163 protein-coding genes, 1 pseudogene and 1 riboswitch are annotated in these 172,479 nt (G+C 58.3%); of the genes and pseudogenes, 67 read left to right on the top strand and 97 right to left on the bottom strand.

The window, feature by feature from the left end; genetic code table 11:
- Positions 1-13 precede the first annotated feature (13 nt).
- The 6 genes and pseudogenes from TR36_RS11840 to TR36_RS11815 all read left to right on the top strand — a co-directional run bounded on the left by TR36_RS11840 (position 14) and on the right by TR36_RS11815 (position 3,074).
- Positions 14-352 (top strand): annotated as a pseudogene (locus TR36_RS11840) (DUF4394 domain-containing protein).
- 93 nt (positions 353-445) lie between these two features.
- Positions 446-1,141, top strand: a complete 696-nt coding sequence (gene queC / locus TR36_RS11835) for a 7-cyano-7-deazaguanine synthase QueC (protein ID WP_045392260.1) — start codon at positions 446-448, stop codon at positions 1,139-1,141.
- Positions 1,141-1,497: a 6-pyruvoyl tetrahydropterin synthase family protein gene (locus tag TR36_RS11830; protein WP_045392264.1), complete on the top strand. Its 357-nt coding sequence runs from the start codon at positions 1,141-1,143 to the stop codon at positions 1,495-1,497. Before queC ends, TR36_RS11830 begins: the two co-directional genes overlap by 1 nt.
- Complete coding sequence (queE, locus tag TR36_RS11825; RefSeq protein WP_062763178.1) at positions 1,494-2,189, top strand: 7-carboxy-7-deazaguanine synthase QueE; 696 nt, start codon at positions 1,494-1,496, stop codon at positions 2,187-2,189. The genes TR36_RS11830 and queE overlap by 4 nt, the downstream gene beginning before the upstream one ends.
- Complete coding sequence (gene queF / locus TR36_RS11820; protein ID WP_045392267.1) at positions 2,189-2,650, top strand: preQ(1) synthase; 462 nt, start codon at positions 2,189-2,191, stop codon at positions 2,648-2,650. The genes queE and queF overlap by 1 nt, the downstream gene beginning before the upstream one ends.
- A gap of 28 nt (positions 2,651-2,678) precedes the next feature.
- The gene (locus tag TR36_RS11815; protein WP_237763558.1) at positions 2,679-3,074 is read left to right on the top strand and encodes a DoxX family protein; all 396 of its coding nucleotides are present in this window, start codon (positions 2,679-2,681) and stop codon (positions 3,072-3,074) included.
- Here the strand turns inward: TR36_RS11815 and TR36_RS11810 are convergent.
- The 8 genes from TR36_RS11810 to TR36_RS11775 form a co-directional block, all read right to left on the bottom strand.
- A complete protein-coding gene (locus tag TR36_RS11810; RefSeq protein ID WP_045392270.1) occupies positions 3,071-3,889 on the bottom strand; it encodes a sugar phosphate isomerase/epimerase in 819 nt (272 codons plus the stop codon). The genes TR36_RS11815 and TR36_RS11810 overlap by 4 nt on opposite strands.
- 2 nt (positions 3,890-3,891) lie before the next feature.
- Positions 3,892-4,650 carry a glycerophosphodiester phosphodiesterase family protein gene (locus TR36_RS11805; RefSeq protein WP_062763176.1) on the bottom strand — a complete coding sequence of 253 codons (759 nt, stop codon included), beginning with the start codon at positions 4,648-4,650 and terminating at the stop codon, positions 3,892-3,894.
- Positions 4,651-4,659: 9 nt separating this feature from the next.
- The gene (locus tag TR36_RS11800) at positions 4,660-5,511 is read right to left on the bottom strand and encodes an ABC transporter permease (RefSeq protein ID WP_045392274.1); all 852 of its coding nucleotides are present in this window, start codon (positions 5,509-5,511) and stop codon (positions 4,660-4,662) included.
- Between the two features lie 10 nt (positions 5,512-5,521).
- Complete coding sequence (locus tag TR36_RS11795) at positions 5,522-6,451, bottom strand: ABC transporter permease (protein WP_045392276.1); 930 nt, start codon at positions 6,449-6,451, stop codon at positions 5,522-5,524.
- 20 nt (positions 6,452-6,471) lie between these two features.
- Positions 6,472-7,431 carry an ABC transporter ATP-binding protein gene (locus TR36_RS11790; protein WP_062763174.1) on the bottom strand — a complete coding sequence of 320 codons (960 nt, stop codon included), beginning with the start codon at positions 7,429-7,431 and terminating at the stop codon, positions 6,472-6,474.
- Positions 7,428-8,411, bottom strand: a complete 984-nt coding sequence (locus TR36_RS11785; protein WP_045392279.1) for an ABC transporter ATP-binding protein — start codon at positions 8,409-8,411, stop codon at positions 7,428-7,430. The genes TR36_RS11790 and TR36_RS11785 overlap by 4 nt, the downstream gene beginning before the upstream one ends.
- A 53-nt stretch (positions 8,412-8,464) precedes the next feature.
- Positions 8,465-10,096, bottom strand: coding sequence for an ABC transporter substrate-binding protein (locus tag TR36_RS11780; RefSeq protein WP_237763557.1), 1,632 nt, complete (start codon positions 10,094-10,096; stop codon positions 8,465-8,467).
- A gap of 167 nt (positions 10,097-10,263) precedes the next feature.
- On the bottom strand, positions 10,264-10,977 hold the full coding sequence (locus TR36_RS11775; protein ID WP_045392281.1) for a FadR/GntR family transcriptional regulator: 714 nt from the start codon (positions 10,975-10,977) through the stop codon (positions 10,264-10,266).
- 141 nt (positions 10,978-11,118) lie between these two features.
- Between TR36_RS11775 and TR36_RS11770 the strand changes: the two genes are divergently transcribed.
- The gene (locus tag TR36_RS11770) at positions 11,119-11,826 is read left to right on the top strand and encodes a fumarylacetoacetate hydrolase family protein (RefSeq protein WP_062763172.1); all 708 of its coding nucleotides are present in this window, start codon (positions 11,119-11,121) and stop codon (positions 11,824-11,826) included.
- A 68-nt stretch (positions 11,827-11,894) separates the two neighbouring features.
- Here the strand turns inward: TR36_RS11770 and TR36_RS11765 are convergent, their stop codons facing one another.
- The 7 genes from TR36_RS11765 to TR36_RS11735 all read right to left on the bottom strand — a co-directional run bounded on the left by TR36_RS11765 (position 11,895) and on the right by TR36_RS11735 (position 19,596).
- Entirely contained in the window at positions 11,895-13,484 is a 1,590-nt protein-coding gene (locus TR36_RS11765; protein WP_062763303.1) for a gamma-glutamyltransferase family protein, read from the bottom strand.
- Positions 13,485-14,018: 534 nt separating this feature from the next.
- Positions 14,019-15,080 carry a TRAP transporter substrate-binding protein DctP gene (gene dctP, locus TR36_RS11760; protein WP_045392287.1) on the bottom strand — a complete coding sequence of 354 codons (1,062 nt, stop codon included), beginning with the start codon at positions 15,078-15,080 and terminating at the stop codon, positions 14,019-14,021.
- 19 nt (positions 15,081-15,099) lie between these two features.
- Positions 15,100-16,389 carry a TRAP transporter large permease gene (locus tag TR36_RS11755; RefSeq protein WP_045392289.1) on the bottom strand — a complete coding sequence of 430 codons (1,290 nt, stop codon included), beginning with the start codon at positions 16,387-16,389 and terminating at the stop codon, positions 15,100-15,102.
- The gene (locus TR36_RS11750) at positions 16,389-16,976 is read right to left on the bottom strand and encodes a TRAP transporter small permease (protein ID WP_045392291.1); all 588 of its coding nucleotides are present in this window, start codon (positions 16,974-16,976) and stop codon (positions 16,389-16,391) included. The genes TR36_RS11755 and TR36_RS11750 overlap by 1 nt, the downstream gene beginning before the upstream one ends.
- Positions 16,977-17,033: 57 nt before the next feature.
- Positions 17,034-17,552, bottom strand: coding sequence for a flavin reductase family protein (locus tag TR36_RS11745; RefSeq protein WP_045392292.1), 519 nt, complete (start codon positions 17,550-17,552; stop codon positions 17,034-17,036).
- The gene (locus TR36_RS11740) at positions 17,552-18,442 is read right to left on the bottom strand and encodes an aldo/keto reductase family oxidoreductase (RefSeq protein ID WP_045392293.1); all 891 of its coding nucleotides are present in this window, start codon (positions 18,440-18,442) and stop codon (positions 17,552-17,554) included. Before TR36_RS11740 ends, TR36_RS11745 begins: the two co-directional genes overlap by 1 nt.
- The gene (locus TR36_RS11735; RefSeq protein WP_045392294.1) at positions 18,442-19,596 is read right to left on the bottom strand and encodes an LLM class flavin-dependent oxidoreductase; all 1,155 of its coding nucleotides are present in this window, start codon (positions 19,594-19,596) and stop codon (positions 18,442-18,444) included. Before TR36_RS11735 ends, TR36_RS11740 begins: the two co-directional genes overlap by 1 nt.
- A gap of 98 nt (positions 19,597-19,694) precedes the next feature.
- Here TR36_RS11735 and TR36_RS11730 point away from each other — a divergent pair, with 98 nt between their 5' ends.
- The 3 genes from TR36_RS11730 to TR36_RS11720 all read left to right on the top strand — a co-directional run bounded on the left by TR36_RS11730 (position 19,695) and on the right by TR36_RS11720 (position 22,996).
- Complete coding sequence (locus TR36_RS11730) at positions 19,695-20,420, top strand: GntR family transcriptional regulator (protein ID WP_045392295.1); 726 nt, start codon at positions 19,695-19,697, stop codon at positions 20,418-20,420.
- A gap of 10 nt (positions 20,421-20,430) precedes the next feature.
- Complete coding sequence (locus TR36_RS11725; protein ID WP_045392296.1) at positions 20,431-21,564, top strand: Gfo/Idh/MocA family protein; 1,134 nt, start codon at positions 20,431-20,433, stop codon at positions 21,562-21,564.
- A gap of 547 nt (positions 21,565-22,111) precedes the next feature.
- Positions 22,112-22,996: a MurR/RpiR family transcriptional regulator gene (locus TR36_RS11720; RefSeq protein ID WP_062763301.1), complete on the top strand. Its 885-nt coding sequence runs from the start codon at positions 22,112-22,114 to the stop codon at positions 22,994-22,996.
- Here TR36_RS11720 and TR36_RS11715 read toward each other — a convergent pair.
- The 5 genes from TR36_RS11715 to TR36_RS11695 form a co-directional block, all read right to left on the bottom strand.
- On the bottom strand, positions 22,993-24,003 hold the full coding sequence (locus tag TR36_RS11715) for a PDR/VanB family oxidoreductase (RefSeq protein WP_045392297.1): 1,011 nt from the start codon (positions 24,001-24,003) through the stop codon (positions 22,993-22,995). The two genes, TR36_RS11720 and TR36_RS11715, sit on opposite strands and share 4 nt — an antisense overlap.
- 65 nt (positions 24,004-24,068) lie before the next feature.
- Positions 24,069-24,710: an aromatic-ring-hydroxylating dioxygenase subunit beta gene (locus tag TR36_RS11710; protein WP_045392298.1), complete on the bottom strand. Its 642-nt coding sequence runs from the start codon at positions 24,708-24,710 to the stop codon at positions 24,069-24,071.
- Positions 24,707-25,999: a Rieske 2Fe-2S domain-containing protein gene (locus TR36_RS11705; protein ID WP_062763299.1), complete on the bottom strand. Its 1,293-nt coding sequence runs from the start codon at positions 25,997-25,999 to the stop codon at positions 24,707-24,709. Before TR36_RS11705 ends, TR36_RS11710 begins: the two co-directional genes overlap by 4 nt.
- A 33-nt stretch (positions 26,000-26,032) precedes the next feature.
- Positions 26,033-27,541 carry a glutamine synthetase family protein gene (locus TR36_RS11700; protein ID WP_202814417.1) on the bottom strand — a complete coding sequence of 503 codons (1,509 nt, stop codon included), beginning with the start codon at positions 27,539-27,541 and terminating at the stop codon, positions 26,033-26,035.
- 280 nt (positions 27,542-27,821) lie between these two features.
- On the bottom strand, positions 27,822-29,231 hold the full coding sequence (locus TR36_RS11695) for an amidohydrolase family protein (RefSeq protein ID WP_062763297.1): 1,410 nt from the start codon (positions 29,229-29,231) through the stop codon (positions 27,822-27,824).
- 274 nt (positions 29,232-29,505) lie between these two features.
- On the opposite strand from TR36_RS11695, the gene TR36_RS11690 reads away from it, so the two are divergent.
- Positions 29,506-30,426: a LysR family transcriptional regulator gene (locus TR36_RS11690; protein WP_045392303.1), complete on the top strand. Its 921-nt coding sequence runs from the start codon at positions 29,506-29,508 to the stop codon at positions 30,424-30,426.
- Here the strand turns inward: TR36_RS11690 and TR36_RS11685 are convergent.
- Entirely contained in the window at positions 30,408-31,064 is a 657-nt protein-coding gene (locus tag TR36_RS11685; RefSeq protein ID WP_062763295.1) for an aspartate/glutamate racemase family protein, read from the bottom strand. The genes TR36_RS11690 and TR36_RS11685 overlap by 19 nt on opposite strands.
- A 254-nt stretch (positions 31,065-31,318) precedes the next feature.
- Between TR36_RS11685 and TR36_RS11680 the strand changes: the two genes are divergently transcribed.
- Together TR36_RS11680 and TR36_RS11675 are read left to right on the top strand one after the other, a co-directional pair.
- Entirely contained in the window at positions 31,319-33,778 is a 2,460-nt protein-coding gene (locus TR36_RS11680; protein ID WP_062763293.1) for a heavy metal translocating P-type ATPase, read from the top strand.
- An 18-nt stretch (positions 33,779-33,796) separates the two neighbouring features.
- On the top strand, positions 33,797-34,198 hold the full coding sequence (locus TR36_RS11675; RefSeq protein ID WP_045392307.1) for a MerR family DNA-binding protein: 402 nt from the start codon (positions 33,797-33,799) through the stop codon (positions 34,196-34,198).
- Here TR36_RS11675 and TR36_RS11670 read toward each other — a convergent pair.
- Positions 34,195-34,899, bottom strand: coding sequence for a response regulator transcription factor (locus TR36_RS11670; protein WP_045392309.1), 705 nt, complete (start codon positions 34,897-34,899; stop codon positions 34,195-34,197). The genes TR36_RS11675 and TR36_RS11670 overlap by 4 nt on opposite strands.
- Positions 34,896-36,119 (bottom strand): ATP-binding protein, encoded by a 1,224-nt coding sequence (locus TR36_RS11665; protein ID WP_237763574.1) that lies wholly within the window; start codon positions 36,117-36,119, stop codon positions 34,896-34,898. Before TR36_RS11665 ends, TR36_RS11670 begins: the two co-directional genes overlap by 4 nt.
- A gap of 210 nt (positions 36,120-36,329) precedes the next feature.
- Between TR36_RS11665 and TR36_RS11660 the strand changes: the two genes are divergently transcribed.
- The 11 genes from TR36_RS11660 to TR36_RS11610 all read left to right on the top strand — a co-directional run bounded on the left by TR36_RS11660 (position 36,330) and on the right by TR36_RS11610 (position 48,491).
- Positions 36,330-37,340 (top strand): ABC transporter substrate-binding protein, encoded by a 1,011-nt coding sequence (locus TR36_RS11660; RefSeq protein WP_045392311.1) that lies wholly within the window; start codon positions 36,330-36,332, stop codon positions 37,338-37,340.
- Positions 37,341-37,345: 5 nt separating this feature from the next.
- Positions 37,346-38,779 carry a sugar ABC transporter ATP-binding protein gene (locus TR36_RS11655; protein ID WP_045392313.1) on the top strand — a complete coding sequence of 478 codons (1,434 nt, stop codon included), beginning with the start codon at positions 37,346-37,348 and terminating at the stop codon, positions 38,777-38,779.
- Between the two features lie 4 nt (positions 38,780-38,783).
- Positions 38,784-40,652 (top strand): ABC transporter permease, encoded by a 1,869-nt coding sequence (locus tag TR36_RS16040; RefSeq protein WP_237763573.1) that lies wholly within the window; start codon positions 38,784-38,786, stop codon positions 40,650-40,652.
- On the top strand, positions 40,649-41,599 hold the full coding sequence (locus tag TR36_RS11645) for an SMP-30/gluconolactonase/LRE family protein (protein WP_062763291.1): 951 nt from the start codon (positions 40,649-40,651) through the stop codon (positions 41,597-41,599). The genes TR36_RS16040 and TR36_RS11645 overlap by 4 nt, the downstream gene beginning before the upstream one ends.
- A 77-nt stretch (positions 41,600-41,676) precedes the next feature.
- A complete protein-coding gene (locus TR36_RS11640; protein ID WP_062763288.1) occupies positions 41,677-43,167 on the top strand; it encodes a UxaA family hydrolase in 1,491 nt (496 codons plus the stop codon).
- A gap of 67 nt (positions 43,168-43,234) precedes the next feature.
- The gene (locus TR36_RS11635; RefSeq protein ID WP_062763286.1) at positions 43,235-44,146 is read left to right on the top strand and encodes a dihydrodipicolinate synthase family protein; all 912 of its coding nucleotides are present in this window, start codon (positions 43,235-43,237) and stop codon (positions 44,144-44,146) included.
- Between the two features lie 175 nt (positions 44,147-44,321).
- Positions 44,322-45,080 (top strand): DUF1028 domain-containing protein, encoded by a 759-nt coding sequence (locus TR36_RS11630; RefSeq protein WP_062763284.1) that lies wholly within the window; start codon positions 44,322-44,324, stop codon positions 45,078-45,080.
- A gap of 61 nt (positions 45,081-45,141) precedes the next feature.
- Entirely contained in the window at positions 45,142-45,996 is an 855-nt protein-coding gene (locus TR36_RS11625; protein WP_153010548.1) for an amino acid ABC transporter permease, read from the top strand.
- On the top strand, positions 45,993-46,760 hold the full coding sequence (locus tag TR36_RS11620) for an amino acid ABC transporter ATP-binding protein (protein ID WP_045392322.1): 768 nt from the start codon (positions 45,993-45,995) through the stop codon (positions 46,758-46,760). Before TR36_RS11625 ends, TR36_RS11620 begins: the two co-directional genes overlap by 4 nt.
- Before the next feature lie 50 nt (positions 46,761-46,810).
- Positions 46,811-47,623, top strand: a complete 813-nt coding sequence (locus tag TR36_RS11615; RefSeq protein ID WP_062763278.1) for an ABC transporter substrate-binding protein — start codon at positions 46,811-46,813, stop codon at positions 47,621-47,623.
- Positions 47,610-48,491 carry a polysaccharide deacetylase gene (locus TR36_RS11610; protein ID WP_062763276.1) on the top strand — a complete coding sequence of 294 codons (882 nt, stop codon included), beginning with the start codon at positions 47,610-47,612 and terminating at the stop codon, positions 48,489-48,491. The genes TR36_RS11615 and TR36_RS11610 overlap by 14 nt, the downstream gene beginning before the upstream one ends.
- A 41-nt stretch (positions 48,492-48,532) precedes the next feature.
- On the opposite strand, the gene TR36_RS11605 is transcribed toward TR36_RS11610, so the two are convergent.
- Positions 48,533-49,876 carry a hydantoinase/carbamoylase family amidase gene (locus tag TR36_RS11605; protein ID WP_192841349.1) on the bottom strand — a complete coding sequence of 448 codons (1,344 nt, stop codon included), beginning with the start codon at positions 49,874-49,876 and terminating at the stop codon, positions 48,533-48,535.
- 144 nt (positions 49,877-50,020) lie between these two features.
- The gene (locus TR36_RS11600) at positions 50,021-50,452 is read right to left on the bottom strand and encodes a DUF1284 domain-containing protein (RefSeq protein ID WP_045392328.1); all 432 of its coding nucleotides are present in this window, start codon (positions 50,450-50,452) and stop codon (positions 50,021-50,023) included.
- 207 nt (positions 50,453-50,659) lie between these two features.
- Here TR36_RS11600 and TR36_RS11595 point away from each other — a divergent pair, with 207 nt between their 5' ends.
- Positions 50,660-51,451 (top strand): NAD(P)-dependent oxidoreductase, encoded by a 792-nt coding sequence (locus TR36_RS11595; RefSeq protein WP_045392330.1) that lies wholly within the window; start codon positions 50,660-50,662, stop codon positions 51,449-51,451.
- Positions 51,452-51,508: 57 nt separating this feature from the next.
- Here TR36_RS11595 and TR36_RS11590 read toward each other — a convergent pair whose 3' ends face one another.
- The 17 genes from TR36_RS11590 to TR36_RS11510 all read right to left on the bottom strand — a co-directional run bounded on the left by TR36_RS11590 (position 51,509) and on the right by TR36_RS11510 (position 66,968).
- Positions 51,509-52,372 carry an amidohydrolase family protein gene (locus TR36_RS11590; protein WP_275477449.1) on the bottom strand — a complete coding sequence of 288 codons (864 nt, stop codon included), beginning with the start codon at positions 52,370-52,372 and terminating at the stop codon, positions 51,509-51,511.
- Positions 52,373-52,520: 148 nt separating this feature from the next.
- Positions 52,521-53,438, bottom strand: coding sequence for a 5-dehydro-4-deoxyglucarate dehydratase (gene kdgD / locus TR36_RS11585; protein ID WP_045392333.1), 918 nt, complete (start codon positions 53,436-53,438; stop codon positions 52,521-52,523).
- A 98-nt stretch (positions 53,439-53,536) separates the two neighbouring features.
- Positions 53,537-54,244, bottom strand: a complete 708-nt coding sequence (gene urtE / locus TR36_RS11580) for an urea ABC transporter ATP-binding subunit UrtE (protein WP_062763274.1) — start codon at positions 54,242-54,244, stop codon at positions 53,537-53,539.
- Between the two features lie 3 nt (positions 54,245-54,247).
- Positions 54,248-54,988: an urea ABC transporter ATP-binding protein UrtD gene (gene urtD, locus TR36_RS11575; protein ID WP_045392336.1), complete on the bottom strand. Its 741-nt coding sequence runs from the start codon at positions 54,986-54,988 to the stop codon at positions 54,248-54,250.
- On the bottom strand, positions 54,985-56,160 hold the full coding sequence (gene urtC, locus TR36_RS11570) for an urea ABC transporter permease subunit UrtC (RefSeq protein ID WP_045392339.1): 1,176 nt from the start codon (positions 56,158-56,160) through the stop codon (positions 54,985-54,987). The genes urtD and urtC overlap by 4 nt, the downstream gene beginning before the upstream one ends.
- 3 nt (positions 56,161-56,163) lie before the next feature.
- Positions 56,164-58,083, bottom strand: coding sequence for an urea ABC transporter permease subunit UrtB (gene urtB, locus TR36_RS11565; protein WP_062763320.1), 1,920 nt, complete (start codon positions 58,081-58,083; stop codon positions 56,164-56,166).
- 77 nt (positions 58,084-58,160) lie between these two features.
- Positions 58,161-59,444, bottom strand: coding sequence for an urea ABC transporter substrate-binding protein (urtA, locus tag TR36_RS11560; protein ID WP_045392342.1), 1,284 nt, complete (start codon positions 59,442-59,444; stop codon positions 58,161-58,163).
- A gap of 204 nt (positions 59,445-59,648) precedes the next feature.
- Positions 59,649-60,266, bottom strand: a complete 618-nt coding sequence (gene ureG, locus TR36_RS11555; RefSeq protein ID WP_045392344.1) for an urease accessory protein UreG — start codon at positions 60,264-60,266, stop codon at positions 59,649-59,651.
- Positions 60,263-60,949, bottom strand: coding sequence for an urease accessory protein UreF (locus tag TR36_RS11550; RefSeq protein ID WP_237763572.1), 687 nt, complete (start codon positions 60,947-60,949; stop codon positions 60,263-60,265). Before TR36_RS11550 ends, ureG begins: the two co-directional genes overlap by 4 nt.
- Complete coding sequence (locus TR36_RS11545; RefSeq protein ID WP_062763270.1) at positions 60,888-61,358, bottom strand: urease accessory protein UreE; 471 nt, start codon at positions 61,356-61,358, stop codon at positions 60,888-60,890. Before TR36_RS11545 ends, TR36_RS11550 begins: the two co-directional genes overlap by 62 nt.
- Positions 61,359-61,367: 9 nt before the next feature.
- Entirely contained in the window at positions 61,368-63,053 is a 1,686-nt protein-coding gene (ureC, locus tag TR36_RS11540) for an urease subunit alpha (RefSeq protein WP_062763268.1), read from the bottom strand.
- On the bottom strand, positions 63,050-63,355 hold the full coding sequence (locus tag TR36_RS11535) for an urease subunit beta (protein ID WP_045392355.1): 306 nt from the start codon (positions 63,353-63,355) through the stop codon (positions 63,050-63,052). Before TR36_RS11535 ends, ureC begins: the two co-directional genes overlap by 4 nt.
- The gene (locus tag TR36_RS11530) at positions 63,352-63,936 is read right to left on the bottom strand and encodes a HupE/UreJ family protein (protein WP_045392358.1); all 585 of its coding nucleotides are present in this window, start codon (positions 63,934-63,936) and stop codon (positions 63,352-63,354) included. Before TR36_RS11530 ends, TR36_RS11535 begins: the two co-directional genes overlap by 4 nt.
- Complete coding sequence (locus tag TR36_RS11525; protein WP_045392361.1) at positions 63,937-64,248, bottom strand: urease subunit gamma; 312 nt, start codon at positions 64,246-64,248, stop codon at positions 63,937-63,939.
- Position 64,249: 1 nt separating this feature from the next.
- A complete protein-coding gene (locus TR36_RS11520; protein ID WP_153010546.1) occupies positions 64,250-65,062 on the bottom strand; it encodes an urease accessory protein UreD in 813 nt (270 codons plus the stop codon).
- A 150-nt stretch (positions 65,063-65,212) separates the two neighbouring features.
- Positions 65,213-65,932, bottom strand: coding sequence for a FadR/GntR family transcriptional regulator (locus TR36_RS11515; protein ID WP_062763266.1), 720 nt, complete (start codon positions 65,930-65,932; stop codon positions 65,213-65,215).
- 301 nt (positions 65,933-66,233) lie between these two features.
- Positions 66,234-66,968 carry a 2-keto-4-pentenoate hydratase gene (locus TR36_RS11510; RefSeq protein ID WP_045392366.1) on the bottom strand — a complete coding sequence of 245 codons (735 nt, stop codon included), beginning with the start codon at positions 66,966-66,968 and terminating at the stop codon, positions 66,234-66,236.
- Between the two features lie 195 nt (positions 66,969-67,163).
- On the opposite strand from TR36_RS11510, the gene TR36_RS11505 reads away from it, so the two are divergent.
- Positions 67,164-68,228: an AbrB family transcriptional regulator gene (locus TR36_RS11505; RefSeq protein WP_045392369.1), complete on the top strand. Its 1,065-nt coding sequence runs from the start codon at positions 67,164-67,166 to the stop codon at positions 68,226-68,228.
- Here the strand turns inward: TR36_RS11505 and TR36_RS11500 are convergent.
- Together TR36_RS11500 and TR36_RS11495 are read right to left on the bottom strand one after the other, a co-directional pair.
- Positions 68,225-70,603 carry an extracellular solute-binding protein gene (locus tag TR36_RS11500; protein ID WP_237763571.1) on the bottom strand — a complete coding sequence of 793 codons (2,379 nt, stop codon included), beginning with the start codon at positions 70,601-70,603 and terminating at the stop codon, positions 68,225-68,227. The genes TR36_RS11505 and TR36_RS11500 overlap by 4 nt on opposite strands.
- On the bottom strand, positions 70,596-71,261 hold the full coding sequence (locus tag TR36_RS11495; RefSeq protein ID WP_237763570.1) for a response regulator transcription factor: 666 nt from the start codon (positions 71,259-71,261) through the stop codon (positions 70,596-70,598). Before TR36_RS11495 ends, TR36_RS11500 begins: the two co-directional genes overlap by 8 nt.
- Positions 71,262-71,420: 159 nt before the next feature.
- Between TR36_RS11495 and TR36_RS11490 the strand changes: the two genes are divergently transcribed.
- Genes TR36_RS11490 through TR36_RS11480 form a run of 3 tightly spaced genes read left to right on the top strand, consistent with a single transcriptional unit; the run spans position 71,421 to position 74,371 of the window.
- Entirely contained in the window at positions 71,421-72,386 is a 966-nt protein-coding gene (locus TR36_RS11490; RefSeq protein ID WP_045392372.1) for a tripartite tricarboxylate transporter substrate binding protein, read from the top strand.
- Between the two features lie 49 nt (positions 72,387-72,435).
- Positions 72,436-72,870 (top strand): tripartite tricarboxylate transporter TctB family protein, encoded by a 435-nt coding sequence (locus tag TR36_RS11485; RefSeq protein WP_045392374.1) that lies wholly within the window; start codon positions 72,436-72,438, stop codon positions 72,868-72,870.
- Positions 72,871-72,880: 10 nt separating this feature from the next.
- A complete protein-coding gene (locus TR36_RS11480) occupies positions 72,881-74,371 on the top strand; it encodes a tripartite tricarboxylate transporter permease (RefSeq protein WP_045392377.1) in 1,491 nt (496 codons plus the stop codon).
- A 68-nt stretch (positions 74,372-74,439) separates the two neighbouring features.
- Here TR36_RS11480 and TR36_RS11475 read toward each other — a convergent pair whose 3' ends face one another.
- Both TR36_RS11475 and TR36_RS11470 read right to left on the bottom strand, forming a co-directional pair.
- Entirely contained in the window at positions 74,440-75,573 is a 1,134-nt protein-coding gene (locus tag TR36_RS11475; RefSeq protein WP_062763264.1) for a lytic murein transglycosylase, read from the bottom strand.
- A gap of 104 nt (positions 75,574-75,677) precedes the next feature.
- Entirely contained in the window at positions 75,678-77,822 is a 2,145-nt protein-coding gene (locus tag TR36_RS11470) for a histidine kinase dimerization/phosphoacceptor domain -containing protein (protein WP_052362638.1), read from the bottom strand.
- A gap of 169 nt (positions 77,823-77,991) precedes the next feature.
- On the opposite strand from TR36_RS11470, the gene TR36_RS11465 reads away from it, so the two are divergent.
- The 7 genes from TR36_RS11465 to TR36_RS11435 all read left to right on the top strand — a co-directional run bounded on the left by TR36_RS11465 (position 77,992) and on the right by TR36_RS11435 (position 85,253).
- Positions 77,992-79,095, top strand: coding sequence for a PAS domain-containing protein (locus tag TR36_RS11465; RefSeq protein WP_192841348.1), 1,104 nt, complete (start codon positions 77,992-77,994; stop codon positions 79,093-79,095).
- Positions 79,059-79,538 (top strand): response regulator, encoded by a 480-nt coding sequence (locus TR36_RS11460; RefSeq protein ID WP_202814415.1) that lies wholly within the window; start codon positions 79,059-79,061, stop codon positions 79,536-79,538. Before TR36_RS11465 ends, TR36_RS11460 begins: the two co-directional genes overlap by 37 nt.
- A 171-nt stretch (positions 79,539-79,709) precedes the next feature.
- The gene (locus TR36_RS11455; protein WP_370553401.1) at positions 79,710-80,813 is read left to right on the top strand and encodes an ABC transporter ATP-binding protein; all 1,104 of its coding nucleotides are present in this window, start codon (positions 79,710-79,712) and stop codon (positions 80,811-80,813) included.
- 17 nt (positions 80,814-80,830) lie between these two features.
- On the top strand, positions 80,831-81,901 hold the full coding sequence (locus tag TR36_RS11450) for an ABC transporter substrate-binding protein (protein ID WP_045392389.1): 1,071 nt from the start codon (positions 80,831-80,833) through the stop codon (positions 81,899-81,901).
- Between the two features lie 16 nt (positions 81,902-81,917).
- Positions 81,918-83,171, top strand: coding sequence for an ABC transporter permease (locus TR36_RS11445; protein ID WP_045392391.1), 1,254 nt, complete (start codon positions 81,918-81,920; stop codon positions 83,169-83,171).
- A gap of 3 nt (positions 83,172-83,174) precedes the next feature.
- Entirely contained in the window at positions 83,175-84,095 is a 921-nt protein-coding gene (locus TR36_RS11440) for an ABC transporter permease (RefSeq protein WP_045392394.1), read from the top strand.
- A 144-nt stretch (positions 84,096-84,239) separates the two neighbouring features.
- On the top strand, positions 84,240-85,253 hold the full coding sequence (locus TR36_RS11435) for an Ldh family oxidoreductase (protein WP_045392397.1): 1,014 nt from the start codon (positions 84,240-84,242) through the stop codon (positions 85,251-85,253).
- Between the two features lie 49 nt (positions 85,254-85,302).
- Here TR36_RS11435 and TR36_RS11430 read toward each other — a convergent pair whose 3' ends face one another.
- Positions 85,303-86,712, bottom strand: coding sequence for a sugar porter family MFS transporter (locus tag TR36_RS11430; RefSeq protein WP_045392400.1), 1,410 nt, complete (start codon positions 86,710-86,712; stop codon positions 85,303-85,305).
- Between the two features lie 141 nt (positions 86,713-86,853).
- Positions 86,854-87,552, bottom strand: a complete 699-nt coding sequence (locus TR36_RS11425; protein WP_062763316.1) for a VIT family protein — start codon at positions 87,550-87,552, stop codon at positions 86,854-86,856.
- 180 nt (positions 87,553-87,732) lie between these two features.
- Between TR36_RS11425 and TR36_RS11420 the strand changes: the two genes are divergently transcribed.
- On the top strand, positions 87,733-87,984 hold the full coding sequence (locus TR36_RS11420) for a hypothetical protein (protein WP_045392403.1): 252 nt from the start codon (positions 87,733-87,735) through the stop codon (positions 87,982-87,984).
- A 192-nt stretch (positions 87,985-88,176) separates the two neighbouring features.
- On the opposite strand, the gene TR36_RS11415 is transcribed toward TR36_RS11420, so the two are convergent.
- Genes TR36_RS11415 through TR36_RS11395 form a run of 5 tightly spaced genes read right to left on the bottom strand, consistent with a single transcriptional unit; the run spans position 88,177 to position 93,284 of the window.
- The gene (locus tag TR36_RS11415; protein ID WP_045392406.1) at positions 88,177-89,304 is read right to left on the bottom strand and encodes a Gfo/Idh/MocA family protein; all 1,128 of its coding nucleotides are present in this window, start codon (positions 89,302-89,304) and stop codon (positions 88,177-88,179) included.
- A 22-nt stretch (positions 89,305-89,326) separates the two neighbouring features.
- The gene (locus TR36_RS11410) at positions 89,327-90,397 is read right to left on the bottom strand and encodes an ABC transporter ATP-binding protein (protein ID WP_045392409.1); all 1,071 of its coding nucleotides are present in this window, start codon (positions 90,395-90,397) and stop codon (positions 89,327-89,329) included.
- A 51-nt stretch (positions 90,398-90,448) separates the two neighbouring features.
- On the bottom strand, positions 90,449-91,465 hold the full coding sequence (locus TR36_RS11405; protein ID WP_052362639.1) for a hydroxyacid dehydrogenase: 1,017 nt from the start codon (positions 91,463-91,465) through the stop codon (positions 90,449-90,451).
- A gap of 23 nt (positions 91,466-91,488) precedes the next feature.
- Entirely contained in the window at positions 91,489-92,220 is a 732-nt protein-coding gene (locus TR36_RS11400) for an SDR family oxidoreductase (protein WP_045392765.1), read from the bottom strand.
- Positions 92,221-92,231: 11 nt separating this feature from the next.
- Complete coding sequence (locus TR36_RS11395) at positions 92,232-93,284, bottom strand: LacI family DNA-binding transcriptional regulator (RefSeq protein WP_045392412.1); 1,053 nt, start codon at positions 93,282-93,284, stop codon at positions 92,232-92,234.
- A 383-nt stretch (positions 93,285-93,667) separates the two neighbouring features.
- Between TR36_RS11395 and TR36_RS11390 the strand changes: the two genes are divergently transcribed.
- From TR36_RS11390 to TR36_RS11365, 6 genes are all read left to right on the top strand, one after another.
- Positions 93,668-94,972 carry an ABC transporter substrate-binding protein gene (locus TR36_RS11390; protein WP_192841347.1) on the top strand — a complete coding sequence of 435 codons (1,305 nt, stop codon included), beginning with the start codon at positions 93,668-93,670 and terminating at the stop codon, positions 94,970-94,972.
- Between the two features lie 74 nt (positions 94,973-95,046).
- Positions 95,047-95,952 (top strand): carbohydrate ABC transporter permease, encoded by a 906-nt coding sequence (locus TR36_RS11385; protein WP_045392418.1) that lies wholly within the window; start codon positions 95,047-95,049, stop codon positions 95,950-95,952.
- 20 nt (positions 95,953-95,972) lie between these two features.
- Positions 95,973-96,845, top strand: a complete 873-nt coding sequence (locus tag TR36_RS11380; RefSeq protein ID WP_062763260.1) for a carbohydrate ABC transporter permease — start codon at positions 95,973-95,975, stop codon at positions 96,843-96,845.
- Positions 96,846-96,891: 46 nt separating this feature from the next.
- A complete protein-coding gene (locus TR36_RS11375; RefSeq protein ID WP_052362640.1) occupies positions 96,892-97,716 on the top strand; it encodes a sugar phosphate isomerase/epimerase in 825 nt (274 codons plus the stop codon).
- Positions 97,717-97,805: 89 nt separating this feature from the next.
- A complete protein-coding gene (gene manD, locus TR36_RS11370; protein ID WP_045392422.1) occupies positions 97,806-99,041 on the top strand; it encodes a D-mannonate dehydratase ManD in 1,236 nt (411 codons plus the stop codon).
- Between the two features lie 43 nt (positions 99,042-99,084).
- On the top strand, positions 99,085-100,065 hold the full coding sequence (locus TR36_RS11365) for an aldo/keto reductase (protein WP_062763258.1): 981 nt from the start codon (positions 99,085-99,087) through the stop codon (positions 100,063-100,065).
- Between the two features lie 139 nt (positions 100,066-100,204).
- Here TR36_RS11365 and TR36_RS11360 read toward each other — a convergent pair whose 3' ends face one another.
- The 3 genes from TR36_RS11360 to TR36_RS11350 all read right to left on the bottom strand — a co-directional run bounded on the left by TR36_RS11360 (position 100,205) and on the right by TR36_RS11350 (position 102,339).
- On the bottom strand, positions 100,205-100,759 hold the full coding sequence (locus tag TR36_RS11360; RefSeq protein ID WP_052362641.1) for an ankyrin repeat domain-containing protein: 555 nt from the start codon (positions 100,757-100,759) through the stop codon (positions 100,205-100,207).
- Positions 100,760-100,834: 75 nt separating this feature from the next.
- Entirely contained in the window at positions 100,835-101,680 is an 846-nt protein-coding gene (locus TR36_RS11355; RefSeq protein WP_045392426.1) for a nickel/cobalt transporter, read from the bottom strand.
- Positions 101,671-102,339, bottom strand: a complete 669-nt coding sequence (locus TR36_RS11350) for a DUF1007 family protein (RefSeq protein WP_192841346.1) — start codon at positions 102,337-102,339, stop codon at positions 101,671-101,673. Before TR36_RS11350 ends, TR36_RS11355 begins: the two co-directional genes overlap by 10 nt.
- A 213-nt stretch (positions 102,340-102,552) precedes the next feature.
- Here TR36_RS11350 and TR36_RS11345 point away from each other — a divergent pair, with 213 nt between their 5' ends.
- The 11 genes from TR36_RS11345 to TR36_RS11295 all read left to right on the top strand — a co-directional run bounded on the left by TR36_RS11345 (position 102,553) and on the right by TR36_RS11295 (position 113,326).
- On the top strand, positions 102,553-103,227 hold the full coding sequence (locus TR36_RS11345) for a GntR family transcriptional regulator (RefSeq protein ID WP_045392430.1): 675 nt from the start codon (positions 102,553-102,555) through the stop codon (positions 103,225-103,227).
- A 31-nt stretch (positions 103,228-103,258) separates the two neighbouring features.
- A complete protein-coding gene (locus tag TR36_RS11340; protein ID WP_052362642.1) occupies positions 103,259-104,089 on the top strand; it encodes a transporter substrate-binding domain-containing protein in 831 nt (276 codons plus the stop codon).
- 77 nt (positions 104,090-104,166) lie between these two features.
- Complete coding sequence (locus tag TR36_RS11335; protein WP_045392432.1) at positions 104,167-104,832, top strand: amino acid ABC transporter permease; 666 nt, start codon at positions 104,167-104,169, stop codon at positions 104,830-104,832.
- A 10-nt stretch (positions 104,833-104,842) separates the two neighbouring features.
- Positions 104,843-105,508 (top strand): amino acid ABC transporter permease, encoded by a 666-nt coding sequence (locus tag TR36_RS11330; protein ID WP_045392434.1) that lies wholly within the window; start codon positions 104,843-104,845, stop codon positions 105,506-105,508.
- A gap of 30 nt (positions 105,509-105,538) precedes the next feature.
- Positions 105,539-106,312, top strand: a complete 774-nt coding sequence (locus tag TR36_RS11325; RefSeq protein WP_045392437.1) for an amino acid ABC transporter ATP-binding protein — start codon at positions 105,539-105,541, stop codon at positions 106,310-106,312.
- Between the two features lie 36 nt (positions 106,313-106,348).
- On the top strand, positions 106,349-107,263 hold the full coding sequence (locus TR36_RS11320) for an aminotransferase class IV (RefSeq protein WP_062763254.1): 915 nt from the start codon (positions 106,349-106,351) through the stop codon (positions 107,261-107,263).
- A 4-nt stretch (positions 107,264-107,267) separates the two neighbouring features.
- On the top strand, positions 107,268-109,028 hold the full coding sequence (locus tag TR36_RS11315; protein WP_052362643.1) for a chloride channel protein: 1,761 nt from the start codon (positions 107,268-107,270) through the stop codon (positions 109,026-109,028).
- Between the two features lie 30 nt (positions 109,029-109,058).
- A complete protein-coding gene (gene proC / locus TR36_RS11310; protein WP_045392443.1) occupies positions 109,059-109,880 on the top strand; it encodes a pyrroline-5-carboxylate reductase in 822 nt (273 codons plus the stop codon).
- Between the two features lie 259 nt (positions 109,881-110,139).
- On the top strand, positions 110,140-110,649 hold the full coding sequence (locus TR36_RS11305; protein ID WP_062763252.1) for a molybdopterin-dependent oxidoreductase: 510 nt from the start codon (positions 110,140-110,142) through the stop codon (positions 110,647-110,649).
- A 6-nt stretch (positions 110,650-110,655) separates the two neighbouring features.
- Positions 110,656-112,581, top strand: coding sequence for a bifunctional diguanylate cyclase/phosphodiesterase (locus TR36_RS11300; RefSeq protein WP_062763250.1), 1,926 nt, complete (start codon positions 110,656-110,658; stop codon positions 112,579-112,581).
- A gap of 52 nt (positions 112,582-112,633) precedes the next feature.
- Positions 112,634-113,326, top strand: coding sequence for an FkbM family methyltransferase (locus TR36_RS11295; RefSeq protein ID WP_045392451.1), 693 nt, complete (start codon positions 112,634-112,636; stop codon positions 113,324-113,326).
- A 6-nt stretch (positions 113,327-113,332) separates the two neighbouring features.
- Here the strand turns inward: TR36_RS11295 and TR36_RS11290 are convergent, their stop codons facing one another.
- The 4 genes from TR36_RS11290 to TR36_RS11275 all read right to left on the bottom strand — a co-directional run bounded on the left by TR36_RS11290 (position 113,333) and on the right by TR36_RS11275 (position 117,462).
- Positions 113,333-114,100, bottom strand: a complete 768-nt coding sequence (locus tag TR36_RS11290) for an SDR family oxidoreductase (protein WP_045392453.1) — start codon at positions 114,098-114,100, stop codon at positions 113,333-113,335.
- 253 nt (positions 114,101-114,353) lie between these two features.
- Positions 114,354-115,340, bottom strand: a complete 987-nt coding sequence (locus TR36_RS11285) for a malate dehydrogenase (protein WP_045392455.1) — start codon at positions 115,338-115,340, stop codon at positions 114,354-114,356.
- Between the two features lie 107 nt (positions 115,341-115,447).
- Positions 115,448-116,089 (bottom strand): TenA family protein, encoded by a 642-nt coding sequence (locus TR36_RS11280; protein WP_045392775.1) that lies wholly within the window; start codon positions 116,087-116,089, stop codon positions 115,448-115,450.
- 51 nt (positions 116,090-116,140) lie between these two features.
- Positions 116,141-116,255: riboswitch (TPP riboswitch) on the bottom strand.
- An 85-nt stretch (positions 116,256-116,340) separates the two neighbouring features.
- Positions 116,341-117,462, bottom strand: coding sequence for an alpha-D-ribose 1-methylphosphonate 5-triphosphate diphosphatase (locus TR36_RS11275; protein ID WP_062763248.1), 1,122 nt, complete (start codon positions 117,460-117,462; stop codon positions 116,341-116,343).
- A gap of 86 nt (positions 117,463-117,548) precedes the next feature.
- On the opposite strand from TR36_RS11275, the gene TR36_RS11270 reads away from it, so the two are divergent.
- Complete coding sequence (locus TR36_RS11270) at positions 117,549-118,184, top strand: DUF1045 domain-containing protein (RefSeq protein ID WP_045392459.1); 636 nt, start codon at positions 117,549-117,551, stop codon at positions 118,182-118,184.
- Here the strand turns inward: TR36_RS11270 and TR36_RS11265 are convergent.
- The 7 genes from TR36_RS11265 to phnG are packed head-to-tail and all read right to left on the bottom strand — an operon-like array spanning position 118,172 to position 122,995.
- Entirely contained in the window at positions 118,172-118,696 is a 525-nt protein-coding gene (locus TR36_RS11265; protein WP_045392461.1) for an AAA family ATPase, read from the bottom strand. The genes TR36_RS11270 and TR36_RS11265 overlap by 13 nt on opposite strands.
- Positions 118,693-119,364, bottom strand: a complete 672-nt coding sequence (phnL, locus tag TR36_RS11260; RefSeq protein ID WP_045392463.1) for a phosphonate C-P lyase system protein PhnL — start codon at positions 119,362-119,364, stop codon at positions 118,693-118,695. The genes TR36_RS11265 and phnL overlap by 4 nt, the downstream gene beginning before the upstream one ends.
- 2 nt (positions 119,365-119,366) lie before the next feature.
- A complete protein-coding gene (gene phnK / locus TR36_RS11255; protein WP_045392467.1) occupies positions 119,367-120,122 on the bottom strand; it encodes a phosphonate C-P lyase system protein PhnK in 756 nt (251 codons plus the stop codon).
- The gene (locus TR36_RS11250) at positions 120,119-120,946 is read right to left on the bottom strand and encodes an alpha-D-ribose 1-methylphosphonate 5-phosphate C-P-lyase PhnJ (RefSeq protein WP_045392470.1); all 828 of its coding nucleotides are present in this window, start codon (positions 120,944-120,946) and stop codon (positions 120,119-120,121) included. Before TR36_RS11250 ends, phnK begins: the two co-directional genes overlap by 4 nt.
- Positions 120,943-122,016 carry a carbon-phosphorus lyase complex subunit PhnI gene (locus TR36_RS11245; protein ID WP_045392473.1) on the bottom strand — a complete coding sequence of 358 codons (1,074 nt, stop codon included), beginning with the start codon at positions 122,014-122,016 and terminating at the stop codon, positions 120,943-120,945. Before TR36_RS11245 ends, TR36_RS11250 begins: the two co-directional genes overlap by 4 nt.
- Entirely contained in the window at positions 122,016-122,567 is a 552-nt protein-coding gene (gene phnH, locus TR36_RS11240) for a phosphonate C-P lyase system protein PhnH (protein WP_045392476.1), read from the bottom strand. Before phnH ends, TR36_RS11245 begins: the two co-directional genes overlap by 1 nt.
- Positions 122,567-122,995, bottom strand: a complete 429-nt coding sequence (phnG, locus tag TR36_RS11235) for a phosphonate C-P lyase system protein PhnG (protein WP_082714935.1) — start codon at positions 122,993-122,995, stop codon at positions 122,567-122,569. Before phnG ends, phnH begins: the two co-directional genes overlap by 1 nt.
- Before the next feature lie 94 nt (positions 122,996-123,089).
- Between phnG and phnF the strand changes: the two genes are divergently transcribed.
- Positions 123,090-123,803, top strand: a complete 714-nt coding sequence (gene phnF / locus TR36_RS11230) for a phosphonate metabolism transcriptional regulator PhnF (protein WP_045392482.1) — start codon at positions 123,090-123,092, stop codon at positions 123,801-123,803.
- On the opposite strand, the gene phnE (TR36_RS11225) is transcribed toward phnF, so the two are convergent.
- The 8 genes from phnE (TR36_RS11225) to TR36_RS11190 form a co-directional block, all read right to left on the bottom strand.
- Positions 123,800-125,110, bottom strand: a complete 1,311-nt coding sequence (gene phnE / locus TR36_RS11225; RefSeq protein WP_045392485.1) for a phosphonate ABC transporter, permease protein PhnE — start codon at positions 125,108-125,110, stop codon at positions 123,800-123,802. The genes phnF and phnE (TR36_RS11225) overlap by 4 nt on opposite strands.
- Positions 125,107-125,952 (bottom strand): phosphonate ABC transporter, permease protein PhnE, encoded by an 846-nt coding sequence (gene phnE, locus TR36_RS11220; RefSeq protein WP_062763246.1) that lies wholly within the window; start codon positions 125,950-125,952, stop codon positions 125,107-125,109. The genes phnE (TR36_RS11225) and phnE (TR36_RS11220) overlap by 4 nt, the downstream gene beginning before the upstream one ends.
- Positions 125,953-125,999: 47 nt before the next feature.
- The gene (gene phnD, locus TR36_RS11215) at positions 126,000-126,899 is read right to left on the bottom strand and encodes a phosphonate ABC transporter substrate-binding protein (RefSeq protein WP_045392491.1); all 900 of its coding nucleotides are present in this window, start codon (positions 126,897-126,899) and stop codon (positions 126,000-126,002) included.
- Between the two features lie 21 nt (positions 126,900-126,920).
- Positions 126,921-127,751 (bottom strand): phosphonate ABC transporter ATP-binding protein, encoded by an 831-nt coding sequence (phnC, locus tag TR36_RS11210; RefSeq protein ID WP_045392494.1) that lies wholly within the window; start codon positions 127,749-127,751, stop codon positions 126,921-126,923.
- A 756-nt stretch (positions 127,752-128,507) separates the two neighbouring features.
- Positions 128,508-129,278, bottom strand: a complete 771-nt coding sequence (gene rutD, locus TR36_RS11205) for a pyrimidine utilization protein D (RefSeq protein WP_153010553.1) — start codon at positions 129,276-129,278, stop codon at positions 128,508-128,510.
- Positions 129,278-129,661, bottom strand: a complete 384-nt coding sequence (gene rutC, locus TR36_RS11200) for a pyrimidine utilization protein C (protein ID WP_045392500.1) — start codon at positions 129,659-129,661, stop codon at positions 129,278-129,280. The genes rutD and rutC overlap by 1 nt, the downstream gene beginning before the upstream one ends.
- Complete coding sequence (rutB, locus tag TR36_RS11195) at positions 129,662-130,402, bottom strand: pyrimidine utilization protein B (protein WP_045392503.1); 741 nt, start codon at positions 130,400-130,402, stop codon at positions 129,662-129,664. It lies immediately after the preceding gene.
- On the bottom strand, positions 130,402-130,812 hold the full coding sequence (locus TR36_RS11190; protein WP_062763244.1) for a hypothetical protein: 411 nt from the start codon (positions 130,810-130,812) through the stop codon (positions 130,402-130,404). Before TR36_RS11190 ends, rutB begins: the two co-directional genes overlap by 1 nt.
- A 236-nt stretch (positions 130,813-131,048) precedes the next feature.
- Between TR36_RS11190 and hydA the strand changes: the two genes are divergently transcribed.
- Positions 131,049-132,479 carry a dihydropyrimidinase gene (gene hydA / locus TR36_RS11185; protein WP_045392509.1) on the top strand — a complete coding sequence of 477 codons (1,431 nt, stop codon included), beginning with the start codon at positions 131,049-131,051 and terminating at the stop codon, positions 132,477-132,479.
- Here hydA and TR36_RS11180 read toward each other — a convergent pair.
- The 7 genes from TR36_RS11180 to TR36_RS11150 are packed head-to-tail and all read right to left on the bottom strand — an operon-like array spanning position 132,476 to position 138,587.
- The gene (locus TR36_RS11180; protein WP_045392512.1) at positions 132,476-133,372 is read right to left on the bottom strand and encodes a GTP-binding protein; all 897 of its coding nucleotides are present in this window, start codon (positions 133,370-133,372) and stop codon (positions 132,476-132,478) included. The genes hydA and TR36_RS11180 overlap by 4 nt on opposite strands.
- Positions 133,363-133,650, bottom strand: coding sequence for a hypothetical protein (locus TR36_RS11175; RefSeq protein WP_045392515.1), 288 nt, complete (start codon positions 133,648-133,650; stop codon positions 133,363-133,365). The genes TR36_RS11180 and TR36_RS11175 overlap by 10 nt, the downstream gene beginning before the upstream one ends.
- Positions 133,650-134,552, bottom strand: a complete 903-nt coding sequence (locus TR36_RS11170) for a polysaccharide deacetylase (protein ID WP_045392777.1) — start codon at positions 134,550-134,552, stop codon at positions 133,650-133,652. Before TR36_RS11170 ends, TR36_RS11175 begins: the two co-directional genes overlap by 1 nt.
- 16 nt (positions 134,553-134,568) lie before the next feature.
- The gene (locus tag TR36_RS11165; RefSeq protein WP_045392518.1) at positions 134,569-135,408 is read right to left on the bottom strand and encodes an ABC transporter permease; all 840 of its coding nucleotides are present in this window, start codon (positions 135,406-135,408) and stop codon (positions 134,569-134,571) included.
- Complete coding sequence (locus tag TR36_RS11160) at positions 135,409-136,257, bottom strand: ABC transporter permease (protein WP_045392521.1); 849 nt, start codon at positions 136,255-136,257, stop codon at positions 135,409-135,411.
- Positions 136,258-136,317: 60 nt separating this feature from the next.
- The gene (locus TR36_RS11155) at positions 136,318-137,583 is read right to left on the bottom strand and encodes a PotD/PotF family extracellular solute-binding protein (RefSeq protein ID WP_045392524.1); all 1,266 of its coding nucleotides are present in this window, start codon (positions 137,581-137,583) and stop codon (positions 136,318-136,320) included.
- 20 nt (positions 137,584-137,603) lie between these two features.
- On the bottom strand, positions 137,604-138,587 hold the full coding sequence (locus TR36_RS11150) for an ABC transporter ATP-binding protein (protein WP_045392779.1): 984 nt from the start codon (positions 138,585-138,587) through the stop codon (positions 137,604-137,606).
- A gap of 611 nt (positions 138,588-139,198) precedes the next feature.
- Here TR36_RS11150 and TR36_RS11145 point away from each other — a divergent pair.
- From TR36_RS11145 to TR36_RS11135, 3 genes are all read left to right on the top strand, one after another.
- Positions 139,199-140,887 (top strand): BCCT family transporter, encoded by a 1,689-nt coding sequence (locus TR36_RS11145; RefSeq protein ID WP_082714952.1) that lies wholly within the window; start codon positions 139,199-139,201, stop codon positions 140,885-140,887.
- 154 nt (positions 140,888-141,041) lie between these two features.
- Complete coding sequence (locus TR36_RS11140; RefSeq protein WP_045392527.1) at positions 141,042-142,154, top strand: DNA repair exonuclease; 1,113 nt, start codon at positions 141,042-141,044, stop codon at positions 142,152-142,154.
- A complete protein-coding gene (locus TR36_RS11135; RefSeq protein ID WP_045392530.1) occupies positions 142,151-144,778 on the top strand; it encodes an AAA family ATPase in 2,628 nt (875 codons plus the stop codon). Before TR36_RS11140 ends, TR36_RS11135 begins: the two co-directional genes overlap by 4 nt.
- Here the strand turns inward: TR36_RS11135 and TR36_RS11130 are convergent.
- On the bottom strand, positions 144,775-145,326 hold the full coding sequence (locus tag TR36_RS11130) for a hypothetical protein (protein ID WP_153010545.1): 552 nt from the start codon (positions 145,324-145,326) through the stop codon (positions 144,775-144,777). The two genes, TR36_RS11135 and TR36_RS11130, sit on opposite strands and share 4 nt — an antisense overlap.
- Before the next feature lie 59 nt (positions 145,327-145,385).
- On the opposite strand from TR36_RS11130, the gene TR36_RS11125 reads away from it, so the two are divergent.
- Complete coding sequence (locus tag TR36_RS11125; protein WP_062763242.1) at positions 145,386-146,504, top strand: aminodeoxychorismate synthase component I; 1,119 nt, start codon at positions 145,386-145,388, stop codon at positions 146,502-146,504.
- Complete coding sequence (locus tag TR36_RS11120) at positions 146,468-147,112, top strand: aminotransferase class IV family protein (protein ID WP_237763568.1); 645 nt, start codon at positions 146,468-146,470, stop codon at positions 147,110-147,112. The genes TR36_RS11125 and TR36_RS11120 overlap by 37 nt, the downstream gene beginning before the upstream one ends.
- A 20-nt stretch (positions 147,113-147,132) precedes the next feature.
- On the opposite strand, the gene TR36_RS11115 is transcribed toward TR36_RS11120, so the two are convergent.
- The 6 genes from TR36_RS11115 to TR36_RS11090 are packed head-to-tail and all read right to left on the bottom strand — an operon-like array spanning position 147,133 to position 153,579.
- Positions 147,133-147,801: an RraA family protein gene (locus tag TR36_RS11115; RefSeq protein WP_045392534.1), complete on the bottom strand. Its 669-nt coding sequence runs from the start codon at positions 147,799-147,801 to the stop codon at positions 147,133-147,135.
- Positions 147,798-149,417 carry an ABC transporter ATP-binding protein gene (locus TR36_RS11110; protein ID WP_045392536.1) on the bottom strand — a complete coding sequence of 540 codons (1,620 nt, stop codon included), beginning with the start codon at positions 149,415-149,417 and terminating at the stop codon, positions 147,798-147,800. The genes TR36_RS11115 and TR36_RS11110 overlap by 4 nt, the downstream gene beginning before the upstream one ends.
- Positions 149,414-150,223: a creatininase family protein gene (locus TR36_RS11105; RefSeq protein ID WP_202814413.1), complete on the bottom strand. Its 810-nt coding sequence runs from the start codon at positions 150,221-150,223 to the stop codon at positions 149,414-149,416. The genes TR36_RS11110 and TR36_RS11105 overlap by 4 nt, the downstream gene beginning before the upstream one ends.
- A complete protein-coding gene (locus TR36_RS11100) occupies positions 150,220-151,803 on the bottom strand; it encodes an ABC transporter substrate-binding protein (protein WP_045392538.1) in 1,584 nt (527 codons plus the stop codon). The genes TR36_RS11105 and TR36_RS11100 overlap by 4 nt, the downstream gene beginning before the upstream one ends.
- 16 nt (positions 151,804-151,819) lie before the next feature.
- Complete coding sequence (locus tag TR36_RS11095; RefSeq protein WP_045392540.1) at positions 151,820-152,656, bottom strand: ABC transporter permease; 837 nt, start codon at positions 152,654-152,656, stop codon at positions 151,820-151,822.
- On the bottom strand, positions 152,656-153,579 hold the full coding sequence (locus TR36_RS11090; protein WP_045392542.1) for an ABC transporter permease: 924 nt from the start codon (positions 153,577-153,579) through the stop codon (positions 152,656-152,658). Before TR36_RS11090 ends, TR36_RS11095 begins: the two co-directional genes overlap by 1 nt.
- A 101-nt stretch (positions 153,580-153,680) precedes the next feature.
- On the opposite strand from TR36_RS11090, the gene TR36_RS11085 reads away from it, so the two are divergent.
- Both TR36_RS11085 and TR36_RS11080 read left to right on the top strand, forming a co-directional pair.
- Positions 153,681-154,616 carry a LysR substrate-binding domain-containing protein gene (locus TR36_RS11085; protein ID WP_045392544.1) on the top strand — a complete coding sequence of 312 codons (936 nt, stop codon included), beginning with the start codon at positions 153,681-153,683 and terminating at the stop codon, positions 154,614-154,616.
- A 1,065-nt stretch (positions 154,617-155,681) separates the two neighbouring features.
- A complete protein-coding gene (locus TR36_RS11080) occupies positions 155,682-157,538 on the top strand; it encodes a Hint domain-containing protein (RefSeq protein ID WP_062763238.1) in 1,857 nt (618 codons plus the stop codon).
- Positions 157,539-157,741: 203 nt separating this feature from the next.
- Here TR36_RS11080 and TR36_RS11075 read toward each other — a convergent pair whose 3' ends face one another.
- The 8 genes from TR36_RS11075 to TR36_RS11040 all read right to left on the bottom strand — a co-directional run bounded on the left by TR36_RS11075 (position 157,742) and on the right by TR36_RS11040 (position 167,648).
- Complete coding sequence (locus tag TR36_RS11075) at positions 157,742-158,878, bottom strand: M20/M25/M40 family metallo-hydrolase (protein ID WP_045392546.1); 1,137 nt, start codon at positions 158,876-158,878, stop codon at positions 157,742-157,744.
- Positions 158,875-160,035: a M20 aminoacylase family protein gene (locus tag TR36_RS11070; RefSeq protein WP_045392548.1), complete on the bottom strand. Its 1,161-nt coding sequence runs from the start codon at positions 160,033-160,035 to the stop codon at positions 158,875-158,877. The genes TR36_RS11075 and TR36_RS11070 overlap by 4 nt, the downstream gene beginning before the upstream one ends.
- A 12-nt stretch (positions 160,036-160,047) precedes the next feature.
- A complete protein-coding gene (locus TR36_RS11065; RefSeq protein WP_062763235.1) occupies positions 160,048-161,541 on the bottom strand; it encodes a M81 family metallopeptidase in 1,494 nt (497 codons plus the stop codon).
- An 18-nt stretch (positions 161,542-161,559) separates the two neighbouring features.
- Entirely contained in the window at positions 161,560-163,182 is a 1,623-nt protein-coding gene (locus TR36_RS11060; protein ID WP_045392551.1) for an ABC transporter ATP-binding protein, read from the bottom strand.
- 2 nt (positions 163,183-163,184) lie between these two features.
- The gene (locus tag TR36_RS11055; protein WP_045392553.1) at positions 163,185-164,054 is read right to left on the bottom strand and encodes an ABC transporter permease; all 870 of its coding nucleotides are present in this window, start codon (positions 164,052-164,054) and stop codon (positions 163,185-163,187) included.
- Positions 164,054-164,995 (bottom strand): ABC transporter permease, encoded by a 942-nt coding sequence (locus TR36_RS11050; RefSeq protein WP_045392555.1) that lies wholly within the window; start codon positions 164,993-164,995, stop codon positions 164,054-164,056. Before TR36_RS11050 ends, TR36_RS11055 begins: the two co-directional genes overlap by 1 nt.
- 65 nt (positions 164,996-165,060) lie before the next feature.
- Positions 165,061-166,647: an ABC transporter substrate-binding protein gene (locus tag TR36_RS11045; RefSeq protein ID WP_062763233.1), complete on the bottom strand. Its 1,587-nt coding sequence runs from the start codon at positions 166,645-166,647 to the stop codon at positions 165,061-165,063.
- Between the two features lie 200 nt (positions 166,648-166,847).
- On the bottom strand, positions 166,848-167,648 hold the full coding sequence (locus TR36_RS11040) for an IclR family transcriptional regulator (protein ID WP_045392559.1): 801 nt from the start codon (positions 167,646-167,648) through the stop codon (positions 166,848-166,850).
- Between the two features lie 251 nt (positions 167,649-167,899).
- Here TR36_RS11040 and TR36_RS11035 point away from each other — a divergent pair, with 251 nt between their 5' ends.
- Genes TR36_RS11035 through TR36_RS11025 form a run of 3 tightly spaced genes read left to right on the top strand, consistent with a single transcriptional unit; the run spans position 167,900 to position 172,415 of the window.
- The gene (locus TR36_RS11035) at positions 167,900-169,321 is read left to right on the top strand and encodes an amidase (protein ID WP_045392561.1); all 1,422 of its coding nucleotides are present in this window, start codon (positions 167,900-167,902) and stop codon (positions 169,319-169,321) included.
- A 2-nt stretch (positions 169,322-169,323) separates the two neighbouring features.
- Complete coding sequence (locus TR36_RS11030; RefSeq protein ID WP_045392564.1) at positions 169,324-170,904, top strand: gamma-glutamyltransferase; 1,581 nt, start codon at positions 169,324-169,326, stop codon at positions 170,902-170,904.
- Entirely contained in the window at positions 170,901-172,415 is a 1,515-nt protein-coding gene (locus TR36_RS11025) for an amidase (protein WP_062763231.1), read from the top strand. Before TR36_RS11030 ends, TR36_RS11025 begins: the two co-directional genes overlap by 4 nt.
- Positions 172,416-172,479: the final 64 nt, after the last annotated feature.

The following is a 172,479-nucleotide window of genomic DNA, read 5'->3' as shown; positions in this document are numbered from 1 at the left end:
TCCAGAACATGCTGTGCCTGMMYSMKMRCMKYTYSCKGCMYATATCNNSASSSMMSRMWMSYCRSRKACWRCMRCRRYGTYSRAWRYTGATAGCACAATCGTCGCGTTGATCCAGCAGACCTCGCCGAACGACGGGACACTGGCCGCTGTCGGAAAGCTGGGCATTGAAACCCCCGGTGCCGTCTATGGCTTCGACATCGCATCGGATGCCGAGATGAACAACAACGCATGGCTGGTCACGAACAACATCCTTTACGAAGTTGATCTGGAGACCGGCGCAGCTGAGGCTGTTGCAGAGATCGGCGGCCTGTCTGGCGAGATCCGCGATATCGCCGTCATGCCCGCAATGTGATTTCACCCGCTGCTTGTAACTTTGACCGCGCGGGTATATCGCGCGGCCATCCGGTCGCAGCCTACCCGGATCATCAAAACAAGGGTTATAAAAATGGGTACTATTGTTATCTGCTCCGGCGGGTTGGATTCCGTGTCTTTGGCGCACCGCGTTGCTGCGGACGGGCAATTGCACAGTCTGCTTTCCTTCGATTACGGACAGCGTCACCGCAAGGAGCTTTCATTCGCCGCGCGTGCAGCACAGCGGTTGAATGTCCCGCATCAGATCATCGATCTTACGGCCATTGGCGCCGCCCTCACAGGGTCGGCATTGACCGATGATCTGGACGTACCGGACGGCCATTATGCCGAAGAATCGATGCGTATCACCGTGGTGCCGAACCGCAACGCGATCATGCTGACGGTGGCCTTCGGTGTGGCCGTCTCCGCCGGGGCCGATGCTGTGGCAACGGCAGTTCATGGCGGCGATCATTTTATCTATCCCGACTGTCGTCCGGCATTTACCCAAGCTTTCTCTGCCATGCAGAACGCGGCGCTTGACGGGTATGCAGCGGTGGAATTGCGCACACCCTATGTCCATCGCACCAAGGCCGATATCGTGGTCGATGGGGCATCGGTGAACACACCCTTTGCCGATACATGGTCCTGCTACAAGGGTGGTGTGATCCATTGCGGACGGTGTGGAACCTGCGTTGAGCGGCGGGAGGCCTTCGATCTTGCTGGTGTGCCGGACCCTACCGAATACGCGGATAGGGACTTCTGGAAATCTGCCATCGCGGAGCGTGGCTGATGTTCAGGATCACCAAGGAATTCGCGTTTTCGGCCTCACACCAGCTGATGGATCTGCCGCCCGAGCATCAATGTGCGCGGTTGCACGGTCATAACTACATCGTGCTGATAGAACTGTCGGCCCGGGATCTGGATGCAAACGGGTTTGTCCGCGATTACGGGGAATTGGCCCCGCTCAAATCTTACATTGATGATCGTTTCGATCATCGCCATCTGAACGACGTTCTGGATGATCCGATGGTCACTGCGGAAAAACTTGCGCGCCATCTGTACGAATGGTCCGCTGCCCGCTGGCCCGAGGTTTCGGCCGTACGCGTCTCCGAAACACCGAAAACCTGGGCGGAGTACCGGCCATGATCCGCGTTGCCGAAATTTTCGGCCCCACCATTCAGGGAGAGGGCGTTCTCATCGGTTTGCCCACGGTATTCGTGCGTTCGGGCGGATGTGATTACCGCTGCTCGTGGTGTGACAGCCTGCACGCGGTGGACAGTGCATTTCGTGCGAATTGGGCACCGATGGATGCTGTCAGCATCATGGCGCGGATACGTGAGCTGTCCGGGAACAAACCGATCATGGTATCCCTGTCCGGGGGTAATCCGGCAATCCAGCCTTTCGGGCCGCTTATTGATATGGGGCATGCGGAAGGCTATCGTTTTGCATTGGAAACCCAAGGCTCGATCGCCAAGGACTGGTTTGCAAATCTCGATACGCTAGTGCTGTCACCCAAACCCCCCTCGTCGGGGGAGGTGACCGATTGGGCCGCTTTTGATGAATGCATCACAAAAGGGCCAGATATCGTAATGAAAATTGTAATCTTTGACGATGCCGATTACGCATATGCCCGTGACGCAGCGGCTCGATATCCGCAATTACCGCTTTATCTGCAGCCGGGAAACCCCATGACAGACGAAGCAAGGGCAGTGGACCAGAATGGCATCGTCGACCGGATGCTATGGCTCATTGACAAAACTGTATCGGACGGATGGTTTACCCCGCGCATCCTACCGCAATTGCACGTTATCCTATGGGGAAACAAAAGAGGCGTTTGATGACCAAGACGATTTATGACGGGCTGATCCAGCTGGGTGGCGCAACCATCCTGCCGGAGTCTCCCGAAGAGGCCGAACTGGAGCGGGTTCAGAACCCGCAGGATGTGCCATATATGGTGCGTTTTGCCGCGCCGGAATTCACGTCGCTGTGCCCGATGACGGGGCAGCCGGATTTCGCGCATCTGGTGATTGATTACGTGCCGGGTGAATGGCTGGTCGAAAGCAAATCGTTGAAGCTCTATCTCGGCTCTTTCCGCAATCACGGGGCATTCCACGAAGACTGCACAATTTCGATCGCGCGCCGTCTCGTCGAGTTTCTGGAGCCGCAGTGGCTGCGCATCGGTGGATACTGGTATCCCCGTGGCGGTATTCCGATAGATGTATTCTGGCAGACCGGTGCGGCGCCGACTGGTGTCTGGATTCCGGATCAGGGCGTACCACCCTACCGTGGGCGCGGGTAATCCCGTTGCCTACCTGCGCCGACGGGGCATGGCCGATCAGATGAACGATATCGTCAATCTTGCCGGTCGCATTCTGCTGGCATTGCTGTTTCTTGGGGGAGCGGCCCAGAAAATGGCGGATCCTGTTCCGGTGGAGGCGATGATCGTCACCCTCAGGCTGCCTTCAGCCATCATCTGGCCGGTGGCAATTTTCAACCTGCTTGCGGCTGTGGGGTTGGTTTTCGGTCCAGGCGTTCGGGCCTGGGCGTTAGTTCTCGCAGCTTATTGCATCTTTACCAGCTGGTTTCATTGGCAGCTGCGAGCGGACCCGTGGCAGATCACGATTTTCGTCAAGAATTGGTCCATCGCGGGTGGTCTTCTGGTACTGGCGGCTCAGGGGCCGGGGCGCTTTGCTATCGGGCAACGCCCCGGACGAATGTCTTAACGCGCCAACCCTAGGTCATTCAGATATTTGACCGAAGGTAGTATTCCTGCCTTATCCCGCAGTTCAAGGATCAGGCGGGGCTTGGACGTCAGCTCTGCCAAGGCACTGAAGACCGAAGCCCACAGGATATTGCCGTGGCCAATGGCCCAGTGGCGGTCGGCGTGGCCATCTGCGTCCTGCAGGTGAATGTGCTGTAACCTTTTGCCGGCCCGACGTACGAAGTAATCGACCGGTGGTGCGCCATTCGTTCCATGCGCGTAATGGGCGTGGCCTGTATCGACCGACAGTGCGATTTGCGCCGATCCGAAGCTGTCAGCGAGTGCGGCGCGCAGATCGGGGTTCATGTCATCGATATTCTCGATCACCATGGTTGCGCCGATCGCGGCTGCATATTCCACGGGTCCGCGCAATGTTTCATGCGCCAAGGCATGAATGCGTTCCAGCGCATCCGGCTGGTTATCCAGATTGTTGTTGTCCCAGGCAGTAAAGGGCGAATGGACGACCATCTGCGTGGCGCCCAGATGGTCGCAGACTTCCAGCCCCTGCATCAGCCGACCGGTCACGATGGTACGTATATCCGGATCGGGGTTCGATATGTTCAGCCCCCAGAACGGCCCATGGATACCCAGTCTGCCCTCATATCCTTGCAACAATGCGCGCGCCTCGTCTGCACGTTCCCGCCAGCCGCCATTGAGCAGATCGACCGTTATGAAATCCTGTAACTCAAGGTCGCGGTTCTGCTCCAGAATGAAACCTTGCAGGGTAGCAAGCGTGGAAACCGGCATTGCGGCCCCCAGAAGTGGAAGATCGGTCATCGTCAGTCCTTTTTGAGAGCAAGTGCGATTTCTGTTGCAAGAATGGGGTTGTCGGTCGTGAGATATCCGGGCTTGCGTTCCAGCCACATACGGATGCGTGTAGGATCATTCACCGTCCAGACACACAACCGATCCAGCGGCCAGCGGGCGGTAATGCGATCGAACTGCGCCTCGAACAGCCGGTCTTCGACGGCCAGATAAGTCGCCAGGCCCTCGGCGCTATCCATCACGGCGTCGAGGCCGCTCTGGTGTTCTGCCCATTGGGTGTCAACCGACAGCAGGCGCGGAATGTCAGGTGCCACATCCCGACAGGCCTGCAGAACGCTGATGTCGAAACTTGTCAGGACGGCTCTGTCCGCCAACCCGCGACGTGCTAGTGCCTCTGCGGCCAGGCGTGGCAAGGCAGGATAGGGGCGACCGCCAGCCCCTGCTTTCAGTTCCACAAACAGCTTCATGTTGTTGTGCGGCCCGAGGATCTCCAATACCTCGTCAAAGGTCGGAATGCCTTCATCAATTTTGCCGCCCGGGCCGATCAGGCGCAAGTGGCTGCGATCGTTGCCAGTAAGCGCGGATACGGGGCCGCTGCCACTGGTGCTCCGATCCAGCGTAGCATCATGGATCACCAGAATCTGGCCGTCGTCGGTGAGATGGAGATCGAATTCCACCGCATCGACCCCCAGGGCGGCGGTACGCTTGAACCCGAGTGCCGAATTTTCGGCCCATAGGTCACGGGCCCCACGATGGGACAGGATATGTGTCATCGGTCTTCCTTAACGAAGGGTAGGATCAAGGCGATCGCGCAACCAATCCCCGCAGAGCGAAATGGCGAGGGTTGTCAGCATGATGACAAAAGCCGGCGCCAGCATGATCCATGGTGCGCGCGTGAGGTAATCGCGTCCGAAACCAACCATGTTTCCGAGCGAGCTTTCCGGGGGTTGCACGCCAAGCCCCAGAAACGAAAGCCCGCTTTCCATAAGAATGACTTCGGGGAATGTCAGGGTCATGGATACGATAAGGGTGGAGGCGACATTCGGCAGAATGTGGCGCAGATAGACGCGCGATGGCCGCGCACCCAGTTGCACCACGGCCGAGGCATATCCCTGTGCGCCGGCAGAGATGGCCAATCCGCGCGCAATCCGCGCGTAGCGTTCCCAGCCGTAGAACCCCATCAGACATACAAGCAATGTCATGGAGCTGCCAAAGAAGGCAAGGACCGCCAATGCAAGGATGAGAAACGGCAGTGCCGCCTGAAAATCGGCCAGGACCAGAATCGTGTGTTCCACGCCGCCGCGAAACTGCGCAGCCAGAAACCCCAGTGTCGTACCGAAGACCGCGGAAAGAATCGTGGCGCCAAAGGCGATCAGAAGCGAGACGCGTATGGATTGCAGCAGACGTGACAGCACATCACGGCCCAGTTCGTCGGTGCCCAGCCAATGCCCGGCAGTACCGGGGGCCGACAGCCTGGCTGATAGGTCCATCTGCGTAATGTCATAGGGGCGCAGGATATCCGACCCGAATGCGATGATGATCATCGCCAGCAGCCATATGGCGGCCACCGATACAAGGATCGGCATACGGGGCATGGCACGCGGAAGGCGTATCAGTCGGGGAATTGCAGTCATGATATGCTCCTCAAGCGGCAGTGGTCCGGGCGCGCAAACGCGGGTCCAGCAGGCCATAGGCAATGTCGACACATAGATTTGCCAGCACCATGGTGGCCGCGATGACCATCAGAATGGCCTGCACCACGGCCAGATCACGGTTCGCGACCGATACGATCAGCAGCCTTCCCACGCCCGGCCAGGAAAAGATGCTTTCAACCACCACGGCCCCTGCAACAAGCGAGCCAATCATGAAACCGATGATTGTGACGATGGGTACCGATGCATTGGGCAGCGCGTGTTTCCAGACCACATCCCGCCAGCTTACGCCTTTGGCAAGGGCGGTTCGGATATAGGGCTGGCCCAGCACCTCGATCATGGCAGAGCGTGAAAACCGGGCAAGGATACCGATGCCACCGATAGAGAGCGTCAGGACCGGTAGAACCGCGTGCCGCCAGCTATCCTGGCCGCCTGAAGGAAACCAGCCAAGCTGCACGGCAAACACCAGAACCAGCAACAGCCCCAGTACGAAGGATGGCAGGGTAAAGCCCATGACCGACAGCAGGATCACACCCCTGTCCGCAATCGATTGACGGTGCAAGGCAGCATAGACACCTGCCGGAATGCCGATGGCGACTTTCAGGATCAATGCAGGAATGGTCAGGGCCAACGTCGCTGGAATGCGTTCCAGCACCAGATCCAGCGCGGGCGATCTGTCCCGCATGGAAACGCCGAAATCAAGGGTCACAATCCCATGTAGATATGACAGGTACTGGCGCCATAACGGATCATCCAGTCCCCATGCCGCACGAAAAGCCGCCACGGCTTCGGTCGGGGCGTCGGGCCCCAGCATGATCAACGCCGGATCACCCGAAAGGCGCAGAACGAAGAATGCAAAGGTCATCACCAGCAATACGGTCAGAACGGCGCGAAGCAGGCGGATCAGAACAAAGGAAATCATGGGATCATTCCGAATAGGGGTCAGGCCGCTACGACCGGACAGGCGCTGCGTCGGGTAGGTGTAGTCGGCAAAAGCCGGGGTACCGCGCCCGCGCAACCCGGCCGCATCAACGTGCAACGCGGGTGAAAGGCACAGCCCTCTGGCCGACGTGCCGGATTGGGCGGCTCCCCCTGTAGTAGCGTGCTCGGATCCAGCCGGGCCCCCGGGATCGGTACGGATGCCGCCAACGCACGGGTATAGGGATGGCGTGGGCTAGAGAATATGTCATCGGATGACGCCTCCTCTACGATGCGCCCCAGATACATGACGGCGACACGGTCGCAGATATTGCGGACTACCTTCAGGTCGTGACTGATGAAGACCATGGCAATGCCATGCCGGTCCTGTAGGTCGCGCAGCAAATTGACCACCTGCGCCTGAATGGACACATCAAGCGCCGAGACAGGTTCGTCACACACCAATAACCGGGGGCTGGTGGCCAGCGCCCGTGCAATCACCACGCGCTGGCGTTGTCCTCCAGATAGTTCGTGCGGAAATCGGCCTGCCTGATCAACCCGAAGGCCCACCTGTGCCATCAACGATCTGGCACGGTCGTTGCGCTCCGAGGCGGTGCCGATCCCGTGGATTGCCAGCGGTTCGGCAATCTGTTCGGCTATGGGCAGGCGCCTGTCCAAAGCCGCCAGCGGATCCTGAAACACCATCTGCATCTGCGCCCGCAATTTGCGCCAGCTTGCGGTACCCAATGCGGGCATGGGCGCGCCGTTGAAGCGGATTTCACCCGCGTCAGGTGGATCGATCCCTAGAAGCATTCTGCCCAAGGTCGATTTTCCCGATCCGCTTTCGCCAACCAGCCCGAGTGCTTCGCCCGGAGCGAGCACCAGATCCACGCCGTCCACCGCGCGAACGGCCTCGGGGGGGGTAAACATGCTTTTTCGTGTCAGATAGGTGCGAACCAACCCGTGCGCTTCCAGAAGCATCATGCGAACACCCCTTCGCGAGAAACGAGCGTGGCTGCGGGGACGGGGTGGAAACAGGCCAATGCCCGCCCGTCGGATTGGGGCAATAATGTTGGGCGTTCACTTGCGCAGAGGGATGTGGCACGGGCACAGCGCGGCGAAAAGGCACATCCCGCCGGGGTATTTTTTGGATCGGGCACGGTGCCCGGAATGGGGACCAATCGACTGCGGGGACCGTCAAGCCGTGGGATCGCGTCAAACAATCCGCGGGTATAGGGGTGTCGCGGTGCGGCAAACAGGGGTTCGCGCCGCGCTTCCTCTACGATGCGGCCGGCATACATCACCGCAACCCGATCGCATACCGCCCCGACCGCGCCCAGATCATGACTGATGAACACCATCGCCATGCCGGTTTCACGCTGCACTTCGGTCAGCAACGCAAGGATCTGGGCCTGAATCGTGGCGTCAAGCGCGGTGGTGGGTTCATCGGCAATCAATAGATCGGGTTGCCCTGCAAGCGCCATCGCGATCATGACACGTTGGCACTGGCCACCGGAAAATTCATGCGGATAGAGGTCCAGCCGTCGGGCCGCGTCCGGGATGCCCACACGGTCCAGCAGGCTGATGGCTTCGGCGCGGGCTGCCGCCCCACGCAGTCCGCGATGGAGGCGCAGCGCCTCCGCGATCTGCTGCCCTACACGACGCACGGGGTTCAACGCCGATGACGGGTCTTGGAATATCATTGCGATCCGACCACCGCGTATGGTTTCAAGTACGCTGCGTCCGCCGCTGACCAGATCGCTGCCTGCGGTTTCCACCGTTCCGGTAATCCGGGCCTTGGCTGGCAAAAGCCCCAGTGCGGCAAGCCAGGTCACCGATTTTCCGCATCCGGACTCCCCAACCAAACCCACCGTTTCTCCGGCGCTGATATCAAGGTTGATCCCGTGGAGTACGGGCACGCCATCAAAGGCGACGCGCAGATCGCGGATACGGACAAGGGTCATTCGGTATTCCTGCAAATTCAGGCGCGGCAGGAATACCGCCGCGCCAAGGGGGATCAGACGTTCCAGTTGCCGGAGCGGAAATCCATTGCGAAGGCGGGTGCTGCCTTCCAGTTGAGTTCGGATTTCATGCCGGTGAAAACCGCGTTCTGGTGCAGAACCTGATAGGCCGGGTCCTCGCGTTCGGTGATTTCCAGCATCCGTGCAAAGGCCCGCTTGCGTTCGGCATGGTTCGTGGAGGTTTCCATGATGACCGACATCTGGTTTACCTCGTCATTCCAGTAGTCGCGGTTCTGCTGCACCTCACCGTTCGGGCCGAACTGCACGACCATCGGTGTAATCGGGTCGTTGATGGTGTTTGAGGCGGACCAGTCGCGGACCCCTTTCACGCCGCTGTTTTCGTGGATCTGCGCCCAGTTTTCGCGCATCTCGATTTCCACGTTCAGGCCGACCTGCTTCCACATCTCCACCATGATCATCGCGGTGGGCGTCTGGTTGGTGTAGTAGTTGTTCAGCAAACGATAGGGGATTGCATCGCCCTTGTAGCCGGCCGCAGCCAAGAGTTCACGGGCGCGGGCCGGATTGAATTCGGGCACGGTCCATCCTTCGATGAACATGTCGGATGTCTTGAAGCTATCGAATTGCAGACCTGCGGGAACGACGGTCTGGTCATCCCACAGCGCCTTCGTGATGGCATTGCGATCGATTGCATGTGTCATGGCCTGACGGACACGCGCATCTGCCAGAATCTCGTTCTGCTTGTTGAAAACCGAAATCCGGTGGTTCCAGATGGTCGAGGATTGCACCTCGAGCCCCGGCGCATTGGCTACAGCGCCGATCTGGTCCGGCGGCAGGTCGCAGGCAAAATCGTATTCACCCGACAGCAGGCCGTTCACGCGGCTTGCAACCTCGGGCACCTCGACAAAGCGGATCTGCTGCAGCGGCGGTGTACCACCCCAGTAATCATCAAAGGCTTCGAGGGTCAGGGATACATCGGGGCGGAAATCGGCGACGCGGTAGGGGCCTGTGGTAACGGGCTTCGAGGCCCATTCGGCATAACTGCCCGCCTCATCCCATGCACGTTTGTTCGTGATTTGCGAACCGCTGGAATAAAGGCGGCCTTCCATCGTGACGTCGGGCGTGGCGTTGACGAAGCGGACGGTATATTTGTCCACCGCTTCCACACCGCGCAGGGCCGGCCAGATGCGACGCGCAACACCGGGGATGTTGGCCGGCAATTGTTTCGCATTATCGGGGCGGAAATTTTCGGCATAGAGCGTCTTGCCCCCGGCAGGCTCGCTGCCTCCGAACAGGCGTTCGTCGGAGAAGGAGAAAACCACATCCTCAGCGGTCAGCTCGTCACCATTGTGGAAACGCACACCTTGCCGCAGCTTCAGCTCCATGGTGCGATCGTCAATCCGCTTCCACTCTGTAGCAAGGCCGGGCAGGGGGCCTTGATCGCCCATCCAGTTGCGCAGGATCAGGCCTTCCCACAGGTTTGGCAGCATCACGCGCTCGGCGACGTTGGACTGTTCGTTCCAGATATCCAATGTGCCGTTGATCGTGATTTTCTGCACCGCGATCGTGATCGATCTGCGGCTTCCTTGCGCGCGCATGCCACGCGGCAGGATCAGTGTTCCGGCAGCTGCGCCCATCAGGCCCAGTGTATGGCGACGTGTAAAGTGCATGATTTTTCCCTCAGGCGGGGCGCTGTGGCCCAATTCTGAGGCGCACACTGCGTATCGTTCTTGAAAGTTTGACGACACGACGGCCAAGGTTTTATGTCAGCCAAGCAGGGTGGTTGTTGCGGTATCGTTATCCGGTCAATCCGTGCCGCAGTTTCGAGCCGGAAAGATCACATCTCCGTTTCGGGATGCAGCAGCTTTCGGGTCACCGTCTCCAGATGATCCCGCATCGCCTTTTCACTTTTTGCCGGATTTCTTGCTCCGATAGCGGCGACGATGCGGGCGTGTTCGGCAAAGCTGTGGTGATCCGGCGGTGGTCCGTCAGGGTTTGCTCTTTGTCTTGCCCACGCCATTGTCCGCCGTACGTTGTTCAGATTGTCGAACATCATCAGCAGAACGCGGTTGCGGGTCCCATTGGCGATTGCGCGGTGAAACCGGTTATCCCATGTTTCGTACTGTCGCCAGCTATCTGCACGCTGTCCGTTTTGCAGACTGGTGGTCATTTCCTGTATGTCCGCCACTGATGCATGAAGCGCGGCCTCTCTGGCCAGCATGGGTTCCAGCAACAATCTGGCACGCAATACCTCAATCGGGCTTGCCAGCAGTGCGATACCGGACTGTTCTGTTTCCTCTGCGGCAGATCTTGGACCGAAGAACGTTCCCTTTCCAACATGCCGCCAGATGCGACCCTGCGCCTCGGCTTGGGCCAGAGCCTTTCGCAAGGCCCCGCGCGACACCCCCAACATCTGGCAAAGGTCACGTTCGGGGGGCAGCCTGCCCTCTACACCGGCGTCGAATTGCGCCAGAAACGCCTGAAGTTGCGTATAGGCAGCATTTCCATCAGACCCGAATGATTTGCCTGCCGGGTTCGGATCATTATCCATAGGGCTTCCAAAACAGATAGCAGGGACATCCCATTCTAATGGGAAAAAGCGTATTGAATCAATCTTTCGATCTGACCATTGAACCAATGATAATATTGGTTAGCATTGGTCATAAGGTAATATTGGATAAGGAATCCGGTCTTGGCTCTTGATAGCAAACGCACTGATTATGTCCTTCCGCCGCCCCAACCGGTTCTCATTCCTGTGGCAGGCAGTGATGCACTGTTTCCCGTTCGGCGCATCTATTGCATCGGGCGCAATTTTGCCGCTCATGCCGTGGAAATGGGGCATGACCCGGACCGCGAACCGCCGTTCTTCTTTCAGAAGAACCCCGACAATATCCTGCTCGAGGGGCAGGACCTTCCTTATCCGCCAAAAACCGCTGATCTGCATTTCGAGGTGGAAATGGTTATCGCCTTGGGAAAGGGGGGCGCGAATATCGCCCCGGATGAAGCGCTTGGCCATGTATTCGGCTATGGTGTCGGGCTGGATATGACGCGCCGTGATCTGCAGGCCGAAGCCAAGGAGATGCGCCGGCCATGGGAAATTGGTAAGGCCTTCGAACATTCGGCCCCATGCTCCGCGCTTGTTCCTGCGTCTGAAATCGGCCATCCGGCTGAGGGGGATATCTGGCTGGCGGTTGATGGGGAACGGAAGCAATCCGGGGATCTGAACCAGATGATCTGGAAAACGCCAGAAATGATCTCTTATCTCTCGGAGTATTTCGTTCTTGCACCAGGAGATCTGATTTTTGCAGGTACACCGGCTGGCGTAGGCCCTGTTAGCAAAGGTCAGGTTATGGAGGCCCACGTTGCAAATGTAGGCACTTTGAAAGTGGCTGTTATCTGACGGGCTCTTCGGACATCAGGCAGCCCGGGCTTCCTGATGTCCGATGTCTTGATGATACGCATGGAAGGTCAGAATCCAGCAGCCTGTCCATCCTTGCGATGATCCGAGCCTGCTGCATATCCACCGCCCGGAAGGCGGTGAACCAGTTGCGCGCCGCCAAACCCGAAGGCGTTATCGGGCGTTTCTATAGTGATCCTGTGACCGTATGACCGCAGCCCTTCGATGACATCCGCAGGTAGCGTCGGTTCGCAGGCAACGTCCAGCCCGTCCAGCATACGCCAGCGCGGCGCGTCTGCCGCCGTTTGCACATCCTGACCCCAAAGCTGGGTACGCAAGAACAGCTGGACGTGGCCCTGCGCCTGAATCGGGCCTCCCATCATCCCGAAGGCCATAACCGGTTGCCCCTTGGACATCACAAAGCCCGGAATGATCGTATGAAAAGGCCGCTTGCCCCCCGCCACGCAGTTGGGATGGCCGATGGCGGTGTTGAACCCCGCCCCCNGGTTCTGCATGGAAATGCCACAGCCGGGGATGGTAACGCCGGACCCAAATCCAGCATAATTGGACTGGATGAAGCTGACCATCATGCCGGAAGCATCGGCTGTATTAAGCAGAACCGTACCGCCCCGTTTGGGCGCGCCAACCGCATGGTCAACGGCCCGCGCCGGATCGATCAAGGCCGCCCGCGATTTCAGGTAGGCAGGCGAAAGAAGCATGCTTTCGTCGACATCAGTCATATGCCCGGCATCGGCCACATAGGCGTGAAGATCACGGTAGGCGAGCTTGATGGCTTCGATCTGCAGATGTATGGACTGGAGATCATCAGGGCCGTATTCCCGAATACTCGTTTGCTCCAATATCCCGAGTGCCATGAGGGCGGCAATTCCCTGACCATTGGGCGGAATTTCATGCAACTCTGTCTCACCAAAGCCTTGGCTGATGGTCCCGCACCAATCGGCACGATGTGTGGCCATATCATCCAAGGTCATCGTGCCGCCGTGCTGTTGCATGAAACTGATGATTTCCCGCGCAATAGTGCCTTCGTAGAAATCCTCGCCCCCGGATTGTGCAATTGCACGTAAGGTGCGCGCAGCTCCGGGATTGCAGAAACGCTCACCCGCAAGCGGTGCGCGGCCATCCGGCAGGAATGTGTCTGCAAACCCTGGTTGATTCCCCAGTGTTCTGGCGGCATTTGCCCAGAGTTTGGCGATGACAGGGGAAACGATAAACCCGTTTTCGGCATAATGGATAGCAGGGGCCAGGACCGTAGACAGATCCAGCTTGCCGAACCGTTCCGACAGGGTGATCCATGCGCTGATCGCGCCGGGTACTGTAACGCTGTCGATGCCGTTTTTAGGCATGCCTTCGGGAAACCGCTCGGGGCTCCAAGCTGCAGGCGCGCGGCCAGAGGCATTCAATCCATGTAGCTCCTTGCCGTCCCACAGGATGCAGAATGCATCCGATCCCAGCCCGTTGCCCGTAGGCTCAACGATTGTCAGGGCCGCCGCAGTTGCGATGGCAGCATCAACCGCATTGCCGCCCTGCTGCATAATGCGCAGTCCGGCCTGTGTCGCCAACGGCTGTGAGGTGGCAACGACATTATCAGCCAGAACCGGAGAGCGGCGGGACGGATACAGCGGATCATGGCGGAAATGCATTCGAACGTCCTTATGGAATGGCAGTGATTGCGGATATCCTGCGCTGCGTGGAGCGGCCTGCCGGATTGCGGCACCGATTTTCCGGCTATGCAGTAGTGCGGTCCCACAAGTTTTACAAGGCGATGGCCAATTCACGACGCGCTGACCCAAAAGGATTGTCATAATCTGGATATGAGGGGGGCAGTCACAGCAGACCTCTGCCGCATTTTGTGTGCGAGCACTGTATACAAGCCGTGGTAATTTTCAGTCCGGTTGGACAGGTCCAACTGAGCTTTCGTATCAAGTTTCATCGGCGCGCATGCAGAGGTCTGGTGCGGTACGGGGGGGGGGGCTCGTTCCGGGCGATAACGGGCGTATGCACGTCAGGCTGATCGCCGTGTTCAAGGATTTCCAGAAGACCCACGCCCAAAGCTGACCGCCGATTGCATCGTCAAACCAAATGGGACCTGATTTTGTAATAACCATTTGCCGAAACGGCATAACAAAACGCCCCAACCCGTTGAGGATTGGGGCGCCGGAACGCAAATTCTGCTTTTATTCGATATCGCTGGCGCGATTGGCGGCGATTTCCGATTCAACGGCTTCAACCTTGGAATTCAGGTCGGCAAGCATTTCCTCGCCACCGGAAACATTGGCCGTAAACCATTCGTAAACCGGCTGGGCCGCCTCGACGAATGCTTCTTTCTCTTCCTCGGTCGGTACATAGAGATCGCCACCACCAGCTACGAAATCCTCGTATGCCTTGATGGATTTACGTTTGGGCGATGCGAATGTGGCCTGTTGCAGCTGATAGAACCCATCATCCACAATCGCGCGGATATCTTCCGGCATCTTGGTGAAGGTATCATTCGACATCCACCAGAATGCGCTCATATAGGCGTGCCCGTCCAGCGTCAGATATTTGAGGCCTGCATCCGGAAACTTCATCGACATGATGTCGGTGATACCGTTCTGCGTACCTTCAACCACGCCCGTCTGCAGCGAGGTAAACAGCTCAGCCCACGGAATGGGCGTCGGGGAGGCGCCTACAGAGCGCACCAGCTCCTGCGGCAGATCGGCTGAAACCGTCCGCATCTTCATGCCGGCGAGATCGGTCGGCTTCTGTACCCGGCGTTCGGTATTGGCAAAGTTGCGCCATCCCCCGGTGTTGCCGATTGTCATCAGGCGCATCGTGTCGCCGGAGTCGGTCAAGATCTGGTTGCGAAGATCCCGGACAAAATCACCTGACAGCACCGCTTCGGCCACCCGGTCGTTCGGCAGGATATATGGCAGGTCCAGAACCTGTACGTAGGGGAACAGGCCCGATGCACCATCCGAAGTGGAGATGTAGATATCGATCAATCCGTCGGCAATCCCCTGAAGACACTCTGCCCCGTTCGAGCACAGCTGCGTGCCCATGTAGATGTCTACCTTGATTGCCCCGTTCGAAGCGGCCTCCACATAGGATTTGAAGACCTGTAGGCCGTCATAATCCTCGTCGTTTTCATTGGAGTTGGCTACGGCGCGCAGGGTGTATTCCTGCGCCATTGCCGGCAGGGCGATGGCCGTGCCAAGCGCCATCACGGCCGCCAGTGTCAGTGTCTTTTTCATAATCATATCCTCCCACAGAATGAAATTAGTTAGCAAAACCGGTCAGGCGCGGAATAGTCAGCGAAATTGCGGGGAAATAGGTGATCAGGAAAATCACCAGAACCTCGACCGCAAGGAACGGCAGAATTGCGCGCGAGATTGTTGAAACCCGTTCCCCCGAAACGGCTGACGCTACGAACAACACTAGTCCCATCGGTGGTGTCGCAAGTCCCACGGTCAGGTTTACGCACATGATCATAGCAAAGTGGATGCTGTCTACGCCCATTCCGGTAAATACCGGCCCCAGGATCGGCCCAAGAATGATGATTGCGGGGCCCGCGTCCAGGAACATCCCGACGACGAACAACAGGATGTTGATCAGGAAGAGCAGAAGCAGTGGATTGTCGGTCAGGACCAGAATGAATTCGGCCAAGTGCTGCGGTGCGTGGCTGAGCGAAACCACCGTCTTGAACGACATTGCAGCGCCAACCAGCAGCAGAACGACAGCCGAAGTGATACCGGCGCGGCTCATGACGTCCGGAAGATCCCGGAAGCGGATGGTCTTCAGAATGAACAGGCTGACGATCAGCGCATAGAGCACGGCAATCGCAGCGGCTTCGGTCGGGGTAAAGACCCCCACGAGAATACCACCCAGAATGATGACAGGGGTCATCAGCGGGAAGAACGCCTTGAGGCTTGCCTCACCCCGCTCGGGCCAGGTGTATTTCTTGGATGCAACCGGGAAATCGTACTTGTTGGCCATCAGTTTGACGAGGATCATCAGGCCAATGCCGACCAGAAGCCCGGGAACAATTCCGGCAAGGAACAGTGCAGCAACGCTTTCGCCCATGACATAGGCGTAGATGATCATGATGCCAGACGGCGGAATGATCGGCCCGATAACAGAGCTGGCTGCCGTGATCGCAGCTGCAAATTTACGCGTGTAACCCTGTTTTTCCATCGCCGGTATCAGCATTGACCCAAGCGCGGATGTATCGGCCACAGCACTGCCCGACAGGCCTGCAAACAGCATGGACGACAGAATGTTCACATGGGCCAGACCACCGCGGAAATGGCCGATGAAGGCCTGGCTGAACTCCACTAGACGGTGGGTGATCCCGCCCCGGTTCATGATTTCCCCGGCCAGCATGAAGAAGGGGATTGCCATCAGCGGGAAGCTGTCGATCCCGTTATACAGGTTGCGGTAAAGAAGCGTGAGATCTCGCTCCTGACCGTTCAAAAGCAGCAAAAGGCCCGGCGCCGCCAGAAGTGCAAAGAACACCGGCAATCCAACCAGAAGAAACACAAGGAAAAGCGGGAGAAACCATACCAGCATCATTCGGCTCCTTCTGTATGGGCCGTGGACATTTCAGGAATGTCCTTCATGCCCAGCAACAACGCGGTATTCCGCAGCAGCAGTTCGATATTCACGATAAACAGCATTACCATCCCGACCAGCAGGGATGCCATCATCCAGCTACGGGGCACGCGGTACCAATGGCTGAAATCGAAGGATGTCGGAAGGTAAAGCGAAGCGCTGGCGAACCGCCCGCCAATGCCTGTCACCTCAGCCCATACGATCTGGACCGAGAAATAAAGCACAGCGAGGGTCAGTGCCAGAAGCACCTGGTTCAGAATGCGCGCGGCAACCTTCGGTAGCAATTCTGGCACGACATCGATTGCGACGAAACCGCCGCTTCTAAAGGCGATCGGGGCCATAAGCCCTGTCATCCATAGCATGCAGAACCGTGCAGCCTCATCGGGCCACGACAGGGCATTGCCCAGAAAATAGCGGCAGAATACTTGCGTCAACGCAACGACGACCATCAATGCAACGGTCGCAACCCCCAAGATTCTCGAGAGTGCCAGGATGAAATCATTCATCCGGGATAAAGACTGGATCAGCCTTCTTAGAAAATTCATATATCTCCCCCCACGCCAAATTTCGCATTCCAGCTCCTCTTCCGGAATGCGATGCGCCTAATTGCTGTGTAGCCGGCTCACCTTTCCCTGAAAGAATATCAACGGCAGTCCTTCGCGCATCTGCGCACGAAGGACCTCGCCTACAACAATCGCATGATCCCCCGCGTCATGAACCGCGTGGCGGGCACAGTCGAAGCGTGCCAGGCAGTTCTGTAGGATAGGCACATCATTGTCGTTCACTTCCATCGCATGGCGCAGAAGCGCACGCTGGTCTCGTGCCACTTCATATGCCAAGGATTCCTGCTCTGCACCCAGAATATGGATGGAAAAATGCAAGGCATCGGTAAAGGCGGCAAAACGGGATGAGCTGCGGGCCGGTGCCCATTGGACCAGCGGCGGGTCCATGGAAACCGAGGAAAAGCTGTTGGCCGTTATCGCGACGCAACCATCGGGGCCGCGGGTGGTTACGACCGTAACCCCCGTGGCGAACCGACCGAAAACATCGCGCAACATCCGGCCATTATCGGGCGCGGGAACAAAACTGCTGGTCCCGATGGCGCTTGCCGGACCGTTCATCAGGCAACCTCACGGCCGAGTGCGGCCTGATACAGGCGGAACCACTGCTGGCGGTCCAGATCCACCTTGCAGGCATCGGAAATGGCTGCAATGCGTGGCAATGAATTGGTGCCCATTACCGGCAAAATCTTGGCCGGATGGCGCAGCAGGAAGGCAACCGCAACTGCCGCCCGATCCACACCGAATTCGGCGGCCAGCTCATCCAAGACGGATGCCACAGGGCCGTCACCCGTCATCAGGCTGCCGCCGCCCAACGGTGACCACGCCATCACGGCATCCCCCCGCATCTGGTGAAACGCAAGATCGCCGTTGCTGAAGGGTGCAACGCTGGCCAGCGAGATCTCGATCTGGTTGGTTACCAGCTTTGTCGTCATGCCGGATTGTAGCAGATCGAAGTCATATGGGCGGAAGTTCGAAACACCTACCGCGCGCACCTTGCCTTCGCGGACCAGTGCATCCAGCGTTGCGCCGGTTTCATTATGGTCCAGCAAGGGGTCAGGTCGGTGGATCAACAGCAGATCCAGATAGTCTGTGCCGAAATCACGCAGTGTATTCTCAACGGATTTGCGGATATGCGCCTCGGATGTATCATAATGCTTGCACGATACATCCGAATATTTGCCGCAAGGGGCGACGATATCGCATTTCGACACAAGTTCGATCTTTTTGCGAAGGGCCGGATCGGCCTTTAGCGCCTCTCCGAGAATCGCCTCGGCAGTGTAATCGCCGTAGATATCGGCTTGGTCCATCGCCGTGATGCCCTGATCAAGGCAAGCGTCGATCTTTGCGCGGACATGGGCCACCGATGTATCGGTATCGTCACCAACCCGCCACATGCCATAGACAAGACGAGAAAAAGACAGATCTTCGGTAAGTGTAATGCGTTCCATTAGCGACGTTCTCCTGCGCCTAGCGGCGTTTTGGGCGTAGTTTCAGGCACGCGGCCCCATTCACGGTTCAATTGGCAGGTTTTCATCTGCGGCAGGACGCGGCTGCCGAAATGCTCCGCTTCTTCGATGTGCGGATAGCCCGACAGGATAAAGGACCTGACGCCCATTTTCTGCAACTCTTCCAGCTTGGACAGCACCTGATCGGTCGATCCGACAATCGCGGCACCACAGCCAGATCGCGCCCGCCCGACACCCGTCCACAGGTTCGGTTCGATATATCCCTCAAGATCGGCAAGTTCGCGGTTGCGCGCCTGACGGCTGACGCCAAGCGAAGTGGCGTCGAGCGCACGTTCCCGGATCAGCTTGCCTTGTTCATCGTCCAGCTTGGAGACGATCTCACGGGCGTATTCGCGTGCTTCGGTTTCCGTATCGCGCACGATAACATGTGCGCGGAAGCCATAATCCAGCACGCGGCCATGGCGTTCCGCTGCGGCATGGGCTGCCTTCATCCGGTCGGCAATATCTTCGGTCTTTTCCGGCCACATCAGGTAGACGTCACAATGTTCACCGCACAGATCCAGTGCCGCGGGCGAATAGCCCCCGAAATAAAGCATCGGGCCACCCGTCTGGTAGGGCTTTGCCGGATCGGTGTTCACATCGCTGAAATCGTAAACTTCGCCGTGGAAGTCGATCTTGTCCTGCGTCCACGCCTGTTTCAGGATCTGGACCACTTCACGCGACCGCTGGTAACGGAAGTTGCTGTCAGCCTTCTCTCCGGGGAAATCCGACGAGATGATGTTGACGGTCAATCGGCCGTTCATCATGTGATCCAGCGTTGCAATCGTGCGCGCCAGCATGATGGGCTGCATTTCGCCACAGCGTACAGCAGCCAGCATGTTGATCCGGTCGGTAATCGGGGCGCAGCCCGCCACGAAGGACAGCGTGTCCTGCCCCACCTGATAGGATGACGGGCACAGGATGTTTCCGAATCCCTGCGCTTCGGCTGTTTTCACGATGTCGGAACAATGCGCCCAGGATGACCGCAAATCGTTTTCCGGCACGCCCAGATGGCGATAATCGTCGGAGCAAAGTGCTGAAAACCAAGATACTTCGACCTTATCAAGGTCGGCCGAGGTTACGGGTACGATAGTCATGCTTTCCTCCCCAGGTTGCGTAACTTTACACTTGCGTACCCCTGTCCTTGATGTAAATCAATAGTGCATCAATTAATTTCGGAGGGGAGGCCGAAAAATTGGACGCAACCCGCCGCTCGTCGCTTGCACGCCCAGATGCGCTGCCGATCCACTTGCAGATCGAAGAGCTTTTCATCCGTGATATCGCCGCCGGAAGGCTGATCGACGGGCAGCGCCTGCCGACCGAGCGGGACATGGCGGCCGCGCACGGAACAACAGTTCGTACCCTGCGCAAGGCCTTGGCAGAGCTGGAGGCCAAAGGCCTGCTGGAACGTCGTCAGGGTTCCGGTAACTATGTGCGTGCCGGACAGCCGGTGACATCGGTGTATTCGATGTTCCGGCTGGAGCATGCCATTGGCGGCGGCGGTTTGCCAAATGCCGAGATCATTTCTGTGGACCATCTGCCAAAGGATGATCAACAGCCGGAATATGGCACGTCGGACCACGCCACCCGATTCCGTCGTCTGCGGTTTCTGGATGATGTGCCGATCGCCATCGAAGAGATCTGGCTGGATGGGGGCGCGGGGCAGGTGCCGCGCGATAAGGTTCAGGATTCTCTTTACCTGACCTACAAGCTTGCCCTGAAGCTATGGATCACGCGGGCAGAAGACCGGGTGGGAATCTCGACTGTTCCCGATTGGGCGCATGCTCGGTTCACCCCCCGCAGCGGCACCATAACCGCATATATTGAACGGCTGTCCTGGGCGCAAACGTCCAAGGCGGTCGAATTTTCTCGAACCTGGTATGACACCGACAAGGCGCTGTATGTACAGCGCCTGATCTGAGGAGGATCACATGACGACCGAAACGCTGGTACGCGCCACAACCCGGACGTTGAATTACGGCATCATTGGCTGCGGCATGATGGGGCAGGAGCATTTGCGCAATATCGCCCTGTTGGATAACACAGCGATCGGCGCGATTTTCGAGCCAGATGCCGAAATGCGCGCCCATGCCCGCAAACTGGCGCCAAACGCGCAATTCGTCGACAGCATCGATGCGCTGTTGGATGTTGAGGATCTTGACTGTCTGCTGATCGCCAGCCCGAATTTCCGCCACCTGGAACAGTTGCAGGCCATCGCTGCGCGCCGCCCTCTTCCCATTCTGGTCGAGAAGCCTCTTTTCACCGATGCAACCCAAGCAGCGCAAATCAGCGAGTTTGCCGCGACATATCCGGCACCCGTCTGGGTTGCGATGGAATACCGGTATATGCCTCCTGTGGCCAAACTGCTGGAGCAGGCGGACGCTGCAACGGGCGGCATCAAGATGCTGACAATCCGCGAGCACCGTTTTCCGTTCCTGCACAAAGTGGGCGACTGGAACCGATTCAACAGCCAGACAGGGGGCACATTCGTCGAGAAATGCTGCCACTTCTTCGATCTGATGCGCCTCGCCCTGAAATCGAATCCGGTGCGGGTGATGGCCATGGGTGGTCAGGCCGTGAACCACTTCGATGAAAAAGTGGATGGCAAGACCCCTGATGTTTTCGACCATGGTTATGTCATTGTGGATTTTGAAAACGGCAGCCGTGCAATGCTTGAACTTTGCATGTTTGCGGAAGGTGCGCGTTTTCAGGAAGAAATCTCGGCTGTTGGCCCTACGGGCAAGATCGAGGCCTTTGTTCCTGGCCCGGGGCGTTTCTGGCCCGCGTCTTTGGGAGAAGCCCCCGTGCCCGAGGTCATCATCTCGCCACGTTCGCCCAAAGGGCCCCGGCTGGAACCTGTGCCGGTCGATCCGACGCTGCTGGAAGCAGGGGACCACAATGGTTCAACCTTCTACCAGCATCAGGGATTTGCCGCTTTGGTCCGCAATGAAATCAGTGCCGCCTCCGTTACGGTTTCCGATGGGTATTGGGCAGTTCTGATGGGGCTTGCCGCGCAGCGCTCGATGGAAGAGCGTCGCTGCGTGGAAATGTCGGAATTCCTATAACCTTGTTTCCTATGTAACAGGGTTTATTCCTGATCTACATGTATATGCTTATGGCGGGCGCTTACTCAGTGTGATGTAAGCGCCCGTATCATATCGCCCGTAGAGTTGATGTCAGCTGATTACCACATGCTCTCGCATATTGGTGTATGTGCGACAAATTTCCGCATGACCGGTGACGTGCCATCAACAAAATAAAAAATTCCGTCTATTTATAGAAAAGACCATAAATGAAAATGGCTTCAAATTGATCTTTCATACATAATTATCGATTTTATTGCGTCAAGCTCGCTTTGAGGTGACCTCTCTAAATAAGGACTGCCGTAGTATAATATATTGCTATCGTTGAATTTACCGGTCAGTCGTGATGCTATGGTAATCTACCAAATGCAATTTATGGTTAATATCCATTAATGTATAATCTTAATGGATAAGTATCCCCCTCGTGGGGGCAGAGCTACAATTTACCCGTATCGACTCGCCTTGAATAATGGCTGCATTAAAGGGATATACTTTGGTGAGTATCCTGTTTGGGGAAAAGTAGGTTGATATGGCTGACAAGTCGGCTGGAAACACACAGACGGTAGCAGAACGTCTTCGAAGTTATCGCTCTGTAATGACGACCGCAGAATTGGCCATCGCTAGCGAATTAATGGGGAATTACCCTGTTTCCGGATTGTTGCCGATCGTTCAGCTGGCTGCAAAGGCTGGTGTCAGCGCGCCAACGGTCACGCGACTTATCACCAAGCTTGGGTATTCCGGCTACTCCGCCTTTCATGATGCCCTGCGACAAGAGGTGCAGGCACGCATGTTTTCGCCGCTTGATGTCTATCCCGAAGAGGAAAAGGCAGATACCGACCCCGTCAGCCGTGCCGCATCGTCCTATATCGCCTCGATAACCTCCACATTCCAGCATATCGACAATCGTGATGTTAAGGCTGCCGTGGCCGCCTTGGCGGATCCTGCGCGCAACGTAAGCTTGATGGGCGGACGTTATTCCCATGTGCTGGCACGCCATCTGGGAGCTTACTTGTCGCTATTGCGTACCGGTGTATCGGTTGTGCCGGCGGATTCAGGTGGGCGTATCGGAAGTCTGGTTGATCTTGGGGATCGCAGCGTTGTCGTCGTTTATGATTTCCGCCGGTATCAGCAGGTTTCGGTGGATTGGGGCGTAGCTGCTCTGAAGCGGGGGGCATTCCTGATTGTGGTCACGGATCAATACCTGTCTCCGCTGTCCTCGCAGGCGGATGCGCTGCTTACCGCCAATACTGCGGGTGTGGAACCGTTCGATTCCATGACCGGTGCGTTTGCGGTTACCGAAATGCTGATTTCAGAAGTTGCCCGCAGCATCGGCACCAATGCACGTGACCGGCTGGCTGATTACGAAAGATTGCAGATCAAGGAAGAAGATCCCCGTATCCGGCGCAGGCCTTAAAGATCTAGCACCAGTTTGCGGGTGCAGGCGCGGCTGACACAGATCATCATCGTTTCATTTGCGGCACGTTCCTCGTCCGAAAGGACTGTGTCGCGGTGATCAGGGCATCCGGAGATCACCGCGGTTTCACATGTCCCGCAGTAACCATCCGCGCAGTTGAAGCTCAGCCCCTGCCGTTGCTTGCGCGCCTCGCCCAGAATACTTTGCCCCGGGCTTATGGTTATGGTCACGCCAGTGGCACGCATTTCCACCTCGAAGGTGCCGTCAGGGTCGATCGGCGCTGTGTCGTCTTCACCATGAAGCGGTGGCTCTTGCACAACAGGTTTCTGAAGATCGGGGCGGCCGAACCGTTCCATCCGAAAGGCAAGCCCGCGCGTCGTACTTGCGGTCTCGGCTGCCGCCATCAATCTTTCAGGGCCGCAGCAATAGACTGTGGTGCCAAGCGCACCGCAGTCCAGCACTTGCTCGATGTTCATCCGCTCACCGGTATCACCGGCAAAGACATGTGCATTTCCGCCGGAGAGGGTAGATATTTCCGGCAGGAAGGCCATACGGGCCCGCTGTTTTCCCAAATAGTACAATGTCCAGCGGCGTCCTTCGGCAGCTAGGGTACGGATCATTGGCAAGACAGGTGTAATGCCGACACCTCCGGCGATGAACAGGTGATGATCCGCCGTGAAATCCAATGGAAAATCACATCGCGGCCCCCTGACGGGCAGCTTGTGCCCGACCAATTGCGTGCGGTGCAATTCCCTTGAACCGCCGCGCCCCTCAGCCTCAAGCAGGACGGCAATGTCATAGGTGCCACTATCAGGCGTACCGCAAAGGGAATATGACCGGATCTGCCCTGATGGCAGTGTGACATCGATATGGGAGCCGGCATTCCACCGGGGCAGTGGTGCTCCCGATGGGTCAGAAAATGACAGCCCCATAATTCCCTCTGCCAGCCATTGGCTCCGCGTGACGAGCAGATCGCGGGCGAGGGGTAGGTCTGCTGCATCATCCATAAGGATATTCCTCGTGCATTCGGCCAAACCATTAGCAGCCACATGGCTGCTTCGGGGCTGCGTGGTCAGATCAGGAAGGTCAGGTTATGGTGGGCGCGTTGCGCATCCAGAAGGCAGACTACCTTTCGGTCGATCTTCAACTTGCCATCTTCGGATTTGAATACATGCCCCATCCAGCCGCTCAGCGTCTGGACTGGATTATTGGCACGCATTTCGTGAAGGATGAATTGCGAGCGGACCTTTACCTCACCCTTGGTTACAGTGGACACCCTTACAAAACCGGATGCATGATGCGCCGTATAAGAGGGCGGTAGTTGGGAATAGGCGACACCGGTCCGCAGCCACACAATTCTATCCCCCATCCGCCGCCTGTCATCGAAGGCGATCGTGACATGGCTTTGTGGATCAAGCTCTGCGTTGGCAGGTAGATCATGCGCCGCAGGAACCCAATAGACGCATTCGCGGGTATAGAGCTGATACCAGCGTTCAAAATTGCGTCGGTCCAGCAGCCAGTTCTCCTGCAGGATCAATGCTTCGTAATCCTGCCGCTCCGCCTCGGTCAGCGGAGCACCGGCGGCATCCCATTCCTGCATGTCCGCCCGCAGCTTCGCATAATAGGCGTCATTGATATAGGGTGAGGTTTTCGCATCCGCGAGGATGTCATCGACCGTAAAGCCCGGGTCGAAATAATCATCAAGGCTTTTCATTGCGCCACCAGTTTCGTCGTGGAGGTCATCCATTTCTGCCACTCGGCCCAGAATGCGCGGATCGGAAGTTCGTCGGTTACTGGGCCTGTAGTATGCCCGTGTTCATCGACATATTCCTTACCGGTCGTGCGATGGCGGCTGACCACAAGCCATTCCATTTCGGGAACGGACAGGCCTGACTGGCATTCTTCGAAATTTGCCAGATCATCCGGTTCGCCAAACGAAGGGAAATCCTCTTGCAGCCGCATGCGGAGAGAGTTGATTTCAGGGGGAATGTCATCTGCCTCGATCGATGTCGAATACCAGATCAGGTCAGTCCGCGCCAGCGCGCGCGGTACAATCACCTGTATCTGATTGCCGATGATCAGCAGGTTCGGGAAGATGTTCAGGTTCATGCCGGATCCCATGACCATATCCAGCGCAGCCTCGGCCTTTTCGCCCATCCTTGTGCGCAATGTTTCTACATAGCTGTCCTCGCCGGGCATAGGGGCGGATTGGTCCCAATAACGTTCGATCTCACGCCGCTGATCCAGAAAAGTATGCCCGTTCCCAAGATCGGCCACCGTCTGCAGCCCTTCGTCCACGTTTCCCAGAACCCATTGCATATCCACCCCGCCGCCATAGCGATCCTTGCGCATCCGCAAAAGCGATGCGTGCGAAAATCCCGGATGGTAGCCGTCGGCAGAGTTGTCGTTCACCAGCTTCCAGTTGCCGTTGCAGATCAGTTTATGCTGACCGTGCCGTACCGAAATTCTGCCCCCCGGCCACCTGTCCATCCATTCATCCAGGCGACGTGCGGCATGTCCCAGATGCGTTTCGAGATCGGGTAGTTCGGAATTCAGGGTGCCGAAGATGAAACCGCGATATTCAGCGACCCGCAGCTTGCCCAGACCCAGTTTCGATTTGTCGAAATCGGGGCCGTAGCCCTCTTCCATAGGTACACCGACCAATGCGCCGGTATTGTCGAACGACCAGTTATGATAAGGGCAGGTAAAGCGGCGGGCAGTTCCGGATTCATCGCGGCACACTGTTGCTCCGCGATGTGTGCATCGGTTGAGCACGCCATGGAACTGCCCATTCCGGTCTTTTGTAACGATCACAGGGCGCAGGCCCAATGTACGCCGCACAAAACTGTAGGGCTTGGACAACTCGCTGGCGTGCGCGAGGTATGTCCAGGTTCCGCCATAGATCTTGTTCATTTCTGTGCGGAATATCTGCTCGTCTGTATAGAGCGTTCGATGTACCCGATCGGCTTCGATCAGGTCGGAATAATCGGTTGGATCAGGCATGAAACCCTCCGGAATACTGATACATGCGACAGGTCAGTAGCGAGTGAAATATTCGCGGTGTTCCCATTCGGTAACCACCTCTGGCGTTGCGGCCCAATCAGGGTGCGCGGCGGTGAAGCGGGCAATTTCCGATTTCTTGATCCCGATCAGCCACGCAATGAATTCCTCCCCGAAGGTATCCTTGAAGAACGTGGAACCGGCCAGAATTTCGACAGCATCCGGCAGGTTCGTCGGCAAAAGCGGACGGTGCGTTGCTTCATAGGGCGATGCCTCCAGCGGGCCGGGGTCGATCCGGTTGCGGATTCCGTCGAGTCCGCTGGCGATTTGGGATGCGATATACAGATAGGGGTTTGCCGTCGGCTCCCCCACACGGTTTTCCACGTGGGTAGCCGGATCACCCGGCCCACCCTGCACACGGATCATCGCCGCGCGATTGTCGTAGCCCCATGTCGATCTGTCAGGGGCGAGCGAATTCGGCTTTCTGCGTTTGTACCCGTTGACGGTAGGCGTGGTGAATACCGATGCTTCTACTGCGTGTTGCAGCAGACCGCCGACGTAATGGCGCGCGACCTCTGTCAGCAATTCGCCGCTTTCCTCGCATGCGGCAAAGATATTGATGCCCGTGTCATCTGCCAGACTTTGATGCAGATGCCAGCCAGAGGCAACGAAATTGGGAAGGCCCGGCAGCGTCATGAACGTGGCATGATAGCCCATCCGCGTGCAGACCTGTTTCACCATGGACCGGAATAGCGTCATCGTGTCAGCCGCTTCAAGGCCGGATTGAACGTCGAAGGTAAACTCCAGCTGCCCGGGACCCATCTCGTCTTCCATCGTCCGCAGGGGCAGGCCAAGCGCCGTGCAGTGATCGGCCAACGTATCAAGGAGTGTTGCGATCTGGTCGTGATGTTCTTCGGCCTGATAGGCATACCCACGCCAAAGTGCCTCAACCTTCGGGGGGGTGGGCGGAATGCCAAGGCCGCCCATATGTACGGCACCCAGGTGCTGGTCGAGCAGGCGCGTCACATAGAATTCGATCTCCAGCCCCGCAACGACGTGATAGCCCTCGCGCCTCATATCGGCCTCGACTGCCTTCAGCTTGTGGCGCGCATCAAATGGCATCGGCCGACCATCATGGAAATACATATCCCCCAGAATCCAGCCTGTCCGGTCACACCACGGCAGAATCTTGAAGGTATTCGGGTCCGGCACCAGCACCACATCAGGAAAGCCCGCCATTTCGGTAAATCCGAGGCCGCCATCCGTCGTAAAGGGGTTATAGGCAATGCCTTCGGCACTATCGAAATTGTATTGTGCGGTGGTGAAATCCAGCCCGTTTTTCATCGCCGATCTGAACGTCTTTGGCATGAGCGTTTTGCCCCGCAATTTACCTTGCGGATCGGCCGTTGCGACACGGATGGTTCGAAGCTTCTTTTCTTCCACCAAGGCCAGAACCGCCTCCGCTTCCGAAATCTGCTGTTCGGTCCAAAGCCCGTGCTTGCGGATAAAACCCATGTCGATCGGAATTGTATTCAACTGGTTCATAACACGGCTCCCGATAATGGTGGCTGGAGATGATGCGTTTTCATTATTTGCCTAGATGTCGTTTTATTTTCATTCGCACATCAAGATGAAATACCGAAAACATCCGTCCGCGTGCGTATTCGGGTGAATCTATCGCCAAGTGACGATTTGATTTACAGAAAATATGCCCGTCCGCGCAAATTTTTGCCGAAATGATAAAATACCACGACCGATAATGGGCCATGGTTTATGCAGCTGCAGTTTTTGAGAAAGCTGGCGCAGGCCGCGCCTGCACCTGTTTTCAGCCGGTCAGGGCGTCGCGCGCCTCGGGCAGATCCCATATCTTATGAATTGCACTGGCACCGGCATTCACGACGGCGGCTTCGTCCAGATCGCAGGCCATACCGTTCTTGATAAGGACGCGCCCATCGACCATGACCATGCCGATATTTGCACGATTTGCCAGCCAGACCATCGCCCGCAGTGGGTCATGCATGGGCTGCAGGTGTGGATGGCTGAAATCGAGCACGGTCAGATCCGCTTTGGCCCCTATTGCGATCCGGCCCAGGTCATCGCGGCGCAACGCCTCGGCGGCATGCAGGGTGACGGCGTTGGCCAGCTCGGGCGATGTTGCCTGGCGGGCATCTCCGGTCGTGATCTTTGAAATCAGGGCGGCTGCATTCACCTCTGCCAGCAGGTCCATATTATAACCGTCGGCCGCGACAACGGTACGCACCCCGTGGCTTCGAAGCCGGGCGTAGGACGCTACCGTGCCGCTTCGGGCAAAAACACGTGGGCAGTTGAGGATCGTGGTATCCCGCGCCGCCATGAGTGCCAGATCTGCATCGGTGGCGCGAATGCAATGGGCCACCGACATATCACGGTCCATCACACCCAGCCAGTCAAGGTATTCGATTGGCGTGCGCCCGCCATAGCGGCGGGCAATCGTTTCCATTTCGCCGACGCTTTGGGCTGCATGGATTGTGGACGGTACCCCTAAATTCCGGGCGTGATCCGTAATATGGCGCAGAAAATCCGGATCGCAGGTATCAGTGGCATGGGGGCTCATGGCAAGGCGTATGCGACCGTTGTCCTTACCCTCCCAAAGATCATGGAGGTTTTGCCAGATTTCCAGATCGCGCATCGGATTGGTGTCTGACGCCTGGTAGTCTATGGTGCCATCGGAGTTGCCCACCGGCATATCGGCTGAAAAGAGATAGGGTGCGCCGTAGAAGCGGATGCCCATTTCCATCGCGGCATCGAACATCTCCGGAATGGTCGCGCGAAACGGTTCCATGACCGTGGTTGCGCCCCCCTTCAGCAATTGCAGAATGCCCAAGCGGGCCACTGCCATACGTTCATCGCTTGTCAGGATGTCGGCGCCGATACGGGTCAGGGGCATCAGGACAGTGTAGATTATGCTGGCCCCTGCGCGACGGCCACCGCCATCTTCACAGTGGGTGCGGGCCACACCTTCGGAAAAGCAGTGATTGTGAAGGTTCATCATGCCGGGAATGATGAATTGGTGTGGGCGGTCGTGAACCTCGTCGACCTGTGTCGGGCGGTGAGGCGTGATATCCACGATCGTGTCGCCCTCTGTCACGACCCAAGTATCGCGCAGCACCTGCGGCGCGCCTGCAACGAATGCAAGAACATGGCGACCCAGCACAGCTTTGGTGCCAACGGCCTTTGCAGGGGCGAGGAGTGTCATGGGGCGGTCCGATATCTGATTGATGCCGTAGCGTAGCTTGCGCTGGTCCTCGGCATCAATTCCCGCAGCTATCCAAATCCGGACATATCTATATGAATAGGTTATAGTCCAAGACGGCGGGTATAAAATTAGAAGTGCCCGATTTCGCGCATTCCGGAACAATTATTGGACGTTTCCAGTCAATATCGGTCCGTCTGTCAGTCGTCAGTTCCCTATCCAATGACATTCCGTTTTTCATGAGACAATAATTCATATGAATATATGGAGGCGAACAATGAACCTGCGGCAGATCGAAGTGCTTCGGACCGTCATCAAGTGCAAAACGACGGTACAGGCAGGGCGTGAGCTGGGCATGTCGCAACCTGCCGTATCAAATGCGTTGAAGCATCTGGAATCTCAGCTCGGATTTCCCCTGTTCGAGCGTGTGAACAATCGTCTGTTCACAACAGAGCAGGCCCGCCAGCTTTATGCGGAAAGCGAACCTTTGTTTGAAAATTACAAGGTTTTCAGCGAACGGTTGGAGGATCTGAAGCTGGGCAGAAGCGAGAGCCTGCGGGCCTACTCCAGCCCTCCCTTGGGGCACTCCTTGATCCCTTTGGCGATGCAGCGCTTCTTTGGTCGTCACAAGGGGGTGCGCACCTTCTATGAAATCGCCACTTTCTCGCAGGTTCTGCAGAATGTGGATTCCGGCATGGCAGATCTCGGGTTTGTCGTGGGCGAGGTGGACGAAACCGCGTTCGAGGTCGAACAGTTATTCTCGCAGCCAATCGTCTGTGTCATGCCGCCCGACTCTCCGTTGGCTGAACTGGCGGTGGTGCGCCCTTGGGATCTTGTCGGCCAGCCGCTCATCTCTCTGGATCGCAACACGGGAATGGGAAAAACACTTCGTGCAGCGTTCCAGCAGGAAGGCGCACCGTTGGATTTCGTGGCCGAAACCCGATATTGCAATACGGCGTGCATTCTGGTGCAGAACAAGGTCGGCGTTGCGGTCGTGGATGCACTCAGCGCTGCCGCCGCCATGGGCGAAAGCCTTGTAGTCCGCCCGTTCGAACCTGCGCATATCCTGACCGCATCGGCCATCTATTCCAAACGCCGGATGCTGAGCAAACCCGCAACCGCGTTTCTGCGCGAGGTACGACGGTCAGCCCTGGATATGTCCGACCGCCTGTCCTTGGGTCAGGACAATGCCTGCTGAGACATAAGTGCGCCAAGCGCCAGTGTTGCGCCTGCCAGAACCGGGTCGATCACCGGGATACCCAATTCCTTTTCCAACGCGGCCCGGCGGGGGCCAAACCCCGCGCAACCCAGAACGATCGCCCCCGCGCCACGTGACGCCAATGCCCGCCCCGCAGTGATGGATTCTGCAAATGCCTCATCGCTGCGGCCCACATCCAAGGCGGAATAGCCTGACAAACCGATTTCGCCTGCGCAACGATCCACCAGGGCCAAGCGCTCTATCCGGGCCATATGTCGCGGCACGGCGCGTTCGGACAGCGCGATGATACCATACCTGTTTGCAAGCGACATCGCTGTCAGTATGCCAGATTCCTGAACGCCGAAAACAGGGCGTTTGGTTTCACGCCGGAGATAGTCCACCCCCGGATCCGAAAAACATGCCACAAGGATCGCGTCGGCATCGGACGTTGCAGCATCACGGCGGACATCCTCCCCTGCTCGGACGGCGTCCTCATCGGATGAAATGGTCAGCGGGCCGGTTCGGTTCGTTGCGCATTCGATGGTAAATCCCATGCGTGCCCATGGCAAAAGGGATCGTTCGATGCTGGCAGTCACTTCGGTATCGGAATTCGGATTGATGACCAGAAGCTTTGCCATGAACGGTGTCCTTTGATAACGGCGGCTGTTCGCAAACCATGCCTGATCCGTTTGCCGCATGCTAGCCGCTTCATGCCCCGCGTGACATGGCGTTGTTGTGATTGGTATATTTTCCGTGCATTGCGTGATCCGCCCCGTTTGCGTCCTATGGTCCTTCATGAAAACCTGTCTGATGGCACCCAAGGTCTTGACCCTCCACCAAGGGGAGGGTTTATCTCATGTGTCGATCAGATTTATCCATGAAAGGATCGACCATGAAACCCGCCAATGACATGCAGCACGATGCGGTATCGGGTCAGGTCATTCGTGACCCGGTCTGCGGAATGCTGGTCGAGCCTACGCCGGACACGCCGGTCGCAGAACATGACGGACATGAATATCATTTCTGTTCTGCCAGATGCCGGGACAAATTCATGGCCGACCCCGAGGCATATAGGACGGCCAGGGATCCGGTTTGCGGTATGACGGTTGAAAAGGCGGGTGCCGCCTATATGACCAAGCATGAGGGGACCCGATTCTATTTCTGCTCAGCAGGGTGCCAAACCAGGTTCGAAGCCGAACCGGGCAAATATCTGGGGGACCAGCCCGCGCCCGAGCCGATGCCCGAGGGGACGCAGTTCACCTGTCCCATGCATCCGGAAATCATCGAGGATCATCCCGCCGATTGTCCGATATGCGGCATGGCCCTGGAACCGATGACCCCGTCTGCTGACAGCGGACCGAACCCGGAATATGTCGATTTCAAAAGGCGGTTGTGGATTACAGCCCCTCTCGCACTTATCATTCTTGTATTGGAGATGGGCAGCCATATCGGCATTCCCTTTGCCGAATGGATCGGTGCGCGTGCGTTCGGTTGGGTGCAGTTCCTGCTTGCGACACCTGTCGTTTTTGTTTGCTGGCCCTTCTACAAACGCGGATGGGCGTCGATCAGGAACCGGTCGCCCAACATGTGGACGCTGATCGCTTTGGGAACAGGCGCAGCCTACGTTTTCTCCATAATTTCCCTGCTGGCGCCCGGCATTCTTCCAGCCCAGATGCTGGACACCGCAGGCGTTGCCCCTGTCTATTTCGAAGCGGCCTCGGTAATTCTTGTGCTGGTCCTCATGGGGCAGGTGATGGAGCTTGCTGCCCGTGAACGGACGGGGGACGCCATCCGGGCCCTGATGAACCTTGCACCCAAAACCGCACGTCGTGTCGTGGAGGGCCGGGATGAGGATGTGCCGCTGGAAGACCTGAAGGCCGGCGATATCCTGCGGGTCCGCCCGGGGGAAAGCGTTCCCGTGGACGGCACGGTCACGGATGGGCGGTCATCTGTCGATGAAAGCATGATTACCGGTGAACCCGTCCCTGTGGAAAAGGTGCAGGGCAATGACGTTACCGGCGGTACGTTGAACAAGACCGGCAGTTTTCTGATGCAGGCAACGGGCGTGGGGGACGATACCACGCTTAGCCGGATCGTGAATATGGTTGCCAAGGCACAACGCTCCCGCGCGCCCATTCAGGCAACTGCCGATCGGGTTGCCAAGTATTTCGTACCAGCCGTCATCGGCAGTGCCGTTCTGGCATTCATCGCATGGTGGATATTTGGCCCGTCGCCGGCCCTGTCCTATGCTTTTGTGGCTGCGGTGTCTGTGCTGATCATCGCCTGCCCCTGTGCCTTGGGCCTTGCTACCCCCATGTCGATCATGGTTGCAACGGGCCGGGGGGCCAATGCCGGTGTCCTGATCCGTGATGCCGAGGCCTTGGAGCGTTTTGCCAAGGTGAATGTGTTGATCGTTGATAAAACCGGTACCCTGACCGAGGGGAAGCCCGAACTGACCGATGTGGAACCTGTCGGAATGTCCGAAACCGATTTCCTGACGCTGGTTGCCGCGCTGGAGCGTGGCTCCGAACACCCCTTGGCAGAGGCAATTGTTTCCGGTGCAGACGAACGTGGCGCTGCACGTAAGGACAGCAGCGATTTTGAGGCCGTGACCGGCAAGGGTGTGACAGGCACCGTGGATAATCGGACAGTTGCTCTAGGGAACAGGGCCTTGATGACAGATCTGGGGATCGAGCCTGGGCCCATTACCGAACGCGCAGCAGAATTGCAGGCTTCGGGAAAAACCGCGATGTTCGTGGCGGTTGATGGTCAGAGCGCAGGCCTGATCGCGGTTGCGGACCGGATAAAAGAAACCACCTCGGAAGCAATCAATACGCTTCAGGGGCTTGGGATGCGGATCGTCATGGCGACCGGTGATGCCGAAGCTACGGCACAGGCGGTCGGTGCCGAACTCGGGATCAATGAGGTCCATGCAGGGACCTCGCCGGATGACAAGGGCGCATTGGTCCGGAAATTGAAAGCTGAGGGGCTGTCGGTGGCGATGGCTGGCGACGGTGTCAATGATGCACCTGCTTTGGCCGAGGCAGATGTCGGTATCGCAATGGGCACGGGGGCAGATGTGGCGGTCGAAAGTGCCGGTATTACGTTGGTAAAGGGGGACCTCGGGGGGATCGTCCGCGCCCGCCGGTTGTCCGAGGCCACGATGTGCAACATCCGCCTGAACCTGTTTTTTGCCTTCATCTACAATTCAGCAGGCGTTCCGATTGCCGCTGGTGTGCTTTATCCGTTTCTCGGTGTGCTTCTGTCGCCGATTGTTGCGGCCGCTGCCATGAGCCTGTCGTCCATTTCGGTGATCGTCAACGCGCTGCGCCTGCGTTCGGCAAAGCTATGATGATGTAGGAGGACGCCAATGAATATCGGCGCAGCCGCGCGGGCAACGGGCCTGCCGGTCAAAACCATCCGTTATTATGAAGAGATCGGCCTTATACAGGCCGATCGCTCGGATAACGGATACCGGACATTCGGCAACAGGCAGATCGGGCAACTGCGCTTTCTGGCGCAGGCACGTCACTTCGGCTTTGGTCTGGAGGAATGCCGGAACCTGTTGCAGCTCGATGCAGATCCCGATCGTGCCAGCCGGGATGTACGCGCACTCGCCTTGCGAAATCTGGACAGCGTCCGCGCCAAGATCGTTCAGTTGCGTGCGTTGGAGGCGCAATTGGAAACGCTGCTGGACGAATGCCCGGGGAATGATGCCCCGGAATGTGCCATTCTCCATAATCTTTCAGGGGGGCGGGCCCAGGGCGGCTAACTGGTCTTGCGCCGGTTCTCATAATCCATTTCGGCGCTTTCAAGCACCTGCAGGTTCAACACCTTGTTCCTGAGCGCGCAGTTCAATGCACGGACCCGCTTGTTCAGGGGCGGGCCATCTTCCTCGCCAATCCCCAATTTGTCATAGAGCGACAGGAGCCGGTTCTGCACAGTGCGGAGCGAGAGGTTCTGTCGTTTGGCAATGGTCTTGTCTTGCAGGCCAAGTGCAAGATCCAGCAGGATCGCATATTCGCTTTCTTCCAGCACACTTCCTCTGCGGTTCTGCCGTCCCAATTGGTCCAGCTCGCGCCCGACCATGATCTGCCCTTCAAGCAAAACTGCGCGCAGGGCCAGCTTCAGTCTGCTGCTGCTTGCGGTTTTCAACACGTATCCATAGGCGCTGTTCGGCGGCACGATGCGGGAGATACCTCGCAGATATGCCTCATCGGCATAGTTGGACCAGAACAGGATGCGGGTTTCCGGTTTGCGCGACCAGATCGTTCGGGCAGCATCGATCCCGTTCCGAAGATCCATCTGAAGATCCATCACGATCCCTTCGAATGAACCGGCAAGGGCCTCTGCCTCCCCATCCAGACCGTTGATCGCATGCATCGTCTCGGTCACTTCCGGAAGCTCCTCGGAAATGGCGTCCAGAATGTAGCGGGCGTGATATTGGTCGTCCTCGACCACCAGAACTTTCATATTGTCTCCGGTTGGATGCTCAATTTTCGAACCCCTTTCAGGGGCAGGGTCACGGATACGCATGTTCCCTGATGCTCGAATATCTCGAACTGGGCATCGATCAACCTTGCGCGGGTTCGCATGTGTTCCAACCCGGATGGGACGCGGTCGGGCTGGTGTTTGAACCCTGATCCATTGTCACGGATCGTCAGGCACAGATGATTTCCGGTATCCAGCTCGATCTGCACCTCGATGCGGGTTGCCCCGGCATGGCGTGCGGCATTGTTTATCGCCTCTTGCGCGATCCTGTACATGGCAGTGCGGGTTGTGCTGTCCAGCCGGTCCATGCTGTTATCGGTCCTGTCGGCTACTTCGGTCATGATCCCGGCAGAACCTGCAGCCCGCTCCAGATGCATACGTACGGCATGGGCAAAGCCGAACAGTTCCAGAAGTGTCGGCACCGCCGTGTCTATGATCTGCCGCAGATCATCGATGCACATGCCGATCCGTGCGGCCAGAAGCGATGTCCGGCGCAGCGGCGCGTCACCGGACAGATCTCGTAGAATGCGCGTCAGATCAGCCAGCGTCTGGTCATGCAGATCCATGCCGATCCGTTGCCTTTCCCGTTCCAATGCCTGTGTCAGCTCCAATGCGCCCTGCCTTAGACCCTCTTCGCGGGCTTTGGCCTGCACGCTCAGATGGGTCGCGCGGTGCATGCGCTCGGCGCTGTGCAGGGCGTTGAAATACGGCGTCAAAACTGCTGCAAGCTGGCGTGTCACCTCGGTACTGTTTTCGGCATAAAGCCCCTCGATGTTATGCGAGATGTTCAGCGACCCGATGATCTGGCCCATCGCCTTCATCACGACGCTTACCCGCGATCGTAGCTGATGCTCGAGGATCGGTTCATATCTTGCGCCAACGAAGATGTACCGCGGATCTTCCATCGCATTGCCGGTGATCATCACATCGGTCGTTCCGGTCAGGATGTCCCTGACCGGAGAGCAACGGATCTGGGTCCGTTTTCTCGACCAGCGCGTCTTTATTCCCAGCTCGTAGGTTGTGGCCCAATTCGGGCTATCTATCAGGCAGATGTCGATATGCGTGGACGGGATCAGTTCCGCGATCTCGTGCGATACCGCATTCAGCGCTGACTGGATCTCGGTCTCGGCTGCCAGATGCTCGCAAATTCGGACCAGAACATCGCGCGTAACGGATGCCGGCCTGTGGTCGATGTCGTTCACGATGGCCCTCCACTGCCCTCATGTCAAACCGTACCGCCGATTGCGGCATCTGTGAATGGGGCGACCCGCCACAACGTTGCGGGTTCCCGCAATACTTTTGCGGACAGCACGCTTTACAGAGGCCTATGCAGTTTCCACAGTTATCAGGCTGCCGCTTTTATTGGCGCAGAAACGGGGAGGACGCCCAAAAGGGTGCCCAAAGGGGGAAATATGAAAAAGACGGTCATGCTGCTTACGGCGGCAACATTGGGTCTGTCCGCCGGAATGGCCATTGCGGATACTGCGGATAAACGCATTGCCCTCAGCAATAATTACGCGGGCAATTCGTGGCGCCAGGCCATGCTGAAGACATTCGAGGAAACGGCGGATCAGGCGGTGGCAGACGGCGTCGTTGCGGCGGCCGATGCCTATACGACGTCGGAGAACCAGACGACAGAGCAGGCGGCCCAGATTCAGAACATGATCCTGCAGGGGTATGACGCGATCCTGCTGAACGCCGCCTCGCCGACTGCGTTGAACGGCGCCGTCAGGGAGGCCTGCAATGCCGGTGTGCTTGTCGTCAGCTTTGACAGCGTGGTGACAGAGCCATGCGCCTATCGTATCTCGGTCGATTTCGAGGAGGTGGGCCGCCAGCAGATTGAATACCTGAATTCCCGGCTGCCCGAAGGCGGAAACTTGCTGGAGATACGGGGCCTGGCCGGTGTGTCCACCGACAGTGCAATCAGCAAGGGGATCCACGAAGGTATTGAAGCGCATCCCCAGTTCAAGATTGCCGGATCCGTCCACGGAGATTGGGCACAGGAAGTCGCACAAAAGGCCGTATCCGGTATCCTGCCGTCCTTGCCCGAAGTGGTCGGTGTCGTGACGCAGGGCGGTGACGGGTACGGTGCGGCACAGGCGTTTGCCGCCGCAGGTCGCGAGGCGCCGCTGATCATAATGGGCAATCGTCAGGATGAACTTGCATGGTGGGCAGAGCAGCGCGAAGCGAACGGGTATGAGACGCTGTCGTTATCCATCGCCCCCGGCGTGGCCTCGCTCGCATTCTGGGTAGCTCAGCAGATTCTGGATGGTGCTGATGTGCCGAAGGATCTGACCGTCCCCTTCCTGAAGGTGACCAACGATACGTTGGATGAATATCTGGAATCGACACCTGTGGGATCGGTTGCCAACCAGGCCTACACCGTGGATGACGCCAAAGCCGTTATTGCCGAGGCGCAGTAGGCCTCATGGAACGCTTAGTCCCTGACAACGCTCCGATTGTGGCCCTGACCGATGTGGAAAAACGTTTCGGATCGGTCAGGGCACTGAACGGGGTCAGCCTGTCTGTCGCAGCCGGAGAATGTATTGGCCTGGTGGGCCATAACGGTGCCGGCAAATCGACGCTTGTGAACATGATCAACGGCTTCCTGTCCCCCTCGGGGGGGCAGGTGGCTTATCCCGATGCACAGGGAAAAGGGGCGCTCGCCGCCGGCGTCCGTTCCGTATTCCAGGAACTGTCGCTCTGCCCCAACCTCACCGTTGCCGAAAACCTCCGTATCTCGCATTCCGAACTACGCGGGTTCGGCTGGCGCAATAGGGCCAAAGTAGAGATCAAGGCGGCACTGGACGCCGTATTCCCCGGGCATCGGATTACACCTGATGACGAGGTGGACCAACTGGGCATTGCCGAGCGCCAGATGGTGGAAATCGCCATCGGGTTTGCCCCGCGCGGTTCCAAAGCGCGCCTTGTCATTCTGGATGAGCCGACCTCCTCGCTGGATGCCGGTATTGCCGAGCAGCTTCTGGATTATGTCCGTGCTTTCTGCGCGAATGGTGGGGCCGTGGTATTCATCAGCCATATGCTGGGCGAGATATTTTCCGTCGCCTCGCGCATCATCGTCATGAGCGACGGGCGTGTGGTGGGGGACAGACCGGCGACCGGTTACACCCGTCAGGGTCTGGTCGAGGCGATGGGCCATGTCGCCACAGAGCGCGCGGCGGATGTGGACAGGAAACGCAAAATTTCCCAAGAGGAAATCCTGCGTACCCCGCAGGGGCTTTCTGCCCGGAAAGGTGAGATTGTTGGCCTGTCCGGGTTGGCAGGTCACGGTCAGGCCGAAGCTTTGGCTGATCTTTATCTCGACTCTACCTCGGCATGGCGGGCGGCTGGGTCGAATGCCGCGATGGCCTTTGTCGCGGGTGATCGCGGAAGAGATGGGGTTCTGCCGTTGTGGTCGATCCTGCGCAATGCCTCCATCAGCATTCTGGGTCAGGGCCGCTTTTTTCTGGATCAGAAGGCCGAGCGGGATCTGGCAGAAATCTGGCGCAAGAAAATCGGGATCCGCACCGGTAATCTGGATCACCCTATCCTTTCGCTTTCGGGGGGCAACCAGCAGAAGGTGCTGTTTGCCCGGGCCTTCGCCTCAAACGCATCGGTGGTGATCATGGATGATCCGATGCGGGGCGTGGACGTCGGCACCAAGCAGGACGTCTACGCCATGATCCGGGCAGAGGCTGCAGAGGGGCGCACCTTTCTGTGGTATTCTACCGAAACCGAAGAGGTCTGCGAATGTGACCGTGTCTTCGTTTATCGCAACGGCGTCATTTCCGCGGAACTGACCGGCGATGACATCACCGAAGACCGCATTCTGGAAGCTTCGTTTGAAATGCAGGAGGCGTGACGACATGCCTACAAGATATAGAATTGTACTTCCAATCCTCTCGCTTGCCGTATTGCTGATCGCGACGTTCTGGATGCAGCCGCGCACCATGAGCTATTTCGGGGTGAACCTGCTGTTTAATCTGGCGGTTCCGATCGCCCTCGCCACGGTCGCCCAGATGATGATCATTATGGTTAACGATATTGATTTGGGAATGGGGGCATTCGTCAGCCTCGTTGCCTGTGTCACGGCGACGTTCCTTCAAGACACACCGATCGTGGGTGTATCCATCCTGATGGCGCTGATCCTGACCTATGCAGCCATGGGGGCGCTGATCCATAAACTGGATCTGCCGGCCATCGTGGTCACATTGGGCATGTCCTTTGTTTGGGGCGGAATGGCATTGTATATTCTGCCAGCCCCGGGCGGAACATCTCCGGAATGGCTTCGCACTATCATGACGATAAAACCACCCTACGTACCGATGGCTGTCGTGGCCGCCGGGCTGATTTCGGGCATTACCCATTTTGTCATCATGCGGTCCAGTGTCGGGACACTGCTGCGAGGGATAGGGGGAAACGGGCGTTCCGTGGCGCGCGCCGGTTGGTCGGTCATCGGGCTGAAGTCCCTGGCCTACGGCATGGCAGGACTGTTTGCCGTGCTGGCCGGAATGGCGCTGGTGGGGCTGACCACGGCGGCAGACGCGAATATCGCGTTGCGCTACACATTGCTGAGCATTGCCGGTGTCATTCTCGGGGGGGGNAGAGTTTACGGGTGGCAAGGTTTCCCCAACGGGGGCGGTCATCGGTGCGCTGACGCTGACGCTTGCATCCTCCTTTCTCAACTTCATGCGTTTGAACCCGGATTGGCAGATCGGGGCGCAGGGCGCGATCCTGATCCTCGTGCTGACAGCACGGTTGATTTTCACCCGGCGGGAGGCACGGACATGAGGGCCGTCATCGGACGTATTTCCAGGCCATGGATTTGGTCATGGCTGGCCGCAGTCATTGTATTCCTCATGACCGTGATATTGACCGAAGGGCGTGGCGCGGGGGAGTTGGCCTATGCCGCGCTGACCTTCGGCACCTTCGCTGCAATTGTCGGACTGGGCCAGATGCTGGTTATCACCTTGGGGCCCGGCAATGTCGATCTGTCCATTCCGGCCGCAATGGCATTGGCGGCCACCGTCAGCCTGAAGGTCATGAACAGCGAAGCCAATTCGGCAATGATAGGGCTTTTGGTGGCGCTGCTGGTAGGTCTGGGTATCGGGGTTGCGAACCTTGCGCTGATCTATCTTCTTCGGCTTCCACCGATCATCGCCACACTTGCCGCATCGCTGGTATATCAATCGGTTGCCATCTGGTCCAACCGTGGCTTGCGGATCAAGCCGCCCGCCGAGCTGGCCGATTTTGCAACCGGTCGCGTTATGGGAATTCCGAATATTGCGGTTGTAGGCCTGATCCTGTCCATTCTCGTATGGGTGGTGCTTGAACGGACACTTTGGGGACGCTGGTTGCTGGCGACCGGCCAGAACCGCCGTGCCGCACGTCTCGCCGGCGTACCTGTAGAGGCTGTACGGGCGGGGGCCTATCTTACGGTATCCCTTCTGGCCGCCGTTGCCGGATACCTGCTGGCAAGCTTTTCCGGTGGTGCGGCGCTGAACATGGGGGCCGAATACCTGCTGTTCTCTATTGCTGTCGTAGTGATCGGCGGCACCTCCATTGCGGGCGGACTGTCGAATGTCCCGGGCATCTGGGGCGCATCGCTGTTCATGTTTCTGGTCGTCTCCATGCTGAATTCCTACGGCGCCGCTGCCGGGCTGCGGTTGATCCTGACAGGGCTGATCATCATCGGCATCGTTATTGCCGCAAGCACGCGGAGGACGCGCCTATGACGATTTACCCCCCCCACCTGCAGATCATCGACCCGCGATTCCGCGAGCTGGTGCATGGCATGTCACAGCTGGAACGTATCGCCACCGGCTTTACATGGACCGAGGGGCCAGTCTGGTTCGGTGATCATGGATGTCTGCTGTTTTCGGATATCCCGTCCGAGCGGCTTATGCGCTGGTCCGAACATGACGGCGTTTCCGTGTTCCGACGTGCAACGAAGTTCAACAATGGTAACAGCCGGGATCTGCACGGCCGGCTGATCGGTTGCCGGCACGGCACACGCGATGTGGTCCGCACCGAGGCGGATGGATCGTTGACGGTATTGACCGCAGAGTTCGAGGGAAAACGACTCAATTCCCCCAATGATCTGGTGATGGCATCCGATGGGGCATTGTGGTTCACCGACCCAACCTATGGCATCATTTCCAACTTCGAAGGATGGCGGGCGGTGCCGGAGCAGGCGACGCGAAACGTCTATCGCCTTGGCCCCGATGGGCAGATGCAGGCGATGATCCGGGATTTCATCCAGCCGAACGGATTGGCCTTTTCACCCGACGAGAAGCGGCTGTACGTGGCCGAGAGCAGCAAAAGCCATGATCTGTCCGTCCCCCCTGTGATCCGCATGTTCGATGTGGAACCCGGTGCGGTGCACGATCGGGGAATTTTCTGCACGCTGGACAACGGCTTTCCTGACGGATTGCGCGTCGATATTGCCGGTAATGTCTGGACCTCGGCTGGCGACGGCGTGCACTGCTTTGCCCCGGACGGGACCTTGCTGGGAAAAATCCTGGTGCCCGAGCAGGTGGCGAACCTGTGCTTCGGCGGGGCAGACGGCCATCGGCTGTTCATCACCGCCACGACCTCGGTATATTCGATCTTTGTCGATACCGTCGGGGCCGAGCATTGGACCCGTCGCAGCCGCGATCCCGGTGCTGTTTGTGCCGCATGACCATTCGCGGATGGCGGCAAAGTGCCGCCCCGCCTGCAACCCATTCAAGTATCCTACGTGCGGAGCATTGCCACGCCATGTCCACTGTTCGACTATCCCGTTCCGATAACGTCGTCACTGCAATCCGGCTGCTGGCAGCCGGAGAGGAAGGGGCCGTTCAACCCATTCCGACAGGCCACAAGATGGCGACGGTCGATATTTCCGAAGGCGCCGCTGTGGTGAAATATGCGCAGGTAATCGGTTATGCTGCGGTGCCAATTTCCAAGGGGCAGCACGTTCACACGCATAATCTCGAATTCCGCAACGTCTCGCACGAATACGAATTTGCCACGAACCTGCAGCTTCCGGCGGCACCGAAAACCCAGGACAGCTTTATGGGATATCGCAGGGCCACGGGTGGTGTCGGCACCCGTAATTATATCGCGATCCTGACATCGGTGAACTGTTCGGCCACCGCAGCCCGCATGATCGCCAGCCATTTCACACCCGAACGTCTGGCTGCCTATCCGAATGTGGACGGGGTGGTGGCCTTCGTACATGGAACGGGATGCGCCATGGGGGGCGACGGCACGGGATTTCAGTTTCTGCAGCGCGTATTGTGGGGCTATGCACGCAATCCGAATGTCGGGGGCGTTGTGATGGCGGGCCTTGGCTGTGAAATGATGCAGATCGATTGGCTGATAGAGGCATATGGCCTGAACCCGGGCCCGCTGTTCCAATCCATGAATATCCAGGATGTCGGCGGTTTGGCGGCATCCGTGGCCATCGGTATCCGGACCGTTGAAGAGATGCTGCCCGTGGTGAATATGGCGCAGCGCGAGCCTTGCCCGGTGTCGGATCTGATGGTCGCCCTGCAATGTGGCGGCTCTGACGCATGGTCGGGCATCACGGCCAACCCCGCGTTGGGATACGCCTGTGATCTGCTGGTTGCGCAAGGTGGAACGGGCGTTCTGGCAGAAACGCCGGAAATATACGGTGCCGAACATCTACTGACGGCCCGCGCGATGGACGAGAATGTCGGACGCAAGCTGATCGGCCTGATAGACTGGTGGCAGGACTATACCGCCCGCAATAGGGGAAATCTGGATAACAACCCCAGTCCTGGGAACAAGGCGGGTGGCCTGACGACCATTCTGGAAAAATCCTTGGGGGCGGCGGCCAAAGGTGGCACAAGTCCGCTGACCGGCGTTTACAATTATGCGGAGACGGTGACGGCCAAAGGCTTCACCTTCATGGACAGCCCCGGCTATGATCCGGCGTCGGTGACGGGCCAGATCGCAGGCGGCTGTAACCTTGTCTGCTTCACCACCGGGCGTGGGTCTGCCTTTGGCTCCAAACCGGCGCCTACGCTGAAAATTGCCTCGAACTCGGCCATGTATCACAAGCAGACGGCAGATATGGATGTGAACGCGGGTCGCATCCTGACGGAAGGTGCAAGTGTCGAGGAGGTCGGCCACGAGATCTATGACCACTGGCTTCGGATGGCGTCTGGCGGCAAGAGCAAATCCGAAATGCAGGGCTTGGGTGATTACGAATTTGTGCCGTGGCTGGTCGGGGCCGTGATGTAGGGCGCGGTGATCGCCTCGCCAATTTCGAATGCATGAAATACACAGCAGAACAGGATCGGATCTAAGAATGACGAAATACACAGGCATATGGCCCGTTGCGCCCACCCCGTTCCACGAAGATGGGACATTGGACAGAGAGGGGATGAAGCGCGTATTGGATTGTCTGATCGATCAGGGTGCGGATGGTATCTGTATATTGGCGAATTTCTCGGAGCAGTTTCTGCTTTCAGATGCAGAGCGCGAGGTTCTGACACGCCTTTGCCTCGAGCATGTGGCCGGACGTGTCCCGATGATTGTGACCATCAGCCATTATGCCACGCAGATCGCCGTGGAACGCGCGCGGTTTGCCAAGGATCATGGTGCGGATATCGTCATGATGATGCCACCCTATCACGGGGCGTTGCTGAAGGGCACGCCGGAGCAGAGCTTTGAGCAGTTCGCCGCGGTGGGGAAGGTGGGCATTCCCATCATGGTACAGGATGCGCCCCTGTCCGGTGTTGATCTGCCGGTTTCCCTGCTGGTGCGAATGGCCAAGGAGATCGAGGCTGTAAAGCTGTTCAAGATCGAATGCCCGCGTGCAGCCAACAAGATCCGGGCGTTGATTGCCGAAGGGGGGGATGCGATCGAGGGTCCGTTCGACGGTGAGGAGGGTATCACCCTGCTGGCGGATCTTGATGCCGGTGCCACGGGCGCGATGACCAGCGGTATGATCGTGGACCAGATAAAGCCGGTCCTGACCCACCATCGTGCCGGCCGCATCGATGAGGCAACCGCCGCCTATGGCCGCGTTGCGATGGCGATCAATCATGAAAACCGGCAGTGTGGCTGGCAATCCTGCAAGGCGGCGATGGTCGAAGGCGGTGTCATCACGTCCGAGTTCTGTCGTCATCCTATCGCGCCTCTTCATCCAGCCATCCGTGCTCGGATGATCGATCTGCTGCGGCCCCTAGACCCGATCGTTCTGTCGTGGGGAAAATAGCGGTAGTGACAGCCCTGTCATAGGCGCCATGCTGTTGGACGGGCGGGCACCTTCGGGTGCCATGCCCGCTTATCCCTTGAGGGTATAAGCCTGCGTTATTGAAGCTGAACTCTTTTAATTTTCATGCCCGACACCGTCGTGATTGTCTGGGGTGACTGTTGGAACGGGGCCTTCAATGACATTTTCGATCATCGCGCGTTGTGCAGACACGGGGGCATTCGGTGCAGCCATCACAACGTCCGACCTTGCTGTCGGATCGCGCTGCATTCGTCTTTGTCATGGAAAGGGCGCGTTCCTGTCCCAGCACCGGACGGACAGCCGGTTGGGTGATCTGGGCATTGCCCGACTGGCGGGTGGACAGGATGCGCAGGCAGCAATGGCCGCGGTTGTGCAGTCCAGCACCGATATCGAATGGCGTCAGCTGGGCGCGCTGGATTCCGCAGGCGGGTTCGATGTCTATCACGGCAAGCGGATGTATTCGATTTTCACCCACTCTCGTGGCGATGATTGCCTTGCGCTTGGCAATATTCTGGCGAATGAAGGTGTGACGGATGCAATGGCCGCGGTCTTTGCGAAATCAACCGGTCTTCCTTTTGCCGAACGGCTGGTACGCGCGCTGGAGGCGGGCGAACAGGCCGGTGGTGAGATCCTTGGCCCATTGCGGTCCGCAGCGCTCCGGGTGACGGGCGAAGAGGGGATCGACGCCTATGATCTGCGCGTGGATATTTCCGACAATGCGGTCGCCGATCTGCGCGGGCTGTTCGAAGCCTATGGCGATCGTCAGGATGCATTGCGCCGCGTTGCGCTGAACCCTGATGCGGTGCCGGTGCAGAAGCGGCTGTTCGAGGCAAGTCTGGCCCGTATCAGGGAGCGTGCTCTGACAGATCGTTTTCCATCTGCCAGACACCCCGACGATTGGGACGTGACGGCATGACCGCCAGCATGCCCCAGACACTTCGCCCCGAAATCTATTCCCCGAACGCTGGAGCGGAATGATGCCCCCAAGAAAACTCGCTCCCGGCTTTGCCGATACCCGGGGTATGCCGATTGCACGACGGCTGTATTGGGGCCGTTGGCTGGCCGCCGCGTTGATCGTCGTCCTAATATTTCTGCTGTTGCGCGCATTTGCCCAAGGCCAGATCGAATGGGCGGTGGTCGCACAGTTCTTTACCGCGCCGGCCATTTTGAAGGGGATCGTGAATACTGTGATCATGGCGGTTCTTGCCATGACGCTTGGGATCATTCTTGGTGTGATCGTGGCGGTGATGCGCCTTTCTTCGAACCCCGTTCTGGTCAGCGTGGCCGCAGGCTATACTTGGCTGTTCCGCGGGACACCGTTGATCCTGCAACTGCTGCTTTGGTTCAATATCGCGCTGGTGTTCCCGGTCATCGGTTTTCCGGGCATTTGGTCGGGCCGGGCAGTGGATGTGATGACGCCCTTTGTTGCGGCGCTACTGGGCCTTGCGCTGAACCAGGGCGCCTATACCTCCGAAGTCATTCGCGCGGGAATCATATCGGTCGATGAGGGGCAGCATGATGCAGCCCGCGCCATCGGGATGAGCAAGATACACGCCCTGCGCCGGATCGTGCTGCCCCAAGCGATGAAGGTGGTTCTGCCCCCCCTCGGAAATGAATTCATCTCCATGATCAAGACCACATCCCTGGCCAGCGTGATCCAGTACCCCGAGGTTCTGCATAGTGCCGAGAACATCTACTACGCCAATTCACGGGTGATCGAGCTGCTGTTCGTTGCCGGCCTTTGGTACCTGATCGTCGTATCGATCCTGACACCGCTGCAAATGCTTCTGGAACGCCGCTTTTCACGTGGCACTGCACGGAGAACGAAATGACGAAACCCATGGTCGCGTTCCGGAATGTGGACAAGACGTTCGGATCCTACAAGGCGCTGGATGCCGTATCGCTGGATGTGATGCCGGGTGAGGTTCTGTGCCTGATCGGGGCCTCCGGTTCTGGCAAGACGACCCTTCTCCGCTCGGTCAACCAGCTTCATCCCATTGACGAAGGGGCTATCTGGCTGGATGGAGAGCTGCTTGGCAAACGGCAGGAGGGGCAGCATCTGCATCTGCTGACCGATCGGGAAATTGCGCGGCAGCGGCTGGCAACGGGCATGGTGTTCCAGCGGTTCAACCTGTTCCCGCATATGACAGCCTTGGAAAACATTACCGAAGGCCCCGTTCAGGTGCAGCGCCGTCGCGCGGCCGAGGTACGTGATGAAGCCATGGCCCTGCTGGAGCGGGTCGGGCTGAGCGATAAGGCCGGTAATTTCCCGTCCGAACTTTCGGGTGGGCAGCAACAGCGCGTGGCAATTGCCCGCGCGCTTGCGATGAAGCCCAAACTGATGCTGTTCGATGAACCCACATCGGCCCTGGATCCTGAACTGGTGGGCGAAGTGCTGTCGGTAATGAAGGGGCTGGCGAGCTCGGGAATGACGATGATGGTCGTCACCCACGAACTGGGCTTCGCCCGCGAGGTTGCCGATACCGTGGTGTACATGGATGCGGGGCGCATCGTGGAATACGGCCCGCCGGATCAGGTGCTGTCCCACCCGCGCGAAGAGCGGACCAAAGCCTTCATCTCGAAAGTGATTGCCTGAAAAACCGCAGGGTGGATCAACCGCGCTGCAACCAACACGGAGAACCGACCATGAAAATCTGCCTTGCCATGATCCTGCTGGGGGCCAGTGCCGTTTCCTCTGCCGCCGCCACTTTGCCGCCGGCGGTTGCCGAAAGCGGTGTGCTGCGCATTGCCAATACGCCCAATTATCCGCCGCTGGAATTCAAGGACCCTGCGACAAATGTCCTGATGGGGTTCGATATCGATCTCGGGGCCGCCATTGCAGCCAAGCTGGGTGCCGAGATCTCATGGGAGGAAACCGCGTTCAGTGCCATGCTGTCGGCCTTGGAAACAGGCCGTGTCGATATGATCATGTCGGGGATGAGCGATCTGCCCGACCGCCATGCATCGGCCACATTCGTGGATTATCTGCGCAGCGGCCCGCAGTTTTTTGTGCGTGAGGAAGACGCGGCGACCTTTTCCACCGTTGCGGACGTGTGTGGCAAGCGTGTGGGCGCCAGCCGCCGGACTTCCTATCCAGCCGAGATCGACAAGTGGAGCACAGAGAACTGCGGCGATAATCCTGTCGAATTCGTCGGCACCGACGGCTCGGCCGATGCACGATCGCAGCTGCGCCAAGGGCGCATCGATGTGGCCGTACAGGGCAACGAAACGCTGCCCTATGTCATGGATCAGGACCCCGGCATCTATCATCCAGTGGGTGAGCCTATCAGCTATCAGTTGATCGGGATGGCTTTCCCTGTGGATCAGTCTGATTTCCACGCCGATGTCGTAGACGCGCTGGACGGGCTTATTGCCGATGGCACCTATGGTGACCTGCTGGAGAAATGGAACCTGGTTGGCAGCGGTGTGGAAAAGGCCACGATCAATGGCGTCGACTGATCCATTTGACACGCTGCCGCGCCGTCCGGCGAACTTGGCCCCTCCGGCACCGGAATATCCGTGGCCGGAGGGGTATTCATCCGCCATGTTCCTTTCCTTTGATGTGGATGCGGAGTCCGTCTGGACGGCCAAGGACCCCGCCCATTTCGACCGACTGGTGACGATGAGCTATGGCGGATACGAGGCGCGTGTCGGCACGCCGAGAATTCTGGAGATGCTGGCGCGGCTGGAGCTGAAAGCCACGTTCTTTATCACGGGCTGGACACTGGATGCCCATCCCGCCATGTGCGAAGCGATCCTGAAGGCCGGGCATGAAATCGGTCATCACGGATATCACCACCTGATGCCCGATCCCGGCAGTGACCGTCTGATCGAGGAAGTCGATGACGGGTTCGAGGCACTGAAGCGGAGACTCGGTGTTGTTCCAAAGGGATACCGTGCGCCCTCGGGGGAGTTCTGCGAAACGCTGCGCAAGATGCTTACCGAACGGGGTATCGTTTATACCTCGTCATTCCGCGATGACGTGCGCCCCTATCGTCATTTGCTGGAGGGAGGGCAACCGGGGCCGATCGAACTCCCCCCGACCGCCAGTTACGATGACTGGATGCTTGGTCTATCGGCACGGTTCAGCCCGCGCCCGATCTTTCCGGCCGAACATGTGATGTCGATCTGGAAAGACGAATTGGACGAAACACGTGATTGGGGTGCGATGGTGACGACGGTGCTGCATCCCCAATGTTCGGGGCGCCCCATGCGGCTTCGGCTGTTGCGCGATTTTCTGACTTACGCCCAGTCCTGCAAGGATGTCTGGATCGCTACGGGTGAGGAGATTGCAGCGAACTTCCGGCGCCACGAAGCCAAAGGCTGATTATTGCCCTGCGCCATTCTGCAATGGCGTGGGGTATTTCTTCACTGGCAGTAGCGGTCGTAAAGATAGGCCGTCAAAACCGCGGAGCCGTCCAGAAAATCGTCTATCTCCATGGCTTCGTTCGGATGATGGCTGCCATTCTCGTTCCGTACGAAAATCATTCCCATGGGCACCCCGGCCGCCGCAAATGCAGCCGCATCATGCGAAGCAGGAGAGCCCATTTCCATGAAATCAATTCCCAGATCACGCGCTGCGGTAGCAAACCCTGTGCGGATTGCCAAATCCGCCTTGCCGACAGGGGCACTTTTGCGTTCGCCCAGATCGATACTGACATTTCGGTCAGCTTCTATACGCGTAATGATGGCATGGAATTCCCGCTCCACCATGTCCAGGTGGACTGCATCATAAGCCCGGACATCCAGGGAAAAGTGGAATAGCCCCGGCACTGTCGTCAGCCCATGATATGCATCATCCGTATGGAAACGGCCAAAGGTCACCGCCATGGGGTTGCCCGCTGCTTCCTGCTTTGACCATAGGGTATCCATAGCCATGGCCAGATCGGCAGCAGCAAGGGCGGCATCCGTGCGAAAGCGGCGCGGGGTCCCGACATGTCCATGCACACCCTTAATCCGGGCGTCCGGATAGCGGAAATTCCCCGGAATGGCCGTGCATATGCCGACGGGTTTCGCGTCTTCCACCAGGGAAGGGGCCTGCTCGATATGCAGTTCGATATAAGCGGCCAAGCCTGCCGGGTCCAAAGGGCGTGCCCCGTTTCGCAGCGCATCCACATCGCAGCCCGACGCGCGCATATGATCGGCCAATGTCCGGCCCGTATCGATCCTGCGCGCGGCATCATAGGTATCGTGCGGCAGGGTTCCCAGTGCGGCGCGTGATCCGATATAGGACGTCTGGAACCATACACTTTCCTCGGCCCGTATGCCCATGGCACAGAGAGAGACATGCGGTTCGGCACCCAATCTGCGCAGAACCCGCATCGCGATCAACCCGGCCAAAGGCCCCGCGGCGCCATCGAAATTGCCGCCCCGGGGAACGCTGTCCAGATGCGATCCCACTACGACGGTTTTCCGCCCGGGTCCGGTTTCCCATCGGGCATAGGTATTCCCCGCAATATCGACACGCAGATCGAACCCGCACTCCTGCGCGATATCTGCCATGATGCGATGGGCCGCATCCTCTCCGGGACCGTAAGTATCACGCGTGATCCCACCTGCGGGATCGGTACTTATTGCGGTAAGCCGATCAAAATAGGCGGTGGCAAAGGCATATTCGTTCTGCACAGCCTCGCGAATGGCAGAGGGCCGTTGGTCTAGCTTGTCGGAGGTCATTGTCCGGTTCTTTATCTGTCGCCAAGGCGGTAGGTTCATCGCGATGATCCGGGGCGGATCGGCTCGGGTCCAGTCTTGCCGCCGGAGAGGTATGCGGGCAATCCCGCAAGCTATTGCGATTATCTGGCGCGTATAGTGTTGGCGAATAGAGCGCATGCGGCCTCTGCTGGAGGCCACGCCTTGCTAGATCGCTGCCGGTGCTATGCGGACATTGTCATAGGCATGGTCGGCAATGGATGTGCACAAATCTGACCATTCGCAGCCCGCGCAGGCAGGGCGGAGTGTGCCTTCATGAAATGCCGATCGCAGCATGCGAACCATATCCGGGGTGTTCGCAATTCTGCTTCCGATTGTAACCGTCATTCCGAGCAACCGGCCCACATCCCGCGCGGCCTGCGCATCCCGCACCCGTACCGAGGCGCCAGTGCAATGGGCATTCCTGCTGCCCAGCAGTGGCGCACAGATATCATCCGGACCATCTACAATGGCGATATCCTCACCCGCTGTCAGCCGGCTGGCGATACGGTCATAGTTCTCCACGAATGCGGGGCTGTATCCTTTTCCCACGTAGGTCAGAAAACACAGAAGGTGATGTGGGCGCAGCTTTACGGTCATCGGCTCTGGATCCTGCGGGCAAGGGTCGGTGAAGGTATGCCCCTTTGAACATGATGCCTAGCTGAAATGCGCTGCCATGCAATGCAGTGTCGGCATGTATGCCCCGGGTTCATCATTCTGAAAATCGGCAGGCATATTAGGTCAGACAAGCTGGACGAATTTTTCTGATGTTGTATGATCATACATTGATATTGGGAGGGAACTACCTTGAAACGCTTACTTATTACGGGTGCTGCCGGTGGCCTTGGCCGCGTGATGCGCGACCAGCTTGCGCCTATGGCCGAAATCCTGCGTCTATCGGACATTTCCGATATGGGAGAGGCCCGTCCGAATGAAGAAATCGTGCAATGCGATCTGGGCGACGAAGCAGCCGTTGCAAGCTTGGTCGAGGGATGCGATGCCATTCTTCACCTTGGTGGCGTTTCTGTGGAGCAGGCGTTCGAGCCTATCCTGAACGCGAACATCCGCGGTGTGTATAACCTTTATGAAGCAGCGCGTGCCCATGGCCACCCGCGGATCATTTTTGCCTCATCCAACCACACCATCGGTTTTTACAAGCAGGACCAGAAGTTGACGCCGGATATGCCGATGCAGCCGGATGGCTTGTATGGCGTTTCGAAATGCTTTGGTGAGGCGATGGCCAGCCTGTATTTCAATAAATTCGGGCAGGAAACCGCGATCATCCGCATCGGTTCCTGTTTTGAGGAGCCGTTGAACCACCGTATGCTATCCACCTGGATGTCGGCCGCAGACTTTACCGATCTCATCGGTCGCTGCTTTACGGTGCCGCGTCTGGGATGTCCGATCATTTGGGGCGTGTCGGACAATGATACGGTTTGGTGGGATAACTCCGCCGCCCGTTATCTTGGCTGGCGACCAAAGGATAATTCAGAAAAATTCCGCGCCATGCTTGATGCGCGTGAGGCTGTTCCGGACAAGGACCACCCGCTTTCGGTCTATCAGGGCGGGATCTATACCCAAGACCCGATCATGAAATAATGGAATGACAAAAGCCGCCGGATTTACCGGCGGCTTTTCAATGCAACTGGTTGCGGTTCACATGGGCGGAAAGCCGAACAGAGCCTCGGGTGTCTCAACCAGCACTTTGTGACGCGCCTCATCTGACGGCAGCCAAGACAGAACCGTGTCGGTCAGGGCGCGATCATCCGGATAATCCTCGGTGGTTTTCGCGCCGTTGTGCGGCCAGTTGGTGCCCCAGATGATGCGTTCTGGTGCGTGTGCCGCCATATCGCGGGCAATCTTGCCGATGTCTTCGAAATTGGGCGCACCCGACAAGCTGGATTCGTAGCAGCCGCAGAATTTGAGCCAGCAATTTCCGCCATCAATCAGGCGTTTCATTGCGGCGACATCAGCCTCGGTCGCACCGGCAAAGAATTTGCCATGGTGGTCAAGAACCCAGCGGCTTTTCATCTTGGCAAGACGCGGCTCCAGATCGCAGATCCTGTTGCCATCAAATTGCACGACCGATACCCAATTTGCATCTGCCGCACGGCTGTCAACGGCCTCCAGTTCGTCCATGCCAACGGCACCGCCCGGCAGGTCCATCAGACGGGTGCCGACAACGCCCGCATCGGCAAGGCGGGCAATTTCTGCCTCGGATGTGGTGGAATTGATAACGGCCACACCGCGTGCGATATCCCCCATTTCCGCCAGCGCCGCCAGCACGTTGGAATTATCGGCCTGATGGGCGTTGCCTTGGGTGATCACCACGCGGTCGATGCCCAGCCATTCCATCACCTTGCGATATTCATCAGGGCCCGGCAAATCGCCAGCGGGCAGGGGTGGGCCGCCCGCAATTGCGGGAAAGCCGGCCAGATACATATGCATATGCGAGTCGATCGTACCCTTTGGCAGCTTGGTCGCGGGCTTTTCCCCGGTAAACGTGCGGATCATGGTCATCTGTTTTCCTCCATGGCAAATTCATTCAACGCTGCGCGGACAATGTCCACCCCATGGCCCGCAATCTCGGCTACTAGTCTGCACCAAAAGGCATCTGGTCAAGAGGGCGCTGCTGCAAAACAGCGGTTTGGCAGTGTTTCCCCCGAAGTTATGCGGAGTGATGGCGGTGATAGGGTGCGATCAGAACCTCCAGCATCCGCTCCTCCTCTGCCTCAAGATCGGTCAGCGGGCTGCGGACGGGACCCGCAGCAAACCCCTGAAGACGAACACCAGCTTTGATCGCGGAAACCGCGTAACCCTTTTTCCGATTGCGGATCGCCATGAAGGGATAGAAGAAATCTTTTAGAAGCCGCTCACATGTTGCCCTGTCCCCACTGCGCAGCGCGGTGTAGAACTCCACCGCCAGCTGGGGAACAAAGTTGAATACGGCCGACGAATAGGTGGTGAAACCCGCCCCCAGATATGCCTCTGCGAACAGTTCGGCCGTGGGCATCCCTCCCAGATAGGTTAGGCGATCACCCATTTTCGCGGTGATTTCGCGGACGAGGCCGATATCCCCCGTGCCATCCTTGAAACCGATCAGGTTCGGGCAATCATCGCACAGACGTGCTAAGGTATCCGCCTGCAATACGGCATTGTCCCTGTTATAGACCATCACCCCCATATCGGTTGCATCGCAAACCACTTTGACATGGGCGTATAGCCCGTCCTGTGGCGCATCGATCAGATAATGTGGAAGCAGCAGGATGCCCGCAGCGCCTGCATTTTCAACCGAACGGGCAATTTCCACTGCCATCTCGGTGCCATATCCGCAGCCGGACACGATGGCAGTGTCGCCTGCCGCTTCGGTGGCGGCACGTACGATTATCGGAACTTCGCTAGGACTGAGAGAGAAGAATTCGCCGGTTCCACCTGCGGCAAACAGCACTGGCGCATCGTATCCGGATAGCCACTCTACATGGGATTGGTAGCTTTGCGGTGCAAACCGCCCCTCGGCGTCAAAGTGCGTGACCGGAAAGGATAACAGCCCGGATCCGAGTGTTTCTTTCAGGCTATGAGGGTCCATCGCGGCAATCCTTGTTCAGTGTGATTGCCGCGAGCTAATCAATACATAATATGAAAGTCAATAGTTGTCGTATGAGTTGGTGATATCTGCTGTCGGTATCAGGCCACGGTATGGCCCGCCAGCCGTGCATGCAGATCCTCACGCTTCAACCCCGCCTTCGGCCCTTGCATAACGGCCCGCCCACGCTCCAGAACCAGAAAACTATCCCCCAGATCCCAGGCGAAATCGAAAAACTGCTCTACCAGTACAATCGCCATCTCACCTTGATCGCGCAGATCGGCGATGACCCGCCCGATCTGCGCAATGATATTGGGCTGGATACCTTCGGTGGGTTCGTCCAGCAGCAGGATGCGCGGTTTGGTAATCAGCGCCCGTGCAATCGCAAGCTGTTGCTGTTGACCGCCCGATAGATCGCCCCCACGCCGGTGTGCCATTTCCGCCAGAACGGGAAAGCTGTCAAAGATCGCATCGGGAATACGGCGTTCGGCGCGCGGAAGGCAGGCGAAACCCGTTTCCATGTTTTCCCGGACTGTCAGCATCGGGAAAATTGCCCTCCCCTGCGGGACATAGCCGATGCCTGCCTGCGCCATGGACTGCGCATTGATCCGCCCCAATTCCCGGCCATCCAATGTGACCGTGCCGCCAGATCGTGGGTGCCGCCCGGCGAGGAGGTTCATCAACGAGGTTTTTCCCACCCCGTTATTGCCCATCACGCAGGTAACGGTGCCAGCGGTGGCAGTAATGTCGATCCCGTGAAGAATTTGGCTTTGTCCGTAGTGCAGCGTCAGGTTCTTTGCGTCCAGCATGGTTCAGCGCCCCAGATATACGTCGATGACCTGCTGATCGCGGGTCACATGGTCCAACGACCCTTCGGCCAGCACCGCACCCTGGTGCAGCACCGTCACACGGCAGTTCAGGCGGCGGACAAAGTCCATGTCATGCTCCACCACCACCACCGCACGGGTTTCAGCAAGCCTGCGCAACAGGGTCGTGGTCAGCTCCCGTTCGGCCAAGGTCATTCCTGCCGCTGGTTCATCGACCAGCAACAGGCGCGGTTCCTGTGCCAGCAGCATTCCGATCTCCAGCCACTGTTTCTGCCCATGGCTCAGCTCCCCGGCGGTTCGGGTCAGGGCGGACCCGAGGCCCACCTCATCGGCCAGTTCCGCCACCCGCGCGATGGAGGCGGTTGTCGGGCGCCAGCCCAGAACCGCAAATGGCCCCCGTGCAGCCTTCAGCGCCATAACCAGATTGTCGGATACTGTCTGATCTTCAAATACGGTCGGGCGTTGGAATTTACGGCCCACACCGGCGCGCGCAATCTGCGCTTCGTTCATCCTCAGCAGGCTGCGGGAGTGTTCCCCCCAAAGTACTTCGCCCGTATCCGGGCGTGTTTTGCCCGTAACGATATCCATAAATGTGGTCTTGCCGGCCCCGTTCGGGCCAATGACGGCCCGCAGTTCGGCACCGCCGATCTGGAATGACAGGTCGTTGATCGCACGAAACCCGTCAAAGGATTTCGTCACACCCCGTACTTCAAGTAGAGAGCTCATGTCCGATCTCCTTTGCGGTCGATCAGGTCTACCAGTCCGGCAATGCCCTTGGGGGCGAACAGCGTCACCAGTACAAACGAAAGCCCCAAGGCAACCTGCCACCAATCGACCCAGTTCACCGTATAGCCCGGCAGGTGTAGCGATGGCGCGCGCCCGCCCGTAAACCAGCTGGACAAAAGCGAGACGACGATGGCCCCGATCACCGCGCCATAAAGGCGCCCGCGCCCGCCGATCGCCACCCAGACCGCAAGGTAGATGGAAGCGATCGGCATCAGTTCAGCCGGATTGATGATCCCCGCCTGCGGGTAATAAAGAGCGCCGGCAATTGCCGTGATCATTGCGGCAAGGGTGAATACCACCAGCTTGAACCCTTCGACTGGATAGCCCAGAAACCGAACGCGGGTTTCATCATCGCGGATTGCGCGGATCACGCTGCCGAATTTGGCCGATACGATCCATGCAGCCATTGTATAGAAGACCCCGAGTGCCAAGGTCGAGGCCCAAAGGAACCAGACCGACAGCCGTGCCTGATCTACGTCCTCCAGACCGGGAATGTTCTGCAGGCCGGACAGTCCGTTATTCCCGCGAAACCCGCTGTCGTTCTGGAACAGCCAGAGGGCCAGTGCCAATGTCATCGCTTGGGTAAGAATGGACAGGTACACCCCGTTCACGCGACTGCGAAAAGCCAACCAGCCGAACACAAGCGCCAAAAGGCCGGGTACTGCCACGACCAGCAGCAGCTGGATAGGCAGACTATGGGCAAAGCTCCAGACCAGCGGCAGATCGGCACTTCCCACCACCCCGAATATCTGGTTTGCGGTGGCATCCTGCAGTTCCTGCGCCGTGGGTGGAATGGCCCCTTGGGCAAGGTTTGCGGCGACAATCGTCTCGGTACGGGCGTACATCAACCATTGGCCGATCATGTATCCCCCAAGTGCAAAGAACGCCATTTGCCCCAACGACAGGATGCCCAGATAGCCCCAGACAAGGTCCGTGGCGAGGGCCGCGAGGGCGAGGCATAGCGTCATCCCCAACACCTTGACTGTAGAGGTGGGAACAACGCCGCTGCCATATGCCGCGCTGAGCAGGGTGATCGCCGCCGTCCCGGTTGCCAGTATTGCCAGCACGACCAGTACCGAAGGGCTGCGGAGGAAAAAGGGTTTACGGGTCATGGACTACATTTCCGCCGCGCGGCCTTTTTGCGGGATAATCCCACGTGGCCGGAACTGGATGAATATGATGATGAACAGGATCATGAAGGTTTGCGCTGCGAGGGTATTTGCAGGGTTCACGAACTCGATCACCTTCGAAAGGCCACCGATCAATGCGGCACCTGCCAATGTGCCCCAGATATTGCCCACACCGCCCACGACCACGGTCATGAAGCTTTGCACGATATATCCCTGGCCCAATTCGGACGTAACCTGGGCAAACAGACCGATTGCAACACCGGCGATACCGGCAATACCCGAGCCCAGTCCGAACGTCATCATCGCGATGCGATCGGGGTTGATCCCCATTGATGCGGCCATTCCGGGATTCTGGGTCACGGCCCGAACCTCCAGCCCCAAACGCGTGCGCTTCATGATGAACAGAAAGAGCGCGAGGAACACGAGGGCCAGCACAAAGATCGCGACGCGGATCGAACTGATGGAGATGACGTCATTGATCGTGATCGACCCCTCCAGCCATGCAGGTGCCGTCAGCGGACGCGCCTGGGTACCAAAGATGTTCTTGGCCAACTGCTGAAGGGCGATGGATACACCGAATGTGGCCAGCAACGTTTCCAGCGGCCTATGGGCGAGGTGACGGATTACCAGCCGGTAAAGCACGATGCCTGCGAACGCGGTGACGATGAACGCCAATGGCAATGCCACCAGCAATGACAGTGTGCGGTTCGGGATCAGGGTTTGAACGGTATAGGCGGTATAGGCCCCCATCATGATGAATTCACCATGCGCCATATTGATCACGCGCATCACGCCGAAGGTGACGGCAAGGCCGATGGCGGCAAGAAAATAGATCGAGGCAAGCGAAAGGGCATCTAGACCAAGGTCCACTCCTCGCATGGCCCCCAGTTTCATTTGTGCGTGGGATTGCGCCTCTTCGGCGGCATCTGTAACGGCGGCGGAGGGCTCGGTATACACATCGAAGTAACGATAGGCATCAACTGCACTATCGGCTTCGGCCTGAGTGGCGGCGGGTGCGACCGTACCCTCTGCTTCCAGCGCGGCATAGGCACGGTCGCGTGCGGCAGGATCCCTCAACTCGGCGACAGGAACGCCACCCACCCGACCGTCAACGATATGGGCGGCCAGCGCGTCGCGTTGCGCGGGGCCGGACAGCAGCGGCTCGGCATCGCCCTGGGATTTCAACAGATCATAGGCTGCCTCGCGCGGAAGGACACTTGTACCTACGGTCAATTCCCGTGCGATATTCGCACCTTCGGGCGGGGCCATGGCCGCCATGCGCGTGGTGGACAGAACAGGGTTCAGCGCCGCGCGGACGTCCAGATCGACATCGCCGGACATGGCCTCGATAGCAGCAACCCGGGTGGCGGGGTCCGTGCCGTAGCGGATGGTCAGCAAATGTTCCAGCCGTGCGCGGCGTGCAGCCAGCATAGGGTCCGGATCGGTGGGTGCCGTCCGCAAGGCCGCAAGATGATCCGCGCTGCCCTGCCGGGCAATGGCATCAAGGGCAGCTGCACGCACCGCCGGATCGGCAGCAGCGATCTGGCTGACCACAAGTGCAGCCTCAATCACGCCGCGGACGCCTGAATTGGGCCGGAGCATCTTGGGATCGGCATCCATTACGGGATCACCTGTGGCCGCATCGGTAATGGTATCGCCATCAACGATCAGCAGCTGGCCGTCGGCGCTTAGTGCCAATCGGCGATCCGCCCATGCCGTCAGCAGCGCCATGCCTTCCGGCCCGGTTGCGGCAATTTCAGAGACCAGCGGCTCTACCGTCAGGCGGGACGGGCGCTCTATCTGGTCCAGATTATCCGCGATCACGGACTGAAGCTGCGGGTTTGCAAGGGCAGGCAGGGCCGATAGGCCGTAGGCGACAGCGCAAGCGACTAGCGCGCGCCGCAGAACGCGGGGCAGATGGGGCACGATGATATTCCGGTATGAAACGTCGAGGGGCGTTGGCCGCCCCCCGATGCAGGCAATCAGTAGTTGGATTGCTGTTGTACGCAGCTTTGCGTGTCCGTGTTGTACATGCCGCAATCCTTGGAGGCCCAATCTGAATCGAGCACGGCGGATTCCGGCAGGAAATCGGTCCAGGCATCGCCCGCAACGGGTTCGGTCTGGCTTACGATATCGAATTGGCCGTCATCACGGATCTCGCCGATCAGAACAGGTTTGGTCAGGTGGTGGTTCGGCAGGACGGTGGCCGTGCCGCCGGTCAGATTCGGAACCTCGACGCCGACGATTGCGTCCAGTACGGAATCGACATCCGTAGTCCCCGCCGCCTCCACGGCCTGAACCCAGGCGTTGAACCCGATCATCGTCGCTTCCATCGGGTCATTGGTCACGCGGTTTTCGTCGCCGGTGAACTCATGCCATTGTTCGATGAACGCCTCGTTTTCGGGGGTATCGGCGCTTTCAAAATAGTTCCAGGCGGCCAGATGCCCTACAAGGTTCGCGGTATCCAGCCCCGAAAGTTCTTCTTCACCGACCGAAAACGCCATGACGGGAATGTCATCGGCCGATACGCCAGCAGCCGCCAGTTCCTTGTAGAAGCCGACATTGGCATCGCCGTTGATGGTGGAAACGACACCTACCTTTTTGCCGTCAGCCCCAAGCGCTACCACGTCGGCAACGATCTTGGACCAATCCGAATGGCCGAATGGTGTGTAATTCACAAAGATGTCGCCTTCGGCCACACCTTTTTCCTTCAGGTAGCTTTCAAGGATGTTGTTCGTTGTCCGCGGGTAAACGTAATCGGTGCCAAGAAGCGCCCATTTTTCAACGCCGAGTTCATCCGCCATGTAATCCACAGCAGGGATGGCCTGCTGGTTCGGTGCGGCACCGGTATAGATCACGTTCCTAGAAGACTCTTCGCCCTCGTATTGCACAGGATAGAACAGCAGGCCGTCCAGCTCTTCGATCACCGGCAGGACGGATTTCCGCGAAACACTTGTCCAGCAGCCAAAGATTGCATCGACATCGGATACCGTCAGCAGTTCCCGCGCCTTTTCGGCAAACAGCGGCCAGTCCGAGGCGGGATCCACCACGACAGCCTCCAGCGGGCGGCCCAGAAGCCCGCCTTTCGCATTCTGCTGCTCCACCAGCATCAGGACCGTATCCTTCAGCGTCGTTTCCGAAATGGCCATCGTTCCTGAAAGAGAGTGCAGAACACCGATCTTGATCGGCTCTCCCTCCTGGGCCCATGCGGTATTCGTAAACGTGATGGCGCTGGTCAGCAGCAGCATCTTTGTCAGATGTTTCATTCACCCTCCTGATCCGGCTTTGCACCGGTGTCCCTGTTGTCTTGGTGAAGCTCCGTCCTGAGGGGCGGTCTTCGCGGTACACAGGAAATGACGGTTCTGTGAGGGTGAACAGTATCAAGGCAGTTTTAGAGAATAACCTGAATGTATATGATTATCATATAAGCTGTAATTCCGGTGTGTGCCTATATTATATGCGTATTTTTATCACGAAAGGGATAATCCGCCTTCGGTAACAAGAAAACTGACGATTTCTTCGATACCTTTGCCGGTGCGGAGTGAGGTCATGACCACCGGACGGGCACCACGCGCCTTATGTGCATCGGATTCGAGCATTTCCACATCCACGCCGACATGGGGTGCCAGATCCACCTTGTTGACGACCAGCAGATCGGATCGTGCCAGCCCCGGACCACGTTTGCGGGGAATATCCTGCCCGGCGGCAGTATCGATGACGTAAATCGTCAGATCCGCCAGTTCGGGGCTGAAGGTCGCGGCAAGATTGTCACCGCCGGATTCAATCAGAACCAGATCCAGCTCCGGAAAGGCGACATTCAGTTCTGCAATCGCCGCAAGGTTGATGCTCGCATCCTCCCGGATGGCTGTATGGGGGCAGCCACCGGTTTCAACGCCGCGAATGCGTTCGGCAGGCAGAACCTGGGCGCGCATCAACGCCTCGGCATCTTCACGGGTGTAAATGTCATTCGTAATGACGGCCATCGACAGCCGATGGGCAAGCGCGCGGGCCAGATGCTCGGTCAGGGTGGTTTTTCCGGCCCCGACAGGGCCACCGATGCCAACGCGAAGAGGTCCGTTCATGCTCATGATCTGAATATCCTGACGGTCATTGTTTCGTGTGAAAGCGCGGCAATATCAGCGCCCCATGCAGCAGTCGCAAGATCCGCCTCGGTTGCTGTTGCCGCGCGCGCGGCTGTTGCAAGCAGGGTTGGGTGCAGGCCGGCCAATATGCGCTGACCATCCTGAGGTCCAAGGGGCATGAAGCGTACGGCAGCAGATGCCAGCGCCGCAATTTGTGCCTGCAAGAATTGGGCGATGATTTCTGAGGCTGGCAACGGCATGGAACAACAGGCCCGGCCAAATGCGACGGGCAACACCATGGGGGGGGAGTGCAGGCCAAGCACCGTCATGTTTGCCGCAAAGGCAGTCCCCTGCTCGACCGTTTCCGACAAACGCTGCGACGACAGGCAAGCAGCCCGCGCCAGATCATCCAGCAGCACATGATCGGCATTATCGCGCAAGGATAGGGACAGTAGAACGGCATCTGTCCAGAGACTGCCATATTCCAGCACGTCGGCCAGCCAGTCCGGAAAGCTGCCTCGCGTTACAACACCCTGATCCATCGCCCATTCCAGCCCCTGCGACCAGGCGAAGCCACCGGTAGGAAAGGCTGGCGACAGATATTGTGCCAGCTGCAAACGGGCCGTTTCAGCTGTCATGCTGATGCGCGAAATCCGCAGGTCCGTGCGTGTGGCCAAAGGTCCGGCCATGCCCATAGGCGCCACCTTCGGGATGGAATGGCTGCGTCTTGTGTTCCACCTCGGCGCCCAACTGGTGCAGCATCGCCTCCAGAACATGATCCTGACGAATGACCAGATGGTCCTCCATGATCTGGCATGGGGTGTGGCGGTTTCCGATGTGCCAGGCCAGTCGGGGTAGGGGGCCACGAACGATCAATACCGGTTCCGGGGCCGCGCGGACACGGATCAACCGTCCGTTGGAGAGGGGCAGGGCATCGCCTTCGTCCAGACTGGTCACGGCGGCCAGATCGACCATGAAATTCTCTACCCCTGCCGTCAGACGTTTGCGGCGCAGCAGGCGTCCCTCGTAATCCAGAACAACCTCGGCGGCAAAAGGGCCTGCGGCCTGACGGATGACGGTGGTGGCGGTCGGGATCATTTTTGTCTCTCAGAACAGGAAATAGCGTTGGGCCATGGGAAGCTCGCCGGCAGGTTCGCAGGTCAGCAATTCACCGTCGGCGCGAACCTCATAGGTTTCGGGGTCAACCTCGATCACCGGCATGGCAGAGTTCATTGCCATATCCGATTTGCCGATTCCGCGCGTGCCTTCGACCGCGAGCATGGATTTGCGCAAGCCGTCGCCTGCGCCCGCCTCCAGCCCTGCCTTGGATACAAATAGGGCCGATGCGCGTCCGGTATGCCCCCACATGGGGCGGGAGAACATCGGTTGCACCGGAATGGAGCCGTTCGGATCCCCCATCTGCGCCACTGAAATCATTCCGCCAACAAGCACCATTTCCGGTTTGACCCCGAAAAAGGCGGGGGACCACAGAACCAGATCAGCACGTTTACCGACGGTGATGGAGCCGATATGCGCCGCAACGCCATGCGCGATTGCGGGGTTTATGGTGTATTTCGCGATATAGCGGCGGGCGCGGAAATTGTCGTTCTCGCCCGTTTCCTCGGGGAGACGACCGCGCTGACGGCGCATCTTGTCTGCTGTCTGCCACGTGCGGATGATAACCTCGCCAATCCGGCCCATTGCCTGACTGTCCGAGGAGATGACAGAGAAAGCTCCCAGATCGTGCAGGATATCTTCGGCCGCAATGGTCTCACGCCGGATACGGGATTCGGCAAATGCCACATCCTCGGGCACGCGGCGATCGAGATGGTGGCACACCATTAGCATATCCAGATGCTCTTCCACCGTGTTGCCGGTATAGGGCCGCGTAGGGTTGGTCGACGAGGGCAGGACATTGGCCATGCCGACCATGCGGATGATGTCGGGGGCATGGCCACCGCCCGCACCCTCGGTATGATAGGCGTGGATCGTCCGGCCCGCGATGGCGGCCATCGTATCCTCGACAAACCCGGATTCGTTCAGCGTATCCGTATGGATCATCACCTGCACGTCCATCTGGTCTGCCACTGTCAGGCAGTTGTCGATGGCGGCGGGGGTGGTTCCCCAATCCTCGTGCAGTTTCATGGCGCAGGCCCCGGCACGGACCTGTTCGATCAACGGTGCCGGTACCGAAGCGTTGCCTTTGGCCGCAAGCCCCACGTTCACGGGCAGATCGGCACAAGCCTCCATCATCCGCGCGATATGCCAAGGGCCCGGGGTGCAGGTGGTGGCCAGCGTTCCGTGTGCGGGTCCTGTTCCCCCGCCCAGCAACGAGGTTACGCCCGAATGCAGCGCGTGGTCCACCTGTTGCGGACATATGAAATGGATATGGCAATCAAAGCCTCCGGGGGTCAGGATACGCCCTTCCCCGGCAATGATTTCGGTACCTGGGCCGATGATCAGTGTCACGCCCGGTTGGGTGTCGGGGTTGCCGGCCTTGCCGATGCCTGCAATCCGCCCGTCCCTGATGCCGACATCAGCCTTGATGATGCCGCTGTGGTCAAACACCACCACGCCGGTAATGACCGTATCCATCGCGCCGTCGGCCCGGGTCGCCTGTGACTGGCCCATTCCGTCCCGCACGACTTTGCCACCGCCAAATTTGACCTCCTCGCCCGCGATGGTCAGATCACGTTCGACTTCTATCAGCAGCTCGGTATCGGCCAGTCGGATACGGTCACCGGTGGTAGGGCCGTAGAGCGCGGCATAATCGGCGCGGGATAAGGTGGTCATAGCGGCCCCATGATCTCTTGACGGAAACCTTGAACGATACGTTCCCCGGCAAAGGGAATAATGCGCACTTCGCGGGACTGGCCCGGCTCGAAGCGGATGGCGGTACCGGCCGGAATGGCCAGTCTGGTGCCGCGTGCCACGGCCCGATCGAACCGCAGGGCCGGATTGGTTTCGGCAAAGTGGTAATGGCTGCCAACCTGGATAGGCCGGTCGCCTGTATTTGCCACCATCAGCGTTACGGGCGTGCGGCCTTCGTTCAGCGTGATGTCGCCATCGGCAATCAAAATTTCTCCGGGGATCATGATACGAACCCCAGAGCCATGCCCGATACTGCCACCACGGCACCCAGCCCGCGAAGGATGCGTGACTTCAGGAAGATCTGGCCCGTAAGAATGCCTGCAAGGTGCAGTGCCAGCGTAGTCAGGCCAAACCCTGCCGCATAGGTGACAAAACCCGCCGTCGGTGCCTCGATCCCATGCGCCCAGCCATGTGCCAGCCCGAAAATCGCAGCCATTGGAAGCATTGAAACCATCGGCATGCGCGCCGCGATCATCACCAAGCCACCCATCACGACGATAGAGGCAAGGATCATCGGCTCGACGGCCAATCCCGGGTACCCGAGTTGTCCGGTGGCACCACCGACCAGCGCCGCCCCGATGAATGTGGCCGGCAGGGCCCAAAGCGCCCGCCCGCCCATTTGTGCCGCAATCAGTCCCAGGACCACCATCGCCAGCATGTGGTCAAGTCCGCCCATCGGATGCAGCAGGCCCGCGGTGAACGGCACGCCCCCCACATGGCCGGGGTGCGCCACGGCTAATCCGGGCAATGCCAGCGATGCAACAGACATACGGGCGATACGCTTCACACGCATAAAGGAAATCATTCAGGCCTCCGGTCGGATCGGGTGGTGGACGGTGACAAGCTTGGTGCCGTCGGGAAAGGTAGCCTCGACTTGAACCGAGGAAATCATCTCGGGGACGCCGCTCATGCATTGTCCGGCCGTGATGACATGGGCGCCTGCCTGCATCAGGTCGGCCACGCTGCGGCCGTCCCGAGCACCCTCGACCACGAAATCTGTAATCAGGGCAATCGCTTCTGGATGGTTCAGCTTCACGCCCCGGGCCAGACGGTTGCGGGCAACCATTGCCGCGACGGAAATCATCAGTTTCTCACGCTCACGCGGGGATAGGTTCATCTCAGACCTGCCAGATGCGGGGAAGGGGATCGGGGCGTAATGCCCCCAAAAGACGGTAAATCTGTCGGCGCAACGGCCATCCGTCATTGGCCAATGCCCGTATGACCAGACGGCCGTGCGGGGCGCTTGCGGCTGCCGTCACGCCTGGTTCATCCAGACAGGCACGCACCCGTTGCAGATGATCGGCTGCATCGGGCGCCACCATTACCAATGTCGCCAATGCACGCGCCCCTCCCATCATGGCGGGCGTCTCCAGCCGGTGTAGGGTGCCATCATCCAGCGCCAGGGCGTCATGATGTATGACGCGCCCTTCTTGACGAATGATGCGCCGGTCACGCAGGTGCAGCCTGTGCAGGGTTTCGCCCATGGCGATGCGCCCCAGCACAACCATTTCCAGCGCCAGGCATCCCGCCCCTGCATCAAGGTCGATCACAGTCTCCCGTTCCAGCTTGGAGCCGTTGAAGAGGATCGTTTCCTGAGGCAGCCAGTCCAGCCATCCGCCTTTGCCTACGCTCAGGGCAACACGCGCTTGCGCGGGCCTGCCTTCGGCGCGATAGGCACGCTCGGCTGTCTGGGTGGTGGCAAGGGCGCGTGTGTCCGGGCGCAGCTCGATATTGAAATCAAGATTGTCGCCAGCGGCCAGACCGCCAGATGTATTCAGAAATACAACCTCGGTTCCGCCTGCGGTCATTCGCGGCAGCATTGCCTTGGCGGAGCCGGATTGCGCAAGATCAATCAAGCCCCGCGGGCCGATCACAACCCGCGCAGCGCCTCGGCTGCGTTGCATATCTGGCAAGGTGATTGAGTCCAGCATTCGATCACAATGTGCAATTATTATGCACCGTCAACACGGCGCGCCGATACAAGCCACGAAAAATGCGCGACATATTACATATGTAGATTTTTAGAACAGAATGCACGAAAAATATGCATTCCATGAAAGCCCGGGAAGGGTGCCTTGTAATCAGCTGCGCAAAAGGGCTCTGTAACGCGCCAACGCGCCGCGCAGGTGATCACGCATGGCTGTGCGGGCTTCCTCTTCGTTACCCGTCATGATGGCGGATACAATCCGGTCATGTTCGGCCTGCAACTGGCGAAGGTAATCGGCGGAAATCATTTCATCCGTGCCCGTCTGCAGGGCGCGACGCGGGATGATGCCGGCACCAACCATTTCCAGAAATTCCGGAAACCGTGGGTTATTCGCAGCCTCGGCAATCGCGTAATGCAGGTCATAATCAGCGGATGTGGTCACCACGCCTGCCGCGAAAGCATCACTGACCGCCTTGAACGCGTTCATGATCCGCTCTTCCTGCTGGGCAGAGCGACGCGTGGCGGCCAGGCCCGCAGCCTCCACCTCGACCGCTGTACGCAGTTCCAGCATTTCGATCATGGAGGACAAGCGAACATAATCAATGTTCTGGAAAGGCTGGGGGGCCGGGACTTCTGCCTCCAGCACGAACACTCCGGCACCCTGACGCGCCTCGACCATGCCATCGGCGCGCAGGGATGCAATGGCCTCGCGAATAACAGTACGGCTGACGCCATGGGCTTCTGTCAGCTTGGCTTCGGACGGTAGCCTGTCCCCGGGCTTCAGGTTGCCGCTGCGGATTTCGGTGCGCAACGCGTCGGCAACCCGCGCGACAAGACTTCCGCCTTTGGTCTTGGGTTTCAACGACTCCGTCATGCAACATTCTCCATCCGCGTCAGTTCAGTGCCGGCTGTATGACAGGTTCTGTTCATAGCGCAATGCGGCCCGCCGGCATTTTTGTCACATCTGCGATAGAGTTGCAGCGGGATAGGTCGACAGATGGCCCCAATGCGCCATCGGCAGGATACTAGAATACCGCTGTTGCCTGCTTCAGTCCACTATTGCCTGAATGTACTGCAAAAATCATGCGGACAGGGGGCAGGATACTGATAGCAGATATCCCCGTTCAATTCGCCGAAAGGGGGGCGGGCCTTCTTCGTGACCCGCCCGATTTGTATCAAAGCCCGAGTTTTACAGTGCCGATGTGTTCGATCTCCGCCACCAGATCCTGACCGCGATCTACCACGATCGGTCCGATACGTGCGCCGGTGATGACGAACTGGCCCTTACGCAGCCCCACGCCCTGCTTCGACGCGTGGTTTGCCAGCCAGACAAGTGCTGTCATCGTCTGTTCCTGCGTGGCATTTCCGGATGTTCGCGCGATTTCGACAGTTCCGGTCAGGCTCACCTCAAGTTTGGTCAGATCAAGGTTCTGCCAGTCATCTATGCCGGAGCCGAGAATGACAGTTCCGTTGCAGTTCCGGTCGGCCAGCGCCTCAAGGGGGCTGGCATCTGTGCGAACCGCAAACCTGGATTCCACAACCTCGAATGCGGCACAGGCGCCACCCAGGGCGGGCTGTACGTCGGCTGCGGTATAGGGTTCCTGTCGCGGGGGCAGATCGGCTGCGATCATGATCGCGATTTCCACCTCGATTTCAGGATCGCGGATTTCTGCTGGCAGCGGGCCTTCGGGGATGGCGTCGGTCAGCGGTGCCGCGACAAGAGGGTTCGGTACGGCGATCGCCGCCACCTTCCAGCCTGCGATAGGCTGGTCGCCCAATACGGCCGCCTGAATGGCATAGGCATCATCTTCGGTCTGCGGAACTAGATCTGCGGGCAATACCGTGATTTTCGGCCCGGTATAGGCGTCCTTTAGCAGCTGTGCGACTTGTGCGATGCGGGTCTGGTCCAAAATGATTCTCCTCTTCCACGCAGAGGATTACAGCAGAAGTGGTCAACTGGAACCCCCTTCGATGGGGCGGCCGGATTGCCGCGTCTGTTGACTTTCGAAGAGTGGCCCGCGAAAGACTGCTGTATCCTGCCCAAGGGGAACCTTCATGCCAGATCAGCCCTGCCCTTATTGCGCCATCCTGTCCGGTGTGCCGCGATGACGGCTTTGGCAAGCTGGATCGCGCAGGCGTCAAATCCGTTACGATGGGCGGTCTTGCTTGCCCTGTCAGCGGTTTTCGGAATGCTGTTCTGGCTGGCGCATCTGCCGGCAGCCTATCTGCTGGGCCCGATGATCGCGGCCATTGTGGTGGCCGTGGCTGGCGGTGCGGTAAAGATAGACAAGCGCGGGGCGCTGGTCGCGCAGGCGTCAGTCGGAATGATGATGGCCGGCAGTATTCCCCCCGATATCATGGATGAAATCTCCAAGGACTGGCTGCTGTTCGTTCTGGGGACATTGTCGGTCGTTGCGGCAGCAGGCGTTCTGGGGCTGTCCATCACCCGGGCGCGGATTTTTCCGGGCACGACCGCCATCTGGGGATCGTCGCCGGGGGCTGCGACGGTAATGGTGCTGATGTCGGAGTCCTATGGCGCTGATATGCGCCTCGTGGCCTTCATGCAATACGTCCGGGTTGTAAGCTGCGCGGCGATGGCAATGCTGCTGGTGCGCCTTATCGGTGTTCCGGAACTGGATACGGTGCCCGCTGTCGCCAGGACGGTGCCGGTGCTGCCTTCGCTTGCGACTTTTGGGGCGGCGCTGGTCTGCGCCTTTGCCGCGCCGCGGCTTCGGTTGCCGGGCGGGGCGCTGCTGACGGCGCTGATCGTGGGGCTGGGTCTTTCGTTTTCCGGGTTGCTTGAAGTCGTACTTCCCGCATGGTTCCTGTCGATCTGTTTCGCCGTGGTTGGTCTTTCGGTCGGCATGCGCTTTACCCCCGAGGTGGTGCGCCATGCCGCATCCGCTTTTCCGCGGGTCATGATGTCCGTGATCATCCTGATCGCGACCTGCGGTGTGTTCGCGCTGGCATTGGTGGTATTTGCCGATGTGGATCCGTTGACAGCCTATCTGGCAACCACCCCGGGCGGGGCCGATACTGTCGCGATCATCGCAACCTCGACCGACGTAGATGTGCCGTTCGTGATGGCGATGCAGATCGCCCGGTTCCTGTTTGTGGTGCTGACCGCCCCCGCATTGGCACGATACCTGTCCCGGCGCGCGGCGGACTAGGGGCGGATCGCGCTTTGCCATGCACTGAGAAAGCGCTTCTGCTTCAGGGCATCAAGATAGGTCAGCAATTGCGGGCCAAGTCGGATCGGAAGAAACGTCCCGTCATACCCGCGCATCCGGTTCAGCGTTGGCGTGTTGAGCGTGACCAGCGGCAGAACCGGCACGAGCGGCGTTTTCCGGGCCAATAGAACCTGGCCGCGATGGGATATCAGATAGGCCAGAAGGCGGGCAGCCTGCTCCGGATTTGCCGCCGTTTTGGGAACGAAACCCGTTCGCATCATCACGAGGTTATAGTCCCAGAACAGATGCACAGCCACATGCGGATCATCGGCTGAAATGGCGTAGGAGCCGATCAGGTTAAGCGCCATCGTCAGTTCGCCACGCCCGACTGCGTCAATCATGGCATTGGTGGTCGGGTAGACGCGGGCCTTGGCGCGCCCCAGAACTTCGTTGAGCGCGGCGGCATCCTGACCGAATTCGGCGTCCTGCGTGGCGAACAGATATCCGATACCCGCCTGCCGCAAATCATAAAGGCCGATGCGCTGTTGCAGTGACCTTTCGTGGTTCCGCAGGAATTCTGTCAAATCCACATGGGTTCGGGGCAGATCGGATTCCGCGATCAGCGTCGGGTTGTAGATCATCACAGCAGGCTCGAAGGTGAAGCCGAACAGTTCTTCTCGCCATGCTGCCCAGGACGGGAGGGATTGCGCCTCCGGCAGATCCAGATGCAGCGCCATGCCACGGTTGACAAGGTCCACCTGAAGGTCCATGGCGGAGCTGATGACAAGATCGGGGTTCATGCTGCCATCCAGCACGGCCTGATACAGCGGCACCGTCTGCATGTCGGTGTATTCGATGTGCAGATCCGGGTTCTCGCGCTCGAACGCATCCAGTATGGGGCGGATCGCAACCTCATCGGTGGCGCTGGCGACCCGCAGGACGGTCTGCGCCATGGAAGGATGAGGAAGCAGCGCAAGCAGCAGAACAAGCGATAACACCCGCGCGAAGCTGAGCACGGCCTTCAATCCCCCACGCTGCGACGTTGAGAGATGAAATCCCGCGCCATGCGCTTCGGCCACCGCCTGCACGATCGCCAACCCCAAGCCTGATCCCGCCGTACGATCCGAGAGGGAGACAAAGCGCTCCTGCGCGCGTTCGCGGTCCTGTTCGGGAATGCCCGGTCCGGCATCCGAAATGGCAATCATGATCCGGTCATGCCCTTCGGCACGCAAATCGATGTCGATTATATTGTCGGGCGGGCCGTGACGGAGGGCGTTTTCGATCAGGTTCCTCAATGCCTCCCTCAGCACCACCTCGTCGCCCATGACGACATCACCCTTGTCGGCAAAAGGGTCCACGTCGAAGGTGAAGGTGACATCGCGAATACGGGTGTCACGCAACATTTCGGACACCAATGACCGTAGAAGCGGGGTGAGCGCCACCGGATGCAGCCCTCCACCATCCGCACGGTGCAAGACCATCGCGTGCGATAACAACTGGTTTGTCAGGCGGACTGTTCGTGCGGACTGTCGTTCGGCCCGGACAAGGCGAGCGCGCATATCGTCTTCGGATCTGGCATCAGCCGCCAGTTCCAGATGTCCCTGCAGCGTGGAAAGCGATGTTCGTGTCTGATGGGCAACATCAGCAATGAAGCCCTCCGTCATATTCCGGTTGGCCCTTAACCGGGCGATGAAACCGTTGATTGCGTCGAACAGGCTTTCAATTTCCAGCGGCGGGCGTGCGGCCAGTTCGGAAAGATCCCGCGGCGGTCGGCCCTGAAGGTCCCGCTCAATCTGGGCCAAGGGGCGCAAGGCCTGCCGGATGGCGAACCAGACAAAACCAAGTCCGATTGCCGACACCAGTGCCAGCCCTGCCATACCTGTCAGAAACAGATCACGCTGTTGTGCCACGCGGGCTTCGGTGGTCTGGCCGACCTGAACCTCAACCCAGAACGGGCCGCTGGCCGTGCTGATCTCTCGGCCTTGCACCACGAACCGCATGGGGGCCCCGTTGTGGAGGGCATCGTAGAACATAGGTGCCACGGCAGGCTCGAACCCATCGGGCAGGGGAAGATCCGGGGTTCCCGTCACCAGACCTTCAGGGGAAAAGACACTGTAGACCACGCGCGCGGCAGGCACGATGCCGGCAATTTCCATGGCCGAGGGCGGCATATCCACCGTCGGACCATCAGGGCCGGGGGTGATCCGTTCCAGAATGGCGCGGGCGGATCCGCCCAGCACCAGATCGTAGGAATCATTCGCCGCGCCTCGGGCATAGGTCCACAGAAGGATCGAGATGAGGCAGAGCAGAACCAGAAATGCCGCCGTCATCAGCGCCATCAGCCGCAGCCGGATAGAGCGGCGCCTGTTATTCATCGGTGACGTAGGCCATGTACCCGAGGCCCCGGGCGGTACGGATGGTCAGAGTAGATCCCTCGATCCGGCGGCGCAGGCGGGTAACAGTCTGTTCTACCGCGTTCATCGTGGGTGCTTCATCAAAGGTATAGAGCTTGTCCGCCACCTCTTCCTTGGTCAGCATCCGGCCAAGATTGTCGATCAACACCTCCAGCAACTGGACCTCTCTGGGCCGCAGATCCAGATCGACGCCGCCCAGGCGGGCACGACGTGCGCTGCGATCGAAGGTAAGGGTGCCTGCGGTGAAGCTGTTCGTGGCGGTGCCAGATTTGCGGCGGGCCAGAACCCGACAACGCGCGCTCAACTCCCGGAAATCAAAAGGTTTGACCATGTAGTCATCGGCCCCTGCATCCAGCCCCACAACCCGGTCATCCACCTCGCTACGTGCGGTCAGAATGAGAACGGGCGTGGTGTCCCCCCTGTCACGCATGGCGCGCAATACCTCGGTGCCGTTCCGGCCGGGCAGGTTCACATCCAGAATGACCAGATCAAAGCGGGCATGGCGCAACAGCGAATGGGCGTCATCTCCATTGCTTTCGCGGTCGATGGCATGGCCCTCGGCGCGCAGGCGATCGGTGATCGTCTCCGCAAGATCATCGTTATCTTCAACCAGGAGCATTCGCATAAAACAGGAGAATAGCGGCCCGCGTGTGACGGCGAAAGGGCGCATTCGCATGTCAGCGTCCTGTCAGTTTCGCGTCAGCGTCCGGACAAGCTTTGGCTCTAAAGTGGGACAATCGGGCCGCAGAACACGGGCCCAATGTCTGGGAGGACATCTATGAAATTCGTTCGCACAACTGTCCTCGGGGCAGTCATGGCCGCATGCGCGTTTCCCGCATTGGCCGAGATCAACCGCCCCGAATGCATTGCCCCGGCGCAGCCCGGCGGTGGCTTCGATCTGACCTGCCGTGTGGCACAGCAGGGTCTTGCGCCGCAGTTTGACCGTCCGGTGGAGGTGACGTTCATGCCCGGTGGTATCGGAGCGGTCGCGTTCAACATGTTCAACTCCACGCGGACCGACGATCCGAATGCGATCGTTGCATTCTCCTCGGGGTCGCTGCTGAATCTGATCACCGGCAAATACGGCAAGTGGACCGAGAATGATGCCCGCTGGCTGGCGACTGCCGGGGCGGATTACGGTGTTGTGGCGGTGCGCGCCGATAGCCCCTATCATTCGCTGGAAGAGGTGATGGCCGCGTTGAAGGCCGATCCCTCCAAGGTCGTGGTGGGGGCCGGCGGATCCGTCGGGTCGCAGGACTGGATGAAGGCTGCCCTTCTGCTGAAGGCAATCGATGGTGATCCGCGCCGCATGCGCTATGTCGCCTTTGACGGTGGTGGTGACGCCATTGCCGGTCTGCTGGGTGGATCGATCCAGATCTATACCGGTGATGCTGGCGAAATGGTGCCACATATCGATGCGGGCGATCTGCGGGTTCTGGCCGTCATGTCGGACGAACGGCTCGAAGCCCCGATGGATGTGATCCCGACCGCCAAGGAGCAGGGCTATGACGTGTCATGGACCATCCTGCGTGGTTTCTACATGGGCAAGGAAACATCGGACGCGGATTATCAGGCGTGGCTGGATGCCTTCCGTACCGCCTATGATACCCCCGAATTCGCCGAGACCCAGCGGAGCCACGGCCTGATGCCACTGGACGTATCGGGTGACGAGCTGAAGGCGATGGTGGCAGAGCAATCCGCGACCCTGCGTTCGCTGGCCACGGAAATCGGTCTGATCCAATAATCTATGCGGGGGGCTGCGCGGCCCCCCATACTTTCCGAAAGGATACCTGATGGCCGACCGCATTTTTGCGGGCGTGATGCTTTTGGTGACTCTGGCCTATGGCTGGCTGGCCTTCTTCGCAATCAGCGCCCCCTTCCAATATGACCCGCTTGGCCCCGAAACATGGCCGCAAATCCTGTCCATCGTGACCGCGCTATGCTTTGCCGTCATCCTGTTGCGCCCTGATACAGACAGTATGCAGGTTGCGCGTCCCACGTGGATCCGCCTGTCCCTGACGGTGGTTCTGCTGCTGGGATATGCCGAGCTTTACGAGCGGTTGGGCTTCATCATCGCCACGGCACTGTTCGGCACGTTGGCATCACGCATGCTGGGGGCGACCTGGCTCAAAGGGTTCCTGTTCGGCGCGGTAATCGGAGTGGCCGGATACCTGCTTTGTGCCGAACTTCTGGAACTGAACCTGCCCTCGGGCCTGCTGACATTCTGAGAGGCGTGATATGAGTGAAGTTCTTAACGGACTTGCGACCGGTTTCGGTGTCGCACTATCCCCGTTCAACCTTATGCTGGTGGCATTCGGCTGTTTTGCAGGAACGCTGATCGGTGCATTGCCCGGCATAGGGCCGATCAACGGCGTGGCGATCCTGCTGCCGATCGCCTATGGCCTTGGCCTGCCGCCCGAAAGCGCGTTGATTTTGCTGGCCGGCATCTATTATGGCGCAGAATTCGGCGGACGTATTTCATCCATCCTGTTGAACGTACCGGGGGATGCCGGAGCGGTCATGACCACATTGGACGGAAACCCCATGGCCCGTAAAGGTGAGGCGGGCAGGGCATTGTCCATCTCGGCTATCGCCAGTTTCATCGGGGGCACGGTTGCGGTGGTGCTGATGACGCTGTTCGGGCCGCTGCTGTCCAAATTCGCTGTTGCATTCTCTCCGTCCGACTACGTGGCGCTGATGGTTTTCGCCTTTGCTTCACTGGCCTCGCTGGTCGGGGCAAATCCGGTGAAGACATTGGTCGGCGCCTCCATGGGCCTGATGCTGGCCACCATTGGCGTGGATGCCAACACAGGGGTGACCCGTTATACATTCGGTGTGCCTGACCTGTTGGCGGGCATTGACTTTCTGATCGTCGTAATCGGTCTGTTCGGCATGGCGGAACTGTTCCACCTGGTAGAACAGCAGGCGACCGGGAAACTGAAAACGCTGCCAATCGACAGCAGCTTTGTGAAATGGGCCGACATCGTCTTTGGTCGTTGGACGTTGATCCGCTCTTCGCTGATCGGGTTCGTCATTGGTGTGCTGCCGGGCACGGGTGCTTCTGTTGCCTCGGCGGTGACCTATGGCACCGAAAAGCGGATTGCGGGCAAAAGCGGCACCTTCGGTGAGGGGGATGTGCGCGGGCTGATGGCACCTGAAGCTGCCAATAACGCCTCGGCCGCGGGTGCGATGGTTCCGATGCTGACACTGGGTATTCCGGGGTCCGGCACCACGGCAATCCTCCTGGGCGCATTGCTGATGTTCAACATCCAGCCCGGCCCGCTGCTGTTCACCCAGCACCCGGAAATTGCCTGGGGCCTGATCGCTTCGATGTATATCGGCAATATCGCACTGTTGATCATCAACCTGCCGCTGGTAGGTCTGTTTGCGCGGATGCTGACATTGCCACAGCATTACCTGACGCCGCTGATTGCCATTCTTGCCTTCATCGGAATCTACTCGATCGTCGGAAACCCTTTCGACCTGTTCATGATCATCGGGCTGGGAATATTTGGCTGGATCCTGCGCAAGCTCGATTTCTCGTTGGCGCCTGTCATTCTGGGGTTTGTGCTCGGATCCCTGTTCGAGAACAACCTGCGCCGCGCGTTGTCCATTTCGGGTGGTGACTGGGGTATTCTGGTACAGAGCTGGCAATCCCTGTTCCTTTATGGACTTGCAGTACTGGTCGTGATCGTGCCGTTGATCCTGTCGCGCCGTCGTCGCGCCTGATCCGGCAGCCTGCAGAAACAAGAACGCCCCGACAGACCGTCGGGGCGTTTTGCATTCTGGTTCCGGAATCAGCGCAGGCTTGCCAGCAGGGCCTGTGAACCGACGCCGGTGGCGGGCTGGCCGATACTGGTCTGATAGGCGCTGATCGCGGCTTTGCTTTTATTGCCAAGTACACCATCGGCTCCGCCGGTATCGAAGCCCCGCGCGGTCAGGCGCTGTTGCAGGGCCACGCGGTCGTCTTTGGTCAGACCGTTGGCATCGGGTGGGAAACTGCCGTGCAGCGGTCCTGCACCCCCGATGCGGTCCGCCAGATGGCCGACACCGATCGCATAGGAATCCGAATTGTTGTAGCGCTTGATCGCCCTGAAATTGCTCGTCACGGAAAAGCGGGGGCCGCCTGCCTGTGGCTGAATGATTGTGCCGGCAGGGGCATTATAGCCCACCTCACCGCCCCACCGCATACCGCGCGTCCAGCCACTGCGTGCAAGATAGGATGCGGTCGAGGCAAGGGAGTCGCTCGGGTCATCTTCCCATATGTCCCGTCGCCCGTCGCCGTTATAATCCACGGCATAGGCCAGATAGGAGGTGGGAATAAATTGCGTATGGCCCATCGCACCGGCCCAGCTTCCGGTCATGTTTTCGGGCGTCACGTCGCCGTTCTGCAAAATACGCAACGCAGCGATAAGCTGCCCTTCGAAAAACTCACCGCGCCGCCCTTCATAGGCTAGCGTTGATGTGGCGGAGATGACCGAGACACTGCCGCGCCGTTCTCCGTAAAAGCTTTCCAGCCCCCAAACGGCGGTGATGATCGTTGCATCAACGCCGTATCGGGCCTCCAGTGCATTCAGGATGTCACGGTAGCGGGCATAATTCGCACGGCCTTTGGCCACCCTTTCGTCGGATACGGCGATGGAGAGGTAATCCTCCAGTGTGCGGGAGGATTCCGGCTGGTTACGGTCGCGCGTGATGGCACCGGGCAAAAAGCCGGCTGAGCGGAAGGCGCTGTTCAGCGTAGACTGCGAAATGCCTCGAGACGCGGCACGGCCCTTGAATGCGGCGACCCAGGCATCATAACCCGCGTCGGGGGTCGGGCGAAGATCATCGGGCAAAGGTGTCGGCCCGCTGACGGTCATTGCCGGTCCGCCACAGCCTGCCAGAGTGACCGCCGCAAGGCCGAAGCTGAAAAAGCGTCTGTTCATCATGGTTACTGCCTGCCTCGTTATGTTTTGCAAGGCAGACTAAACGAACCAGATATGGCCGCAATCAGGCTTTTGGCCGCAGGCGCGGCCGTATTCCATGGGGCGGGTCAGATCCGGGCAGGATTTGACATCGGAACTGTCAGGGTGGTCCGCAACCCCGGCTCCATTCCTGTTTCCGTGATCGTTCCATCAATGCGCTGGACCAAGGCCTGTATCATGCTGGATCCGAAGCCTTCAGAAGTAGCCCCGGCCTTTTTGCCGATACCCTGATCCGTCACGCTGAGGCGAAAGCCCTGCTGCGTGGGGGAAAGATCGATCCGGATCGGTCCGGGTTGTCCACCGTAGGCATATTTCTGGCTGTTGGTCATCAGTTCGTTCAAGATCAGGCCGACATTCACCGCCTTGTCCGCCGAGACATCCAGAGGCGTCAGCGTCAATTGGGTCGCCTCACTCCAGCCGGGGTCGGATGATCCAAGCACATCCTGCACCAGTTCGTCCAGATAACGTCCCAGATCGACCGTCTCGACCCCATTCGCGCCGTAGAGTTTGCGGTGGACCATGCTGACTGCCATGATCCGTCGCTGTGCGTCCATCAGCCCGTCCCGCAAATCGCCAGCCGGGGCACTCCGCGCCTGCATCCGCAGGAAAGATCCCACAAGGCTCAGGCTGTTCTGGACACGGTGGTTCACCTCGCGCATCAGCCCGTCTTTTTCGGCCAACAGGTCCTCGTTCAGGGCGAGGGCGTGGTTCAACTGGCTGTTCATCTCGCGCAGTCGCAGGTTCAGCAGGGCTTCCATCGTTGCCTGCGTGACACGGGCCGCAGCCTCCACCTCGCCCATTGTCCATTCGGACGCCCGTCCATGTACGGTTTCGGACCATTTATCGAAGGATGCGCGGGGGGAAAGCTGACCCGATTGCGTGTCGGTCTGCATCTTGTGGGGATTGCCCGCCCAATCGATCTGTTTCAGCTTTTCTGCGCGGAACCAGAGGAAGGCGGTTTCATCCTCATCCAGAGCCTCGGTGCAGATCATTCCGCTGGCTTCGGCACGGAATGCCTTGGCAAAGCTGCAATGCTCGGACAGCCGGTCTGTACTGACCGTCCGCAGAGGGGAGAATGATTTTGCCCATATCACCAGTTCGGGAATGGCAGCATCCGGCGGGCAGGTTCCGCAAGTATAGAGTGCGCCATTGCGGACCACTGCAAATCCGTCCGCGTGAAGCATCTTGCGCAGATCCTCTCCGGCATCGGCCAGAAAATGCCCCAGGTCTGATCGGGTCCCGAGTTTGCGAAGGGCGGCATCCTGATGTGCGCGCAGGCGCAACCGCGCCCGATACAGATCCGTCGTCTCCAGCGCGCCGATCTGGCGTGACAGCGCCCCGGCCACCGTCAGGCAGGCCAGCCGCGACGGCATCGGAATATTGCGCGGGGTGGCATTGTGGCAGGCCACCAGCCCCCACAGTTTGCCATCCCGGATGATGCTGACCGAGGCGGAGGCCTGCACGTTCATGTTCTTCAGATAGACGAGGTGGATCGGGGCAACGCTGCGCAGGTTTACGTCCGACAGGTCGATCCCGACGATGGCCGGATCAGCCGACCGGATCGGCACCGGGGTATAGGCGGCATCAGGGATGACGCGGAATTTGTTGCGCATGTACAGAACGCGCGCCTGACGTGGTATGTCTGCGGCGGGAAACTGATGGCGCAGATAGGAGCGCATATGCGGCGCGCGGTCTTCGGCCACGACAATGCCGTCCGCATCCTCGACAAAGCGGTAGATCATGACGTGATCAAAGCCGGTTATCCGGCGAAAAGTCCGGGCGGCTTGAACGCATAGCGGAGCCAGATCGCCCGCATCTTCGAACCGGGCCTCGCATTCCTCGATCAGCGATAGAAAGCGGTGGGCCGGAACCTCACCCGCATTCATGGCTTCAAGCTCGGCGATCAGGTGGCCATCACTCGCGATGATCTGGCCAACAAATGTATCACGAACCCCTGAAACGCTATCCAGAAAGTAGCGCTGGTTTTCCTCGACGACCGGCAGATCCGGCAGGCCCAGCACATCCTGCAGGGTTCGTTTCGCCCAGTCCGCGGCGATCATCCCCTCCACATCGCCCGCAACACCTACAATTGCCCCGGTTTCCGCATCTGCAATCAACAGCAGACCGTGCGGCTGGATGGAGCCGGGAGTATGGATCGGCGCAACCTCACAGGCAGAAAGATCGACGTATTGGTCAATATCGCTGGATGACAAGCCTGATATTCTCCGTATCGGCAGCAAGATGAAGGCACTATGACAAGTCTTGCCTTATTTTCAAAATTTCAAGAATGGGGCAAGCGAGATTCGGACTGGAACCATGTAACGTTGGGACCGTTTTGTATGGTCATGTCCAATCAAGACTTGATGCAGGATGGAGCAGGATGTGCGCAAACACGATGATTGGCATTTGACGGACCGGCTGGACTATAGCCTTGGCCGGGGGGATCCGTTTGCCGCAGCCGTCAGGGCAACGCGCATGGCCATGATCGTGACGAACCCAGCACTGCCGGACAACCCGATCGTATTCGCGAATGACGCCTTTTTGAACCTGACCGGATATTCCCGCGAAGAGGTTCTGGGTCGGAACTGCCGTTTTCTGCAGGGTGCCGATACGGACCGGGCGACATTGGTTCGCCTTCGGGAGTCGATTGCAAAGGGGCAGGACACGGCGGTCGATCTGCTGAATTATCGGAAGGACGGCTCATCTTTCTGGAATGCCCTGTATATCAGCCCTGTCCGGGACGAGCGGGGAGAGATCGCGTTTTTCTTTGCATCGCAACTGGATGTCTCGGCGCGCGTGGAAGAGCGTCGCCGGATCGAGCGGCAAAAGGATATCGTAGAATCCGAGGTTCTCCAACGGACTGCCGAATTGGAGGCCGCCTTGACAGCAAAGATACAGCTGCTTGATGAGCTGGATCACCGGGTCAAGAACAACCTTGCCATGATCGGCTCATTCGTGCGGATGCAGGCCCGGACGGTAGACGACGAACGCCTGAAGCGAATGGCCGAGGCGACGATGGCCCGGGTGGAGACCCTGTCTACGGTGCATCGCCGTCTATACAACAAGGGTGATGTCCTGTCCCTGGATATCGGTGAATTTACCCAGAACATGCTGTATGCCGCAGTGCGCGCCAGTGGCGGCAACAACATGACGTTGAGGGCGAATACGACGCTTTGCGAAATCCGCCCTGATATTGCCCCGACGGTGGGGGTCGTGATCGGTGAGCTGGTTCAGGATATCACTCTTCACGCCGCCGATTGTGACGATGCTGTGGAGATCGGTCTGGAAATCGGCTGCGACATGTCGGCATCACGGGTAACGCTTTCGACGACCGCACCCGGATATGCCATCGGTGCCATGGATGATGACGGCCTGCGTCAGGTTCTCATCCGGCGGTTGGGGGGCGCATTGGGAATGACGTTGGACGAGAGCAGGAGCGGTGCCCGCAGTTGCCTGACCCTGACCATTCCGGTGTCACCGAAATGAGCGCGGCATTGAGGATCCTGATTGTCGAGGATGAGCCGTTGATCGCCATGGACATGGAGATGATGCTACAGGATGCCGGGCATCAGGTTGTCGGCGAGGCGACGACCGTATTCGAGGTGAAACGGCTGCTGTCCGGTCCGCAGCCAGATCTGGCCTGTGTGGACATGCAGCTGGCCGATGGGTCGAGCGGCATCGATGCCTGTCGGGCCATTCTGGGCCAGTGGCCGGATACGGTTGTTGTCTTCATCACCGCAAATCCGTCCATGATACCGGAGGATTTTGCCGGGGGGCATGGCGTCATTCCGAAACCGTTCAGCCAAGGCGGGTTTCTGGCGGCTATAGAATATCTGTGTCAGGGGATTACCGATCCGCCCCCCGATATGGATGTGCCCAGTAGTCTGCAGGCCACGCCTGCCTTTGCGCGCAAATGGCAGGATACCTGAACCGTCGACGTCAGCGTGTATAAATACGGGTTATCATTGTAGCAGAGATTGGCGTAGGTGCTCAATTAATGGGCGGGCATGGTCGATGTGCCCCGCCTGATGACGAAAGAGTGTCCGGATGTGCCGGTAGGCGGGCTTAACTGAACCCCAGAGGCGATCCCGGGGGACATGTTGTCGGTCAATCCACGTACAGACGGCTTTGTGGTTTTTGACCACGTTCAGAAAACCTACAATGGAGAAGATCTGGTTGTAAAAGATCTGGACCTGTCGATTGCCAAAGGGGAATTCCTGACAATGCTGGGGCCGTCAGGCTCTGGCAAGACAACTTGCCTGATGATGCTTGCAGGGTTTGAAACCGCAACAAAGGGCGAGATTTTTCTGGATGGTCAGCCTATCAACTCGGTTCCTCCGCACAAGCGCGGGATCGGGATGGTTTTCCAGAATTATGCGCTGTTTCCCCATATGAGCGTTGGAGAAAACCTGTCCTTTCCCCTCGAGGTCCGCGGGATGTCGAAGGATGCGCGTGAAGCCAAGATCATGCGTGCGCTTGATATGGTGCAGATGGGCAAATTCGCCAACAGGCGACCGGCCCAGCTGTCGGGCGGGCAGCAACAGCGGATTGCCCTTGCACGGGCACTGGTTTTCGATCCGGCACTGGTGCTGATGGATGAACCACTTGGCGCCCTGGACAAGCAATTGCGTGAACATATGCAGTTCGAGATCAAGCGGCTGCACGACGAGCTGGGAATTACAGTCGTCTATGTGACGCATGATCAGGGTGAGGCGCTGACGATGTCGGATCGCATTGCCGTATTCAATGATGGTCGCATCCAGCAGATCGCCCCGCCTGCGACGTTGTATGAAACGCCGGAAAACCTGTTTGTTGCCAGCTTTATCGGGGAAAACAACCGGCTGGAGGGCAAGGTCGAAGAGATTACGGATGGCCGCGCCCTGATCCGCCTGACCTCGGGTGAAGTGATTGCCGCAACGGCCGTGAATGTGCATCGCAAAGGGCAGCGGACCGTGGTGTCCATCCGCCCCGAGCGCATAGAGTTCAAACCCGAGATGATGTCCGATGGCGCCCATACGCTGGATGCCACCGTACTGGAGGTTGTCTATATGGGGGATATCCTGCGTGCCCGCCTGCGCGTGGCGGGCACAGACGAGTTCATCATGAAATACCGCAACACGATCGGACAGACCCGGCTTGAACCGGGCCAGACGGTGCGGATCGGCTGGCATCCCGCAGACGCGCGGGCGCTGGACCCAATTTGACCCACAGGGAGAGTGCAATGAAGAAACTGCTAGGGCTGACAACTGCGGTGGCGCTTTGTGCCGGTGCCGCAAATGCGGATGTGACAGTATTGGGATGGGGGGGTGCCTATGGCCGCGCACAGACCGAGGCCCATGTGAAGCCGTTCCAGGCGGAAACCGGCATCAAGGCTACGATGACCGACACCGACAACCCCGCGGCTCCGATCAAGGCGATGGTGGAGGCAAACAACGTCACGGTGAATATCGTCTCGTTGGAATATGCGGATGTGGTTCGTCTGTGCGATGAGGGGCTGCTGGAGGAGATCGATCCTGCGGAGCTGGCCCCGGCCCCGGACGGTACGCCGGCCGAGGAGGATTTCTTGCCGGGCGCATTGAGCGATTGCGGCGTTTCCACTGATGTCTGGGCGACGGTGTTCGCCTATGACGATACCCGTTTCCCCAATGCTAAACCTACGACAATCTCCGATTTCTTTGATCTGGAAAAATTCCCGGGCAAACGCGGGATTCGCAAGGGCGCCAAGACGACGTTGGAAATGGCCCTGATGGCGGATGGCGTTGCTGCGGACGATGTTTACGACATGCTGGAAACCCCCGAAGGGCTGGAGCGAGCCTTTGCCAAGCTTGATACGATCAAGAATCAGGTGGTTTGGTGGGAAGCGGGCGCACAGCCACCCCAACTGCTTGCAGATGGTGAGGTGGTGATGTCCACCGTTTACAATGGTCGTATTTTTGCCGCCGCGATGACGGAGAACAAGCCGTTCGTTACCGTATGGGACGGGATGCAGTATGAATTCGAAGTCTATGCCATTCCGGTCAACGCCCCGGATATGGAAGATGCCAAGAAATTCCTGAGCTATGCGACGGATACACAACATTTGGCGGATATGACGAAATACATCAGCTATGGCCCTACGCGGAAATCCACTGCGGCCATGCCGATGCTCTGGGAGGACGGCATCACGGATATGAAGCCGCATCTGCCGACCTCCGAGGAAAACATGACCAACTCGCTGGAAACGTCATTCGAATTCTGGGTGGATTACGACTCCGAACTGAACGAGCGTTTCAACGCGTGGCTGGCCCAATAACCGGCAGGGGATGAGCATGACAGAACAGGCGGCAGACCGCTCGCCCGAGATTGGCGGCCGTGCCTTGAAACGGGCGATGGCAAAGGCGCAGGGGCGTGCAAAGCGCCGTGCTGTCCTGCTGGTTGCTCCGTTGCTGCTGTTCATCCTGATAACTTTTGTGGCGCCGATCGGACAGATGCTGTTCCGGTCGGTGCATAATGACGGATTTTCGGCGAATATGCCGGCCCTGGCGGCGTGGTTCGCTGAAAACCCGGAAGGCACCATGCCGGATGAGGCTGCCTATGCGGCACTTGCCACCGACCTGAAAATGGCACGCGAGAACAAGACAGCAGGTACGGTCGGTACGCGCATCAATTATGAAATCGGGGGGACACGATCCCTGTTCACCTCCGGCGCTCGGAAGGCCGAGGATCTGAAGCCACCCTTTGCCCGATCAGTGCCGGAAATGGACGAGGATTGGGCCGATCCGCAGCTTTGGCAGGTGATGCGTACCGCCAGCTCGGCCTATACCGCCAGTTTCTATCTGGCGGCGCTGGATCTGACACGGGATGCGGACGGCCATATCGTGGGCGTGGAGGAGGGACGTGCGGTTTATGTGGGGCTGTTCTTCAAGACGCTCTGGATGTCGGGGTTGATCACGGTGCTGTGCCTGATCCTTGGCTATCCGGTAGCGCATCTTCTGGCGACGCTGCCCTTGGCCAAGTCGAATCTATTGATGATCCTTGTTCTGCTGCCGTTCTGGACCTCTCTGCTGGTTCGGACCACCAGCTGGATGGTTCTGTTGCAGGAACAGGGAGTGATCAACAACACATTGGTGGCCACCGGTGTTCTGCAGGATGATAACCGGCTGGCGATGATCTACAATCAGACCGGAACCATCATCGCGATGGTCCATATCCTGTTGCCCTTCATGATCCTGCCGCTTTATTCCGTCATGCGCCCGATCAAGCCACATTATGTGCGCGCAGCGCGCAGCTTGGGGGCAACGAGCTGGACGGCGTTTCGGCGGGTGTATCTGCCGCAGACGGTTCCGGGCATTGGGGCTGGGGCCTTGCTCGTGTTCATTCTGGCCGTCGGCTATTATATCACGCCCGCATTGGTGGGCGGCGCCAGCGGGCAGCTCATTTCAAATCTGATCGCCTATCACATGCAGGACAGCCTGAACTGGTCCATGGCGGCGGCCCTTGCTGCCATTCTGCTGGCTGCGGTTCTGGTGCTTTACTGGCTTTATGACCGGCTTGTCGGCATTGACAACCTGAAGTTGGGGTAACGCATGGCCGTACCGATTTACGCATCACCGCTGGAACGGGTCTGGTATTACGTCTATCGGGTGCTTTGCGCGCTGATCTTTCTGTTCCTGATCGCACCGATCCTGATCATCATTCCCCTGAGTTTCAACGCTGAGCCGTATTTCACCTTTACCAGCAAGATGCTTGCACTGGATCCTACGGGATATTCCGGTCGCTGGTACGACATGCTGCTAACCTTCGGGATGCAGGACCCGGATGCGCCACGGGGGTGGGCATGGTGGGCCGATGTTTGGGAAAATGCCCGATGGGTCGGAGTTGCCAAGAACTCGGTTATCGTCGGCGTGTTTTCAACCCTTCTCGCCACCGTGCTGGGAACTGTCGCGGCACTTGGATTATCGCGACCCGAAATGCCGTTCCGGCGTGTAATCATGGCTGTTCTGATTTCACCGATGATCGTACCGATCATCATCACGGCGACGGGACTTTTCTTTTTCTATTCCGCCATCCGGATCGGGGATTGGGGTATTCCCTATCTTGGGCTGGTTCTGGCCCATGCAACCTTGGGGATACCTTTCGTAATCATCACGGTAACGGCCACACTTGTCGGGTTTGACCATTCCCTTACGCGGGCCGCGGCGTCACTTGGCGCCAGCCCGCGCAGGGTGTTTTTCAAAGTGGTCATGCCGCTGATCATGCCGGGGATGATCTCCGGAGCGCTGTTTGCCTTTGTCACCTCGTTTGACGAGGTTGTTGTGGTGCTGTTCATTGCCGGCCCGGACGAGCAGACCATTCCACGACAGATGTGGAACGGTATACGGGAAAGCATCAGCCCCGCCATCCTTGCCGTGGCAACAATTCTGGTGGTTGTTTCCATCCTGCTTCTGGCAACGGTTGAATTGCTGCGCAGGCGTTCCGAAAGGCTGCGGGGCGTTTCTGCAGGGTAACGCGTCATTCTGCCGCAATCCTGCCGGTTTTTCCGTTATACCATTGATATAAAGTGCTGCGATGCATCAGTAAATAGATATGACAACTGATTGACAGTTTGAGGTGTCGGGTGGAACGTGGCCGCGCTTAATCAGGAGCGTGGAATGCACACCGCCGAATATCCATCGATCACCAGGGATGAGGCCGCCTTGTTGGCCCGGACCATACTGACAGCGGCAGGGTTTGCTGCGCCACACGTCGCCGTCATGTCCCGTAACATGCTGGACGCACAGGAACAGGAGTGCCATTCCCACGGCCTTTACCGTCTGATCCTGTGTAGCCGCGCGGCACGGCAGGGGGGTGTGGACCCACAGGCAATGCCGGTGATATCCGACGCGGCGGCGGGGTTGGTCAGGGCTGATGCGCAAGGGGGCTGTTCGCTTCTGGCATTCGAGCAGTCGCTGGATATGCTGACCCGAAAGGCTCGGCAGACAGGCCTAGCCGCACTCGCGATTTCCAATTGCTACCATTATTCGGCGCTCTGGTGGGAAGTGGAGCAGCTTGCAGCTCAAGGGTTTGTCGGTTTGGCAATGACACCCACGCATCCCTATGTGGCCCCCTTTGGCGGAACCGTTCCGCTGCTGGGGACAAACCCTCTGGCATTTTCCTGGCCCCGCCCGGATGGCAGCCCGCCCTACAGCTTTGATTTTGCAACCAGCGCCGCGGCCCGGGGGGAGGTGGAATTGAAGGCGAGGACCGGCGAGGCTTTGCCCGAAGGTTGGTCACTGGATGCGGAAGGCAATCCAACAACCGATGCGGAGGCCGCCTTGAACGGTGCATTGCTGACGTTTGGCGGGCATAAGGGGTCGGCCATTTCCACGATGATCGAATTGTTGGCAGGCCCCCTGATCGGAGAGGTCGCCGGTTATCAGACTGCGCCGGCGGGGACCGATCCGGCCAGACGGGCCACGCATGGAGAGCTGATCCTGGCGTTCGATCCGAAGGTGTTCGGCGCCGATTTTTCAGGGGCGGAGGCCCTATTCGACCAGATCATCGGTACGGGCGCGCGGTTGCCGTCACAACGGCGGCAGACTGCCGGAGCCGCGAGTGCGAATGCAGGAAAAATGAAGATCGAGGCAGGATTGCTGGCAGAGCTACGGCGGCTTGCCGAGGCCTAAATATCGTGTGGCGCGCCCTTTGGGCGGGCGCGCCGGTGGTGCATGGGGATCAGCGTTTCCCCATGTCCTCCAATGTCATCCCCTTGGTCTCTTTCAATCCGCGCCATACAAAAACAAGCGATAGGAATGCGAACAAAGCGTAGAGGCTATAGGCAAAGTCCAGACCGATCCCTGCGAGAATAGGGAAAGTCGTACTGACGACAAAGTTGGCCAGCCATTGTGCGGCTCCGGCCAGACCCAGAGCCATACCGCGGATGCGGTTCGGAAAAATCTCTCCCAGCAGGACCCATACGGCGGGCCCCCAGCTTGCGGCAAAGCCGAGAATAAAGACGTTTGCTGCAATCAGCGCTACAACACCCCACGGGCTTGGCAGGCTGACGGCGCCATCGATCGTGACCGAATAGCTGAAGGCAAGTGCCATGACAGCCAGTGCAATCGCCATCAGGGCGGAACCGCCCAGCAACAACTTGCGCCGGCCCATGCTGTCGATCAGTGCAATCGCGATGAAGGTTGCGGCAATATTAACAATCGACATGAAGACCGAGATCATGAAGCTGTCGGATTCCTGGAACCCGACCGATTGCCAAAGCGTCGTCGAATAATAGAAAATGACGTTGATGCCGACGAACTGCTGAAAGACGGAAAGGATGATCCCGATCCAGACGATCGGCAGGAAATAGAAGCTTCCGCCCAGCAGATCCTTGAAGGACTTGCGTTCCTCGGCGTTGACCGTTTCCCGGATGGTGGTGATTTTGGCGGCGACCTGCGCCGCAGGTACGCCGACTACATCGCGCAATACGGCAGAGGCTTCCGGCTCGCGGTTCTTTTCCACCAGAAAGCGCGGTGATTCAGGCAGACGCAGCGCCAGAACGCCATAGGCAATTGCCGGAACCAGTTCCGACAGGAACATCCAGCGCCATGCCGCATAGCCGCCCAGCATACCTGCCGCGCCGCCTGCAAAGCGCGCCAGCAGCGCACTGACCAGCAGTGACAGGAAGATGCCCGTTACAATAGCCATCTGCTGCAGGGAACCAAGCCGACCACGATTGCCCGATGGCGAAACCTCGGCGATGTAGGCCGGTGCGATGACGGATGCAAAGCCGATACCGATGCCCCCGATGGCCCGCCAGATAATCAGGTCATAGGCCCCGAATGCCATGCCGGAGCCGATTGCACTGACCCCCAGCAGGACGGCTGCGATGACCATCGTGCGTACCCGGCCGATCCGTTCCGAACAGACGCCTGCATACCACGCGCCCAGCATCGCACCCAGCAGCGCGCAGGATACCGTAAAGCCGATCCCTGCCGCCGAAAGGCCGAATTGGGCGCGGACGGCGTCCACGGTACCGTTGATTATGGAACTGTCGTAACCGAACAGAAATCCGCCGAGTGCGGCTGTTCCTGTCACCAGCATCAGATGGCGCGACAGGACGCCATCATGATCGTTGGATGTTGTCATGTGGCATTCCCTCTGTTTGCCCGCGAGGGTTTGCATAATCGAACCGCGTTTTGCGCGCCATACCTTAGGGGGTGCCGCACCTCGGTTCAGCCGCTGTTTTGGCTGTGACCTTGCGTAAGTCCAGAGGGCGATGCCCTGCGGCTACATTGCAATTCCGAATATCCGGCCCACACCCGCAGTAGCGGCCATGGCCAAAGCGCCCCAAAGCGTGACACGCTTCGCAGCCCTGAAGATTCCGGCACCACCAGCGACGGCACCCAATGCGCCCAACGTCCCCAATCCGGCCAAGGTTACCAACGACACGGTCAGCACGACATGCGATACAGGCGTTGCCACGGCCACGATCAGCGGGACCACGGCCCCCCCGGCAAAGGTCAGTGCAGAAACCACGGCCGCCTGGACGGGCTGTGCCGTCACGGTGGTTGAGATGCCCAGTTCATCCCTGGCGTGCGCGGCCAACGCATCGTGCGCTGTCAGCTGCACGGCGACCTGCCGGGCAAGCAAGAGATCCAGGCCGCGATCCAGATAGATCTGCGTCAGCTCATCCAGTTCTTCATCAGGGGTATCACGCAGTTCTGCGGCTTCCCGTTCAAGGTCTGCCTTCTCCGCATCGGCCTGCGAACTGACGGAAACATATTCGCCAGCGGCCATGGACATTGCGCCGGCAACCAAACCTGCCAATGCGGCAACAACGACCTGGGACTGGCTCGACCCCGCGGCTGCAACCCCCACTACAAGACTGGAGGTGGAAAGGAGTCCGTCATTTGCCCCCATCACGGCAGCCCGCAACCAGCCGATGCGATGAACGAGGTGCTTTTCGATATGGGTATCCAACGTCATGCCTGATGCCCCTGTTTGCCAATGCAGATTTGCATTGTGCATAAACAGTTAAGACGGTCTTTCCTCCGCGCCAAGTCTGATATTGAGATGCCGGATTTAATTTTGTTGCCTGCGTGCTTTGTAAGCTAGGCGCAAGATTCCCGGGCTATGGTGGTGTCAAGACACGTTAAGGAGAGCGCTATGAAGCATCTGATCGCATCGGCTATTGTTCTGATCATGGCCGGATTATGGCTGCCTGCATCCGCAAGCAGGCATTGTGGTGTTGCCCATACGCCCAACCCCGTCGCTTCGATGTTTGGCAGTAATCAAGGCATTGATGATACTACGTCTGAGCCCGCCTGCTATGCCATCCAGAATGGTGCGACGCTCTGCGCCGTAGAGTTCGACACTGTCTCCTTCGATCAGACCGATGAAGAGGATCATGGCGGATGATGGTTCACGGTCTTCTGCATGTGGTCCTATGTCTGATGGCAGCAGCAGGATTTGCGTGGCACGGGTCTTATGTCAGGCCACCCCTAGCTGTGAAGGCTAGATGCGGCGGGTGAGCCGGGACCGGATCATCCATGGATGTCGCACGCTTTTGCATAGCACCTGCCCCTTTGTCGGGGCAGGTGATGCCGCCGGTCAGGCCAATGCGGAAACGTCTGTCCAGTTTTCCGATTTGCGGATGATCTCGATCAGCCGCTGATATTGGCTGCCTTCCTTGAAGGTCGGATAGGGCTGCACGGTTTCGCCGCGGATATCTTTGACGAACTCCCGTGCAAGGAAGTGCCAGCACTGTTCGGTTTCACCTTTCACATCAGGCATGTTGGAAATGATCTCCTGAGGCAGGGGGAGCTCCTTCCATTTCCCATCCGGCCCGGCAATCGAAAGTTGACCGCTGCCGTAATGCCCCTTGATGTAGATTGCGCCCTTTGTTCCGTAAAAGACGATATGATCCTCGTGGAAGCGGGGAACGAGACCGCCATGCTTGAACAGAACCGAAACCGGCTTGCGGGCAAGCTCGCTCTGGATTTTTGCAAGAACGGTATAGGACCATTCGACGTTGCTTTCGCCCCATTCAAGGGACGGGTCATCCAGATTGTCAGGCATGAAATCCCGCCGCGTCGCAAAATTATGGACACCTTTGACGATCGGCGCCCGCTCCATATCATCCCGCACATCGCCCATGATCGACAACAGGCGATCTCCGACCACATCGGTTACGATGGACAGGGTGTGTGTGAAATTATTGTTCAGACGCCCGCCACCTTCTTCGGCACGGTGTGACCATCCGAAGGGAATTCCCCGCTCGAGGTTGAAATGCGACATGCATTCAACTTCGGTGGGCTCTCCAATCGAGCCCTCGGCTACAAGCTTTTTGGCATGCTGGACGCTGGGGGCATAGCGGAAGCTGGCGGCATAGGCTGTTTTGACATTCTTCTGCCGGGCAAGTTCATACAGTTCAATCGCGGTCTGCGCGCTTTCGGTCATCGGCTTGTCGCAGAACACATGGCAGCCGAATTCGATCGCCTGTTTGATGGGCGCATAATGCGCGCCCCCGGGGGTTGCGATGGAAACGATGTCCGGCCGGCAGGTTTCCAGTGCCTCGGCCCAATCCGTTCCGGCATAGGAAATGCCCAAGCTTTCGGCGACCTCGGCAACGACATGCGGCGTCCGGCCAACGATACCGACGATATCCGCCCCTGCTGCGCGAAAGGCTTCGGCGTGACCTTGTCCGGCAAAACCGGTTCCGGAAATCAATACTTTCATTTTTCCTCCTTCGAGGCCGCGGTCAAACCCGTCGGCCCGTCTGTTTGTCAAAAACATAGACTTTCTCTGGATCGACCGAGGCCGCGATCTGTTCGCCGGCTTTCAGCAAAAGACCGCCCTCCAGCACGGCCATCACCGGCACTTCACCCACCTTGAAAGTGACGTGGGTCTGTGCGCCGGTAGGTTCCACCAGGGTGATCGTCCCTGCAAGCGCGGTTTCGCCAGTATGCAGGACAAAATGTTCGGGGCGGATCCCGACGACGACCTTCTGCCCCTCCTGCACGTGCTGGGTGCGATGCAGGCGGACCAATTGGCCGCAGGGCAGTTGTGCCGCCATCCCCATATCGGTGCTGACTGCCGTCGCATCGATCAGGTTCATTGAAGGGGTGCCGATAAAGCTGGCAACGAACAGATTGTCCGGTTCGTTGTACAGTTCGATCGGGCTGCCGACCTGCTCGATGTTTCCGCCGCTCAGGATGACGACCCGGTCCGCAAGTGTCATAGCCTCGATCTGGTCATGGGTCACATAGATCGAGGTAGTCTTGACCCGTTGGTGCAGGGTTTTGATCTCGGATCGCATCTGAACACGCAGTTTTGCATCCAGATTGGACAGAGGCTCATCGAACAGGAACGCGGCGGGGTCACGTACGATGGCCCGGCCCATCGCAACCCGTTGGCGTTGCCCCCCCGAAAGCTGCCCGGGCTTTCGGTCCAGCAGAGCGTCCAGCTCCAGAAGCTTCGCCACTTCCTTCACCTTGGTGTCGATCTCGGACCGCTTCAACCCGGAAAGTTTAAGGTTGAAGCCCATGTTCTGAGCCACGGACATATGCGGATAGAGGGCGTAGTTCTGAAAGACCATCGCGATATTACGCTCGCGCGGTGTCAGGCTGTTCACGATCCTGCCGTCGATCAGGATTTCACCGTCCGTCGCCGGCTCCAGCCCTGAAATGATGCGGAGCAATGTGGATTTGCCACAGCCCGACGGGCCGACCAGTGCCACGAATTCGCCGTCTTCTATCTTGAGATTAACGCTGCGAATAACCTCGACGGCACCAAAGGCCTTTTTCAGCCCCGATATCTCTACTGTCGCCATGTTCCTCCCCTTCTCTGTTGCATATGCTCTGACTGCGCAATCCGCCCCTCCTCAGGCGAGGACTGCCGCCTTTTCGCATGGAATTTCTTGCCGCAGGGGCAGCCCGTTGAAAAAGAGGCGAACCTCCTCCACCGCTGACAGTCCCTGCATGGTATAGGTATCACTGGTGTGGCCCGCGCAGTGCGGGGACAGATAAACGTTGGGCAACCGCCGCAACGCGTCTCCCTCGGCCAAGGGTTCTTGGTCGAATGTATCCAGTGCCGCGTAGATTTTCCCTTCCTGTAGCGCCTCCAGCAATGCGCCCGGTTCCAGCAATCCTGCACGTGCCGTGTTGACCAGCAGGCCGCCGCGGCCCAGCAAACCCAGATGGCGCCGAGTTATCATGCCCGAAGTTTCGGGCAGGTTGGCCGCATGCAGGCTGATTACCGAACAGTGCGTGAACAGATCATCAAGCGACAGCAGCGTCACATCCAGCTGCGCCGCCTGTTCCGCACTGACGAACGGATCGAACACCGATATCCTGCATCCGAATGGGCGCAGAAGATTGACGACCAGCCGCCCGACGTATCCCAGCCCCACAATGCCGACATTCTGCGCTGACAGCATCTGGCCGAGATTCCGCTCACGCATTTCCGTCCATGTCAGTCCGGTACGAAAGCCTGCATCCATTGCGCGGTGGCGTCGCAGATGTGCGAGGATCTGCGTTATGGTAAATTCGGCCACGGCATGGGCAATGACGGGGGCGGCATGACTGACGCGAATGTCACCGGCCATCAAGGCATCCTGGACGCCAAGCGGTTTGACGGATCCGGCAGCGTGGGAAACGAAGGCAATGCTGCCCCGCGGTGCAAGCGCATCCTTGGGAATGATCGGGCTTTTCCAGCCGGTAATCACGGCCGGTACATCGGTCAGGTGATTTGCCAGATTGCCGCCCGCCAGCACGTCGTCCGGCAGCAGCACGGGCGTTGCAAAAGCCGAAAGGGCGTTCATCGCAGGTACGGGCATGATCCGCCCACGCATCTCCTCCGGGATCAGCACGGCAACTTTGGGTTGTATGGTATCTTTCATTATCTCCCCCTTCTGCCGCTGGGTCATCGTTTTGCGGGCTGTATGACCAGTTCCGATACATGCGCCCGTTCGGGCAGTGTGATGACAAACATGCAGGCCTCGGCGATATCCTCAGGCTGCAAGGCGCGGGCGCGCATTTTATCCGTGGGCGGGGTGGGGCGTTTTTCCAGCAGCGGCGTATCCGTCATACCGGGCAGAATGGCCGTGGCGCGGATGCCGTTCTGCCATTCCTCTTCCATGATCGCATGGGTCATTGCCATCACGGCGGCCTTTGTTGCCTGATAGGCTGCCCCCGAGGGGTCCGGCTTTTTTGCTGCGGTAGAGGAAATGTTCACCAGAAGCCCGCCACCGCGTTTGCGGAACACAGGCACCATTACCTGCGCCAGATTGAAGGCCGCGTTCAGGTTCGTGTCGATCATCGAGGTCCAGGAACTGTCTGTCAGCTCCATGAATGCGCGTTGAACCAGATTGACACCGATGGAATTGACCAGCGTATCTACTGTCGCCAAGGCGGCCTCATGCTTTGACAATGCGGCAGACAGGGCGGCTCTATCGCTTGCATCTGCCTGAATGCATAGGATGTCGGCCGCACCCAGATCCTGCACCTCGCGCCGGATTTCTTCCAAACGATCCGGATCGCGGCCGATCAGCATCATTGCGGCCCCTGCATTTGCTGCGGCACGGGCCGTCGCGCGGCCCATGCCGCTGGTCGCGCCTGCAATCAGGATATGACGACCCGAGAGTTGTTTTGCCATGCTCATATCGATCAAGCTTTCCTTGGGTTCGGGGCGGCGGTAGAGGACCGGACGATCAGCTCCGGGCGCATTTCGATGTATGGATCATCGATTGCACCATCGGTTCTCAACGCCTCGATCAACTTGGCGACCACCAGTTTGGACATCTGTTCCAGCGGCTGCTGGATGGTTGTCAGCGGCGGCGACATGACCTTTGCCAGGTAGATATCGTCAAATCCGATCACCGACAGATCTTCGGGAACGCGGTAACCCAGTTCACGGGCGCCGGACAGCGCGCCAATGGCATACATGTCATTGATGCAGAACACGGCGGTGGGCGGGTTGTTCAATGTCATCAGTTCGCGGATTGCGGACCGGCCCAGCTCTGCTGCCTGGCTGTCGCCAAAGCCGGAGGCATTCCGGCCGAGCCACAGCAATTCGTCATCCAGTTCCACCCCGACCTTTGCCAGCTCTGCCCGCAGACCATCCAGCCGTGCGATCCGGCTGGACGTGCCGATCGGGCCGGAAATGAAGCCGATCCGCTTATGACCCAGCCCGACCAGATGCCGTGCCGCCATGCGGGCCCCCGAGATCTGGTCGATGCTGATCGAGCAGGACAGCAACTGCTGGATACCTTGGGTATTTCGATCAAAGGCGGCAATCCGCATACCTTTTTCCGCCTGCTTCTGCAGATGGTCCAGCGACACGGGGGATGACCCCAGAATTACCCCTCGGATGCCGGAACTGTAGAGGGATTCCAGATAAGCCGCCTCGGTATCCGGATCGCGTTCGGCGTTGCAGATCAATACCTGGTAGCCATGGGCTTTGGCCTCTTTCTCGATCACCTGCGATGCGTTGCCCCAAAACGGGTTCGCCACGGAAGGAACGATAAGCCCCAATGTCCTGATCTGCCCTGACTGCAATTGCCGCGCCACGGCGTTCGGGACGTATTTCAGGGTCGATATCGCGTCCTGCACGCGGCACAGCGTGTCATGCCCCATCTTGCCATGGCGGCCGTTTATGACATTGGAAACCGTGCTGACCGAAACACCGGCCATTTTCGCCACATCCTTGATACCGGCCATATGTACCTTCTCTTTCGGAAAGCGTAGGGCCAATCCTGCCCGAAGCCCTGCGTACCAGTCAGATCTGTGAACTGGTAATACGTTACACATAGTATTCAGGAATGGATTCATATTTCCAGCCAGAAAATGATGTGACAGCGATATATCTGTTTTTCTGCGCTAAGTAGCTATTGTAGCTATGTATATGTAATATTCTTGGGGCCATCCTTGAATCTGACCTGTGGCGGCTTCCAGCTTATCATTCCAGATTCGCCGATCATCATACATATATTTTCTTGATCGATGTGTAACGTTTGACTAACGTCTGATTCCATGGGCGCAGGTTTATGAAAGGGATTTGTCAGCGGCGCCCTGTTCCGGTCACAGCCACGGGAGGGGACGAAGTGACTATTTCGCAAACACGCAGAAAATTTCTGGTACATGGTGGGGCAGCGTTCGGAGGATTTGCGCTGACGGTCATGTCCAGAGGTGCATCTGCACAAGCCACCAAGCGGGTCCGTTTCAGCGGCTTCGTTGAATCCGAAGAACAACTGGCAACAACGCTCAAGACGCTGAAGGCGTATGAGGCCAAGAACCCCGGGGTGCAGATCATCCCCGAATTCTCCAGCTTCCGCTCGTTTACAGACAAGCTTGCAACCGAGGCTGCCGGTGGAAATGCCCCGGATATGTTCAGCGTGAACGTTGATCTTCTGGCGGAATACGCGGCGCGGGGGGTGCTGGCCCCGTTGACGGATTGGATTCCGAATCCGCTGGATGTTTCCGGTTATCAGGCGGGCAGTATCTTTTCCTGCACTTATAAGGACGAAATATACGCGATGCCGAACGATGCCATCGCAACCGCCATTTTCTACAATCCCAAAAAGTTCGAGGATGTCGGTGTCGCCGTGCCGGACAAGTTTTACACATGGGAAAAACTGCACGAAACCGCTGTAGCCCTTGGAAAAGAGCACGGCCGCGGATTCTGGGGCATTGAGGATGGTGGCGGGAACAACCTGCCATGTGACATCTATCTTCGCGCTAAGGGAAAATCCCTGTTTACCCCCGAACATTCCATCGGGTTCGAGGCCGCAGATCTGGCGGAGTGGTTCCAGTTCTGGGAGGATATGCGCCAGGACGGGGGCGCCCCACCGGCGGATGTACAGGCGCAGGCCGGCGATAACTCGGCCACGCTTGGTATCGTGCGCGGCCGGGCGGCAATGTTGCTGCAAACCACAGACAGCTTCGTCGGTATTGGTTCGTTGATGGAGGATCCGCTAGACCTGATGATGATGCCCAACGGATTTGAGGGCGGCGAGATGAAGCAGCATCATTACGATTATGCGGGGAATTCCACGGGTATCTGGTCTCGTGCCACCGATAAGGATCTGTGTGTCGACATCATCAACTTCATGCATTTCGATCCTGAAGGGGTGGAGATGTATTATACCGGCAGCGGTATGATCCCCGCTTCGACCGCAGGGCTGGAGAAGTTCGGGACCAGCGGCACGGATGCGGAAAAAAAGCTGGTAGGCTACCTGCGGATGCTGCGGGAAGAGCCTGCGCCGTCGCGTCGTCCCGGTGTCGGGGGGCTTAGCGGGATGTTCAAGCGCGCGAATGAGGCCGTGGCCTTCGGTGATGCCACCCCGCTGGAGGTGTCCGAAACCGTTGTTCGCGAAATCAACGAAAAGCTCGCGGCGCTCAACAACTGAGGCTCTCTTTTCGGACGTTCCGGGCCAAGGCGGTCCGGAACACCTTCGCGTAATGCAAAAGATGGAGCGGCCTTATGCGCCAGACAAAAAACCTGTCGAAAAAGCAGAACGGCGTGGCATTCCTGTTTCTGTCACCGTGGATTGTCGGATTTGTCCTGTTAACCCTCGGGCCGATCCTAGGTTCGATGTACCTGTCGTTTACCAATTATGACCTTTTCAACGCACCGGAGTGGACCGGGCTGGACAATTATGCCCGGTTGCTGGGGGGCGATCCGCGCTATCTTCAATCATTGAAAGTGACGTTTACCTACGTGATTTTCTCGGTGCCACTGAAGCTTGCCTTTGCGCTTTTTGTGGCGCTGATCCTCAACCGGGGTCTGAAGGGATTGGGCTTTTACCGGTCGGTCTTCTACCTTCCTTCGCTTCTGGGGGGTAGTGTGGCTGTTGCCTTGATGTGGCGGCAGATCTTTTCCTATGACGGCATCATCAACCACTTCCTCTGGAATTACCTCGGCTATGATGCGCCAAGCTGGATCACCAACCCCGATTATGCGTTGGGAACCCTGGTTTTGCTTGCCGTATGGCAATTCGGGGCGCCCATGGTCATCTTCCTTGCCGGGCTGAAGCAGATCCCGCAGGATATGTATGACGCCGCTGCGATCGACGGCGCGCGCCCGGTCCAGCAATTCTTCTACGTTACGATACCACTGCTGACGCCGATCATTTTCTTCAATTTTGTGATGCAGACGATCGGCGCGTTCCAGGCGTTCACACCGTCATACATCATCTCGGACGGTACGGGCGGCCCCGCGGATTCCACGTTATTCTACACGCTGTATCTGTACGAGCAGGCCTTTACGGACTTTCGGATGGGGTATGCGTCGGCCATCGCATGGGTTCTGGTCGGGATTATCGCCATCGCCACCTCCATTTCATTTCTGACCGCAAAATACTGGGTCCATTACGGGGATGAGGATTGATGGCACAAGGAGAAGCACAAATGAGCACAGATGCGGCTGACATCAATCAGCAGGCAGCGCGGAAGAAGACCCGCTCACGCCTGTTCATGCATGCATTCCTGATCGTGTTCGGGATCATCATGCTTTATCCGCTGGTCTGGCTTGCAGTCAGTTCGCTGAAGCCGTCCAGCATCATCTTTTCCGATACCAGCATCATCCCGCGCCATTTCGAATGGGAAAACTATGCCCGCGGTTGGGAAGGGGTGGCAGCACCGTTCAAAACGTTCTTCTGGAACAGCTTCGTCATCTCGATCCTGGCCGTCATCGGCAATGTGATGTCATGTTCCTTTGTCGCCTATGCCTTCGCGCGTTTGAATTTCAGCTTCAAGAAGCCGTTGTTCGCCCTGATGCTGATGACGATCATGCTGCCGGTTCATGCGTCGCTGATCCCGCAATATATCCTGTTCAACGCATTCGGCTGGATCAACACTATCCTGCCCATCGTGACGCCGAAGTTCCTCGCGGTCGAGGCATTCTTCATCTTCCTCATGATCCAGTTCATCCGCGGTATCCCGCGCGAGCTTGACGAGGCCGCCGCGATCGACGGGGCAGGTCCGATCCGCATCTTTTTCTCGATCATCCTGCCGTTGATGACACCAGCCTTGGTTACGACAGCCGTCTTCTCGTTCCTTTGGACCTATGAGGATTTCCTGACGCCGTTGATCTACCTGACCTCCATTGAAAATTACGTCGTGCCACAAGGGCTGCGGTTGCTGCAGGCCGCACGGGGTTCCAGTTCCTGGGGGCCGATGCTTGCGATGTCCTTGTTGTCACTGGGGCCGATGTTCATTGTGTTCTTCATCTTCCAACGCAAGCTGATCGATGGAATCGCCACCACTGGCCTGAAGGGGTGATCATGTCCATATCGCACATACATATCATGAAAGGGGGCCTGATCTGATGGATAAGCCATTGATCACCGCGTTCACCAAACCGTGGACCGAGCCGCTGCTGGAACTGGCACAGAAGCTGAAAGGACTGGGTTTTGACGGGGTCGAACTCGCCGTTCGGCCCGGCTATCAGGTGGAACCGCAGAATGTGACAAAGGATCTTCCGGAAGCGGTGGAACTGCTGGCTAGTCATGGTTTGAAAACGCCCAGCATCGCCGGCGATATCGACGAGGCCACCATTGATGCCTGCGGTGAAGCCGGCGTCGGCATCATCCGGATATGCGCACCCGTAGATATGGGCATCGGCTATATGCAGTCGGTGGATCGTTATCGCCGCAGTTTCGATGCGGTCCTTCCTGCGCTGGAGCGTAACGGTGTCGCGATCGGTGTGCAGAACCATTCCGGTGTGCATATCGCGAGTGCGGTAGGCCTTGCACATCTGCTGGCGGGATATGACCCCAAACAGGTCTGTGCAGTTCTGGACATGGGTCATTGCGCCGTCGATGGAGAGCCGGTGCGAATGGCTGTCGATATTGCACGCCCGCATCTGAATGGATTGGTGAATTTCAAGAATGCCTGCCACTTCCGTCGGAACGGGCCGGAGCAGGAGGCAGAATATACCATTCACTGGACCACTCATGATCATGGTGGCTACAGCTGGCGCGAACTGGTGCAGGAGTTGCACAAATCCGGTTTCACCGGCACGTTCTGTATGCCTGCAGAATACAACCGGCAGGCCGGAGAGCACGGCCAGCGGATGGGGGATGACGTGCTGCCGTATCTGGCAAAGGATATCGCCCATCTTTGTATGCTGGTGGATGAAATTTATGCCTGACCAAGACGCAAAATTGAAATTGCCGGGGGCGGGGCCAGCCCCCGCACCATTGAGCGAAATGATCGAACATGTAGCCAGAGGCCGGATGTATGAAAACGGGTAGAAATCTTGCGATAACGGATGTCAGGGTTATCGTCAGCAGTCCGGGCCGAAATTTCGTAACAGTAAAAATTGTAACGGAGAGCGGTATTTACGGTGTGGGGGATGCCACGGTCAATGGCAGGGAGATGGCGGTTGCAACCTATCTTCAGGAACATGTCGCCCCCTGCCTGATCGGACGGAACGCCCATGATATCGAGGATATCTGGCAGTATCTGTACAAGGGTGTCTATTGGCGCAGGGGGCCCATAAACATGGCCTGCGTCGGCGCGGTGGATATGGCATTATGGGATATCAAGGGTAAGGCGGCCGATCTGCCTGTCTATGAATTGCTGGGCGGGAAAAGCCGCCGTGCTGTCACTACTTATGCCCATGCCACCGGAAACGACGTAACCGAAACACTGGATCAGGCCGCGCGTCTGATAAGTGAGGGCTTCCAGACGATCCGCCTGCAATCTGCCGTTCCGGGAATGGAGGGCAGCTATGGCGTGATGGGCGACAAGAAAGACTATTTCGAAATGCAGAGCAGCCGCCCTCTGCCACCGGAGCAGCCTTGGTCCACCCGCAAATACATGAATTCCGTCGAGGATCTTTTCCGGCAGGCCCGCGCGCGCTTCGGCCCTGATGTCCAGTTGCTGCACGATGTCCACAGCCGGCTGACGCCCATCGAGGCGGCGCGGCTGGGGAAGATGCTGGAGCCCTATGATCTTCTATTTCTGGAGGATGCGGTTGCTGCGGAAAACCAGGAAAGCTACCGCATCGTGCGCGATCATACGACGACCCCGCTGGCGATCGGTGAGGTTTATAATACCATCTGGGATTGCAAGGATCTGATCCAGAACCAATGGATCGATTATATCCGCACAGCCGCCACGCATGCCGGGGGTATTACCGGATTGCGCCGTATTGCGGATTTCGCGGCCATATATCATGTGCGCATCGCCCCGCACGGGGCACCCGATCTGTCGCCCATCTGCTATGCCGCACAATCCCATATCGGGCTTTGGGCCCCCAATTTCGGCATTCAGGAATTTGTCGGCTTTGGCTCCGCGCAATCGGCAGAAGTCTTCCGTCACGATTTGCGGATCGAAAACGGGATGATCCACGTTGGAGAAAGCGCCGGTTTGGGTGTGGACTTCGACGAGGAGGCAGCTGCGCGCTATCCCTACAAACGCTCCTATCTGCCGGTCAGCCGGCTTGAGGACGGAACACTATGGAGCTGGTGAAAGCCGGCTCGATCTTGATGACATTCTATTCAGGAGACCAGTAATGAACACGAAATTCGGTAATACGGATCTGGTGACCAGCCCTATCGTCTATGGCTGCATGGGCGGCGCAGGTGCATTCGGCGCGCAAGAGGAAAGCGACTCTATTGATGCGCTGCGGGAAGCGCATAACGCGGGTATCAATTTTTTCGATACGGCCGAAGCCTATGGCGCGGGATATTCGGAGCAGCTTCTGGAGAAGGCGTTGGGAAACAAACGTCAGGACCTGGTGATTTCGTCAAAGGTGGCGACACCGAACCTCGCCCCTGATGATATTCTGGCAGCTTGTGATCGCAGCCTGAAAAATCTGGGCACGGATTATATCGACCTTTACATGCTGCACTGGCCGAACCGGAACGTTCCGTTGGAAGACAGTATTGGCGCTCTGAAAAAGCTGAAGGAGGAGGGAAAGATCCGCTGGTATGGCGTCTCGAACTTCGGCAGCAAGGATATGGATGATGCGCTGTCACTTGGCGAAATTTCCGTAAATCAGGTTCCATACCATTTGTTCTTCCGGGCGATCGAGTTTGAAGTCCAGCCGAAGTGTGAAGCGGCCGGCGTACCGATCATGTGCTATTCTTCATTGATGCAGGGTTTGCTGGCCGGAAAATACAAATCGCTGCAGGATTTTCCGGTGGATCGTGCCCGGACGCGCATGTTTGATCACCGCAAATGGGAGCAGGCGGTCCACAAGGAGGAAGGGGCCGAAGAAGCAGGCCAGCATCTTCTGGATGCCTTGTGGAAATTGGTTGATGAGACAGGGATGTCGATGGAAGAGCTGGCAGTGGCATGGCTCAAATCCCGGCCCGCCGTTGGGGGTGTGATCGTCGGTACCCGAAACGGAGAGCAGAGCCGTGGTTTGAAAAAGCTTCTGGAGGCAAAGGCCGAGCCGGCAGTTCTCCAAGCTCTGACCGAAGCATCCGATCCGCTGAAATCGGCCCTCGGCAGTGATATTGACATGTGGGGCAAAGGCCGTACCCGATAAGGAGTAGGACCGTCGCCGCATCCTTATTGCGGCAGGCCGCCGTGGCACCGGGCATCAGGCCATCGGCATGATCGCCCGGTTCTTTACCAAGCGGGTTCGGGCCACATATTCGGAACAGCCAAGGGGATACGGGTGCTGATTATTCGGCGCCCGCATCCATAAGCAGGTCGAGCAGATCCTCATCGGTGCCATCCGCATGGGCATAGTCCAAGACGGAGCGGCCCCTGCGATCTCGCGCGTTCGGGTCCGAACCACTCTCCAGCAGCGCGTCAACCACATCGTAAATGTCCGGCTCGGTCAGGGCGACCAGAAGCGGAGTTCTGCCTTGCAGATCGCGCAACTCCAGATCGGCCCCCGCCGCGACGATCAGGGGCACAAGGTCCGGGTCGTTCGTTATATGGAGCAGGCTGTGCCCGTCTTCATTGACGGCATTGATATCGGCCCCATACCTCAGCAACAGCGGAATGAGCGGGTAATGATCCACATCGCATACCAGATGGATGGGTTGGAACAGGAACTGGTCCGTGCTGGTTGCAAGTGCGGGATTGGCATCAAGCGCCTTTTGCACCGCCTTTACATCCCCCAAGGAAACCATCGTATGAAAGGAACGGATATCATCCTCATGCGGCCATGTCTTGTCACGGGGTGTCGTACCCAAAAACATGGAGGATAGAAGCGTCAACAAGCCGCGCATCGCATACCTTTCGGAAATAATGCGACAAAAGTATGCAAAAGGGCAGGGCCGTCAATCATCAACCTGCCCGGCGCTTCAGAATACAGCCAGCAGGGATAGCCCCATGATCGCTGCGCCTGCCGCGATCTGCATGGCAGGCAGGGTCTTTATGGAGCGTGCCCCCAGAAACGCCAACCGCCGCCCGGCAAGCCCGCCGCCAATCGCCAATGCATTCAACGCCGCAGTCCCGGCACCCATGGCGAGAACGCCCAATATCCCGGACCCGAGGATCTGGAACCGCCAGGTGATGACCAGCAGAAATATTGCCCCGCTGCACGGGCGCGCCGCCACCGACAAGATCAACGCTGCGGTTTCACGCCAGGAAGTCAACGCGGCAACTTCGGCTACGGAAGGGCCGTGGGAATGTCCGCATCCGCATTCTGCATGGTGGTGATGATGGTGGCGCGGATACATCGCGCGGATTCCGCGCCAGACGAGAAGCGCACCAATGGCGCCGATGGCAAGGCCGCTGGCAAGGGCCATTCCGCCTTCTGCCATCGCTGATGCCTCGGCCGATGTCAGACGCAATCCGCCAACCACCACAAACACCAGAAGTATGGCTGCAATGGCTTGCGCCAGACTGGCCGCAAATCCGATCGCGAATATACGGGCGGGACGAACATTCGTGCCCAATGCCGCCCCGCTCAGCAGCACTTTGCCATGACCCGGCCCAAGAGCATGGACAAAACCGTATCCTGCACACAGTCCGCACAGGGTCATCAGGGCCCATGGCTCCCGGCTTCTTACGGCATGGATGACTTCTGCCATGCGGACCTGCACAAGCTGCTGGATATCCTGCGCCCACGCCATGGAAATCATGCCGTAATGATCCCCCAGCATGATCAGCGCGGCCCCTGCCAGTAGTGCCAGGATCACTGGCATCGCAAATGAACCTGTTCGGCAAAGTTCGCGCCAATATCCGGATCGTCCGGCATTTCGTCGGTTCCCAGAAGCGCAAGTTCGTCTTGGAGTTTCTGGCTCAGGGCACCCACTTCGAAATGCTGGATTTCCGCTGTGCAGTTTTCACCTGCCTGCAGTACCTCTTGCACCGTGTAGGCATAATAGTAATCGGGAGCATAGGCTTTCAATGTTGCCGTTTCGCCCGCCATGGGAAGGGGCTTTGCTAAGGGAAGATCGAACGTTACCTCGGCGCGACCGTCAACGACCTGTGCCGCTGCATTCCGGGGGCGTCCCAGTTCAACCTTGCGGGAACCCGCGAAAAGATAGGTATCGCCCTCGTACCCCGGCTCCCAATCCGTCTCACCGATGACGATTTTTTCCATGTCCGATGCATCAAGAATGCCGTCGCCGTTTTCGTCCAGTCCAAGTTGATCGTACATCACCAAGGTTGTGAACGCATCATAGAGCCAGACGATCCGAAGAGAAACGAGCGATCCGTTTTGCACATCAAAGCCCACGCTTTCATCCACAAAAACGTGGGGGTGGGCAGTCACGGGGCCGGCAGCAACAAGGCATAGGATAAGGGTGCGCAGGAACATACCTGTAACTACCGCAGCCAGGTTGATAACGGCAACACGCATTTTCGTCAGAGTATCCGGATCATCGTAGGATGCGCTGCATTCATAAGACCTTGATGTAGCCATTTCCCGCAAAAAATGCCTGCTTTTCGCTCAAGTGCGGCTAATAAGCGGGCATAATCCGACGCAGATTTACGATATGGCGTTCATCCCCCAAACATTGTTGACAATCGATTATGACGATATCTAGCGTCAGCATATCTTCCGAGGAATGCCATGACCTATCCACAGCTCAAGAAAATAACGATGGGTGCGCAGATTGCGGCAATGCTCCGCGCCGCCATTTTGGGTGGGGAACTGGCACCGGGTTCTGCCGTAGTGGAAACATCCCTTGCCCTGCGCTTTGGTGTCAGTCGTGGGCCGCTGCGCGAGGCGATGCGCGAATTGATCGACGAGGGCCTTCTGATCACGGTCCCCTATACCGGAACCAAGGTGCTGGAGCTGTCACCTGCCGATATAAATGACATCTATTCGATGCGCATCTGCCTTGAGAAGTTTGCGTTCGAGCAAATCTGGGATCGCAGGGATGATGCATTCCGGGAGCAAATTCTTCAGCGTCACGCGGCCTTGTTGGCCGCCATTGATGCAAATGACGATGTGGCAAGCATCGAGGCCGAGTTGAACCTGCACGGTCTTGCTTATGAAATGGCGCAGAATGCCATTCTTATGAAAACGTGGAACGGCATACGTGGCCGGCTGCAGCTATATTGGGCGGCCCACCACCGTGCGCACCATATGCAAGGGCCGCAGCGGACCGGGCATGACGACTATGTTTCTCTCGCCATCGGGAACGATCTGGATCTGATGCGAGCCGAAATCGAAAGCCACATGCAGCGCGGGCTAGAGATTACAAAGGCCCAGGTACAGGGCGAACTATCCACCCGCGTCTGATCCCCTCATAATTTTCCCAACAGGATATCACATGAAAAGAAGAGCCTTCATCGCCTCCACCGTCATTACCGCATTGGGTGTTTCCAGTTTGAACGTAGCCTTCGCCCAAGGAAGCGGTTCCATGGCGCAGATCAGGGAAAGCGGAAAGCTGCGTATCGGCGTTGCGGGGGCAGAGCCCTGGTTCTTCAAGGATCCGATCAGCGAAAAATGGACCGGCGTCGGCATTTCCATGGGTGAGCGGCTGGCGGCTGATCTGGGGGTTGAGCTGGTTCTTGTTGAGACGACATGGCAGAACGCGATCGCGGCCCTGCAGGCAAACCAGATCGATATCATGTTCGTTCTGGACCCGACGGAAGAGCGGAAACGGGCAATCGATTTTCCTGACGCGCCCCTGTTCTATTACGCGATGGGTGCCTTGGTCGGTCCGGATGTAACCGCCGCTACATGGGAGGATCTGGATACGCCCGATATGCGCATCGGCGTGACGTTGGGCACCTCGCTGGATAAGAACATGACGGCGATGATGAAATCGGCATCCATCAGCCGTTTCTCGACGAATGACGAGGCGGTGGCCGCGTTTGCTGCCGGACGCGTGGATGCGGTGGTGCAGTTCCACCCCGCTCTTGTGGTGCAATACGCGCGCTTGAAAATGGGCAAGGTCCTGCTGCCGACGCCCGTCACGGCTGTGGCCACGTCCGCAGGCATCCGCAAGGAGGACGATACCGAGTTCAAGGATTGGCTGAACACGACGTTCCTGTCGCTCTATGCCGACGGTGTGCCGCGCGAAATCTTCACCAATTACCTGGGAACCAAAAACATCAGCCCTGATGGTATCCCCGGCCTGATGAAAGAAGACTGGTAAGGCGGGTCGATCCGGCCTGACGATTATCCGTCAGGCCGTCCGACCGAGGCTCCGACCTTCGAACGAAAGTTGAATTCATGACCTATGTCTGGGATTTCGGCCCCGTCTTTGCACGGGCCGACATGTTGCTGCTTGGCCTGTTAAATACGGTCAAGATCGCGGCTGTCTCGATCTGCCTTGGCGTGATCGTGGGGCTGCTCCTGTGCATGATGCGTCTATCGCCCAAACGGATTTTGCGCGGCCCGGCGCTGATCTTCATCGAATTTTATCGCAACACGCCACCGATCGTTCATTTCTTCTGGTTCTTCTATGCCTTGCCGGTGTTGATGGCCGTCAATCTGGATCCCTATACCGCGGCGGTTCTGGCGCTTTCGACGCAATCCGGGGCCTTTTATGCCGAGGTGTTCCGCGGGGGCATCATTTCCATTGAGCGGGGGCAGTGGGAAGGAGCGCGGGCGATCGGCATGAAGCATTCCGACGTGATGCGTCGCGTCATCCTGCCCCAGGCCATGTCGCGCATGGTGCCGCCGTTCGTGGAGCGTTCGTTCGAACTTCTGAAGACGACAACACTCGCCTCTACCCTGGCCTATGCGGATTTGTTGTATCAGGCGATGCAGATCAATTCGGAAACCTTCCGCCCGCTGGAAGTCTATACGGTTCTTGCGCTCATGTATCTGCTGCTTCTGGTTACTGCGTCCCAATTGGCGCGGTTGGCCGAGGCCCGCCTGACAGCCTATCAGTGAAGAGGGCATCATGAATTATACAATCGACTTTTCACTGGTCACCGACAACTGGATCGTGCTGTGGCGCGGTGTTGTGGTAACGCTGCAATTGTGGATACCGGCCATTGTTCTGGGCCTGACGGGTGGGTTTTTCATCGCGCAGTTGCGCCTGTCGAAACGCCGTCTGCTGTCCGCCCCCAGCCTTGTCTATGTGGAACTGTTTCGCGACACACCGGTCCTGATCCAGCTGATCTGGTTCTTCTATGCCTTCCCGGCATTGATCGGCACGCAGCTGTCGCCCTTCGTGGCCGCGCTCATGGCGCTGGCGCTCAATACCTCTGCCTATTCCGCTGAATTGTTCCGTGGCGGCATCACCTCGATCCACCGCGGTCAGATGGAGGCAGCCAAGGCCATCGGCATGTCGCAGGCACAGGCGATGCGCCGCGTGATCCTGCCGCAGGTGATCAAGCGTATGCTGCCAGCGCTGACAAACCGGGTGATCGAAGTGGCCAAGATGTCGTCACTGGCCTCGGTGCTGTCTGTGCATGAGCTGATGTATCAGGGGCGGCTGCTGAGCGCTACGTACTACCGCCCGTTCGAGATCCTGACAGCGGTGGCCTTCATCTATTTCATGTTGATCTATCCTGGAACGTTTCTTGCGGGACGGCTGGAAAAGCATCTCGCCCGCTCGAACTGATCCCTATGCGCTCTCCGGAAAGGAGCCAAAATGTCTGGTCCATTGCTGGAAGTTACCGGCCTTCATAAATCCTTTGAGAAGCATCACGTTCTGAAGGGGATCGATTTCTCCGTGGAAAGGGGAGAGCGGGTGGCGATCATCGGCGGCTCCGGCTCCGGAAAATCCACCTTTCTGCGCTGCCTGAACTTTATGGAAACGCTGAGCAAGGGAACGATCACGCTGGATGGCCAGCGCATCGGAACCACTGGCTCGAATGGTACCATCACCTATCCCGAAAGGCAGCTTTGCGATGTGCGCGAACGGCTTGGCATGGTTTTCCAGCAGTTCAACCTGTTCCCGCATATGACGGTTCTGCAGAACGTGATGGAGGGGCTGGTCACCGTAAAGAAATTGTCGAAGGAGCGCGCACGCGACATCGCGATCCGTGAATTGGCAAAGGTTGGGCTGGCCGAAAAGCATGACGCATGGCCCTCGCGCCTGTCAGGTGGCCAGCAGCAGCGGGTTGCGATTGCGCGCGCCCTGTCGATGGAGCCGGAGGTACTGCTGTTCGATGAGCCGACCTCCTCGCTCGATCCCGAACTGGTGGGGGAAGTGCTACGCGTGATCCGCGATCTGGCGGATGAGGGGCGGACCATGCTTCTGGTCACGCATGAATTGGGGTTCGCCTACCACTTCGCAACCAAGGTTATTTTCCTCGCTGATGGCGTGTTCCACGAAGTGGGCACCCCCGATGAGGTTCTCAAGAACCCGAAACAGGCCAAGACGCAGGAATTCCTGCGCCGTTTCGGCGAATTCGCATTCTGATTAACGATCGCGCCACGGCGCAAAGGAGACGATAATATGACCCCGATGAGCAGCACGAGTTCGCAATCCTACGTCAAGGATCCGCGGAATGAAAATGTGGAGATCTATATCAACGGGGAATTCTTTTCCCGGGATGCGGCAAAGGTTTCCATTTTCGATGCGGGTTTCGTACTGGGTGATGGCGTCTGGGAGGGGCTTCGCCTTGTGAAGGGCAAGCTCCTTGCCATTGATGAACATATGGCGCGGATGTACGAAGGTGCGAACGCGATCCAGCTTGACATCGGTATGCCGCGTGAGGATCTGATTGCCGAAATCTGGAAAACCCTGAACCACAACGGGATGGAGGACGGCGCACATATCCGTCTCATGATTTCGCGCGGTGTCAAATCCACGCCGAACCAGGACCCGCGCTTCATCGTGGGGGGGGCAACGATCGTGATCGTTGCCGAATACAAGCAGCCGAACCCGGACATCAAGAAAAAGGGCCTGACGCTGATGACATCGACCATCCGATGCTCGACGCCGGATGTGTTCGATTTGCGCCTGAATTCGCACAGCCGCCTCAACTTCATCCAGGCGCTGATCCAGGCGATCAACATGGGTGCGGATGAAGCGCTGATGCTTGATAACCGCGGATTTGTGGCCAGCTGCAATTCCACGAACTTCTTCATCATTCGTGGGCGGGAACTGTGGACATCGACCGGCCTGACCTGTTTTAACGGCATTACGCGATCGAAAGCCCTGAAAATCTGGGCAGATGCAGGCAATATCGTGCGTGAGAAGGATTTTACCCTGGCAGAAGTTTACAGTGCCGACGAAATTTTCGTGACCGGAACCCTGGGGGGGATCACCCCGGTGTCCTTTATCGACGGTCGACCGGTCGGGGAGGGAAAGCCAGGCCCGGTCACTGCGGAGATCGCAGCCCTTTACGCATCCTACATCGGCGAATGACGGGGTGAGGCAACGCCGCACATCCATCCAGTGGATCAAGCGGCGCCTTCGGGCGCCGTTTCGCTTGCGTGCGTTGCTGCGCCGGGACGAGATCGCCTTTGCGCTGCTTGCCTTATGTGTGGGGATCGGTGCCGGACTGTCGGTATTGCTGTGGGAAATCGTTCTACGGGCGATGAGCCAGATCATCTTCAATTTCGAAGGTTATGATACCAGCGGACAATTGGCACTTGATCCATGGCGGGTTCTTTTGGGTCCGGTAGTCGGCGGGGGGCTCCTGACACTCTCTTATCTGGTGGCCCGCCGGTACTTTGCCCGCGTTTCTGACCCGATCGAGGCCAATGCCTTGCGCGGCGGGCAGATGCAGGTGGGCGGCAGTCTTTTCATCAGCTTTCAGACCCTGGTTTCCAGCGCTTTCGGTGCGTCGGTAGGGATGGAGGCCGCCTATACGCAAACTGCCTCCGGCCTCGCCTCGGCCCTGGGGCAGAAGATGCGACTGCGCCGGGAGGATTTGCGCTATCTGGTTGCAGCGGCGGCGGGCGCTGCCGTGGCCGCGGCTTTCAATGCGCCCATGACGGGCGCGTTTTATGCATTCGAGCTTGTCATTGCGGCCTATACATCTGCTGCGCTGTTGCCGGTTCTGGCGGCAGCCATCGGCGCCGTCGGAACCGTGCGCTTGCTGGCCGAGCCGGAGGGGTTCAACCTGCATTTTGCCGGGCAGTTGCCCGCACATACCTATGTTGCGATCATCCTGCTGTCTTTGGTATGCGCCCTTATCGGCATTCTGGTGATGCGCAGCGTCGGCCTGATAGAGCGTGTTCTCGCACGCAGTCCGATCCCCGGCTTGTTCCACCCTGTTCTGGGGGGCATCGCCGTGGGAATAATGGCGCTGGCCACGCCCCAGATCCTGTCGTCGGGCCATGGGGCACTGAATATCGTGCTGGCAGAGAATCCGGCACCATTGGTCCTGCTGGTCCTGCTGGTTCTCAAATGCGTGGCCTCGGCCATTTCGATCGGATCGGGTTTCAGAGGCGGGTTGTTCTTTGCATCGTTGCTGCTGGGGGCGGTGGCGGGCAAGCTGTTTGCCATCATCTGGCTGGTGGCCTTCGGCCTGGATGTGCCCATCGTCCTACTGAGCGTGGTGGGGATGTGTGCGATGGCCACAGCGATCATCGGCGCACCCCTAACCATGTCGCTACTGGCATTGGAAACAACCGCAAGCCTTCCCTTGACGCTGGCGGTTCTGATCTCGTCCTTGATCGCTACTGCTACGGTCAGGCGGTTGTTCGGCTTCTCCTTTGCCACGTGGCGATTCCACCTGCGAGGCGAAGCGATCCGCAGTGCCGCTGATATCGGTTGGCTGCGCGAGTTGAGCGTGGGTAGGCTCGTTCGCCGGCATTCGCCGACGATGCCTGCAACGATTACACTGGCCGAAGGGCAGCGGCGTGTTCCCTTGGGGTCCACCAAATATGTGGCGCTGGTTGATGATCTGGGGGGATATACCGCCCTGTTGTCAGTATCTGATCTGCATTCCGAAACACAGAACCTGACACGGGAGGTTCGCTCGCTTGCCACACAGGCAGAGCATCATCTGCTGCCGGACCAGAATGTACGGGATGCCTTGGCGAAATTTGCCCGCGATGAAACCGATGTGCTGGCTGTACTGACCTCGGTCGAGGATCGCCGCCCGCTTGGTTTGTTGACCGAGCAATATTGCCTGCGCCGCTATACCGAAGAAATGAACAAACGTCTCTATCCTTCCAAATAATATTCACCTTGATACCAAACGGAGCATTTTATGACCCAGACACCTTTTACCTGCCTGTTCATCGGTTGCGGCAATATGGGATCTGCCATCGCCGCCGGTTTGGTCGCGACCCGCCCCGAGGTTACGCTGCATATCGTGGATCGTCACCCCGAACGTGTACAGAGCCGGCTTCCCGATAACGCTGATGCCGTGATCGTGCCCGCAATCGCGGATCTACCCGAAGCCGATTATGCTTTTGTCATCATCGCCATCAAGCCGCAGTATTTTGCGCAGCTTGACCTTGCAGGGCTGAAAACGGGAGAGAACACGATCTTCGTATCAATTATGGCGGGTGTAACGACGCCGACACTGGCCGCGCAGCTGGGAACGCCGCGGGTTGTTCGCACGATGCCGAACCTGCCTGCCATGGTGGGCGAGGGGATGACGATCGGCTACGCTCCGCCTGCCTTGGACTGGTCGGACCGGTCGCTGATCCAGCATCTGTTCGAAGGTGTGGGCAAATACCTCTGGATGGATGACGAAGGAGGAATCGACCATGGGACCGGCGTGGCCGGGAGCGGACCGGGATATGTCTTTGCGATCGCGCAATATATGGTCGAGGCTGCCATGGCGCAGGGGTTCGATAAGGCGAGCGCCGATCTTGTGGTACGCCAGACCCTTTACGGTACCAGCAAGATGCTGCTGGACGATCCGCGCGATGCGGCTGACCTGAAGCGGGCAGTCACCAGCCCAAATGGCACAACGCAGGCGGGTCTAGCGGTTCTTGAAATGCCCGAGGCACTGCCCAAGCTGATGCGAGAGGCTGTCGCCGCAGCAGCAGACCGTTCGGCCGTCTTGGGCGGATTGAAATAACTACTTCCCGATTTCAGGCGACAAATTAGAAGAAACACCCTCCGGATTTGGAGGGTGTTTTGCATTAAGGGGCCATGTCTTATTGTTTTCTGGTTCACAATTGCGTTTAGTTGTTGCCGTTAAGTTCCAGTTAAAGGCTTTCGACTAAATAATTATCAAAGTCAGGCGGCACATGTCTTTTTTCGGACTAGGTATGCTCCCCTTGAATATTGAACGAGGCGCTGGCAATCGCAGGTGTCTTTTGCAAGTGGAGTGATTGATGCAGATTTGGAATAAAATGCTTGCGGTGGCTTTTGCGGCTATCACTCTCGTTTGGGGTCCGCTTCGTGCCGAGGAACTTCCCGCCCCCGCGGGAGAGGTGTTGCTGACCGTAAGCGGGCAGATCACAAATACCAATGTGGGCGATACTGCCCAATTCGATCGCGCCGCACTGGAAGCGATGGGGATGGTGGATATTGTCACGAAGTCCCCATGGTACGATGACCGGATGACATTTACCGGGGTGCCGGTATCAGTATTGCTGGAAAAGGTCGGGGCGCACGGTACCCAGATGACGGTGACGGCGCTGAACGATTACGAAGTGAAGATTCCGCTTGAGGATGCAGATACGGGAGTCATTCTGGCGATGAAGCTGAATGGTCGCGATATGTCCGTTCGGGAAAAAGGCCCGATTTTCATCATCTATCCCTATTCCAGCAGCGAACGGCTGCGCGCACAGACCTATTATGCGCGGTCATCGTGGCAGGTTTCGCGGATCGAAATCCGGTAAGCTGCGGTGATCCGCTTTCTCAGCTTTTTGATTGCCGTTTTCATCGTGACGACAATCTATCTGTCGAATACCGTGCAGGAGCGGCAGAATGTGCTGCGCCGTGTGGCCCAGCACAATGACACCTGGGCAATCAGCCAGACGGTTCAGGAGTTCATGCGGCTGGAAGCGACCTTGGCGCTCTATAATGCCGACACCTATGATGTGACGCTGGATGACGTCAGGTTGCGGCTGGATATCATGATCAGCCGGATGCTGACCATGCGCGAGGGTACGATTAAACTGTTCATGGGCGAAATGCCGACGCGGGAGCGTACAATGAACACTCTCTTCGCCGTCGTAACCGATCTTGATACATCTTTGAATGGCTCCGAAACGCCCGATCTTGCGCCCATCTTGGCACGGATGCATGAGCTAGAACGGCCTTTGACCACGCTCTCTGCCCAATCCGTGCAACTCAGCTGGGCGCGGGTCGAAAAAAATTTGGTGGCCTTGGAGCGCATCCACCGGATTTCCGGAATAGTCGTCACAATCCTGATCATGTGCTGGTGCGGCCTGCTGCTTATCTTGCAGAACCATAACCGGTTGCTGAAGCTGGCCCATAAGCGCGGCAAGATACTGAATAATAGCCTCAATGAAGCTGGTGAGGAGCTTCGTAATAAAAACCGTAGCCTTCATTATGCCGCGCATCATGACTCTCTGACCGCATTGCCCAATCGCGTTCTCTTTTGGGGAGAGTTGGAAACCGCTTTGCAGACTCCGGACTGCTCGGTCAGCCTTCTCCTGCTGGATCTGGATGAGTTCAAGACGATCAATGACACGATGGGCCACGATTTCGGCGATGTCTTGCTACATCAGGTCAGTGAGAGGATGCGGCGATTTGATGTAAAACCCCAGATGTTCTGTCGGCTTGGCGGGGATGAATTTGCTTGTCTTCTGTTAGGGAAAACGGCGGAGGACAGCCAGGCCTATGCCCACGATCTGGCCATTGATATTGCTGCCCCCTATCAGCTCTCGGATCGACGGGTTGAAATTGGATGTTCTATCGGCCTTGTGAATGTACCCACTCCATCCGTCGATGATGCACAGGAACTGTTCAAGCGAGCCGATATTGCGCTCTATCGGGCCAAAGCGTCGCGTTCAGACCGTATCTGCGTATTTGAGCCGTTCATGCAGGGCGAATTTGATGACCGGACGCTACTTGAAAGCGATCTGCGAAAGGCAATCGGGCAGGGTGAAATCGAGGTCGCCTATCAAGTTCAGGTTTGCGTCAGAACGGATGAATTGCGTGGCATCGAGGCATTGGCACGTTGGAACCATCCGACACGCGGTCATATATCGCCCAACATTTTCATTCCGATCGCAGAGGATATCGGCCTTATTCGCGAACTCGGCCAGCATATCCTGACCAAGGCCTGCGCCGAAGCTGTGACATGGGCCACGCCGCTTAAAATCGCGGTCAATCTTTCTACCATGCAAATGCAATCGCCAGAGTTCATTTCCGTTGTCTCGGAAGCTATTCGCGTGACAGGGCTGAAGCCTAACAGACTGGAGCTGGAGGTAACGGAGTCGATGCTTCTGGACAAGCGTGAGGATATTGTCATTGCGCTTAATGATTTGCGGCGGTTCGGTATAACCATTGCTCTGGATGATTTCGGAACGGGATATTCATCCTTGGCCGTACTGCGGGATATTCCATTCGATACGATCAAGCTGGATAAGTCGTTCATTCGTGATATCGGCCACGACAAAGAGGCGGAGGCCTTGGTCAAACTCGTGATCGATCTGGGCCAGACGATGAATAAGTTCATAATCATCGAGGGCGTGGAGACGGTGGAGCAAAAGGAGATCATCCGAAAACTTGGGGGGCATATCGCCCAAGGGTATCTCTTCGGCCATCCTGTGCCTGCCACCGAATTAGCTCATTTACGCTAGGGGTATCAGAGCGATATGGTTTTTGTGCATAACCAGTTTGGATCATAATATAATGCCCTCCGCGTTTTCGATTCACGGCATCAAGCTTCCTCTTACCGATCAGGATGTATCGCCAATTATATGGCAGGCCCTGCAAACGGGTGAATATGAGGCAAAAGAGGCGAGGCAGGTTCGGGACCTTTTGCTACCGGGTGACAGAGTTCTGGAGTTAGGCGCAGGCATCGGCGTCATAACATCAGTCATGGCGCAAACCCCTGATGTGCAGATCTGGTCGTTCGATGCAAACCCTGGCACGGTGGCTTTGGCACGTCGGGTGGCCGAAGCCAACGATATCTCAAACGTCGTTTTTGAGCATGGATTGTTGTCATCCGGGGGGGCATCGGATCATATTTTTTATATCCGGCGTGATTTCTGGATGTCGTCGATGATTGAGAGCCAGGGGCCATTCGAGACTACGATTTCGATCACCTCCACAAATATTGATGAGTATATCACGCGCCAATCCATCAATGTGCTGGTAATGGATGTCGAGGGCGCCGAGCGCGAAATTCTGGGTGGAGCCGACCTGAAGGGAATTGACCGCGTATTTCTCGAACTCCACGATCATCTTTATGGATTGACCGGTGTTCGTGAGATATTCGCCTCAATGGATAAACGAGGCTTCGCTTACGATCCCCGCATGTCTTCCGGCCCGTGCGTTCTGTTTCGTCGAGATGATGGGGCAATCAGGCCCTACGCTGGCTGATCCGATCTATTCGACGCCGGTCACGTCCGGCGTCTCCCATGCCAGATGCTGCCCCCCATCGGTACATATCATCTGTCCTGTTACGGTTTTCGCCCCTAGGAAATAATCCAGCGCTGCAGTTATATCGTCGGTATCGGCGCCCCGCCGCAAGATTGTGGCGGCCCGTTGGTTGCGAAAATCTTCGGCTGACTGACGCGCGCCTGCCAGAGTTGGCCCCGGTCCTATGCCGTTGACACGGATATGTGGGGCCAACGCCTGCGCAGCCGTTTGCGTCAATGCCCATAGCCCGGCTTTTGCCAGGGTGTAGCTTGTAAAGTGCGGCGTCAGCTTGTGTACGCGTTGATCGATCATGTTGACGATCAGGCCGCGGGCGATTGGTTCGCCGTCATAATCATCTTTCGGGATCTGGGCCGCAAAACCCTGTGTCAAAACAAGTGGCGCGCGAAGGTTTGAATCGATATGCCTGTCCCAGCTCAGACGGGTTGCCGTTTCGATGCTGTCCGCTTCAAAGATAGAGGCATTATTGACAAGGACGGTCAGCGGTCCGAGTGCCTCAACAGCTTTACCGATCAAGCCTTGGGTTGCATCTTCGTGCAGAAAATCCGCCTGTAGCGCAACGGCTCTGCCCCCCATATGTCGGATTTCAGTGACTGTCTGATCTGCTGCTTCGGCCGAGTTCGCGTAATGTACACCCACAACGAACCCGCGTTTTGCAAGGTGCAGTGCGATGGCTTTGCCGATCCGGTTTCCCGCGCCCGTTACAAGTGCAGCCATGTACAACCCCGCTGGATATAGGTGGTTTTATTGAAAGTCCGGGAAGCGCTGGCACGCAGATTACCCGTTGTTAGTCGTCTGATGCGAACATTGGGTGGCGACGTGAACGACTACAAGAGTAAAGTATATGCATTATTAATGGGCATATCAAAAAGCTAAGTTTTGCGCGGGTTATTGCCAGCAGTCGTGTGAAATAAAATAGGGGCTGCATGAAAATGCAGCCCCCGGGTCGTTTTGCGCGTGCTAGATCTTATCAGCCGAGCAGGGCGGATACCGCCTCACGCTCTTCTACCAGCTCGGCGATGGTGCGTGCCATCATCTCGTTCTGGAAGTCGCCGTGGGTCAGCCCCTCGACGCGCTCATATTTGCCATCTTTGCAGATGACAGGCACGCCGAACATCAGGCCTTCCGGCACGCCGTATTCACCGTTGGACTGTACGCCCATCGATACCCATTTGCCGTTGCTGCCATGGATCCAGTCATGCATGTGATCAATCGCGGCATTCGCGGCGGATGCGGCCGACGATGCTCCACGTGCCTCGATGATGGCCGTGCCGCGGCGTGCGACGTCGGGGATCAGCGTGTTGCGATACCATTCGTCATCGTTGATCATGTCGGCCAAGCGCTTGCCGTTCGCTTCGGCTTCAACCAGATCCGCGAACATGGTCGGGGAGTGGTTGCCCCAGACGACGAATTTGTCGATGTCCTGAACGGCAACACCAGCTTTGGACGCCAACTGGGTCAGCGCACGGTTATGGTCCAGACGGATCATCGATGTCACGTTTTCCGACGGGAAGTTCGGAGCATTTGCCGCAAGGATCATGGCGTTGGTGTTGGCCGGGTTGCCCACAACAATCACTTTCGCATCACGCTTGGCCGCGACATCCAGCGCACGACCTTGCGCACGGAAGATTTCGGCATTGGCGGTCAGCAGGTCACGGCGCTCCATGCCTTTGCCACGTGGGCGCGAACCGACGAAGAACAGGGCGTCCGCATCCTTGAAGGCAACCAGCGGATCATCGGTGATCACGACATCCTGAAGCAGCGGGAAGGCACAATCCTCAAGCTCCATCACCACGCCGCGAACCGCGTCCAGTGCCTGCGGCAGGTCCAGCAGTTGCAGGATGATCGGCTGGTCCTTGCCATAAACATCACCTTTGGCAATGCGGAACAGCAGCGCGTAACAGATCTGGCCTGCGGCACCGGTGACGGCAACGCGTTTTGGTGTTTTGGTAAGCATGGATTGTCCTTCCAAAGTGTTCGCCGCGAACAATAACGCAATCGGATCGCGCGATAAAGCCGCTTATGCGTATGAGAGTGTTCGTTTTAATTGACGAATACCAGCGCTCAGATTGAGAACGCTGCGTCAAAAAACGCAACCTCCAGCTCAACAGCCCGTTGGAAGAAATCCCGGCTGATAGCCTCCTCGGCGGGGCCGATACGGTCCAATTCCGCTCTCAGAAATGCGACAAAGCTGCTGAAATCGGGATTGTCGTGCAGGGTAACCCATTCTGCATGGACAAAATTTTCGGAAAGCGGCCGCGGAATCGTCTTTGCCCATTCAAGATACAGCCATTCTGCAACATTCAGCACCGCAAGGGCCGCGGCATAGGAACGCGTTCCCGCGGCTTCCTGCATCAGCTTCTTGAACCCATCGGTTGGCGGAGTGTCAGGGACAGTTTCGCGCTGTTCGGGGGGGATGCCCAATGCGTCGAAAGCGCGGAGGAAATAGGTATTCTCCTCGCCCGAAATCATGCCTGCAAACTGGCTGAACCTGATACGTGCTGTGAATGTATCTGCCGTGGCGATCGCCGCGCCGAGCAGCATAAGAAAGCTGTCCAGAAAACGGTGGTCCTGAACGAGATAGGCCCCCATCACGGCGTCGGGAAGGGATCCATTCCCCAACTCGGTGACAAACCTGTGGTTGACCGCATCTGACCAGAGCGGTTCGCTCGATTGTTTCAGAATGTCGGTGAAATTCTTAGCCATCATGATATCCTCTGTTCCGGCAGACCGGCCCTCCGTTGTCTGGCCGATTGCCGGAAATGCCTCATCCAATCCCTTCGCCGGTATGAACCGGATCAGGTTGTCAGGGTCGCGGCACGTAAAATGCAGCCGCCTCTCAGCCCCTCGAAGGACTCCCCTTGGTGGCGGAACATTAGAAGATACGGACTGGCCTGTCACGGCTGTTAAAAGGAATGCCGGCGTCCGACCCCGCAGTTACGCGGGGTCGGGCAGCCTCAGGCTACCCGATGTCCCGATGCCCAGGTTTCGCGCAGGTAGGGTTGGGTGTCGGGCATTGCAACCCGAATGAGGTCGGCCCGCAGCCCGACGGCCAGTCGCCCGCGGTCTACAAGCCCGCTTGCCGCTGCCGGTGCGGCGGTAACCGTAGCAAAGCCCTGGGCCAGATTGTCCCAAAGGTTGCCAAGCATTACGGCCGAGGTCAGCAGCGCTGCGGGCACGTAGTCCGAACTGATGATATCCAGTAGCCGCGCCGCAGCCAATTCGTGCGCGGCAATGTTGCCGGAATGGGAGCCGCCACGGATCAGGTTCGGTGCGCCCATGATATTGCGGATGCCGGCAGTGCGATTGGCCGAGGCCGCCTCCATCGTGGTGGGAAACTCCGCAAGTTCTATGCCATATCCCGCCGAGGTGGCGACATGCTCTGCTGTTGTGTCATCATGGCTTGCCAGAACCGCCCCCCACCGTTTGGCCGCAGCCACGGTCGCGGCCTCATGCGTGGTGCCAAAGCGGTTCCGCAGGTCGATCAGCAAATCGCAATGCTCCTTGAAGGCAGCATCGGACATGCCACGTTTCCCTTTGTGGTACTGGGCGAGCTTACTTATGTCCCGGAACTGGCGTTGCCCCGGGGTGTGGTCCATCAGGCTGACAATGCCGATGCGGTCATCGGCGGTGAACTCGGCCAGCTCCTCGGCCAGTGTTTCAGAGCAGACCTCGGCGCGCAGGTGCAGCCGGTGGCTGATGCGCAGGTTCGGGCGCATTGCAAGAATTTCCGAAGCCAGATCGCGGGCATAGCGGCTATAGCCGTCGGAACCGCTGATCGATCCGACACGCAGCGCATCGAAGACGGTGGTGATGCCGGTTGATGCCAGTTCGGCGTCATGGGCAATGATGGCGGCAGCATGGGGCCAGTTGACCCCCGGACGTGGCTGGATATGGCGCTCCAGATTATCGGTGTGCAATTCGATCAGGCCGGGGGCAATCAGGTCACCGTCGCAATCGATGCCTGTCCGGCGCGGCTCTCCGATGTCCGCGATCAGGCCATCCCGGATAACGATGGATCCGGTGCGAACCTCGTTTTCCAGAACCAGTCTGGCATTCGTAAAGATGGTTTCGGTCATATTCCGTTCCGTATGGTGGACCCCGGTGTATCGCCATAGAATTGTGACACAGATGCGATAAGCGGCGGTGAAGGAGAGATTATTTTATGAAGCGATATGCAATCTACTATTTGCCGCCCCCCGGTCCGCTGGCGACATTCGGTGCTGAATGGCTAGGGTGGGATCCCGTGCGCGGGGTGCGTGTGGCGCAGCCCATGTCGACGGATGCACTGGTGGCGCAGCCCAGAAAGTACGGGCTGCACGCGACGCTCAAGGCCCCGTTCCGGTTGGATGGCACGCAGCAGGATCTGGAGGCTGCGGTCAGCGAACTGGCGCGATCGCTTTCGCCCGTGTGGCCGGGAGAGCTGGCGGTTTCGCAGATCGGTCGGTTTCTGGCGCTGGTTCCGCAGGGCGATCAGGCCGGGCTGAACGATCTGGCGGCACAGGTCGTTGAAACGCTCGATCCTTTCCGCGCGCCGTTGACCGATGGCGAAATTGCGCGGCGCCATCCGGAGCGGCTCTCGGAACGGCAGCGCGCGTTGCTTGACCGGTGGGGCTACCCCTTTGTGATGGAGGAATTCCGTTTCCATATCACTCTCACAGGGCCGACAGATATGACCGCCGATGCGATGGTCCCCATGGTGGCCCCGGTATTGCCCGCAAAGTTCGGAATCCATGAAATCTGCCTTGTCGGCGAAGGCGACGATGGCATGTTCCGGCTGATACGCCGTTATCCGATCTGACATCTATCATCCAGTACACGTAGAAACGCGGCAACGGCCCTGTCCAGATCGCGACCGTTGTCGATTTCGTGAACGATCAGACCCGAGGGAAGTGGCGCTTCCCGCCGTAGGCGCGCAGCAATATCAGCGGCGTCTTCGCGCCCGCGTAGGGCCAACCGGGCTGCGCGGATGTCCTGCGGGGCGGTGATGTGGATAATCTCCAGACCGGGAAAGGCCGCGGCCGCTTCCAGCAACCGTTTGCGGGATCCGTTGAAAATTGTCGGCCCGGCTCCGGTGGGGCGGGGGATGGCATAGCGTAATCCATGCGCATTCCAGCAAAGCGCGAATTGCCCCGCAGCCTCCCTTTCCGCAAAGATTTCTGGGCTCACCCCTTCGAAAGGTTCGTCATCCGGCGCTTCGGGGCGGGTGATCACCCGGCGCAGGATATCAAGGCCCTGCCGCTGCCGACGCACCGCATTGATGACCGTGTCCTTGCCCGCCCCCGAAGGGCCCACGACTGCATATATGGTCATGCCGCAAACTCTGCCATATCAATCATTCTGTCACATACCCTTTCACGCGCACCTTCATCATGGAAGATGCCGACGATGGCCGTCCCCCGTGACTTTGCTTCTTCGATCAGGGTCAGAACGGTTTCGCGGTTGGCGGCATCAAGGCTGGCCGTGGGTTCATCCAGCAGCATGACCGGAACCTGGCGAATGAAACCGCGCGCAATGTTCACCCGTTGCTGTTCCCCGCCTGAAAACGTCGTGGGGGATAGCGCCCACAAACGCTCGGGTATCCGAAGCCTATCCAGCAGTGACCGGGCCATGTCCAAAGCGGCGTTTTCATCAGCACCTGTGGCAAATAGCGGTTCAGCGACAACTTCGACCGTGGGGACGCGCGGCACCACCCGGAGAAACTGGCTGACATAGGCCATCCGTTCGCGCCGCAAGGCCAGAATTTCGCGCGGATCGGCGCGCGTCACATCGGTGCCCGCGATAATGATAGACCCGGTGGCGGCAAGATAATTGCCCCAGAGCATTCGCATCAAGGTGGATTTCCCCGCCCCTGATGCCCCCAGCAGCCCCACGCATTCACCCGGTCTGACCGAGAGAGAGACGTTTGACATGACTGGAATAACCGCGGCGCCATGGTTATGCAAAATGAACGTCTTTGATACATTACGAAGTTCGATCATCATCACACCTGCAAAACCGAGGAAACCAGAAGCTGAGTATAGGCGTGCTGCGGATCATCCAGTACCTGATCGGTCAGCCCGGTTTCGACCACATGGCCCCCCTTCATCACCATCAGGCGGTCCGCCAGTAGACGCACCACGGCCAGATCATGTGTTACGATGATGGCCGACAGCCCCATGCGGCGGACCAGGCCGCGCAACAGATCCAGCAGGCGTGCCTGCACGCTGACATCCAAGCCGCCTGTCGGTTCATCCATGAAGACAAGCCGTGGCCCCGTCACCAGATTGCGCGCGATCTGCAGCCGCTGCTGCATGCCGCCCGAGAACTGCCGCGGGCGATCATCGATCCGGTCTGATGAAATCTCCACCCTTTCCAGCCATCCTGTTGCCGTATGGCGGATATCCCCATAGTGGCGTGCGCCCACCGCCATCAACCGTTCGCCTACATTGCCACCGGCCGACACATTCATCCGCAGTCCGTCACGCGGGTTCTGATGGACAAAGGCCCAGTCGGTCCGGCCAAGGCGGCGCCGTTCGGCTTCGCTCAGCGTCAGAACATCCTGACCCTCGAAAATGACCTGTCCCGCATCGCTGGGTTGATGCCCGGCCAGACAGGACAGCATGGTGGACTTGCCGGAGCCGCTTTCTCCCACAATGCCCATCACCTCACCGGGGTAGAGATCGAAGCTCACATCCGTGCAGCCGATGCGTGTGCCATAGCGCTTTTCGATCCCGCGCACCTGAAGCAGAGGGGTCATGATGCGGCCCTTTCGGAACAATATGAGGTGTCGGAGCAGACGAACATGCGTCCGCCGGCATCATCGGTAATGATTTCATCCAGATAGCTGTCGACCGCGCCGCATATTGTGCAGCTATGATCCGCCTTGGTCGCGGCGAAGGGGAAATCCTCGAAATCAAGGCTTTGGACGCTCGTATAGGGGGGCAGGGCATATATGCGTTGTTCGCGTCCCGCCCCGAACAGCATCAGGGCCGGGCTGTTGTCCAGCTTGGGGTTATCGAACTTCGGGATCGGGGACGGGTCCATGACGTAACGCCCCTCTACCTTGACCGGATAGGCGTAGGCGGTGGCGATCTCGCCGTGCTTGGCAATATCCTCGTACAGCTTTACCTGCATCAGCCCGTAATCGGCCAAAGCGTGCATTCTGCGGGTCTCTGTCTCCCGAGGCTCCAGAAACCGCAGCGGTTCGGGGATGGGCACCTGAAACACCATGATCTGGCCTTCGTGCAACGGAGCCTCTGGAATGCGGTGGCGGGTCTGGATGATGGAGGCTTCTTGCGTGCATTCGGTTACCGCAACATCGGCTGTGCGCTGGAAGAAGCTACGGATCGATACGGCGTTCGTCGTATCATCGGCCCCCTGGTCGATCACCTTCAGCGTGTCATCCGCTTTGAGACATGCTGCTGTCACCTGCACACCCCCGGTGCCCCAGCCATATGGCATGGGCATTTCGCGGCTTGCAAAGGGAACCTGATAGCTCGGGATTGCCACCGCCTTCAGCAGGGCGCGCCGGATCATCCGCTTCGTATCCTCATCCAGATAGGCGAAATTATAGTCGCTCATTCTGCATCCTCCGATGCTGCGGCACGCAGGCGACGGATAAGCTCCAGTTCCGCCTGAAAATCCACATAATGGGGCAGTTTGATATGTTCGAGAAAACCCGTGGCCTGAATGTTGTCGCAATGGGACAGAACGAATTCTTCATCCTGCGCGGGCGCGCCTTGATCATCTTCTCCCAGTTCACGCCAGCGAAGGGCACGGTCCACCAGTGCCATGCTGATCGCCTTGCGCTCGGTTTGGCCGAATGTCAGCCCGTAGCCGCGCGTAAACTGCGCAGGCTCTGTTTTTGATCCGGTGAACTGGTTGACGGTTTCGCATTCGGTCAGCTCGATCTCGCCGATATCGACTGCAAACCCCAGTTCGGGAATCTCCATCTCCACGCAAACGGTACCAATCCGCAATTCACCGACAAATGCGTGGTTTCGCCCGTATCCGCGCTGTGTGGAATAGGCGAGTCCAAGCAGGAATCCTTCATCCGCACGGGTTAGGGCCTGCAGTCGGAGCGCCCGGTCCGCAGGTAATTCCAACGGTTCGCGCGTCAGATCGCGGGGGGTGGCATCGCTATGTGGGGCGGGTTCGATCAGGCCGTCGGTATCCAGAAAGGACAGGATATGCGGGACGGGCTGCGGATCAGCCGATGCTTTGGGGGCCGCCGGGGGATCCCCATTCGCCATCAGGGAAAAATCCAGTAGCCGGTGCGTATAGTCAAAGGTGGGCCCGAGGATCTGACCGCCGGGCGCATCCTTGAACGTGGCGGAGATCCTGCGTGACACGGCCATATCTGCGGTATCGACGGGGGTCGATGTTCCGAACCTGGGCAGAGTGGTCCGATAGGCGCGGATCAGGAAAATTGCCTCGATCAGGTCTCCACGGGCCTGTTTGATGGCCAATGCGGCAAGGTCGGGATCATGAAGCGAGCCTTCGGCCATGACGCGATTGACGGCCAGGGCCATTTGCGCGCGGATCTGGGGGATGGTGAGTTCGGGAATGTCCGGATCGCCCCGGCGTTCCTCGGCCAGCCATGCGTGGGCGTTCCGGATGGCCCGTTCGCCCCCTTTTACGGCAACATACATCAGAGCGCCTCTATTTTCGTGCTGCGGGGAAGGGCAGATAGCGTGGCGCCACTGGTCAGGAACAGGTCCACCCCCAATGGAAAGCGGGCTAGCCGGTCGCCGGGCAGATAGGCAGTCGCCTCGCCGTCAATTCCGGGCCCGGTCAACCTATGCGTGTCGTTGCCGAATTCGGCCAGTTCCACAATCAGTGTGGTAGACCGGTCGGGATATTCGGCAGTGCCGGTTGCAAAACGCTCAAGGGGGGCCAGCGCTTCCCACGTTCCAATTGCAAAAGCAGCTGCATCTGCCTGCGCCAACGGTGCACCGGTATGGAACCGGACCCACGCCTGTATGTCGGGGGTATTGCATGCACCAGCCAGATAGACGGGCGTGGTTGTATCTGCGAGCGTCAGCAGCAATGTGGCTGCGGCCTGTGACAGGGGGGCAGGGGCTTTTGCGGTTTCCAGGCAATGACGTGTCCCCGGGCGGGCCATTGCATCAAGTGCGACACGAAAGGCGTGGGCGGCTTGGTGCGGCGCATTGCTGAACCCGCCTGCCAGAATATCGGCCATCAGTCCTCTCCCCGTACCAGTGTAAAGAATTCGACCTTGGTTGCCTCGGCCTTGGCGTGGCGCAGCGATGCGGACTGGCTCGCATCGTTTGCCAGCGGTGTCAGAATACGCTCCATGAACCGGGCGGGTGTATCCTGCATCAATGCATCGACAATTGCGGCGCATGTGGCATGGGTCTTGTTACGCCCTTGTACGCAGGAATGCCCGATTGTGCCGGAAGCCAACCGCAGTGTGCAGCGTGTCACCGTTATCTCGCCGATGTTGAATGGTGCGCCGGTGCCGCCGGTCCGCCCCTGTACCATGACAGTTCCAATCTCGGGGGCGCGGGCAAAGCTGTGTTCCGGCAGATCTCCCAGCAAATCTCCAAGCCGTTCGGGGTTGGCGCGCGCCAAAAGGCCCATCCAGTTGCGCCGTTCTAACAGGTCCATCTTCGACACCTTGCAAAGTTGTCTAGTTATATATACAACTAGACAGGTAGCGGATGAACATGAGTCCCTCAACCCCCCAAGCGGTGACATTTGTATGACAGCACGCAGCACGATCTGGACCGCCATCGCCGAAACGATTTCGGCTGAAATCACCTCGGGTCAGCGCTGTGCCGGAGAGAAGCTGCCGACCGAAGCCGAACTGGCAAGAAGGTTCGGGGTAAATCGCCATACCGTGCGGCGGGCGTTGGCCGATCTGGCAGCGCGCGGGCTGGTCTATGCCCGGCGCGGTGCCGGCGTTTTCGTGCAGGGGCAGGGGGTGGAATATCCCATCAAGCGCCGAACGCGGTTCTCCACCACCCTCGCTGCAGCCGGGCGCGAGGCGGGCCGTGTCGTGCTGAACCTTGAAACGCGTCGTGCAAATATGGCCGAGGCTACTGCCCTGCAGGTGCCCGCAGGATCGCCTGTGCATGTGATCGAGGGGATCAGCCATGCCGATACGATGCCGATCGCGCTTTATCGTTCGGTTTTTCCGGCGGAACGTTTTCCCGACATGCTGCCCCTGCTGAAGGAAGAGCCATCCGTGACCAGGGTTCTGGCGCGGCAGGGTGTGCCGGATTACACACGGGCCGATACCCGCCTTGCCGCCAAACGCGCCACGGCCACGATGGCCCTGCATCTGCGCCTGCGCGAGGGAGATCCGATCCTGCGTTCGGTGTCGATCAATATCGATGAAAATGGTGTGCCCGTGGAATACGGGCACACCTGGTTCGCGGGTGAACGGGTGACGCTATCCGTCACGCCGGATTAGCCTTTGATCAGCCGACGGCGGATCCAGCCGGAAATGCCGTCCATCATCATGACCATCAGGATCACGAGAATGATGTAATAGGTCACATCTTCCCAATCCTTCTGGGTCTGAATGGCCTGAGTCAACAAAAGGCCGATCCCGCCACCCACGATAGCGCCGATGACGGTCGCGCCACGTGTATTCGACTCCAGCATATAGAGGATCTGGCTGGCAATCACGGGCATTACCTGCGGGATGACGCCAAAACGGCCGCGCTGCAGGGCATTTGCCCCGGTTGAGCGCAAGCCCTCGACCTGCTTGCTGTCGGTGGTTTCCAGAACTTCGGAAAACAGTTTGCCGAAGCTGCCGGTGTCCGTCAGCATGATGGCCAGCGCCCCCGTCATGGGCCCGGGGCCAAAGGCGCGTGCCAGAATGATCGTCCAGATCAGGCCATCCACGCCGCGGCAGAAATCGAACACGCGCCGGATCGCAAAGCGGATCGGCATGGATGGGCCGAAGTTCCGCGCCGACAGGAAGGCCAGGGGAAGCGCGATCATGGCCCCCATCATCGTGCCCAGAAAGGCCATCATCAGGGTCTCGAAGATTGCCCAGGCAACAGCATTGTGCCGCCACATCGGGTTGTACCAGAAATCGTGCCACATGGCCGACAGGTTGGACTGATCTGCAACGATACGATCCGAAGACAGCGCCGAGCGGGCCAGCTCGGTCCATGTCATGTAATGAAACGGGCTATCGGTGGTAAAGAAGAACAGCGGCCAGCCAAGGAAATACCGGAACGTTTCCGTCCGGGCCTTTGTCACGGTTAGTCGGCCCTCGGGGCGGGTAATGGCGACGCGGGTATCTGATGCGCTGATCCATTCAGGGATCTGCCCGTCGGGAGTGAACAGTTCGATGCCCGATTGCGCCGGAATGATCGTGATCTGCCCATAGTCCGGTACAGCCATCCGAACAGCATCATCCTCATATCGGACCGTGACGCCATGCGTCAGGTTGATGGCGGTGCCACCTTCCGCGTTCTGCACCCAATCAGGCCAGCGGTCGGCTGGGTATTGGCCGTTACGCTCTCCGTCCACCGAAACGCTGGTGGTATCACGACGATTATCACGGGTAACCTGAATGCGATGGCTGTAGGTATCACGCAGCAGGATTGCCGCGTTATCCAGCCGCACCCTCTGCGCCAGCCCCGGCATATCGAAGGCAAAGAAAATATAGACGAGATAGGCAATGACACCCGCAAGCAAGGCAAAGCCTGTCAGGCGTTTGCGGGCGATCCGGCGATGCGCCTCGACATAGGGAACAGTGGTCATGCGCGGCCCTTCACCAGAACATGGCGGAAATGCCCCGAGATCTGGTCGATGATCATGATCGTCAGGAACAGCAGAATGAAAATTGCGGCGGCGGCGTCATAACGTCCAAGGCCCCAGCCGATGGCGATCTTCAGTTCGGCACCAATTCCGCCCGCACCGACAAACCCCAGAATGGCCGAAGCCCGCACGTTGATCTCAAACCGCAGCAGGGCATAGGACAGCCAGTTGGGCGCGACCTGTGGCACGACGCCCAAGAGCATGCGCTGGAACCAGCCCGCCCCCACGGATTGCAAGCCCTCGACCGGCTTGGTGTCTGCATTCTCGTTCACCTCGGCAAACAGTTTGCCAAGTGCGCCTGTTGTATGAAGCGCAATCGCGATCATGGCAGGAACAGGACCGCTGGACAGCATGAAGATCAGGATCAACGCTACCACGACATCGGGGACCGCGCGGGTGATATCCAGCACACGCCGCAGCGGCGATACAAGACGGGGAAAGGGGGCCAAACCCGGCGTGACCATCAATGACAGGAAGCCGCCCAGAATTGCGCCGATCAGGGTCGCCGCTGCGGCGATGTTCAGCGTCTCCACCAAGGCAGGCAAATAGTGCCAGACAAGGCCTGGAAGATTTGCCGCTTTGGCAAAGGCTTCGCCCAGCAATTCAGCTGGGAAATCGAACAGGCGGGGGATGCCAGCAAGAAAGCCGCCCGCATTGCGATCATTGGCAAGATGAAAGCCGCTGGCCATCATGGCCACGAAAACGACCAGAAGGATCGTCGAATAGGTGCGCTTGCGCCGCACCTGTGCCATATAGCTGTCTTGGATCTGGGCTGTATCAGTCATTATCTGTCCTACGAAGTGGGCGGGCCACATGGACCCGCCCGGCACGATCAGCCACCGTTCATCCGGCGGGCTTCTACGATCGATCTGTATTGATCATGGGTGACGGGGATGAAATCTTTCGCCTCGCCGCCAGCAACGCCATAGGCGCAATCCGGATCGTTTTCCCACAGGTTGGCAGTCAATTCGGTAACCTTCGTGCGGACATCCTCGGGAAGGGCATTCCGGACAACCATCGGGCCTTCGGGAATTTCACGCGATTGCCAGATCTGGACCAGATCGTTCATGTCGATCAGGCCGGAGTCGGCAGCCTTGCGCAACGCGCCGGAGTTATAGCCGTCTTCCCAAGCGCCCTGACCGTCAGCATAGGTTACGCCACCGTCGATATCACCGTTGTTTACGGCAACGATTGTCTGCTCGTGCCCGCCGGTGAACCGGATGTCGGAGAAATACTTGCCGGGTTCCATATCGATGCCGGCTTCGGTCATTTCAACATTCGGGATCAGATAGCCCGACGTGGAGTTGGTATCACCGAACCCCATGACCTTGCCCTTCATGTCCTCGATCGACGTGATCCCGCTGTCCTTGCGGGCAATGCCGATGGAGTAGTAACCGATGGACCCGTCCATATTCTGTTTGATCAGAACCGGGGTGACGGCTTCCGGATCGGTCAGGTAGATTTTGGCATAGGCGGAAGCCCCCAGCCATGCCATATCCAGCGTTCCGCCCAGCAACCCCTGAATGACACCGTCATAATCGGCCGGCGTGAAGATTTTCACAGGGACGCCAAGCGCGTCTTCGATTGCGCTGCGATAGCATTCCTGATTGGAAAGGCGATCCTGGGCATTTTCACCCCCCAGAATGCCGATATTCAGCCCTGTGATTTCCTGCGCGTGCAGAGGGGCTGCAATGACGGTCGTAGCAAGCAGCGCGGCAAGCATCCGTTTCATGGTCTTCTCCGGTTTGAAAAATCAGTCGGACAGCATCGAACCCGCAAAGGTGCGGTTCTGTGCGTCATTGGATTGAAGGGCGGCGATGGAGGTGGACGTGGCTTCTTCGCGGAACTCCGCGCCTGCGCCGTAGATCTCGCGAGCGACAGAGGTCGTGAGCTGGTCCGGGGTGCCGTCGAATACGATACGACCCGCCCGCATGCCGATCACCCGGTCACAATAGCGGCGCGCCGTATCAAGTGTATGAAGGTTGGCGATAATGGTGCGGCCGTCTTCTTCATGAATACGGCGAAGGGCATCCATCACGACCTGTGCGTTCATCGGGTCAAGGCTGGCAATAGGCTCATCAGCCAGAATGACCTGTGGGTCCTGCATCAGGGCTCGGGCAATCGCCACACGCTGTTGCTGCCCCCCGGACAAGGCCTCGGCCCGCTTGGCGGCCTGCTCTGCAATGCCGAGGCGATCGAGGATATCGATGGCGCGATGGATATCGGCTGCCGGCCACATGTTGAACAATGTAGGCAGGGTTCCCCGGCGGTTCAGCAGCCCGTGCAGGACATTCGAGACAACATCCATGCGCGGCACAAGATTGAACTGCTGGAAGATCATCGCGCATTGGCTTTGCCAGGCACGTTTATCACGCCCCTTCAATTGCAGGATATCCGTACCGTTGAACATCAGCCGCCCAGAGGTGGCATCCGTCAGGCGGTTCATCATCCGCAGAAACGTGGATTTCCCTGCCCCGGACCGACCGATGATCCCGACCATCGCAGGGCGATCGATCGTGAAGCTGGCGTTATCAACGGCGGCCGTCTGGCCGAAGATCTTGGTGACATTCTCAACGTGCAGCAAAGCGGGCATCCTTTGTTTGGACGGACACCTCGCAGCCGGACGTGATCATTGCATGACAGGGATATGAAAGATTAATGACGGAGGTAGTGGGGCTTCCGGTTTCTACTTGGGAAGCTGAAAGACGGTAAGAGGCTGGTGCTGTGTCATTGGAAAGACACGTTTCTCCATAGAGCTATCCGCATTACGGGGCTGATACTGGGTACGACTCTCAAGCTGATGCTAGATCCCCGTATGATAGATCAGGTGAGAATTGCTTCTCAAATATGTATTACTTAAAAATAATATGGGTATTCGCGCTAGCGGGGGAAATGGTTCCTGACCGTACGCATATCATTTTGAGGCGCCGTATTCCCGAACAATTTTGACGATTGTTACCGAGTATGAAAGCCATCGCATAAGTGCAGCTGATACCACGTATTTATGCTGATAGATGGCTAATGCCATACATTCATGTCTTCTTCTAATACATAGATATAGTTGCAGAAATCGTGTTTATATCTGCGTATGAGTGCTGGTGACTTAGACTATCATGATACGAATTTCTAGAGTCAGGATCATGCTGACTGCATAGGTGGATCTGCAGCCATCAGCCCCTTTACGACCACAAACCCCTTTCAGGCATACCTGCCCAAGGTTCAGTCAGGCAGCTGGGAAATATCCGAGATAAACATGACATACGGCTGTCGCTGTAGGAATTGGTTCAATACACAGCCATGCGCACCCGCCCGTCGCGTTTAACGACGGGCAAGGTCTCCTTTATAGCCCTTCCAGAAACCGCATCATCTCAATGTTGAACGCATCGGGTTGAGTGATGTTCACCGCGTGGGCGCCATGGTCCATCATATGCAAGCTCCCTTTCGGCAAACTCTGAATTAGCGTTTCACTACGGGAATATGGCACGAGCAGGTCATCCTTGGTGGCAAGTGCCAGAACAGGGCAGGTCAGTGCGTGCAGCCGGTCCGTGATGTCGAAGGCCGATAGGGCTGCGATCCGGCGGCGGACATTCTCTGCGCCTTGGAAATGGGCGATGTGATGGGCATCCTCGGCGGCCATCCGGTCGGCATGTTCCTCCATCCAGTTGCCGGGATATAGAAACAGGGGTTGGGCGCGAACAAATGCCTCCACGCTGATATCCAGCAGGCGGAGCCTGGCCTCAAAACAGCGGCGTGAATGGTCGGAGGTTTTGGCCCAGGCGTTGATTGCAAGAATGCTGCTGACGCGATCAGGGGCGGAAAGCGCAAGCTCCATGCCGATCAATGCGCCCAATGCATGCCCCACGACATGCGCACGGGGTGTTTCGGATGCGTCCAGCACCATTGCCAGATCATCCGCCATATCCGAAATCGTTGTACTGTCTGGAACTTCGCCACCGGTTTTGCCGCAGCCCCGATGATCATAGGTGATCACCCGGTAACGGCCCGTCAACGCGTCCATCTGAGGCGCCCAATATGTCCCCGAACCGCCAAGGCCCGATGAGAGAATTACCGTATCCGCGCCTTCAGGCCCGCCGTATACCGTGTAATGCATCATCCAACATGCGCGATCGTTGCAATTTCAACCAAGGCTTCGGGTTTCACGAGGCCGCATTGGATGCAGAAGCGTGCCGGCTTCTCTCCGGGGAAATACTCGGCATAAACTGTGTTTACCGCAGCGTAATCGGCCCAATCCTTGATGAAGATGTGGTTCATCGTCACGTCGGCCATCGTGCCGCCGGCTGTCTCGATCACGCGTTTGATCGTTTCCAGAACATGGCGTGTCTGGGCCGCGGCGTCGCCTACATGAACGACGTTGTTCTCGGCATCGAATGGCAAAGTACCGGAGACATAGACGATGCCGTCCGCCTTGGTGCCGGGAACGAAGGGCGCGATCGGCTTGGTTGTGCCTTCGGGGATGATGGATGTTTTGGGCATTCAAGCCTCCGTTGTTGGAATTTGGCCGACGGCACCGCAGAAATCAGCGGTAGATGAAACCCAGCCAAAGAAAGTTTCAACATTGTATTCACTGGCTTTTTGCATGTATTCCGGCCCCAGCCAGTGGGTGGCATCGGAAAGCATCACACCGAAATATTCCAGATGGAATGCATCCCGAAGCGAGCTTTCGACGCAGACATTCGTGGCAATTCCGGTAAAGATCAGGGTGCGTATTCCCCGGGCACGCAGGGTGCTGTCCATCGTGGAATTAAAAAACCCCGAGTAGCGGGTCTTGGGCACAACAATATCGCCCTCCTGCGGGGTCAGATCCGGAATGATCTCGTAATCCCATCCGCCTTTTGCCAGAAACTGCCCCTGCAGTTCCGGTCTTGCGCGCATTGTCTTTAGCGCGTTCGATTTGTGAAAATTGGGCGAGCCGGGGCCGCCTGCCTCGATGTAATCCGCATCCCAGCCATTCTGGAAATAGATGACCGGAATCCTGGCCGCCCGTGCCACGGTCAGCACCTTGGCGATATTGTCGATGCAGGCGCGGTTTCCCGAAATGTCGAAGCCCGCCTTGTCGACGTAACCGCCTGCGGTGGCATAGGCGTTCTGCATATCCACCACGACGATAGCCGTCTCAGCGGGGGTGACAACCAGCGGTTCGGGGCGTGCTGGCAGGGTGCAGGTCGGAACATCGGGTGCACGCCGCAGGGCAGCGGGGTCGATGGCAATGGTCATTATGCGGCCTCCAGTCGGTGTAGGTGAAACTTTATCAATGGTCGGGTCTTGGGGCTGGCGATTTCGGGTGGGGTTTGGGGCTGCAGTCCGTGACAATGATCATCCATCGAATCAGGCAGGTCTGTAGGTAAATTTGAGGCTTGATGCCCCAACTCTCGCAATATCTTCCCAATAAGATGTGTAGTGGGCGGTAAGATAATCGCCTTCCAGCCTTCGAAATTTAGCGGGTGATCGGGTAGAATCCGGTGCATGGCCTTTGCCGACAATCCGAGGTCTTGGCTGGTATTATAGGCAATAAGCCAGTCATCGTATTCGATCCGAATGAGCACGCCACTCTCCATCATTTTTTCCGTCGGCCCGTGCCACGCTGGAGTGTCAGGGATACGGAAGCCCTTGCCGCGATCATCCATGCTTCTTTTCCCAAGGGCAGGTGGTTCGCTACGTCGAGCGCTGTATTTTTTCAGTTGTGCCTATTTGCGGGCGCATATTGGCTGGTATTGCTTAATTGTATCGCAAATGCGCAAAAAACTCTGCCTGTTGCACAAGCTTAAGGCGGCTTGCGTTGCGCATAGTCAGTTGCCGGATACGGTTAAGGCGATGCTATGGCGCAGGCTTTGCCTGCCTGTGAGACACGAAAGGACCGCCCATGAAACTGGATCTTGCAATTCGCAACGCGCAGGTGGCCACCAGTTCCGGGGTGTTTTCGGGTGATATCGGGATTTTCAGCGGGCAGATCGTCCAACTCGGGATCGTCGGCCCTGCCGCGACCGAAGTGGATGCCACCGGCCTGATCGTCACGCCAGGTGGTGTGGACACACATTGCCACTTGGATGAAGTGATGCCCGGCCTGACCCATGAGGCCGAAAGTTTTGATACAGGGGGCCGTTCTGCTTTGGCCGGGGGCACGACATCCGCCATCTCGTTCATCAGGCAAATTCCGGATCATGACATGGCCGATGTGGTTGCGGAGTCCATGCGCCGCGCCTTGCGTTCCCGCATCGATTACTCGTTCCATATGACGATTACGGACCCGACCCCGGAAATACTTGCGGAACTGCCGCCGCTTGTCGCGAAGGGGATGCGCAGCCTGAAGGTGTTCTTGACCTATGACATTTCACGTTTGGATGATGGCGCGTTTCTGGATGTCCTTGTTGCCGCGCGCAAATCGGGCGCAATGGTGGCCGTCCACTGCGAGAATTATCATGCAATCGGATGGTTGACGGAAAAGCTGCTGGCTGCCGGTTTGACAACACCCAAATATCATTCCTGGTCCCGTCCGAAGGTGGTGGAGCGGGAGGCGACATATCGTGCGATTTGTCTGGCAGAGCTGGTGGATACGCCCATCCAGATATTCCATGTTTCCTGTGCCGAAGTGGCAGAAGAAATCGCGCGGGCGCAAGCGCGAGGGCTAAAGGTCTGGGGGGAAACCTGTCCACAATACCTGCTGCTGACCGAAGACGACATGGATCGTCCGGACGGCGCAGGCTTCATGTGTAGCCCGTCTCCTCGGACCAAAGCAGATCATGAAGAAATGTGGGACATGATCCGGCGCGGGGTAATCGATGTGATTTCCTCGGACCATTCTGCCTCAAACCTTACGGGGGTACATGGCAAGGATGCAGCTGGCCCTGATGCAAGCTTTCGCGATATTCCGAACGGTGTTCCGGGCGTGGGCGCGCGCATGCCGCTGGTGTTTTCCGAAGGGGTCATCAAGGGGCGGATCACGCTGGATCATTTCGTGCGGCTGACAGCTACGAACCCGGCAAAACTCTACGGACTTGCGCCGAAGAAAGGGGATATCGTGATCGGGGCGGATGCCGATCTGGTCTTGTGGGACCCGACGCGCGAAGTGGTGCTGGATAACACCCTGATGCAGCATGCCGTGGATTATACACCCTATGACGGAATAAAGGTTACGGGCTGGCCCGTTGCCACCTATTTGCGCGGTGTAAGGGCGATGCAGGACAATAACGTGCTGATGCCCGAAGGGGGTGGGCAATTCGTGCCGCGTGCCCCATATTCGTTGGCCGCACCACGGGGGATTGTGCCCAACGGCTTTGTCGCGGCTGATATCTAAAGGCGGGCAAATTTTCGGAAGGATTGTTCCAATCGATCCGTGTCATATCCGCGCCCGATAAAAACCAGATGGTTGTCGATGGCGTGTGACGTTTTGGGAATTACTTCGGGTTTCTGGACGATTCCCCGGACGGTCTGCACCAGAAGCCGCCCTGCCGGCGTACGGATGACACCTTTGACGCGCATGATGTCCCGTCCTCTGGCATGCAGCAGGGCAGAGAGCCAGACACCGAAGGCCGTCCAGTTCATATCGGCGGGCATGTGCAGTGTGTGGGCCTGCGGTAGCGGATCATTGGCCGTATCCGGCAGGTCTCCTACAAAGGCAGATGCAGATGGCAGGGGGTATGGTTCCCCCATATGGGACCCCTCGATCCGGGCCATAGGGGCCAGCCTCTGAAGAAGCCCTAGCAACAGCTGAATATCGGAGCGAGACGCTTGGTCGACCTTGGTCAATATGATGCGATCGGCGACGGTGATCTGGCGTCGGGCCAGCGCGTCGGACATCAACTGGTCACGCGCGTGTAACGCATCTACCAGAACCGTGGTCGGTTCCAAGGTGAAATGGTGGCGCAAAAGCGGGTCGGTCCGGATCATTTCCAGAATGGAGGCAGGATCTGCCAGCCCGCTTGTTTCGATGACAACGTCCTGTGGCATACCACGGCTGGACAGATCCGCCCTTTGGTGAAGGGCGGTGCGAAACGCTTCTTTTCCTGCGCAGCAGCAGCATCCACCGGCCAATACCTGTGCCCCCGTCAGCAGCGCATCATCAACCGGGATGCCGGCTGCCTCGTTCACGATGACATGGGCCGGTACGAAGTTGCCTATGTGACGCTGATGGCGCAGCCATGTGGTTTTTCCTGCACCGAGATATCCGGCCAGAATGGTCAGTCGCACAGGCGCGGATCCAGCGGATCAACCGGGGCGCCAAGCAACCGCGCGGCCTCTGCCCATAAGGTTGGCAGGTCGGGAACAAGGACTGCGGCCCCGGTTCGTGTGGATAGCATGATCCCCGGGACCGGCCCCGCATCCCGCGCCGATAGCCCATGCGGCCCCAGCATCCGGTTTGCGATATCGCCCTGAACCAGCCGCGCGCGCAATCTGTCGTGCAGGCTGGCAGCGCCCGCCTCGGTCCACGCGCCCGGCCTTTCGGGGAATCCGCAGGCATTGCACATCAGATCACCTCGGGGCGTGCCGGTGCGTCAAAGGGAAACCGTTTGCGGAAATCATCGGCAATCTTTTCGAATGGCGCCCATTCAACACCATCATGTCCCGAAATGTATTCGATCAGCCTTTCCAGCATCAGCAAAACCTGCGGGCGCCCGGAAACATCGGGGTGGATGGTGAAGCAGAAGGTTGCATAATCCATCTCGCGGTAGACCCAGTCGAACTGGTCCTTCCACATCTGCTCGATATCACGAGGATTTACAAAGCCATGGCTGTTCGGGGCACTTTTGATGAACATCATGGGCGGAAGATCATCGACGTACCAGTTCGCGCCGATGTCCACGAGGTCGATCTCCTTTCCATGCGTCATCGGTTTCATCCAGTTGGCCGCAGGGCCGGAATAGTCGATTTTGTTCCATGAATCGCCGACGCGTGCATAGAACGGCTGGAAATCTCGGTATCCTTGGCTGTGATCGTAGCTGAAACCGTATTTCTGCAAAAGGGCCGCTGTGTTTTCCGACATCTCCCACCAAGGTGCGACATAGCCGCGGGGAGCCTTGCCCGTCAGCCCCTCGATCAGTTCGATGCTTTTGACCAGAACCTCCTCTTCCTGGGATGGTGTCATGGCGATGGGGTTTTCATGTAGATAGCCGTGCGCGCCGACCTCATGACCCGCATCCACGATCATCTTCATCTGATCGGGAAACGTCTCAAGCGAATGACCGGGTATGAAGAAAGAGGATTGCAGATCGTATTTCCGAAACAACCTGAGAAGGCGGGGAATGCCAACCTCGGTTGCGAATACGCCCCGCTGTATGTCCGAGGGGCTGTCCGCGCCGCCATATGATCCGATCCATCCGGCTACGGAATCGATATCGACACCGAAAGAGCAGTAGATTTTCTTGGTCATAGTGTTGCTTTCCATTCTAGACGCTACCGTTGCCCGCGTCCGACACGGCCCGTGCTCTGCGTCGGGCCATGATGACCGCCCCGCCAAGGCAGGCACCAATGACCAGCAGCGAAAATACGGTTGTCATCGTCCCCAAAGCATAGAGCAGAGGAGAGGTGACGTTGGTCGTCATGCCGAAAATCTCCAGCGGCAAAGTATTGCGGCTGCCTGCGGTAAGCAGCGTCCGGGCAAATTCGTCATAGCTGAGTGTGAATCCGAAAAGGGCCACACCCACGAGGGAGGGGGCAATCAACGGCAGCACGATATGCCGGAACGTCTGCCATGCGGTCGCTCCCTGATCGCGTGCAGCCTCTTCGTAGGCGGGATTGAAGCGGTTGAAGACCGCAAGCATGATCAGAAAACCGAAGGGCAGCGTCCAGGTCAATTGCGCCCCAAGCCCCGACGTCAGCCAGTGTACCGTCAGCCCGAGTTGGGAAAAGATCAGCCCGATCCCCAGAGATACGAGGATGGACGGAATGACGAGACTGGCAAGGATCAGATAGAAGAGAACATTCGCCCCACGGAATTTACGACGGAAGGCCATTCCCGTCATCACCGATAGAACCACGGTGATCGACATGACAATCAGCCCCAGCACCAGGCTGCGACGGAAGGCACCCCAGATGTCCCCCACCGATTGCTGGCGGAATAGCTCTTGGAACCAGTGGAGCGATACGCCCCGAAGCGGAAAGGTCAGCCCGCCGCCCGGTCCCTGAAATGACAGGATCGCAATGGTCAGCGTCGGGCCATAGAGAAACAGCATGAACAGCCCGAAAAAGCTGGCGAGGACGTAGAATGATGTAGGTTTACGTTCCATTCAAAGCTCTTTCCGGATGTTGACGAACCGCAGCATGATGGAAATCACGATCATCACTGTTACCAGAAGCACCACCGATGTGGCCGCAGCTGATGGGTATTGCAGCAGCCCGATATCATTGGAGATCAACCGCCCCACATTTGCCGACTGAGAGCCGGACATGAAGCGCACGGTAATGAAATCTCCCATGACCAGCGCCACCACGAAGATCGATCCGATCATGATGCCGGGCTTTGTCAGGGGAATGATGACATTGGTCAGGATCTGGAAGCCCGAGGCGCCGTTGTCACGTGCGGCTTCAATCAGGCTTCGGTCAATGCGCACCATCGTGTTGAAGATCGGTACCACCATGAACAGCGTATAGAGGTGTACGAACGCCAAAATGACGGAGAAATCCGAGAAAAGCAGCCATTCCAGTGGTTCATCGGTGATGCCCATGCCCATCAGCGCCTGATTGGCCAATCCATTCCGGCCCAGAAACGGCACCCAGCTGATCATGCGGATGATGTTTGAGGTCCAGAAGGGAATGGTGCAAAGCAGGAACAGACCCATCTGTGTGGTGGTATCGCGTATGTGGAAGGCCAGAAAATAGGCAACGGTAAAACCGACAACCAGCGTGACGACCCATGTCACGATGGTGTACATCAGCGTGCTGGCAAAAACACTCCATACCACTGACGACCCGAACAGGTAGCTGTAGTTGTCGAACTGGAATGCGGGATAGATCGAGAATTCGGTCGCGCCCCAAAAGCTGACGACGAAGATCATCACCATCGGCAACAAGAGGAACAGCGCCAGCACAACGGTCAGCGGCAGTGCCAGCATCCAGCTGCGGAAATTGGTTCGCATAGGGATATCCAAATTCAGGGGTAGGGCGGGAAAAGGGCGGCCGGAACCGCCCCGATCACATCATGCAGCGATAAATTCGTTCCATTTGCGAACCATGTACTGGTTTTCATCCATGACCGAGTTCCAGCAGGCCACATGGCCCATACGTTCCTCGAAGCTGCCGCCATCGCGTACGGCACCCGCTGTTTCGATCACGGCCCCCTGCGGCGAGGTGATATCCCCCTGCGCGGGCTTACCCTCGAACCAGTAGCCCCATTCATCATCGGTCATGAACAGCTTGGAGGTTTCGGGTGCAGCAGAATAATATCCCTGGCGCATCAGGAAGCCCCCGACCCAACCGGACAGATACCAGTTGATGTATTCATAGGCGGCGTCCAGTTGCAGCCCTTCCAGATGGGTTGCGAGGCCGATGCCGCCGCCCCAGCTGCGATATCCTTCCTTCAGCGGCTGGAACTTGCACTCCATCCCCCGCGATCTCACGGCGGTCACGGCCGGTGACCACATCGACTGGATCACCACTTCGCCCGAGGACATGAGGTTTACGGATTCATCGAAGGTCTTCCAGAAGGCGCGGAACTGGCCAGCCCGTTTCGCCTCGATGAAGATGGCAATGGTCTGGTCGATCTCGTCACGGGTCATGTTGCCTTTGTCGGCATATTGGATCTTGCCCATCGCCTCGCAGACCATCGCCATATCCATGATGCCAATGGAGGAGATGTCGAGGATCGACGCGCGGCCCTTGAATTCCGGGTTCAGCAATTCGGCCCAGCTTTCGATGGGGCGGCCGATCAGGTCTGGGCGGATCCCGAGCGTGTCGGCGTTGTAGATGGTGGGGATCAGCGTCATCCAGCCCGAGGATTGATCTGCAAATTTGGCGGATCCCGGCCCTTCGACAAAGCCGACCGTATGGGGGGCCGTTCCTTGCGCGATGGTGCTGTCGGGCGTCAGCTTTCCATCTTTGAAAATGCTGGTGATCTTGTCGTAATTTGTGATCCGGGAGACGTCCATCGCCTGCAGATTGCCGGTGGGCCAGACCTTTTTACAGATCCAGTACTCGATATCGGCAATGTCGAAGCTGCCGGCCTGCGTTGCGGCCCGCTGCGTCGCAGCATCGGAATCCAGCGCGGTCATCTCGAGGGTGAAGCCCAGATCCTCTTTGACCTTTGCCGCCACTTCGTTGAACGCCGATACGCCTGTGCCGATCTGGCGAAGCGTCACGTCCTTGATCTCTTGTGCCCAAATCATCGGTGCGGGGAAGGCAGAGGCAACGGCCGCCGCCGACGCACCCGCCAGAACGCTCCGGCGTGAATAATGGTTTTTCTTCATGCGTCTCTCCTGTTGTATTTTTATTGGTTGAGGGGGTGCAAGTCGGCGGGATGCCAGCCGACGCGGATGCTTTGCCCGGGTTCCACCGGGGCCGCGGTAAAGAGTTCTTCGGGGATCATGGCCGTCAGTTCGGTATCACCCGCGCCAATGGCATTTACGGCAACATGGGTACCGAGAAATTCGGAGGTGGTCACGGCGGCGTTCATACCGCCTTCGTGAGGGGCAACGATACGCGTGCGATCAGTCCGTAGCGAATAGCGTTTCCCTTCGAGCGACAGGACGTTATGCCCACCCATGAAACGCGCCACGAATTCGGTGCGGGGCTTCAGGAATACATCGCGCGCGGTTCCGGCCTGTTCGATTACGGCATTGTTCATCAGCACAACCTGATCCGCCAGCGCCAGCGCCTCATCCTGCCCGTGCGTGACGTGGATAAAGCTGATGCCGAGCTCCCGCTGCAACTTTTTCAATTCCCCCCGCACGCGCAGACGCAGGAACGGGTCCAGCGCCGACAGCGGTTCATCCAGCAGCAGTACCTGAGGCCGGGTAATCAACGCTCGCGCCAGGGCCGCCCGTTGCTGTTGCCCGCCTGATAGCTGGGCCGGTAGCCGTGCGGCCAGATGGCCCATGCCGACCAGTTCCAGCATCTCACCGGCCTTCCGGTTCCGGCTGGCGGCATCTTCGCCCTTCATCTTCAGGCTGAAGGCCACATTGTCGCGCACCGACATATGCGGAAACAGCGCATAGGACTGGAACATCATCGCTGTTCCACGCTTGGCAGGCGGCAGATGCGAAATATCACGCCCCGACAGCAGAATGGCACCGTCGGTCACGGTTTCATGGCCCGCAATCATTCTCAGTGTAGTGGTTTTTCCGCATCCCGATGGGCCAAGCAGGCAGACATAGCTGCCGGCGGGAAACAGGTGGGTGACGTTATCTACCGCAACCGCATCTCCGTAGCGTTTGGTGACGGATACGAGTTCAAGGTCCAGACTGGAACGCAACATGATTTCCCCGTGACTTCTGGCATCACCTTGGGAGGACGTTATGCCCAACGACTAGCGTTCTGCATGCTTCTGCACCGTTCAGCGCAAGGTATGCCCAATACGCAGGCATATATTGGGGGTACTGATGAAACTATAGAGGTTTGACGGATGGATTATGCCCAATTGCTGCGCATATAGTAGTCCGACCGCATATGGGAAAAGCCTCTGGACAGTTGTGCGGGGCAGGCAAAACCGTGATCCGCACACCGTAAACTCCCGCATAGTTTTGCAATTCTGAAATTCGATGCTATAATATCTGCCAGAAAAGGCCGCCGGCGCATATGCCGGCATCAAAGGGAGCTATACGCGGCACGGTGTCCATGCAGACATCCGTAGCTTGTTCATGAACCGAAATTTCTGAACCGACCCTTTCCAGCTCTATCCGGTACCCTGTCCATTACGTCCGTGACTCCGCAGCACGCGGATTGCACAGGCGGGCTGCATCCTCCGGGCAACACATCAGGCCGCAAGGTCTTTTCGAATGCGGGATTTCCGATGGAACACTTCGCACAATCAAAAACAAGAGGAACATGATGTCAGAAGAAAAAGAGATAGACCCCCCGTACGAGATGTCACCACCGTTTACCGAGCTGGATATCAACACGACCACCGGCGGGTTCTACAACGGCTTCGCAGTTCCGGTGGCGATCCCTGCCAAGATCATCATATCGATTCTTGTTGTTTGGGCCATTTTCTGGCCAGTTCAATCAGGCTCGATATTGAACGGCTTCAACGGGTTCATCCTGCAGCACTTCGCAGCTTGGTACATTTGGGTCGTTGCCTTTTTCCTGGTCGTCTGCATCGGCTTGGCAATCTGGCCTGCGGCGGGCAAGCTGAAGCTGGGCATTGAAGGTGAGGAGCCGGAGTTCACGAATTTCTCATGGTTCTCCATGATGTTCGGGGCAGGTATCGGCGTCGGCATGCTGACTTGGGCCGTTGCAGAACCTGTTTCGCACTTTGAATCCAACCCCTCCACGATCATGGGGCTGACTACGGGCGGTACTGCCGACAACGTGCGCGAGGCCTATCAATGGTCGTTCCTGCACTGGGGCTTCAGCGCATGGGCCTGCTATGCGATTTGTGGTTTGTCGCTGGCCTTCTTTACATACCGCCGTGGTTTGCCGCTGACGATCCGGTCCGGTTTGACGCCTATCTTCGGCAATGCTCTTGCCGGCGTTCTGGGGCACATCATTGACGTTGTCGCGGTGGTGGCAACCATTCTGGGTGTAGCGCAAACGCTAGGCTTTGGTGTGGACCAGTTCGTGGCAGGGCTGTCGCGTATCGGCATTGACGGTCTGTCGGATGCCGAGGGCAAGGCGAATACCATCGGTATTCTGGTTTCCTTGCTGGTCATCATGGGGCTCTCGACCCTTTCGGCCATGTCCGGCGTGGGCAAGGGCATCAAATGGCTGTCGAACCTCAACATGGCGCTGTCCATCATATTGCTCGGTTTCTTCATCATTTTCGGGGCCACCTGGTTCGGCCTGACGGCGATGTTTGTCGGCTTGTGGGATTACATCATCGCCCTGCCGTGGATGAGCGTTAACGTATTCCGTTCCGACGGTATCGAAGGCTCCGAAAGCTTCCTTCTGGCGCAATGGCAGGGCTGGTGGCCGGTGTTCTATTGGGCATGGTGGATCGCATTCGCACCCTTTGTGGGTCTGTTCCTTGCGCGGATCTCGCGCGGGCGGACCATTCGTGAATTCGTTCTGGGGGCGCTGATCGTGCCCGCATTGATGTGCTTCGTCTGGTTTGCCTGGGCTGGCGGCACCGCCATTGAACTGGAGCTGAACGGCGGCGCGGCCGGTGCCATTTTTGATGCCGCGAATGGCGACAAGATTTTTGCCATGACGGATTTCATGCTGACCCCGATCGGCCCATGGCTGGCGTGGGGCATGTCGGTTCTGATCGTCGTGCTTCTGCTGACGTTCCTTGTCACTTCGGCAGACTCGGCCGTGCTGATCGTCAACACGATCAATGCTGCGGGTGACGAAGGCCCGAAGGCGCGGCCGCATATCCTGTTCTGGGGCTTTGCACTGGCCCTTGTGGTCGCCGGACTGCTGATTTCCGGCGGGACCAAGGCTATCCAGACCGCCATGGTGATCGGGGCACTGCCGTTTTCCTTTGTGATGGTGCTGATGGTCATCTCGCTGATCAAGGCGATCTACAACGATACGCGGCGCGAAAAGATCGGTGTTCCGACGACTTATGACCAGATCGAAGGTGCCACAGGCAACGGTTTGTCTGCTGAAATGTAACGGCTGGTTTCATTATGCCATCGGTCGGAAAGGGGCGCTGCGTAAGGCAGCGCCCTTTTTTCTGTTACATTAATCATGGGCTGCAGAAAGGCTTGCCGACCGCCGGGAAAAGCGCGACTGCTGTACCTCCGCTGCCAATGAAGGGTCCGATCCAATGTTCCGTTTCCTGCATTCGTCCGATCTTCATCTGGGCAAGGCCTTTGGCGGTTATCCCGAAGGGGTCCGAAACAGGCTGCGGGAGGCCCGGCATGGCGCGATCGTGCGGTTGGCGCAGGCAGCACGGACTGGTGGGGCATCAACCGTTCTGCTGGCGGGGGATACGTTCGATGCCGAAACCCCAGCACCCGAGACTTTGCGCCACGCCCTGCGTGCCATGGCGGGCGAGGCAGATATCAACTGGATCATGCTTCCCGGAAATCATGACAGCATGGCTGCAACCGAGCTATGGCGACGGGTGGTGACTGACGGGCCTGCAAATCTTCGTGCCATCACCGATACCCACCCGTTCGAGGTGGGAGCGGGCGTGATGATCCTGCCGGCCCCATGCACACAGCGCCGCCCAGGCCGTGATCTGACCGAGGCAATGACCGCCCCGACCCCCGAAGGGGTATTGCGGATCGGCCTTGGGCATGGGGCCATTACCGATTTTTCCGAAGAGGGTGTCGGGACGGGGATCATACCGCCTGACCGTTCTACCCGGTCAGGGTTGGATTATCTTGCCTTGGGGGATTGGCATGGCCGGATGCAGGTCAATCCGAAGACGTGGTATTCAGGGGCCCCCGAAGCGGACGGATTCAAGCATGATATGACCAGCGGCGCGCTGCTGGTCTGTCTGAACGGTGGGCCGCGGGTAGATGTAGTGGAAACCGGTACAATCGGGTGGCGGACAGTGGCGTTGGATCTGTTGCCCGGGGAGGATTGTCTGGCGCGGCTGTCAAAGGAATTGCCCGATGCCGGTCTGCGCCGGGACCTTTTGTTGCGGCTTGAGGTGACAGGCCGGCTACCCCTGGCGGATCATGCCGCGCTGATGGCCGAGGCACAGGCGATCGCCCCGGATTTCGGATGGTTCGATCATGATTTCAGCGGATTGGCGACGGACGCACAACCAGATGATCTGGACAGGATTGACCGGGCCGGGGCCCTGCGTCAGGCAGCGGAGGTGCTGCTGGCCGATTCCACAAATCCAGCGCGCGCACAATCCGATCGGGATATTTCGGCTGCGGCCCTGTCACGACTTTATGCCTTGGCATTGGAGGTGCAGGCATGAAGATCCGGGCAATCGAACTGACCAATGTTCGCCGTTTCGCAGGGCAGAGTGCGCGGATAGATGGTATCGGCGATGGCATAACGGTGCTGTCGGAGCCGAATGAGTTCGGTAAGTCCACTATCTTCGATGCGCTGCACGCGCTGTTCTTTGAAAAACATCGAGGGACCCGCGCCCCGGTGAAGTCACTGCAACCCCATTCCGGCGGTGCGCCCGAAGTGGCGTTGGAGCTGGAGTTGCCCGAGGGCCATTTCCGCATCGAAAAACGCTGGCTTTCGCGGGCGACGGCACGGATCAGCCAGGGCGGCCGTGTCCTCGCGCAGGATGACGAGGCAGAGGCGTGGGTCGAGCGCCTGCTTGGTACGGGTTTGGCGGGGCCATCGGGCCTGCTTTGGGTGCGGCAGGGTCTGCTGGGCATGGAGCCGGAGGGGAACACGGCCAGCGATAAAGGCGAGCGGGAGCGGGCGCTGACAGCCCGACGGGATCTGCTTTCCTCCGTAGCCGGAGAGATCGACATGATGACGGGGGGGCGCCGGCTGGATGCAGTTGTTTCCCGCGTGGAGATGGCACTTTCCAGACTGGCAACAGCGACGCAGAAACCGAAGGCCGGAGGTGAATGGGCACGTGCCGAGAGCGAGGCCAACGCCCTGCGCACCACAGAGTTGGAGCTTTCCGCCAAGGCCGCGCGGCTGTCAGGCGATCTCGCCCGGCGGGCCGACGTCCAGCGCGAATTGCGCGATGTGAATGATCCGGAACAAGCCTTGCGGCGGGAACAGGCACTTGAACACGCCAGACACGCGCATGCGGAGGCCAACGCCCATGCCATCGAACTGTCGGAAGCCCGGAAGGCCGTCAAGCTGGCCGTGGCGACCGAGGAAAACGCGCGCGCCGCAGTGGAGTGGTTGGAGCAGCTGTCAGAGCGGGTCGCCGCCGCCGATGCCAGCCTTGATCATGCAAGAGCTGCTGCGGTGCGCGCCGAGGAACGTGCGGCCCAGTTAGCGGAAGTACGGAGCGCGGCGGCTGCGGCGCTTGCTTTTGCCGAAAACCGGACGCATGAACTGCGGATCAGCTTGACGGCAGCGCAGCGGGCAAAGCTGGCCGAGGCGGCACGGGCGCGAGTATCCCAAATCACGCATACCCTTGGCCGCGCGGAAGCGTTGCGAAAAACGTTCGAAACAGAGCAGGCGCAACGCGCGATATATGTCGTGACACCCCAATCCCTGACCTTGGCTGAGGCGGCACAGGCGGAATATGACCGGGCCTCCGCACAAGTTCATGCGCAGGCAACGAGTATCAGCCTTCATTATTCCGGCGAAGTGCGGGTGCAAGAGGGGGGCTCCGATCTGGCTGCGGGAACGTACCATCTGACCGCCAAACGCACGCTTGACCTTCCTGGCATCGGCACTCTGATCGTTGACCCCGGCGCAGGTAAAAGCAATGAGGCCGATAATCTGACAAAGGCGGCCAGAACGCTTGAGAGGGCTTTGCAGGGTTGTGGTGCGGAAACCCTAGCTGATGCGCGCAAGAAACTGCATGCCGCACAAATGCTGGACGGCAGCCTGAAAACGACTGATGCGCTCTTGGCCGAACTTGTTCCGGACGGCATGGATGCACTACGTCGGGAACTTGCGCAAGCCGCGGCCGAGGCGACAGCCGGTGACCTGTCCGGAGGGAACCCCGCGGAACTGGAAGCGGCACTAGCCAATGCCGTCACCGAAGAATTTGCAAAGCGCGACACGGCAGCCGAAGCGCAATCTGCCTATGGGGTAGCGGCTGAAGCGCGCGCCGGCGCGCGGGCCGCGCTGACGGCGGCTGAACAAACCGCCGCCGCAGCCCGTGCCGATGCAGGGGATATGGCTGGCCTGGCGGATCGTCTGCACGTCCTGCGCCGAGAGCGGGATGCCTATGCGGCAAGGACTGCTGAAACAAAGGCGGTTAACGCGAAGCTGGAACAACAAGCACCCGATCTGGGGATGGTTCAGGCACAATTGACACGTGCTGAATCTGTGGTGAAGCAGGCGCAGGATACGCGTGACAGATTGAGCGTAGAACTTGCAACACTGAACGGTTCCATCGGCTCTTTGGCGGAACTCGGGATCGAGGAAGAGCTCGACGAGGTACGTGGGAAGCTATTGCTCGCCGTCAACCGTGCCTCGCGCTATGCCGCCGAGGTGCAATCGCTTGTCCGCCTGCGTACCGCCCTGGAAGATGCGCGGATCGCTGCCCGTGACGCCTATTTTGCCCCCGTCATGCGTGAGTTGGAGCCGTTGCTGACCATTCTGCACCCGGGGGCAACACTGCAGATAGATGACCAATCGCTGCTCCCGATCGCTCTGACGCGCAATGGCCAGGACGAGCCGCTGGAGATCCTGTCCGGTGGTACGCGCGAACAACTGGCCATTCTGACGCGTCTGGCGTTTGCGCGGCTGTTTGCGCGCAAGGGACTGTCGGTACCCGTCATTCTGGATGATGCGCTTGTACATAGCGATGACGATCGGATCGAGACAATGTTCACCACATTGCACCGCGTTGCGGCCGACCAGCAAATACTAGTTCTGACCTGCCGCCAGCGTGCCTTTGCTGCATTGGGAGGGGAGCGGGGTACGGTGGTGATAAGGCCAGCCTAGAGGAGCAGGCTGCGGTAATAATGTTCCTCGACCAGAGAAACATCCCCCGCGTCGGGTAAAGAAAGGACTGCACGGACGGTCAGCGCGTAATCGGGGTGATCCACGATTTCGGTGCCGGTGTTGTGGCGTGACGGGCAATATCCGGCAATCAATACGCCGAAAGGTAATGTGCTGGTCTGCAGATCAGCGGCAACCCCTGCGGGCAGTCTGTTCGGCAGATACCAGTTCACGGCCTGAGATACGGGCATATCCCCCCACAGGATTTGAACCCGCCTAAAACGCATGGCGTCCGCCGCATTTCCGAGCCGTGGAGCAGCCTCCTGCGGCATAACGGCGCGATCCTCCAGCACCGTTACCCGAAGCACGGGCGCGTCATCGGGAAAACGGGTGCTACACCACGCGACCAGCGCGGCGCTTGCCGTACTGTGCTGGGACAGAAAGGTCAGAAAGGAATTGATGTTACGCGACATTCCGCCAAGACTACCGTCAGACCATAGGGCTGCGCCAGCCGTCACGTGCAGCTTTGCAATGGAAATTGCGTCCCCCATTGCGCGGACATCGCTGTTCGGCCTAAAACCCGCCATTCCCGCTGTGATATGAGACGCCGATGATCCTTTGCGAAGACGGACCCGATGGCCGCCCCGTTCTGTTTCGTGATGCCGCGCGGATCATTGTGGCCGAAACAGCGGATCAGGTGATCCCCGCCCTGCAGGAAATCGAGGCCGCCCGCGCCAAAGGGGCATGGGTTGCGGGCTGGGTGGGATACGAGGCAGGGCTGGCGATGGAGCCGCACCTTTTGCCGTTGATGCGACTGCCCGAGGGGGAGCCGCTTCTGGCATTCGGGATTTATGACCGGCCCGAAGCTGCCCCGGTTTTGCCGGCGGAGACGGTCCTTCTTTCCGATATGACCCCGCTCATATCCTGCGATGACTATCATGCGGCATTTGCCAGATTATCGGATTACATCGATCAGGGTGATTGCTATCAGGTGAACCTGACCTTTCCAATGGAGGGCCGGCTGGAACAGGGAACGGCGGCAGGGCTGTATTCGGCATTATCGCGGGTGCAGTCGGTGCGGCACGGTGCGCTGGTGGATCTCGGGGTGGGGCCGATCATTCTGTCCCGCTCTCCGGAACTGTTTTTCCGGCTGGATTCAGACATGCGGATCGAGGCGCAGCCGATGAAGGGCACTGCCCCGCGGCACAGTGATCCTGCCCGTGATCATGCCTCTGCCGACGAACTGTTCCGCAGCGAAAAGAACCGGGCCGAAAACCTGATGATCGTCGATCTGTTGCGCAATGATATTTCGCGGCTGGCCGAGATCGGGTCGGTTCGGGTGCCGGAACTGTTTCAGGTTGAGCCCTTTGCCACAGTTCACCAGATGACCTCTCGGATTACAGGAAAACTCTTGGGCCGTCCGGGGCTGGATCAGTTGATGCGTGCCTTGTTTCCCTGTGGCTCGGTGACCGGCGCGCCGAAAATCCGTGCGATGCAGATCATTGCCGAGTTGGAGCATCAGGCCCGCGGCGTTTACTGTGGGGCAATCGGCTGGATGGCCCCCGAGGGACGCGCGTCATTCAATGTTGCCATCAGAACGCTGAGGCTGTTTGCCGACGGGCGTATCATCCTGAATGTGGGCGGGGGAATTGTCCATGACTCAAAAGCGGACAACGAATGGGAGGAGGCATTGTGGAAGGCACGCTTTGCGGATCTGAACCGTCGCTGAACCTCATCGAGACGCTTTGCTGGGATGGGAGCAGATACAAGCGGCTCGATCTCCATCTCGCCCGCCTGATGCGGTCGGCAGCCCGGCTCGGGTGGCAATGTGATGTCATTCGGGTAAGGCATACCTTGGAGGGGGCCGTTTCCACTGCACCTGCACGTGTGCGCCTTACGCTGGATTCGGGCGGCGATCTGGTAGTGCAGGCGGTCCCGCTGCCAGCCCCTGCCGCCAATTGGCGTGTGATGCTGTCCCCTGTCTCTTTGCAGGCTGACGATCCGTGGCTGACGATCAAGACAACCCGACGCACGCTTTATGACCGCACACGAGCGGAATTGCCGCCTGATGTTGACGAAGCGATTTTCCTGAACAGCTGTGATGAGGTGTGTGAGGGAACGATCACCAATCTGTTCTATGATCTGGGAGGAGGGCTTTGTACGCCGCCAGCCTCTTGTGGCCTGTTGCCCGGAGTATTGCGCGCCGAACTGCTGGCAAGCAACCAATGCCGCGAAGCGGTGCTGATGGCAGACGATCTGCCGCGTGCCAAGCTGTGGGTCGGAAATTCGGTTCGTGGGCTGATCGCGGCAGATCTGACCGGACCGGCAGGTTTGTAACCTGCACGGCCCCGGGGCTGTCAGAGTGCGGCGGCGACTTTGGCGCTTGCGCCCGATAGATCCCCGAGCATTTCACCGGCTGTGATCCGGGACCGATTGCGTCCTGCCCGCGCCTGACGGGCTGATGCCTCCTCCAGCACCTCGGCGGCCTCGGCAGGGGGAATGACGAGTACGCCGCATTGATCCAGCAGAATGAAATCACCCGGAATTACGGGTACATTGCCGCAGGAAACCGGCATATTCAGCGCGCCGCCAAGATCATTCAGACGGGTGGTGATTGCCGAGACCCCTGTGCAGAAAACAGGCAATCCCACCTCGATAATTTCATCCGGATCGGTACAGGGGCCATCGAGAACAACGGCCAGGGCGCCCGCCATTTTGGCGGCATAGGCGACACCGCCCCCCAGGCACGCATGGCGTGTGTCCCCCAGCCGGTCGATGATGACAACGTCACCGGGGCGTACGACTGAAAGGGCATGGTGCAGAAGCGTTGAATCCGTCCCGGGAATGGCCACGGTCACGGCGGTGCCGACCAACGTTCCCGGGATCGGGGCAATCGGGCGCAGGTTATGAGAGACAAAGCCGCGATGACGAAAATGGCCGATCGTCGCAATTTCTACCTTGGCAAATCCTGCTGCCAATGAGGTGTCGATTTGTGTGGGAACAGGGCCTATGTGATATTTCTTCATGATGTTTCCTTCTGGCGGGTTTGCCAGTCTGCACCGGGCACGGCGGCGAGCAGCGCTTTGGTGTACGGATTCTGGGGGGCGTGGAAGAGGGATGAAGGTTCGGCTTCCTCGACGATCTGCCCTTTGCGCATGACGGCGATCCGGTCGCAGATACGCGATGCGACACGCAGATCATGTGTGATGAACAGCATTCCGAAGCGAAGTCGTTTTTGCATTGAAGCCAGCAGGTCCAGCACCTGCGCCTGCACGGATACGTCCAGCGCCGAGACGCTTTCGTCCGCAATCAGCAGCTGCGGCTCGACCGCCAATGCCCGGGCAATGCAAATGCGCTGTCGTTGCCCGCCCGAAAATTCGTGCGGAAAGCGGGTGGCGGCCGAACGGTCCAGCCCCACCGCCTCCAGCAGATCTAGGGCACGTGCCTTTGCCGCTGCGCGTCCGAGCCCGTGGATAATAGGCCCTTCGGCAATTGCATCACCCGCGGATTGCCGGGGGTCCAGTGCCGTATAGGGATCCTGAAACACGATCTGGACACGCTGACGGGCGCGGCGCAGTTCTGCCTTGTTCAACCCTGTGAATGCCCCGCCTGACAGGATCACATCGCCTTTATCGGGTTCCACAAGCCTGATCACGCATTGGGCGAGGGTGGATTTCCCCGAGCCGCTTTCCCCCACCAGGCCAAGGGTTTCCCCCTCACGGATGGAGATGTCGATATGATCGACCGCGCGGACTTCTCGGGTTTTGCCCAGCAGTCCGCGGCTGCGGAACGTGCGGCAGATCCCTTTAGCCTGCAGCACCGGTTGGCCAATGTCTGCACGGGCGTGCCGGGGTTCCAGCTTCGGTACGGCTGCCAAGAGAGCACGGGTATAGGGGTGTTTCGGGGTCGTAAGCACATCGGCCGCAGGGCCGATTTCCACCAATTCGCCATAACGCATGACAGCCACACGATCAGCGATTTCTGCCACAACGCCGAAATCATGCGTAATGAACAGGATGCCCGTGCCGTGGGTCCGACGCAGATCCAGCATCATTTTCAGGATTTGCGCCTGCGTGGTCACATCCAGCGCCGTAGTCGGTTCATCCGCTATCAGGATCGCAGGATCAAGCGCCAGTGCGGTGGCAATCATCACGCGCTGGCACTGCCCCCCTGATAATTGATGGGGATAGGCGTTGAATATGGCCTCCGGGTCCGGCAACTGCACCTCTTGGAACAGGGACAGGACCTTGTCGCGGATGGCAGCTGGCCGCAGGTTCGTATGGAGGCGGAAGGTTTCAGAGACCTGCTCACCGATCCTGTAGATCGGGTTCAGCGAGGCGCTTGGTTCCTGGAATATCATTGCCATGCGCCGCCCCGCAAGATCGCGCCTTTCGCGGGGGGTAGCGTCAAGCAGGTTGCGCCCCTCGAATATGACTTTGCCTTGTGGCGGCGGCAGGTTGGACGGCAACAGCCCAAGGGTTGCCATGGCTGTCAGCGATTTGCCGGAACCGGTTTCGCCCACAACGCAAAGGATTTCTCCTGCGTGCAATGCCAGCGACAGATCCCGGACGGCATGGCTGCGATCTGCCCCCTTCGGCAATAGAACAGACAGGTTGTGGAGTGAAAGGATTGGATCCGTCATCTTTCTGCTCTGCCTCCCATGGGGTTGCACGGATCGTATTCGCGCAGGTGGGCGATGATATCGCTACACAGTGCGGTCAGATGATCGACGAAGATTTTGCCGGCCTGTGCCGACGCGAGGGTTGCATCACCGCCCAGCATCCCGTCGGCATTCACCTCATGTGCGTTCAGCGGCAGGTTCAGTTGGGATGTACCAAAGCGGATACCGGCAACGCCGACTGTGGGAAGATCGTATGCCGGGGTGCGTTCCGAGGGGCGGATCAGGTCCGGTCGCATTTTATCAGGACAAAGGTGCATGGCGACGGATGTCACGGGATCGCCACCATGCCCGCGTGCCTTGAGGGCATTTTCGCCATGCGCCTTGGCCCATACATCATCCGGAATGGCGCGCCACAGATCCAGCGATGCCACGGCAACGCCTCTTTCATTACGGATCTTGCGTAGAACCTGATCGATGAGCGTCGAATTGGTTGAATGGCCGTTCAGGATCAGGACACGGTTTATTCCATGGTCCAGAAATGCGCCGACCATATCTTCCACGACGGCGCAGAAGGTGGGGGCGCGCAACTGGATTCCACCAGGAAATCCGCGAAAGAACTCGGCATAACCGAAAGGCAAGCAGGGGGCTGCTATGGCCTTTGCGCGTTCGGCCACGCGCTCGGCGATCGCTTCGGCCAGCTGGTAATCCCCCATCGGAGCATGGGGGCCCTGTTCTTCGTGGCTGCCCATGGGTAGCAGGATGACAGGATAGTGGGGCAGACGGTCGCGGAACTCCGCAACCGTCATGTCCTTCAGCGCATGTTTCATACAGGGAACGCCACGTAATCGCCGAACATCCGCATCTCGGCATCTGCGCGGGGTACGAATTCAATATCCGCGCGGTGACCCCAGTTATAAACGCTTTTCCAAAGATAGAATCCGGGCGTCACATCCTGCCAGGCCTGTGACAGCTTCAGATAAGCGGCTTTGCGGGTTTCGAAATCTGTGGCGGCCTCAAATTCGGCCCCGGCGGCAAGATATTCGGGCGTCGGATCCCAGGTTTTCCACTGCGCGGTGGCGCGGCTGGATGTTGGCCCCCAATCCAGCCAAAGTGGTTGGTAGGGATCACCGGGAATAAAGCTGGTCGACATTGACATGTTCATCATGTGGTAGGGGCGCGTATAGACGAGTTCGAAATTGTCCAGAATTTCAGCCACGACATTCACGCCCACCTGACGCCATTGTTCGATCATGATCTCGGCGGCGATTTCATAGTTGGGGTAAAAGCCCCGGGTGATGTGCCACTGCAGCGGTTGCCCGTCATATCCGGACTTTTCAATCAGCGCCTTTGCAGCCTCGGGATCGTAGGGCAGAGGGTTGGGCATGTCCGGATCATAGAACTTGCCATATTCGGGGAAATTGAACGGAACGGCAGGGTGGAATGTCGTATCGCCGAACAAGGCCTTCACAATCATATTCATATCGATGGCCTGCACCATGCCCTTGCGCAAATTCACATCGACCAGCGGATTATCCTCGGGGTCGGGGCGGGTATTGAAGGCAAAGGCCGGATAGTTTCCACCAAGGGCCCTTGAAACCGTCACGTTATCGTAGCTGGCCATCTGCGGTTCCTGATCGGTCGGGATATTGACCATGAAGTCGAACTCGCCCGAGACCAGCCCGGCCATACGGCCCGCAAATTCGGGAACGATACGCCATATGATCTTGGCGGCCGGCGGCGGGCCATCCCAGTAGTCATCGAAGGCTTCCATTTCCAGAACCTCACCGGACCGGAACAGCGTTACCTTGTACGGCCCGGTGCCGATCGGAGCCTGGCCGAATGCATCGACACCCATTTCCAGATAGGCTTTTTTGGGCATGACAAACCCGATGTAGCCTGTCAGCTTGCCCGGAATATAGGGATCCTCCGCCTCGGTTTCGATCTCGACCGTCAGATCGTCGATGGCTTCGACACGTACGAATCCAGCTGTGAAACTTTTGCCACGAGGCTCATAAGGTTTTTCCCCCCAGAGCCGGTCGGCGCCTAAAGTAAAGGCTACATCCTCGGCGGTCATCGTCTCACCGTTGTGGAATTTTACCCCTTCACGCAGTTTCAGTGTCCAGACCTTGCCGTTCTGCGTCCATTCCGTGGCAAGGCCCGGGGCGAGTTCCACCCCTTGTTCGTCCTTGATGAAATCCTGTTCGATCAGATGCGAATAGAAGTTCGGAAAGAGCCGCCGTGTTGTGGTTGAGATGCCGTTTACGGAGTTGAGATTGGACCAGAGGTTATCAACGGCCACCGTAATGGTGGGGCGCGTTCCCTGAGCCATGGCCCAACGGGGCGGGGAAGCCAGGGCAAAGACGCCTGCGCCGAGGGAATATTTACCGAAGGTACGTCGTGTCAGCATCGGATACTCTCCATATTCATGTGGTGCGGGATTTCAGCATGGGGTCCAGCCTATCACGCAAGGCATCCCCCAAGATCGACATGGACAAAGTGATGAGAAAGATGAGCGCGCCCGGCCAGACCGAGATCCACCATGCCGTTGACAGGTAATCGCGCCCGTCGCCCAGAATTTGCCCCAGGCTGGTGTTCGGGGGCTGAATGCCAAGCCCCAGAAACGATAGGGAGGTTTCCAGAAGAATGATCTGGGGAAAGGTCAGCGTGACCTGCACGATCAGGGCAGATGCGACGTTCGGAAGCACATGGCGCATATACAGCCGCCCCGGATGTGCGCCCAATGCGACCACTGCTCGGGCATAAGGCTGCGACGATGCCGAGAGCACGACGCCGCGGGCAAGACGGGCATAGGTTTCCCAGCCGAACAGACCCATCAGAATGATGAACAGCGTCATCGAGTTGCCGAAGAAAGCCAAGAGGGTCAGCGCGATCAGTATGAAGGGAAGCGAGGCCTGGAAATCGACCAGCATCATCAGGACCTCTTCGACCCAGCCGCGATAATGTGCGGCAAGAAAGCCGATAGTAGTCCCTACAACGGCGCCGATGAATGTACCGGCAAGCGCCACAAACAAAGACATTCGTAGCCCCGAGACCATTCGGGCGAACATGTCGCGTCCGATCCTGTCGGTTCCCAGCAGGTATTCCGAAGGCCCGCCCAGGAACGCCGGGGCTTTCAGCCGGTTCAGCAGATCCTGGTCAGTGGGCGCATGCGGGGTCATGAAGCCGCCGAAGATTGCCACGATCAGAACGGCGGTCAGGAGCGTTGCGGCAATCATGACGATGGGGTTCGGGCGGGTCATCAGCGCGCTCCTCCACGGATGCGGGGATCAAGAAGGCCGTAAAGAAGATCCACTGCAAGGTTTGCGAGCACCATTGTGGCAGCGATCACCAGCACAAGGCCTTGAACCAATGCCAGATCGCGCTGTGACACCGCGACAACAAGAAGCCGACCTATGCCGGGCCATGCGAAGACGGTTTCCACGACGATGGTTCCGGCAATCAGATTTCCCAGGTTCAGGCCGATAATGGTTACGATGGGGATTGCGGCATTCGGCAGGGCATGGCGCAGCACTCTACGGGTAAAGGACGCGCCCTTGGCCTGTGCTGCACGCATATAGGGGCGTTCCAGAACCTCCAGCATGGCGGACCGGGTAAATCGCGCCAAGGTGCCTGCAGTGAATGTTCCCAGAGTGATGGCCGGCATGATGACGTGCCAGATTGTTCCCGTGCCGGACGACGGGAGCACCTGCAGCACTAGGGAAAACATAAGGATCATCAGGATGCCCAGAAAGAAATTGGGCAATGCAAAACCGAATACGGCAAAGGCCATGACAGCACGGTCCAGAAGCTTTCCCCGGCGAAGCGCCGCAAGTATCCCGGCGGGAATGCCAACGGCAGCCGCCAAGAGGTATGAAATCAGGCCGAGCCCCAGAGTGGCCGGTAGCCGTTCCATGATGATCTGCGTGACGGGACGATGATCCTGCAGGGATACGCCGAATTGTCCCGTAGCCATCTGGCCGATGTACTGGATGTATTGCAGCAGCAACGGTTGATCGAGGCCCCACTGCTGCCGGAACTGTTCGATTTCGTCGGGCATCGCATCCGCACCCAGAAGGGCGACAACCGGATCGCCGCTGGTTCGCAGAACGATGAAGGTGAACGTCACCACCAGCCAGAGCGTTAGAAGTGTACGGAAAATCTTGATGAGCCAGAAGCGTGACATGGAGCAAAAGACGCCTTGATCGGTGTTCGATGGATTGACCGGATCATGACACTCATATGAGATCAATAATAATAAACCCTATGATCTGATATGGAAAATATATGAAAGCTCCCTTTGATCTGCGCCAGCTACGCTATTTCGTGTGTTTGGCGGAGGAGCTGCATTTCGGCCGCGCGGCCGAGCGGTTGGGTATGGCGCAGGCACCGCTGAGCATGCAGATCCGCCAGATGGAGCAGCAATTGGGGGTGGTCCTGTTTCACCGCACCACCCGGCGCACACGGCTGACTTCGGCGGGGGAAACATTGCTGCGACATGCACGCACGCTGCTGGACGGCGCGGACCGAGCGGCGGCGCATACACGGGCCATGTCGGATCAGGCAGGCGGACGGCTGCGCGTTGCAGGGGTATCGGTGGCCTTGTCGCATGTCCTGCCCCCGATCCTGCGCGAATTTCGGCGTATTCGCCCAGCTGTTATCGTGCAGGTATCGCCCTTGAATACTTCGGGTCAGCTGAAGGTTCTGGAGGCAGGAGATATCGATGTTGCCTTCATTCGACCGACCGAGCGGGCCGCGTTCATGCAGACAGAATATCTGATGAGCGAAGGCTTTGTAGCAGCCCTGCCGAAAGGCCATCCACTGGCAAAAAAGAGCGCCCTGGAGGTGACGGATTTCGAAGGGGAGTCTCTGATAGGCTATGCACCCGTTCTGGGTGCCAATTATGCCGTGATTATGACGAACACGCTTCGCCGGGCCGGGCTGCATTACCGCATCATTCACGAGGGAACCCATAGCGCGGCCATTGCAACGCATGTTGCCTCCGGGCTGGGCGTGGCGATCATGCCATCGTGGATCGCGTACCAGAAATCCCCCTATCTGGAGTACCGTCCGATCTTGGATCTGCCCAATTGTATTGATTTGGTCGTTGCATGGCCTATGGGTGAAATTTCACCCGTTACGCTGGATTTTGTGGCCATTACAAAACGTCTGGCACCCAAAATAGCGGATGAAATCGGATTTTCACGAACGAATCATGTTTGAAATACCCGGCGAGGATGAAGCCCCGTGCCAAGACTGGCATACGCCAGAATATACGCAGCAGTAGGACCGGTCATGATCTGTCATCTGAGCCAAGATGTTGTGTCGGCTGTTTAGGTAGGGTTTCCGACTACGCGCCCCGACCTGTTGCGCGGGGTCATGAGAGCGTCCTTTGCGAAGCGGTCCTTTGCTACGCCCCATAATCCCATTCCAAGGTGCACGCCCAAGATGCGGCGGTGTTCATGATGCAGAACGCCGTACCCCTCGGCATGGCAACGATAGGGGTTCGGCTGCAAAATGCCGTTTGCCGGAATGCACCGATCATTTCTTGCTACCGCTTGCTTAGAATCGTCGCGTTAAGCCGGGCGTAATACGAGGCCGGTAAAGTGCCTCAGTGCATGGTGCATATACTTCAGCTTCCTGACGCCCACATTAATGAGGGTATTATGTGTAAACATATAAATCTTTTGATGTGTTTTTGCACTGATGCGCAATATTCCGCTACCGGGACGCCAAAATTTTTCCGCGAGGCGCGGCATGCCTCGAGTAGGCAAGATTCCGAGTAAACCGAATCATTAACCAAACACTAATTGCCAATTTTTATTGGGAATTTGTACGGAACATCGTCTCTGCCCTTCTTGCAGACGACACGCCTGTCGGTGCTTTGGCTGAGCCTGAAACAGCGCATATTTACCAATTAACCATTAAGTAACTTTTCATGTGCATCAGAGATGAAGCTTATAATGTGCAATATTTACAGTATGTTATATTAAAATTGTAAATGAATTTACCTAAAAATTGCAGCGAGAAAATGTATCGTTGACAATTTCAAAGGCATATACCTATTGAGTCTTAATATCGGAAACGACATTTGAGCCAGAAGAGGGGTTAATGCCTTTGCTTGAGCACACATAAGTCTGAGCCCCTTGCGGGCGGAACGTTCGGGGCGCGGCTGGAAGCAGTCTAACCGGACTTAACCAAACATTAATTGCGAGAACATCCGGGCCGGCGTTATCGCATCGGCCTGACGATATCCTTTTGCCAATTTTCCCGATTTAGGTGTTTGTCATGACTTCTTCGAAATACAACAATTCAAACGACTGCCGCGACGACGACAAGAACCACAGCAATGGTATCGTCGATGGCAAGGAAACCGGCGAGTACATGGGTGTCGGCTATACCGATGCGCAGGGCGACCGCATCACCAATGGCGCTGACAAGATCGTAGCGAACGGCGGCAACGATTATATCGACGCAGGCGGCGGTAATGACCTGGTTTACGGTGGCAGCGGCAATGACACGATCCTGGGGGGTACCGGCAACGACACCCTCAGCGGCGATGCCGGCAACGATGTTCTCATTGGTGGTGACGGCTGCGACCTGATCGTCGGTGGTGACGGCGACGACAAGATCTATGGCGGCGACGATGCCGATAAGCTCTACGGCAACGACGGCAACGATTACATCTCCGGCGGTTCGGGGAATGACCTTATCTATGGTGGCAAAGGGAATGACACCATCGAAGGAGGCACCGGCAACGACACCGTTTACGGTGGTGAGGGCAATGATGTCTGGCTGGACAACGGCCTGACTACAAGCGGTAGCGATGCAGTCTATCTGGAAGACGGCGATGACTATGCGCAGGTTGGCTATTTTACCTCGCCCAATCCCGACACGCTGGACGGCGGCGCAGGAAATGACACGGTCGCGTTCAATTCCGACAGCGTGGACTGCTTCGATCTTGGCATCACGCTGAATGACGATGGCACCAGCAAAACCATCAACTTCAACTCTATCGTCAATAACTTCGAAAACGTTGTTGGTAACTCGGGCAACAACCAGATCACGGGCAACTCTGCCGACAACAAGATCTGGGGGATGAGCGGCAACGACAGCCTGAACGGCCGCGGTGGTAACGACACAATCGACGGTGGTTCGGGTAACGACACCATCATTGGCGGCAAGGGCAACGATGTCCTGACGGGCGGGAAGGGGAGCGATACCTTCATCTACGCGCACGGCGATGGATTCGACAAAATCACCGACTTCAACACAGGTGATACGGCCGACAAGCTGAACGACGGTGACTCGAGCAACAACGATTTCATCGACCTGTCGAAATATTACGACAAACTTTCGGAGCTGCGTGCCGATTTTGACGACGACGGTATTCTGAACCAATCCAACGGTATCAATGCCGGTGGTACGGTTGATTATTCCAACAACGAAACGTTCGGTTCGGGTGACGGTATCGCCTTTACCTCGGGTACCCGTGATATCTTCACCCAGGACAGTACAGGCGTTGTCTGTTTTGCCCGCGGGACCATGATCGAAACGATTTCGGGTCAGGTCGCGATCGAGGACCTTGAAGCCGGGGATCTGGTCCGCACGATGGACCGCGGTTTTCGTCCGATCTCGTGGATCGGTGGGCGCAAGATGGACAGCATCGATCTGTTGCAGCATCCACGGCTGTTGCCGATCCGTATCGTCGCAGGTGCCTTGGGTGCAGGGTTGCCGAAAGCCGATCTGGTCGTTTCACCGCAGCACCGCATTCTGGTTCGTTCGGCGATTGCAGAGCGGATGTTCGGTGAACGTGAAGTGCTGGTTGCCGCCAACAAGCTGCTGACTGTCGATGGTATCGATATCGTTGAAGATGCCACTGAGGTCGAATACTTCCACATGCTGTTCGATCAGCATGAAATCGTATTCTCCAACGGCGCAGCATCCGAAAGCCTGTTTACGGGCCCTGAGGCGATGAAAGCGGTAAGCCCCGAGGCACGTCAGGAAATCCTTACGCTGTTCCCGGAAATCATGGAGCCGGAATTCACGAGCGAGCCCGCGCGTTTTATTCCTGAAAAAGGCAAGTTCATGAAAAAGCTGGCCCAACGTCACCATGACAACCGTAAGGCGCTGTTCGAAGCGTAATCGGAAGATCGCTAAAATAGAAGGCCGCCCATTTCGGGCGGCCTTTTGCATTTTGGCGGGGCCGGTTGTTCGAGCGTACTTCGGGAGGGAGTGCTCCGGAACAACCTTTTCATATACCAGTAATATGGATTATGTGATTACACGAGGTAATTGACCATGAATGCGACACTCATATCCATAAACATCCAATAGCATCTCGCATTCTACCGCAGGGTTGCCAGAAGCCCCGCCATGATCCGTGTTCTGGGAACAATGAAGTCCTCGTCGATATGCTCGTCCAGTGAATGCAGGCCAGCACCCTTCACCCCAAGCGAGCATAGTGAGGGAATGCCAAGCGCACCCGTGAAGTTTGCGTCGGACCCGCCACCCGCACTGCAATGCGGCATATCCAGACCAAGCTCTGCGGACAGTGCCCGGGCGTGATGATACAGCTCCATCGTTCCGGACATTTCAGCTTCCCAGACCGGACGCGTTACCCCGCGTTCAACCGTAAATTGTACGCCGTTCCGATCCCCTGACATCGACAGCATTCGCTCAACTCCGGCATCCAGATCTGCCTGTTCCTTTGCCATGGACAGGCATTCGGCCGATGCGAAGGATGGCACGCAATTCACCCATTGGCCGGATGTGATGTTGTTGCAAGAGAAGGTGCAGCTCTCGCTTGTCATTTCCTCTATCTCAATGATCCGCCGGGCAAGCTCGCGCACTGCGGATGTCCCCCCCTTGATGTCGGCCCCCGCGTGCGACGGTTTTCCCTCTGCTTTCAGATTGAATCTGGCAATGGCATAGCGGCCTGTGCATACGCCGTTATCCCCATGTGCGGGTTCGGGGCACAGGACGTATCTGGCGCGCTTCGCCTCCGTTTCGATCAATGTCCGAGTGGCCGGGGTTCCGATTTCCTCATCCGGGGTGAACAGCGCCACGATCGGCAATGGGGTCTCGATACCTGCGGCGATGATTTTCCGGATCGCTTCCAGCGTGATATAGTTGCCACCCTTCATATCCTGAATGCCGGGACCGTAGACCTTGCCTCCTTCGCGGCGAAAGGGGTTTTTTGCCAATGTACCAACAGGATGTACCGTATCGAAATGGCCGGTTATCATGATGCCCGGCTCTCCCATCCGGGGGTGGGGAAAGCGGGCGCGCACGGAACAGCCAAGGCCCATGATACCCGGGATACGTTCCACGGTCGCGCCTAATGCGGCGCATTCCATCATCACCAGATCCATCATTCTGTCGACGGCAGCGGCGTCCCATGTCGGACTTTCGCATTCGATCCATGGTTTCAGGCCAGCTATGATTTCGTCAGCGTCAAAGGACAGGTTCTTCCAGTCGGTCATGCTGCTGCACCTCGCTGCGTTACCAGATTGGCATAGATGGAGGCGCCCACAGGCAGGATCGCATCATCCAGCGTGAAACCGGGGTTATGGACAGGAACATTTCCCGCGTGGCCCACAGTACAATAGGCACCGGGCACCACCCGCAGCATATCGGCAAAATCCTCGGAGCCCATGACCAACTCATGGCTGAAATCGGCCATGTCGTTACCGACTACGCCGGCAGAGGCCGCCAGAACAGCCGCAGATAGTGCATCGTCATTTACCAGAACGTCAAAGACGTTCCTGATATCCACATCAATCTCGCAGTCATAGGCAACGGCGGCTCCCGCGCAAATGGCACGCAACCGCTCGGATATCAGTTTACCTACGCCCGGGTCGAAGAACCGGATTGTCCCACCAAGCTTTGCCGTATTCGGCACAACGTTATACGCATCGCCCGAATGAATTTTGGTGATCGACAGGACGGCTGGTGTGGTCGGGGAAATGTTTCGCGACACGATCGACTGGATCTGCTGCACCAATGCCGAGGCAATGATGACGGGATCTTTTGAATCCTCTGGCCGTGCGCCATGGCTGCCCCTCCCGACAATCGTAATATCGAAAAAGTCCGAACCCGCCATCGCCGCGCCCTGTTTCACCTGCACCAAATTCGGCGCATGATGCGGGGCATTGTGCATTCCGTAGATTTCATCGCAGGGAAAGCGGTCGAACAGACCCTCGGCTATCATGGCACGCGCGCCACCCAAACCCTCTTCGGCGGGCTGGAATATGAATACAGCTGTTCCTGCAAAATCCCGATTGGCGGCCAGATACCGTGCAGCCCCTAGCAGCATTGTCGTGTGGCCGTCGTGTCCGCAGGCATGCATTAGGCCCGGCGTTTTGGATGACCATGGCAGATTTGTTTCTTCATGGATTGGCAGCGCGTCCATATCGGCCCGCAGTCCGATTGTCTTGCCAGGTTTACTGCCCTTCAACACACCTACCACGCCGGTTTTCCCGATCCCGGTCGTAACCTCGATCCCCCAGCTTTCAAGCTTTGCCGCAACGATGGCCGAAGTCCGCACCTCCTGAAAACCGAGTTCGGGATGTTCGTGGATATCACGCCGAATGGCGGTCAAATCGTCAGCGAATGCGGCAATATCCTCAATGACAGGCATCTGCGGCCTCCTTCATATAATATCTTCAGTTTTAAACGCGGGGCCCATCGCGCCAAGACGGATACCGGGCCGAAGATGCCGCCAGGGCAGATCTTTGGGATCGACCGCCATCGGTCCGGGGGCGGCGCAGGTCAGCAGATGCGCCGCAATCGGCTCAAAATCCGCCCGGAAATGGACCGAGCTTTTGACAATAAGGATCGGTTCATTCTCGGGCTCGATGCGGACCTGCCGGAACATGTCGCGATCCGCCATCTGCGCCTTGGCCGAAACGACCACGATACGCAGCCGCCCTACCCTCAAACACGCCGATGGCCCCATGCTCATTTTCTTGCCGCGATAATAGGGGCCGGCAGCAATGAAATTTCCGTCAGAAAGAGCTTCCACCGCAAAGGTCGCGATAAAGGGGGCGTCGCCGGGAACGCCAGATTGACCGCCCAGTGCAATGGTTAAGGCCCCTCTTTCACCCACACGATGCGACGCCAAGGCCGCTTCCGGATCATAAAGGTTTCCTATGGCACCCGCTGCATCCGCCGCCACCATTGCCCTGATCATTCCGGTCGTATCGCTGTCTGCACCGGCGCCGGGATTGTCCTGCGTATCTGCAATGACAATTGGCCCTTTGGCAGAACCCGACAGGCGAATGGCCTCTGCCACACCCTCTTCAGGGGCCCATACCTTGCCGCAGAATTGAGGCTCGGCGGCAATCACGGCAGCCAGCATCTCGTCTGCCACGCCATCTGCTTTCGGGCCATAGGCCAGAACGGTCATCTGGCATTCTGCAAAATCAGCAGCGGGGAACCCCATATTGAAGCTTACATCATGGCTATCGTCTGCCAGTTTGGCCAGTTTGGCATATAATTCCCTTGCAGGTTCGGCTGTCGTGCATTGCCATGCAATCGCAGAGAGGTAAGGCGCGATACGCATCGCCTTTGCAGGTCGATCCCCCCCCAGCATTCGCGACAAAGCCCGGGCACCGCGCAACCCCGTTTCAGCCATATCGACATGCGGATAGGTTCGATAGCTTTCCAGCACGTCTGCCATCCTGAACATCAGATCCGTCACATTGGCATGCAGATCCAGGCAGACAACGATCGGTACATCCGGCCCGATTTTCTGGCGAAGGCGTTTCAGCAACTCACCTTCACCATCATCCAGGTGTTCTGTCACCATCGCGCCGTGCAGATCCAGAAACACTCCATCCAGCGGCATTGCCGAAGCAATCCGGTCAATGATGTCGCCCGCAATACGCTCGAATGCATCCTCGGTCACATGCGCTGAGGGTGAGGTTGCCGCAAACAGCGTCGGCACCAAGGACCAATCCTGCTGCTGGCCATACCGGATACAGCCGGAGATGGCCCCGTTCACATGGCCAAGTTCCGAAATGATCTCCGTGCCAGACAACATCCTCCCAGATCCGCCACCACTGACAAAATCTTCATACGTGGCTTTGGTTGGCGCAAAAGTATTGGTTTCATGTAGAAAACCGCCAATGGCGATACGGGGCACAGATGCTCTCCTTGATAATCAGGCAACAACGGCACGAAAGTTCGGGAAATCCCAATCCCGACCTGGGGCGGCGGTCAGCAGCGTTCGGGTATATTCGTGCTGGGGATTGCCCAGAACACGGGCAGTATCGCCATATTCGACAACCTCGCCACGCCGCATGACAGCCACCTCGTCACAGATCTGCGCCGCAACGCGCAGGTCATGGGTGATGAACAGGATCGCGATCCGCGTCCGCTCCTGAATCTCGGTCAGCAGGTCCAGTACCTGCGCCTGGACCGAGACATCCAGGGCAGAGACGGCCTCATCCGCGACCAATAGCTCCGGCTCCATCGCCAAGGCGCGGGCGATGGCAATACGTTGGCGTTGCCCGCCAGAAAACATATGGGGATATCGCTTGGCTGCCTCGGGCGGCATTCCCACCAGATCCAGCAGTTCGGCCGCCTTGGCCTTGGCATCAGCGCGGGAAACGCCGTAGTTCATTGGCCCCTCGATAATGCTCTCCTCGATGGACAGCCGCGGGTTCAATGAACGGTATGGGTCCTGAAAGACCATCTGGAGCTTTTTGCGGAACGGATGCAGGCCGCTCGGCGTAAGATCCGCAATCTGCTGCCCCCCCACACGAATGCCACCCGAGCTTGGATCGATCAGCCGCATGACGCAGCGCGCAACCGTTGACTTCCCCGAACCGCTCTCTCCGACGATCCCGAGAGTACGGCCCACCTTCAAGTCAAGCGTCACGTCCTTGGCGGCATGTGTGCCCACAGCTTTGGATAGAAACTTGCCGCCGCCATAGATCTTGTTGAGACCCGTCAGTTGCAGGGCGATCGTGCGGCTGGTTTCCGGACGTGCGGGCCGTGGAACCAAGGGCGGAACAGACCGAAGCAGTTTTTTGGTATATTCCATGGCCGGTTTTGACAGGATATCCATCACCGGCCCGCTCTCGACCATATCGCCCTTGTTCATTACATAGACACGGTCGGCAATCTCGGCCACTACGCCCATATCATGGGTGATGAACAGGACTGCCGTCCCGTGCCGCGTCTGCAATTCTTTGATCAAGCGCAAAATCTGCTGTTGCGTGGTTACATCCAGCGCAGTCGTGGGTTCATCCGCGATCAGCAATCGTGGTTCAAGGATCAGTGCCATCGCGATCATGATCCGCTGCCGCTGTCCGCCTGACAACTGGTGCGGATAGCTGCGGGCAATCCGTTCGATATTCGGCAGGCCGACCTGTTCCAGGATACCCATCACCTTCGCATGGCTTGCGGCGTTCGAAAGCTTGGTATGCGCCGACAGGACCTCCTCGATCTGCTCCCCGACCTTCATGACCGGGTTGAGCGCGGTCATCGGTTCCTGAAATACCATCGACATGCGTGTCGCGCGCCGGTCACGTAATTCCGTCGGCGTCAGCGACAAAAGGTTTTCACCATCCAGCAGGATTTCACCACTGGTCACCTTCAGTGACCCTTTGGGCAGAAGGCCCATTGTCGCCAGGGAGCTGACGGATTTGCCCGATCCGGATTCCCCCACCAGACAAACCGTTTCCCCGGCGTCGATGGTAATGGAAATATCGCGCACGACCGAGGCGCCGTCCGGTGCGTCGATGGCAACCGTAAGATTACGGATTTCCAGAACGGCCATACTCAGGACTCCCTCTTTCCCATGCGTGGATCCAGCGCATCACGCGCCCAGTCCCCAAGCAGGTTGATTGCAAGGATACACATCGACAGTGCAAACCCCGGCCAGAAAATCAGTTCGGGTTTGAGCCGGAAATAGATCCGGGTCTCGGCCATGATATTGCCCCAGGTCGGAGTTTCGGTTGAAACCCCCGCACCCAGAAAAGACAGGATCGCCTCTGTCAGGATGGCAGACGCACAGACATAGGTTGCCTGCACCGTCAACGGGGCGAAGGTATTCGGCATCAGATGGCGCCACAAAATCCGCGGCAGCGAGGTGCCCATGGAGATTGCCGCCTCTACATAAGGCTCTTCCCGCGCCGACAGCACGATGGATCGCACCAGCCGCACGACACGTGGAATTTCCGGAATCGTGATGGCAAGCATCACCGTCCAGATGTTCGCCCCGATCAGGGATACGATGGCAATGGCCAGCAAGACAGAAGGCATCGCCATGAGGCCGTCCATGATACGCATGATGATCGCATCGGCCACCCTGAAGAAGCCCGAGACAAGGCCGATTGCCAGCCCGATCACCACCGCCAGGATGGTGACGCATATTCCGATCGTCAGCGATATCCGCGCGCCCCAGATCACCCGGCTCAGAAGGTCTCGGCCATAATTATCCGTACCCAGCAGATACTCTGCCGACGGTGGCTTCAGGCGCATGACGGGATTCTGCTGGATCGGATCATGCGGGGCCACCCAAGGCGCAAAAATTGCTGCCAGGATGATCACGAAAAGCACCAGTGCGGCGATCATGGGCGCCACGCCGATCTTTACCCCGATAAGACGTGTCGAAAGCGGAAGCGCTGCACGCATAGTTTTCTCGGCCATCAGTAACGGATCCTTGGATCGAGAAGTGAATAGGACAGGTCGATCAGCAGGTTGATCAGGACGTAAACCCCCGATGTCAGCAGGATCAAAGCCTGAATGACCGGATAGTCCCGTGCGAAAATGCTATCGACCGTCAACCGTCCCAGACCGGGAATGTTGAACACGCTTTCGGTGACCACCACGCCCGAAATTAGCAAGGCAAATCCGGTGCCGATCACGGTCATGACCGGCACAGCCGCGTTGCGCAGCGCATGACGGAACAGGACACGACGTTCCGCCAGTCCTTTGGCGCGGGCCGTGCGGACATAGTCCTCTCCCAAGACATCGAGCAGGCTGGCCCGTGTCATCCGCGCGATCAGGGCGATATAGATGGAGGATAGAGTCAACGACGGCAGAATTGCCCGCACCGCGAAGCCCGACAGGTTCTGCGACGGGGCCAGATAACCCTGTACGGGCAGAATCCCCAGATCAAGCGCGAATAATTTGATAAGAAGGTAACCGATAACAAAGACGGGTATGGAAAACCCCAGCACCGAAAATGTCATCACCACATGATCGATCCAGCTACGATGCTTCCACGCGGCAAGAACGCCCATCGGCACGGCCACCACAACCGACAGCGTGATGGTGATCAGGGCAATCCAGATAGTCGGCCACATCCGATCCGTCACCAAGTCTATGACCGGCTGGTTCGAGATAAGCGAAATTCCAAAATCACCGCGCAGCAGATTGACGATCCAGTTGAAGAACTGCACCAGCAGCGGGTCGTTTAGTCCCAGGGTGGTCCGGATTTTCTCCAACTGTTCGGGGGTTGCCATATCGCCGGCAATCACTGCGGCAGGATCACCGGGGGTGAGGCGCAGCAGCAGGAAAACAAAAACCGCAACAACCAGCATTACCGGAATGGATGCCAGAATACGGCGGATTAAATAGGTAGGCATCTCGGCTCCCTCTTATCGAAGACCCCCGGCCATGCACTACGGCCGGGGCTGTATCGCGGGCTGTGTCAGCCCTGCTTCTCCACGCCCCAGAAAATCGGGAACGGGGCTTCTTCGACGCCGGTCAATGTATCACTCCAAGCGGATGGGCTGAAATATTGGCCAAGATGAATGTAGTTCACGTTCTCCATGACATGTGCCTGAATTTTTTGGGCAATGCCTTTCTGGTCGTCCAGTGCCGAGGCGGAGGCAAAATCATCCAGCAGGGTATTGATCTCCGGATCTGTCGGCCATCCGAACCAGGCATCATCGCCCCGCCCCGGCAGCATGATGTTACCCAGAGGATTGGACACTTCGGGCACGATCCAGTTGGTAAAGAACAGGTTCCAGCCCCCTTCGGCGGGCGGAGCTTGGCTGGCACGGCGGGTCACCAGAGTTTGCCAGTCCATCGGCTGCATATCGACGTTGAAACCGGCTTCCCGCAGGGCCTGGGCCGCAACAACGGGTTGCGCGGTCAGGGTGACCACATCCGTGGGCTGCATCAGCACAACCGGGGTGCCGTCATAACCCGCTTCTTCCAGCAGTGCCTTGGCGGCCTCGATATCTCCGCCAGATGTCAGGCTTTCCGATCCATCGTCGAATTCAAGCGGTGTGCCACAGCCAAAGATCGCGCCGCAAACCTTGAAATAATCGGGGTTTCCGATCAATGCCGTCAGTACATTTTCCTGGCTCAATGCCAATTTGGCAGCCTGACGGATCTTGGGATTGTCGAACGGAGGGTAAAGGAAGTTCATCCGGCCGATGGAGACAGACCCGAGCGGCGAGAGCACCGCCGTCTGGACGCCCGGCATACCCTCCAGCAGTGGCAGAAGATCGACCGGCACCGCCTCCAGATAGTCGATTTCCCCGTTCATCAGCGCATTGAGCGAGGTCTGCGCGTCAGGCATCGTCACCCATTCCACGCGGTCAACCTTCACGACCTTGGCACCGGCTGCGGCGCTTTGCGGGCCTTCGGCAGGCACGTAGTCGTCGAATTTCTCGTAGACGACCTTCACACCCGGCTGGAATTCATCCTGAACAAACTTGAACGGGCCGGAGCCGATCATTTCCGGAATCGGCTCATCCGCCGGCAGGCTAGCCAAGCGTTCCGGCATCATGAACAGCGCCAGACCGGACGGTTTGCCCATTGCATCCAAAGTATAGGAAAAAGGCTCGGTCAGGGTCAGGGCAAAGCTCTTGTCCCCGGTCGGCTCCAGCGATGCCATGCGGTCGGCAATCATCTGGCCCCCGCTGTCGCGCTGCATCCAGCGCTTGATGGAAGCAATGCAATCGGCCGGAGTCACCTCCCCCCCGTCATGCCATTTCAACCCGTCACGCAGGGTGAATGTATAGGTCAGCTGATCATCCGAAATCTCGAACGATGCCATCTGCGGCTGCACCACGAAATCCGCGTCCATCGCGACCAGCGTGTCAAACACCATAAAGGCGTTATCACGTGTGATATGTGCGGTTGTCAGCACCGGGTCCAGCACCCGCAGGCCCGAATGCATCACGGCCGTGATCGTCGTTTCGGCAAAGGTGGGCAAAGCCGTGGTCAATGTCAGGGCTGTGGCAGCGGCAATCCCGTTGCGCAGGCCACGCAGATTAACGGTCATAATGTACCTCTCTGTTGACGTGGGGAAACTTTGTGCTTCCGTCCCGGTTTGCCCGGGGATGTGCCTACAGAACGGCATGGGTTCCGGCGAACCCCAAACAAAACCTCCTTTAATCATGGAATTTTTTTCATCCGCCCAATATTTGTACATCCGCCGCCCATGCGACCTGATGCACCAGATATTGCGCGGAATTTACTACCTCAGGCGTGGCTGATGGCACGTACCGTCTGCATCAGGGCGGGGGCCATGGCCTGCTCGAATGCCTCCGGGCTCCAATCCGATACAAGCGCCGTGATCGTAACGCTGCCCAAGGGTATTCCCGACGGCCCCGATACCGCCGCGGCAATTGCCACCTCTCCCATAAGCAGTTGTTCCAAGGCTACCGCATAGCCCTGCTTACGGCATTGATGTACCTTATCCATAAGGGCATTTTCATCCACAATGGTGCGCGGTGTATGCTGGATGCGGTCCGAACGCCGGATGATATCGCGAACGGTTTCGTCCGGAAGTTTCGACATTGCTGCCCAACCGGCCGAGGTACAATAGGCAGGCACGCTTAGCCCAACCAGCAGATCATGAAGCCTTTTCCGTTCGGGTTGCACACGCGATACATATACAAGACGCAAATCATCGAACAATGACAGGTCCACACGCTCATTCACCGCGCCCCGCAACTCCAGCAGATAGGGAACGGCACGCTGATTGAGGCTGTCCAGCCGCATCGCATCCAAAGCATGGTCATAGATCCTGATGCCGGGAATGAACCCCCGGTCGTGACGATCCCGCCGTATATATCCCATCTTGCGCAGCGTATGGACAAGCCGCTGCGTCGTGGAGCGATCTAGATCTGCTGCGCGTGCAATCTCGCTCAGGCTAAGGGGATGTTCTGCCGCGTGAAAGCTGGACAGAACTGCCATAGCCCGCCCGACAGACCGTACGAAGAGCGCATCGTTTTCAGCTTCGTCTTCCACATGCGCGGTACGGGAAACATAATTGATCACAAGATAACCCCTCGGTTCCTGTTCGATTGCAGACACTTTGCATTCAAACCCTGCCTTAAAAATAGTCGTGAGGCTTCTGATGAACGCATCGGGCTGTTTATACCTGCCTATACCCTAGGCAAATCATTTACCGGTCTCGGATGATCACCTTACAATTGGACTGTATCACTATGCAATACGCCACGTGTGATTCCGCTGACCATACATCGGTGTGATCCTGCGTGCAGCTCACCAGTGAATGAGGATTCAAAATGACCGCCCCACCTGCATTGTACGAGATGTCTGCCACGGAACTGGTTGACGCATATCGTGCCGGAACCCTGTCACCCGTCGATGTCACCAAGGCGGTGATCGCGCAAATAGATCGTTGCGAACCCCACATCCACGCATTTTACCTGTTCGATCCCCAAGGTGCGCTGGAAATGGCCAAGGCCTCCGAGGCACGATGGCAAAAAGGTAAACAACTGGAAACAGACGGCATCTGCATTGATGGCGTTCCTACGACCATCAAGGAGAATATCGCCACGATTGGTAGCCCCTGCCCTATCGGCAGCGCAGCCACCCCGCTTATCCCCGCGCCCCGGGATGCACCACCCGCTGCCCGCCTGCGAGAGGCAGGCGCAGTTATCCTCGGCAAGACCACGATGCCGGAATTCGGCGCCATGTCATCCGGTCTTTCCAGTCTGCATAAGCTGACGCGCAATCCATGGAACCTTGCGATGAACCCGGGCGGCTCATCTGCCGGTGCAGGCGCCGGAGGTGCGGCTGGATACGGCCCCTTGCATATCGGTACAGACATTGGCGGCTCGGTCCGGTTTCCTGCAACATGGAACGGTTTGGTCGCCTTGAAACCCAGCTTGGGACGCATCCCGATCGATCCACCCTATATGGGGCGTTGTGCGGGTCCCATGACCCGGACGGTACAGGATGCGGCACTGATGATGGGCGTTCTGTCCCGACCGGACCCGGAACAGCGGGATTACCGGAACCTGCCCCCCGCCAGCATTCCATGGCTTGATCTGGAAATGGACCTGACAGGGGTCAAGATTGGCCTGCAGCTTGAACCGGGCTGCGGTATGGATGTGGACCCTGAAGTTATTCCCCCTGTCGTTGCCGCAGCAGACATGTTCGCGGCTGCAGGGGCCATCGTGGAGCGGATAGATCCATGGATGACACCGGAACTGCTGGGCGGGCTGGACCGGTTCTGGATGATCCGCGCAGCACATGACCTTGCGGCCCTGTCGGACGAACAACGGCAAAAGGTACTGCCCCTGTTTCTGGAATATGCCGAACCGGGCGCCGCATTCACCGGACTTCAGGCCTTCGCTGCCTATTCGGCCACCGTCGAGATACGGCGGCTGACCATCGCCGCCACCAAACGGTTTGATTTCATTCTTTCGCCGCTTTCGCCGCATATCAGCTTTCCCGCGGAATGGGGGCATCCGACGAACGACCCAAAACGTGCGATGGAACACATCAGTTATACCGTGGCCTATAACATCAGTGAACAGCCTGTGGCGAGCCTGCCCTGCGGCTACGATTCAAACAATGTGCCGCTTGGCCTGCAGATCGCAGGTCAACGGTTTGACGATATCGGCGTTCTGCGAATGGCGCATGCCTATGAAAAGCTGCGCCCTGCGATGCGTCCCTTTCCCATGAATATCGGAGGTTAACCATGGCCGGATCCTTTTCACGAAGCCAGATCGTCGCAAAGCCGGGCGTCGTCTCCGTAGCCGGCGGCGTCGTTGCCGCCCAGCATGTTCTGGCAGCGGAAGCAGGCGCGGCGGTACTTGCAGCCGGCGGAGATGCCGTGGATGCAGCCGTCGCCACCAGCTTTGCCATGGGCGTGCTGGAACCCTGGATGTCGGGGCCGATGGGCGGCGGTGCGATGATGCTGTGGCGCGCGGGCGAGGAGCGCGCGTACGCCCTGAACTATGGAATGCGCGCGTCGGCCTTCTTGGACGCAAATCATTACCCCCTGTCGGGCGCAGGTAAGGCATCGGATCTGTTTCCATGGGAGACTGTTGTCGAGGATCGGAACATCATCGGCGGCAGTTCGGTCGCGGTGCCCGGTACCGTGGCGGGAATTGCGGCGGCACATGGCCGGTTCGGCAGGATGCCTTGGGCCGAACTGCTGGCCCCAGCCATCAAATATGCAAAACAGGGAATGCAGATCGACTGGTACGCAGCCCTGATCATCGCATCGGCCGCAAAGGATCTGGCCAAGGACCCGGATGCCGCACGCATGTTTCTGGATGAAGGGCAGTGGCCCAAAACATTCGGCTGGACCGCCCTTTCAGATGTGCGGCTGGACCAGTCCGGAATGGCTGCAACCCTGGAGCATCTGGCCTTGGCAGGGGCTGCCGATTTCTACGAAGGTGACATTGCAGCGGCTCTGGTACGCGATGTGTCAGACAAAGGCGGTTTCCTGACGGCCGACGATCTGGCCGGTTATCAGGCCGAATGGTCGGATCCTTTGATCATTCCCTATCGTCAGGGACATATCTTCGCAGTTCCCGGGCTGACCGCCGGACCGACGCTAGCTGATGCCGTAAGCCAATGGCAATCCGAATACCCGGCCTCCGAAGCTGAAACCCCTTCTGCCTACGTTGCCCGCGCAGGTGCGATCCGCGCCGCATACGAGCGCCGCCTGTCGGAAATGGGTGACCACGAGGCCGCCAAGGCACCGGGCTGCACCACCCATTTTTCCGTCGTGGATCACGATGGCAACATGGTGTCCATGACACAGACACTTCTGTCGGTGTTCGGGTCCCGGACAGTCTCCCCTTCTACCGGGCTGCTGCTGAACAATGGCATCATGTGGTTCGACCCCGAACCGGGGAAGAGCAACTCGCTGGCCGCGGGCAAACGGTGCCTGATGAACGTCTGCCCTGTCGTGGGGCGGAATGGCGACCGGACCTTTGCCTTGGGCGCGTCCGGCGGGCGCAAGATCATGCCTGCCGTGGGCCAGATTGCCGCACAGCTTCTGGAGACGCCTGCAACCCTGCAGCAGGCCATCGAGGCACCCAGAATGGACGCGTCCGGTGGCCCGCTGGTGGTGGCCGACGAACGGCTGGAAGGTCCGGTTACTGAAGCGCTTTCGAAAAACTGGCAGATTACCACCGCCAAACGGCTTCCCTTCCCACTTGCCTTTGCCTGCCCGGCAGCGGTGCTGCGAGAGGGTGGTCTGAATTCCGGCACCACCGAAACATTTTCGCCTTGGGGCGATGCCGTATCCGAAGGAGCAGCCGAATGACCCCTATTGCCCCGTTTCCCTCTAACCCCGCCGACCTTACGGCCATACAGGCACGTCGCCTGATCGCCCGCAAACAACTTTCGCCTGTTGAACTGGCCGATGCCTGCATTGCCCGTGTGGAGGGGGTGGATCACGCGCTGAATGCCATGCCGGTCCGTGATTTTGACAGGCTGCGTGCAGGGGCCATTGCTGCAGAAACAGCCGTGGCAGCCGGACAGCGACTTGGCCCGCTTCATGGACTGCCGGTTGCGATAAAGGATATGGAGGATGTTGCGGGCTTGCCTACCACATTCGGCTCGCTGGCCTTTCGAGATAATATTCCAAAGGTAAACGGGCCTCCGGTCACCGCACTGGTTGCTGCGGGCGCTTTGCCGATGGGGAAAACCAATGTGCCTGAATGGAGCGCCGGAGCGAATTCCCGCAACCTCGTCTATGGTGCCACCGCCAATCCTTATGATGTCACGAAAACCTGCGCAGGTTCCTCCGGTGGTTCGGCGGTGGCACTGGCCTGCGGATATGCGCCGCTGGCCAGCGGCTCGGATATGGGCGGATCGCTGCGCAACCCTGCGGCCCATTGCGGAGTGGTCGGGTTCCGCCCCAGCCCCGGCGTGGTCCCCGGAGAGGCGCGGGCGACCGCCATGATCCCGCTTTCGACATCTGGCCCTATGGCCCGCAACGTCGCCGATGCCGGACTGATGCTCTCTGTCATGTCACGTCCGGGCCGCAATGATCCCTATTCCATAGAGGTCGATGGCCGCACACCATGGAACCCTGCAGGGTTCGCTACGCTGCCGCCGGTCGACCTATCCTCGCTCAAGGTGGCCGCAACCGAGGATTTCGGGTTCGCGCCTACTGAAACGACGGTCCGCGCGCATTTTCGCAAGGCATTGAGCCAGCTTGCCCCGACATTCGGCATTCTGGATGAGGCGTCGCCAGACTGCCATGATGCCGACCGGATTTTCGGTGTGCTGCGTGGAATATCCTTTCTGGGGGTGCATGCAGACCTTCTGGATCGCGTTCCGGCCCATGTCGGCCCGAACGTCAGGGACAATGTATTGGAAGGACGCAGCTATTCCGCTGAAGATGTTGCAAAGGCGATCTTTGCCCAGGGCGCCTGCCATCGACGGTGGGAGGCCTTTTTCACAGATTGGGACATCCTGATTTCGCCTGCCATCACCGTTAGCCCCCGCCCGTGGAGAGAGCTTTATCCAACGGAAATCGATGGGAAACCGACGAAGACCTATTATCACTGGCTGGCACTGTCCTATGCCACGACCATTGCAGGCCTGCCCTCCATCTCCATTCCTTGCGGTCATGATGACAAGGGAATGCCGTTCGGTTTGCAGATCGTAGGGCGCCGCAATGACGATTTGCGAGTACTGGCCGTCGCTGCGGAGATTGAGGCGGTGATTGCCGGGACAACCGACCTATCCCCCCGTGCACCGAACATATCGATGCTGAAAGCCGCACTGCCCATTACCGAGGCGGAGGGGTTCTGGACCTTTGACTAAGGATAAGAAATGCGGGGCGGCCCAGACCACCCCGCATTTACTGTCAAACGATGACAATCATCTT

Source organism: Falsirhodobacter sp. alg1 (assembly GCF_000739715.2).
In the GTDB taxonomy this organism is placed as follows: Bacteria; Pseudomonadota; Alphaproteobacteria; order Rhodobacterales; family Rhodobacteraceae; genus Falsirhodobacter.
The sequence above is the reverse complement of the archived record's forward strand: the minus strand, read 5'-3'. Positions and strand labels throughout refer to the sequence as shown.

Bases quoted from the DNA above. Each gene is read 5' to 3' on its own strand.
- queC (WP_045392260.1), top strand. From the start codon at position 446: ATGGGTACTATTGTTATCTGCTCCGGCGGGTTGGATTCCGTGTCTTTG.
- TR36_RS11830 (WP_045392264.1), top strand. From the start codon at position 1,141: ATGTTCAGGATCACCAAGGAATTCGCGTTTTCGGCCTCACACCAGCTG.
- queE (WP_062763178.1), top strand. From the start codon at position 1,494: ATGATCCGCGTTGCCGAAATTTTCGGCCCCACCATTCAGGGAGAGGGC.
- queF (WP_045392267.1), top strand. From the start codon at position 2,189: ATGACCAAGACGATTTATGACGGGCTGATCCAGCTGGGTGGCGCAACC.
- TR36_RS11815 (WP_237763558.1), top strand. From the start codon at position 2,679: ATGGCCGATCAGATGAACGATATCGTCAATCTTGCCGGTCGCATTCTG.
- TR36_RS11810 (WP_045392270.1), bottom strand. From the start codon at position 3,889: ATGACCGATCTTCCACTTCTGGGGGCCGCAATGCCGGTTTCCACGCTT.
- TR36_RS11805 (WP_062763176.1), bottom strand. From the start codon at position 4,650: ATGACACATATCCTGTCCCATCGTGGGGCCCGTGACCTATGGGCCGAA.
- TR36_RS11800 (WP_045392274.1), bottom strand. From the start codon at position 5,511: ATGACTGCAATTCCCCGACTGATACGCCTTCCGCGTGCCATGCCCCGT.
- TR36_RS11795 (WP_045392276.1), bottom strand. From the start codon at position 6,451: ATGATTTCCTTTGTTCTGATCCGCCTGCTTCGCGCCGTTCTGACCGTA.
- TR36_RS11790 (WP_062763174.1), bottom strand. From the start codon at position 7,431: ATGATGCTTCTGGAAGCGCACGGGTTGGTTCGCACCTATCTGACACGA.
- TR36_RS11785 (WP_045392279.1), bottom strand. From the start codon at position 8,411: ATGACCCTTGTCCGTATCCGCGATCTGCGCGTCGCCTTTGATGGCGTG.
- TR36_RS11780 (WP_237763557.1), bottom strand. From the start codon at position 10,096: ATGCACTTTACACGTCGCCATACACTGGGCCTGATGGGCGCAGCTGCC.
- TR36_RS11775 (WP_045392281.1), bottom strand. From the start codon at position 10,977: ATGGATAATGATCCGAACCCGGCAGGCAAATCATTCGGGTCTGATGGA.
- dctP (WP_045392287.1), bottom strand. From the start codon at position 15,080: ATGATTATGAAAAAGACACTGACACTGGCGGCCGTGATGGCGCTTGGC.
- TR36_RS11755 (WP_045392289.1), bottom strand. From the start codon at position 16,389: ATGCTGGTATGGTTTCTCCCGCTTTTCCTTGTGTTTCTTCTGGTTGGA.
- TR36_RS11750 (WP_045392291.1), bottom strand. From the start codon at position 16,976: ATGAATTTTCTAAGAAGGCTGATCCAGTCTTTATCCCGGATGAATGAT.
- TR36_RS11745 (WP_045392292.1), bottom strand. From the start codon at position 17,552: ATGAACGGTCCGGCAAGCGCCATCGGGACCAGCAGTTTTGTTCCCGCG.
- TR36_RS11740 (WP_045392293.1), bottom strand. From the start codon at position 18,442: ATGGAACGCATTACACTTACCGAAGATCTGTCTTTTTCTCGTCTTGTC.
- TR36_RS11735 (WP_045392294.1), bottom strand. From the start codon at position 19,596: ATGACTATCGTACCCGTAACCTCGGCCGACCTTGATAAGGTCGAAGTA.
- TR36_RS11725 (WP_045392296.1), top strand. From the start codon at position 20,431: ATGACGACCGAAACGCTGGTACGCGCCACAACCCGGACGTTGAATTAC.
- TR36_RS11720 (WP_062763301.1), top strand. From the start codon at position 22,112: ATGGCTGACAAGTCGGCTGGAAACACACAGACGGTAGCAGAACGTCTT.
- TR36_RS11715 (WP_045392297.1), bottom strand. From the start codon at position 24,003: ATGGATGATGCAGCAGACCTACCCCTCGCCCGCGATCTGCTCGTCACG.
- TR36_RS11710 (WP_045392298.1), bottom strand. From the start codon at position 24,710: ATGAAAAGCCTTGATGATTATTTCGACCCGGGCTTTACGGTCGATGAC.
- TR36_RS11705 (WP_062763299.1), bottom strand. From the start codon at position 25,999: ATGCCTGATCCAACCGATTATTCCGACCTGATCGAAGCCGATCGGGTA.
- TR36_RS11700 (WP_202814417.1), bottom strand. From the start codon at position 27,541: ATGAACCAGTTGAATACAATTCCGATCGACATGGGTTTTATCCGCAAG.
- TR36_RS11695 (WP_062763297.1), bottom strand. From the start codon at position 29,231: ATGACACTCCTCGCCCCTGCAAAGGCCGTTGGCACCAAAGCTGTGCTG.
- TR36_RS11690 (WP_045392303.1), top strand. From the start codon at position 29,506: ATGAACCTGCGGCAGATCGAAGTGCTTCGGACCGTCATCAAGTGCAAA.
- TR36_RS11685 (WP_062763295.1), bottom strand. From the start codon at position 31,064: ATGGCAAAGCTTCTGGTCATCAATCCGAATTCCGATACCGAAGTGACT.
- TR36_RS11680 (WP_062763293.1), top strand. From the start codon at position 31,319: ATGAAACCCGCCAATGACATGCAGCACGATGCGGTATCGGGTCAGGTC.
- TR36_RS11675 (WP_045392307.1), top strand. From the start codon at position 33,797: ATGAATATCGGCGCAGCCGCGCGGGCAACGGGCCTGCCGGTCAAAACC.
- TR36_RS11670 (WP_045392309.1), bottom strand. From the start codon at position 34,899: ATGAAAGTTCTGGTGGTCGAGGACGACCAATATCACGCCCGCTACATT.
- TR36_RS11660 (WP_045392311.1), top strand. From the start codon at position 36,330: ATGAAAAAGACGGTCATGCTGCTTACGGCGGCAACATTGGGTCTGTCC.
- TR36_RS11655 (WP_045392313.1), top strand. From the start codon at position 37,346: ATGGAACGCTTAGTCCCTGACAACGCTCCGATTGTGGCCCTGACCGAT.
- TR36_RS11645 (WP_062763291.1), top strand. From the start codon at position 40,649: ATGACGATTTACCCCCCCCACCTGCAGATCATCGACCCGCGATTCCGC.
- TR36_RS11640 (WP_062763288.1), top strand. From the start codon at position 41,677: ATGTCCACTGTTCGACTATCCCGTTCCGATAACGTCGTCACTGCAATC.
- TR36_RS11635 (WP_062763286.1), top strand. From the start codon at position 43,235: ATGACGAAATACACAGGCATATGGCCCGTTGCGCCCACCCCGTTCCAC.
- TR36_RS11630 (WP_062763284.1), top strand. From the start codon at position 44,322: ATGACATTTTCGATCATCGCGCGTTGTGCAGACACGGGGGCATTCGGT.
- TR36_RS11625 (WP_153010548.1), top strand. From the start codon at position 45,142: ATGCCCCCAAGAAAACTCGCTCCCGGCTTTGCCGATACCCGGGGTATG.
- TR36_RS11620 (WP_045392322.1), top strand. From the start codon at position 45,993: ATGACGAAACCCATGGTCGCGTTCCGGAATGTGGACAAGACGTTCGGA.
- TR36_RS11615 (WP_062763278.1), top strand. From the start codon at position 46,811: ATGAAAATCTGCCTTGCCATGATCCTGCTGGGGGCCAGTGCCGTTTCC.
- TR36_RS11610 (WP_062763276.1), top strand. From the start codon at position 47,610: ATGGCGTCGACTGATCCATTTGACACGCTGCCGCGCCGTCCGGCGAAC.
- TR36_RS11605 (WP_192841349.1), bottom strand. From the start codon at position 49,876: ATGAACCTACCGCCTTGGCGACAGATAAAGAACCGGACAATGACCTCC.
- TR36_RS11600 (WP_045392328.1), bottom strand. From the start codon at position 50,452: ATGACCGTAAAGCTGCGCCCACATCACCTTCTGTGTTTTCTGACCTAC.
- TR36_RS11590 (WP_275477449.1), bottom strand. From the start codon at position 52,372: ATGACCATGATCCGCACGTTTACCGGGGAAAAGCCCGCGACCAAGCTG.
- kdgD (WP_045392333.1), bottom strand. From the start codon at position 53,438: ATGGACCCTCATAGCCTGAAAGAAACACTCGGATCCGGGCTGTTATCC.
- urtE (WP_062763274.1), bottom strand. From the start codon at position 54,244: ATGCTGGACGCAAAGAACCTGACGCTGCACTACGGACAAAGCCAAATT.
- urtD (WP_045392336.1), bottom strand. From the start codon at position 54,988: ATGAGCTCTCTACTTGAAGTACGGGGTGTGACGAAATCCTTTGACGGG.
- urtC (WP_045392339.1), bottom strand. From the start codon at position 56,160: ATGACCCGTAAACCCTTTTTCCTCCGCAGCCCTTCGGTACTGGTCGTG.
- urtA (WP_045392342.1), bottom strand. From the start codon at position 59,444: ATGAAACATCTGACAAAGATGCTGCTGCTGACCAGCGCCATCACGTTT.
- ureG (WP_045392344.1), bottom strand. From the start codon at position 60,266: ATGAGCATGAACGGACCTCTTCGCGTTGGCATCGGTGGCCCTGTCGGG.
- TR36_RS11550 (WP_237763572.1), bottom strand. From the start codon at position 60,949: ATGGCCGGACCTTTGGCCACACGCACGGACCTGCGGATTTCGCGCATC.
- TR36_RS11545 (WP_062763270.1), bottom strand. From the start codon at position 61,358: ATGATCCCGACCGCCACCACCGTCATCCGTCAGGCCGCAGGCCCTTTT.
- ureC (WP_062763268.1), bottom strand. From the start codon at position 63,053: ATGACCACCTTATCCCGCGCCGATTATGCCGCGCTCTACGGCCCTACC.
- TR36_RS11535 (WP_045392355.1), bottom strand. From the start codon at position 63,355: ATGATCCCCGGAGAAATTTTGATTGCCGATGGCGACATCACGCTGAAC.
- TR36_RS11530 (WP_045392358.1), bottom strand. From the start codon at position 63,936: ATGATTTCCTTTATGCGTGTGAAGCGTATCGCCCGTATGTCTGTTGCA.
- TR36_RS11525 (WP_045392361.1), bottom strand. From the start codon at position 64,248: ATGAACCTATCCCCGCGTGAGCGTGAGAAACTGATGATTTCCGTCGCG.
- TR36_RS11520 (WP_153010546.1), bottom strand. From the start codon at position 65,062: ATGCTGGACTCAATCACCTTGCCAGATATGCAACGCAGCCGAGGCGCT.
- TR36_RS11515 (WP_062763266.1), bottom strand. From the start codon at position 65,932: ATGACGGAGTCGTTGAAACCCAAGACCAAAGGCGGAAGTCTTGTCGCG.
- TR36_RS11505 (WP_045392369.1), top strand. From the start codon at position 67,164: ATGACGGCTTTGGCAAGCTGGATCGCGCAGGCGTCAAATCCGTTACGA.
- TR36_RS11500 (WP_237763571.1), bottom strand. From the start codon at position 70,603: ATGAATAACAGGCGCCGCTCTATCCGGCTGCGGCTGATGGCGCTGATG.
- TR36_RS11495 (WP_237763570.1), bottom strand. From the start codon at position 71,261: ATGCTCCTGGTTGAAGATAACGATGATCTTGCGGAGACGATCACCGAT.
- TR36_RS11490 (WP_045392372.1), top strand. From the start codon at position 71,421: ATGAAATTCGTTCGCACAACTGTCCTCGGGGCAGTCATGGCCGCATGC.
- TR36_RS11485 (WP_045392374.1), top strand. From the start codon at position 72,436: ATGGCCGACCGCATTTTTGCGGGCGTGATGCTTTTGGTGACTCTGGCC.
- TR36_RS11480 (WP_045392377.1), top strand. From the start codon at position 72,881: ATGAGTGAAGTTCTTAACGGACTTGCGACCGGTTTCGGTGTCGCACTA.
- TR36_RS11475 (WP_062763264.1), bottom strand. From the start codon at position 75,573: ATGATGAACAGACGCTTTTTCAGCTTCGGCCTTGCGGCGGTCACTCTG.
- TR36_RS11450 (WP_045392389.1), top strand. From the start codon at position 80,831: ATGAAGAAACTGCTAGGGCTGACAACTGCGGTGGCGCTTTGTGCCGGT.
- TR36_RS11445 (WP_045392391.1), top strand. From the start codon at position 81,918: ATGACAGAACAGGCGGCAGACCGCTCGCCCGAGATTGGCGGCCGTGCC.
- TR36_RS11440 (WP_045392394.1), top strand. From the start codon at position 83,175: ATGGCCGTACCGATTTACGCATCACCGCTGGAACGGGTCTGGTATTAC.
- TR36_RS11435 (WP_045392397.1), top strand. From the start codon at position 84,240: ATGCACACCGCCGAATATCCATCGATCACCAGGGATGAGGCCGCCTTG.
- TR36_RS11430 (WP_045392400.1), bottom strand. From the start codon at position 86,712: ATGACAACATCCAACGATCATGATGGCGTCCTGTCGCGCCATCTGATG.
- TR36_RS11425 (WP_062763316.1), bottom strand. From the start codon at position 87,552: ATGACGTTGGATACCCATATCGAAAAGCACCTCGTTCATCGCATCGGC.
- TR36_RS11420 (WP_045392403.1), top strand. From the start codon at position 87,733: ATGAAGCATCTGATCGCATCGGCTATTGTTCTGATCATGGCCGGATTA.
- TR36_RS11415 (WP_045392406.1), bottom strand. From the start codon at position 89,304: ATGAAAGTATTGATTTCCGGAACCGGTTTTGCCGGACAAGGTCACGCC.
- TR36_RS11410 (WP_045392409.1), bottom strand. From the start codon at position 90,397: ATGGCGACAGTAGAGATATCGGGGCTGAAAAAGGCCTTTGGTGCCGTC.
- TR36_RS11405 (WP_052362639.1), bottom strand. From the start codon at position 91,465: ATGAAAGATACCATACAACCCAAAGTTGCCGTGCTGATCCCGGAGGAG.
- TR36_RS11400 (WP_045392765.1), bottom strand. From the start codon at position 92,220: ATGGCAAAACAACTCTCGGGTCGTCATATCCTGATTGCAGGCGCGACC.
- TR36_RS11395 (WP_045392412.1), bottom strand. From the start codon at position 93,284: ATGGCCGGTATCAAGGATGTGGCGAAAATGGCCGGTGTTTCGGTCAGC.
- TR36_RS11385 (WP_045392418.1), top strand. From the start codon at position 95,047: ATGCGCCAGACAAAAAACCTGTCGAAAAAGCAGAACGGCGTGGCATTC.
- TR36_RS11380 (WP_062763260.1), top strand. From the start codon at position 95,973: ATGAGCACAGATGCGGCTGACATCAATCAGCAGGCAGCGCGGAAGAAG.
- TR36_RS11375 (WP_052362640.1), top strand. From the start codon at position 96,892: ATGGATAAGCCATTGATCACCGCGTTCACCAAACCGTGGACCGAGCCG.
- manD (WP_045392422.1), top strand. From the start codon at position 97,806: ATGAAAACGGGTAGAAATCTTGCGATAACGGATGTCAGGGTTATCGTC.
- TR36_RS11365 (WP_062763258.1), top strand. From the start codon at position 99,085: ATGAACACGAAATTCGGTAATACGGATCTGGTGACCAGCCCTATCGTC.
- TR36_RS11360 (WP_052362641.1), bottom strand. From the start codon at position 100,759: ATGCGCGGCTTGTTGACGCTTCTATCCTCCATGTTTTTGGGTACGACA.
- TR36_RS11355 (WP_045392426.1), bottom strand. From the start codon at position 101,680: ATGCCAGTGATCCTGGCACTACTGGCAGGGGCCGCGCTGATCATGCTG.
- TR36_RS11350 (WP_192841346.1), bottom strand. From the start codon at position 102,339: ATGCGTGTTGCCGTTATCAACCTGGCTGCGGTAGTTACAGGTATGTTC.
- TR36_RS11345 (WP_045392430.1), top strand. From the start codon at position 102,553: ATGACCTATCCACAGCTCAAGAAAATAACGATGGGTGCGCAGATTGCG.
- TR36_RS11340 (WP_052362642.1), top strand. From the start codon at position 103,259: ATGAAAAGAAGAGCCTTCATCGCCTCCACCGTCATTACCGCATTGGGT.
- TR36_RS11335 (WP_045392432.1), top strand. From the start codon at position 104,167: ATGACCTATGTCTGGGATTTCGGCCCCGTCTTTGCACGGGCCGACATG.
- TR36_RS11330 (WP_045392434.1), top strand. From the start codon at position 104,843: ATGAATTATACAATCGACTTTTCACTGGTCACCGACAACTGGATCGTG.
- TR36_RS11325 (WP_045392437.1), top strand. From the start codon at position 105,539: ATGTCTGGTCCATTGCTGGAAGTTACCGGCCTTCATAAATCCTTTGAG.
- TR36_RS11320 (WP_062763254.1), top strand. From the start codon at position 106,349: ATGACCCCGATGAGCAGCACGAGTTCGCAATCCTACGTCAAGGATCCG.
- proC (WP_045392443.1), top strand. From the start codon at position 109,059: ATGACCCAGACACCTTTTACCTGCCTGTTCATCGGTTGCGGCAATATG.
- TR36_RS11305 (WP_062763252.1), top strand. From the start codon at position 110,140: ATGCAGATTTGGAATAAAATGCTTGCGGTGGCTTTTGCGGCTATCACT.
- TR36_RS11295 (WP_045392451.1), top strand. From the start codon at position 112,634: ATGCCCTCCGCGTTTTCGATTCACGGCATCAAGCTTCCTCTTACCGAT.
- TR36_RS11290 (WP_045392453.1), bottom strand. From the start codon at position 114,100: ATGGCTGCACTTGTAACGGGCGCGGGAAACCGGATCGGCAAAGCCATC.
- TR36_RS11285 (WP_045392455.1), bottom strand. From the start codon at position 115,340: ATGCTTACCAAAACACCAAAACGCGTTGCCGTCACCGGTGCCGCAGGC.
- TR36_RS11280 (WP_045392775.1), bottom strand. From the start codon at position 116,089: ATGGCTAAGAATTTCACCGACATTCTGAAACAATCGAGCGAACCGCTC.
- TR36_RS11275 (WP_062763248.1), bottom strand. From the start codon at position 117,462: ATGACCGAAACCATCTTTACGAATGCCAGACTGGTTCTGGAAAACGAG.
- TR36_RS11270 (WP_045392459.1), top strand. From the start codon at position 117,549: ATGAAGCGATATGCAATCTACTATTTGCCGCCCCCCGGTCCGCTGGCG.
- TR36_RS11265 (WP_045392461.1), bottom strand. From the start codon at position 118,696: ATGACCATATATGCAGTCGTGGGCCCTTCGGGGGCGGGCAAGGACACG.
- phnL (WP_045392463.1), bottom strand. From the start codon at position 119,364: ATGATCGAACTTCGTAATGTATCAAAGACGTTCATTTTGCATAACCAT.
- phnK (WP_045392467.1), bottom strand. From the start codon at position 120,122: ATGACCCCTCTGCTTCAGGTGCGCGGGATCGAAAAGCGCTATGGCACA.
- TR36_RS11250 (WP_045392470.1), bottom strand. From the start codon at position 120,946: ATGAGCGACTATAATTTCGCCTATCTGGATGAGGATACGAAGCGGATG.
- TR36_RS11245 (WP_045392473.1), bottom strand. From the start codon at position 122,016: ATGTATGTTGCCGTAAAAGGGGGCGAACGGGCCATCCGGAACGCCCAC.
- phnH (WP_045392476.1), bottom strand. From the start codon at position 122,567: ATGGCCGATATTCTGGCAGGCGGGTTCAGCAATGCGCCGCACCAAGCC.
- phnG (WP_082714935.1), bottom strand. From the start codon at position 122,995: ATGGACCTGTTAGAACGGCGCAACTGGATGGGCCTTTTGGCGCGCGCC.
- phnF (WP_045392482.1), top strand. From the start codon at position 123,090: ATGACAGCACGCAGCACGATCTGGACCGCCATCGCCGAAACGATTTCG.
- phnE (WP_045392485.1), bottom strand. From the start codon at position 125,110: ATGACCACTGTTCCCTATGTCGAGGCGCATCGCCGGATCGCCCGCAAA.
- phnE (WP_062763246.1), bottom strand. From the start codon at position 125,952: ATGACTGATACAGCCCAGATCCAAGACAGCTATATGGCACAGGTGCGG.
- phnD (WP_045392491.1), bottom strand. From the start codon at position 126,899: ATGAAACGGATGCTTGCCGCGCTGCTTGCTACGACCGTCATTGCAGCC.
- rutD (WP_153010553.1), bottom strand. From the start codon at position 129,278: ATGCATTACACGGTATACGGCGGGCCTGAAGGCGCGGATACGGTAATT.
- rutC (WP_045392500.1), bottom strand. From the start codon at position 129,661: ATGCCCAAAACATCCATCATCCCCGAAGGCACAACCAAGCCGATCGCG.
- rutB (WP_045392503.1), bottom strand. From the start codon at position 130,402: ATGACCATTGCCATCGACCCCGCTGCCCTGCGGCGTGCACCCGATGTT.
- TR36_RS11190 (WP_062763244.1), bottom strand. From the start codon at position 130,812: ATGGATGATCGCGGCAAGGGCTTCCGTATCCCTGACACTCCAGCGTGG.
- hydA (WP_045392509.1), top strand. From the start codon at position 131,049: ATGAAACTGGATCTTGCAATTCGCAACGCGCAGGTGGCCACCAGTTCC.
- TR36_RS11175 (WP_045392515.1), bottom strand. From the start codon at position 133,650: ATGTGCAATGCCTGCGGATTCCCCGAAAGGCCGGGCGCGTGGACCGAG.
- TR36_RS11170 (WP_045392777.1), bottom strand. From the start codon at position 134,552: ATGACCAAGAAAATCTACTGCTCTTTCGGTGTCGATATCGATTCCGTA.
- TR36_RS11165 (WP_045392518.1), bottom strand. From the start codon at position 135,408: ATGGAACGTAAACCTACATCATTCTACGTCCTCGCCAGCTTTTTCGGG.
- TR36_RS11160 (WP_045392521.1), bottom strand. From the start codon at position 136,257: ATGCGAACCAATTTCCGCAGCTGGATGCTGGCACTGCCGCTGACCGTT.
- TR36_RS11155 (WP_045392524.1), bottom strand. From the start codon at position 137,583: ATGAAGAAAAACCATTATTCACGCCGGAGCGTTCTGGCGGGTGCGTCG.
- TR36_RS11145 (WP_082714952.1), top strand. From the start codon at position 139,199: ATGTCACCACCGTTTACCGAGCTGGATATCAACACGACCACCGGCGGG.
- TR36_RS11140 (WP_045392527.1), top strand. From the start codon at position 141,042: ATGTTCCGTTTCCTGCATTCGTCCGATCTTCATCTGGGCAAGGCCTTT.
- TR36_RS11135 (WP_045392530.1), top strand. From the start codon at position 142,151: ATGAAGATCCGGGCAATCGAACTGACCAATGTTCGCCGTTTCGCAGGG.
- TR36_RS11130 (WP_153010545.1), bottom strand. From the start codon at position 145,326: ATGGGGGACGCAATTTCCATTGCAAAGCTGCACGTGACGGCTGGCGCA.
- TR36_RS11125 (WP_062763242.1), top strand. From the start codon at position 145,386: ATGATCCTTTGCGAAGACGGACCCGATGGCCGCCCCGTTCTGTTTCGT.
- TR36_RS11115 (WP_045392534.1), bottom strand. From the start codon at position 147,801: ATGAAGAAATATCACATAGGCCCTGTTCCCACACAAATCGACACCTCA.
- TR36_RS11110 (WP_045392536.1), bottom strand. From the start codon at position 149,417: ATGACGGATCCAATCCTTTCACTCCACAACCTGTCTGTTCTATTGCCG.
- TR36_RS11105 (WP_202814413.1), bottom strand. From the start codon at position 150,223: ATGAAACATGCGCTGAAGGACATGACGGTTGCGGAGTTCCGCGACCGT.
- TR36_RS11100 (WP_045392538.1), bottom strand. From the start codon at position 151,803: ATGCTGACACGACGTACCTTCGGTAAATATTCCCTCGGCGCAGGCGTC.
- TR36_RS11095 (WP_045392540.1), bottom strand. From the start codon at position 152,656: ATGACCCGCCCGAACCCCATCGTCATGATTGCCGCAACGCTCCTGACC.
- TR36_RS11090 (WP_045392542.1), bottom strand. From the start codon at position 153,579: ATGTCACGCTTCTGGCTCATCAAGATTTTCCGTACACTTCTAACGCTC.
- TR36_RS11085 (WP_045392544.1), top strand. From the start codon at position 153,681: ATGAAAGCTCCCTTTGATCTGCGCCAGCTACGCTATTTCGTGTGTTTG.
- TR36_RS11080 (WP_062763238.1), top strand. From the start codon at position 155,682: ATGACTTCTTCGAAATACAACAATTCAAACGACTGCCGCGACGACGAC.
- TR36_RS11075 (WP_045392546.1), bottom strand. From the start codon at position 158,878: ATGACCGACTGGAAGAACCTGTCCTTTGACGCTGACGAAATCATAGCT.
- TR36_RS11070 (WP_045392548.1), bottom strand. From the start codon at position 160,035: ATGCCTGTCATTGAGGATATTGCCGCATTCGCTGACGATTTGACCGCC.
- TR36_RS11060 (WP_045392551.1), bottom strand. From the start codon at position 163,182: ATGGCCGTTCTGGAAATCCGTAATCTTACGGTTGCCATCGACGCACCG.
- TR36_RS11055 (WP_045392553.1), bottom strand. From the start codon at position 164,054: ATGGCCGAGAAAACTATGCGTGCAGCGCTTCCGCTTTCGACACGTCTT.
- TR36_RS11050 (WP_045392555.1), bottom strand. From the start codon at position 164,995: ATGCCTACCTATTTAATCCGCCGTATTCTGGCATCCATTCCGGTAATG.
- TR36_RS11045 (WP_062763233.1), bottom strand. From the start codon at position 166,647: ATGACCGTTAATCTGCGTGGCCTGCGCAACGGGATTGCCGCTGCCACA.
- TR36_RS11035 (WP_045392561.1), top strand. From the start codon at position 167,900: ATGACCGCCCCACCTGCATTGTACGAGATGTCTGCCACGGAACTGGTT.
- TR36_RS11030 (WP_045392564.1), top strand. From the start codon at position 169,324: ATGGCCGGATCCTTTTCACGAAGCCAGATCGTCGCAAAGCCGGGCGTC.
- TR36_RS11025 (WP_062763231.1), top strand. From the start codon at position 170,901: ATGACCCCTATTGCCCCGTTTCCCTCTAACCCCGCCGACCTTACGGCC.